The organism is Streptomyces sp. NPDC030820 (genome assembly GCF_055572075.1).
The window spans coordinates 96,896-323,626 of record NZ_JBVIEB010000005.1 but is presented as its reverse complement, the minus strand read 5'-3'; the positions used below and the strand labels follow the sequence as shown (position 1 = coordinate 323,626).

Sequence of the window (226,731 nt, the reverse complement as noted above, 5' to 3'; positions counted from 1 at the left end):
CCACCGCCGTACCGGCGAGGACGGCGGCGCCCGCGATGGCGGCGACACGGCGGACGGAAGCGGAACGGGGGCGAGCAGCAGCGGATTTCGTCATGTCACCAGCGTGCCGCCGTGGCCACTCCATCACCATCGGTGACCTCCCCGACGGCACCCTGATCAGTCCCTGATGCAACATCAGGGATGAGGCACGAGAACGCAGTTGAGGAACGGCGGCGCTCTGACGGAGGCGGTGACGCGTACAGCGCAGGCCCGCTTGTACCGGGTGGAACCGGATGGAAACGGCGGAGCCGAGGAGCGCGTGCTGCCGTGCCGGCTCCTCCCCTGATCAGGTCGGCGAGGACTGACGTCCGGTCCCGATGTCTGGAGTTTTCCGCCAACTTCACCCTCAATCGTGAACATCAGCCTTGCAGCTGGCATATTTGAATTCCTCCGCTCTACGTTCCCCAGCGGAGGTGGTTCACATGAGCGAACCCAGCAGGCGCCCCGACTCGTCCGAACGGCACGAGGCGATCGACATCAGCGACTTCGTGTACGCGGCGACCGGAGCTCGTGTGCGGAGGCTGACCATGCCGGACGGGAGTCACTGGTTTCCGGCGGTGGATGTGTGCAAGGAACTGGGGCACACCAACCCGCAAAAGGCACTCGCCGACCATGTGCCAGCCGACCATCGAGAGTCTCTCGAGACCCTAACCGGAGGTTACGGTCTCAGCATTCCCGCAGGTAGAGAGTGGCGCCGAGACCTGAATGTCATCTCACTCCAAGGACTTTGGAAGAAGCCGAGGTGCAACCCCTCGAACCGGGCGCTCCGATCGCGTACGCCATGCCCGAGCAGGTCGCCGAGGCCATCGTCCGGCTCGAGGCGCACAACCTCCAGCTGGACGAGGAACTGGCGAACGGACAGCGCAAATCGATCGAGCTGCAGCGGGAGATGCTGGCCACGCAGAAAGCCACCCTCGCCGTGCAGCAGGCCATGGTCCGGGCGATGGAACGGATCGCGGACCGCCTCGACGCCCTGGTACCGGCCCCTCGGACACCTGATGGGCATGTCGCGGGGCTGCCCACCACGGCCTCCGTCCTGGCCGACTGGCGGCAACGCCTCTCCGTCACGGCCGACGTATGGACCGTGGCCGTCGTCATCGCCCCCGTTCTCGTGGAGAAGGGCGAGCTGCGCGAGCCGCTCGAATCGATCGCAGCCCGTACGGGCCTCTCGGTGCACCGCGTCAACGAATGTCTGCGGCTGCTGCGGAAGCACGCCTGCATCCGCTCCCGGGGCGGAGCCGATGACGGGGCGCCGGTGTACGTGCTGAACCAGCCCTGAACTACCCCGAAGAGCAGAGAGGGGCGGCCGCAAGACGAATTTGCGGCCGCCCCCCTCAGGCTGTCCAACGCTGCCCACCCGGAACCGTCACGCCCAGGTGATCAACCTCTTCGGCTCCTCCAGAATCGCCGCCACGTCCGCCAGCACCTTCGAGCCCAGCTCGCCGTCGACGAGGCGGTGGTCGAAGCTCAGCGCCAAGGTCGTCACCTGGCGCGGCTTGACCTTGCCCTTGTGGACCCAGGGCTGGAGCTTGATCGCGCCGACCGCGAGGATCGCCGACTCGCCGGGGTTGAGGATCGGCGTGCCGGTGTCGACGCCGAAGACGCCGACGTTGGTGATGGTCACCGTGCCGCCCTGCATGGCCGCCGGGGAGGTCTTGCCCTCGCGGGCCGTCGACACCAGCTCGCCGAGCGCCTCCGCCAGCTGCGGGAGCGTCTTGTCGTGCGCGTCCTTGATGTTCGGCACGATCAGGCCGCGCGGGGTGGCCGCCGCGATGCCCAGGTTGACGTAGTGCTTCTGCACGATCTCCTGGTTGGCCTCGTCCCAGGACGCGTTGATCTCCGGGTTGCGCTTGATGGCGACCAGCAGGGCCTTGGCGATCAGGAGCAGCGGGTTGACCCGCAGGCCCTGCATCTCCTTGTCCTGCTTCAGTTCCTCGACCAGCTTCATCGTGCGGGTCACGTCGACCGTCACGAACTCGGTGACATGCGGCGCGGTGAAGGCCGAGCCGACCATCGCCGCCGCCGTGGCCTTGCGGACGCCCTTGACCGGGATGCGGGTCTCGCGGGCGCCGTCGTAGGACGCGACCGGGGCCGGTGCCGCCACCGGGGCCGCCGCGACCGGGGCCACCGGCTCGGCCGGCTTCGGTGTCGCCGCCGCGTGGACGTCCTCGCGCGTGATGACGCCGTCCGGGCCGGACGGGGTGATCGTGGCGAGGTCGACGCCGAGGTCCTTGGCCAGCTTGCGCACCGGCGGTTTGGCCAGCGGGCGGGGCTTCTCGACGACCGCGCCGTGGCCGTGGCCGTTCAGCTCGGTCTGGATCGCCTGGGCCGGCGCCGGGACCGTGACCTCGGGGCCCTTGCGGGGGCGGCGCTTGGTGGAGGACGTCGACACGCCGTAGCCGACCAGGACCGGCTGGCGGCCCTGCGGCTTGGCCTCGGGCTCGGGTTCCTCGGGAGCTGCCTTCGGCTGCTCGGCCGGGACTTCGGCGGGTGCCGCGCCGGCCACTTCCACCGCGATGATGGACATGCCCACGTCGACCGTGGTGCCCTCGGGAAAGTGGAGTTCGCGGACCACGCCGTCGTAGGGGATGGGCAGTTCGACGGCCGCCTTGGCGGTCTCGACCTCGCACACCACCTGGCCGTCGGTGACCGTGTCACCCGGCTGGACATACCACTTGAGGATCTCGGCCTCGGTGAGTCCCTCGCCGACGTCCGGCATCTTGAACTCGCGTACGGACTCTTCCGTCATCGTCGTCACGACCTTCTCCTCAGTACGCCAGCGAGCGGTCGACGGCGTCGAGCACGCGGTCCAGGTCCGGCAGATACTCCTCCTCCAGGCGGGCCGGCGGGTAGGGGGCGTGGTAGCCGCCGACCCGCAGGACCGGTGCCTCCAGGTGGTAGAAGCAGCGCTCGGTGATCCGGGCGGCGATCTCCGCGCCGGAGCCGAAGAACACCGGTGCCTCGTGGACCACGACCAGACGGCGGGTCTTCTCCACCGAGGCCTGGATGGCGTCGAAGTCCAGCGGCGACACCGAGCGCAGGTCCAGGACCTCGAGGGACTTGCCCTCCTCGGCCGCGGCCGCCGCGACCTCCTGACACAGCTTCACCATCGGGCCGTACGCCGCCAGGGTGAGGTCGGTGCCCTCGCGGACGACCTGGGCCTTGTGCAGCGGGGCGGGGATCGCCTCGACGTCCACCTCGGCCTTGTCCCAGTAGCGGCGCTTGGGCTCGAAGTAGATCACCGGGTCGTCGCTCTGGATGGCCTGCTGCATCATCCAGTACGCGTCCGACGCGTTCGCCGGAGAGACGATCTTCAGGCCCGCCACGTGCGCGAACAGCGCCTCGGGGGACTCCGAGTGGTGCTCGACCGCGCCGATGCCACCACCGTAGGGGATGCGGACGACGACCGGCATCTTGACCTTGCCCAGCGAGCGCGCGTGCATCTTCGCGAGCTGGGTGACGATCTGGTCGTAGGCCGGGAAGACGAAACCGTCGAACTGGATCTCCACGACCGGGCGGTAGCCGCGAAGCGCGAGACCGATCGCGGTGCCGACGATGCCGGACTCGGCCAGCGGGGTGTCGATGACGCGGCTCTCGCCGAAGTCCTTCTGGAGGCCGTCCGTCACCCGGAACACGCCGCCGAGCTTGCCGACGTCCTCACCCATGACGAGGACCTTGGGGTCCTCGTCCAGGGCGCGGCGCAGCGACTCGTTGATGGCCTTCGCCATCGCCATCTTCTCGGCCATCTCAGCGACCCCCTTCAGCTGCGTCAGCGAACGACGCCTGGTAGGCGGCGAACTGCGCTCGTTCCTCGTCGACGAGCGCGTGCCCGTCCGCGTACACGTTCTCGAAGATGGCGAAGTGGTCCGGGTCGGGCATGGCACGCACCGCTTCGCGCACTCGTTTGCCCAACGCTTCGGACTCGGCCTCGAGTTCCGCGAAGAATCCCTCGTCCGCGTGGTTTGAGGCCTCCAGGTACCGGCGAAGGCGCAGGATCGGGTCCTTCGCCTCCCAGGCCAGCCGCTCCTCGTCGCCGCGGTAGCGGGTGGGGTCGTCGGAGGTGGTGTGGGCGCCCATGCGGTAGGTGTACGCCTCGACCAGGGTGGGGCCCTCGCCGCTGCGGGCTCGCTCCAGCGCCCACTTGGTGACCGCGAGGCAGGCCAGCACGTCGTTGCCGTCCACGCGCACGCCCGGGAAGCCGAAGCCCTGCGCGCGCTGGTAGAGCGGCACGCGGCTCTGCTTCTCGGTCGGCTCGGAGATCGCCCACTGGTTGTTCTGGCAGAAGAACACGACGGGCGCGTTGTAGACCGCGGAGAAGGTGAACGATTCGGCCACGTCGCCCTGGCTGCTCGCGCCGTCGCCGAAGTAGGCGATGACCGCGCTGTCGGCGCCGTCCTTGGCGATGCCCATCGCGTAGCCGGTGGCGTGCAGCGTCTGGGAGCCGATGACGATCGTGTACAGGTGGAAGTTGTTGCTGTTGGGGTCCCAGCCGCCGTTGTTCACACCGCGGAACATGCCGAGCAGGTTGGTCGGGTCGACCCCGCGGCACCAGGCGACGCCGTGCTCGCGGTAGGTCGGGAAGACGTAGTCGTCGTCGCGCAGCGCCCGGCCGGAGCCGATCTGGGCGGCCTCCTGGCCCAGCAGCGAGGCCCACAGGCCCAGCTCGCCCTGACGCTGCAGCGCGGTGGCCTCGGCGTCGAAGCGGCGGGTGAGCACCATGTCGCGGTACAGGCCGCGCAGGTCTTCTGGGGTGATGCCGGCGACGTAGGCGTCGTACTCGGCGTTCTTGACCCGCTTGCCCTCGGGCGTCAGCAGCTGTACGAGCTCCGGTTCGGTGCTCTTCGCTGCGACCCGCGTGGTGCGCTTGGTGCCGGTGGCTCCGGACTTGGTACCGGTCGTGCCGGTCTTGCTGCCGGTGGTGCCGGCCTTGCCTGCGGCGCTGCGTCGCGGCTTGCGCGCGGCACTGCTGTCCACGGTCACGTGTGCTCCTCCGTCGTTCCGGCCCCCGGGGTTGCCGGTAGGCCAGTGCGGCTCACCTGTTTCGACCACCGGGCACGGGGTGGGTGCCACTCGGCCGGGAACAGGCGTGACAGGTGCCCCGGCGAGCGCCCTGCAACCATCACGTTACCCAGTGCTCCACATTTCTGTGAAACCCCACCTGACCTGCGTTTTTGCTTGGATTTCCAAGTAAATCCAGGAGGTGTGGAAGCGTGCTGGTCACAGCCTTGCGAAAGGCCGGAGCAACCGCACGTTATATCGCTGACCCAGGTCACGGGAAGAGTTTGCGTGTAAGAGTGACTCCGCCCGCGAAGGCGGAAAAATCAGGTTTTTACTCCCGAGGTGGTCGGCTGCACCTCGCCGAGGAGATCACGAAGAACTACGTGTCGAGTAATCCGGAAGCCGGTAAAAGGATCAAGAGTTCGCGGTGGGTTCGCGGCAGGTTCTCAGCGGCCGCAGCGGCCCGGCGGTCCGTTCCACCTCCGAGCGCGGCATGGGCCTGACCTGCTCGGTGAAGGCGTGCGCGTACGGCCACATGACCGGCTCGCGCGCGTGGACGGCCGGAGTCTGCGCCCACACGACGCCGTTGCGGTCGGTCCAGTGCGGCCAGCGGAAGGCGGCGCCCGCCGCCACGTCGGCGCCGAGGCGTGCGACCAGGCCGTCGGGTACCCGGGTGACCCGGAGCTCCGGACGCCAGCCGGGCAGGGGGCCGCGGAAGCCGACCCCGTGGCGTCGGCGCAGCAGCCAGATCTCGGCCCCGGCGGTGATCGTCACCCCCACCGGACCGGCGAACAGCGCCACCCAGTAGGCGGGCAGCGGGCGGGAGCCCGGGTACGCCTGGACCGCGTCGACCAGGACGAAGTGCGCGATCGCCGTCAGCCAGACCAGAGGGACGCCGGCCAGCGGCCGGACCAGGGGATGGCCGCCGGTCCCGAAGCTGTTGCGGTGGATCAGGAAGAGCACGGAACCGAAGAAGACCAGCAGCCAGGGCCCGGCGAACACCCCCAGGATCACCCAGGTCGCACCGTTCGGCAGATAGTCGTAGTGGCGGCTCATCCAGTACAGGAAGAGACCGCAGAAAGCGGCCGTGACCAGCGCGGTCAGCAACGGGCGGAGACACAGTCGCAGCACGCACGCGCGCGTGCCGGGACGAGCCAGGGCGACGAGCAGAGCGCAGGCCAGGAGCAGCGCCACCGGGCCCGTGCCGAGCATCAGCAGCGCGTCGGTGAAGCCCTGCTCGACGGGCTCGAGCAGGCCTTGCCCGGTGAACAGGCCGACGACGAACGCGAGCACGCCGAGGCAGAGAAGGGTCCGGGGCAGCAGGAGCCGTTCGATGAGGGGATCGGCGGCCTGCTCGGCCAGCGTGGACACCACTGGGCGCCCGTACGGGCCGAGGGCGCCCGCGCCCGGACCGGCGATGCCGAGGGCGTCGCCCGCGCTGAACCGGAACATGCGGAACGGCCCGTAGATCCGCCGGGCCAGCCGCCACGGCAGCAGCACGTCCAGGGCCCAGGCGCCCGGACCGCTCAGCCGCGCGGGCGTCACCGGGACGCGGTACGGCGGCCGGTCATAGGCGTCGATCGCGCTCATGGCGGCTGTCGCTCCCCCGGAGACGGCATCATGATCAGAGCGCGATCATCCTGACAGGCAGGCCATCAACAGCCAAGTGCTCAACGCGACTTGGCTGCGGCCTCGGACCTCCGCCGGATCAGCCCGTACGTGCATCCCGGTCCATCACGTGACCGAAAGCGACCGTCGACGACTGCCTGTGACAAGCCCCAGCTCACGTCCGCTTTTCGTGCCCTAACATCTGCGGCGTGCCGCGCTCATGTGTACCACCCCTTGTGTCCCACGCGCCCCCTCTGGGCGCCCTGCTGCGCCTGTACGCCGCCGGTAGCGCCCTCGCCTGCGAGCCGGTCGACCAGGGTCTGCTGAACCGCGGCTACCGGCTGCGCACCACCCGCGGCCGTTACTTCCTCAAGCACCATTTCGATCCCGACACCGCCGACCCGGCCGCCATCGAGCGCCGGCACCGCGCCACCCAGCGCCTGGCCGACCTCGGCGTCCCCGTCGCCGTGCCGCTCGCGCACCGCGAGGGCCGTACGGTCGCCGTCGTCGGCGGTCACGCCTACGCCCTGCACCCCTGGATCGACGGCAGGCACCGCCACGGCGGACAGCTCACGCGCGGGGAGAGCGCACGCCTCGGGGCGCTCCTGGGCGCCGTGCACGCCTGTCTGGAGCGCGTCATGCCACCCAAGGGGCGCACGCGCCCGGCCACGAGCCCCCACCCCGTGGAGAGCGCCGACCCCGCCGACACCTTCGCCCTCATCGACGACCTGCTCGCCCATGTGCACCGGCACCGCCCCGCCGACGCCTTCGACGAGCTGGCCCGGCACCGGCTGCTGGAACGCCGGGCCCTCCTGGAGCAGCACACGGACCGCCGCCCGCCGCGCGGCGGCCCGGTGGGCTGGGTGCACGGCGACTTCCACCCGTTCAACCTGCTCTACAAGGACGACACCCCGGCGGCCATCGTCGACTGGGACCGGCTCGGTGTACAGCCCCGCGCCGAGGAGGCCGTACGCGCCGCGGCGATCTTCTTCGTACGCCCCGCGGGCGCCCTCGACCTGCCGAAGGTACGCGCGTACGCGCGCGCGTACCGGCGCGCGGCCGGCGCCAGGCCCGCCGAGCTGGCCGCGGCCGTGCACCGGGTGTGGTGGGAGCGGCTGAACGACTTCTGGATGCTGCGCTGGCACTACGAACGCGGTGACACGCGCGCGGACTGCCAGTTCCCGGCCGCATCGGCGCTCGTGGTGTGGTGGACACGCGAGTACGACGCGGTGTGCGACGCGTTCACCGAGTGACGGCCCCGCCGGCGGAACCACCCGGAGAACCGCTCAGGGCGAGGCCGTCGCAGGCGGGGTCGGCGTCCTTCAACCGGTGGGAAGGCCCGTGCCACCGTCCGTCGTGGCGCCCGTGTCGGCGCCGCCGTTGGTGGTGCCGCTGTCCGTGCCGCCGTTCGTCGTACTGCCGTCCGTGCCGCCGCCCGTCGTACTGCCGTCCGTGCCGCCGCCCGTCGTACCGCTGTCGGTGCCGCCGTTCGAGGTGTCCGAGGACGGCGACGGGGAGGTCTGCGGGTCCGTGGGCTGGTCGGTCGGGTCCGTGGTCTGCGACTGAGACGTCTGCGGGTCCGACGGGGTGTAGCCGGAGCCGCCCGAACCCGAGTCCGAGCCGTTGTCGGTGGTGGTGTCCGAGGGCTGGTCGGTGGTGTCGTCCGACGGGGTCGGGGTGTCCGACTGGTCCTGCGTGGACTTCGAGTGCGTCGCCGGCGGCTTGGTGTCGCCGCCCGTTCCGGTGCCCGTGCCCGCACCCTTGACCGCCAGCGCGACGCCCGCCGCGATCGCGATGACCGCGAGGACGGCCAGGATCCACAGCTTGCCGCGGCCGCTGCCCTTGTTGCCGTGCCCCTCGAAGCCGCCGTCGTCGCCGCCTCCGTAGCCCTGCGGCAGGATCGGCTGGGGGATCTGCGCCGTCCCGGCGCCGAAGTCGCCCGGGTGCTGCATCGCGGTCGTCCCGGTGAAGCCGCCCGCCGGGGTGTGCCGGCCGTCGTGCGCCGCCACCGGGCCGGTGTTCCAGGTGCCGGTGTGCCCGCCCTGGTCGTACAGCATCTGCAGGCCGTACTGGACCAGGCCGCGCATCTCCTCGGCCGTCTGGAACCGGTCGTCCGGCTCCTTGGCGAGCGAGCGCATGACCAGGCCGTCCAGCTCCGGCGGGCAGCCGTCGGAGACCTCCGAGGGCGGGGTCGGGATGTCCTGGACGTGCTGGTAGACCACCGACAGCGGGGTCTCACCGGTGAACGGCGGCCGCAGCGCGAGCAGTTCGTACAGCAGGCAGCCGGTCGCGTACAGGTCGGAGCGGTGGTCCACGGCCTTGCCGAGCGCCTGCTCCGGGGAGAGGTACTGCGGCGTGCCCATGACCATGCCGGTCTGTGTCATCGTTGTCGAAGCGCCGTGCAGGGCGCGCGCGATGCCGAAGTCCATCACCTTGACGGCACCGCTGTTCGTGATGATCACGTTGGCGGGCTTGATGTCGCGGTGCACGATGCCGTGCTGATGCGAGTAGGCGAGCGCGTCCAGCACCCCGGAGACGATGATCAAGGCCTGCTCGGGTCCCGGCGCCTCGGCGTTCAGCAGCAGATCGCGGATGGTGCGGCCCTCGACCAGCTCCATCACGATGTAGGGCACGGACTGGCCGCCGACGAAGTCCTCGCCGGAGTCGTACACGGCGACGATCGCGTGGTGGTTGAGACCGGCGACGGACTGTGCCTCACGCGTGAAGCGGGCCTTGGAGACCGGGTCCTCGGCCAGGTCCGCGCGGAGCAGCTTCACCGCGACGGTACGGCCGAGACGGACGTCCTCCGCCGCGAACACCTCGGCCATGCCGCCCCGGCCCAGCCGGTGCGTCAGCCGGTACCGGCCGTCGCCGACGAGCCCGCCGTTGCCCCATGTCTCCGGCGCGTCCGACATGCCGCCGCCACTCGCCTCGGGGTCGGACGGGCCCTGGGCGCGCTGCGTCTGTGCCATCAGTCCTCGCCGTCGTTTCTGCCCGCGGTGCGCGCGGTGTTGTCACGGTCTCCGTCGGCCACGCTACAGCCTCGGCGTGGGCCACCGGTTCGGAACCGGAAGGGGACCGGGCCGGAGCCTGACCGGCCATGAAACCTGTAGCACGCGCTGTCGTGCAAATTCTGTGTCCCGGTGGTAGGCCCCCTGTAACGCTTGCGCGACGCTTCTTTCGCGTACGGTCACGGAACGGGCACCGAGCTTGACGTGTCAGTGCCCTGGGGCAGACTTGGCCGGGAATGACACATTCGATCAAGGCCCGTGCGATGAGCGAAGGCGCCGGACGGCCAGTGGGGGACACGGAGAGATGAGCCAGGACGGCGCACACGGCCGGTACACGGGGCAGTCCCTGGCCGCCGGCCGCTACCAGCTGCGGGACCTGCTCGGCGAGGGCGGCATGGCCTCGGTGCACCTGGCGTACGACGCCGTGCTCGACCGCCAGGTCGCGATCAAGACCCTCCACACGGAACTCGGCCGGGAGCAGGCTTTCCGCGAGCGCTTTCGCCGCGAGGCCCAGGCCGTGGCGAAGCTCACGCACACCAACATCGTGTCGGTCTTCGACACCGGCGAGGACGATCTCGGCGGTATGACGACTCCGTACATCGTCATGGAGTACGTCGAGGGCCGCCCGCTGGGCTCGGTCCTGGAGCAGGACATCCGGCAGTACGGCGCGATGCCCGCCGACAAGGCGCTGAAGGTCACCGCGGACGTGCTGGCCGCGCTGGAGATCAGCCATGAGATGGGGCTGGTCCACCGCGACATCAAGCCGGGCAATGTGATGGTGACCAAGCGCGGCGTGGTCAAGGTCATGGACTTCGGCATCGCCCGCGCCATGCAGTCCGGTGTGACGTCGATGACGCAGACCGGCATGGTCGTCGGCACCCCGCAGTACTTGTCGCCCGAGCAGGCCCTCGGCCGTGGCGTGGACGCCCGTTCCGACCTGTACTCGGTCGGCATCATGCTGTTCCAGCTGGTCACCGGGCGGCTGCCGTTCGACGCGGACTCTCCGCTCGCGATCGCGTACGCGCATGTGCAGGAGGAGCCGGTCGCGCCCTCCTCGATCAATCGTTCGCTGCCGCCCGCGGTGGACGCGCTGATCGCCCGCGCGCTGAAGAAGAACCCGAACGAGCGTTTCCCGACCGCCGAGGCCATGCGCGACGAGTGCCTGCGCGTCGCCGCGTCCTTCCAGGCGGCCGCGCCGAGCATCGTGCCGGGCGCCGGGCCGACGCAGAGCGGCGCGGGCGTCGGCTCCGCGGTGTTCCCGCCGGTCGACCGGACCGCCCAGCCGGCCCCCGGCCCGGTCCAGACGCCGTACCAGCCGGGCCCGTACGGCGCTCCGCAGACGCCGGCCCCGGCCTACGGCTATCCGCAGCAAGGACAGCCGGGCGGCTACCAGACGCCGCCTTCGATGGGGTACGGCCCGCAGGCCGCGCCGACCCCGCCGCCGTACGCCGTCTCGCCGCAGACGGCCGCGCAGCCGTCCGCTCCGGGCCCCGGCGGCGGCAAGAGCAACAAGCCGGTGATCATCGGCTCGGTCGCGGTGTCGCTCGTCGCAGTCGTCGCCCTGATCATCGCGCTGACGCTGAACAACAGCGGCGGTGACGACAAGGGCGGGAGCGGCGGTGCGAGCGCCTCGGCGTCCGCCTCCCACCAGGCGGGCTACCGCGGGCCGGACCGGACCCGGGTGATCGACAAGACCAAGTGCACGGACCCGACGGAGTCCTATGACGACACGAACAAGGTGCAGCTGCCCGACTTCCGGTACAAGGACATCAACTCGGTGAAGGCGTGCTTCCAGGCCGCGAAATGGCAGTACAAGGTCAAGCCCGAGGCCGACAACACCTGGGGCGACGGCACCGTGCTGGACCAGTTCCCCGCCGCGGGCACGGACATCGACCCGAAGAACCCGGGCACCATCGAGCTGGGCGTCTCGACGGGCAATCCCAGCTGAGGACGGGCAATCCCAGCTGAGAACGCCGCGAGTTCCGCGGGTCCGCTCAACCCGGACTGCTGACAGGCTTCTCGCACAAGGGTCGGGCCCGGCACTTTCCGTGCCGGGCCCCGGTCGTTTCAGGTACAGACTGGGTCGTTACGTGCGGCCTGGATCGTTCCGTACCGCCTGGGTCGTTACAGGTACGGGCCGCCGGCCCGGCCGCCCGCGCGCGGGTCGTCGCCGCCCTCGTGTCCCGTCACCCCGGGCGGAAGCGCGCGGCGCATCTGCTCCAACTGGGCCCGCGCGGCCATCTGCTGGGCGAACAGCGTCGTCTGGATCCCGTGGAAGAGGCCTTCCAGCCAGCCCACCAACTGCGCCTGTGCGATGCGCAGTTCCGCGTCGCTCGGGGTGGCGTCGTCGGTGAACGGCAGGGAGAGCCGCTCGAGTTCCTCGACCAGCTCCGGCGCGAGGCCGTCCTCCAGCTCCTTCACCGAGCTGGCGTGGATCTCCTTCAGCCGCACCCGGCTCGCCTCGTCCAGAGGAGCCGCGCGCACCTCCTCCAGGAGCTGCTTGATCATGCTGCCGATCCGCATGACCTTGGCCGGCTGTTCCACCTGCTCCGTCACCGGGGTCTCGCGGGACTCGATGTCCCCGTTGCCGCCGCCGAGCGCCATTCCGTCCTGGCCTACGACGAGGATCTGAGGGTTTTCCGGCGACCGTTCGTTCCTCGGCATCTCCATGCCGCCATTCTCTCGCACCCGTATACCTCATCACCGTGGTGCCCCCTCTTGGGGCTGATCCACCGTTTAGACCCGACGGCCCATCATGAAATGCCCTGATTGCCCTTGAATGTGAGGCTTATCTCCGTCGGTCAACCATCGATCAGGACATCCGGGCTCCGGGAGGTCACCGACGTGACTCCATGGCTGCGCACCACACGCCGCTGCATACGGCTGCTTCTCGTCCTCGCGGTGGCCCTGCCCGCGTACGACACGCTCACCGAGCATGCCACGACGGCGTACACCACCGGCCCCGCCCCGAGAAGCTCCACCACCCCAGGGCCCCCGGACCAGCCGACTCCCTACGACGCGGACCACCCTGCACACGCGGGCCGCCCCGGACACGCGGGCCGCCCCGGACACTCGGCGCACGGCGGGCGTGAACCCATGGACCGTGTCACCCCAGAGCCCCAGGACTCCACCGGCCCCGACAACGGCCGGATTCCCGGTCACGGTTACGGTCAGAGTGGTTCCCCGGCTGCCCGGCCCTCGCCCGTCTCCCCCATATCCGCTGTACCCCCCATACCCTCCGACTCCGCCTCCGCCTCGTACCGTCCGACGGTCGTCGAGCCGACCCGTGCGGGCAGCCGGGCCGGGGAGGGGCGGATGCGGCCGGGTCGGCCGGACGGCCCCGCGGCAGAGGTGGAGGGCGACGACGACCCGGTCCCCACCCAGGCTCCGGGCACCGGCCGGGCGGAGGATCCGGAGACCGCGCAGCTCCCGACCGCGACGCCGACGGCCTCTACGGTCCCCGACGAGGCGGGCCTCGACCACCCCCCGCCCCGGAACGCCGCCCCCCAGCACGAGAACACCTCGGGGCCGGTCCTCCAGATACTGCCGCTGGGCACCGGCCTGGTGCTCATAGGCCTGGGCCTGGCCCTGGCCCTTCTGGGCCTTCGACTCCGCAGAGACTGACCGGCCCGGCCGCAGCCGACCGCATCGCCGAACCGACACCCAGCGCTGCAGCCCGCCGGCGTCATGACCTCCCCGGCGTTACGCCGTCACCAGCAGCACCTTTCCCACATGCCCGCTGGCCTCCACCACTCGATGCGCCTCGGCCGCCTCCGCCATCGGCACCTCCCGATCCACCACCGGCCGCACATGCCCCCCGGCCAGCAACGGCCACACATGCTCCCGCACAGCGGCCACGATCGCCGCCTTCTCGCTCAGCGGACGCGCCCGCAGGGAGGTCGCACTGATCGCGGCCCGCTTGCTCAGCAGTGTGCCGATGTTCAGCTCCCCCTTCACCCCGCCCTGCATGCCGATGATCGCGAGCCGCCCACTGACGGCAAGCGCCTGGACATTGCGGTCCAGATACTTCGCGCCCATGTTGTCGAGGATGACGTCGGCCCCCGCACCCCCGGTGGCCTGCTCGATCTCGGCGACGAAGTCCTGCTCGCGGTAGTTGATGAGAATGTCCGCGCCCAGCTCGGCACACCGCTCCAGCTTCTCCTTCGTACCGGCCGTCACCGCGACCTTGGCCCCGACGGCCTTGGCGAGCTGGATCGCCATGGTGCCGATACCGCTGGACCCGCCATGCACGAGCAGCGTCTCACCGGGCCGCAGATGGGCGACCATGAACACGTTGGACCAGACCGTGCAGACGACCTCGGGCAGAGCGGCCGCCCGCTTGAGGTCGACCCCCTCGGGGACGGGCAGCAACTGCCCGGCCGGTACGACGACCTTCTCGGCGTATCCGCCGCCCGACAGCAGCGCGCACACCTCGTCGCCGACGGCCCAGCCGGACACTCCGGATCCGAGCGCGGCGATCCTGCCGGAGCACTCCAGGCCGGGGTAGGGGGAGGCACCGGGCGGCGGGTTGTAGAAGCCCTGCCGCTGCAGGATGTCGGCTCGGTTGACGGCGCTGGCCACCACCTCGACCAGCACCTCGCCCTCGCCGGGCACCGGATCGGGGACCTCCGCCCACACCAGCGCCTCGGGACCACCAGGTTCGGGAATCGTGATCGCATGCATGCCCGTGACGCTACTCCTCGGGGATGAGGTCTCCGGGGCAGACCCGCTCGCTCGGAGACGTCCGAGACCTCGCGTCAGTCGCGGGCCGGGAGCCGGGAGCCCGAGGTGGCCCGGACCCCGGACCCGCCTGACGGGTGATGGCGCCATGGCCTGGACGTTTCACGTGAAACACACCTCGATTCCCGCGCTCGCCCACGGCAGATCCAGGATTTCCGTCTCCTCACCCTGGCGTGCTCCGCCGGGCGGTACGACGGCCAGCGCATCGGCGGCGGCGATGCCGCGGAGCATGGCAGGACCGTTGTAGTGCAGCGGTACGGCACGGTCGCCGCGCAGCACCACGGGGATCAGCCGGGTGTCGTACGGATGCCCCTGGACCGCCTCGCCGAGCGGCAGCGAGTACCGCTCGGGGGCCGGGTGGGCAGCCAGCGTGCGCAGCAGGGGCTCGGCGAGCGTGAGCAGGCCGGAGACGGCCGCGAGGGGGTTGCCGGGCAGGCCGACGAGGTGCTGGGTGTCCTTGGTGCGGGCGAGCAGCATCGGATGGCCGGGGCGCACCTTGACACCGTCGACGAGGAGTTCGGCGCCGATGCGTTCCAGGATGGGGTGGACGTGGTCGACGGGTCCGCCCGCGGTGCCGCCTGTGGTGACGATGAGGTCGGCCGTGGATCCGGTGACGGCCCCGTGCAGGGCCTTGGCGTCGTCGCCGATCCGGCGCACCGCGACGACCTCGGCACCGAGCGCGCGCAGCCATGGCGGCAGCATGGGGCCCAGCGCGTCCCGGATCAGCCCGTCGCGCGGCAGTCCTTCAGTCAGCAGTTCGTCGCCGAGCACGAGGACTTCGGCACGGGGGCGCGGTACGGCGGTGACGGTGTCGTATCCGGCGGCCGCGGCGAGCCCCAGGACGGCGGGGGTGACCCGGGTGCCGACCGGCAGCAACTGGTCGCCGCTGCGGCACTCCTGGGCGCGCGGGCGGATGTCCTGGCCGTGCACGATCTCGCGCGTGGCGTGGAGCCGCCCCTGCGCGTCGGTACGGCCGTGCTCGCTGCGCAGGACGGCGGTGGTGTCGGCCGGGATGCGGGCACCGGTGGCGATCCGGACCGCCTCGCCGTCGGTGAGCGGCTCGGGCTGGGCGTGCCCGGCGAGCACGCCCTCGTCCCGTACGTCCCACGGTCCGGGCCCGGCGACCGCCCAGCCGTCCATCGCGGAGGTGTCGAAGGAGGGCAGGTCGGTGAGCGCGTCGAGCGGGGCGGCCAGGACCAGGCCGAGGGCGTCGCCGAGCGGCATGGAGACGGGGGCGCGGCGGGTCCGGGCGCGGGCGGCACGGGCGGCGATCTCGCGGGCCCGGGCCCACGGGGTGGCCCGGTGCCGCTCGCCGTGCGCTTCAGGTGCCGGAGCGGGCACCTGGCCCGCGCTGTCGTCCTTGGCTTCCCTCACGAGGGCCAGGGCCTCCTCGACGTCGAGGTCGTCGCTGTCCTCGGCGGGCGCTCCGGCCCGGGTTCCGGGGGCGGTCATCCGGCGTCCGGGGCGTTCGGGCCCCCGCTGTTCTCTTTCCCGCCCCCGCTGTTCTCTTCCTCCCAGCGCAGGGCGAGCGCGGCCGCCTTGCGGGCGGCCTCGGCGACCGCGTCGGGGCCGCCCTTGCCCTGGGCCGCGGCGTAGCCGACGAGGAAGGTGGTCAACGGGGCGGCGGGCCGGGCCACGCCGTGCGCGGCGTCACGGGCCAGGTCGAGCAGCACGCCGGTGTCGACGTCCAGGTCGATGCCCAGCTCGTCCTTGACTGCGGAGATCCATTCATCCAACACGTGCCCATGCTCCCTGATGCGTGCCCTGGCGTTGACGAGGTCGTCCCAGGTGTCGCAGTCGAAGGACGCGAGCGGGTCCGGGACGCGGGTGAGGCTGAGGGCGCCGGTCAGCCGACGCAGGGGCAGTCCGGTCAGGCCGTCGGGTCCGGCCGCGAGGGCGGTCAGTTCACGGCGGAGCGCGGTGGTGCGGTAGGCGGCCGCGAGCGGCTGGTCGCGGCCGTCGGCGTCGGTGAGCAGCGCGCCGTCGGCGCCGGTGTCGCCGAGAGCGGTCAACAGGCGTTGCAGCGTCGCCGGCCGGAGGAAGGGCAGGTCGGCCGAGAGGACGACCGCGTGCTCGGCGGTGGTGTGCCGCAGGCCGGCTTCCAGCGCCGCGACCGGTCCGGCGCCCGGCGGCTCCTCGCGCGCCCAGCGCACCGGCCGCGCGGTGGGCCGCCGGTCGGCCACCACGACGGTCGTCCCGGCGCCCGCGCAGGCCGCGAGCACCCGGTCGAGCAGCGCCCGGCCTCCGACCCGCAGACCGGGCTTGTCGGCCCCGCCGAGCCGCCGGGCGGCGCCGCCGGCCAGCACGACGGCGTCGTACGGCGGCGTCCCGGGAGCGGCGGGGGCGTTGTCGGTCACCCCCCGAGTATGTCCCGAGGTGCGCCGGACGTGTCTTTCGCGGGGCCCTTCTTCCGGGCCCCGCGTGCGTCACAGGGTGCGCAGGAGCACCGCCGGCTGTTCCACGCAGTCCGCCACGTACCGCAGGAAGCCGCCCGCCGTGCCGCCGTCGCACACCCGGTGGTCGAAGGTGAGCGAGAGCTGCACGACCTGACGCACGGCCAGCTCGCCTTCGTGCACCCAGGGCTTGGGGACGATCCGGCCGACGCCGAGCATGGCCGCCTCGGGGTGGTTGATGATCGGCGTGGAGCCGTCGACGCCGAAGACGCCGTAGTTGTTCAACGTGAAGGTCCCGCCGGTGAGTTCCCCGGGCGTGAGCGTCCCGGTGCGGGCGGCCTCGGTGAGCCGGGCGAACTCTGCGGTCAGTGCCTCGGCGTCGCGCGCGTGGGCGTCCCGGACGACCGGCACGACGAGCCCCCGTTCGGTCTGCGCGGCGAACCCGAGGTGGACCTGGTCGAGCTGGACGATCTCGCGGGCCTCGGTGTCGACGTAGGAGTTCAGCTCGGGGAACCGGGCGAGCGCGGCCGTGCAGATGCGGGCGAGCAGCGCGAGCAGGGAGATCTTCGGTCCGCCGGCCGCGTTCATCGCGGCACGCGCGCGCATGAGTTCGGTCGCGTCGGCGTCGACCCAGCAGGTGGCGTCCGGGATCTCCCGGCGGCTGCGGGAGAGCTTGTCGGCGACGGCACCGCGCACGCCCTTGAGGGGGATGCGGGTGCCCCCGGCGCGCGTGGCCGAGGCGGCGGGTGCCGACGGGGTCGCGGCGCGGACCGGTTCCTGCACTGCGGGCGCCGGCATGGCCTTGGCCCGCAGGGCGCCCTCGACGTCCGCGCGCAGGATCAGTCCGTCCGGGCCCGAGCCCGCCAGCTGCCGCAGGTCCACACCGCCCTCGCGGGCCAGCCGGCGGACCAGGGGAGAGATCACGGGCACCGGGCCCTCGGCGTGGAACGCGTCCACGCGCGTGTGGGCCGCTCCGGTGGGCGCCGTGCCGTTGGAGGCGGCCGGTCCGTCCGGTCGCGCCGCCCCGAAGGCCGCGGCCGGGCTCTGCCGCGCGTCCGGGCCCGTGCCGGAGGGCGCGCTCGTGGTCCGTGCGCCGTCCGCACCGGTGTTGCCGGTCGCGGCACCCGTCACCAGCGGAGTCGGCCGGACCCTGCGGCGCCGGGCCGGGGCTTCCGAGGTGCCGTATCCGACCAGGACGTTGCCCGACCCCTCGGCGTCCCCCGCCGGGGCCTGCGGTCCCACCGCCACGGTCAACAGGGGTGCGCCGACGGGCAGTTCGGTGCCCTCCTCGCCGAAGCGGGCGGTGACGACACCGCCGTACGGGCAGGGCACCTCGACCATCGCCTTGGCCGTCTCGACCTCGACGACCGGCTGGTCGACGGCGACGACGTCACCGACCTGGACCAGCCAGCGGACGATCTCCGCCTCGGTGAGTCCCTCGCCGAGGTCGGGGAGCTTGAACTCCAGCACCTGTGCCATCAGCCCTCGGCCTCCCACTGCAGCCTGGCCACGGCGTCCAGGATGCGGTCGACGCCGGGCAGGTGGTGCCGTTCCAGCATGGGCGGCGGGTAGGGGATGTCGAAGCCGGCGACGCGCAGCACCGGCGCCTCCAGGTGGTGGAAGCAGCGCTCGGTGATCCGGGCCGCGATCTCACCGCCCGGCCCGCCGAACCCGGTGGACTCGTGGACGACGACCGCGCGTCCGGTGCGGCGTACGGCCGCGCAGACCGTCTCGTCGTCGAACGGCACCAGCGAGCGCAGGTCGATCACCTCCAGGTCCCAGCCCTCGGCCTGGGCGGCCTCGGCGGCCTCCAGGCAGACCGGCAGGGAGGGGCCGTAGGTGATCAGCGTGGCGCTGCGGCCCGGCCGGCGCACCACCGCGCGGCCGATGGGCTCCACGTCCGTGGGGTCCTCGGGGTTCCAGGAGTCCTTCGACCAGTACAGCCGCTTGGGCTCCAGGAAGACGACCGGGTCGTCGGAGGCGATGGCCTGGCGCAGCAGGCCGTAGGCGTCGGCGACGGTCGCGGGCGTGACCACGTGCAGTCCCGGCGTGGCGATGTAGTAGGCCTCGGAGGAGTCGCTGTGGTGCTCGACGCCGCCGATGCCGCCGCCGTAGGGGACGCGGACGGTGATGGGCAGGGGCATCCGGCCGCGCGTGCGGTTGCGCATCCGGGAGACATGGCTGATGAGCTGCTCGAACGCCGGGTAGGCGAAGGCGTCGAACTGCATCTCCACCACCGGGCGCAGGCCGTACATGGCCATGCCGACGGCGGTGCCGAGGATGCCGGCCTCGGCGAGCGGGGTGTCGGTGCAGCGGTCCTCGCCGAACTCCTTGGCGAGGCCGTCGGTGACCCGGAAGACTCCGCCGAGGGTGCCGACGTCCTCGCCCATGACGTGCACGGCCGGGTCGGCGGCCATCGCGTCGCGCATCGCGCGCGTGAGGGCCTGCGCCATGGTGGCGGGCTTGACGGCGACGGTGGTCATCGGACGCCGCCTTCCTGCTCGCCGTGCCGCTCCTGCTCGGCTTCCAGCTCGGCCCGCAGCAGGGCTCGCTGTTCGCGCAGTTGGGCGGTGGTCTCGGCGTAGACGTGGTCGAAGAGGGCCATGGGGTCCAGTTCGGGGTCGCGGTTCATGCGTTCACGCAGCGAGGCGGCCATCGCCTCGGCATCCTTCCGGGCGGCCTCGATGCCGGCCTCGTCGAGCAGCCCGCGCTCGGTCAGCTCGTGCTCCAGCAGCTCGATCGGGTCGTGGGCCCGCCAGGCCTCGACCTCGGCGTCGCCGCGGTAGCGGGTGGCGTCGTCGGCGTTGGTGTGAGCCTCGATCCGGTAGGTCACCGCTTCCACGAGGGTCGGGCCGCCACCTGCGCGCGCGTGCCGTACGGCGTCGCTGAGGACCTCGTGCACGGCCGCCGCGTCGTTGCCGTCGACCAGCCGGCCCGGCATGCCGTATCCGACGGCCTTGTGGGCCAGGGAGGGCGCGGCGGTCTGCTTGGCGAGCGGGACGGAGATGGCGAAGCCGTTGTTCTGCACGAGGAAGACGACCGGCGCCTGCCAGACGGCGGCGAAGTTCAGGGCCTCGTGGAAGTCGCCCTCGCTGGTGCCGCCGTCGCCGACCATGGCGAGCGCGACGACGTCGTCGCCCTTGAGGCGGGCGGCGTGCGCCAGGCCGACGGCGTGTGGCAGCTGGGTGGCCAGCGGGGTGCTGAGCGGGGCGACCCGGTGGGCGTAGGGGTCGTAGCCGCTGTGCCAGTCGCCGCGCAGCAGGGTGAGGGCCTCGACGGGGTCCACGCCCCGGGCGACGACGGCGAGGGTGTCGCGGTAGCTGGGAAAGAGCCAGTCGCGCTCTGCCAGGGCCAGGGCTGCGGCGACCTCGCAGGCCTCCTGGCCGGTGCTGGAGGGGTAGACGGCGAGGCGGCCCTGCTTGGTGAGCGCGGTGGCCTGCGTGTTGTAGCGGCGGCCGCGCACCAGCTGGGCGTAGAGCCGGCGCAGCAGGTCCGGGTCGGCCTTGGCGACCGCCTCGGTGCCGAGGACGCGGTAGGGCTCGGCGTCGGGCAGCAGCGGCGCGGGGTCCATACGGGGCTGCCAGGCGGGCGGCGGCGATGGCCGGTACGCGCCCCGCTGCTCCATGACCGTCATGACGGCACCTCCTCGTGGGAGCGGCTACGGGAGGCGCGTCGGCTGTGAGGCGCCTCACCAACCGATTGTTCGGTCGTTGGCACATTTTGGCTACAGGCACCTTCAGGCTGTGGACAAACGGTTCTCCACAGCCTGCAATGAACGCAGGACGTCCACGGCGAGGGAGCGGGGGGCAATGGCATCTGAACAAATGGCCGACGGACCGCAGGACGGCACCGTGCTCCCACCCCCGCGCCCGCTGGACGGCACCCCGCTGCCGCCGCCGCGCCCGCTCGACGCCATCGATCAGGACATCCTGAAAATCCTCCAGGCGGACGGCCGTGCCTCGATACGGTCCGTGGCCGAACGCGTCCACGTCTCGCGCGCCAACGCCTACGCGCGCATCAACCGGCTCGTCGAGGACGGCGTGATCCGGGGTTTCAGCGCGCGGGTGGACCACGAGCGGGCGGGGCACGGCACCTCGGCGTACATCACCCTGAAGATCGTCCAGAACACCTGGCGCACGGTCCGCGAGCAGCTCAGGCAGCTGCCCGGTGCCTCCCACATCGCGCTCGTGGGCGGTGACTTCGACGTGCTGCTGCTGGTGCACACGCCCGACAACCGGGCGCTGCGCGAGCTGGTGCTCACCCGGCTCCAGGCGATCCCCGAGGTGCTCAGCACCCGCACGCTGCTGGTGTTCGAGGAGGAGGACCTGGAGCCGGAGGCGTGACGAAAGGCGTGCCGCGGCGTGAGCGGGGAAGCCGGGGTCAGCTCTGCTTGAGGCCCGCGAAGACCAGCCGGACCACCGCGTCGGCCACCTCGCGTTCGCCGACACCGCGCGGGTCCGGCCGGTACCACTCCACGATCGAGTTGATCATTCCGAAGACCAGCCGGGTGGCCAGCCGGACCTCGACGTCGCCGCGTACGTCCCCGTCGGCCGCCGCGGCCTTCAGCAGTTCCGCCACCCGGTGGTCGAAGTCGCGCCGCCGCTCCAGCGCCCACCGCTCGGTGGCGGTGTTGCCGCGCACCCTCAGCAGCAGCGTCACGTACGGCAGCTCGCCTATGAGCACCTCGACCATGCGCCGTACGACGTGCTCCAGCCGGTCGACGGACCGCCCCACACGCGCGTGCTCCTCGTCCAGGATGGCGAACAGACCGTCCAGGGCGCGGCTGACGGCCCGCCGCAGCAGCTCCTCCTTGCCGCTGACGTGGTGGTAGATCGACGACTTGGAGATGCCGGCCGCCTTGGACAGGTGCTCCATGGAGGTGCCGTCGTATCCGCGCTCGTTGAACACCTGGACGGCCACGGAGAGCAGCGTCTCGGGCGTGTACGTGTCGCGTTTGGCCGTGGTCATGAGGTGCCCTCCCGCTTGTCGTCGATGGCGTACGCGTGGCGGTAGAGCGCGAGGGAGGGCGCGTAGCGTCCAGAAGGGTCGCGCTCGTGCATCTCGTCCAGGACGTCGAAGGCGAACTCACGCCCGAGCCTGCGGTCCCACTCGAAGGGACCGAGCGGGTAGTTCACCCCGAGGCGCATGGCCGTGTCGATGTCCTCCTCGGTGGCGACACCCTTGGCGACGGCGTCGTGGGCGAGGTCGATGATCCGGGCGACCGTGCGCGCGACGATCATGCCGGGGACGTCGCCGATGACGCTGACGTCCTTGCCGAGGGCCTGGAAGAGGCCGGTGGCCTCGGCGAGGGTGCGCGGCGAGGTGTCCTGGGAGGTGGACAGCGCGACGCGGGTGGCGGTGCGGTAGTCGAGGGCGAGGTCGAAGTAGACGACGTCGCGGAACTCCACGGAGGTCTGGCCGTCGGCGAGCACCAGCTGGCCGCCGCCGGGCAGCACCAGGCGGGTGCCGTTGTCCTCGTCCTCCTCGCGGACCTGGATGCCCGCCTCGCGGATCAGCGTGAGCAGCTCGGTCGCCGGGCCGAGGCCGCCCTCGGCGACGACGTAGGTGGGCGGCTGCTCCTTGTCGGCGGTGTGCGGCTCGGGGCGCTCGGCGCCCTCGGCATGGTCGTACCAGCCGTGCCCGGTCTTGCGGCCGAGGCGGCCGGACTCCACCAGCCGGCGCTGGGCGAGGGACGGGGTGAAGCGCACGTCCTGGAAGAAGGACTGCCACACCGAGTGGGTGACGGACTCGTTGACGTCCTGCCCGATCAGGTCGGTCAGCTCGAAGGCGCCCATCCTGAAGCCGCCGGACTCGCGCAGGATCGCGTCGATGGTGGCCGGGTCGGCGGCCTGGGCCTCGTAGACCGCGAAGGCCTCGGCGTAGAACGGCCGGGCGATGCGGTTGACGATGAAGCCCGGGGTGTCGGCACAGGCCACCGGGGTCTTGCCCCAGGCGCGGGCGGTCTCGTACGCGCGCGTGGCCGACGTGACGTCGGTGGCGAACCCGGAGACGACCTCGACCAGCGGCATGAGCGGGGCCGGATTGAAGAAGTGCAGGCCCACGAAGCGGCCGGGCTGGCGCAGGGCGCCGCCGATGGCCGTCACCGACAGCGAGGAGGTGTTGGTGGCGAGCAGGCAGTCCTCGGCGACGATGTCCTCCAGCTCGCCGAAGAGCTGCTGCTTGACGTCCAGCCGCTCCAGGGCGGCCTCGACGACCAGGGCGCAGTCCGCCAGCTCCGCGAGGTTTTCCACAGGCAGCAGGCGGGCGCGGGCCGCGTCCCGGTCGGCGGCCCCGAGCCTGCCCTTGTCCACGAGCCGGTCGAGGCGGGCGCCGATCCCCGCTGCCGCGTCCCGGGCACGCCCGGCGACGGCGTCGTACAGCCGCACGGGGTGGCCGGCGACCAGAGCGACCTGGGCGATGCCCTGGCCCATGGTGCCGGTGCCGACGACGGCCACGGGGCTGCTGAGGTCGAGTGCTGTCATGTCCGCGATCCTCCCGCACGGCGTTTTCCACAGATGCGGCAGGCCCCCTTGTCCCGACCGATCGTTCGGTTACTCTAGCTCTGACCGCCCGATCCCGCTGCTCTTCCTGCCAGGTCAATGAACTCGACGAAGAGTTCTCCACACGAGGAGTTGGTCCCGCATGGCCGCCGAACTGACCACCCACGAGCTCATCGCGAAGCACCGGCCCACCCTGGACCAGGCACTGGAAGCGATCCGCACGCGCGCGTACTGGTCCCCGCACCCCGAGCATCCCAAGGCCTACGGCGAGAACGGCAGCCTGGACGCGGCGGCGGGCAAGGCCGCCTTCGACGCCCTGCTGAACACCCGCCTCGACCTCGGCCAGCCCGGCACCGACGACTGGGTGGGCGGCGAGGTCTCGCCGTACGGCATCGAGCTGGGCGTCAGCTACCCGCACGCGGACGTGGACGCGTTGATCCCCGCGATGCAGGCCGGGCAGCGGGCCTGGCGGGACGCGGGCGCGGAGACCCGGGCACTGGTGTGCCTGGAGATCCTCAAGCGGATCAGCGACCGGACGCACGAGTTCGCGCACGCGGTCATGCACACCAGCGGCCAGGCCTTCATGATGGCGTTCCAGGCCGGCGGCCCGCACGCCCAGGACCGCGGCCTGGAAGCGGTGGCGTACGCGTACGCGGAGCAGGTCCGCACGCCCGAGACCGCCGAGTGGACCAAGCCCCAGGGCAAGCGCGACCCGCTGGCCCTCACCAAGCAGTTCACCCCGGTGCCGCGCGGCCTCGCCCTGCTCATCGGCTGCAACACCTTCCCGACGTGGAACGGCTACCCGGGCCTGTTCGCCTCTCTCGCCACCGGCAACGCGGTCCTGGTCAAGCCCCACCCGCGCGCGGTCCTTCCGCTCGCGCTCACCGTGCAGGTCGCGCGCCAGGTGCTCTCCGAGACGGGCTTCGACCCGAACCTGGTGGCGCTGGCCGCCGAGCGCCCCGGCGAGGGCATCGCCAAGTCCCTCGCCACCCGCCCCGAGGTCCGGATCATCGACTACACCGGGTCGACGTCCTTCGGTGACTGGCTGGAGGCCAACGCCCGCCAGGCGCAGGTCTACACCGAGAAGGCCGGCGTCAACACGGTGATCGTGCACTCCACCGGCGACTACAAGGGCATGCTGTCCAACCTGGCGTTCTCGCTGTCCCTGTACAGCGGCCAGATGTGCACCACCCCGCAGAACCTGCTGATCCCCCGGGACGGCATCCGCACCGAGGAGGGCACCAAGACCTTCGACGAGGTCACCGCCGACCTCGCCCGCGCGGTCGACGGCCTCCTCGGTGACGACGCCCGCGCGAACGCCCTGCTGGGCGCGATCGTCAACCCGGACGTCAAGGCCCGTCTGGAGGCCGCCGCCGGCCTCGGCGAAGTGGCTCTGGCCTCCCGGGAGATCAGCAATCCGGACTTCCCGGGCGCGGTCGTGCGCACCCCCGTCATCGTCAAGCTGGACGGCGCCAAGCCGGACGACGAGGCCGCCTACATGAGCGAGTGCTTCGGCCCCGTCTCCTTCGCCGTCGCGGTCGACTCGGCGGACGACGCGGTGGAGCTGCTGCGCCGCACGGTCCGCGACAAGGGCGCGATGACGGTCGGCGCCTACACCACCGACAGCGAGGTGGAGCAGGCCGTCGAGGAGGTGTGCCTGGAGGAGGCGGCCCAGCTGTCGCTCAACCTGACCGGCGGGGTGTACGTGAACCAGACCGCAGCGTTCTCCGACTTCCACGGCTCGGGCGGCAACCCGGCGGCGAACGCCGCGCTGTGCGACGGCGCTTTCGTCGCCAACCGGTTCCGGGTCGTCGAGGTGCGCCGGGAAGCCTAGGAACCCGGAAGCGCGCCCCCGGTCGCGCTCCAGTGGTACAGCGTCATCGCCACGCTGGTGGCGAGGTTGTAGCTGGAGACCTGGGGGCGCATCGGCAGCCGCAGCAGATGGTCGGCACGCGCGCGTAGCTGCGCCGACAGTCCGCTGCGTTCCGAGCCGAAGGCGAGGACGGCGTCGTCCGGGAGCTTCACGCCCCGGATGTCGTCGCCCTCGGGGTCCAGTGCGAACACCGGCCCCGGGGGCAGCTCGTCGACGCCCAGCCGCTCCACGGCCGTCGCGAAGTGCAGGCCAGCGCCACCGCGCACCACCGTGGGATGCCAGGGGTCGAGGGTGCCCGTGGTGACCACACCGGTCGCCCCGAAGCCGGCGGCCAGCCGGATCACGGCGCCGACGTTGCCCAGGTTGCGCGGGTTGTCCAGGACCACGACGGGCGCGGTGCGGGGCGTGTGGGTGAGCCTGCTCAGGTTGGCCTCGCGGGACGGCCGTAGGGCGAGCGCGGCCACGCCGGTCGGGTGGGGCCGCGGGACGAGCGAGCCGTACGCCTCCGTGGGCACCTCGGTGAGCAGCGCGTCGAGCGCGTCCCGTACGTCCGCGGCCAGCTCCGCGGCGAGGGCGAGCGCGGCCCGCCGGTCGGTGGTGACCGCCACCGGGACCTCGGCCCCGAAGCGCAGCGCGTGCTTGAGGGCGTGGAAGCCGTCGAGCAGCACGGCGTCATCGGCGTGCTCGCGCCAGCGGGTCAGCGGATCGGTCATGCCGTGAACCCTACGCGGCCCTTCGGGCTCTCCTCGGGGCTGCCTTCGGGGGAGCGGGGCGCGGGCACCGTAGGGTCGTCACGCCGGACGAGCGGCCCACGCGCGCGTGCGACCAGCGCGCCGAGCCGGCGCAGGAACGGCGTCGGCAGGAAGACCGCGTCCGCGGTGATCATCGCCAGCGAGAAGAAAGGCAGGCCGAGCACGACCGCGATCACCGCGTGCTCGGTCATCATCAGCACCAGCAGGACGTTCTTGACCCGCCGGTTGAACAGGGTGAACGGGAAGGCGACCTGCACCATGACCGTGCCGTAGGCCACGATCATCATGATCGTGCCGCTGGAGGACATCAGATCGGCGAGTCCGGGCCAGGGCGAGAAGTAGTCCAGGTGGAGCGGGTAGTAGACGGCGGTGCCGTCCTGCCAGCGCGAGCCCTGGATCTTGTACCAGCCGGCCGTCGCATAGATCAGGCAGGCCTCCGCCATGATCACGCACAGGGCGCCGTTGTGCAGGACGTTGGCGACGACGTCCAGCAGGATCCGCGGCTGCGGCGACTTCGCCCAGCGGCCGACGGCCCACCACACACCGAGCACCGCCCAGGCGGTCCACAGCAGCGCGGGAATCAGCCAGCCGTTGTCGAACCGGCCGGTGAACGTCGCCATGAGCAGCGCCAGGCCGGACACCGCCCACAGCGCCGGGCCCACCGGGTCCGCGGAGACCCGCTCCCCACGCGCGCGTGCCGCCCCGACGCACGCCGCCCGCCGCGCATCCAGGGACCACACCTGCCCGCAGCGTGTGAACACGAGGTAGATGGACATCAGATGCAGGACGTTGTCGCCGCCGTCGCCCACGAAGACGCTGCGGTTCTGCAGCGACAGCACGCCCACCATGAACAGCACGGACGCGGTCCGGGTGCGCCAGCCGAGCAGCAGCGCCGCACTGGCGAGGATCGCCAGCAGGTAGCAGCACTCGAACCACAGCTGCCCGTCGGACCACAGCAGGGCCGAGAAGGCCTGGTTGTCGGCGGTCAGCTCCTTGGCGAGGTTCCAGCCCCAGGGTCCGGCCGGGCCGTACAGCTCCTGACGGTGCGGGAACTCGCGCAGCAGGAACAGCAGCCAGGTCCCGGCGAACCCGATGCGTATGACGGCGCTCTGGTACGGCCCGAGAGCCGACTCGGTGACCTTGGCGACACCGCGCGAGAGGGTCAGGGAGAGCCGGTTCACCGCACACCTCCCGCTGCCTCGTCGGCCGTCACGGTCCACCAGGGCAGCACGCGGTAGACGGGTTTGTCGGACACGCGCTCATGGCTCCACTCGGGTGGCTGCACATTGGTGGTGCTGGAACGGATCTGCACGCGCTGTATGACGCCGTCGCGGTCGGCCGGATAGGTCCGGTACAGGCGCATCACCACGATCCGGCGCAGGTACTGCTCGGAGAGGGCGCCGCGCATGCGCACGGGGCGGTTGTCGGCGCTGTGCGTGGCGGTGTAGAAGTCCCAGGCGCGGCGCACCTCGTTCTGCTGGGTGTGGCTCGGCACCGGATTGCCGTCGATCGCGGCGCCGTCCTGGGCGGAGAGGTCGGTCCATCCGGTGGTGCGCAGCCCGCCGTCCTTGGCCCGCACCACGGCGCGCACCTGGACGGCGATGTTCTGCTGCAGCGGGTTGGGCGCGAACAGCTTCCAGTTCTGCTCGAACTCCGGATACACCCACTCGACGACGGCGTTGCCGTGCTGCTTGGTCACCGTGTTCGTGGGGGCGAGGCTGAGGAACACCATCAGCAGATGCACACCGGCGGCGACACCGACCACCGCGAGCGCCAGCGCCGCGGCGACCTGGTAGCCGGGGGAGAGGGCTGCCACGCCGGTACGGGGCGCGGCGGGCGGCACCGGACCGCCGGCCCCGAAGGCCCCAGCACCCTCACCACGGACGGCAGCCGCGCCCGCCCGCGCATCCATGTCCGTCCGCGGATCCACATCGGCCGAGGACTCCTCCTCGCCCCGCGCATCCATGTCGGCCGAGGACTCCGCGTCAGCCCGGGAATCCACGCCTGCCCGGGAATCCACGCCGGTCGGGGAAGGCTCCGGGAGACGCGCCCGGGCCGGCCCGCCGGGGTCGGGTCGGGCCCCCGGGTCCTCGTCGTACGCGTCCATTCCGCCCCGTCCCCCGTTTCGGCTCGGTCGTTCGGTTCAGTGGCCCGGCTCAGTGGTCCACCTCGGTGATGCGGCGCCCGCCACGAGCGCCCCACTTCTCACGTTCGCCACTCTCGGCGTCAGCACGGAACGGTACTCAGCCCCGGCCGCCGGGCGCAGCCCCGGGTACGCGCCACGGCCGTGGTCCTCGCCACGCGAACGGCCCGGCACCTGCCCTACCCGCGCTTCCGCACGTTGTCCACAGGCTGCCCGCCGGGGTTTTCCACAGCGGTTGACACCCACGTCGGCCCGGCACACCATTGATGCGCACGGACCGAACGATCGGTCGGGACAGCCCCACCGCAGAGCCCGAGGTCAGGGGGACCGCATGGCCACAGCAGCCGCGCAGCGCACGGCCCGCACAGAGGCGGACGGCGCACCGGACACCGCCGACACGGCGGCCTTCCAGCACGCCTTCGACGCGGCCGTGGCCGCCGACGAACGCATCGAACCGCGCGACTGGATGCCCGACGCCTACCGCGCCACCCTGGTCCGGCAGATCGCCCAGCACGCGCACTCCGAGATCATCGGCATGCAGCCGGAGGCCAACTGGATCACCCGCGCGCCCTCCCTGCGCCGCAAGGCGATCCTTATGGCCAAGGTCCAGGACGAGGCCGGCCACGGCCTTTACCTCTACAGCGCGGCCGAGACCCTCGGCACCAGCCGCGACGAGCTGCTCGGCAAGCTGCACAGCGGCCGCCAGAAGTACTCCTCGATCTTCAACTACCCGACCCTGACCTGGGCCGACGTCGGCGCCATCGGCTGGCTCGTGGACGGCGCCGCGATCACCAACCAGGTCCCACTGTGCCGCTGCTCCTACGGCCCGTACGCCCGCGCGATGGTGCGGATCTGCAAGGAGGAGTCCTTCCACCAGCGCCAGGGCTACGAACTGCTGCTGGCCCTCAGCAAGGGCACACCCGAACAGCACGCGATGGCTCAGGACGCCGTCAACCGCTGGTGGTGGCCCTCGCTGATGATGTTCGGCCCGCCCGACGACGAGTCCCAGCACTCCGCGCAGTCGATGGAGTGGAAGATCAAGCGCCACTCCAACGACGAGCTGCGCCAGCGCTTCGTCGACATCTGCGTCCCCCAGGCCGAGTCCCTGGACCTCACCCTCCCCGACCCGGACCTGCGGTGGAACGAGGAACGCGGGCACTACGACTTCGGCCCGATCGACTGGACCGAGTTCTGGGAGGTCCTCAAGGGCAACGGCCCGTGCAACGAACAGCGGATCACCCAGCGCAGGCGCGCCCACGACGAGGGCGCATGGGTGCGGGAAGCGGCCGCCGCCTACGCGGCCAAGCACACCGGCGGCACCGGTGAGACAGGCAACGACACAGCACACGCGACAGGAGCGGAGCGAGCATGAGCACCACCGACTGGCCCCTGTGGGAGGTCTTCGTGCGCTCCCGGCGCGGCCTCTCCCACACCCACGCCGGCAGCCTGCACGCCCCCGACGCGGAGCTGGCCCTGCGCAACGCCCGCGACCTGTACACCCGCCGCGGCGAGGGAGTCTCCATCTGGGTCGTCCCGGCCACCGCGATCACCGCGTCCTCACCGGACGAGAAGGACCCCTTCTTCGAACCCGCCGCCGACAAGCCCTACCGGCACCCGACCTTCTACGAGATCCCGGAAGGGGTGAAGCACCTGTGACCGCCACCGGCCCCGCCACCGTCCCGGTGACCGCCGCCCTCGCCCTCGGCGACGACGCCCTGGTGCTCTCCCACCGGCTGGGCGAGTGGGCAGGGCACGCCCCCGTCCTGGAGGAGGAGGTCGCCCTCGCCAACATCGCCCTCGACCTGCTTGGCCAGGCCCGGATACTGCTGTCCATGGCCGGCGACGAGGACGAACTGGCCTACCTGCGCGAGGAGCGGGCCTTCCGCAACCTCCAGCTGGTCGAGCAGCCGAACGGCGACTTCGCCCACACGATCGCCCGCCAGCTGTACTTCTCCACCTACCAGCACCTGCTCTACGCCGAACTGGCCGCGAACGACGGACCGTTCGCCTCCCTCGCCGCGAAGGCCGTCAAGGAGGTCGCCTACCACCGCGACCACGCCGAGCAGTGGACCCTCCGCCTCGGCGACGGCACGGAGACCAGCCACGAGCGGATGCGCCGCGCCTGCCAGGCCCTGTGGAAGCTCACCGGTGAGATGTTCCAGCCGGTGGAGGGCCTCGACGCCGACTGGACCCGCCTGGACGAGCGCTGGCAGCAGTCCGTCCAGGACGTCCTCGGCCGGGCCACACTCCCCCTCCCCGAGGGACCGCGCACCGGCGCCTGGTCGGCCGGCGCCGGCCGTCAGGGCCTGCACACCGAACCCTTCGGGCGGATGCTCGCCGAGATGCAGCATCTGCACCGCAGCCACCCGGGGGCGACATGGTGACCGCCACCGCCCTGGAGACGGAACTGCTGGAGCTGGCCGGCTCGGTGCCCGACCCCGAACTGCCGGTACTCACGCTCCAGGAGCTGGGCGTGGTGCGCGCGGTGCGTCTCCATGGCCCCGGCACGGTCGAGGTCGACCTGACCCCCACCTACACCGGCTGCCCCGCCATCGAGGCGATGAGCGTGGACATCGAACGGGTGCTGCGCGCCCACGGCATGCACGAGGTCACGGTCCGCACGGTACTCAGCCCCGCCTGGACCACCGACGACATCAGCCCCGAAGGGCGCCGCAAACTCCGGGAGTTCGGCATCGCTCCCCCGCGGGTACGCAGCTCCCCCGGCCCGGTGCCGCTGACCCTCGGACCGACGCGCACAGCCTCGGCGGAATCCGAGCCCGTCCGCTGCCCGCACTGCGGCTCCGCCGACACCGAGCTGCTCAGCAGGTTCTCCTCCACCGCGTGCAAGGCACTGCGCCGCTGCCTCGCCTGCCGTGAACCCTTCGACCACTTCAAGGAGTTGTGATGGCGCGCTTCCACCCGCTCCCGGTGGCCGAGGTCGACCGGATCACCGACGACTCCGTCGCCCTGACCTTCACCGTCCCGCCCGAACTGCGCGAGGAGTACCGGCACGCACCCGGCCAGCACCTGGCGCTGCGCCGACAGGTCGACGGCACCGAGATACGGCGCACCTACTCGATCTGCTCCCCCGCGCCCGACCCGGCCGGCCCGGGCCCCGGCACCCTGCGGGTGGGCGTGCGGCTGGTGGAGGGCGGAGCCTTCTCCGCCTACGCGCTGAAGGAGATCAACGTCGGCGACGTGCTGGAGGTGATGACCCCGGCCGGCCGCTTCACCCTGGAACCGGCGCCGGGGCTGTATGCGGCGGTCGTCGGCGGCAGCGGCATCACGCCCGTGCTGTCCATCGTCTCCACGCTGCTGGCCCGCGAGCCGGCGGCCCGGTTCTGCCTGATACGCAGCGACCGCACGGCCGCCTCGACGATGTTCCTGGAGGAGGTCGCCGACCTGAAGGACCGCTATCCGGAGCGGCTTCAGCTGGTGACCGTGCTCTCCCGCGAGGAGCAGCAGGCGGGTCTGCCGTCCGGCCGGCTCGACCGCGAGCGGCTCACCGCGCTGCTGCCCGCGCTGCTGCCGGTGAGTGAGGTCGCGGGCTGGTTCCTGTGCGGGCCGTACGGTCTGGTGCGGGGCGCCGAGCAGGCGCTGCGCGAGCTGGGCGTGGACCGCTCCCGCATCCACCAGGAGATCTTCCACGTGGACGCGGGCTCGCCCACGGCCGCCGCCGCCCAGGCACCCGCGCACAGCACGGTCACCGCCCGGCTCGACGGACGCGGCGGCACCTGGCCGGTGTGCGACGGCGAGACGCTGCTGGAAGCGGTCCTGCGCAACCGCCCCGACGCGCCCTACGCCTGCAAGGGCGGCGTGTGCGGGACGTGCCGTGCCTTCCTGGTCTCCGGCGAGGTCCGCATGGACCGCAACTTCGCCTTGGAGACGGAGGAGACGGAAGCCGGCTATGTACTGGCCTGTCAGTCGCATCCGCTGACAGAACAGGTGGAGCTGGACTTCGACCGCTGAGGGGTGCGCGGGCCGACTCGGCGGGGCCAATTCGGCCGGGGGGTGGGGAGGAGGGAGGGGGGAGGGGGAGGGGCCCCAGGAACACCGAAGACTCGGTGCCATTCCCTTCTCCTAGAACCTGTTCTATCTTGACGCCCCGTCAGACAACCGACACCGACCCCGTCGGAAGGACAGGCCGTGGACTTCACCTTCACCGAGGAGCAGCGGGCGGCGGCCGAGGCGGCGCGCGGGGTGTTCGCCGGCGTGGTACCGGACGCGGTGCCCAGCCCGGCGCTCAGAACCGGTGCCGTGGCCGAGGGCTTCGACCGGGAGCTGTGGTCCCGGCTGGCCGCGGCGGACCTGCTGAGCCTGCTGCTCGACGAGGCGCACGGCGGTTCCGGTCTGGACGCGATCGCGCTGTGTCTGGTGCTGCGGGAGTCCGCCAAGGTGCTCGCCCGGGTGCCGTTGCTGGAGCACAGCGCGGCGGCAGCCGCCGTACAGGCCTATGGCGGCGCGGAGTTGGCGGACCGCCTGCTCGCGCGGGCCGGACGGGGCGAGCTGGTGCTGACCGTCGCGGCGAACGGCCGCAGTGGTCACGACCCGGCCGAACTGGCCGTCGGCGCACGGCGGGACGGTCCGGTCTGGGTGCTGGGCGGGATGCAGACGGCGGTGCCGTGGGTGTACGACGCGGACCTCGTCGTCGTACCGGCGCACCTCGAGGACACGGCTGCCGAGCGGACCGTGCTCGCGCTGGTAGCGCGCGAGCAGGACGGGGTGGTGCTCGCCGAGCAGGTGTCCACCAGTGGGGAGCGGCTGGCCGAGCTGCGGCTCACGTCCGTGCGGATCGACGCGGACGACGTCATCGAGGCCGACGGCGCCTGGGAGTGGCTGTACGCGCTGCTCGCCACCGGAAGCTGCGCGCTGGCGCTCGGGCTGGGCGAGCGGGTGCTGGCGATGACCGCCGAGTACACGGGAAAGCGGGAGCAGTTCGGGTATCCGCTCGCGACCTTCCAGGCGGTGGCCGTGCAGGCCGCGGACCGGTACATCGATCTGCGCGCCATGGAGGCCACCCTCTGGCAGGCCGCCTGGCGGATCGCCTCGGGGGCGCCGGGGGCGCTCCCCGCCGCCGGGGATGTCGCGGTCGCGAAGATCTGGGCGGCGGAGGGGGTGCGCCGGGTGGTGCAGACGGCACAGCATCTGCACGGCGGGTTCGGCGCCGACACCGACTATCCGCTGCACCGCTATCACGCCTGGGCCAAGCACCTGGAGCTGGCGCTCGGCCCGGCGGCGGCGCACGAGGAGAGGCTCGGGGACCTGCTGGCCGCCCATCCGCTGGGCTGACCGCGCGGCCCCCGGGGCCGCAGGCAAGCGGCTACAGCACGAAGCCGGGCCGGCCGTCGTCGGTGATCACCGGGCGGCCCGCGGCCTGCCAGACCTGCATGCCGCCGTCGACGTTCACCGCGTCGATGCCCTGCTGGACCAGGTACATGGTGACCTGCGCCGAACGGCCGCCGGAGCGGCAGATGACGTGGACACGGCCGTCCTGCGGGGCGGCCTCGGTCAGCTCGCCGTAGCGGGCCACGAACTCGCTGATGGGGATGTGCAGCGCCCCCTCGGCGTGGCCCGCCTGCCACTCGTCGTCTTCGCGGACGTCCAGCAGGAAGTCGCTGTCCTTGAGGTCCGTGACCTCGACCGTGGGCACACCAGCTCCGAAACTCATGCCCCCGACGCTACCCGAAGCTCCCCGAAGCCGGCCGGGCCGAGCCGCGGCTCAGCCCTGCTCCAGCAGGACCGCCAGTTCCGCTTCCCGCTGGGCGATGTCGGAGCGCAGCCTGGCGGCGATCTCCTCGAGCAGCCCGTCGGGGTCGTCGGGGGCGAGCCGGAGCATGCCGGCGATGGCGCCCTCCTCCAGTTCACGGGCGACGAGGGTGAGCAGTTCCTTGCGCTGGGCGAGCCATTCGAGGCGGGCGTACAGCTCCTCGGCCGGGCTCGGGCGCCGCTCGGGCGGCACCGGGCCGGCCGCCCACTCCTCGGCCAGCTCCTTCAGCAGCGTCTCGTCGCCACGGGCGTAGGCGGCGTTGACGCGGGTGATGAACTCCTCACGCCGCTGCCGCTCCTCTTCCTCCTGTGCCAGGTCGGGGTGCGCCTTGCGGGCCAGCTCGCGGTAGAGCTTGCGGGCCTGCTCGCTGGGCCGCACCCGCTCCGGAGGCCGTACGGCCTGGTCGGTCAGCATGGCGGCGGCCTCCGGGAAGAGGCCGTGGCCGTCCATCCAGCCGTGCAGCAGCTCTTCCACGCCGGGGATCGGCAGGATCCGCGCGCGGGCCTCCTCGGCGCGGCGGATGTCCTCCGGGTCGCCGGTGCGGGCGGCCCTGGCTTCGGCGATCTCGGCGTCCAGCACCTCGATGCGGGCGTAGAGCGGGCCGAGGCGCTGTTCGTGCAGCCGGGAGAAGTTCTCGACCTCGACGCGGAACGTCTCCACGGCGATCTCGTACTCGATCAACGCCTGCTCGGCGGCCCGTACGGCCTGTTCGAGCCGCTCCTCGGGGCGCGGGGACTGTTCGGCATCGGGGGTCGTCACGCGAACAGGGTAGGCGGTGGAGATGCGGCGGGGCGCCGTCGGGCTACCGGTGGTCTGCCGGGTGCGGGTCCGTAGTGTTCGCTCGCACAGTTCCGCGCAGCCTCCGTCGTGGTCGCTCCTGCAGTTTCCGCGGCTCCGTCGTGGTCGCTCCTGCAGTTTCCGCGGCCTCATCGTGGTTGCTCGTGCAGTTTCCGCGGCCTCAGCCGTGGTTGCTCGTGCAGTTTCCGCAGCCTCCGCGTGGTTGCTCGCACAGTTCCCTGCCACCCTGACGGGGCGCTGCGGTTCCGCCTGGGAAAGCAGCCCCGCCCCCGCCTTACACGCCGGCTCCGCTCACACGCCCAGCTCCGCCGCGATGCGTCCCGTTCGGATCCCCGTCACCAGTTCCGCGTGGTCGGCCTCCGTGCGGTCGGCGTAGGTAACCGCGAACGCGGCTATCGCCTCGTCCAGTTCCTCGTTCTTGCCGCAGTAGCCGGCGATCAGGCGGGGGTCGACGCTGTGGGAGTGGGCGCGGGCCAGCAGGGCGCCGGTCATACGGCCGTAGTCGTCGATCTGGTCGGCGGCGAGGGCGGCGGGGTCGACGCTGCCCTTGCGGTTGCGGAACTGGCGGACCTGGAAGGGACGACCACAGACCGTGGTCCAGCCGAGGAGGATGTCGCTGACCACCTGCATCCGCTTCTGGCCGAGGACGACCCGGCGGCCCTCGTGTGCCACCGGCGGCGCCTCGAAGCCGGCCGTGGCCAGATGCGGGACGAGCGCGGAGGGGCGGGCCTCCTTCACCTGGAGGACCAGCGGCTGCTCACGGTGGTCGAGGAGCAGGACGACATAGGACCGGGTGCCGACACTGCCGGTGCCGACCACCCGGAAGGCCACGTCGTGCACGGCGTGCCGGGCGAGCAGGGGGTGCCGGTCCTCGGGCAGCGTCGTCAGGTACTCCTCCAGGGACGCGGCGACCGCCGCCGCCTCGGCGTCCGGAATGCGGCGCAGGACCGGTGAGGCGTCCACGAAGCGGCGTCCGCCGTCCGCCGCCGCCTCGGTCGACTTCGCCGCGAACCGGCCGCTGGTGTTGGCTCGGGCCTTCTCCGAGACCCGCTGCAGGGTGCCGAGCAGATCGTGGGCGTCGGTGTGGGAGACCAGTTCCTCGTCCGCGATGGCGTTCCACGCGTCCAGCACCGGCAAGGTCGCGAGAAGGCGCATGGTGCGGCGGTAGGCGCCGACCGCGTCCCGCGCGGCCGTACGGCAGGTGTCCTCGTCGGCGCCGGCCTCCCGCCCGGCGAGCACCAGCGAGGCGGCGAGCCGCTTCAGATCCCACTCCCACGGGCCGTACACGGTCTCGTCGAAGTCGTTGAGGTCGATGACGAGGCCGCCGCGGTGGTCGCCGTACAGGCCGAAGTTGGCCGCGTGCGCGTCTCCGCATATCTGGGTGCCGATCCTGGTCATGGGGGTGCGTGCCAGGTCGTACGCCATGAGTCCGGCCGAGCCGCGCAGGAAGGCGAAGGGGGTCGCGGCCATCCGTCCGACGCGGATGGGGGTCAGCTCCTCGATACGGCCGGCGTTGGACTCGATGACCGCACTCACCGCGTCGGGGCGGGAGGCGTCCAGGTCGAGCGTGCGGTGCGCGGCGCGCGGCACGCTCGTGCGCAGCGCCTTGCCCTCGGCCTTGGGCGAGCCCTGGCGCGGCCACTGGGCGAACCCGCGCACCCGCGGCAGTCGGCGCGTCTCCTGGTCCACCGCATCCGCCAGCACTTCCCCACCGGTTCCGGTCACCGCGACCGCCTCCCCCGAACGCCCTTCGGCACGAACATCGACACGAACATCAACTCGTGCAGACCGTACAGCGGGAGCCCGGAACGCGTCAGACCCTGTGGATGACGGCCTGTGGATGACGGTGTGTGGACGGTGTGTGGACGACGGGTGTGGACGACGGGTGTGGACGACGGGTGTGGATGCCGCTTTGGGGACAGCCCGCGCCGCACGTGCTCTGGCGGAGGTACGAGCACGGCGTGAGCCATCTGACGGGAGGCGAACGGTACGAACGGCAACGCGAGGGGCACTCGAGGCCCACGTCCACGCCCACGCCCGTCTTCGGCATCGCCATCCGCGTCGGCATAGGCCCAGCGCAGCGAGGAGGCTGCCATGGCCCTGAGGCAGAAACGACCGCCCGCACCCGCACCCGCTCCGGCTCCGGCTCCGGCTCCGGCTCCGGCTCCGGCTCCGGCTCCGGCTCCGGCTCCGGCTCCGGCTCGACCGTCGTCCCCCCGTCACGCGCACGGCGTCGTAGGCCGGCACGGGGGCGTTCGCCGTGCCTGAGCTGCCGGACGTCGAGGGTTTCCGCAGGGTGCTCGTGTCCTGCGCGAAGGGCAGGGAGATCCGCCGCGTCGACGTGCGCGACGCGGGCGTCCTGCACGGGGTGAGCGTACGGCGGCTGCGCGAGGCGCTGGAGGGCCGGCGGTTCACCGAGCCGGAGCGGCACGGCAAGTGGCTGCTCGCTCACACCGGCGGCCCCACCCTCCTGCTGCACTTCGGCATGACCGGCCGGCTGCTCTGCGCCGATCCCGACGACGCCGTCGAGGCCCACGACCGCGTCCTGTTCGGGCTGAGTGGCGACCGCCAGCTCCGCTACCGCGACCAGCGCAAGCTCCAGGGCCTCTGGCTGGCCGACGACGACTCCGGCGTCGCCCGGCTGCTGGACCGTCAGGGTCCCGATGCTCTGGCAGTGGACCGTGCGGACTTCGAGGCCGCACTCTGCGCGCGCCGCGGTCACATCAAAACCGCGCTGACCGATCAGTCCGTCCTGGCCGGTCTCGGCAATCTGCTCGCCGACGAGATCCTGTGGCGTGCCGGGCTGCACCCCGGCACCCGGGCCGGTGATCTGACGGAGACCGAACGCCGGCATCTGTACACCCACATGCGGCGCACGCTGCGTTCCTCGGTCACCGCCGGCTGCGTACCACCGCGCGATGCGTGGCTCACCGGCCACCGCGACGACCCCGACCCGGTCTGCCCCCGCTGCCGCACCCACCTGCGCCGCTCCCGACTGGGGGGCCGGGGCACGGTGTGGTGCCCGCGGTGCCAGCCGAGCCAGTCCTGACCCCCGGGAGAACCGAGAACCCGGCCCCCACAGTCCCGGCCGGCCCCGTCCATCCACAGGCTGTGCGATCCCTCGCGATCCCTCGCGATCCCTCACGCCCCGGAGCACAGCGCGAGACGAGCCCCTGCCGTGACTTCCGTCGCCGGCAGGGACCCGTCTCGTCGCTGTCTGTCCGTCTGTGGGCCGTTCCTTCAGAGGCTGCGGGCGGTGATGTCACCGTGGGAGGTGGTGGCGCGGATGTCGAGTTCGGCGGTGCCGTCGTTCTTGAGGGCGTTGTTGATGCGGCCGTGGGTGGTGCCGGCGTCCAGGGCGGCCGATACGCCGGCGGCGGCGCCGACCGTGATGTCGCCGGAGGCGGTGCGGAGCACGACCGTGCCGCGCGCGGCCTCGGTGATCCGGATGTCGCCCCGTGCGGTGCTGATCTCCGCGGGGCCGCCCAGTCGGCCGATCTCGACGTCGCCGTCTACTGCGGTGAGGCGGACGCTCGCGGCCTCGTCGATCTTGATCTGCCGGTATGCACCTTCGAAGGCGACGTCGCCGAGACGGCCGGCGGCCCGCAGTTCGCAGCTGCCGGTCTTGGCCTCGATGCGGGAGCCGGCGGGCAGCTGGACGGTGACCTCCACGGATCCCGAGGGGCCGAAGAGCTGGTTGCTGGGCTCAGGAGTGCGTATCCGCAGGACGCCTTCGGCGTAGGTGACGGTCGTCTGCTCGGCGGTCTGCACGTCGCGGCTCTTGGCGGGGTTGGCGGGCAGGACCTCCACGGTGGTGTCGGCGCGGTCGGCGGCGATGAACTGGACGCGTCCGGCGGGGATGTCCAGGACGACGGAGACCGGGGCGAGGGTGTCGAACTTCTGCATCGTGCGCTCCTATTCCCGTGGCTTCAGAGGTCGGCCGCGACGGGTCCGTGCGGCGAACGACAGCAACGGTAGGACGATTGCCCGCCGGTTGGCAAGCAATTGCCAACATACATTGCCAAGCACTCGGGCGATTGGATCACCCTCTGGCAAGAGATTGCCTGGATGTGGGCAAGGGGTCCCCGCTGACCGGGAGTTCGGGTGGAGCCGATGGACAAAACTGTCCGCGTTACGGCGGCGGGGAGACCTGACGGTGCGGGACGGTGCGGACGGGCTTGACGCCTCGTCACCGGCTCTGCACGCCGTCCGTGAGATAGCTCACCGATGCGCCTCCCATGTCCGACCTCGGTCTGTGCGATCCCTCACAAACCCGGACACAACGAGAAACGGGCCCCTGCCGTGACTTCCGTCACCGGCAGAGACCCGTCTCGTCTCTGTGCGCGAGGGGGGAGTTGAACCCCCACGCCCTTGCGGGCACTGGAACCTGAATCCAGCGCGTCTGCCTATTCCGCCACCCGCGCATTGGGTGTGTCTTCCGGTTCCGGCCCTTTCGGGCTGGCCCCTTCCGACATCGAGAACATTAGCACGTCGTACGGGGTGGGTTCACATCCCTTCCCCCGGCCCGAGACCGCCCCACACACCCCCGCACCCGACCCCACGCCCCCCACCTACCCACCCCACCCGTCCCCCACGTATCAGGGAGACTCAGTTCACGTATCAACCTCGTACCGGTCCCCGGCATCTCCCCAGGAGCCGGGCCGGGTCCATAGCCAGGTGCGGGACACTGGTCTTGGCCCCCCTCTACGATCCATGGCAGCAGGAGTGCGCACCGGGAGTTCGAAGGGGAGCCGCTGGGGGAACCGGCTGATTGCCGGACGCGTAGATACGATCAGTGCGCAGTACCAGCGGAACCAGCAGTACAGGCAAGGCAGCGGCCACACAGCAGGGCAAGGCAACGGCAAGGATGGAGGAGGTGCCCCATGGGAGTCCTGAAGAAGTTCGAGCAGCGTCTCGAAGGTCTGGTGAACGGCACCTTCGCCAAGGTCTTCAAGTCCGAGGTCCAGCCCGTGGAGATCGCCGGCGCGCTCCAGCGTGAGTGCGACAACAACGCCACGATCTGGAACCGTGACCGGACCGTCGTACCGAACGACTTCATCGTGGAGCTGAGCGCGCCGGACTTCGAGCGCCTCAGCCCCTACTCCGGGCAGCTCGGCGACGAGCTGGCCGGCATGGTGCGCGACTACGCCAAGCAACAGCGCTACACCTTCATGGGCCCGATCAAGGTCAACCTGGAGAAGGCCGACGACCTCGACACCGGCCTGTACCGGGTGCGCTCGCGCACCCTCGCCTCCTCCAGCAGCCAGCAGGGACAGCACGCGCCGCAGGCCCCCGCGGCCCCGGCCGCCGGCCGTCCCGGGCAGGGCGCCCAGGGCGGCTACGGCTATCCGCCCGCCACACCCGCCGGCGCGCCCCCGATGCCGTCCGCACCGCCGCCCGGCGCCCGCCCCGGCGGCTACGGCTACCCCCAGCCCGCCACCCAGCGGCCCGCGGCCGCCCCGGCGAGCGGCGGGCGCACCCGCTACTGGATCGAGATCAACGGCACCCGCCACCAGATCTCCCGCCCGACGCTGGTGCTGGGCCGCAGCACCGACGCCGACGTGCGGATCGACGACCCCGGCGTCTCCCGCCGGCACTGCGAGATCCGGACCGGAACGCCCTCGACGATCCAGGATCTCGGTTCCACCAACGGCATCGTGGTGGACGGGCAGCACACCACCCGCGCTACGCTCCGCGACGGCTCGCGGATCGTCGTGGGCAGCACCACCGTTATCTATAGGCAAGCCGAAGGGTGAAGCGGGGGCAATGTCAGAGCTGACCCTCACGGTCATGCGGCTGGGTTTCCTGGCCGTACTGTGGCTGTTCGTGATCGTGGCCGTGCAGGTCATCCGGAGCGACCTGTTCGGAACGCGCGTCACCCAGCGCGGATCGCGCAGGGAGGCCGGGCGTGCGCAGCAGCCCGGCCGGCAGCAGGCGGCCCGGCAGCAGTCGGCGCCCCCGCAGCAGCGCGGCCAGCAGGGCGGTGGCCGGCGCGGTCGCAACGCCCCCACCAAGCTGGTGGTGACCGAGGGCACACTGACCGGCACGACGGTCGCGCTGCAGGGGCAGACGATCACGCTGGGCCGCGCGCACGACTCCACGATCGTGCTGGACGACGACTACGCCTCCAGCCGTCATGCCAGGATCTACCCCGACCGCGACGGTCAGTGGATCGTCGAGGACCTCGGCTCCACCAACGGCACCTACCTGGACCGGTCCCGGCTGACGACTCCCACGCCGATCCCGCTGGGCGCGCCGATCCGCATCGGCAAGACCGTCATCGAGCTGCGGAAGTAGTACGACAATGAGCGAGCGGAGCGAGCACGCAGAAGCAGGCCACACCCCGGCCTCCGGCGCGCTCCCGACCGGAGGGTGGGCAGTGTGGCTCGACACGACCGGCTGCATTCGGAGCCGACGGGCGAGGTGCGCATGAGTCTGTCACTGCGCTTTGCCGCCGGATCGCACAAAGGCATGATCCGGGAGGGCAACGAGGACTCGGGTTACGCCGGCCCGCGACTGCTCGCGATCGCCGACGGCATGGGCGGCCAGGCGGCCGGCGAGGTCGCCTCCTCCGAGGTGATCTCCACCCTGGTCACGCTCGACGACGACGTGCCCGGCTCCGACATCCTCACCTCCCTCGGCGCGGCCGTGCAGCGCGCCAACGACCAGCTGCGCGCCATGGTCGAGGAGGACCCCCAGCTGGAGGGCATGGGGACCACACTGACCGCACTGCTGTGGACCGGCCAGCGGCTCGGGCTCGTCCACGTCGGCGACTCCCGCGCCTATCTGCTGCGTGACGGGGTGCTCACGCAGATCACCCAGGACCACACATGGGTGCAGCGGCTCGTCGACGAGGGCCGGATCACCGAGGAGGAGGCCACCTCCCACCCCCAGCGCTCCCTGCTGATGCGCGCCCTCGGCAGCGGCGACCACGTCGAGCCCGACCTGTCCATCCGCGAGGTCCGGGCCGGCGACCGCTATCTGATCTGTTCCGACGGTCTGTCCGCCGTCGTCTCCCACCAGACGATCGAGGAGACCCTCGCCAGCTACCAGGGCCCGCAGGAGACCGTGCAGGAGCTGATCCAGCTCGCGCTGCGCGGCGGCGGCCCCGACAACATCACCGTCATCGTCGCCGACGTCCTGGACCTGGACACCGGTGACACCCTCGCCGGGCAGCTGTCCGACCAGCCGGTCGTGGTCGGCGCGGTCGCCGAGAACCAGCATCATCTGCACGACAACGGCATCATGCAGACCCCGGCCGGCCGCGCCTCCCACCTGGGCCGCCGGGCAGCCGGGCACGGCGGCGGCGAGTTCGGCCCGCCCGGTTCCGGCGACACCACCGGGTACATCCCGGCGGGCAGCTTCGACGACTATGCCGACGGCGACTTCACCAAGCCGCGCGGCGGGCGCAGGTGGCTGAAGAGATCGTTCTACAGCGTGCTCGCCCTCGCCGTGATCGGCGGCGGCCTCTACGGCGGCTACCGCTGGACCCAGACGCAGTACTACGTCGGCGCCAAGGGCGAGCACGTGGCGCTGTACCGGGGGATCAGCCAGGACCTGGCCTGGGTGTCGCTGTCGAAGGTGGAGAAGGACCACCCCGAGATCGAACTCAAGTACCTGCCGCCCTACCAGCAGAAGCAGGTCAAGAACACGATCGCGGCGGGTGGTCTGCAGCAGGCCCAGGCGAAGATCGAGGCGCTGTCGGTACAGGCCTCCGCGTGCAGGAAGCAGGCGGAACGCACGGCCGCCGAGTCGCAGCAGAACGCCAAGACGGGCCAGGGCGAGGCCGGAGGCACCACGGGAACCACCCGTACCGCCTTCACGTCCAAGGCATCACCGACACCGCACCCATCCGGTTCGGCGCCCGCTACGAAGAACCCTTCGAAGCCCCCGTCCGCATCCGCCACTCCGAACCCCGGCCCGAGCCTCTCCGAGGATGAGCAGAAGGTCGTCGATCAGTGCGGCAAGCAGTAGCGAAGCCGCGAGAGGCCCTGTCACACGATGAGCAGTACGACTAACTCGCCGACGCACCACACGTCCACGATCGGCGCGATCGGCGCGCCGAGCCGCCGCAACACCGAGCTGGCCCTGCTGGTCTTCGCCGTGGCCATCCCGGTGTTCGCCTACGCCAACGTGGGCCTGGCCATCAACAACTCGGTGCCCGCCGGGCTGCTGGGCTACGGCCTCGGTCTCGGTCTGCTGGCCGGCGTCGCCCATCTCGCCGTACGCAAGTTCGCCCCGTACGCCGACCCGCTGCTGCTGCCGCTGGCCACACTGCTCAACGGGCTCGGACTCGTGGTGATCTGGCGGCTGGACCAGTCGAAACTGCTGCAGTCGCTGCCCCACTTCGCCGCGGCCGCGCCCCGCCAGCTGCTGTACAGCGCGCTGGGCATCGGCATGTTCGCCGCGGTGCTGATCTTCCTGAAGGACCACCGCGTCCTGCAGCGCTACACGTACATCTCCATGGTCTGCGCCCTGGTCCTGCTGCTCCTTCCGCTGGTGCCGGGCCTCGGGGCCGACATCTACGGCGCCAAGATCTGGATCCGCGTTCCCGGCCTGGGCTCCCTCCAGCCCGGCGAGTTCGCGAAGATCGTCCTCGCCGTCTTCTTCGCCGGCTATCTGATGGTGAAGCGCGACGCCCTGGCCCTCGCCAGCCGCCGCTTCATGGGCCTGTACCTGCCGCGCGGCCGCGACCTCGGCCCCATCCTGGTCGTCTGGGCGATCTCGATCCTCATCCTCGTCTTCGAGACCGACCTCGGCACCTCGCTGCTGTTCTTCGGAATGTTCGTCATCATGCTGTACGTCGCCACCGAGCGGACCAGCTGGATCGTCTTCGGTCTGCTGATGTCCGCGGTCGGCGCCGTCGGCGTGGCGAGCTTCGAGTCGCACATCCAGACGCGTGTGCACGCCTGGCTCAACCCGATGCGCGAGTACCAGCTCAGCCGCCAGGTCACCCACGACGGCATCCTCCACTCCGACCAGCTGCAGCAGTCCCTGTGGGCGTTCGGCTCCGGCGGCACCCTCGGCACCGGCTGGGGCCAGGGCCACTCGGACCTGATCAAGTTCGCCGCCAACTCCGACTTCGTCTTCGCCACCTTCGGCGAGGAGCTGGGCCTCGCGGGCATCATGGCGATGCTGCTGATCTACGGCCTGATCGTGGAGCGCGGCCTGCGCACCGCCCTCGCCGCCCGCGACCCGTTCGGCAAGCTGCTCGCCGTCGGCCTGTCCGGCGCCTTCGCCCTGCAGGTGTTCGTCGTGGCCGGCGGTGTGATGGGCCTCATCCCGCTGACCGGTATGACGATGCCGTTCGTCGCGTACGGCGGTTCCTCCGTGCTGGCCAACTGGGCACTGATCGGCATCCTCATCCGCATCAGCGACACCGCCCGCCGCCCGGCGCCCAGCCCCGCCACGAACCCCGACGCCGAGATGACCCAGGTGGTCCGCCCGTCATGAACAAGCCCCTGCGCCGGATCGCGATCTTCTGCGGCCTGCTCGTGCTGGCCCTGCTGATCCGGGACAACTACCTCCAGTACGTCAAGGCCGACCAGCTCGCCACCGAGAAGGACAACCGCCGGGTCGCCATCGAGCGCTACGCCCACCCGCGCGGCGACATCATCGTCGACGGCAACCCGATAACCGGTTCCGTGGAGTCCAAGAGCGGCGACTTCAAGTACAAGCGGACGTACAAGGACGGGCCCATGTGGGCCCCGGTCACCGGCTACTCCTCGCAGGCCTTCGACGGCAGCCAGCTGGAGAAGCTCGACGACGGCATCCTGACCGGCAACGACGACCGGCTCTTCTTCCGCAACACCCTCGACATGATCACGGGCAAGCCGAAGCAGGGCGGCAACGTCGTCACCACGCTGAACGCGGCCGCGCAGAAGGCCGCGTTCGACGGGCTGAAGGCCCAGGGCGGCAAGGGCGCGGTCGTCGCGCTGGAGCCGTCCACCGGCAAGATCCTCGCGCTGGCCTCGTACCCGTCGTACGACCCCTCGTCCTTCTCGGGCTACTCCAACAGCGACGCCAAGGCCTGGAACAACCTCCAGAAGGCGAACAACCCGGCCGACCCGATGCTCAACCGCGCGCTGCGCGAGACCTACCCGCCGGGCTCCACGTTCAAGGTGGTCACCGCGGCGGCCGCGCTGGAGAACGGGCTGTACAACTCGGCGGACCAGGCCACCGACTCCCCGCAGCCCTACACGCTGCCGAACACCACGCGCGAGCTGAAGAACGAGGGCAGCATCCAGTGCAAGAACGTGCCCCTGCGGGAAGCGCTGCGCATCTCCTGCAACACGGTCTTCGGTCACATCGGTGACCAGCTCGGCAAGGACAAGATGCTGAAGGAGGCCGAGAAGTTCGGCTTCAACTCCGAGCAGTTCACCCCGGTGCGGTCGAACGCGTCCGTCTTCCCCAAGGAGATGGACCGCCCGCAGACGGCGCTCAGCTCGATCGGCCAGTTCGACACCGCCGCGACCCCGCTGCAGATGGCCATGGTCGCCTCGGCGGTCGCCGACGACGGCAAGCTGATGAAGCCGTACATGGTCGACGAGCTGCAGTCCTCCAACCTCGACCCGGTCGCGAAGACCCAGCCGGAGGAGATGAGCCGGCCGCTGTCGCCGGCCAACGCGCAGATCCTGCAGTCCATGATGGAGACGGTCGTCAAGCAGGGCACCGGTACCCATGCACAGATCCCCGGCGTCACCGTCGGCGGCAAGACCGGTACCGCCCAGCACGGTGTGGCGAACAGCGCCAACCCGTACGCGTGGTTCATCTCCTACGCCAAGCTGCCCGACGGCAGCTCGCCGGTCGCCGTGGCCGTGGTCATCGAGGACGACAGCGCCAACCGCGACGACATCTCCGGCGGCGGCCTGGCCGCGCCGATCGCCAAGAACGTCATGGAGGCGGTCATCAAGTCCAAGAAGTGACCTCGCCCCCCAGGAAGTGACACCGCTCACGTCTCCTTCACATCGCCGCACGTTGCGATACCGGTCCTGTATCGGGTTACTGGCTTGGCCAGGTCACACAAAGCGAGCCGGGTACGGTAGGCCCGGACGGCAGCCTCCGGCCGCACACCACTGTGCGGCCGAGACCGACGGAGAGGGCTGGTAGGTAGCTATGGAAGAGCCGCGTCGCCTCGGCGGCCGGTACGAGCTGGGCCAGGTGCTCGGCCGTGGTGGCATGGCCGAGGTCTACCTCGCGCATGACACCCGCCTGGGCCGCACCGTGGCAGTGAAGACCCTGCGCGCCGACCTGGCACGCGACCCTTCCTTCCAGGCCCGGTTCCGCCGGGAGGCCCAGTCGGCCGCCTCGCTCAACCACCCCGCGATCGTCGCGGTCTACGACACGGGTGAGGACTACATCGACGGGGTCTCCATCCCGTACATCGTGATGGAGTACGTCGACGGCTCCACCCTGCGTGAGCTTCTTCACAGCGGCCGCAAGCTGCTGCCGGAGCGCGCGATGGAGATGACCATCGGCATCCTCCAGGGCCTGGAGTACGCCCACCGCAACGGCATCGTCCACCGTGACATCAAGCCGGCCAACGTCATGCTGACCCGCAACGGCCAGGTCAAGGTCATGGACTTCGGCATCGCCCGCGCCATGGGCGACGCCGGCATGACCATGACCCAGACCGCCGCGGTCATCGGCACGGCCCAGTACCTGTCGCCCGAGCAGGCGAAAGGCGAGCAGGTCGACGCCAGGTCGGACCTGTACTCGACGGGTTGCCTCCTGTACGAGCTGCTGACGGTACGGCCCCCCTTCGTGGGCGACTCCCCTGTCGCCGTGGCCTACCAGCACGTCCGCGAGGAACCGCAGCCCCCGTCGGTCTTCGACCCCGAGATCACGCCCGAGATGGACGCGATCGTCCTGAAGGCGCTGGTCAAGGACCCCGACTACCGCTACCAGTCGGCCGACGAGATGCGCGCCGACATCGAGGCCTGCCTGGACGGCCAGCCGGTCGCGGCAACGGCCGCGATGGGCGCGGTGGGCTACGGCGGCTACCCCGACGACCAGCCGACGACGGCCCTGCGCCCGGACACCGGCGCGGGAGCGACCAGCATGCTCCCGCCGATGAACCCGGACGGCGGCTATGGCTACGACGAGCCGTCCGGTCGCCGCCGCCAGCAGCAGAAGAAGTCCAACACCTCCACGATCCTCCTGGTGGTCGCGGGCATCCTGGTCCTGATCGGCGCGATCCTGATCGGCAAGTGGATCGCCAGCGGCGGCAACACGGGCGACGGCAAGGTGGCGGTGCCGACGTTCGTCGGCCAGACCCAGAACTCGGCCAAGAAGATGGCCGACAACGTCGACCTGAAGCTGTCGATCACCAGGAAACCCTGTGACAACCAGCCCAAGGGCAGCGTCTGCGACCAGGACCCGCAGCCCAAGACGAATGTGGACAAGGGCAGCACGGTCAACCTGACGGTGTCGACGGGCGCGCCCAAGGTCGCCGTGCCGAACGTCCTCGGACAGACCTTCGACGACGCCAAGGCGACGCTCGAGGGCGACAAGTACAAGTTCGACGTCGTCCGCAAGGACGAGGTCTCGACGCAGCCGGCCGGCACGGTCATCAAGCAGAACCCCGATCTCGGCACGGAGGTCCAGAAGGGTTCCAAGATCACCCTGACGGTCGCCAAAGCCGAGGACAAGGTCACCATCCCCAGCGACATCATCGGCAAGTCCTGCGACGACGCCAAGGCCGAACTGACGCAGCTGGGCCTGGTGCCGACCTGCAACAACACCCCCACCACCAACCAGGACGACAACGGCAAGGTCACCGCGTCCAACCCGCAGGCGGGCGAGCAGGTCAACAAGAACACGCCCATCGCGCTCACCGTCAGCGTGTTCCAGCAGAACCAGCAGACCCCGGTGCCGAACGTCACGACCCAGCCCCTGAAGCAGGCCCTGCAGACGCTGCAGCAGCAGGGCTTCAACCAGATCCAGGTCAACGGCCCCCAGGACGACAAGGCACGGGTCGCCCAGCAGACCCCGACCCCGGGCACCCAGGCCGACCCGAGCAACACCCAGATCGTCCTGCAGACCGTGGACGTCGGCGGCGACAACGGCGGCAACAACGGCGGCCTCTTCGGCGGCTTCAACGGCTGACGCCCCCGCACACCTGAGTGGGCCCCTGCCGGTACGTTCCGGTAGGGGCCCACTCATATGCCGAGGCCAGAATCGCTCAAAGAACCTCTGTCAGCCCCGCAACTCCGCCGGAGGCGTCCGCTCGCCGTCCACCTTCTCCACCCGGACCAGCTCGCCCCACACCACGTACCGGTACTCCGAGGTGTACACCGGCGTGCACGTCGTCAGCGTGATGTAGTGCCCCGGCTTCTTCTTGCCGGACTCCTTCGGGACCTGGTCGATGACCCTGACGTTGTACTTCGAGGTCTCCGGCAGGATCGAGTACACCTTGTAGACGTACCAGTCGTCCCGCGTCTCGAAGACGATCGGGTCGCCCTCCTTCAGCTTGTCGATGTTGTGGAACTTCGCGCCGTGCCCGTCCCGGTGGGCGGCCAGGGTGAAGTTGCCGTCCTTGCCGGTCATGGGGAGCGCCGCCTTGACCGGGTCCGTGTAGTAGCCGGCCACGCCGTCGTTGAGGACGTCCGTGCCCGTGCCCTTCTCGACCAGCACCACGCCGTTCTTCATGGCCGGCACATGCAGGAAACCGATGCCGTCCTTGGTGTCCAGCGCGCCCGGACCGGAGTCCGTGGAGTGCGCCCAGTGCTGGCGGACCTTCTCGGCCTGCTTGTCCGCCTTGCGGTCCGCTATCACGTTCGTCCACCACAGGGAGTAGACGACGAACAGGGCGAGCAACAGCCCGGCCGTGATGAGGAGTTCACCGAGGACACTGACCGCCGTCGCTATACGGCCCGGACGCCGGCCCCGCCGGGCGGGACTCGAATCGGACGCGTCCGTGTGTTCTTCGGTGTCGTCGGCGGTCGCTGCCACAGTTTCCCTCTGCCTCTGCCCTTACTCGCGTCAGCCCTGCTCGATGAGCGCGTCCGGCTTGCCCTTGGTTCGCGGGCGTTCCTCGACCATCTTGCCCCAGACGATCAGCCGGTACTTGCTGGTGAACTCCGGCGTGCAGGTGGTGAGGGTGATGTAGCGGCCGGGCTTGGTGAACCCCGAGCCCTTCGGGATGGGATCCAGCACGCTCGTATTGGCCGGCGACGTCATCGGCAGCGTCGAGGTCACCTTGTACACGAAGTACGTGTCCTGCGTCTCGACCACGACCGCGTCACCGGGCTGGAGCTTGTTGATGTACCGGAACGGCTCGCCGTGCGTGTTGCGGTGGGCGGCGAGTCCGAAGTTGCCGGTCTTGGCGTCCGGCATCGCCGTCTTCAGGGGAGGCTCGCCGTAGTGCCCGACCATGCCCTTGTTGAGCACCTTCTCCGTGCTGACGCCCTCCGCGATCGGCGCCACCACGTCCAGCTTGGGGATGTGCAGGATGGCGAAACCCTGCCCCGGCGCGAAGACCCCCGGGTTGCGCTTGCCGCTCGCCCAGTCGTTCTGCAGCTGGTGCGTCTCACTGCCCGCCTGCGCGTCGGCCCGGACATTGGTCCACCACAGCTGATAGGTGACGAACAGCAGCATCAGCACACCGGTGGTGATGAACACCTCGCCGATCGCCCGGCTCGCGATGACGCCCGGGCCCGGCTTGCGCAGCCGCGCCTGCCGCCGCGCCTCCACCCGGGACAGCGGCCGGCCGGGCTCCGCCGACTCCCCCGGCTCCGCGGGCGCTGCCGCCTCCCGCGCGCCTCCGTGACGCCCACCGCGGCCTCTACGGCGTTTGGCGGCCTTTCTGCGGGCCGCACGACCACCGACCGCAGATCGGGTGTCGGAGGAGGCAGAAGAGGCCACAGAGGCGCCTGTGGGCTCCCTCTCCGTGCCCGGCTGCAGATCCCCGGGGATCCGCAGCGCCATCGTCTCGTCGTCCAGCGCGGGCCGATACGGCTCGTCGTACGACCCCTCGTAGGACCCCTGGTATGCAGCGCCCGCCGCATCCCAGTCCCCAAGCGCACCGGAAGCCTCGTACGACTGATCCCCGTACGAGGCATCGGTCTCGCGCTCCGGGCGCAGTGCGGTCACGCCGTGGCCCTGCCCACCACCGGGGCCAGCCCCGTCGACCTCGCCACGGCGCCCTGATCGCCGCACTCCACCAGCCAGTTGGCCAGCATCCGGTGCCCGTGCTCGGTCAGCACCGACTCGGGATGGAACTGGACGCCCTCCACCGGAAGTTCACGGTGCCGCAGGCCCATGATGATGCCGTCGTGGGTGCGGGCCGTCACCTCCAGCTCGGCCGGTACCGTCGCCGGCTCGGCGGCCAGGGAGTGGTAGCGGGTCGCCGTGAAGGGCGAGGGCAGGCCCGCGAAGACGCCCTTGCCCTCGTGCTCCACCAGCGAGGTCTTGCCGTGCAGCAGCTCGGGCGCCCGGTCCACCACACCGCCGTACGCCACCTGCATCGACTGCATGCCGAGGCACACCCCGAAGACCGGCACACCGGTGGCCGCACAGTGGCGGACCATGTCCACGCAGACGCCCGCCTCTTCCGGCGTCCCCGGTCCGGGCGAGAGCAGCACCCCGTCGAACCCGTCCTGAGCATGCGCCGTCGACACCTCGTCGTTGCGCAGCACCTCGCACTCGGCACCCAGCTGATACAGGTACTGGACGAGGTTGAAGACGAAGCTGTCGTAGTTGTCGACGACGAGAATCCGCGCACTCACTGGTTGTCCACCGTCACATCGTTGAAGGGCAGCAGCGGTTCGGCCCAGGGGAAGACGTACTGGAAGAGGATGTAGATCACGGCCAGGACCAGGACGAGGGAGATCAGCGCCTTCATCCACGCGCTTCCCGGCAGATGCCGCCAGATCCAGCCGTACATGCCGTTCCTTCCGTTTCCCCACGGCACCTGACTCACGCCGTACGTCACCAGACTAACGGCGCAGAGCCTTCGGTTCGCCTGCCTCCACAGACTGTGTGGCGTCCAGGTGCGCCCAGACGATCAGCCGGTGACTGTGCCCCCATTCCGGATCGCAGGTGGTCAGCGTCAGATACCGGCCCGGACGCGTATACCCGGACTTACGTGGCACAGGGTCGATCACCTCAACGTCCGTCGGCACGGTTTTGTAGGGCCCTTTGTCGATCCGATACGTGAACCAGGTCGTCCCGTCCGTGAGGACGACGGCGTCCCCGGGCCGCAGCTCGGGGAAGTCCTTGAACGGGTCGCCGTACGTGCGCCGGTGACCGGCCACCGCGAAGTTCCCCTCCTGGCCGAGCTGGGCGGTGCCCGCGTAGTGGGCGAGTCCCTTCGCCAGCACCTCCCGGCCGGTGCCCTCCAGGACCGGCTTGTTCCACGTGAAACCGAGCCGCGGGATGTACATGATCGCGAAGGCCTTGCCGTAGTGGTACGGCTCCGGCTTCGTCACGGCGACCATCTGCTCGCCCACGGCGGCCGCCGCCTTGCCCGGGGCCGTCGTCGGCCGCATGCTTCCCTGCGACCACTGCCGGTGCAACTGATCGATCTGGTCGTTCATGGCGCCGTCGGCCCGCACCCCCGTCCAGAACAGCACATAGGCGACGAAGAGCACGATCAGGGCGCCGACGGTGATGCACAGCTCGCTGACGGTCCGGACGATCACGCGCACCGGCGCCTCCGTTGACGGACGGCTGGCGGACGGCCGGCGAAGGGCTACTGCCGGCTACTGCACGGGCTTCGCATAGTGCAGATCCACTGTGCCCGAGTAGCCGGGAAGAGTCACCGTCCCGTCGTCGGTGACTTTCCAGCCGAGGCCGTAGACGTTGACGTACACCATGTAGGTCTGGATCGCCTTGCTCGCCGCGAGGGCCTGCTGCAGCCTGTCCGGATCGCCGACCGCCGTGATCTTGTACGGCGGTGAGTAGACCCGGCCCTGGAGGATCAGCGTGTTGCCGACACAACGCACCGCACTGGTGGAGATCAGCCGCTGGTCCATGACCTTGATGCCCTGGGCGCCGCCCTGCCACAGCGCGTTCACCACGGCCTGCAGGTCCTGCTGGTGGATGACCAGATAGTCGGGCTGCGGCTCGGGATAGCCGGGGAGCTTGGCGGTGGCGTTGGGCGGGGCGTCGTTCAGGGTGACGGTGATGGCGTGACCGGTGAGCTTCTGGATGCCGGCGCTCTTCTCCAGCCCGCTCAGCCTGCGGTCCTGCGCCTTGCTGCTGCCGTCGCTCTCGGCGAGGGACTCCACGCTCCCGCGCAGGGCCGCGTCGGACTCGTCCAGCTCCTTGTTCTTGCGGCTGCGCTGCTGGATCAGGTCCGACAGCTTCAGCAGGGAGCCGTCCTGGCGGATGTCGGTGCCCTTGGCCGTGTTGAAGCTGGTGAAGAAGATCAGTCCCGCGAGCGCGAAGACGGCCGCCGTGAGCATCCGCACCGGGCGGACACGCATGCGGCGGTCAGGGCCGGAGCCCGTTGATTGCGTCCCGGGGGAGTCGGCAGAATTGCTCAACGTACCCTTATCTCCTTCGGCGCCACGGAAGCACTACGCTAACGGACGCCCGGGGGAGCACACAGAGTGGTCATGTTGGCCACTTGTACGCTGCCCGAGCCCCGAACCGGTTACCTGCGCGGCCACGCAGCGCATCGACAGGAGAGACCCTCGTGCCGAAGTCACGTATCCGCAAGAAGGCCGACTACACGCCGCCGCCGGCGAAGCAGGCCCAGGCGATCAAGCTGAGCAGCCGTGGCTGGGTGGCGCCTGTCATGCTGGCCATGTTCATCATCGGCCTGGCCTGGATCGTCGTCTTCTATGTGACCGACGGCTCGCTGCCCATCGACGCGCTGGACAACTGGAACATCGTGGTCGGCTTCGGCTTCATCGCCGCCGGCTTCGGGGTCTCCACGCAGTGGAAGTAGCTCTGCCCAGGGCTGTCCACTGAGTTATCCACAGGGTTGTCCACATGAGGAAAAGAAACGACGATCTGTGGATAACCCATCGGGCGTTGACGCCGGTATGACTGGCCCACCACCCCCCATACACCTCTTGGCCCCCTGTCTGACCTGCGGAAACACATCCGAGCGACAGGGGGCACAGCTGTGCCCGCACACCGTGCACAAGATCCGCCACAGCCTGTGGACAACGGTTCGGTATCAGGTGAGCTGAGCGGTCCTGACCAGCGTGAGAACCACCACGACGGCGAGTACGACCGCACAGGCGCCGTACTGGACCAGCGTCCGCCGCCGGCGGGGGGCGTGGACCATCGCATAGCCGACGGCGACACCGGCGACCAGCCCGCCGATGTGGGCCTCCCAGGCGATGTGCATGGCCGGGGTGAAGGTGATGATCAGGTTGATCACCAGCAGAGCGACGAGCGGGCGCAGGTCGTAGTTGAGCCGGCGCATCAGCACGCCGGTCGCGCCGAAGAGGCCGAAGATCGCTCCGGAGGCGCCGAGGGACTGCAGGGTGGGGGCGGCGAGCAGATAGGTGAGTGCGCTGCCCGCCAGGCCCGAGACGAAGTACAGCGCGAAGTAGCGGGCGCGGCCGAGGGCCGCTTCCAGGGGGCCGCCGATCCACCAGAGGCTGAGCATGTTGAAGAGGATGTGGGCGTAGCCGCCGTGCAGGAACATCGAGGTCAGCAGGCGGTAGTACTGCCCCTCGGCAACGCCTTCGAGCGGGCCGAACAGGGAGAACCTGGCTTGGCCGATCAGCTCGAACCGGTCGGTGAGGGTGTTGCCCACGACGATCTGCGCCAGGAAGACGGCGAGGTTGATGCCGATCAGCACCTTGGTGAGCAGCCGCGGGTCGGCTGTGACCGAGCCGCCGGCGATCGTGCGGGGCCGGGACGCCGTCGGTGCGTGTCCGGTGCCGCTTCCGCCGCGCACGCACTCGGGGCACTGGAAGCCGACCGAGGCGCTGACCATGCACTCGGGGCAGATGGGGCGCTCGCAGCGGGTGCAGCGCACACCGGTCTCGCGGTCCGGGTGCCGGTAGCACGCGGGCACGCGGTGGGCGGCGTCCTGTGTGCTGCCTTCGGCGTGGTCCATCGGTTCCCCTTGTTGGTCGTGGGACTGCCCCGGCAATGCCCCGCCCCGCTCATCCTTGGTACGGACGAGCGGGGCGTTTTGTTCCCTGTGGGTGTTCCGGTGTGTCCCTGTGGGACTTTCCGGTGCTTTCCCTGCGGGACGGTCCGGGGAGCGGTGGGCTCAGCCTTCGCGCTTCTCGACGACGACGGACTCGATGACGACGTCGTTGACCGGGCGGTCGTTACGGCCGGTGGGCACAGCCACGATGGCGTCGACGACCTTCTGGCTGGCCGGGTCGGCGACCTCGCCGAAGATGGTGTGCTTGCGGTTCAGCCACGTCGTCGGGGCGACGGTGATGAAGAACTGCGAGCCGTTGGTGCCCGGGCCGGCGTTGGCCATGGCCAGCAGGTACGGCTTGTTGAAGGACAGGTCCGGGTGGAACTCGTCCTTGAACTTGTAGCCCGGGCCGCCGATGCCGCTGCCCAGCGGGTCGCCGCCCTGGATCATGAAGCCGCTGATGACACGGTGGAAGATCGTGCCGTTGTAGAGCGGCTTCTTGCTCTTCTCACCCGTGCCGGGGTGGGTCCACTCGCGCTCGCCCTGGGCCAGCTCGACGAAGTTCTTGACCGTTTCCGGCGCGTGGTTCGGGAAAAGCTGGACCACGATGTCGCCGTGGTTGGTCTTCAGGGTGGCGTAAAGCTGCTCAGCCACGATCTGCCTTCCGTTGTCTTTCTGTGACTCCCCGATCCTCGCACGGTCGGGCCCCTACGTCGCCCGGCAGCCACGAGTTCCGCCCGGAAGGCAGCGCGCGGCGGCGATTCGTGGCAGTGTCGACGGCAGGATCGGGTTGCCCCTGAATTGCCGGGAATGGCTCCGAAGGGAGCAATCGGCACCCATATGCCCGCCCTCGCATGCCGCGCGGACCATCGGCAGGCATGATCCTTAAAAGGGTGGAAAGTCGAAATACCGTACGCCACCGAGGAGGAGGAACCCGTGACCCGCATCGACAGCGTGCGCGCCGCGACCGGCTCGGCGAAGGACAGCGTGCTGCACGCCGCGGAAGTGGTGGCGCCCTACGCGGACACAGCCAAGGAGCGTGCCGCGCTCTACGCGCAGGAGGCACGCGTGCGGCTGGCACCCATGGTGTCGCAGGCAGCCGAACAGGCCCGCGTGCAGTACGACGCCCGGCTCGCCCCGCGTCTGGAGCAGGCTCGTGCGCATGTGCCGCCGAAGGTGGATCTGGCGGCGCAGGAAGCCGCCGTCCGCGCCCGTAAGGCTGCCCGGCAGGCTGCCGAGTACTCGCGTCAGGCTGCCGAGTACTCGCTTCCGAGGATCGAGCAGGCCGTGGCCGCGACCGCTCCGGTCCGTGAGGAGGCCGCAGCGCGTGGCGCAGCCGCCCTGGCAGCCCTGCGTGGTCAGGTCTCGGCGGAGGAGATCCAGAAGCTGGCCCGCCGGAAGGAGCGCCGGTGCAGGGCCGGCCGGACCGTGAAGGCGCTGACGCTGCTGGCCGTGCTGGCCGGTGGTGCCTTCGCCGCCTGGAAGTGGTGGGACAAGCAGGCCAACCCCGACTGGCTGGTCGAACCGCCGGCCGCGACGGAGGTACCGGAGTCGGGGGGCCGGCTCAGCTCGGTGGACGGCAGCGATGCCTCCGCCCTTGATCCCGAGGTCCAGGCGAAGCAAGCCGAGGAGGACGCCTCGAACCAAGACGACGAGCAGTAGCACCGGTCATGATCACGTGACGTCGGCCGTCAAGTGGGCTGTGGGTCAGTCGAGTTGATGCCCGCTTCTCCCACGGCCCGTTTCACGTGAAACCGCCCGGCCCGCCTGACCGGGCCGGCACGGTCTGCCGATGAAAAATGCCTCCCGACCTGCGTTTTCGCAGGTCGGGAGGCATTTTGGGGTGGAGCCTAGGGGAGTCGAACCCCTGACATCCGCCATGCAAAGACGGCGCTCTACCAACTGAGCTAAGGCCCCGGGAAGCAGCGGCCGGCCGGAGGAATCGCGTTCCGGCGGGCGCCGCAGACCAGAGTACCGGGTCACCCCCGGTATTCCGCAAAAAGATTGGGGGTCCCCGCGAATGACCACGCTCCGTAAGATGCTCGACGTGGTTCGCTACAGCGAACCGCGCGGTCTTTTAGGGGAAGCGATGGGGAGACGCAATGGACGCCGCACAGCAGGAAGCCACCGCGAGAGCGCGGGAGCTGCAGCGGAACTGGTACGGGGAGCCGTTGGGGGCGCTCTTCCGTAAGCTCATCGACGATCTCGGGCTCAACCAGGCCCGTCTCGCTGCGGTCCTGGGGCTGTCCGCCCCGATGCTCTCGCAGCTGATGAGCGGCCAGCGCGCGAAGATCGGCAATCCTGCCGTGGTCCAGCGGGTGCAGCTGCTGCAGGAGCTGGCGGCGCAGGTCTCGGACGGCAGTGTGAGCGCCGCCGAGGCGACCGAGCGCATGGACGAGATCAAGAAGTCACAGGGGGGTTCCGTGCTCAACAACACCACCCAGACCACGAGTGGTTCCGGGGCGCCGACGGTCAAGCGGGTGGTCCGCGAGATCCAGTCGCTGCTGCGCTCGGTGGCCGCCGCGGGCGACATCATCGACGCCGCGGACAGCCTCGCGCCGACGCATCCCGAGCTGGCGGAGTTCCTGCGCGTCTACGGCGCCGGCCGCACCTCCGACGCCGTCGCGCACTATCAGTCCCACCAGAACTAGAACCCACGGCCCGGTCCACGGAGGGGGTCCGGGGACCGGGCCGGGGCACAGTCCGGTGGTAGGCCGGGCGACCAGGCGCGGGGGCGGGGATGGACCGGTCCTCGAACGTGGAGCGGGGTCGTGTCACTCATCACGGGGGAGACCAGGGGGAAACCGAGAGGAGCGGGGAAGCAAGGGGTCAGGGGGACCTGCGCGGGTTCCGGGGGAGGAGCGATGGGCTGCCATGGGTGAGGTGTTCGCCGGCCGGTACGAGCTGGCCGACCCGATCGGACGCGGGGGCGTGGGCGCCGTATGGCGTGCCTGGGACCACCGCCGACGGCGCTATGTGGCCGCCAAGGTGCTCCAGCAGCGTGACGCCCACTCCCTGCTGCGCTTCGTGCGGGAGCAGGCCCTGCGGATCGACCACCCCCATGTCCTCGCCCCGGCCAGCTGGGCCGCGGACGACGACAAGGTGCTCTTCACCATGGATCTGGTCGCCGGCGGCTCCCTGGTCCACCTCGTCGGTGACTACGGCCCCCTGCCGCCGGCGTTCGTGTGCACCCTGCTCGACCAGCTCCTGTCCGGTCTCGCCGCCGTGCACGCCGAGGGCGTCATCCACCGGGACATCAAGCCCGCCAACCTCCTCCTCGAGGCGACCGGGACCGGGCGGCCGCGGCTGCGGCTGTCCGACTTCGGCATCGCCATGCGGCTCGGCGAGCCCCGTCTGACGGAGACCAATCTCGTGGTGGGCACGCCCGGGTATCTCGCCCCGGAGCAGATGCTCGGCGCCGAACCCGACTTTCCCGCCGACCTGTTCGCCGTGGGCCTGGTCGCGCTGTATCTGCTCGAAGGCGCCAAGCCTGACGCCAAGGCGCTCGTGCAGTACTTCGCGGAGAACGGGACGCCCGGGCCGCCCAAGGGCATCCCGGAACCGCTCTGGCAGGTCGTGGCCACCTTGCTTCAGCCCGACCCGGCCGCGCGTTTCCGCACCGCCACGGGTGCGCGCAAGGCGCTTGCCTGCGCGGCGGAGCTCCTGCCGGAGCCGGAACCCGACGACGAGCTGATCGAGATCTTCGACCAACTCGGCCCGCTCCCTCCCGGTTTCGGCCCTGACGGCCCCAGCAAAAGGGCCTCCGGACTCGCCCTGGACCTGGCCGAGGACCCGGATGCGGGTGCCGACGCGGGCACCGGCTCGCTCTCGGACACCGGCAGTTTCCGTCTGTCGCCGCCCCAGCATCCCCCGGCCTCCGCCCCGGAACCCCAGCCGCCCGCCCAGGAGCCCCCGGTCTCCGAGCCGTACGCCCCGCAGACAGCCCCACAGGCACCCCGGCGTGCCGACGAGCAGAGCCCGTACAGGACGCCGCAGGTACCGCAGGCCGTAGATCCTTCCTCCTACCCCCCGCAGGTACCGCAGGCCGTAGATCCCTCCCCAGATCCCTCCCCGTACCCCCCGCACGCCCCCTGGAGCGCCGTGCCGTCCCCCGGCGCGATGGCGGGTCATCGTGTCGATGCCTCTACTGCCTCGTACACCGCTCAGGACGCGCAGCTTCCCCCTGCGGCTCAGCCGATTTCAGGCGTGCCCGCGCAAGGGCGCGCGGCGCGCCGCGCCAGGCGGAATCGGCGGTCCGGGCCGCCGGCCAAGGCCGCGATCCCGATCCTGTTGCTGGCGCTGGCCTGCTACGCCGTGGGTTTCTGGGCGTTGACCCGCGTCTGAGTGCGCTGAGCCCGCCGCGCTGTCACCGTCCAGCCGGCGAGCACCAGCAGCAGCGCTGTGCCCAGGCCGATCCCGCCGATCGCGACCAGCCACATCACGGGATCGTCCCCGCCCCCGGTGCTCCCGGTGAGCGCCGCCTCCCGGTCCTGCTCCGAGACCGTGAACACCTCCCCCGGCACGGGCCTCCCGGCGTACTCCGGGCCGGCGTGCGCCCGCCCGGCCAGCCGGACCCGCAGGGTCACCCCGAAGGGCCCCGGCCCGAAGGTGCCGGTCATCTGCTCGCTGAGGTGCAGCACCAGGTAGTAGTCGCCGGCGAAGCGGACCGAGGTCACCCCGGCGGGGACGGCGTAGCGGTTGGCGTACTCCGCCGGCGGTAGCGGGGCGAGTACGGCGGGTTTCTGCGTGCCGGTGTAGCCGAGGGCGGCGTCCTCGACGTAGCCGCGGACGGGGTTGTAGAGGGAGAGGTTCAGGGCGCCGCCGACATAGCCGTGACCGGTGGCGCTGCCCAGTTCGGCGGAGGCGTGGAGCTGTCGGCCCCAGTCGACCGGCACCTTGTAGAAGCGCGTCTCGCCGGGCACGAGGGAGGTCCGCCAGACCCCTTGGCCCAGCGGGCTCGCGGAGGCGAATCCGGCGCCGCCGGAACGGTCGCGGGGCGCACCGGTGAGCGGCTCGGGCGTGGCGGAGTCCCAGGCCTGCGGCGCCGTGGTGGCCCCGGCCCGCGCCGTACGCGGTTCCGTGACGGGCGCGATCTCCAGGTCCCAGCGCTGCGTGGGGGCGGCCGTACCGGAGCCCTGGGCGTCGAGGCGCCGGACGACCACGTAGTACGTGCCCCTGCCCCGGCACACCGCCTTGTCGGACTCCCGCCGCCCCAGCGCGGTGACCGGGCGCGGGCTGAGCCCGGCGCCGAAGCGGGCGTTGGCGAAGGAGCAGGGCGTGCCGGTGGCGTCCTGGACCGAGACGCTGATGCCGTCGGTGGCGGAGACGGTGGCGTTCGCCGGGGGTACGGCGGTGACGGGGACGTAGGCCGTGTCGGTGGCCCCGAGGTCGAGCCGGTAGTAGAGCCTGCCGTTTCTCGGGATGGAGCTGCGGTAGGTGCGGCCCGCGTCCAGCCGTGGTGCCGTCGCGGTGCCCGTCGTGCCCGCGACGGTAGGGGCGCCGGGGGCGAAGGCGTACGACGGCGACGGCCCGTTCTCGGCGCGGGGCGCGTTTCCGTACCCGGACGCCGTACCGCTCGCGTACCCGGACGCCGTACCGCTCGCGTACGCGGACGGCGTGCCGCCCGGCAGGACGAGCAGCAGTGCGCACAGCCCCGGCAGCAGGAGCCCCGGCAGCAGGGCCGTGCGCAGGGCACCGGGGACCGCCCGGCGACCGTTCCGCCGCCACCACGCCGTACGCTCCCGCACCTGCCGCCCTCCCCAGTCGTACCGGCCGCGCTCCATCCTGCCCCGTACGCCCCTGCGCCACCCGGACAATGCGTACGGCCGTCCGAAACGCCCGGCACGCCCGCAAGGCCCGGCAACGCCCGGTGGGGCAGGGCCAGCGTCTAGCGCACCCCGCGATCCCCCGCAACACACGGGCGGAGGGTGGGCAGCACAAAGCCCCGACCGCGAAGGCGGCCGGGGCCTGTTTCAGATTCTGGTATCGGCACTCACGAACCCGTGGGCACGGAGTCAGTCGCCTCCGTCCACAGATCCTGCTCGGCGCGATCCGCCTGGATCTGGCGGTACACGAGGAGCCCGCCGATGGCGGCCAGTGCGACCAGGAGCAGCTTCTTCACCGCGCGACCTCGTCTTTCCTTGACGTAGGGGACCTCTGGCGCCCGACTATACACACCGACCGATATCGATCGGTGACCTGCGTCGGGCCCCAACTCCCGCCTCCGGCAGCGTAATAGGCCAGGTCCGGCGCCATTCCGATCGGAGGGTGATCACACCCCCACGGACGGTTACTTTGCTCCCCCTTCGCTCCTTCTCACCAGGTTTTGGGGTTTTCCGACCCTCTTACGGCCATCCGAGTGGTGTTCATCGGAACATCGACGCGCCACGGGCGTCGGTCCACCACTTCGCGGCCCACATACACATCATGAGCAAAGTACGCAAATCGCCCAACCCGAAAGTGAGGGGCCATGACCCAGAACAAGGTCATGAAGCTGTGGACCGCCATCGTCACCGCCTTCCTCGCGCTGTGCACGGCGCTCGGACTCGTCACCACCACGACCGCCACGACCGCGGCGGCCGCACCCCGGCCCGAGAGCCCGAGCACCGGCACCGCGCACAGGACCATCCCGACGATCCCGGCACCACGACACTGGACCTGGTCCCACACCAGGGCCCTGCCCCCCACGATGAAGCAGCGGATCCGGGCCGAGGCCCACGGAAAGTCTCCCCGCTGCCGGCAGCGTCCCCTCATCGACACCGAGGCGGAGACCACGACCACCCCCGCAGAGCACTCGGCATCCACGCTCGACTGCTGATCTCCAGCCTCCACGCAGTACCGCAACGTCTCGACACCAAGGCGACTTGCGTACGCACCAGTCGACACGAAAAGACCCCCGGCGGGGTTCGGCCGGGGGTCTCGCGCTGTTGTCCGCCGTATGAGGTGTATGACCTGGGAGGATGACCGACAGCACCCTGGAAAGGTGGTGAGTGCTGCCGTGACCCGGCGCGTCACCGTTGTCACCGCTGTCCACGGCCCGTCCGCGCGCTTCCTGCCGGACGCCTACGCGTCCCTGTGCGAGCAGCGGCTTCCCGGAGGCTGGGAGTGGGAGTGGGTGATCCAGCAGGACGGTACGACGGACGAGGTCCGACCCTACGTCCCGGACGACACCCGCGTGAGCTTCGGCCAGGGCCGGCCGGGCGGGCCCGGAGTCGCCCGCACGATCGCGCTGGCGCGCGCCGCGGGCGCGTATGTGAAGGTGCTGGACGCCGACGACCGGCTCACGCCCGGCGCGCTGGCCCGCGATATCGCCGTGCTGGAGGCGCACCACAGCGTCGGCTGGGCGACGTCCCGGGCCTTGGACCTGCTCCCGGACGGCTCGACGGTGGGCTTCCCCGGCGACCCGGACGACGGCCCGATCGAACGCGGTGCCGTGCTCGATCACTGGAAGCGGCACGACTTCCGCGCACCGGTCCATCCGGCGACCCTGTGCGTCCGGCGCGAGCTGCTCATCGCGCTCGGCGGCTGGATGGCTCTGCCGGCGTCCGAGGACACGGGTCTGCTGCTGGCGCTGGACACGGTGAGCCGCGGCTGGTTCTCGGCGGAGGTCGGCCTGCTGTACCGCAAGTGGGAGGGCCAGGTCACGGGCCAGGTGTCCCACGCCGATCCCGTCGAGCGCACTGCCCGGATGGCGGTCGCCGAGGCCCGGGCACGCGCACTGGCCGACCTTGGATGGTCCTACCCGGCCGGGCCGGCCGGCACGTCGTCCACCGCGTGAGCCACTCCAGGAGTGCTCAGCGAGTCCCTAGTCCGTGAGCACGATCGCCTGCGAGGGGCACTTCTCGGCCGCCTCCTGGACCTGCGGGTCGTCGGCGGACTCCTCCCGGCCGGACCGTACGACGCCGTAGCCGTCCTCGAACGCGAACACGGCCGGCGCCCGGTGCGCGCACTCGGCAGAGCCGTAGCACAGGGAGCGGTCGACGGAGACCTTCATGCGTCCTCCAGCCCTAGACGGTGGCTTCCTGGACGTCACTGCCCGGCGAACCGCCCGCTGAACCGGCCCTGCCGGCGCTGACGACCGCGTACCGGCCCTGTCGGCGCTACCCCTCCCGGCCCGCGACCGAGAGCCAGTGGGCCACCCGGCGGACGGTGGGTTCGTCGAGCAGGTCGGCCATCGTCCGCACCGCCTCGCCGTCCTCGGCGCTCAGGTCGTACAGGCCCGCCCTGCTCAGGCCGGCCATGAGCACCTGGTGCCGGCGGTCCGTCATGCGTTCGGCGAGCTTGGCCGGTTCACCGGCGCCGGGCGCGGCCGGGCCGGCCGAGGCGGCCTGGGCGGGAGCGGACTCCTTGCCGGCCGGGGCGTCGAAGAGGTGCCATGCGCCGTCCCTGGGCCCCCACAGCGCGACCGCCACCTCCTCGCCGCGCGCCCGCACGGTCTGGGTCATGTCTCCGACGGCGTACAGCACGGGAGCGCGGTCGGGGGACTCGGCGCCCACCGTCCAGGTGTCCTGGGAAGGCTGGTGGAACATCGCGACCCAGCGCGGAGCGCCTGGCGGTCGCGGACACGAGGGACGCTTGTGCACGACACTCACCCCTTCGGGAACGGGTCGTTCCCCTTCGGGAACAGCCGCCGACGGCCAACCGTATCTGACGGACAGTCAGATATCCAGCGCGCCGGACTCGCAGCCGCGCGGCCAGGACGCGGCCGACGCCCCTGGCGCCGCTACGGACGCCCACTGCGCCCGCAACGCCGCCGCCCTCTGAGCGACGGCCGACTGAAGCAGGGACGTGAGCGGTGTTTCACGTGAAACATCCACCCGACCCAGCCGGAACACACCGCCCTCTGCCCGTCCGGCACCGGTCCCTCCCCTCGTGGGGACCGGTGCCGGACGATGCAGAAGTGTCAACCGGCGCCTCGTCGGCTCGGCACGGAGGAAGTTGGCCGAGATCCTTCGGCGCCAAGGGCTGCCTGTCGGAGCACGGGGCCGTGGCCTGTCCGGACGGTGTGTGACGGTTCCGCCACCGGGTCCGGATCTGCCATCTGTTGCCCGTACGGAGGAGACCGCGTCCTCCGGTCCGGTACTTATTCGCAGGTCAGCCGTATAAGGTGGGTTTTCCGGTCCGGACGTCCAGATGCGGGGGGAACGTAAAGGGGTGGGGCCTTGAGTTCCGACTCAGGGGCACGCACAGCTTTCGCCGAGCGCCTCGCGCTGCTGTACAAGGAGGCTGGAAACCCTCCCCTCAAGAGCGTCGCCGAGGCCGTCGTACGGTTGCAGCGGGTCGACGAGCGCGGGCGGCCCGTGCGGGTATCCGCGCAGCGGATCAGCGACTGGCGCCGGGCCAAGAACGTGCCGGCCCAGTTCACCGCCCTGGCGGCGGTGCTGCACATCCTGATACCGGAGGCACGCCGGCTGCGGCCCGCGCCCGTGTCCACGGGTCTGTACGACCTCGTGCACTGGCAGCGGCTGTGGGAGCGGGCGCTGGCCGACCCGGCGGGCGACCGGCCCGCGCCGCTCCCCGAGGAGGACCGGCGGCCTCCCGCTGAGGACCCGCCCGTCACGGGAGGCGTCTGCCCCTACCGGGGGCTCGCGCCCTACCGGCAGGAGGACGCCCGGTGGTTCTTCGGCCGGGAACGAAGCACGAGCGCACTCATCGCCCAGCTCCGCGCCGCCGAGCGGACCGGCGGTCTGGTGATGCTGGTGGGCGCGTCGGGAGCGGGGAAGTCCTCCCTGCTGAACGCCGGCCTGGTCCCCGCCGTACGCGGCGGCGCGCTGCGCGACGGACGCGGCACCGGCATACCGCACACCAGCGCCGCACCACCCCAGGCACCGCAAGAAGCCACCGCCGACTGCGTCCTGTACCTCGTCCCCGGTGCCGACCCCCTCGGTGAGCTGGTTCGCCGTATCCCCGATCTCGGCACGGTGGCCGCCGACGCACGCCTGGCCGAACAGGAGGCCACGGAGAATCCGGTGGTTCCCGGCTCCGACTCCCCCGGGGTGGCCCGGGCGGCCCGCAAGGCCGTGTCGGAGTGGGCCCGCCGCGAGGCGTCCGCCGAATGCCGCCCGGTCGTCGTCGTGGACCAGTTCGAGGAGGCGTTCACGCTCTGCTCCGACGAGGCGGACCGGCGCACGTTCCTCCAGCTCCTGCACGCCGCCTGCACCCCGCCCGCCGACTCGGACGAGCCCGCACCGGTGCTCGTCGTCCTCGGCATCCGCGCCGACTTCTACGAGCAGTGCCTCGGCTACCCGGAACTGGCCGATGCGCTCCAGCACCGGCACATGGTGCTCGGCCCGCTGACCAGCACCGAGCTGCGCGAGGCGGTGACCGGTCCGGCCAAGGCGGTGGGTCTGGAACTGGAACCGGGGCTCGCCGAGCTGATCGTCCGCGAGGTCCGCGCCGACGGACCTCGCGGGGCACACGACGCGGGCGTGCTCCCGCTGCTGTCCCACGCCCTGCTCGCCACCTGGCAGCGTCGCAAGGCCGGACGGCTGACGCTGGCCGGCTATCGCGCGGCGGGCGGGATCCAGGGGGCGGTCGCGGCGACCGCCGAGCGTGCCTGGTCGGGGCTGGACCCCGCGGCCCGTACGGCCGCCCGGCTGCTCCTGCTGCGGCTGGTCCGGCTGGGCGAGGACACCCAGGCCACGCGGCGGCGGGGCACCCGGCGGCAGCTGGCGGAGGAGTCGGCGGACCCCGGCAAGACGGAGGAGTCCCTGGAAGCCCTCGTCCGGGCCCGGCTGGTGACGCTGGACGCGGACACCGTGGAGATCACCCATGAGGCGCTGCTGCACGCCTGGCCCCGGCTGCGGCACTGGATCGACGACGACCGGGGCGACCAGCTGCTGCGCCAGCGGCTGGAGGAGGACGGCCGGGCCTGGGAGGACTCCGGCCGCGACAGCTCGCTGCTCTACCGGGGCTCCCGGCTGGAACAGGCGCGCAACTGGGCGCGGTCGGCCGGAGACACGTATCTGACCCGCAGCGCGGTGGAGTTCCTGGCCGCAGCCGTCCGGCTGCGCAAGCGCACGGTGTGGATCAGCCGGGCCGCGGTGGCGGCGCTGGTGGTGCTGGCCCTGGTCGCGGGCGGGTCGGCGGTGATCGCCTGGCAGCAGCGGGACGACGCCGTCTTCGAGCAGGTGCTCGCCGAGGCCGACCGCGTCCAGCGCACGGATCCGTCCCTGGCCGCCCAGCTCGACCTGGTCGCCCACCATCTGCGCCCGGACAACGAGGGAACGTACAGCAGGCTGATCTCGATCGTGAACGCGCCGCTGGCCACCCCCCTGTCCGGCCACACCGGTGCCGTCTACCTCACCTCCTTCAGCCCCGACGGCAGAACGCTGGCCACGGCCAGCTACGACCGGACCGTCCGGCTGTGGAACGTGGCCGACCCACGCCACCCCAAGCCGCTGGGCAAACCGCTGACCGGCCACACCAGCTGGGTGAGCAGCGCCGTCTTCAGCCCGGACGGACACACCCTCGCCAGCGCCGGCGACGACGGCACGATCCGGCTGTGGGACGTCAGCGACCCCACCCACCCGAAACCGCTCGGCAGACCGCTCACCGGCCACCGGGGCACGATCTACCTGGTTGCCTTCAGCCCGGACGGCCGCACCCTCGCGAGTGCCGGCGAGGACCACACGGTACGGCTGTGGAACGTGGCCGACCCGCACCGGCCGAGCCGGCTCAGGGCCCTGCGCGGACACATTGCCGCGGTGCGCAGCGTCGCGTTCAGCCCCGACGGGCACACCCTCGCGGCGGGCGGTGACGACGACACGATCCTGCTGTGGAACACGGCCGACCCGCGCCGGCCGAAGCAGTACCCCACCGCGCTGAAGGGTCACACGGACCTCGTGCACTCGGTGGCGTTCAGCCCCGACGGGCACACCCTCGCCTCCGGCAGCGCGGACGACACGATCCGTCTCTGGAACGTCACCGACCCGGCCCACCCGTCCGCGCTCGGCTCGCCGCTGGCCGGGCACACCGGCCCGATCTGGTCCGTGGCCTTCAGCCCGGACGGCAACCGGCTCGCCGCCGCGAGCGCGGACAGCACCGCCAGCCTGTGGAACGTGACCGATCCGTCGTCCCCGTCACAGGTCGGGGAGCCGCTCGCGGGCAGCAGCGGGGAGATGTACGCCCTGGGGTTCAGCCCCGACGGGCGGACCCTGGCCACCGGCAGCGGCGACAGCAAGGTGCGCCTGTGGTCGCTGTCGACCTCGGACATCATCGGGCGCACCGGCGCGTTCCGGCCGGACGGACGGGTGCTGGCGACGGCGGCCCGGGACGGCAGGCTCCGGCTGTGGAACGTGACGAGGCCCGGGCAGCCCGTGCCGCTGGGGAAACCCTTCATGCAAGCGGACGGCGGCCATCGTGCACCGGTGTTCTCCCCCGACGGCCGCACCCTCGCCGTCCTCACCAACAACCAGTCGCTGTACCTGTGGAACGTCAGCGACCCGTCCCACCCGGTCGCCGCCGGCTCGCCCATCCGCTTGCGGACGCGCTTCGCGGGGCCCGACACGCTCGCCTTCAGCCCGGACGGCCGCACCCTGGCCAGCGCCTACGACGACGCCACCATTCAGCTGTGGAACGTCACCGACCCCGCGCACCCCGTGGCGCTCGGCAGACCGCTGACGGGCCACCGGGGCTACCTCAACGCCCTCGCGTTCTCCCCCGACGGCCGCACCCTTGCCTCCGGCAGCGCGGACAGCACGATCCGCCTCTGGAACGTCACCGACCCGGCCCGGCCGACCGGGATCGGCCGGCTCACGGAGCATTCCGGCCCGGTCAACGCGATCGCCTTCAGCCCGGACGGGCACGTTCTGGCCAGCGGCAGCGACGACGACACGGTCCGGCTGTGGAATACCAGCCACCCCGCCTCGGCGACCGCGCTGGGCGCGCCGCTCACCGGCCACACCGAGGCGGTGAAGCTGCTGACGTTCAGCCCGGACGGGCGGGTTCTGGCCAGCGGCGGCAACGACAACACGGTCCGGCTGTGGAACGTCAGCCGCCCCGCCTCGGCGACCCCCATCGGCCAGTCGATGAGCCCCAACGCCAAGTCGGGCACGTTCCTGTCCTTCAGCCCCAGGAGCCGCGTCCTCGGGGTCTCCAGCGGCACGGACACGGTCCGCCTGTGGAGCCTGGACTCCGACGCGGCGATCGACCACATCTGCTCGGTCACCCGGGGCGTACTGACCCCGCAGAAGTGGCACGAGTACCTGCCCCGTCTCTCCTACGGCCCTCCGTGCGACCACTGATCGGCCAACCTGACTTATTCCTGCCTGACTTCCCCCCGCAAGGCCTCCGGTCTTGTTACCCTTGGCCACAGCCCGATCGCTGGTGCATCCCCCGTCGCCAGCGGTCGGGCCCTTTTTGTACGTGAGGTGTACGTACAACCAATCCCCGATGTGGATGGTCTTCTGCACGCCCGGACTCCATGAGGAGAGATCCGGCCCACGTTCCTGGAGAACCATGCACATCCGTACGGCCGCGGTCGCCACCGTCGGCAGCCTGGCGCTGCTCGCCCTCCTCGCACCCGCCGCGCAGGCGGACGACCACAAGGGCGACATCGTCTTCACCTCGGTGACCTTCAGCAAGTCCACCGTCAACGTCGGCGTCAGCGAGCCCCAGACGCTGACCGTCACAGCCACCGCCAAGGACGACTCCGGCATCTGGGGCATGGTCGGCCTCAAGCTGGTGAGCTCCGACAGCCGCATCCAGTACGCGAAGTCGGTGACGTGCGCGCGCCCCACGTCGACGACCATGAAGTGCACCTGGTCGTACAGCCTGGAGCCCGACCGCACCGACTATGCCGACCTCCGCAACAGCTCGGCCGGCACCTGGCACCTCGATATGGAGGCCCGTGGCTATGACGGCGACTACTACACGCTCGACAGCAGCGCCACGATGAAGATCAAGCGCTACGCCAAACTGACGACGACCCAGGCGACGCCCGAACCGGTCGCCAAGGGCGGAACGCTGACGGTGACCGGCGCCCTGACCCGAGCCGACTGGAACACCAACACCTACACCGGCTTCGCCGGCCAGAACGTCGCCCTCCAGTTCAAGAAGTCCGGTGCCTCGACGTACACCACCGTCAAGACGGTGACCACCGACAGCGCGGGCAAGCTGAAGACGACGACCACGGCGAACGCCTCCGGCACCTGGCGCTGGCACTTCACGGGGACGGGGACGACCAGCCCGGCGACGGCGGCGGGCGACGGGGTCGCGCTGAAGTAGGGCACTTCCCATGGATGTCAAAGACCCCCAGCCGCTATCGACTGGGGGTCTTTTCGCTGGTGGGGCTAACAGGATTTGAACCTGTGGCCTCATCCTTATCAGGGATGCGCTCTAACCAACTGAGCTATAGCCCCGCCGCGCTGTGCGGTGTGTGTCCCGCGCGCTGACTCCTGAAGATTAGCGCACGACCACGCCAGTCCCAAAATCGGTTGTCGGAGGACCGTCAGGTCAGGGGCCCGCACGGTGTCCGAAGGCCCCCTGGAGGGCCTATTCGTCCTCCGCCAAAGTCAGCTCGATGCCGCCCACGAAGCCCGCGGAGAGGTTGTATATGAACGCGCCGAGCGTCGCGAGCGCCGTGGCCAGGACCACGTCGATGACCGCGATGATCGTCGTGAACATCAGGACGTGGGGGAGCGACAGGAACGCCTGGAGGTCGAAGCCGTTCCCCTCGTTCGAACCGGTCGCCTCCGAGATCGTGCCGCCCACCGTCGAGAACACGCCCATCGCGTCCATGACCATCCACAGCACCGCCGAGGCGACGATCGTGCAGATGCCGAGCGCGATGGAGAGCAGGAAGCTGACCTTCATCACCGACCACGGGTCGGCCTTGGCCACCCGCAGCCGCGCCTTACGGGTGCGCGGCGCCGTACGCGCACCGGTACGCGGCCGTCGCACGGCTCCGGCGGGCGGCTGCGCCGGATAGGCCTGCGGCGGGTGATAGGGCCCGGAGGGCTGCTCCGGGCTCCGCTCCCCGGGGAGCGGAGACGACGACTGCGCCTCGCCGGCCGCGGCCGGGCCTCGGGTGTCCGTCACAGTTCCCCCCTGGGATCCAGACGTGCCGGCGGAGTCCTTCGCGGACACCTTCACCGGCTTCAGGTTGGTCGTGTGCGGGTCGGTCGCGCTCCCCGCACCCGCCCCATGCGCGGCGGAGCCACGGCCGCCGCCGTCCGTCTCCGTACCCGTGGGGGTACCGGCCGATCCGGCGCCCGTGGCTCCGCTCACGATGACTCTCTCCTCGTGCTACCTACTCGGCCGAGGGCGCCTCACCCTCGTCCGTGCCACCGGCCTGAGCCTCGGCGGCGTCGACGGCCTCCTCGCCGTCGACCTCCTCCGCCTCGCGCCCCGCCTCGGCGTTACGTGCGATACCGACCACGGCATCGCGCTTGCCCAGGTTGATCAGTTGGACGCCCATGGTGTCACGGCCCGTCTCCCTGACTTCATTGACTCGCGTACGAATCACACCGCCGGAGAGGGTGATCGCGAGGATCTCGTCAGTCTCCTCGACGACCAGCGCCCCGACGAGCGAACCACGGTCCTCCACGATCTTGGCGGCCTTGATACCGAGGCCACCGCGGCCCTGGACGCGGTACTCGTCGACGGCGGTCCGCTTCGCGTACCCGCCGTCGGTGGCAGTGAACACGAACGTACCGGGTCGAACAACATTCATCGACAGAAGTTCATCGCCTTCACGGAAACTCATGCCCTTCACGCCGGAGGTGGCGCGGCCCATCGGGCGCAGGGAGTCGTCCGTGGCCGTGAACCGGATCGACTGTGCCTTCTTGCTGATCAGAAGCAGGTCGTCGTCGGCCGAGACCAGCTCGGCGCCGATCAGCTCGTCGTCGCTGCCGTCCTCACGCTCGCGCAGGTTGATCGCGATCACGCCGCCGGAGCGGGGCGAATCGTAATCCTTCAGAGGCGTCTTCTTGACCAGACCGGACTTGGTGCCCAGCACCAGGTACGGCGCCGCCTCGTAGTCGCGGATCGCCAGGATCTCGGCGATCGCCTCGTCCGGCTGGAAGGCCAGCAGGTTCGCCACGTGCTGCCCGCGCGCGTCCCGGCCGGCCTCGGGCAGCTCGTACGCCTTCGCCCGGTACACCCGGCCCTTGTTGGTGAAGAACAGCAGCCAGTGGTGCGTGGTGGAGACGAAGAAGTGGTCGACGATGTCGTCTTCCTTCAGCTTCGTGCCGCGCACGCCCTTGCCGCCGCGCTTCTGCGCCCGGTAGTCGTCCGTCTTGGTCCGCTTGACATAGCCGCCGCGGGTGACCGTGACGACGATGTCCTCCTCGGCGATCAGGTCCTCGATGGACATGTCGCCCTCGTACGGGATCAGCTTGGTCTGGCGGTCGTCGCCGTACTTCTCGACGATCGCGGTCAGCTCCTCGCTGACGATCCCGCGCTGACGGACCGGGGAGGCGAGGATCTCGTTGTACTCGTTGATCTTCGCCTGGAGTTCGTCGTGCTCCTGGACGATCTTCTGCCGCTCCAGGGCCGCCAGGCGCCGCAGCTGCATCTCGAGGATCGCGTTGGCCTGGATCTCGTCGATCTCCAGCAGGTCCATCAGGCCGCCGCGCGCGATCTCGACGGTCTCACTGCGCCGGATCAGCGCGATGACCTCGTCGATCGCGTCCAGGGCCTTCAGCAGACCGCGCAGGATGTGCGCCCGCTCCTCGGCCTTGCGCAGCCGGAAGCGGGTGCGGCGGACGATGACCTCGATCTGGTGCGTCACCCAGTGGCGGATGAACGCGTCCAGGGACAGGGTGCGCGGCACGCCGTCGACCAGTGCCAGCATGTTGGCGCCGAAGTTCGTCTGCAGGTCGGTGTGCTTGTACAGGTTGTTCAGCACGACCTTGGCGACCGCGTCCCGCTTCAGGACGATGACCAGGCGCTGGCCCGTACGGGAGCTGGTCTCGTCGCGGACGTCCGCGATGCCGCCGATCTTGCCGTCCTTCACCAGGTCGGCGATCTTCTGCGCCAGGTTGTCCGGGTTCACCTGGTACGGCAGCTCGGTCACCACCAGGCACTGCCGGCCCTGGATCTCCTCGACCTCGACGACCGCGCGCATCGTGATGGAGCCGCGCCCGGTGCGGTACGCCTCCTCGATGCCCTTGCGGCCCACCACCAGGGCGCCGGTCGGGAAGTCCGGGCCCTTGATGCGCTCCATGAGCGCGTCCAGCAGCTCCTCGTGGGAGACGTCGGGGTTCTCCAGGTACCACTGGGCACCGGCCGCGACCTCACGCAGGTTGTGCGGCGGGATGTTGGTCGCCATGCCGACCGCGATACCGGCCGAGCCGTTGATCAGCAGGTTCGGGAAACGGGCCGGCAGGACGGTCGGCTCCTGGGAGCGGCCGTCGTAGTTGTCCGTGAAGTCGACGGTCTCCTCGTCGATGTCGCGGACCATCTCCATCGACAGCGGCGCCATCTTGCACTCGGTGTACCGCATGGCGGCCGCCGGGTCGTTGCCCGGGGAGCCGAAGTTGCCGTTGGAGTCCACCAGCGGCATCCGCATCGACCACGGCTGGGCGAGGCGCACCAGCGCGTCGTAGATCGAACTGTCGCCGTGGGGGTGGTAGTTACCCATGACGTCACCGACGACACGGGCGCACTTGTAGAAGCCGCGGTCGGGGCGGTAGCCGCCGTCGTACATCGCGTACAGCACACGCCGGTGGACGGGCTTGAGGCCGTCCCGGACGTCGGGCAGCGCACGGGACACGATGACGGACATCGCGTAGTCCAGGTACGAGCGCTGCATCTCCGTCTCGAGCCCGACGGGCTCGACACGCATCACGAGTTCGCCGCCCTCGGTCTCAGGGGTTTGCGGAGTGTTCTCGTCGGCCATAGCTGGTGAAGATCCTTCCTGGTGCGGTCAGCTGAGACCGACTCAGATGTCGAGGAAGCGGACGTCCTTGGCGTTGCGCTGGATGAACTGGCGGCGGGCCTCGACGTCCTCGCCCATGAGGACCGAGAACAGGTCGTCGGCCTGGGCGGCGTCGTCCAGGGTGACCTGGCCGAGGACCCGGTGCTCCTGGTCCATCGTGGTCACGCGCAGTTCCTCGGCGTTCATCTCGCCGAGACCCTTGAAGCGCTGGATCGAGTCCTCGCGGACGCGCTTGCCGCGCTGGCGGCCCATCTCGAGCAGGGCGTCGCGCTCGCGGTCGGAGTAGGCGTACTCCACGTCGTCCCGGCCCCACTTGATCTTGTAGAGCGGGGGGCGGGACAGGTACACGTGCCCGGCCTCGACCAGCGGCCGCATGAAGCGGAACAGGAAGGTCAGCAGCAGGGTGCTGATGTGCTGGCCGTCGACGTCGGCGTCCGCCATCAGGATGATCTTGTGATAGCGGAGCTTCTCGATGTCGAAGTCCTCGTGCACACCCGTGCCGAAGGCCGAGATCAGCGCCTGGATCTCCTGGTTCTGCAGGATCTTGTCGATCCTGGCCTTCTCCACGTTCAGGATCTTGCCGCGGATCGGGAGGATCGCCTGGTACTGCGGGTTCCGGCCGGACTTGGCCGAGCCGCCGGCGGAGTCACCCTCGACGATGAAGATCTCGCACTTGGTGGGGTCGTTCGACTGGCAGTCGGAGAGCTTGCCCGGCAGGGACGCCGACTCCAGCAGGCCCTTGCGGCGGGTCAGGTCGCGGGCCTTGCGGGCCGCCACGCGCGCGGTGGCCGCCTGGATGCCCTTGCGGATGATGTCCGCGGCCTCGACCGGGTTGCGGTCCAGCCAGTCGTTGAGGTGCTCGTAGACCGCCTTCTGCACGAAGGTCTTGGCCTCCGTGTTGCCCAGCTTGGTCTTCGTCTGGCCCTCGAACTGCGGCTCGCTCAGCTTGACCGAGATGATCGCGGTCAGACCCTCACGGATGTCGTCACCGGTGAGGTTGTCGTCCTTCTCGCGCAGCAGCTTCTTGTCGCGCGCGTACTTGTTGATCAGCGAGGTCAGCGCGGCGCGGAAGCCCTCTTCGTGGGTACCGCCCTCGTGGGTGTGGATGATGTTGGCGAAGGAGTACACGCCCTCGGTGTAGCCGCTGTTCCACTGCATCGCGACCTCGAGGGACAGGCTCTTGTCCTTGTCCTCCGCCTCCAGGTCGATGACGGTGGGGTGCACCGTCTCTCCCTTGCGGGAGTTGAGGTACTTCACGAAGTCGACGATGCCGCCCTCGTAGTAGTACGTGACGGCCTTGACCTCGGCCTTCTCGTCCGCGCCCGCCTCGTCCGCGCCGCTGGTGGCCTTCGCCGACTCGCGCTCGTCGGTGAGTTTGATCGTCAAACCCTTGTTGAGGAACGCCATCTCCTGGAAACGCCGCGACAGCGTCTCGAAGGAGTACTCGGTGGTCTCGAAGATCTCCGGGTCGGCCCAGAAGGTGACCGACGTTCCGGTCTCCTCGGTCGCCTCGTGCTTGTCCAGGGGAGCGGTCGGGACGCCCATCTTGTAGTCCTGCGTCCACCGGTGGCCGTCGGTCTTGACCTCGACGGAGACCTTCGTGGACAGCGCGTTCACGACGGACACACCCACACCGTGCAGACCGCCGGAGACGGCGTAACCGCCGCCGCCGAACTTGCCGCCCGCGTGCAGCACGGTCAGCACGACCTCGACCGCCGGCTTGCCCTCGGAGGGCACGATGCCCACCGGGATGCCGCGGCCGTTGTCGACGACCCGGACGCCGCCGTCGGCGAGGATCGTGACGTCGATCGTGTCCGCGTACCCGGCCAGCGCCTCGTCGACCGAGTTGTCGACGACCTCGTACACCAGGTGGTGCAGACCGCGCTCGCCCGTGGAACCGATGTACATGCCGGGCCGCTTGCGGACCGCGTCCAGCCCTTCGAGCACGGTGATGGCGCTGGCGTCGTACGAAGCCGAGGCGGTGGCCTCGGCGTTCACGGTGGCCTTGGCGGGCACGCCGTTCACGCCGGCGTCGGTGGACGGGATGTTCTCGTTGGGGTTGCCGGAATCGGCCACGAAGCGCCCTTTCTGGCACAGCACGAGCCGGGCTCCTGGGGGTACCCCCTCTGGGGGAGGGTTGCCGGAGCGGCTGCGGCATGTTGCGGTGGTAAGCCTTGATCAGCGTTGCTCAGCTTTTCCCGGGCGGTCCCCACAATGGGGCGGGATTGTCTTCCAGTCTACCGGTAGCTCTGACATCGATGGGGGTTTGCCGGTACCTGAGTCCCCATGTGCCGCCCTGAACCGACCTCGATCGGGTCCCGATATACGGATGGGGGCTCCGAGGGGCTCACAGCGGCACTCAGCGCTTCGAGCCGTCAACCCTTGGCTACTGGGGGGTCAGATGGCGATCCGCCGGTGCCGCGGCGGCTCTCCACGCGCGTGTCACGGCGCTGCACCGACGGCACGGTCCCACTCTTCGACGTGATGTACGTCACCCGTACGTATCGCCGGGCCCGGAGCTCCCCGGAGCCCGCAGCGGGCCGTAGCGCCGGGCCGGGCCGCCCGGATTCAACACCTTGATCATCCGTACGGTGCCGTGCCCCAGATCCTCGTTGAGGCGGGCGACCAGCGCGGGCGCGAGGTGCCGCAGCTGGGTCGCCCAGGCCGTCGAGTCGCAGCTCACGACCAGCACGCGCTCGTCCTCGTCGTACCGCTGCGGCACACAGTGCTTGGCCAGGTCCTCGCCGACGATCTGCGGCCAGCGGCCCATCACCCCGCCCACCGCCGCAGGTGTCTCCCAGCCGCGCTCGGTCAGCAGCCGGTTGATCGCGGCGCCCAGCGCCATCGGGTCGCGGCCGTCGGCGCGCGCACCGGAGCGCAGCCCGCCACCGCGCCGGGCCTGCTTCTTCTGCCGCGCCGCGTCCCCACGCGCGCGTGCCTGCTCCTTCGCCGCGCGCAACGCCACGCGCGCGAGGTCGACACCGGAGGGTTCGTTCCCGCTCTTCTTCGGGTTCTGGGGGGTGGGTTCGCCGGTGCTCATACGCGTTCCACCGTCCCGCCGGACACGGCGTACCGCGCCCCGGCCAGCACCTCGGGTACGTCGTCGTCCACGGCCGCGGTGACCAGCACCTGCTCGCCGGGTGCGACCAGCTCGGCCAGCCGCTCCCGCCGACGCGTGTCCAGCTCGGCGAAGACGTCGTCCAGGACCAGCACCGGCTCGTTGCCCTCGGCCCGCAGCAGGTCGTAGGAGGCCAGGCGCAGGGCGAGCGCGTAGGACCAGGACTCGCCGTGGGAGGCGTACCCCTTGGCGGGCAGCTGACCGAGTTTGAGAATCACATCGTCCCGATGAGGGCCCACGAGGGTGACACCGCGCTCGATCTCCTGCTTGCGCGCCTCCGCCAGCGCCGCCATCAGCTGGGCGTAGAGATCCTCGCGCGCGTGGGCCTCGCCGGGCGCGGACGGCTTGTACTCCAGCGCCAGCGGCCCACCGCCCGGGGCCAGCTGCTCATACGCCTTGTCGGCCAGCGGCTGCAGCGCGGCGATCAGGTCGAGGCGCTGGGCGAGCAACTCGGCGCCCGCACGCGCGAGATGCTGGTCCCACACGTCGAGCGTGGACAGATCCGCCCCCAGGCTCGAATCCGCTCGCCCGGGAGGTGCCCCCCTCCGCCCGCCGTGCCGACGCGCCAGGGCGGCCGTCTTGAGCAGGGTGTTGCGCTGCTTGAGGACCCGCTCGTAGTCGGAGCGCACCCCGGCCATGCGCGGCGACCGGGCCGTGATCAGCTCGTCGAGGAACCGCCGCCGCTCGCCCGGGTCGCCTTTGACGAGGGCGAGATCTTCGGGCGCGAACAGCACGGTCCGTACGATCCCCAGTACGTCCCTGGGTCTGACCTGCGAGGACCGGTTGATGCGGGCGCGATTGGCCTTGCCGGGGTTCAGCTCCAGCTCGACCAGCTGCTGCCGCTCGCCCTGCCGGACCTGCGCCCGGATGACGGCCCGCTCAGCGCCCATGCGAACCAGGGGCGCGTCGGAGGCGACCCGGTGGCTGCCGAGGGTGGCGAGGTATCCGACGGCTTCCACCAGGTTGGTCTTGCCCTGCCCGTTGGGGCCGACGAAGGCGGTGACGCCCGGGTCGAGCGGAACCTCGGCCCGGGCGTACGAGCGGAAGTCGGCCAGCGAAAGATGCGTGACGTGCATGGTCGTTTCGCCGGCCTTCCCCAGAGTGCTGATGGGCTGTGGATCCACAGGACACGCCGGGCGACCCTGTGGATCTGTGGACTACTTCTTCTCTACGGCGTGACCGCCGAACTGGTTGCGCAGCGCGGCGATCATCTTCATCTGCGGCGAGTCCTCCTGGCGGGAGGAGAACCGCGCGAACAGCGACGCGGTGATCGCCGGCAGCGGCACCGCGTTGTCGATCGCGGCCTCCACAGTCCAGCGTCCCTCACCGGAGTCCTGTGCATAACCGCGCAGGCCCGCCAGGTGCTCGTCGTCGTCCAGCGCGTTGACCGCGAGGTCGAGCAGCCAGGAGCGGATGACGGTGCCTTCCTGCCAGGAGCGGAAGACCTCGCGGACGTTCTCCACGGAGTCGACCTTCTCCAGCAGCTCCCAGCCCTCGGCGTAGGCCTGCATCATCGCGTACTCGATGCCGTTGTGGACCATCTTCGCGAAGTGGCCCGCGCCGACCTTGCCGGCGTGCACCGAACCGGAGTCGCCCTCCGGCTTCAGCGCGTCGAAGACCGGCTGCACCTTGGCGACGTTCTCCGCGTCGCCGCCGTACATCAGCGCGTACCCGTTCTCCAGGCCCCAGACGCCGCCGGAGACGCCGCAGTCGACGAAGCCTATGCCCTTGGCCGCCAGCTCCTCGGCGTGCCTCTCGTCGTCCGTCCACCGGGAGTTGCCGCCGTCCACGACCACGTCGCCGGGCTCCAGCAGCTCGGCCAGCTGGTCGATGGTCGACTGGGTGGGCTCGCCGGCCGGGACCATCACCCAGACCACGCGCGGACCGCTGAGCTTGCCCACGAGCTCTTCCAGGCTGTGGACATCCGCGAGGTCCGCGTTGCGGTCGTATCCGATGACGGTGTGGCCCGCGCGGCGGATCCGCTCGCGCATGTTGCCGCCCATCTTGCCGAGGCCGACGAGACCGAGCTCCATCAGTTGTGTTCCTTAGGTCGCTGTGTGGCGTGAGAGGCACAAGGTGCCGAAGGCGAGCCTAAACCCGCTCCTTCACGCACAGCTGTGGGCATACGCGCTCATGCGTGGGCCTGCGACCTGCGCTTTTCCACAGACCGCCGGGCACCCACGACAGGCACCCGGCGCTGTGCACAGCTGTGGACGAACGGTCAGCCGCTGAGCCGCACCGGCATGATCAGGTACTTGTACGCGTCGTCGGCCTCGGCATCGACCGCCGGCTTCCCGCTGAGCAGCGCAGGCTTGGTCGACGTCGTGAACGACAGCTGGGCCACCGGGGAGTCGATCGCGCTCAGACCGTCCAGCAGGAACGTCGGGTTGAAGGCGATGGAGATGTCGTCGCCGTCCAGCTGGGCGTCGACCCGTTCCACAGCCTGTGCGTCGTCGCTGGAGCCCGCCTCCAGGATCAGCACGCCCTGCTCGAAGCTCAGCCGCACCGGGGTGTTCCGCTCGGCCACCAGCGCCACGCGCTTGACGGCCTCCACGAAGGGCGCGGTCTCGATCACGGCGACGGAGTTGAACTCGGTCGGGAACAGCGTGCGGTACTTCGGCAGGTCGCCCTCGAGCAGACGGGTGGTCGTACGCCGCCCGGCGCCCTCGAAACCGATCAGGCCCTCGCCCGCACCCGAGCCGGACAGCGCCAGCGTGACGCTGTCACCGGCGCCGAGCGACTTGGCGGTGTCCAGCAGCGTCTTGGCCGGGACCAGGGCGACCGCGGAGGCGTCCGGGTTCTCCGGCTTCCACAGGAACTCGCGGACGGCGAAGCGGTAGCGGTCGGTGGAGGCCAGGGTGACCGTGTCGCCCTCGATCTCGATGCGCACACCGGTGAGGACGGGCAGCGTGTCGTCACGGCCGGCGGCGATGGCCACCTGGGACACGGCGGCCGCGAAGACCTCGCCCGGGACGGTGCCGGTGGCGTTCGGCATCTGCGGCAGCGCCGGGTACTCCTCCACAGGCAGGGTGTGCAGGGTGAACCGGGAGGACCCACAGACCACGGTCGCCCGTACACCGTCTGTGGAAATCTCCACCGGCCGGTTGGGGAGAGCGCGGGAGATGTCGGCGAGCAGCCGGCCGGAGACGAGGACGGTGCCCTCCTCCTCGACCTCGGCTTCCACGGACACGCGCGCGGAGACCTCGTAGTCAAAGCTCGACAGGCTCAGCTGGCCGTCCTCGGCCTTGAGGAGAAGGCCGGCGAGGACAGGCGCCGGCGGACGGGCCGGGAGGCTGCGTGCCGCCCACGCCACTGCCTCCGCGAGTACGTCGCGTTCCACCCGGATCTTCACCGTAAGCCGCCTCCTGCTGTTGCTACTGAGTCCTCCGACTCGGTGTCACCGCCCACTGCGAAGGGAAGGACACCGGGGACCAGTCTGACGCACCGCACTGACAGTAGGTGCCCGTCGGGGTCAAGTCGCTCCGGGAGGCGGCCGGGCACGAGACAGCGAGTTGTGCACAGGCCCCGCTTCAAAACGATTGCCGAACTCTCTCTAGTCGGGAGTAGTAGTAGGGCCTGTGGATACCGTGGATAACCGCGTTTGCCCAGCTCAGGGCCGAGATTTTGTCCACGGGGCCTGTGGATGGAGGCGGTGGACAACCGGGGGCATCTGTGGAGAACGGAAAGTTCTGCACACCCCGCCCACAGCCTGAGGGCAGTTCTCCCCAGCTGCGTCCCCAGGTTTACCCACGTTTCCCACACCCCAATCCGGCACCTTCGTGTGACGGCTTTCACTCGACGCGGTGAGCGGGTGCGTCGCGTTGCCGAACAGTGGACAGCCATGTGGAGAAGCCGGGGATCACTGGGGACAACCGGCTCCAGCCTGTGGGGCAGCCGTGGAAAACTCCGTACACAGCCTGTGGATCTTTCCTTCGTCCACAGTCTGTGGAGATCGTTCGTCCACGATTCCACAGGCACCTGAGCTGGGCGAACGTCGTATGAACAGGCTCCCTGTGGACGCCGTTCGGGACAACTCGACAGTCCCCAGGATGTGGACGGCAGAAACCCAGCGAATCTGTGGAGGATGGCCGTAACCTGGCACTTAATCGAACACCCGGTGGCGCACGAGGAACACTCCACAGCCCGGGGCGCATGCCAAAGGGCGCCCCCGGGACACGTGTCCCGAGGGCGCCCTCGACGTCGGCGCAAGCCAGGCGCAGCGGCCGTCAGCCGTTCTTGATCCGGTTCGTCAGCTCGGTCACCTGGTTGTAGATCGACCGCCGCTCGGCCATCAGCGCCCGGATCTTGCGATCGGCGTGCATGACGGTGGTGTGGTCACGCCCGCCGAACTGCGCCCCGATCTTCGGCAGCGACAGATCGGTCAGCTCCCGGCACAGGTACATGGCGATCTGCCGCGCGGTGACCAGCGCGCGACCGCGCGAGGTACCGCACAGGTCCTCCACCGTCAGCCCGAAGTAGTCCGCGGTGGCCGCCATGATCGCCGTGGCCGTGATCTCAGGGGCGGAGTCCTCTCCGCCGGGGATCAGGTCCTTCAGGACGATCTCGGTCAGGCCGAGGTCGACCGGCTGCCGGTTGAGCGAGGCGAACGCCGTCACCCGGATCAGCGCGCCCTCCAGCTCACGGATGTTCCGCGAGATCCGGGAGGCGATGAACTCCAGCACCTCCGGCGGGGCGTTGAGCTGCTCCTGCACCGCCTTCTTGCGCAGGATCGCGATACGCGTCTCCAGCTCGGGCGGCTGGACGTCGGTGATCAGTCCCCACTCGAAACGGTTCCGCAGCCGGTCCTCCAGCGTGACCAGCTGCTTCGGCGGCCGGTCGGAGGAGAGCACGATCTGCTTGTTGGCGTTGTGGAGGGTGTTGAAGGTGTGGAAGAACTCCTCCTGCGTCGACTCCTTGTCCGCGAGGAACTGGATGTCGTCGACGAGCAGGATGTCCATCTCGCGGTAGCGCTTGCGGAAGCTGTCGCCCTTGCCGTCGCGGATGGAGTTGATGAACTCGTTGGTGAACTCCTCCGAACTCACGTACCGCACGCGCGTGCCCGGGTAGAGGCTTCGCGCGTAGTGCCCGATCGCGTGCAGCAGATGCGTCTTGCCGAGCCCCGACTCCCCATAGATGAAAAGGGGGTTGTAGGCCTTCGCCGGTGCCTCGGCGACGGCGACCGCGGCCGCGTGCGCGAACCGGTTGGAGGCGCCGATGACGAACGTGTCGAAGAGGTACTTCGGGTTCAGCCGTGCCGTCGGCTCGCCGGGACCGCTCGCCGGCGCGGGCTGTGCGGCCAGCGGGCCGGGGGCGCCGGCCGTGGGCAGGTCCGGGCGGCCGGGGCCGCCGCGGTGCGCCGGGCCGCCGCCCGCCGGCTGCTCGGGCAGCTCACGGCGGACGGGGTCGCGCTGGTCGTACTCGGTACGGGACGGGTCGTACTCGGGGCGCACGGGGTCGTAGTCCGGGCGCCCGGAGTCGTAGTCGGCGCGCGGGTTGTCGTAGTCGCCGCGCTGCTGCTCGTACGACGGCCGGTCCCTGCCCTGCGAGCGGTAGTCCGAGGACGGCGAGCCGTAGCCCTCCGGGCCGTAGGCGTCCTGGGACGACGGCGATGCGTAGGGGTCGCGCTCGGGGAAGCCGAGCCGCGGCTGCTGCCAGCCGTACTCGTCCTGCGTGGGCCGCGGCCAGGCGCCGGGCTCGCGGCGCTGGTACTCGGAGGGATACGCCGGGCGTACGACGGGGATCTGGTCCGCGCGGCCCGTGGGCAGCTGGTCCGGACGGGGCTGCTGCTCGGCCGGCGGCTGCTCGGCGGCGCGGTGGCGGCCGTAGCCCTCGTACGACCGTTCCTCGTACGACGGGCCGGACGGCAGCTCCGGCTCTTCGTAGCGCGGCTTGGGCGGCTGCTGCACCGGCGCCGTGGGGGCCGGCGGCTCGCCCGCGGAGTCGTCCACGGTGATCGCGATCCGGATGGGGCGGCCGCACTCGCGGCTCAGCGTCTCACTGACGACCGGCGCGAGACGGCCCTCCAGTACGCCCTTCGCGAATTCGTTCGGTACGGCGAGCAGAGCGGTGTCCGCGACCAGCGCGAGCGGCTGGCAGCGCCGGATCCAGTGCTCGTCCTTCGCCTCGACACCCTGTCCGCGGCCCTCTCCGAGGAGCTGCTCCAGTACTCGCGGCCACACTGCGGCAAGATCGGCGGGTACGTCAGCCACAGGGCACGCTCTCTCACAGGTCCCACGAACGTGTGATCGCGGGACGGGTCGGGGGGTACTTCGGGTGGTCGGGTGGGTCAAACCCGCCGGGGCGGGGGACAAAAGAACGAATCGGAGTTCAGCCACGGTAGTCAGCGCGGCGGGTGCGGTTCAAGTTGTTGTCCCCAGCCTGTGGATAGTGTCTCTCCGTGACCCTCGGTTTGACCGGATGGCGCAGCCCCGCGTACCGTAACCAGGTCGAGTTGTCGATGGCTGCTGCCGCCTGCCTCCGATGGGCACAGGTCACTTCAGGTGATCGGGAAGCGGTGCACTCGGGCGTGACGCGAGCTACTCGTGGGCGCACGGTGACAGCCAAGACGGCACCCCGCCACTACCGATTTCTTTCTGGAGCCCCCGAGTGAGCAAGCGCACCTTCCAGCCGAACAACCGTCGTCGCGCGAAGACCCACGGCTTCCGGCTGCGTATGCGCACCCGTGCCGGCCGCGCGATTCTCGCGTCCCGCCGTAGCAAGGGTCGCGCCCGCCTGTCCGCCTGATTCCGATCAGGTCATGACGTCGTGCTGCCTACCGAGAACCGGCTGAGGCGGCGCGAGGACTTCGCGACCGCGGTCCGACGAGGTCGCCGGGCAGGACGCCCGACCCTCGTCGTCCACCTTCGTAGCGGTGCCACGGACCCGCACGCGCCTGGGGAGAGCGCTCCCTCGACGCGTGCGGGTTTCGTCGTGAGCAAGGCCGTGGGTGGCGCGGTCGTGCGCAACAAAGTGAAGCGCAGACTGCGTCATCTGATGCGTGACCGAGTCGCCCTGTTTCCCCCCGGTAGCCTGGTAGTCGTACGAGCGCTGCCCGGAGCGGGCGACGCAGACCACGCACAGCTGGCCCGAGACCTGGATGCCGCCGTTCAGCGGCTGCTGGGAGGGGGCGCGCGATGAAGTACCCGCTGCTGGCTCTGATCAAGCTGTACCAGTGGACGATCAGTCCGCTGCTGGGGCCGGTGTGCAAGTACTACCCGTCGTGCTCCCACTACGGATACACGGCCATCGACCGGCACGGTGCGATCAAGGGAACGGCACTCACCGCCTGGCGCATCCTCCGGTGCAATCCGTGGTCGCTGGGTGGTGTGGACCATGTCCCGCCGCGCAAGCGACCGCGGTGGCACGAAATGCTGCGCAACGCTTGGCGCGCACGCAAGGCGGGGCCCTCCGCCGCCGAACCGGCCACCGAAGCGAAGCCCGGGAGCCCGTCTTCCGAGCTTCCTCCGAGCCCGGCCGCAGAGACCTCGTCCCATGCCCAAGGAGCATGATTAGTGGACACGATTGCCAGCCTCTTCAGCTTCATCACAACACCCGTTTCCTGGGTCATCGTCCAGTTCCACACGGTGTACGGAGCCATCTTCGGCCCTGACACCGGATGGGCCTGGGGCCTGTCCATCGTGTCCCTGGTGATCCTGATCCGCATCTGCCTGATCCCGCTGTTCGTCAAGCAGATCAAGGCCACCCGGGCGATGCAGACGCTGCAGCCCGAGATGAAGAAGATCCAGGAGCGCTACAAGAACGACAAGCAGCGCCAGTCCGAAGAGATGATGAAGCTGTACAAGGAGGCGGGCACCAACCCGCTCTCCTCGTGCCTTCCCATCCTGGCGCAGTCCCCGTTCTTCTTCGCCCTGTACCACGTGCTCAACGGCATCGCGTCGGGCAAGACCATCGGCGTCATCAACCAAAGTCTCCTGACGAGCGCGCAGAAGGCACACATCTTCGGTGCCCCGCTGGCCGCGAAGTTCCTGGACAGCGCCGACACGGTCGCGAAGCTCGGCGCCTCGCTGACCGACGTCCGGGTCGTCACAGCGATCATGATCGTCCTGATGTCGGGGTCGCAGTTCTACACACAGCGCCAGCTGATGACGAAGAACGTCGACACCACCGTGAAGACGCCGTTCATGCAGCAGCAGAAGATGCTGATGTACGTCTTCCCGGTCATGTTCGCCTTCTTCGGTATCCGGTTCCCCGTCGGTGTCCTCATCTACTGGCTGACCACCAACGTGTGGACCATGGGTCAGCAGATGTACGTCATCCACAACAACCCGACGCCGGGTTCCAAGGCCCAGGCCGCCTACCTGGAGCGCCTGACCAAGCACGTCACGCAGCACGGCAAGGTCCGCCGGCGCAGCGAGAAGGCCATCGTCAAGGCGATCGTCGCCAAGGGCCGGGACCGCAACGAGTTCGAGCGCAAGTTCATCAACGCCGTGAACAAGGCCGGTCTCGTCGCCCAGTCCGACGGCACCGTGGTGCAGAGCGTGGCCCAGGCCACGGCGCAGACCGCGGACGGTGTGGAGACCACCTCGGCGGCCGACGCCGGCGCCGGTACCGGCGCCGCGGCCCGGCGTCAGCAGCCCAAGCGCCAGTCCAAGTCCCAGCGTCAGTCCGGCGGGCCCAAGCAGGCGGGCGGGTCCACGTCGCTGGAGAAGTCCGACGAGCCGCAGGACGCCAAGCCCACCGCTGCTCAGCAGGCCCCGAAGCCCGGCTCCGGCACCCGCAGCAAGGCCCAGTCCGGGCAGCGCAAGGGTGGCCCGCAGCGGCCCAAGTCCCCGTCCAAGAAGTAAGAAGGAGCCCATCCCGTGACGGAAGGCACCACCTCCGCTGCTGCCGAGGGTGCAGACGCCCTGACCCGCCTGGAGCAGGAGGGTGAGATCGCGGCGGACTACCTGGAGGGTCTGCTGGACATCGCCGACCTCGACGGCGACATCGACATGGACGTCGAGGCCGACCGCGCCTCCGTGTCGATCATCAGCGACACCGGCAGCCGGGACCTGCAGAAGCTGGTCGGCCGGGACGGCGAGGTGCTGGAGGCACTGCAGGAGCTCACGCGCCTGGCCGTGCACCGGGAGACCGGCGATCGCAGCCGGCTCATGCTGGACGTCGCGGGTTACCGCGCGAAGAAGCGGGCCGAGCTGTCCGAGATCGGCGCCAAGGCCGCCGCCGAGGCGAGGAACACCGGCGAGCCCGTCAAGCTCAAGCCGATGACCCCGTTCGAGCGCAAGGTCGTGCACGACGCGGTCAAGGCCGCGGGACTGAGCAGCGAGTCCGAGGGCGAGGAGCCGGAGCGGTTCGTCGTCGTGCTGCCCGTCTGATCGGCCCCACGTTTCACCGGCCCCGTCTGTTGAGCAGACGGGGCCGAACTTTGTCAGCCTGGTAGTTCTGGTGGCCGGTGCGCGAAGCCCCGGCGCTGTACGGAAGGACGGTCCCCGTGACGGAGGCAGCGGAGCTTCCCCCCGCGCCCGAGCAGGCGCGGGAAGTGTTTGGTGATCGCTTCGCCGATGCGGTCCGCTACGCGGAGCTGCTCGCCGAGGCGGGCGTGCAGCGTGGCCTGATCGGCCCACGGGAAGTGCCCCGCCTGTGGGAGCGGCACCTGCTGAACTGTGCGGTGCTCTCCGAGGCCGTCCCCGAGGGAGTGACGGTCTGCGATGTCGGCTCCGGTGCCGGCCTGCCCGGTATCCCGCTGGCCCTGGTCCGGGACGACCTGAACATCACCCTGCTGGAGCCGCTGCTGCGGCGCACCACCTTCCTCACCGAGGTCGTCGAGCTGCTCGGCCTGGATCACGTCACGGTGGTGCGAGGCCGCGCCGAGGAGGTCCTGGGCAAGCTGCCGCCGGTCCATGTGGTGACCGCCCGGGCCGTGGCCCCGCTGGACCGCCTTGCCGCCTGGGGCATCCCGCTGCTGCGGCCCTACGGCGAGATGCTCGCGCTGAAGGGAGACACCGCCGAGGAGGAGCTGAAGGCCGCAGCGACGGCTCTCAGCAAGCTCGGCGCGGTGGAGACGTCGATCCTGCATGTGGGTGAGGGCATCGTGGACCCGATGTCCACGGTGGTGCGGGTCGAGGTCGGGGAGAGTCCGGGCGGTGTGCGGTTCGCGGCCAAGCGTGCCAAGGCGGCCCGGACGGGTCGAGCCCGCCGTCGCCGTTGAGCAGGAGCAGGGGCGTCTCTGACCGTCCTGACGACGAGACGTACTCCACACAAGCTGCCAAACCTGCGCAGGCCGGAGTGTCGCCAAGGTCCGGTCGCCGTCGCTGTGCATCGTGTTTCACGTGAAACGTCGCTCACTGCTGCACGGGATCATCAGTCGTGGCCGCGCTGCGGCCGAACCGCGCGACCGCAAGCCCCTCGGTTCCCTGGGGGAGGATTCCGTCTCCCAGGGCCCTCCGTCGCTGTCACAGGGTCCTGCGCCCCTGTCGCAGGGCGTTCCGTCCCTCTCGGGGGGCACGGAGTTGTCCACAGAGGTGGATTTCTCCACAGAACACCAGGCCTCACTGGTTCACGACCCCGAAGACATGGGAGGCTCTGTTCATTGCGAGCCTGAAGTCGAGGAGAGTGAATCCTTGCGGTCCGACGCCAACATCGCGGGACCGATGACCGATCCGGTCCCCGGTCCCCGTACCGAGTCGATGGGGGCGGATGTTTCACGTGAAACACCGCCTCCGATGGACGACACTCCGATCGGTCGTGCGGCCCAACTGGCGGTAGAGGCTCTGGGCCGCGCCGGCGAAGGCCTGCCACGGCCGGAGCAGACCAGAGTCATCGTGGTCGCCAACCAGAAGGGCGGCGTGGGCAAGACAACGACCACCGTCAACCTTGCTGCTTCGCTGGCTCTGCACGGCGGCCGGGTCCTGGTGATCGACCTCGACCCGCAGGGCAACGCGTCCACCGCCCTTGGAATCGACCACCACGCCGAAGTCCCTTCGATCTACGACGTGTTGGTGGAGAGCAAGCCACTCGCCGAGGTCGTCCAGCCGGTCCCCGACGTGGAGGGCCTCTTCTGTGCCCCCGCCACCATCGATCTCGCCGGTGCGGAGATCGAGTTGGTGTCCCTGGTGGCTCGTGAGAGCCGGCTACAGCGGGCGATCCAGGCCTATGAACAGCCGTTGGACTACATCCTCATCGACTGTCCGCCCTCGCTTGGCCTATTGACAGTCAACGCGCTGGTGGCGGGTCAGGAGGTCCTCATCCCGATCCAGTGCGAGTACTACGCACTGGAGGGTCTGGGCCAGCTGCTGCGCAACGTCGACCTGGTGCGGGGGCACCTCAACCCCACACTGCATGTGTCGACCATCCTGCTCACCATGTACGACGGCCGGACGCGTCTCGCCTCCCAGGTCGCGGAAGAGGTGCGCACCCACTTCGGCGACGAGGTGCTGCGGACAAGCATTCCCCGTTCGGTCCGCATCTCCGAGGCGCCGAGTTACGGGCAGACGGTGCTGACTTACGATCCTGGATCGAGCGGTGCCCTCTCGTATCTTGAGGCGGCACGAGAAATCGCGCTGAAGGGCATCGGCATCAGCTATGACGCGAGCCAGGCCCACATCGGCGCCCAGAACGATCCGAGCATGGTGGAGGGGATCCAGTGAGTGAGCGACGGAGGGGGCTGGGCCGTGGTCTCGGCGCACTGATCCCCGCTGCCCCGGCGGAGAAGAACCCGGCTCCGGCCGTGCTGGGAGGAGGGGCATCCGCCTCCCCTGCAGCCGGCCCGGTGCTGACGACCGACCGCGGGGTTGCCGCGGCGAAGGTGGCCACACTGCCGCCTGTTTCACATGAAACCGAGGAGCCTTCGGCGAGCCCCGTCATGGAGACGTCGGCTGCTCCGATGGGCGCGCACTTCGCCGAGATCCCTCTCGACGCCATCTCGCCCAACCCGCGCCAGCCGCGTGATGTCTTCGACGAGGATGCGCTCCAGGAACTGGTCACCTCCATCAAGGAGGTCGGGCTCCTCCAGCCGGTCGTCGTACGGCAGCTGGGTCCCGCCCGCTATGAGCTGATCATGGGCGAGCGCCGCTGGCGGGCCTGCCGCGAGGCTGGTCTGGAGGCCATCCCGGCGATCGTCCGGGCCACGGAGGACGAGAAGCTCCTTCTGGACGCGCTGCTGGAGAACCTGCACCGCGCACAGCTGAACCCGCTGGAAGAGGCGGCTGCCTATGACCAGCTGCTGAAGGACTTCAACTGCACGCACGATCAGCTGGCCGACCGGATCGGGCGCTCCCGGCCCCAGGTCTCCAACACGCTGCGTCTGCTGAAGCTCTCGCCGGCCGTCCAGAAGCGGGTGGCTGCCGGTGTCCTCTCCGCCGGGCATGCCCGGGCACTGTTGTCCATCGAGGATTCCGAGGAGCAGGACCGGCTGGCTCACCGCATCGTGGCCGAGGGGCTGTCGGTGCGAGCCGTCGAGGAGATTGTGACCCTCATGGGCTCGCGGCCCCAGAAGCCTCAGCGTGCCAAGGGGCCGCGGGCCGGCTCTCGGCTCTCCCCGGCCCTGAACGAGCTGGCGACCCGTCTGTCGGACCGCTTCGAGACACGAGTGAAGGTCGACCTCGGCCAGAAGAAGGGCAAGATCACCGTCGAGTTCGCCTCGGTGGACGATCTCCAGCGGATCCTGAGCACGCTCGCTCCGGGCGAGGGGCCGGTGCTGCCGCAGGAGCTGCAGAACGCGACGGACGACCAGGACGACTGATCCCAGGCCGACCCACTCGGCCGTATACAGAGCGGGCCGTGTCCGGTGTGTACCGGAACACGGCCTGCTCTTTTGCTTTGAGTCGGTATCGAGCGAATCACATCGTGGATACGATGCGAATGGGTATGGCGCATCCACCGGACAGCATCTGCATCTCTGAGTGGGGAGACGGGGCCATGCGATCGTTGAGCCGCACCGGACTGGTGAGCGCGTGCCTGAGCCTTGGAGCGGTCGGCGGATTCGTCGGCAGCCTGCTCAGGGAGCGGAGCGCTCTGACAGCCGCGCGTGATGCGGCGGGTGAAGGAAGCGAGGAACAGCCTTCATGGGGCGTCGGCTCGTGCCGCTCACGCTGGACAACCTTCAGGATCTTCCCCAACGCTGTCGGTCGTGTGTCTTCTGGGAGCTGGATCCCGTCAGCGGCGAAGCGGCGGTAAGGGCGGGGACTTCGGCACTGGAGAAGGAGGCCTGGATCTCTGCCGTGCTGCTGGACTGGGGATCGTGCGGCCGGGTGGTGTACGTCGATGATGTACCGGTGGGTTTCGTTCTCTACGCGCCTCCGGCCTATGTCCCGCGCTCGACGGCCTTTCCCACGAGTCCCGTCTCGCCGGATGCCGTGCAGTTGATGACGGCGTTCATCATGCCCGGCTATCAGGGTCAGGGGCTCGGCCGAGTGCTCGTGCAGACGGTCGCCAAGGATCTGCTGCGCCGAGGCTTCAAGGCGATTGAGGCCTTCGGCGACGCTCGCTGGAAGGAACCCGCCTGCCTGCTGCCGGCGGATCATCTTCTGGCCGTCGGCTTCAAAACGGTCCGGCAGCATCCCACGCATCCCCGGCTGCGGTTGGAGCTGCGGTCGACGCTCTCCTGGAAGGAAGACGTCGAGATGGCGCTCGACCGGCTTCTCGGAGCGGTCCAGAAGGAGCCGGCGCTGAGGCCGCTGTAGCGTCAGCGCGGTGACGCAAATGAATGGGCCAACCCCGAGGGGTTGGCCCATTCGTGTTTCACGTGAAACATGCACCGTCGCCCGGACGGCACGGTTCTCCGCCTTACTCGGCGATGAACTCCTCGAGGTCGCGAACGATCGCGGCCTTCGGCTTGGCACCGACGATGGTCTTGGCGACCTCGCCACCCTGGTAGACGTTCAGGGTCGGGATGGACATGACGCCGTACTTCGCGGCCGTGCCCGGGTTCTCGTCGATGTTCAGCTTGACGACCTCGATCTTGTCGCCGTACTCGGCAGCGATCGCTTCCAGGGACGGGGCGATCTGGCGGCAGGGACCGCACCAGGCGGCCCAGAAGTCCACCAGGACGGGCTTGTCGCTCTTGAGGACGTCCTGCTCGAAGGAATCGTCGGTCACATTCTTCAGGCTGCCGGCCACGGCGGGCTCCTTAACTCGATCGTGCGGTGGGGCGGGGGGAAGGGGAAGGTCAGACGGCGGCGGACTTCTCGGGCTCAGCCTTGTCCTCGTCCGCGAGGGCGGAAAGGAAGCGCTCGGCGTCCAGAGCGGCGGAGCAGCCGGTGCCGGCCGCGGTGATCGCCTGGCGGTAGGTGTGGTCGACCACGTCACCGGCGGCGAAGACACCGGTCACATTGGTGCGGGTGGACGGGGAGGCGACCTTCAGGTAGCCCTCCTCGTCCAGGTCCAGCTGGCCCTTGAACAGCTCGGTGCGCGGGTCGTGGCCGATCGCGATGAACAGACCGGTCACGGGCAGCTCGGACAGTTCGCCGGTCTTGACATTGCGCAGCTTCAGACCGGAGAGCTTCTGCTCGCCCTGGACCTCGGCGACCTCGCTGTCCCACACGAACTTGATCTTCGGGTCGCCGAAGGCACGCTCCTGCATCGCCTTGGAGGCGCGCAGCGTGTCCCGGCGGTGGACGACCGTCACGGACTTGGCGAACCGCGAGAGGAAGGTGGCCTCCTCCATCGCGGTGTCACCGCCGCCGATCACGGCGATGTCCTGGTCCTTGAAGAAGAAGCCGTCGCAGGTCGCACACCAGGAGACACCGCGACCGGACAGCGCGTCCTCGTTCGGCAGGCCCAGCTTGCGGTGCTGGGAGCCGGTGGCGACGATGACGGCCTTCGCCTGGTGGACCGTGCCTGCGGTGTCGGTGACGGTCTTGATCTCACCGGTGAGGTCAACGGAGACGATGTCGTCCGGAACGAGCTCGGCGCCGAAGCGCTCGGCCTGCGCCCGCATGTTGTCCATGAGCTCGGGGCCCATGATGCCGTCGCGGAAGCCCGGGAAGTTCTCGACCTCGGTGGTGTTCATCAGCGCGCCACCGGCGGTGACGGCTCCCTCGAACACCAGGGGCTTCAGCGACGCGCGCGCGGTGTAGAGCGCCGCCGTGTAGCCTGCGGGCCCGGAGCCGATGATGATCACGTTACGGACGTCGCTCACGGCTTGATTCCTCGTCTCTGGTCTGTGTCAGTCGACCGGTGGGAGACCCTTTCAGGACTCTCACCCCACCCAACGGATCCTACGGGGCGCGCATTCCCGGTGTGCCGGGGCACACGCGTGCGCCGGGCACGGAAGGAGCGGTCGAGCAGACTCAGGGGCGGGCGAAGGAGTGCTTCAGAAGAACCGTGCCGGTGGAGCCGGGCTGTTGCCGGATGCAGGCTGCGTCGACGATGTAGACGGTGACGCGTGCGCGGTCAGCGGCATCGGGCACCACGACCAGATAGGCGGACTTCCCGTCGTACGTTCCCGTCTTGGAGCCCAGGACGTCGTCACCCCGGTGGAGTGCCGCCCGGACACAGTCGGGGACTGCGACATCGGTCTGCATCAGGGTGTTCGCGCTCTCGGTCGAGTGAGGGGTGTTCTGCTCGGACTCAAGGCCCGATCGAGGCTGCTGGCCCTGTGGTGAGTTCTTCCTGTTGGTGAGCAGATCCTTCACCTGGCTCTGGACACTCGCGCCGGAGAAGGGCCCGACGGAAGGGGTCGGCTTTCCATGGGCCGTGTTGGTGTCGGAGGAGTGATCGCCGAGCGACTGCAGTACCAGGGACCCCACCCCCAGGACGGCCGCGGTAAGGACAGTCCCCAGGACTACATGCCGACGGCGCCGACCCCGCTCACGCCCCTTGCGTCCCGGACCGGTGGCCGCCTGAGGGCGGCCGGAGGGCCGGTCCGAGGGAAGCGATGTTTCACGTGAAACATGACCCTGGCCGTCCCGATGCCCCGGCTCGGTCTCCCTGGAGACCTGGTCGCTCAGCGGTTCCGGGGTGGAGGCGCTGAGCAATGCCTCAGCGGCGAGCGCGGCATCAATACGCTCGGCCACGTCGGCCGGCATGCGCTCCACTCCCGATACGGATCCCAGCAGCCCCCGGATCTCCTCCAGCGAGGCATGGACGTCCGCACACAGCTCACACGTCTCCAGATGACGCCGTATGTCCGCGCTGCGATCCGGAGCCAGCAGGCCTTCGGTGAGGTCGGAGATCTCCGCGACGTCCGGGTGCCCGGCCGTGTCCGTCGTCGAAGTCACGCTCGCCCACCTCCGCCCTTCACTACGGCTGAATCGCTCGGTCCTGCGTCCTCGGGGCCCTTGCTCGGAGACCCCGTTGCAGGTGGGACGGATGTCCCCTCCAGCCGGTTCCGTCCCCCGCCGGGTTCTTTTCCGCTTCCGAAACCTTCGGGCCGTAGATGGGTGAGCAGAGGCAGCAGCCGGGCTCTGCCCCGGGCACACCGGCTTTTCACCGTGCCCGTCGGCACCTCCAGGATCCGTGCGGCCTCGGCCACTGGATACCCCTGCATGTCCACGAGGACCAGGGCGGCGCGCTGGTCGTAAGGGAGGGTGCCGAGCGCCTCGAGGAGCTGGCGGTGCACATCGTTGCGCTCGGCAGGTGCGGAGGCCGACTCGTGCGGCTCCAGGAGCTGCTCCAGCCGCTCGGTGTCGTCGACCGGCGAGGTCTTCCGGGAGGCTGCCTTGCGGGCACGGTCCAAGCAGGCGTTCACGGTGATCCGGTGCAGCCACGTCGTGACGGCCGACTGGCCCCGGAAGGTATGGGCGGCCCGGTAGGCCGACACCAGGGCGTCCTGGACCGCGTCGGCGGCCTCCTCGCGGTCCCCCAGTGTCCGTAGCGCGACCGCCCAGAGTCGATCCCGATGCCGTCGCACGATCTCACCGAAGGCATCGGGGTCGCCTTCCACATGGCGGGCGAGCAGATCCTTGTCGCTCACCCGGTCGTATCCGGCGCCCTCCGCCATCTGCCCCTCCCGAGTGGAGACCTCAGCTGGTCACCTTGACGTCTGCCACTCTGCCCCGCCAGTGGCCCGCCCCGTCCGAGGGCAGCTCGGTCAGCCACACCAGGAGGTACCGGGTCTTGAGGGGCTTGTCGGGCTTGAGCGTCACCGTCGTGCCCGAGCCGCTGGCAGCCTTGCTGTAGGCGTCGAACGATGTCGGTTGCGATCCGGCGTCAGCGCTCGCGGCACGGAGCTCGACCGAGGTGTCCCCCAGGAAGGTGACGGTTGCCTTTCCGACCTGTTGGACCTTGCCCAGGTCGAGGATGACCCCGACGCCTGGCTTCAGGTTTCCGAACTTGGGGCTGAGATAGAAGTCCGTCTGCCAGTAGGTGGAAGGACTGTTGTCGTAGACCTTTCCCACATCTGCGGGCTTCTCGGAGTGGTCTGCGCTGAACGGGTCGAAGTCGCGCGCATTCTGGATGGCGACGGGCTTGCCGGAAGCCGAATTCTTCGACCCCTTGTCGCCGTCGCCCGTCGTCTGGCTCTTGTTGGTGTCCCCCGACTTGCCGACATGGTCCATCAGTGCGTCCGCCAACTGCCAGCTGCCCAGACCGAGGGCGGTGATGAGGAGGGCGGACACCGTCCACTTCAGCACCTTGCCGGTACGGCTCTGCAGCGGGGGCGGCGGGGTCGCGATCGGCTGGGTGGCGCCGGGGCGCGGCGCGGGACGGCCGTACGTGCCCTGCTGGTAGGTCGTGCGCTGGTACTCCGGCGGGGCCGTGAAGGCCGGCTCCGGCGGGCGGATGCGCGGCATCTCGCCGATCGCCTTCACCAGCTCCTCCGGCGTGGTGCAGGGGGCCTCGTGACGGGAGGCGGTGGCCCCGTCGTTGGCGAGTGCGCGCATGGCCAGTTCGGACAGGCCCCGGTGAACACCGGCCCGCACCTGGTCCGGTGCGATCAGGCCGACGCCCTTGGGCAGCCCGGACAGGCCGTACGCGTCGCTCTCGTACGGCCAGCGCTGGGTCAGCGCCGCGTACAGCAGGGCGCCGATCGCCTCGGTGTCGGTGCGTTGCGGGGTGTCGGAGCTGATGCCCCGCAGCGCGGCGTTCACGGCGAGGCCCCGGATGCGCCACTGGCCGGTCGAGGCGCGCAGGACCGCGTTGGGATTGAGCCGGAGATGGGCGAGGCCCTCGCGGTGCGCTGCGGCCATGGCGGAGGCGACCTGACTGACCATCTGGTAGGCGTCGTGCGGCTCCAGAGGGCCGGTCGCGACGAGCGTGGTCAGCTCGGTGGCGTCGGGCAGCCACTCGTGCACGACGTAGACGAGGTCGTTCTCCTCGACGGCGTCGAGGACCTGTACGAAGCGGGGGTCGCCGAGCAGCGCGGAGGAACGGGCGGCGGCAAGCACGGACCGGGCCCGTACGTGCTCCGCGGGCAGGATGTGGACGCCGACGGCACGACGGAGCTTCTCGTCGACCGCACGCCAGCTGCTGAATCCGTCCAGACGGGTGACGCACTCCTCCAGCCGGTAGCGTCTTGCGAGCTTGTGACCGCTGTGCAGTTCGGGAGGCGAGGCCTTCTGTCCGGAATTCTCGGTTCCGCTCCCCTGTGCCTCGTCGCTGTTCGTGTCCCGCTCCGGGTTCTTGGCCACCCCGTCGGCCGTGGACTGGTCCGCCTTGGCGGTCAGCGGCTGCTCGCCGCTGTTGTCTGCCACGTCGACGGCAGCTGTGCTCCGTTCCGCCACCGTCGTCCCTGCCTCCCCATCCGTTGCGCGCTGTCCGACGCCGAAACCAATTGTGCCCACAGTCCGCCGCTATGCACGACACACAGCGGCGGGCGATGGTTGTGCGCCTACCCCCGCCTCAGCGGCCCAGACGCCCGCGGACCATGCCTACGAGCGAGTTGAGTTCCTCGATGCGCATGCGCCGGGCGGCGACGAAGAAGATGCCGAGCAGAACGGCGCCGCCGACGAGCAGCGCGGCGAAGGAGCCGATGACGCCCTGGCCGAGGGTGTGCCCGATGCCGTAGCAGGCCGCGCCGCTGAGCAGGGCCGCCGGCACCGAGGCGATGCACAGGCGCGCGTACGTCCGCATCACCCGGGCGCCGTCCAGGTCACCGCCGAGCCGCTTGCGCAGCCGCCGCCAGGCGACGCCCACGCCGATCGCGTAGGCCAGGCCGTATGCGGCCGCCATGCCGGCCACCGCCCAGCGGGCGGGCAGCAGGAAGTAGCACAGCGCCGAGGCGCCCGCGTTGACGACGGCGACGATGACGGTGTTGTAGAAGGGCGTGCGGGTGTCCTCGTAGGCGTAGAAGGCGCGCAGGACGACGTACTGCACCGAGTACGGGATCAGGCCGAGTCCGAAGGCCATCAGCATGTAGCCCATGTTGGTGGCCGAGTCGGTGCCCGCGGAGCCGAAGATCAGCGTGCACATCGGAATGCCGAGGGCCAGGAAGCCGAAGGCGATCGGGACGATGGCGACCGCGGTGGTGCGCAGGCCCTGGGAGATGTCGTCGCGGACTGCGCCGCCGTCACCCTCGGCGGCCGAGCGCGAGATGCGCGGCAGCAGGGCGGCCATCAGGGACACCGTGATGATGGCCTGCGGCAGGCCCCAGATCAGCTGGGCGTTGGCGTAGGCGGCGAAGCCGGTGCCCTTGACACCGGAGTCCTTGCCGGCGGCGGTGGACAGCTGGGTGACGACCATGGCGCCCGCCTGGTTGGCGAGGACGAACAGGACCGTCCACTTGGCGAGCATCGCGGCCTTGCCCAGGCCGTGGCCGCGCCAGTCGAACCGCAGCCGGATCCGGAAGCCCGTCTCGCGCAGGTAGGGGATCATCGCCAGTGCCTGGACGACCAGGCCCAGCAGCACGCCGACGCCGAGCAGGCGCTGGCCCTCCGGCGGGATGTTCGTGACGGTCAAGCCGGAGTGTGAGGCGGTGCCGTAGACCCAGATGAACGCGCCGAGCGACACGATGATGACGATGTTGTTCAGGACCGGAGTCCACATCATCGCGCCGAACTTGCCGCGCGCGTTGAGGATCTGACCCATCACCACATGGATGCCCATGAAGAAGATCGAGGGCAGGAAGTAGCGCGTGAAGGTGACCGCCACGTCGTTGGCGGCCGGGTTGCCGGCGATGGTGGGCGACAGGGCCCGCACCAGGAGCGGCGCGGCGAACATCGCGAGGCCGGTGAGCGCGGCCAGCGCCACCATCACCAGGGTCAGCAGGCGGTTCGCGAAGGCCTCGCCGCCGTCCTCGTCCTCCTTCATCGAGCGCACCAGCTGCGGCACGAAGACGGAGTTGAGACCGCCGCCGACGGTGAGGATGTAGATCATCGTCGGCAGCTGGTAGGCAACCTGGAAGGAGTCGGCGAGGAAGCCGAGGCCGAGCGCCGCGGCGATCAGCGCGGAGCGGACGAAACCGGTGAGGCGGGAGACCATCGTGCCCGCCGCCATCACGGCACTGGACTTCAGCAGCCCGGCGGCCTTGCCGCCCTTCTTCGCGGGCGCGGCGGAGGGAGCGGGAGCCGCCGCCGGCTCGGGTTCCGCGTCCCGGTACGGACCGGCGGGATCCGGCGCCGCGGCCGGGGCGGGCACCGGCGGCTGCCCCGGGTTTCCCGGGGCAGCCTGGTAGGACGCCTCGGCGTACGGGTTGCCCTGCTGGGGGCCCCGGCCGGGCGCCGGAGGGTACTGGCCGGCGGGACCGTACCCCGGGCCCGGAGCGGCGGCCGGCCGGGCGTAGCCGGGCGGATCCATGGGCGTGTGCCCACCGCTGTTCTGCTGGTCCTTGAACAGGTGCGCGAAGGCGTCCGGCTCGTGGTACTCCTCGCCGGAGTGCGCGACCAGGTCGTCGACGCCCACGTACTGGGTCGTGCGCGGGTCGTCGCCGTACGGCAGGTAGGGAGTGGCACCCTCCGGCTCCGGCGCCGGCGTCTGCGCCCACACCCGCGGGTCGGGCGCGTACGGCGACTGGGCGGGCTGATCGTAGAGCGGCTGCTGCCCGTAGCCGTCCTGGGCGGGCGGCGGGTGCGCGGCGCGGTCGTAGAGCGCCTCGGCGACGGGATCCTGGGCGGCGAGGTCGTGTCCCCGGTAGGGATCCTGGTCGTAGGCGTCCTGGAGGTACATGTCGGCCGCCGGCTGCGGCGGTACCTGGCCGGGCTCCGGCGGCGTCTCGGGGTAGCCCGAGCCGGCCGCGCCCTGGCCGCGATCACCGTCGTACGGCGCGTTCATGCTTACCCCACCTCATCGTCCCTGGCCCACCGGCCACGACATCGCTCAACGGTCCACTCTCTCACCCGTCCCGGACGGGTCGGGGCTTTCCGGTGCGGTGTCCGGCGCAGGGTCACTCGGGTGCTTCCGGTCGTCTGCCCCGGCCGGAGAGGCCGAATCCTCCGGGTCTTCCGGGTCCTCCGGGAGACGGTCTTCGGGGGCGTCGGGGTTCCCGGGTTCGTCGGCGTCCTGGTCTTCCGCGTCGGGACCGTCCTCCTCCGCCTGGCGGGCGGATGCGCGCTTGCGCTGGGTGTACATCCGGAAACCGGCGAGGACGAGGAGGAGCACACCGCCGCCGATGACCAGCATCACCGTGGGCGTGATCTCGGTGACCTTCACATCGAAGCTGACGGCGTCGCCGTACCTCTGGCCGTCCTCGGTGTACAGCTGGGCGATCACCGTGACCCGGCCGTTGGCATTGGCCGACGTGGTGAACTTCACGGACTGGCTGTGCCCGCCGGAGATCTCCACCGGCTGCTCGGAGTAGGCCTTGCCGCCGATCTTCAGACGGGTCGGCATGGTCGAGGTGAGGCGCAGCATCAGATGGCCGACCGGCTGGACGAGGTTGTTCTGGACGGTCACCGGGATGGTGGCGCTGCGTCCGGAGAGTTTGGTCTCCGACTTGTCGATCAGCTTGACCTGGTCGGCCAGCTCGTCGAGCCACCCTTCCACGCCGTCGCGGTACTTCTGCGCGTCCCCGCTCCTGCCGTTCCACGACGTGGACATCTCACGGTTTATGGCCCGCCCGAACGGTGTGACGACGCGGGACTGGTCGGAGAGGATCACCTGGAAGCTGTCGAGCTTGTCCTGGGTGCGGGCGATCTGCTCGAAGGCCGTCCGCGGCAGTTCGTGCGAGCGCAGCGAGGAGGGGTAGGCGGAGCCCGACGGGATGTGGGTGGTGGCTTTCGGGTCCGGCTTGTCCTTGGCCGCCGCGGAGAGGTCCTGGGACTGAGACCAGTTCCCGCCCTGGAGCGCCTTCAGCGCCGTCGCCATCGCCTGGGCCTGGCTCGCGGTGGGCATGCGCTGCGGGGCGATCACGATGCTGCGCTGCTTGTCCGTCTGCGCGTTCACCTCGAGGCTCTGCGCCAGGAACTCCTGCACGGTGAGCGTGACCGAGTCCGCCTTCGTCAGATCGCCCTCGAAGGCCGTGGACAGCCGGGCGTCGGAGACCACCGCCGTGGTGCCGCCGCCGACCGGGCGGGCGGCAGAGGGCGTGTACGGCAGCCCGGCGGTCTCCTGGAGGCTGTCGCTGCGGGCGATCACGCGGTCGGCCCCGGCGGAGGTCGCGACCTTCATGATCGCCGGGTCCACGGCGCCCTCCACCGGCCAGGCGAAGTCCGTGGTCGGTGTGACGTGGAGCACGGTCTTGACGGTGGTGGCGGCGACGTCGGTGGCGTCCTTGAGGTGGCTGAGGGAGCCGGTGACGCTGGTGCCGTTGTGGGCGAGGGACGCCAGGTCCGGGTCGGCGAAGGGCAGCGCGACGACCTCCTTGCCCGCCACCGCGTCCTGCAGGTTCGCCAGCCACTGCTTGGCGAGCGCCTGGTGCTCCTTGGGGCCGGGCGTGGTGGTGCCCGGGTTGCTGCCCGGCAGCCGGTAGTTGCCGGTCGCCATCGCGTCCACCGAGGCCAGCAGGTCCGGGTCGATCACCCAGGTGACGTCGAGGTCCTTGCCCAGGTCCACCATCTGGGCCAGCCGGCCGCCCGGCGCCAGTTCCCTGGCCAGGTTGTCGTTGCGGAACACCGGCGTCTGGAGTTCGCCGGCGCCCGTCTTGGCCGTCATGTGGACCGTGGAGATCAGCGGCCACAGGTACGTCGTCTTGGTCTTGGTGTCGGCCTCGGACGGCTGCCACGGCAGGAACGTCCGCTGGATGCCGAGCACCTGGTCCCAGGGCTGGGCGGTGGTCTGGCCGGAGAGGGTGACATCGAACTCGTAGACGCCGTCGTTGCCGAGGTCGAGCTTGTCCACGGGGACGGAGATGCTGAAGTGCTCCGCGACGCCCGGGGGCAGCTTGGCGAACTTCTCCACGTACTTGCCGCCGACCTCGGCGCCGGTTCCGCTCGTCAGGTCGTCGGAGTGCTGGGCGACGGAGTCGATCCCCGAGCGGGTGTCCAGCATGGGGCCCATCCGCAGGCCCACGTGGGCGCCGGTGACGCTCTGCTTGCCGTTGTTGGTCACGGTGCCCGACACGGTCAGCGTGTCCCCGTCCGTGGGGGCGCTGGGGGTCAGAGAGTCCAGGGAGACGGACACCGTGTCCGAGGAGGCGGCCTGGGCGGGCGCGGCCGCGGGCAGCTGAAGCAGCCCGGCCAGCAGCGGTGCACCAGCGAGCAGCGCGCCGGTGCGCCGCAGCCACCGGCGGGCAGATGAGGCACTGGTCCCCTGGAATTCAGCCGCCTCGGCCACGCGCTCGCCCGTCCCTCGTCGTCAGTGGTCGTCGGAATGTGCGTCCACGCATGGTAACGATGTGCGCTGAGGGGAAGTGCCGCGGTCTACGTCACAAGATCGAAGAACAGCGGCATCCTGTCCTCTATATCCAGTATCGAGCGGAGAGCTTCCGTACGCCGCGAGGGAAGTGCTTGCGACGGATATGCAGGGAGCTGTCCGCGGCCCCTGCCGGCCGGCCGTGCCTCGGCCAAATGGAGGGCGCCCCTGGTCGCCGGGGCACGTACCCTCTTCTGTTGTGCCGAACCCCAACGAAGACACTCCCTCTGCCCTGAGCCAGGCGCAGCAGCGCGCGGTCGCCGAGCTGCTGCGGGTGGCCCCCGTCGCCGACGATCTCGCCCGCCGATTCCAGGAGGCCGGGTTCTCCCTCGCCCTGGTCGGCGGATCGGTACGCGATGCGCTGCTCGGTCGGCTCGGCAACGACCTGGACTTCACGACGGATGCCCGCCCCGAGGACGTACTGAAGATCGTCCGTCCCTGGGCGGACGCCGTCTGGGAGGTCGGCATCGCCTTCGGCACCGTAGGCGCGCATAAAGGTGCCCGTGTCGGAGACACTGATTGGCACTTTCAGATCGAGATCACCACCTATCGGTCGGAGGCCTACGACCGCACCTCACGCAAGCCCGAGGTGTCGTACGGCGACTCCATCGAGGAGGATCTGGTCCGCCGGGACTTCACGGTCAACGCGATGGCCGTGGCGCTGCCGGAAAAGGAGTTCATCGACCCGTACGGAGGCCTGGAGGATCTCGCGGCGCGCGTGCTGCGGACGCCGGGCACGCCCGAGGAGTCCTTCTCGGACGATCCGCTGCGGATGATGCGTGCCGCCCGGTTCGCCGCCCAGCTGGACTTCGAGGTCGCCCCCGAGGTCGTCACCGCGATGACGGAGATGGCCGGACGTATCGAGATCGTCTCGGCCGAGCGGGTCCGGGACGAACTGAACAAGCTGATCCTGTCCGCGCACCCGCGCAAGGGTCTGGCCCTGCTCGTCGACACCGGGCTCGCCGACCATGTGCTGCCCGAGCTGCCGGCCCTGCACCTGGAGCGGGACGAGCACCACCGGCACAAGGACGTCTACGAGCACACGCTGATCGTCCTGGAGCAGGCGATCGCGCTGGAGCAGGAGGGGCCCGACCTCACGCTGCGGCTGGCCGCGCTGCTGCACGACATCGGCAAGCCGCGCACGCGCCGCTTCGAGAAGGACGGCCGGGTCTCGTTCCATCACCATGAGGTGGTCGGCGCCAAGATGACCAAGAAGCGCATGACCGCCCTGAAGTACTCCAACGAGCTGGTGAAGGACGTCTCACGGCTGGTCGAACTTCACCTGCGCTTCCACGGCTACGGCACCGGGGAGTGGACGGACTCGGCGGTGCGCCGCTACGTCCGTGACGCGGGACCGCTGCTGGACCGCCTGCACAAGCTGACCCGCTCGGACTGCACCACCCGCAACAAGCGCAAGGCGGCCGCGCTGTCCCGGGCCTACGACGGCCTGGAGGAGCGCATCGCCCAGCTGCAGGAGCAGGAGGAGCTGGACGCGATCCGCCCGGACCTCGATGGCAACCAGATCATGGAGATCCTGGGGGTCGGACCGGGTCCCGTCGTCGGCAAAGCGTACAAGCACATGCTGGAGCTGCGTCTGGAGAACGGTCCGATGGAGCATGACGCGGCGGTGGCGGCTCTCAAGGACTGGTGGGCCGAGCAGAGCTGATCTCTGCCGAGCTGGTCTGGGCGATGTTTCACGTGAAACACCGCCATTACTAGGGATGGATGCGCCCAGGGCGGCCGTCTCACGCGAAACAGGCATGCGTGAGTTCTCAGGTGGCGCACTCGAGGGTGATCTAGATCTCGGCGGCGAGATTCGCTGGAGCTGTCCAGGTTGGGGATATGATCTTGGCAGGAACATGACCAATTCCAATCCTGCCCTTTAGGGGGAACTATGAAGCGGGCTGTTGCTTCGGGCCTGGCCGCAATGGGGGCTGTGGCGTCAGTGCTGGCCTTCCCGGCGGCGGCGGAGGCCAAGGCGGAGGCTAAGGCCACCCAATGCCTGGTAGAAGCGCACCGGGACAGCTATCCGATGTATGGCAGTGCAGGTTGTAACGGGGGCACTGAGCGATTCAGGGTCGTTGTCACGTGTGATACGCAGACGGGCAGCTACACGATGTACGGGTACTGGGCTGCGCCCAAGCTGCAGGCCTCGCATGCGTACTGCCATGGGAAGGACTATCTGAGTGGTTTGCCCTGGATTGAGTATCAGTATCATTGAGCCAACGTCTCAGTCCCTTTTGCCTCTCAGGCGTGGGGCGGTACTCGATTAGCTGCGCTAAGGGTATGAGTTGAAGGGTGGGTTTCACGTGAAACCCATCCTTTGATGTAGGTAGGTAGTACTCACTGCCCTTCAAAGCGGGCCATAGCCCCAGCAACTGTCCCGTAGATGACGGCGATTGTGATGACCAGCGTGGTCGAGCGTCCGTCCGGCGGCAGCATCAGGGCTGCCACTCCGGCCGCTCCGACGAAGGCGACGTTGAACAGCACGTCGTACACCGAGAAGATCCGGCCTCGGAAGGCGTCATCGACGGAGGCCTGGACGATCGTGTCCGTGGCGATCTTCGCTCCCTGGGTGATCAGCCCCAGGACGAAGGCCGCGACCAAGAGGGGCCCGGTGGTGAACGGGAGGCCGAGGGCGGGCTCCAGTACGGCGGCGGCGCCGGAACACACCATGATCCAGCGTGCGGGCCTCAGCCGTCCCGCCGCCCACGGCGTCACCGCGGCCGCCGCGAAGAATCCCGCTCCCGACAGTGCCAGCGCGAGGCCGAGCAGCCGGAGTCCGTCCTCGGGACTCGCGGAGAGGGCGTACCGGCACAGCATCAGCAGAAGGACGAGGAGCGCGCCGTAGCAGAAGCGCATCAGCGTCATTGCGGCCAGCGCCCAGGCGGCTTCCCTGCGCCTCGGCGCGGCCAGATGACGGACGGCAGCCACGAGTTCGCGTGCCGTTTCGGCGAGGGCGGTGGCCATGTGGGTCCGCGTGGGCTGCCGGTCGGGACCCAGGAGCGCGGGAGGCATGGTCAGCGATGCGAGGCCGGCGCACAGGTAGAGAAAGGCGCCGAGGAGCACCACCGCCGCATCGGAGTCCGCCGCCACGAGCCGTACGGCGAAGGCGAGACCGCCACCCGCGGTCGCGGCCAGCGTTCCGGCCGTCGGGGACAGGGAGTTGGCGAGCAGAAGACGCTCGGTGTCCACCACGCGGGGCAGTGACGCCGACAGCCCGGCGAGGACGAAGCGGTTGACGGCCGTGACGCACAGCGCCGAGACGTAGAAGAGCCAGTCCGGGACATGGCCGACCATCAGCACGGCGGTGGCCGCGGCCAGCAGGGCCCGCAGCAGATTGCCGTAGAGGAATACCTGCCGGCGGCGCCAGCGGTCCAGCAGGACGCCCGCGAACGGGCCGACCAGCGAATAGGGGAGCAGCAGGACCGCCATCGCCGAGGCGATGGCGGTGGCCGAGGTCTGTTTCTCCGGGGAGAAGACGACGTACGCGGCGAGCGCGACCTGGTAGACGCCGTCGGCGCCCTGGGACAGGAGACGGATGGAGAGCAGGCGTCGGAAGTACCGCAGGCGCAACAGGACGCGCAGGTCACGGACGACGGGCATGGTGCACAGCCTCACACATGCGGAAGGTCCCCGGGTCAGGGAACCCGGGGACCTTCACAGCCCTGGCAGGAGCGTTCTCGTGCGAGCGATCGGCTTGGAGGGGCCTTAGCGCTCGACCTCGCCGCGGATGAACTTCTCGACGTTCTCGCGGGCCTCGTCGTCGAAGTACTGGACCGGCGGGGACTTCATGAAGTAGGAGGACGCCGACAGGATCGGGCCGCCGATGCCGCGGTCCTTGGCGATCTTCGCGGCGCGCAGGGCGTCGATGATGACACCCGCGGAGTTCGGGGAGTCCCAGACCTCGAGCTTGTACTCCAGGTTCAGCGGGACGTCACCGAAGGCGCGGCCCTCGAGGCGGACGTAGGCCCACTTGCGGTCGTCCAGCCAGGCCACGTAGTCGGACGGCCCGATGTGGACGTTCTTCTCGCCGAGGTCCCGGTCGGGGATCTGGGAGGTCACGGCCTGCGTCTTGGAGATCTTCTTGGACTCCAGGCGCTCGCGCTCGAGCATGTTCTTGAAGTCCATGTTGCCGCCGACGTTCAGCTGCATCGTGCGGTCCAGGATGACACCGCGGTCCTCGAACAGCTTCGCCATGACGCGGTGCGTGATGGTGGCGCCGACCTGGGACTTGATGTCGTCACCGACGATCGGCACACCGGCCTCGGTGAACTTGTCCGCCCACTCCTTGGTGCCGGCGATGAAGACCGGGAGGGCGTTGACGAAGGCGACCTTGGCGTCGATGGCGCACTGCGCGTAGAACTTCGCCGCGTCCTCGGAGCCCACGGGCAGGTAGCAGACCAGGACGTCGACCTGCTTGTCCTTCAGGACCTGGACGACGTCGACCGGCTCGGCGTCCGACTCCTCGATGGTCTGGCGGTAGTACTTGCCGAGACCGTCGAGGGTGTGGCCGCGCTGCACGGTGACACCGGTGCTGGGCACGTCGCAGATCTTGATGGTGTTGTTCTCGGAGGCGCCGATCGCGTCCGCGAGGTCGAGGCCGACCTTCTTGGCGTCGACGTCGAACGCGGCGACGAACTCGATGTCGCGCACGTGGTACTCACCGAACTGCACGTGCATCAGGCCGGGGACCTTGGACGCCGGGTCGGCGTCCTTGTAGTACTCGACTCCCTGCACCAGCGACGCCGCGCAGTTGCCCACGCCGACGACGGCTACGCGAACCGAACCCATTCCGGTTGCTCCCTGTGTGTACGAGTGAGGCCCTGTGTGGGACTCACGTGGCGGTGTCTCCGGGCGTATCCGTCCGGGGGGTGTCCCCGGGACGGGGCAGGCCGCCCGTCGATCCAGTGGTGGTGTCCTGCTGAGCGGACTCCCCGGACGCGGAACCCTTCAGGTCCCGCCCGGCCCGCTCGCTCTCGATGAGCTCGTTCAGCCAGCGCACTTCGCGCTCCACGGACTCCATCCCGTGGCGCTGGAGCTCGAGTGTGTAGTCGTCGAGGCGCTCCCGCGTGCGCGCCAGGGAGGCGCGCATCTTCTCCAGGCGCTCCTCCAGGCGGCTGCGCCGGCCCTCCAGTACGCGCATGCGCACATCGCGTGACGTCTGCCCGAAGAAGGCGAAACGTGCGGCGAAGTGTTCGTCCTCGTACGCGTCGGGGCCGGTCTGCGAGAGCAGCTGCTCGAAGTGCTCCTTACCATCTGCCGTCAATCGGTACACGATCTTCGCTCGGCGTCCGGCGAGCGGAGCGGTGTCCTCGTGGGTGCTGCCCGGTTCCTCGATCAACCAGCCGTTGGCGACCAGCGTCTTGAGGCAGGGATAGAGGGTTCCGTAACTGAACGCGCGGAACACACCCAGGGACGTGTTGAGTCGTTTGCGCAGCTCATAGCCGTGCATCGGGGACTCGCGCAGCAGGCCGAGCACGGCGAACTCGAGGATGCCGGAACGTCGGCTCATCGTCGCCTCCTCTCGGTCCGCTGATCGCTCACGCGGGTCTCGCAGTGCCTGTCAGCGTCTTTATCTCGCGCTGATGTATCGACTCGATACATCAAGACGATAGAACGGCCTTCCGCAGGCGACAAGAGGGACGGTGGTGAACGGGATCACATCACCGATTCATACGATGCATGTTTCCTGTTTTGGGGTGAACTTCAGGGCTCGGTGGGTTTTGGCGGTGCGTAGTCTGTGCGGCATGCACAGCACCGGGAACCAAGTGACACCGGGGGAACGTCCTCGTCCCCGGTGCAGTACGGGTGAATGCAGAACCGACCACATCCGTACTTCGGGGGGACCGGAAACCAGCCGCCGTTTCAGGCGCGCACGGGTGCGCCTGCCCGAGGAGTAGTCGTTCGATGAGCGAGCACCGTCGCAAACCGCCGCAGCCGCAGGGAGGCGGACGTGCCGCGGCCCGACGCGGCCAGCCCGGCTCGTCCTCCGGTCGCCGTGCGGCACCGCGAGGCGCCACCGAGTCTCCAGCCGACTCCTATGGGCCCAGTTCCTATGGGTCGCGTTCCAGTGGTCAGGGAGGTGAGGAGCGTCCCTACGGCGGCCGTGCCGAGGCCCGCCGGGCAGCGCAGAGAGGCAGCCGCCGCAGAGGCGCCGACAACGCGGTCCCGGGCGGCCGGCGCGGCGGCCCCGGAGGCCCGACCGGTCCCGGGCGCGGCAGGGGCCGCTCGACCACGGCACCCGGCAGGAAGCGGATCATCGACTACCCCAGGGCCGACAAGTACGGCTGGCGGCGCTGGGTCCCGTCCTGGAAGCTCGTGTCGGGCCTGTTCATCGGCTTCATCGGAAGCCTGGTTGCGGTGGCGGGCATCGGGTACGCGATGGTGAGCGTGCCCGACATAGCGAAGACGGCGACGGCGCAGAACAACGTCTTCTACTGGTCCGACGGTTCGGTGATGGTCGCCACCGGCGGGGAGGTCAACCGCCAGATCATCAACTACGCGGACATCCCCAAGGAGATGCGCTACGCCGTCATCTCGCAGGAGAACAAGACCTTCGAGACCGACAGCGGCGTGGACCCGAACGGCATCGCGCGCGCCCTCTTCAACATGGCCCGCGGCGGTCAGACACAGGGTGGCTCGACGATCACCCAGCAGTACGTCAAGAACGCCATGCTGGACGACCAGTCCCAGACCATCTCCCGCAAGTTCAAGGAGATCTTCGTCGCGATCAAGGTGGGCGCCACGGTCCCGAAGGACCAGATCATGGCCGGCTACCTGAACTCGGCGTACTTCGGCCGGGGCGCCTACGGTCTCGAGGCGGCCTCACGCGCCTACTTCAACAAGGACGCCAAGGACCTGAACCCGGGCGAGTGCGCCTTCCTGGCGGCGATGCTGAAGGGAGCCACGTACTACGACCCGGCGGGCGCGACCTCGCTCGACCCGACTGCCACCCCGGATGCGAACAAGAAGCGTGCCCTGGCGCAGATGCAGGACACCCTCGACAAGATGGTCAAGTACGGCCATCTGAGCGCCGCGGACCGGGCCCACTACACCACTCTCCCGAAGGTGCAGAACCCGCGGTCGAACAGCCGGCTGAGCGGCCAGATCGGCTATCTGGTCGACCTCGCCAAGTCCTACCTGGTCAACAACAGCGACAAGACCGGGATCACCGCGGACAAGCTGCAACAGGGCGGCTACCGGATCTACACGACCTTCGACAAGAAGAAGGTCAAGGCGCTGGAGGCCGCGGTCACGAACGTCCAGAAGGCGAACATCAAGCCCAAGCTGCGACCGAAGACCGACACCCACGTCCAGTTCGGCGGTGCCTCGGTGGACCCGTCGTCGGGTGCCATCAAGGCCATCTACGGCGGTGAGGACGCGACCAAGCACTTCACCGACAACGCCGACGCGACCGGCGCCCAGGTGGGTTCGACCTTCAAGCCGTTCGTGCTGGCGGCGGCCATGAAGTGGGGCGTGCGGAACCCGGACGGGCCCCCGGACCAGGCTCAGGACGAGCGCACCCAGGTCTCCCCCAAGAGCATCTACAGCGGAAAGAACAAGCTCAAGATCAAGGAGTACAACGGCAGGGTCTGGACGGACAAGAACGGCAAGGAGTGGCTCCAGACCAACGACGGCAACGAGTCCGTCAATCCGCCCAGCTACAAGATCGACCTTCGTGAGGCCATGCGGCTCTCGGTCAACTCCGCGTACGTCCAGCTGGGCATGGACGTCGGCCTGGACAAGGTCGAGCAGACGGCGCTGGACGCGGGCCTCCTCAAGGGCAGCCTCGCCAGCGCAAACTACCCGTCGTTCTCGATCGGTACCTCCGACCCGAGCGCGATCCGCATGGCCGGTGCCTACGCCACCTTCGCCGCCAGCGGCAAGCAGAACGACCCCTACTCGGTCGAAAGGGTCGAGAACAAGGACGGGCAGGTCTTCAAGCACGAGGCAGCGCCCAAGGAAGCCTTCACCCCGCTGGTGGCGGACAACGTCACCGACGTCCTGAAGACCGTGGTCGACAAGGGCACGGGTACCAACGCCCAGCTCCCGGGCCGCGAGGTGGCCGGTAAGACCGGTACCACGGACGGCAACAAGTCCGCCTGGTTCGTGGGCTACACCCCGCAGCTGTCCACCGCGATCAGCATGTTCCGCCTGGACGACAACGCGAACAACAAAGCGCGGACCTTCCTGGAGATGTACGGGACGGGTGGCCAGGAAAAGATCCACGGTGCCTCGTTCCCGGCCGAGATCTGGCACGACTACATGGCCGAGGCGCTGAAGGGACAGCCGGCGATGAACTTCCCGCCGCCGCAGCCCATCGGTGAGGTGATCAACGCCGACCCGAGCCCGACGCCGTCCCCGTCGGCCACCCAGAGCCAGACCCAGAGCCCGTCGCCGAGTCCGTCGTCCAGCGAGCCGTCCACGTCGCCCTCGCCGTCGGCGAGCCAGACGTGCAACACATGGAACTGGAAGTGCGACACCACCGGAGGCACCGACACGGGTGGCACGACCGGCGGCACCGACGGAGGCACGACGCCGACGCCGACCGTCACGGACACGACCGGGACCGGAACCACCCGCGGCAACGGCAACGGTGGACTCTTCGGCGGACAGGGAGGCTGACGGCCGTACACCCTGCAGGCCGGTGTTCGGCGCCTTGTGCGCGGCGAACACCGGCCTCTTGCCTTATGGAATCGGGGTGTGGCGGGGCGGAGCAGAGTTCGCTGCGCTTCGTGCCGCTCTCAGACGGGTACGGCAGGATGTGCCCCATGCCCAGTGCAGAGATGACGCCCGCGAGCAGGCACGAGCCCGAACCCGTGCGGCCGGCCGCGGCAGAACCGGTGCGGCCGACCGGTGAGGACGAGATCGCCCGGGCCGGCAGTGAGCTGATCGGCGGTCCCCTGGGGCAGCGTGCCCTCCTCGGGACCTCCTGGTGGACCCCCGTCCGGGTCGTCGCGCTCGTGGCGATCGGCATGTTCGCCCTCGGCCTGGTCCAGAAGGCGCCCTGCTACCACACCGCCTGGTTCTTCGGCGCGAGCAGCCAGTACACGAAGGCCTGCTACTCGGACATCCCGCACCTCTACCAGGGCCGCGGGTTCGCCGACCATCTCGTGCCGTACTTCGACAGACTCCCGGACGACATCTCCGGCGGCATGGGCTACCTCGAATACCCGGTGCTGACCGGTGTGTTCATGGAGGTGGCGTCCTGGCTGACCCCGCACAGCGGCAGCATCCAGCAGCAGGAGCAGTGGTACTGGTTCGTCAACGCCGGGATGCTGATGGTGTGCGCGGCCGTCATCGCCGTCTGCGTGGCCCGCACCCACCGGCGGCGCCCCTGGGACGGCCTGCTGGTCGCCCTGGCGCCCGCCTTCGTGCTCACCGCGACCATCAACTGGGACCTGCTGGCGGTGGCGCTCACGGCCGCCGCGATGCTGATGTGGTCCCGGAGCCGTCCCGTCGCCTTCGGTGTCCTCCTGGGCCTCGCCACGGCCGCGAAGCTCTACCCCGTGTTCCTGCTGGGCCCGCTGCTCGTGCTGTGCTGGCGGGCCGGCAAGTGGCGGGAGTACGGCCAGGCCGTGGGCGGCGCGGCCATCGCCTGGCTCGTGGTGAACGCGCCGGTGATGCTCTTCGCCTTCCCGGGCTGGTCGAAGTTCTACACCTTCAGCCAGGAACGGGGCATCGACTTCGGTTCGTTCTGGCTGATCTGGGCGCAGAACTCCAGCAACCCACCCAGCACCGGCTTTGTGAACGCCGCCGCCATGGTTCTGGTGGTGCTCAGCTTCCTCGGCATCGCCGCGCTGACGTTCACCGCGCCCCGCCGGCCGCGCTTCGCCCAGCTGGCCTTCCTGATGGTGGCGGCCTTCATCCTCACCAACAAGGTCTACTCCCCGCAGTACGTCCTGTGGCTGGTCCCGCTGGCGGTCCTCGCCCGGCCCAAGTGGCGGGACTTGCTGATCTGGCAGGCCTGCGAGGTGGCGTACTTCCTCGGCATCTGGATGTACCTCGCCTACACGACCAGCGGCGACGCCCACAAGGGGCTGCCGACGCAGGGCTATCACTGGTCGATCGTGCTGCACCTGGTGGGCACGCTCTACCTGTGCGCCGTCGTCGTACGCGACATCCTCATGCCGGAGCGGGACGTGGTGCGCCGGTCGGGCGACGACGACCCCTCGGGCGGGGTGCTCGACGGCGCGCGGGACGTCTTCGTGCTCGGCGCGGCGGCCCACCCGCCGCGGCATGCCGCCCACTTCGAGGGGCCTCAGGTGGACTGGGGCAGGCCCGAGGCGCCGTCCCTCGAGGACCGTTCGCTCTGAGCGAACGCACTGCCGGAAGGCCGTGAAGAAGGCCGTACACGCAGGGTGCGTGTACGGCCTTGTCGCTGTCCTGGGCCGGGATCAGTGGTCCACGAGCCGGTCGAACTGCGTGGTGGTGTGCCGCAGATGGGCCACCAGCTCGTCGCCGACCTTCGGCTCCGGGGCGTCCGAGGGGACGAACAGGATCGACACCTGCATGTGCGGCGGCTCGGCGAACCAGCGCTGCTTGCCGCCCCAGACGAACGGAGAAAGGTTCCGGTTGACCGTGGCGAGGCCGGCCCGTGCGACGCCCTTGGCGCGCGGCATGACGCCGTGCAGGGCCTTCGGGGCCTCCAGACCCACCCCGTGCGACGTACCGCCCGCCACGACCACCAGGAAGCCGTCGGAGGCCGCCTTCTGCTGCCGGTAGCCGAACCGGTCGCCCTTGGACACGGGCGTGACGTCCAGAACGGCACCGCGGTACTCGGTGGCCTCGTGGTCCCCCAGCCACAGCCGCGTACCGATGCGGGCGCGGAACCGGGTCTGCGGGAACTGCTGCTGGAGCCGGACGAGTTCGTCGGCCTTGACGTGGCTGACGAACATCGTGTGCAGCGGCAGCCGGGCTGCGCGCAGCCGGTCCATCCAGCCGATGACCTCCTCGACGGCGTCCGACCCGTCGGTGCGGTCCAGCGGCAGATGGATGGCGAAGCCCTCCAGCCGGACGTTCTCTATGGCCTGGTGCAGCTGCGGCAGATCCTGCTCGCTGATGCCGTGCCGCTTCATCGAGGACATCACCTCGATGACGACGCGCGCGCCGACGAGGCCGTACACGCCGTCGACCGACGACACCGAGCGCACCACCCGGTCGGGCAGCGGCACGGGTTCCTCGCCGCGCCGGTACGGCGTCAGCACCAGCAGGTCACCGCCGAAGAAGTCCTTGATGCGCGCGGCCTCGTAGGTCGTGCCGACGGCGAGCAGGTCCGCGCCGAGCCGCGTGGCCTCCTCCGCCAGCCGTTCGTGCCCGAAGCCGTAGCCGTTGCCCTTGCAGACCGGGACGAGGCCCGGGAACTGCTCCTGCACGTGCTTGTGGTGCGCCCGCCAGCGCGCGGTGTCGACGTAGAGCGTGAGCGCCATGGCCGGACCCGGAACCTTTCTCGTGGCTGCGGTGTATCTGAGGTGTGAAAGCTGCGAACCCTATGGAATCAAACGCCCGTGGCTCAGCGGCGCGACATGTAGATGTCGAGCGCCTTGTGGAGCAGCTTGTTCAGGGGGAAGTCCCACTCACCGAGGTACTCGGCGGCCTGACCGCCGGTGCCGACCTTGAACTGGATCAGACCGAAGAGGTGGTCCGTCTCGTCCAGTGAGTCGGAGATGCCGCGCAGGTCGTAGACGGTGGCGCCGAGCGCGTAGGCGTCGCGCAGCATCCGCCACTGCATCGCGTTCGAGGGCCGGACCTCGCGGCCGATGTTGTCGGAGGCGCCGTAGGAGTACCAGACGTGTCCGCCGACGATCAGCATCGTCGCCGCGGACAGGTTCACGCCGTTGTGCCGCGCGAAGTACAGCCGCATCCGGTTCGGGTCCTCGGTGTTGAGGGCCGTCCACATGCGCTGGAAGTACGACAGCGGGCGGGGCCGGAAGTGGTCGCGCACCGCGGTGATCTCGTAGAGCCGCTGCCACTCGGCCAGGTCCTGGTAGCCGCCCTGGACGACCTCGACGCCGGCCTTCTCGGCCTTCTTGATGTTGCGCCGCCACAGCTGGTTGAGGTTCTTGTGGACCTCTTCCAGGGAACGGTTCGCCAGCGGCACCTGGAAGACATAGCGCGGCTGCACGTCACCGAAGCCGGCGCCGCCGTCCTCGCCCTGCTGCCAGCCCATACGGCGCAGCTTGTCCGCCACCTCGAAGGCGCGCGGCTCGATGAAGTCGGCCTCCAGGTCCCGCAGACGCTTGACGTCCTGGTCCTGGATGCCCTTCTTGATGGTCTCCGCATTCCAGCGCCGGATGATCACCGGCGGGCCCATCTTCACGGAGAAGGCGCCCTGCTGCTTCAGGTGCGCCAGCATCGGCTGGATCCAGTCGTCCAGATTCGGCGCGAACCAGTTGATGACCGGGCCCTCGGGGAGATACGCGAGGTAGCGCTTGATCTTGGGCAGCTGGCGGTAGAGGACCAGGCCCACACCGACCAGCTCGCCGGTGCGGTCGTCGAACCAGCCGAGGTTCTCCGAGCGCCACTCCGCCTTCACATCGGCCCAGGCCGGGACCTGCATGTGGCTCGCCGCCGGCAGGCTCTGGATGTAGGCCAGATGTTGCTCGCGGCTGATGGTCCTCAGGGTCAGGCTCATGTCGGGGCGCTCCTCGGGCTGGTGTGTCCCCATGGGTACAGGGGCTCCGGCTCTCGCGGAAGCCTACTGCGCCGTGCGAGCGCCCCGACTGGGCCTACGGCTTAGAAGAGGCCGCCGAACAATCCGCCGTTCGCCATGCTGATGAGGAAACCGACCCCCGCGGCGCCCATACCCACGACCAGCCCGAAGCGCTCTCGCGTGGTCACGGAGATCCACTGTCCGTAGATGCCCACGCCCAGCCCCACCAGGCCCGTCCACGAGGACAGCAGGTGCAGGCCGTGGAAGAAGGACGTGATGAAGGCCAGCACGCCGAGGACGAGCGTGATCCCCGTCAGTGCGTCCTGGAGCGGACGGCGCTTGCCGTCCGTGGCGAAGAGGGAACCGGCGACGTTGGGATGCAAAGCCTGTGCCATGGGCACCTCCTGCGGAAGGCGGCGCACAGTAGCGCCGTACACACCCGACGTGTACAGGGTGACGGTCCTCACGGCCGGATTTCAACCGGAAGCGGGTGTGCGGGTAGTCTGTACCGTCTGCACCGGTGTCTGCCCACGCCTGCCCAGGTAACACTGCGGGATCCCTCAGAGGCCCCCGATTGTCAGTGGCGGCCGATACCGTTGCGTACGCATCACGACCCTCCTGCCACGGAACGACCGTGGCCGCTGAGTCCAAAGGAGGTGGGTTCCACATGCGTCACTACGAGGTGATGGTCATCCTCGACCCCGATCTCGAGGAGCGTGCTGTCTCCCCGCTGATCGAGAACTTCCTGTCCGTCGTCCGTGACGGTGGCGGCAAGGTCGAGAAGATCGACACCTGGGGCCGTCGTCGTCTCGCCTACGAGATCAAGAAGAAGCCCGAGGGCATCTACTCGGTCATCGACCTGCAGGCCGAGCCTGCGGTCGTCAAGGAGCTCGACCGCCAGATGAACCTGAACGAGTCGGTCCTCCGGACCAAGGTCCTCCGCCCCGAGATGCACTGAGCCTTCGCGCTCAGCTGATCTCGGGATTCGAGTAGCAAGCAAGCAGCCAGAGCAAACCCGCCGAGAGGTTCCCCATGGCAGGCGAGACCGTCATCACGGTCATCGGCAATCTTGTCGACGACCCCGAGCTGCGCTTCACCCCGTCCGGTGCGGCGGTCGCGAAGTTCCGCGTCGCGTCCACTCCCCGCACCTTCGACCGCCAGACGAACGAGTGGAAGGACGGCGAGAGCCTCTTCCTGACCTGCTCGGTCTGGCGTCAGGCGGCGGAGAACGTCGCCGAGTCGCTCCAGCGAGGCATGCGCGTCCTCGTGCAGGGCCGGCTGAAGCAGCGGTCCTACGAGGACCGTGAGGGCGTCAAGCGCACGGTCTACGAGCTGGACGTCGAGGAAGTCGGCCCCAGCCTGCGCAACGCCACGGCCAAGGTCACCAAGACCGCCGGCGGCGCTCGCGGTGGCCAGGGCGGTTACGGCGGCGGTGGCGGCCAGGGTGGCGGCGGCTGGGGCGGAGGCCCCGGTGGCGGCCAGCAGGGCGGCGGCGCTCCGGCCGACGACCCGTGGGCGACCGGCGCACCCGCCGGCGGCCAGCAGGGTGGCGGCGGCTGGGGCGGAGGCTCCGGCGGCGGTGGCGGCTACTCGGACGAGCCCCCCTTCTAGGTCCTCGGACCAGGGGCGGCCGTACCCCAAACTTCTTGATCACACAGGAGAAACACCATGGCGAAGCCGCCTGTGCGCAAGCCGAAGAAGAAGGTCTGCGCTTTCTGCAAGGACAAGGTCACGTACGTGGACTACAAGGACACGAACATGCTGCGGAAGTTCATTTCCGACCGCGGCAAGATCCGTGCCCGCCGCGTGACCGGCAACTGCACGCAGCACCAGCGTGACGTCGCCACGGCCGTCAAGAACAGCCGTGAGATGGCGCTGCTGCCCTACACGTCCACCGCGCGCTAAGGGAAGGGTGACCGACTCATGAAGATCATCCTCACCCACGAGGTCTCCGGCCTCGGTGCCGCGGGCGACGTCGTCGACGTCAAGGACGGTTACGCTCGCAACTACCTGATCCCGCGGAAGTTCGCTATCCGCTGGACCAAGGGTGGCGAGAAGGACGTCGAGCAGATCCGTCGCGCTCGCAAGATCCACGAGATCCAGACCATCGAGCAGGCCAACGCTGTGAAGGCCCAGCTCGAGGGCGTCAAGGTCCGTCTGGCCGTCCGCTCCGGCGACGCCGGTCGTCTCTTCGGTTCCGTCACCCCGGCCGACATCGCCTCGGCGATCAAGGCCTCCGGTGGCCCCGAGGTCGACAAGCGCCGCATCGAGCTGGCCGCGCCGATCAAGACCCTGGGCGCCCACGAGACGTCCGTGCGTCTGCACCCCGAGGTTGCCGCCAAGGTCAACATCGAGGTCGTCGCGGCGTAACGCTGCGCTCGGCTTGAGCAGCTGAGAGAGGGGCCGTCCCTTGCGGGGCGGCCCCTCTTCGCGTCGGTGTCGGAAGTCGCTGCACACAGGTGCGGCATGTTTCACGTGAAACAGGGACGGGGTGACCCTGCCGATCTGTTCCGCGGGTGGCGCCTGCCGGTCCGCTCCGCGGTGGCCCTTGCCGGTCCGTTCAGCGGGTGGCGCCGGTGACGATCCAGCGACCCGAGCGTGTGCGCAGCCACAGGGTCAGCATCCGGATGGTCATCATCAGGGTCATCGCGGCCCAGAGCGCGGTGAGACCGCCGCCGAGGGTGGGCACGAGCAGGGCGACCGGAGCGAATACCGCGAGGGTGACGACCATGGCCCCGGCCAGGTAGGGCCCGTCGCCGGCCCCCATCAGGACTCCGTCCAGCACGAAGACGATGCCGCAGATGGGTTGCGAGAGCGCCACCATCAGCAGCGCGGGCAGCGCCGCGTCCTTGACCACGGAGTCACTGGTGAACAGCGGCAGAAACAGCGGGCGGGTGGCCACCACGAGCAGACCGAGGACCACTCCGGTCGCGATGCCCCACTGGACCATGCGACGGCAGGCCTCATGCGCTCCTTGGGCGTCGTTGGCACCGAGACAGCGGCCGATGATGGCCTGCCCCGCGATCGCTATCGCGTCGAGAGCGAAGGCCAGCAGGCTCCACAGGGACAGGATGATCTGGTGGGCGGCGATGTCGGCGTCGCCCAGATGTGCCGCGACTGCCGTCGCGATCATCAGGATCGCCCTCAGCGACAGGGTGCGGACCAGGAGCGGAACACCTGCGTGAGCCGAGGCCCGGATTCCGGCAGCGTCTGGGCGCAGGGAAGCACCGTGCCGACGGGCCCCGCGGACGACCACGGTCACATAGACGGCCGCCATGCCGCACTGGGCGATGACCGTGCCCCACGCCGAACCGGCGATGCCAAACCCGGCGCCGTAGACGAGTCCCGCGTTGAGGGCGCCGTTGGCGACGAAGCCCGCGACGGCGACATAGAGGGGGGTCCTGGTGTCCTGCAGTCCGCGAAGCACTCCCGTCGCGGCGAGGACGATCAGCATCGCCGGGATGCCCAGCGAGGAGATCCGCAGATACGTCGTGGCATAAGGGGCCGCGGTTGAGGAGGCGCCGAACAGGTCCACGATGCCGGAGGCCAGCGGAAGAACGACGGCGATGACGGCGATGCCGAGCAGCAGCGCCAGCCAGACGCCGTCCATGCCCTGGCGGATCGCGGCCTGCGGATCGCCGGCGCCGACGCGCCGGGCCACGGCGGCCGTGGTGGCGTAGGCGAGAAAGACGAAGACGCTCACCACGGTGGTGAGCAGGGCCGAGGCAACACCGAGACCGGCGAGCTGTGCGGTCCCGAGATGGCCGACGATGGCACTGTCCGCCATGACGAAGAGAGGCTCGGCGACGAGTGCGCCGAAGGCCGGGACGGCCAGCGCGACGATCTCCCTGTCGTGCCGTCGTCGGGTGGCCTGGGGTATCGCGGGAGCCTGTGCCATGAGCACTAATCTAATCGTCCACAGGTAAGTGATGCAAAGTAGAAGTGCCCCTTACCTCTCCTCTCGGGGTGTGTCCTTTCGCGCACCGTTCGAAGAGAACTTGGCCCGACTGGGGAAGTTTTTCTTCTGCACAGCCGGTGGACGGTAAAGGTGCAGGTCAAGGCGATCTTGTGCGCGGGAGGGAGGGCTTGTTCACAGGGCTGTCCACCGGGTCGTGCACAGGTTTCGGCGAGTTCTCCACAGCATCCGGGCCGTCGTCCACATGGCCTGTGGATAACCAGATTGGCTGACGGTGCCGACGGGCCTACCGTTGTCCGGCGCCCGCTCCTTCCTCTGGCCCGGAAAGCTCCCTTTCCCCGGTCCGGGAACCGTCACAAATCCGACGCGTCGAACCGGAGCCGGGCCTCTCATTTGTCAGTGTCGTGCCGTACAAAAGAGGACACGGCGAGGTCCGCCGTGCGGACGGGAGGAGGTGGCTCGGTGAGCATTTCCGAGCCCTTGGACGATCCGTGGGCCGACGCCGGACCCAGTGATCGTCTGCCGGCCTCCCGTCGACGCGGTGACGGCGGCCGGGGTCGTGACGAACAGCACGACCGGGGCCAGGAGAGCGCCTCCTGGGACGGCGGGGGTACCGCCTTCGAGCGGGTGCCGCCGCAGGACCTGGACGCCGAGCAGTCGGTGCTGGGCGGCATGCTGCTGTCCAAGGACGCCATCGCCGACGTCGTCGAGATCCTCAAGGGCCACGACTTCTACAAGCCCGCGCACGAGACGATCTACCAGGCGATCCTGGATGTCTATGCCAAGGGCGAGCCGGCCGACCCGATCACCATCGCCGCCGAACTCACCAAGCGCGGCGAGATCAACAAGGTCGGCGGGGCCGCGTATCTGCACAGCCTCGTCCAGACCGTGCCCACGGCCGCCAACGCCGAGTACTACGCGGAGATCGTCCATGAGCGGGCGGTGCTGCGCCGCCTGGTCGAAGCGGGCACGCGCATCACGCAGATGGGATACGCGGCCGACGGCGATGTGGACGAGATCGTCAACCGCGCCCAGGCCGAGATCTATGCCGTCACCGAGCAGCGCACCAGCGAGGACTATCTGCCGCTCGGCGACATCATGGAGGGCGCCCTCGACGAGATCGAGGCGATCGGCTCGCGCAGCGGTGAGATGACCGGTGTGCCGACCGGGTTCACCGACTTCGACTCGCTGACGAACGGTCTGCACCCGGGCCAGATGATCGTCATCGCCGCCCGGCCCGCCATGGGTAAGTCGACGCTCGCGCTGGACTTCGCGCGAGCTGCCTCGATCAAGCACAACCTGCCGAGCGTCATCTTCTCCCTCGAGATGGGCCGCAACGAGATCGCGATGCGTCTGCTGTCCGCCGAGGCCCGGGTCGCGCTGCACCACATGCGGTCCGGCACGATGACCGACGAGGACTGGACCCGGCTCGCCCGCCGTATGCCGGACGTCTCGGCCGCACCGCTCTACATCGACGATTCCCCCAACCTGTCGATGATGGAGATCCGCGCCAAGTGCCGGCGCCTGAAGCAGCGCAACGATCTGAAGCTGGTCGTCATCGACTACCTCCAGCTGATGCAGTCCGGCGGCTCCAAGCGCGCCGAGAGCCGTCAGCAGGAGGTCTCGGACATGTCCCGTAACCTCAAGCTGCTGGCCAAGGAGCTGGAGATCCCGGTCATCGCGCTCTCCCAGCTCAACCGTGGCCCCGAGCAGCGGACCGACAAGAAGCCCATGGTCTCCGACCTGCGTGAGTCCGGCTCCATCGAGCAGGACGCCGACATGGTCATCCTGCTGCACCGCGAGGACGCGTACGAGAAGGAGTCCCCGCGCGCGGGCGAGGCCGACCTGATCGTGGCCAAGCACCGTAACGGCCCCACGGCCACCATCACGGTCGCCTTCCAGGGCCACTACTCCCGCTTCGTGGACATGGCCCAGACCTGATCCGAAGCCGGTGTGGAGCGCGAAGGCTCCGGCTGCCTGGCGAGGCGGCCTTCAGGGCACGGGCGTCGCCGTCTCGCTCGACAAGCACACCGACTTCTACCGCTTCCGGCGGGCCGGCTGGCACCAGCCGCTCCACGTCGGCGCGATCGAGGTAGGCGGCTGCCGCGTGCTCGGTATCGACTGGGACCAGGGCGATCACTCGATCAGGCACCGCGGTGAACGGGACGGCGGCCAGGTGTATCCCGTCACGCTCGAAGCCGACGAGGCGGGCGAGACGGTGATGCGATGGACCATCCCGCCCTACGACCTGGACGACGAGGGCGAGTGAGACCGGGCAGTCGGCCCGACGAAGCGGTTTTTCCGCCCGGGAAATGAACTCGACGTCCGCCGTCACAGCAGGTGGACTGGGCGCATGACGTCATCTCAGGAAGAGCTGCTCCCCGGAACGCGCCGAGCCCTGCTGCACCGGATCGCTGTCGCCCAGGTTGAAGGGCGGGCGCCCTCGCTGGTCGCGGCTGTGGTGCGGGGCGGACGGGCCGTGTGGCACGGGGCGCGGACCTCGGTGGACGGGCACGGGCCGGACGAGACCGTGCAGTACAGGATCGGGTCCATCACCAAGACCTTCACCGCCGTCCTGGTGATGCGGCTGCGCGACGAGGGACTGCTCGACCTCGGTGACCCGCTGGAGAAGCATCTGCCCGGCACCGGCGCGGGAGAGGCGACGATCGCCGAACTGCTCGCGCACACCGCGGGGTTGGCGGCCGAGTCACCCGCGCCCTGGTGGGAGCGGACCCCGGGCACTCTGCGCCCGGAGCTGAGCGATGTGCTCGGCGAGCAGCCCCTGCTGCACCCCGTCGGCCGACGGCACCACTACTCCAACCCCGGCTACACGGTGCTCGGCGCACTGGTGGAGGAGTTGCGAGGCGCCCCCTGGGACGAGGTGCTGCGCAGCGAGATCCTCGAACCGCTCGGCCTGCACCGTACGAGCAGGCTGCCGCAGGCTCCGCATGCCGGGGGATGGGCCGTGCATCCGTGGGCGGACGCGATGCTGCCGGAGCCGCTGGAGGACCTGGGCAGGATGGCGCCGGCCGGCCAGCTGTGGTCGACCACGGGGGACCTGGCGCGGTTCGCCGCGTTTCTGGCCGCGGGTGACGACCGGGTGCTGAGCGCGGAGTCCGTGCGGGAGATGCGCACGCCCGCGGCGCCGGCCGAGGCGGCGGACGTGCTGGACGGGGCCACGTACGGGCTCGGTCTGCAGATCCAGCGCCGTGACGGCCGGCTCCTGGTCGGCCACTCCGGTTCGCTGCCGGGCTTCCTGGCGAACCTCACCCTCAGCGTCGAGGACGACGTGGCCGCCGTGGTGCTCGCCAACTGCACCAGTGGACCGCTGCTGGGGGCGGTGGGCGCCGACCTGGTGCGGATCGTCGCCGAGGCCGAGCCGCGGATCCCGGAGCCCTGGCGGCCGCTGCGCGAGGTCGAACCGGCGGTCCTGGAGCTGGCGGGACAGTGGTACTGGGGGACCAATGCCTTCGGTCTTCGGGTGAATGCCGACGGCCTCCTCGCGCTCGGACCGCTGACCGGCAGCGCCCGGCGTTCCCGTTTCCGCTCCAACGGTGACGGCACCTGGACGGGACTGGAGGGCTACTTCGCCGGAGAGCTGCTGCGGCCGGTACGACGTACGGACGGGTCCCTGAGCCATCTCGATCTCGGCTCGTTCGTGTTCACGCGGCAGCCGTACGACCCGGAGGCGCCGGTCCCCGGCGGTGTGGACCCGGAGGGGTGGCGGGGGATCGGTTAGACCTCCATGGCACAGGGGTGTGTTTCACGTGAAACACACCCCTGTGATGTTCCTGGTCCGGTGGCGCTGTCAGAGCGGCAGTTTGAAGCCCTCGTGCGTGGCGTTGAAACCGAGCCGTTCGTAGAAGCGGTGGGCGTCGGTGCGTGTCTTGTCGGACGTCAGCTGCACCATCCGGCACTCCAGTTGGCGGGCGGTGTCGATGGCCCACTCGATCAATAGGCTGCCCAGCCCGCTGCCCCGTTCATCCGCGTGGATGCGGACGGCCTCGATGAGCGCGCGGGTGGCTCCCTTGTGGGAGAGCCCCGGAATGATCGTGAGCTGGAGAGTCCCGATCACGCGGCCCTCGCGGACGGCAACGACGAGGTGCTGGTTCGGGTCGGCCTCCAGGCGTCCCAGCGCGGTCCGGTACGGGGTCATGTCGTCGGGGGACTCGCGCTGGGCACCGAGCGGATCGTCGGCGAGCATCGCTACGATCGCGGGAAGGTCGTCGGCGGTCGCACGCCGTATCTCAAGATCTCCCATGCGTGCACCCTATGCCGGGACGTTCAGCGACTCCACGACCCGTACCAGCGGGGCCAGTTCGGGGTTCCTGGAGGCCTCGTCCAGAGCTTCGCGCAGGGCGGCGTCATTGGTGGGGCGCGCCTCCTCCAGTAGTCGCAGGCCCGCCTCGGTGACGTTGGTGTAGATACCGCGCCGGTCGGTGGGGCACAGGTAGCGCTCCAGCAGGCCGCGGTCCTCCAGTCGGGTCACCAGGCGCGTGGTGGCGCTCTGGCTGAGGACGACCGCATCGGCGACCTGCTTCATCTGCAGATGGCCCCCTTCGCCGTCGTGCTGGCGGCTCAGTACATCGAGCAGCGAGTACTCGCGCACGCTCAGGTCGTGCTTCGCCTGGAGGGCGCGCTCGATGTGCGCCTCGATCCTTCCATGCAGGGCAGAGAGTGCGCACCAGCCCTGTGCGAGGGCAGTGAGCGCGGGGTCCGTCGCTGTCATTGGCGTTCTCCTCCGTCCCGGAGCGGCTGCATCAAGGGTAGAGCAAGTCCGCAATAGTGGGCGGTTGCCTTTAGCCCGCGTCTGCAACTATTGTGGACGCACGCAAAGCGCACATGCAATCGTCTGGAAGGTGTCCCCTCCATGCCTCTCGCGCTCCTGGCCCTCGCGATCGGGGCCTTCGGAATCGGAACGACCGAATTCGTGATCATGGGCTTGCTGCCCGAGGTCGCGAGCGACTTCGGGGTCTCCATCCCCACGGCGGGACTGCTCGTGACGGGCTATGCGCTCGGCGTGGTCATCGGCGCCCCGCTGATGACCGTGCTCGGCACGAAGGTCTCGCGCAAGCGCATGCTGCTGATGCTGATGGGCCTCTTCATCGCCGGGAACCTGCTCTCCGCGGTCGCCCCCACCTTCGCGATCATGCTGATCGGACGTGTGGTGGCCTCGCTCGCACACGGTGCCTTCTTCGGTATCGGCTCCGTCGTGGCAGCCGAGCTGGTGGCGCCCCACAAGAAGGCCGGCGCCATCGCCATGATGTTCACCGGACTGACCGTCGCCAATGTCATCGGCGTCCCGCTGGGCACGCTCATCGGCCAGCACGTCGGCTGGCGCGTCACGTTCGGCATCGTGGCCGCCCTCGGGGCCGTCGGCCTCGCCGGCATCGCCAAGCTGGTGCCCGAGATGCCGAGGCCCGAGGGCGTGCACCTGCGGCACGAGCTGGCCGCCTTCAAGAACGCTCAGGTCCTGCTCGCCATGGCGATGACCGTCCTCGGCTTCGGCGGCGTCTTCGCGGCCATCACCTACATCGCCCCGATGATGACCCACATCGCGGGCTTCGCCGACGGCTCGGTGACCTGGCTGCTGGTGCTGTTCGGCCTCGGCATGGTCGGCGGCAACCTCATCGGCGGCAAGTTCGCCGACCGGGCCCTGATGCCGATGCTGTACGTCTCGCTGGGCGCCCTGGCCCTCGTCCTGGCGCTCTTCACGCTCACCGCGCACAACAAGATCGCGGCCGCCGTCACCATCGCCCTGATCGGCGCCCTGGGTTTTGCGACCGTACCGCCGCTGCAGAAGCGCGTGCTCGACCAGGCGGACGGTGCCCCGACCCTCGCGTCGGCCGTGAACATCGGCGCCTTCAACCTGGGCAATGCGCTGTCCGCCTGGCTCGGCGGCATCGTGATCGCGGCTGGCTTCGGTTACACCGCCCCCAACTGGGTCGGCGCCGCCCTCGCCGCGGCCGCTCTGGTCCTCGCCGTCCTGTCGGCGGCGCTGGAGCGACGCGACGGCGCCCACAGCACCCTGGTCGCCGCCGGGGCGCCCACCGGCCGGCAGACGCCGGTCCACCACTGAGTCCCGCGCACCACAGGGCGCAGCACCCGCATCCCCAAGACCTCCGTACCGGGGCTCTCATCCCCGGTACGGCAAGCAACCCCTCCGAGCTACACCCGAGGAGAAAGTTTCCATGAGCACCACCGCCGTCGCCCCGCTCTCCATCGAGGACGCCGAACTGCTCGTCGCCACGGCCCGCCGCGCGGCCGAGGAGGCCGGGGTCACTGTCAGCGTCACCGTCCTGGACGCGGGCGGCCACCTGCTCGCCTTCCGCCGGGACGACCGGGCCGTGCTGATCTCTGGCGAGACCAGCACCCGCAAGGCCTACACGGCACTCCAGCTGAACACTCCCACCGCCGACCTGGTCGACGCCGTGCAGCCGGGCGGCCTCTTCCACACGCTGCCCACGGCCCTCGACCGGCCCCTGCTGTTCATTGCGGGCGGAGTGCCCGTCCACCGGGACGGCCGACTGATCGGGGCGATCGGCGTCGGCGGGGGTGCGCCTGAGCAGGACCACGGCTTTGCCACCGCGGCCGTACGGGCGCTCGCCTGAGCCACGCCCCCCACAGGGACAACGCCGGTCTCGCCGCACGACGCGGCGGGACCGGCGTTCGTCCTACGACGACTCAGCCCGCGGCCACCGTCAGCGGTGCGAACCGGCGGGTCCAGTCCCCCGGAAGATCCGTGATGCCGTACGTCATGACGGCGTTGAAGGCCACGGAGGCCAGCCCCCGCGCCTTCGCCCAGGTCAGCAGGCCCTCATGGCGCACATCGACGTCGGTGCGCAGGGGGCGGTCCGTATGGGCCGCCAGCGAGCTGATCAGAGCTTTGGCCGTCTCCGTGTCCCGGGCCACCAGAGGACCGACGACATGGGTGTCCATATTGGGCCACGCGGCCGCGTAGCCGACGATCCGGCCGCCCTCCTCGGCCACCCGCAACTGGTCGGCGAAGGCCGGCAGGCGGGTGATGAGGGGAGTGCGGTCGGCGCCGAACACCTCCTCGTCGAGACGCAGGATCGCGGGCAGATCCTCTGCGGCTGCGGCACGGGTGAACACGCCCGATTCCGCCCCGCCGGGAGTGAAGCGGCCACTCAGCATCTCCGCTCGCCCCGTCACCTTGAAGCCCAGTTCCTCGTACAGAGGGCGGCCGTTGGGTGTGGCGTGCAAGGTGAGGGGAGTGGTCCCCATGGTCGACACGACATGGCGCATCAGGCGGCGCCCGACGCCCTGACGGGCATGGCGTCCGGCCACCAGGACCATGCCGATGGCAGCGAGATCCGGGCGACCCCACGGGCCGTACTCCGTGACGACGCATGCGGCGACGAGACCACCCTCAGGGTCGTCGATGCCGAAGCCCTTTCCTGCGGTGAGGAGGAATCCCCACTTGTGTTCCTCGCGTGGCCACCCCCGGTCCTCGGACAAGTCGGCGCAGGCGGTGAGATCACGAAGCGTCAGACGGCGGATGGGCAGAGCGGCGAGGGAAGGAGTCGACACGCAGGTCAGGCTGTCCGACCGGCACCCCCGACGTCCACCCGTTTCCCTGCGGACACACGTGCTTTTGGTCATGTCGTGGCCCAATGCACAACCTGAGGACGGCGGGGAGCGTTTCACGTGAAACATCGGCAGCTGACGCAAATGGTTTGCACCTTGCGCGATGCGTGAGGAAGGAACGGGGGACTTGTGTGCGCGGCGACGGCCGGTAGGGTCGACTCCGGTTCACGTCCGGGATGGAGTCCACACAGATCCCGTGCGGGCCGAGAGCAAAGGGCAAGCAGCCTAACGGGACAAAGAGCGCGAGACCCGCGTTTCCGGGTATGCGACCGCGGCAGCCGATCGGGATGCAACGCTGCGGGGTGCTACGGCTGGCCGCCCGCCGGGGGAAAGCATGCACCTTCTCCAGGAGGAGGTGTGCAGACCGACCGCAAGACGTTCGAGGCGAGGCACACCATGGACGCTCCGACCACCACGTCGGGGGAGAACGGCATGTCGGGCGGGAGCGGCTGGTTCACGCCGCTCACGGCGTCGTCGGCTCCCCCGCTGCACAGCCCGGAGCACGTTCCGGCTCAGCGGCCGGCGCCGGCCGTCGAGGAGGGGTCCCCGGACGCCATCCTCATACGCCGCACGATGGCCGAGATAGGGCCGATCGCCGACAAGGTCACCTCTTACTTCTACGCGCTGCTGTTCGTCCGCCACCCCGAGCTGCGGGCGCTGTTCCCGGCCGCGATGGACATCCAGCGGGAGCGCCTGCTGAAGGCGTTGCTCACCGCGGCCGAGCATCTGGACAACACCGCGGTCCTTGTCGACTACCTGCAGAACCTGGGCCGCGGCCACCGCAAGTACGGGACGCACGCCGAGCACTATCCCGCCGTCGGGGAATGCCTGATCGGCGCATTGAGCAGGTACGCCGCCACCGTCTGGAGCCCGGAGGTCGAGGCGGCCTGGGTGCGGGCGTACACGACGATCTCCCAGGTCATGATCGACGCTGCGGCGGCGGACGAACTGCGCTCTCCGGCCTGGTGGCACGCCCAGATCGTCTCCCACGACCTCAGAACCCCCGACGTCGCGGTCCTCACCGTCCGCCCCGACCAGCCCTATCCCTTCCTCGCAGGCCAGTACACGAGCGTGGAGACACCCTGGTGGCCACGGGTGTGGCGGCACTACTCGTTCGCGTCGGCGCCCCGCTCGGACGGTCTGCTGACGTTCCATGTGAAGGCCGTACCGGCCGGCTGGGTGTCCAATGCGCTGGTGCACCGCGCCCGGCCCGGAGACGTCATACGCCTCGGGCCGCCGACCGGCTCCATGACCGTCGACCATACGACCGACAGCGGACTGCTCTGTCTGGGCGGCGGCACCGGCATAGCGCCCATCAAGGCTCTGGTCGAGGACGTCGCCGAGCGTGGAGAGCGTCGGCCTGTCGAGGTGTTCTACGGCGCCCGCACCGATTACGACCTCTACGACATCGACACCATGCTCCGGCTCCAGCAGAGCCACCCCTGGCTGTCGGTCCGTGCCGTCATCGACCAGCAGGCCCACATCCAGCTCCCCGATGCCCTGCGTGAGTACGGCCCCTGGAACGAGTACGACGCCTATCTCTCGGGCCCGCCCGGAATGATCCGCAGCGGCATCGACACGCTCCGGGACATCGGTGTCCCGTCGAGCCGCATACGGCATGACTCGGTGGAGGAACTGCTCGCCATCGGGAACTGAGCGCGCTAACCGAGGTCGGGAGCGTGCATGGCGCGCACACCCTCGATGTTGCCGTCCAGATAGTGGCGCAGCGACAGCGGGACCAGATGGACGGAGGCGATGCCGACGCGGGTGAACGGAACGCGGACGATCTCGTACTCACCGGCCGGCTCGTCCACTTCGGGGCCGTGCCGCAGGGCCGGGTCCATGGACTCCAGTCGGCAGACGAAGAAGTGCTGCACCTTCACACCGGTCGCGCCGCCGTCCTCGCCGATGTGCTCGACGGTGTCCACGAAGCAGGGCACCACATCGGTGATCTTGGCGCCGAGTTCCTCGGACACCTCCCGATGCAGGGCGTCCACGACGGTCGGGTCCCCCGGCTCGACCCCGCCACCGGGAGTGACCCAGTAGGGATCGACACCAGGCTTGGTGCGCTTGATCAGAATCAGGTCGTCACCGTCGAGAAGAACGGCGCGGGCGGTGCGCTTGACCACGGGTCGGACGGTCATGGGAGAAATGTGGCCCGGCTGGTTCCACGTGAAACATCGCAAAGAGTCACCTTGTGATCGCCGTTCGTGGATGCTGCGCCGGAGGGCCTCACCACCAGGTCGTGGCCGCCCGCTGAAGCCACTCGTGGGCCCGCGCGATATGGGGCATGGCGAGGGTGCCGGTGCGCACCACCAGGAAATACGTGCGCAGCGGCGGCACCGCCGGATCGTGCAGCATCGCGATCGTGCCGTCGTCGAGGGCCGCGGCACACAGATAGCGGGGCAGGACCGCGAGCCCGGCACCGGCGATGGCACAGGCGAGCACAGCGCGTAGATCCGGAACGATGACCGTGCCCGAGGCGGCCGGACGGGAATCGAAGACGGAGGCCCAGTAGCGCGAGACGAAGGGCAGCGACTCGTGGACCTCGACGACGGGAAGATCCTCCAGTGCGGGCGCCCCCTTCAGCCGCAGCGCCTCCGCACCGATCCGCTCGAACCAGCGAGGGGCGGCGACCAGCACGTGTTCCTCGTCGCACAGCGGGGTCGCGGTCAGCAGAGCGCCGCGCGGACGAGCCGTACTGATGGCCAGATCATGATGTCCGGAGGCCAGTCCCTCCAGTGTTTCCTCCGCCGTGCCGAAGGAGGCGCGGAGCGCGAAGCCCTGGCCGTCGTCGCCGGTCAGCTCGGTCAGGGCCGGCAGGGCGCGTTCGGCGGTGAACTCGGGCGGGCCTGCGAGATGCAGGGTTCTGAGCGAGGAATCGTCGTCCAGGCCGCTCTCGGCTATCTCCACCAGGGCGTCGAGATGAGGAGCGGCCTTGTGCGCGAGTTCGTCGCCGATGGTCGTCGGGGTCACCCCGCGCGCCTGGCGGAGAAAGAGAGGCTTGCCCAGCTGTCGTTCCAGCGTGCGGATCTGCGAGGTGACTGCGGGCTGGGAGAGGCCGAGCAGAGCGGCGGCGCGAGTGAAGGAACCAGCCCGGTGCACAGTGACGAAGGTGCGCAGCAAGGCCAGGTCCATGGCGTGCCCTCCCCCTATCCCTGCCCTCCTCCGGCCCCCGGGCAGGTCCCAACTATAAATAAGTCGATAGGTCTCTGTCGCTAGCGTGATTGGACACTGACGGAGAGTCAACTAGCCTTGTTCGCGCGGTTCTTCGCGCGCAGGAGCCGAAGACGGTCCGAGCCACGAGGGGGGAGGCTCGGACCGTCGTGCGCCGGTGGCCGGACGGCCACGAGCTCACTCGGCGGACTCGTCCAGGGCCCGCAGCACGTCGGCGATCAGGTCCTCGGGGTCCTCGGCGCCGACGGACATACGGATGAAGCCTTCCGGTACCGCGTCCCCGCCCCAGCGGCGACGGCGCTCGGCCGTGGAACGCACCCCGCCGAAGCTCGTGGCGTCCTCCACCAGGCGCAGGCCCTTGAGGAAACGCTCGGCACGGGCACGCGTGGGCAGCGTGAAGGAGACCACGCACCCGTAGCGGCGCATCTGCTGCGCGGCGGTCTTGTGCGAGGGATCGTCGGGCAGTCCGGGATAGCGCAGTCCGGACACCTCGGGCCGCTGCTTCAGCGCCTCGGCGACCGCGAGGGCGGTGGCGTTCTGCCGGTCGACGCGCAGCTGGAGCGTGGCGATGGACCGGTGCGCGAGCCAGGCCTCCATGGGCCCGGAGATCGCCCCGACGATCTTGCGCCAGCGCCGTACGGCGGCCATCGCCTCGGTGTCGCGGCCGGCGACATAACCCAGCAGCACGTCACCGTGGCCGGTGAGCTGCTTGGTGCCGCTGGCCACGGAGAAGTCGGCGCCCAGCTCCAGCGGGCGCTGCCCGAGCGGGGTGGCGAGGGTGTTGTCGACGGCCACCAGGGCGCCCTGCGCGTGGGCCGCCGCCACCAGCCGCCGGATGTCGCACACGTCGAGCCCCGGGTTCGACGGGGACTCGATCCACAGCAGGCGGGCGCCGTGGAGGACCTCCAGCTGGGCGTCGCCGCCGGTGGGGGCGGTGCGTACCTCGACGCCGTACGCCTCCAGCTGGGCGCGGACCAGGGGCAGCACCTGGTATCCGTCGGAGGGCAGCACGACCGCGTCCCCGGCGCGCAGCTGGGAGAACAGCACCGAGGAGATCGCCGCCATGCCGGAGGCGAAGACCAGCGTCTCGACGTCATCCAGCCCGGGCGCCTCCAGCTCGCCGATGGCCCGCTCCAGCAGCGTCCAGGTCGGGTTCTCGTCACGGCCGTAGAGGTACGGGCCCGTCGCCTCGCCGGGCAGGTGGAAGTGCGCCGCGAACACCGGTCCGGGCAGGGTCGGCTCGTGCTTGACCGGTTCGGGCAGTCCGGCGCGTACCGCGCGCGTGCCGTCGCCGGTACGGTCCTGGTCCTTGGGGGTGTCGCTCATGCGGCCCGTCCTTCCAGCTGCTCGCGTACGGCGGCGAGCAGACCGACGCTCGCCGCCTCCACCATCCCAAGGCACTCCTCGAAGCCGTCCCGGTGTCCGTAGTACGGATCCGGAACGTCCAGGTCGTCACCGGCGGCGGGATCGTACGAACGCAGCAGGCGGATCTTGCGCGCGTCCTCCTCGGTCGGCGCGAGACGGCGCAGGGCCTTGAGATGACCGGCGTCGAGGGCGATCACCAGGTCGAGGCGGGAGAACCACGACGGCTGGAACTGGCGTGCGACGTGATCGCTGTCGTAGGCGTGCTCCTCCAGGACCGAGACGGTCCGCGGGTCGGCGGGCTCGCCCTCGTGCCAGCCGCCGGTACCGGCGCTGTCGACCTCCACCCGCTCCTCGAGGCCGGCCTCCGCCACACGCGCGCGGAAGACGGACTCGGCCATCGGGGAGCGGCAGATGTTGCCGGTGCACACGAAACAGACGCGGTAGGTCATGGTCCGCTCAGTCCTCGTCGGGCAGGACGACGTGCAGTGCCCAGGAGACGACGGAGACGATCAGGCCGCCGACGACGGCCGTCCAGAAGCCCTGCACGTGGAAGCTCAGGTCGAGCTTGCCGCACACCCAGGAGGTCAGCAGCAGCATCAGCGCGTTCACGACCAGGGTGATCAGGCCCAGGGTCAGGATGAACAGCGGGAAGGTGAGCACCTTGAGAATCGGCTTGACCAGCCAGTTCACCAGGCCGAAGATCAGCGCGACGACGATCAGCGTGCCGGCCTTCTTGGCAGTGCTGTCACCCGTCAGAGTGATCTTGTCCAACAGCCACACGGCGACCGCCAGGGCGCCCGCGTTGGCGATCGTCTTGACTACGAAATTCTTCATGTGTCTGATCGTGGCAGAACGGATCGGAACAGAGCAGAGGCGAGGGCGACAGCGGCGATGAAGGCATTCCGGCTGGATGACCTGGAGGCGGAGCGCGCCGCCAACGAGGGGGCCTATCTTCAGTTCCTGCGGGAGCGGAACATGTCCGTCGGCCTGTACGCCCTCAATGCGGGCGAGCACGACCCGCAGACGCCGCACCAGCAGGACGAGGTGTACTTCGTCGTCAGCGGCCGGGCGTCCATCACGGTGGGACTGGAGACGACCGAGGTGGCGCGGGGCAGCGTGGTGTACGTGCCGGCCGGGGTCGCGCACAAGTTCCACCACATCAGCGAGGACTTGAGGGTTCTCGTCGTCTTCTCTCCGCCCGAGGCGTGAGCCCGGCCCCCGGGGTTCCCTAGGGGACGGGTCAGGGGAGGACAAGGGGCGCCAGGCCCCCGCAGGACCCCTTGTCGGCCCTAGCATCGAGTGCAGGACATCAACGCCGTACGTGACAAGCGCGTACGAGCACTTCGAGGTACGAGAAGGCAAAGGACGAGGGCGATGCGAGAGATCTTCGCGGGACTGCCGTGGTGGGTGAAGTGGGTCGCGGTGCCGGTCATCGCCCTGGTCGTCTTCGGCGGCCTGATAGCGACCGTGGTCGGGATCGTGATCGGCCTGTTGTTCAAGGCGCTGGTCTTCGTCGCCCTGGTGGGCGGACTCATCTACGTCGTGCGTAAGTTCATGTCGAACTCCTCGTCGCGCGGCGACTGGTGACGGACCCGGGCACTGGTGAGGGGCAACGGGATCACCGGCTCGCGGCAAGGTGATTCCCGGCTTCCCTCGGGCGAGGGAAGTTTCCCCATGAGGCCGTCCGCTTGCGGCGGCTGACGATTAGAGTCCGGAACTCCCGCGGGGTCCGGCCCCGCGGGCGGCGCAGATCCCCTCCGTGCGCTTCCCCCGCACGGGCTGCCCCTCGCGCTCCGGGAGTGACCCTTGGCCACGGTTGACACCGCACCGGCAGTACCGCACGCACCCCCCACCCCACCGCGCTCCTGCGCGCCCCCCACCCAGCGGCCGCCCTCCGTCGCGGTCCCCGGACAACCGCACCCCACTGATGCCCCCGGGCCACCGCCCCCCGCCGACGCTGGCCCACCACACCCCACGGACGCCCCCGGATCCCCGGCCGCCGCGACGCTCATCGGATCCGTCCAGCGCGCCATGCGCCTGCTGGAGTCCGTCGCCACACATATGTACGGCGCCCCCGCCAAACAACTCGCCCGTGAGACCGGCCTAGCCCTCCCGACGACGTACCACCTGCTGCGCACCCTGGTGCACGAGGGCTATCTGCGGCGTGAGAAGGGGCTGTTCTTCCTCGGTGAGGCGGCCGAACGGCTGGGCAGCAGCGGAGCACAGCAGAAACGTCGCAGCGCGGTGGCGGACACGCTCGCGCACTGGCGTGATTCCATCGGTGTGCCGGTGTACTACGCGATGTACCAGGACGGCGAGATCGACGTCATGTGCGTCTCCGACTCACCCGAGGCGCCGGCGGTCGAGGAATGGGCCGACTTCCGCGAGACCGGCCATGCGCACGCCATCGGGCAGTGTCTGCTCTCCCAGCTGGACGAGGATGCCCGCCGCGACCATCTCGCGCGCTACCCCGTGCAGTCCATCACGCCCTACACGGTGCGGGACAACGACGCCCTGTTGCGGCGGCTGGCCCGGATGCCGCGCATGGAGCCGGTGGTGGAGCGTCAGGAGTACGCGCTCGGGACGGTGTGCGCGGCGGTTCCGATCACGGTCGGCACCACCGTGGCCACGATGGCCATGTCCCTGCCCGTCCAGCAGGCCGACCGGCTGCTGCCCGCCGCGCGCCGGCTGCAGACGGAGATCGGGCGGCATCTGGGGAACGCTTACCCTCTCTATCAGTATCTGAAAACTTACTCCTTGTGATCTGCTGTGTACGTTCAGCAAGATTTGACCACGGTTAGAGGGATCAATCCCAGCCAGTCGATGTCCATACGACGGGGTAGACGATGCGCGAGTCCGTACAGGCAGAAGTCATGATGAGCTTTCTCGTGTCGGAGGAGCTCTCCTTCCGCATCCCGGTGGAGCTGCGCTACGAGACCACTGATCCCTATGCCGTGCGGCTCACCTTCCATCTGCCCGGTGACGCCCCGGTGACCTGGGCGTTCGGGCGCGAGCTGCTGATCGACGGCGTCGGCCGGCCGTGCGGGGAAGGGGATGTGCACATCGCTCCCGCCGACTCCGAGGTGCTGGGCGAGGTGCTGATCAGGCTTCAGGTCGGCGGCGACCAGGCCCTGTTCCGTTCCTCAACGCCGCCGCTCGTGGCGTTCCTGGACCGCACGGACAAGCTTGTGCCGCTCGGTCAGGAGGGCGCGCTGGCCGACTTCGACGCCCATCTGGAAGAGGCTCTGGACCGCATCCTGGCCGAGGAACAGAGCGCCGGCTGAAGCGTTACGGCACGGGGCGCCGGGTGCTCCGCCGTGCCGCACAGGGGCGTGCAGGAACGCTTCTGCATGGGGTGCGAGAGGCGGTCGCTCACCGGGTCTCGCACCCGCCGCAGTCGGGTTGGCCCGCCCCAGCCTCCCGCATGCCTCCTGCGCGCCTCCGCGCCGGTCCCTCGTGACACCCCGCCGGTCCCGCGTGACGCCCCGCTGGGCCCCCGCCGCTCGCCGTCGGGTCCGTCGGCCCTACCGCTTGCGGCGGCGCCCCCTGCCGCCGCGTGCCGGGAGTGGCTGTGCCCCTGCCTGTGCCGGGATGTCCGGGCCGGGGCGGTCGGCCGAGACCACGAGGGCGGCGAGCGCGGTGGTGACCGGGACCGAGGCGACCAGACCGATCGAGCCCACCAGCGTGCGCACGATCTCCTCGGCCACCAACTCGCTGTTGGCCACGGTCCCGACGCTGCTCTGCGCGATCGAGAACAGCAGCAGCAACGGCAGCGCGGCACCGGCGTAGGCGAGGACGAGGGTGTTGACCACGGAGGCGATATGGTCGCGGCCGATCCGGATGCCCGCCCGGTACAGCTGGCGCCAGCCCATCGTCGGGTTGGCCTCGTGCAGCTCCCAGACGGCCGACGTCTGCGTCACGGTCACGTCGTCCAGGACGCCGAGCGAGCCGATGATGACGCCGGCCAGCAGCAGACCGCTCATGTCGATCGACGGATACAGGCCGTGGATCAGGCCGGTGCTGTCGTCCGTGTTGCCGGTGAGGGCGGCCCAGCCGATGAACTGCGAGCCGAGGATGCCGATCAGCACCAGTGAGGCAAGGGTGCCGAGCACCGCCACCGAGGTGCGGGCCGACAGGCCGTGGCACATGTACAGGGCGAGCAGCATGATGGTGCTGGCTCCGACGACCGCCACGAGCAGCGGGTTCGAACCCTGGAGGATCGCGGGCAGGATGAACTGGGTCAGCACCAGGAAGCTGACGGCCAGTGCGACGAGTGCCATCACGCCGCGCAGCCTGCCGACCACCACGACGGCGAGCGCGAAGATCCCCGCGAGCAGCGTCATCGGGAACTTCCGGTTCACATCGGTCACCGAGTACTGCAGGTCCTTCGGCGCCGAGGGCTCGTATGCGGCCACCACCTGCTCGCCCTGGTGCAGCTGCCGGCTCTGGTCCGGCTGCACGATCTCGATGAACGTACGGCCCCGGTCCTTGCCGGTGTCGACCCGGACGGTCGCCTTCTTGCAGCTTCCCTTTGCCTCCTGATCCGCCGAGGTACCCGCGGCGGTGGTGGTGTCACCGGTCGGGGCGCCACCGGCGGCGTTCACCGACTTGCAGCTCACCTCGACGACCCTGGTGACCGTGGCCTGCTGGGTCTGCCGGTCGAAGCCGACGCCGCTGCGTTTGTGGGGCGGGGCTCCCCCGGGCCAGAGCACCACCAGTCCGACGACGACCGCCACGGTGAAGGGGACCAGGATCGCCGCGATGACCTTGCGCAGGTGCTTGGAGACGGGGGCGGCGGGCCCATGGCTGTGGCTGTGACCGTGTCCATGGCCATGGTCTTGCCCGCGGTCGTGCCCGTGCCTCTGACCGGGACCGTGTGCATGCCCGTGGCCATGACCGCGGCCGTCGTCTCGGCTGCCCTCCCGCTCGGGGGCATGGTCGTCACCTTGCCCCGAGCTCGCTGAGCGGTGCAGCTCGGGCGGCCGATATGGGTACTGCTGCATCCTGGTCACCGCCCGATCATCGCAACAACGGCAAGGGGCCCACTGTTCACCGCGCCACATATGACGCTAGCGTGGAGGCACCTTTGCACACGCGGGAGCTCGGAGCACCGGGCTGAGAGGGCGCTGACCTCCGTACGCGCGATGTTTCACGTGGAACAAGCGATGTTCCGCGCGGAATGCCGCCAGACGGAAACCGCTGCGTCGACCGCCGAACCTGTTACCGGGTAATGCCGGCGTAGGGAGTAGGTCTCATGACCAACAAGGACGCACGCACGCCTGCCTCCGTCCAGGACGAGAAGTCCCAGGAGGCCGGGAAGTCCATCGGCTGGCACAAGGCGTACGTCGAGGGTTCGCGCCCCGACCTGCGCGTGCCGGTCCGTCAGGTGCATCTCACCAACGGACAGTCGGTCACGCTGTACGACACATCGGGCCCGTACACCGATCCGCTCGTCGACACCGATGTCCGCAGGGGCCTGCCGCCGTTGCGGGAGAACTGGATCATCGCCCGCGGTGACACCGAGGAGTACGCGGGCCGTCCCGTCCGTCCCGAGGACGACGGGATCAAGCACACCTCGCCGCGCGGCGGGCTGCGCAACCTGGACGCTGTCTTCCCCGGACGGCCGCGCCAGCCGCGCCGGGGCCGGGGCGGCGAGGCGGTGACGCAGCTCGCATACGCCCGCCGCGGTGAGATCACCCCGGAGATGGAGTACGTGGCCATCCGGGAAAACGTGTCTCCCGAGGTGGTCCGCGAGGAGATCGCGGCAGGCCGGGCGGTGCTGCCGGCCAACGTCAACCACCCGGAGATCGAGCCGATGATCATCGGCAAGCGGTTCCTGGTGAAGGTCAACGCCAACATCGGCAACTCGGCGGTGACCTCCTCCATCGAGGAGGAGGTGGAGAAGATGACCTGGGCGACCCGCTGGGGTGCCGACACGGTCATGGACCTGTCCACCGGCCGCAACATCCACACCACCCGCGAGTGGGTGCTGCGCAACTCCCCCGTCCCCATCGGCACGGTGCCGCTCTACCAGGCCCTGGAGAAGGTCGACGGCAAGGCCGAGGAACTGACCTGGGAGATCTACAAGGACACGGTCATCGAGCAGGCCGAGCAGGGCGTGGACTACATGACCGTCCACGCGGGCGTCCGGCTGCCGTACGTGCCGCTCACCGCCAACCGCAAGACGGGAATCGTCTCGCGCGGCGGCTCGATCATGGCCGCGTGGTGCCTGGCGCACCACAAGGAGTCGTTCCTGTACGAGAACTTCGAGGAACTCTGCGAGATCCTCGCCGCCTACGACGTCACGTACTCGCTGGGCGACGGCCTTCGGCCGGGGTCGATCGCGGACGCCAACGACGAGGCGCAGTTCGCGGAGTTGAGGACGCTCGGGGAACTCAACCGGATCGCCAGGCGTTTCAACGTACAGACGATGATCGAGGGCCCGGGACACGTCCCGATGCACAAGATCAAGGAGAACATCGACCTTCAGCAGGAGATCTGCCATGAAGCTCCGTTCTATACGCTCGGCCCGCTGACCACGGACATCGCGCCGGCGTACGACCACATCACCTCCGGCATCGGCGCCGCGATGATCGCCTGGTGGGGCACCGCGATGCTCTGCTACGTCACGCCCAAGGAGCACCTGGGCCTGCCCAACCGTGACGACGTCAAGACCGGCGTCATCACCTACAAGATCGCCGCGCACGCGGCCGACCTGGCCAAGGGGCACCCGGGCGCCCAGGAGTGGGACGACGCACTGTCCGACGCCCGCTTCGAGTTCCGGTGGGAGGACCAGTTCAACCTCGCCCTGGACCCGGACACGGCACGGGAGTTCCACGACGAGACCCTGCCGGCCGAGCCCGCCAAGACCGCCCACTTCTGCTCCATGTGCGGGCCGAAGTTCTGCAGCATGAAGATCAGCCAAACCATCACAGAGCGGTTCGGTGGTGCGGAGGCTGAGGGTGCGTCACAGGAGGAGATCGCCGCAGGGATGCTCCAGAAGTCGAAGGAGTTCGCCGAGGCGGGGAACCGGGTGTACCTGCCGATCGCGGACTGAGGGCCAGGCGCAAGCGGTCCGCGTTTCCGAGTCGCCGTGAGGCATCAGGTGAAGCGCGGACTCCGCTTGGCGTCGGTCAGGCCAGCAGGACGGTCTCGCCGTTTCAGCCCGCGGGTGGCTGCCCGCTGCTCGACGGTCCGCCCGAGGTGCTGTGCCATTCGGTCGGCGCCGGTTCGGGCGTCGCGGCCTTCAGCCGCTGGTACTGAACGGCATGACGCCGACCGGGGCGGCCGACCGGGGCGGCGGCACACCGGTGGGCCGCCGGGTCGGGCCCGCGTCGGCCGGGGGCGCGAGCCGTGTCCGGGCTGCCGGTGGGGCTACTCCGGCTGGTGCTCCGGGCCGCCGAAGTCCGGGCTCGTGTAGTCCGGGCTGGTGAAGCTCGGCCGACCCGACTGGGTGCCGTCGTCGGGGCTGCTGAAACCGGGGCGGTCGTACCCCAGGCGGGGCATGCGGCCGCGCGGGGCGGGTGGGGTCGTGCGATGCAGGGGAGCGGCCGGTCGGGGCTCGGCGAGCGCCTCCGTGAGGAACGGCAGGATGCCGCGCTCCAGCAGGGCGTCCCGCCAGGCCTCTCTGGCGCTGTCCAGCTCCCGGTGCGCCGCGTTCAGTGCCTGGGCCTGTGGCGAGTTGCCGTTGCGCAGGGCGGTGAGCAGCAGGCCGACGGCGGCGACGAGAACCGCGGCCGCGGTGACCGCGCCGAACACCCACCCGGCGGTGAGCATGGTCTGGGCGAAGCCCTGTCCGGGGCTCAGTGTCTTCAGGATGTAGCCGACGAGCAGAAAGATCGCGGCGGCGGTTCCGGAGAGGACGGGAGCCAGTACGGCGATGACCGCGATGGCGCCCGCGCCGGTGTTCTCGGCCGCCTCGCCGAAGGTGGTGACGAGCTCGGTGGTGGCCGAACTCCGGTCCGCGGGAGCCGAGTCACCGGAGGGCGAGGGGGTCATCGCCGGCTGACGCAGTTCCTGGCGGATCTTCACATAGTGCTGGTATTCGGCCGCGGCGGCGGCCGTTATCAGTGCGGTGGCGTTGAGCGCCATGGTGCGCAGTTGTTCGGGATTGAGCCGCTCTCCGACAGCGGCCAGTTCCGGTCGCTGTGGTGCGGAGCGCAGCGCCTCATCGAGGAGCCGCTCGAATTCCTGGCGGTCCTCGCTCTGCAGGTGCTGCGGAACGCTGTTCATGTGCATCCCCCGATGCTCCGTAGGGCTTGGGGCTCGCACGCCGGCGAGCCGTCGGGCAGAAACGGAGGGGAGCCTGCTACGGATAAGCCGATGGTAGAGCCGTGACGGCACACGGTGACAGGGGGTTGCCGGAAATTGCCCTCCGGCCTTCGGGTACCCCGCCGGGGATGTCGGCCCGCCGACGGTCAGGTGGCCAGCGGGAGTTGCCGGACCAGTAGCTTTCCAGCCATGGTCACCCCGCCGTCCATCGCGATGGCGAGCCCGTCGGCGTAGACGTGCGGGCCCTCCACGACCGGGCCGGTGCCGTCCTCACCGTCCTCGGAGCCGACCTCGCCGAGGAGGTAGGGAATCGGGCTGTGCCCGTGAACGATGCGGGTGCCGCCGTACGTATCGAGGAGGGAGCGCACGGCGTCGGCGCCGCCCTCGTCGCGGAAGGAGAAGCGCTTGGTGAACTTGCGGAACAGATCCCAGCACTCGTCCGCGTCGTTGCGGGTGAGGGTCTCGCGGACGGTGTCGTTGACCGCCTCGATGGAGTCGCCGTAGTCGAGGTAGGCGGTGGTGTCCGAGTGCACGAGCAGATAGCCGTCGACCTCCTCGACGGCGTCCAGGCGGGCCATCCACTGCAGATGGTGGTCCTGGAGGCGGTCCATGTCGGTCTTCTGACCGCCGTTGAGCAGCCAGGCCGCCTGGAAGGTGGCGGTGCCCGCGCCGGAGTTGACGGGGGTGTCGCCGAACCGTTTGGCGCCGAGCAGCAGCAGCTCGTGGTTGCCCATGAGGGCCTTGCAGTAGCCGCCGGCCGCCGCGGCCTCGGCGGACAGCCGCATCACGAGGTCGATGACGCCGATGCCGTCGGGTCCGCGGTCGGTGAAGTCGCCGAGGAACCACAGCCGGGTGGTGCCGGCGCACCACTGGCCGGAGGCGTCGATCAGCCCCTGCTCCTGCAGTGCGGCCACCAGTTCGTCGAGGTACCCGTGGACGTCTCCGACGACGAACAGCGGTCCGGGCCCGGTCGCGGGCTGCGGGGCCGGGGCCGCGGGTGCCGTCTCGACGGAGACCTGGACCGTCTCCGTGCGGTTGATGACCGGGAGGTCGCGCTGGGTGGGTGTGTAGTCATCGGGGTACGCCTGATCGGCGGGCGGCGCGGTGTCGCCCGGACGGGCGGTGTGGACGTACGGACCGGTCTCGTGGACGTACGCAGGTACCCGGAAGTCGCGCAGCGTTGCCGTCCGCTCCGCTTCGGGTCCCTGACCGGCCCCCTGAGTCATCAGACCCCTCCACCATCGCGCCGCATCTGCACCCCTTCGGACTGCCTGGTCGCAGCGGTCCGCGGTGTCGTGGGCCCATCATAGGAATGCGCGTCGCGCCGTGTGATGACCCAGGGGTGGTGAATCGGAACAAGACTCCAGTTCACCGCGGCTTTCGCCCCGTTTGGGCAGGTGTTCGGCCGGCTCTGCACCGACCGAACACCCGGCCCACCGGTCGCCGACCCGCCGAGCCCCCTCGCTCGGCGGGCGCCCGTACGGGGTGAGCGCCCCGCTTTCCGGCGCTATTTCTCGTCCGGCGTGCGCGGCGGGCTCACCGTCGTGCGCGGCGGGCGCCGCTGCGAGGAGGTGCGCACGATCAGCTCGGTCGGTATCACCTGCTCGACCGGCTGGTCCGACTCCACGCCCTCGATGGCGTCGATGAGGAGCTGGACCACCGCCGTGCCGATGCGCCGGGGCTTCAGGGAGAGCGTGGTGATGGGCGGCTCGGTGCTGGCGTACCCCATGGACTCGCTGCAGCAGACGAGCAGCAGGTCCTCGGGGACGCGGAGCCCGTAGCGCCGGGCGGCGGCCAGCAGGTCGGTGCCGTTGGGGTCGAACAGGCCGTAGACGGCGTCGGGCCGGTCGGGGCGGGCGAGCAGCCGGTCGGCGGCGACGGCGCCCGCGCACGGGTCATGCGCCGGGTAGGCCTCGTAGACCGGGTCCTGGCCGACCCGCTCGCACCAGTGCAGGTAGGCGGTGGTGGACAGGTGTGTGTAGGTGTCGGTCGTCGTGCCCGTGAGCAGGCCGATGCGGCGGGCGCCGGCGTCGGCGAGGTGGTCGAGGATGCCGAGTACGGCGGCCTCGTGGTCGTTGTCGACCCAGGCGGTGACCGGCAGCGAGCCGGCCGGACGGCCGTCGGAGACGACGGGCAGGCCCTGCCGGACGAGTTCGGTCACCACCGGGTCCTGATCGGAGGGGTCGATGACAACGGTGCCATCGAGCGCGACGTTGGACCACACGTCGTGGCGGGACGTCGCGGGCAGGATCACGAGGGCGTAGCCGCGCGCGAGCGCGGCCGAGGTGGCGGCCCGTGCCATCTCGGCGAAGTACGCGAACTCCGTGAAGGTGAAAGGTTCATCCCCGTACGTCGTCACGGTCAGGCCGATCAGACCCGACTTGCCGGTACGGAGGGTGCGGGCGGCGGCGGAGGGACGGTATCCCAGCCGGTCGGCGACCTCGCGGACATGGCGCCGGGTGGCATCCGGGAGCCGGCCCTTGCCGTTGAGGGCGTCGGAGACGGTCGTGATGGAGACTCCGGCGGCGGCGGCCACGTCTCTGATGCCCGCCCGGCCCGGCCGGCTGCCTCGACGTGAGGTTTCCGCGCGGCTCACCTGGTGCTTCCCTGCTGCTGTCATGGCGAGCCGATAGTAGGGCTCATGCGGTGGGGTAGTGCGGACGCATATGCACGCGTTGACAGGCACGTTTCTGCATGGTCGTAGTGGGTCAACGACCTTAGAAACAAAGTCAGTTGAACGATCCTGCGGCAGTACGTGACGTGGCGACGCGTATGGACCTGCCAAGTGCCCGATGTCTCGAAGAGGTCTCAACTCACCTGCACGGGGGATGCGCGCCACGGCGCAAGCCACCGGCGCATAGATATATGTTCGGCGCGCCCCCTGAAACGTACGCCTTCGTACGGTGATGACCTGGGATGGCGCCGGGACGGATGCGGTTCACGTTTTGCAGGGCCGCAAGCTGTACGCACCGGGGCCGAATCCTCATAAGGTGAGGAGTATTGGAAGCCGGCGGCGTCGACGGTCCGCCGGTGGTCGCGAGGAGGACTGCGGTGAGCGAGACGAGCCCCAAGCTGCGCGCCGAGCTGGAGGGTATCCCCACCTACAAGCCGGGCAAGCCTGCCGCGGCCGGCGGGCCGGTCGCCTACAAGCTGTCCTCCAACGAGAACCCGTACCCGCCGCTGCCCGGCGTGATGGAGAGCGTTACGGCGGCCGCCTGCGACTTCAACCGGTACCCGGACATGGCGTGCACCGGGCTGATGGCCGAGCTGTCGGAGCGCTTCGGCGTCCCGGTCTCCCACCTGGCCACCGGCACCGGCTCGGTGGGTGTCGCCCAGCAGCTCATCCAGGCCACCAGTGGTCCCGGCGACGAGGTGATCTACGCCTGGCGGTCTTTCGAGGCGTACCCGATCATCGCGCAGATCAGCGGCGCCCGGTCGGTGCAGGTGCCGCTCACACCCGGCGATGTGCACGACCTGGACGCGATGGCGGACGCGATCACCGACCGGACGCGTCTGATCTTCGTCTGCAATCCCAACAACCCGACGGGCACGGTGGTGCGGCGGGCCGAGCTGGAGCGGTTCCTCGACCGGGTGCCCGGCGATGTCCTGGTGGTGCTGGACGAGGCCTACCGCGAGTTCATCCGCGACCCCGAGGTGCCCGACGGTGTCGAGCTGTACCGGAACCGGCCCAACGTCTGCGTTCTGCGCACGTTCTCCAAGGCGTACGGGCTCGCGGGGCTGCGCGTCGGTTTCGCGATCGCCCATGAGCCGGTCGCGGCGGCGCTGCGCAAGACGGCGGTGCCCTTCGGTGTCAGCCAGCTCGCGCAGGATGCGGCGATCGCCTCGCTGCGGGCCGAGGACGAGCTGCTCGGCCGAGTCGGCTCGCTGGTGTGCGAGCGCACACGGGTGGTCGACGCGCTGCGCGCCCAGGGCTGGACGGTGCCGGAGACGCAGGCGAACTTCGTCTGGCTGCGACTGGGGGAGCGTACGGTCGCGTTCGCTCAGGCCTGTGAGCAGCACGGTGTGGTGATCCGGCCGTTCCCGGGCGAGGGTGTGCGGGTGACGGTCGGCGAGACCGAGGCGAACGACATCTTCCTGAAGGCGGCGGAGGCGTTCCGCAAGGAGCTGTAGCGCCGCGAGTGCTCTACTCGTCGATCAGTTCCACACGGATGGGGTCGCCGTCTCGTACGGTCGCCAGCACGCCGGCGTCCCCGTCCAGGCTTCCCAGAATGTTGCACGGGCTCGCGAGGCGGCACTCCTCGCCTCGCGAGATCGGTGTCGGGCCGTAGGGGAGGGCGAGTGCGTCGCCGTCCGTCCAGAAGGCCACCGTGCCCGGCGCCACGACCTGCCGGGCGTCCGTTTCACGTGAAACAGAGACACCTGTGTCGAAATAGACCTCCTCGCCCCATGTGCAGGCGCGGGAGGTGAGGGGCAGTGCCTTGGCGAGGGCCTGCGCCGTCGGGGTGTCTGCGTCGAGGGTCGCGGTGGTGTTGCCCGCGGGCCAGGAAATACGTATCTGCATGGCGCGCAATTCAACAAGATGTTGAAGTCGCTGCCAAGGTCTTGACGTTGCGGCAGTAGGGCCACCCCGCCCTATCGAGCCGAAAATCGGTACGTCATAATGGCTTGTGAATGTGAACGCGTTCACAAGCGCGTCCCGTTTGCCCCGTATGCGCGTGACAGACGGGGCGAATCGCCGCTGTACCACGGCGTAGTAAGGAGAGTGACGACGTGGACCTGGCTTTGGCGCCGGAGACTCTGGCGCGCTGGCAGTTCGGCATCACCACCGTCTACCACTTCCTGTTCGTCCCGCTGACCATCTCCCTGGCCGCCCTCACGGCCGGGCTGCAGACGGCCTGGGCGCGCACGGAGAAGGAGAAGTACCTCAGGGCGACGAAGTTCTGGGGCAAGCTCTTCCTGATCAACATCGCCATGGGCGTCGTCACGGGCATCGTGCAGGAGTTCCAGTTCGGCATGAACTGGTCCGACTACTCGCGCTTCGTCGGTGACATCTTCGGTGCGCCGCTCGCCTTCGAGGCGCTGATCGCGTTCTTCTTCGAGTCCACCTTCATCGGCCTGTGGATCTTCGGCTGGGACAAGCTGCCCAAGAAGATCCATCTGGCCTGCATCTGGATGGTCTCGATCGGCACGGTCCTGTCGGCGTACTTCATCCTCGCGGCCAACTCCTGGATGCAGCACCCGGTCGGCTACAAGATCGACAAGGCGAAGGGCAGGGCCGAACTGACCGACTTCTGGGCCGTGCTCACCCAGAACACCGCCCTCAGCCAGGCATTCCACACCCTGTCCGCAGCCTTCCTGACCGGCGGCGCCTTCATGGTGGGCATAGCCGCCTACCACCTGGCCCGCAAGAAGCACATCCGCGAGATGAAGACCTCGCTCCGGCTGGGCCTGGTCACCGTGGTCATCGCCGGTCTGCTCACCGCAGTCAGCGGCGACACCCTCGGCAAGGTCATGTTCAAGCAGCAGCCGATGAAGATGGCGGCCGCCGAGGCGCTGTGGGACGGCCAGAAGCCGGCACCGTTCTCGATCTTCGCCTACGGCGACGTGGAGAAGGGCCACAACACCGTCGCGATCGAGATCCCGGGTCTGCTGTCCTTCCTCGCCGACGACTCCTTCACCTCGTACGTCCCCGGCATCAACGACGTCAACAAGGCTGAGCAGCAGAAGTTCGGCCCGGGCGACTACCGGCCCAACATCCCGGTCGCCTTCTGGGGCTTCCGCTGGATGATCGGCTTCGGCATGGCCTCCTTCGCCATCGGCCTGGCCGGACTGTGGCTGACCCGGAAGAAGTTCATGCTGCCGCAGCATCTGCGGGTCGGCGAGGACGAGGTGCCACATCTGGTGGTCTTCAAGAACAAGGCGCTCAGCCCCAAGCTCACACCCTGGTACTGGCGCATCGCGACCTGGACCCTGGCCTTCCCGCTGATCGCCAACTCCTGGGGCTGGATCTTCACCGAGATGGGCCGCCAGCCGTGGGTCGTCTACGGAGTCCTGCAGACCCGGCACGCGGTCTCCCCCGGTGTCTCCCAGGCCGAGGTCCTCACCTCGATGATCGTCTTCACCTCGCTGTACGCGATCCTCGCCGTGGTCGAGGTCAAGCTGCTTGTGAAGTACGTCAAGTCCGGCCCGCCCGAGCTGACCGAGGCCGACCTCAACCCGCCCACGAAGATCGGCGGCGACACCCGTGACGCCGACAAGCCGATGGCCTTCTCGTACTAGGCCGAGGGAACAGTCATGGAACTTCACGACGTCTGGTTCGTCCTGATCGCCGTCCTGTGGACCGGTTACTTCTTCCTGGAAGGCTTCGACTTCGGGGTCGGCATCCTCACCAAGCTGCTGGCCCGCAACCGGCCGGAGCGACGGGTGCTGATCAACACCATCGGGCCCGTCTGGGACGGCAACGAGGTATGGCTGCTCACAGCCGGCGGCGCGACCTTCGCCGCGTTCCCGGAGTGGTACGCCACCCTCTTCTCCGGCTTCTACCTGCCGCTGCTGATCATCCTGGTGTGCCTGATCGTCCGGGGCGTCGCCTTCGAGTACCGGGCCAAGCGGCCCGAGGAGAACTGGCAGCGCAACTGGGAGACGGCGATCTTCTGGACCTCGCTGATCCCGGCGTTCCTGTGGGGCGTGGCCTTCGGGAACATCGTGCGAGGTGTGAAGATCGACCAGCACTTCGAGTACGTCGGCAGCGTCGGGGACCTGCTCAACCCCTACGCCCTGCTCGGCGGACTGGTCACGCTCACGCTGTTCACTTTCCACGGAGCGGTTTTCACCGCACTCAAGACCGTGGGGGACATCCGGGTGCGGGCACGGAAGCTGGCTCTATGGGTCGGTCTCGTCACGGCCGTCGTGGCGCTCGGCTTCCTGCTGTGGACGCAGGCCGACAACGGTGACGGCAAGAGCCTGGTGGCCCTCATCGTGGCGGTCGCCGCCCTGGTGGCCGCGCTGGTGGCCAACCAGTTCGGGCGCGAGGGATGGGCGTTCGCGCTGTCCGGCGTCACCATCGTGGCCGCCGTGGCAATGCTCTTCCTGTCGCTCTTCCCGAACGTCATGCCGTCCACGCTCAACGGGGACTGGAGTCTTACGGTCACCAACGCCTCGTCGAGCCCCTACACCCTGAAGATCATGACGTGGCTGGCGGCCATCGCCACGCCTCTGGTGGTGCTCTATCAGGGCTGGACCTACTGGGTCTTCCGCAAGCGGATCGGCACGCAGCACATCGCTCCCGAGGCTGTGGCCGGCGCCGCACACTGAGTCCGTCGAGGGTGTTTCACGTGAAACACACCCTCTGGACCGAAGGGCACGTTTCACGTGAAACCAATCGATCCACGTCTGCTGCGGTACGCCCGCGCCACGCGCTTCTTCCTCGTGGCGGTCGTCGCTCTCGGAGCCGTCGGTGCGGGGCTGGTCATCGCCCAGGCGATGCTCATCGCCGAGGTCGTCGTCGGCGCGTTCCAGCACGGGCAGTCCGTCGCCGAGCTGCGCACTCCCCTGCTGCTGTTGGCCGCCGTGGCCGTGGGCCGGTCGGTTGTCGCATGGCTCACCGAACTTGCCGCCCATCGGGCGAGCGCGGCGGTGAAGTCCGAACTGCGGGGGCGGCTCCTCGACCGGGCGGCGGCGCTCGGTCCCGGGTGGCTGGCCGGGCAGCGCACCGGTTCGCTGGTGACCCTGGCCACGCGCGGGGTCGACGCCCTCGATGACTATTTCTCGCGCTATCTGCCGCAGTTGGGGCTCGCGGTGGTCGTACCGGTGGCGGTGCTGGCGCGGATCGTCACCGAGGACTGGGTGTCGGCGGCGATCATTGTCGGCACCCTGCCTCTCATCCCGCTGTTCATGATGTTGATCGGCTGGGCCACCCAGTCCCGGATGGACCGTCAGTGGCGGCTGCTGTCACGGTTGTCGGGGCACTTCCTGGACGTGGTCGCCGGACTGCCCACGCTGAAGGTGTTCGGCCGGGCCAAGGCGCAGGCCGAGTCCATCCGCCGGATCACCGGCGAATACCGGCAGGCCACCCTGCGGACCCTGCGAGTCGCCTTCCTCTCCTCCTTCGCGCTGGAGTTGCTCTCCACGCTGTCGGTCGCCCTGGTCGCGGTGACGATCGGCATGCGGCTCGTGCACGGTGACATGGATCTGTACATCGGTCTGGTGATCCTCGTGCTGGCGCCCGAGGCCTATCTGCCGTTGCGGCAGGTCGGCGCGCAGTACCACGCGGCGGCGGAGGGGCTGGCTGCCGCGGAGGAGATCTTCAGCGTGCTGCGGACGCCGGTTCCGGCGTCCGGCACGGGTGCGGTTCCGTCTGGCGCCGTGGCCTTCGAGGGGGTCACTGTTCGCTACCCCGGTCGTTCGGTGGATGCCGTGACGGAGGTGTCGTTCAGCGTCGAGCCCGGTGAGACGGTCGCTTTGGTGGGGCCGAGCGGAGTGGGTAAGTCGACGCTGCTCAGCGTGCTGCTCGGGTTCGTCTCGCCCAGCGAGGGGCGAGTGCGGGTGGGGGCATCCGATCTCGCGGAACTCGATCTTGAGGAGTGGCGGTCGCGGATCGCTTGGGTGCCGCAGCGGCCGCATCTGTATGCCGGGACCATCGCGGAAAACGTGCGGCTGGCGCGGCCCGAGGCTGACGACCGTGCCGTACGGCAGGCGCTGCGGGATGCCGGGGCACTGGAGTTCGTGGATGCGTTGCCTGACGGGGCAGAGACCGTGCTCGGGGAGGACGGGGCCGGGCTGTCCGCGGGGCAGCGGCAGCGGTTGGCTCTTGCCCGCGCCTTTCTCGCCGACCGGCCCGTGCTGCTGTTGGACGAGCCGACGGCCTCGCTGGACGGGGGGACGGAGGCGGAGGTCGTGGCGGCGATACGGAAGCTTTCGGTGGGTCGAACGGTGCTGTTGGTGGTGCACCGGCCGGCCTTGCTGGAGGTTGCGGATCGGGTGGTGCGGCTGGAGAGCGGCGAGCTGTCGAGCGCGGAGCTGTTGAGCGCCGAGTTGTCGAGTGCCCGGAGCTGCAGCCTGCCTGACAGGGGGCTCCGCCCCCTGGACCCCCGTCCTCGCCCACCCGCCACCCGCCTCGGTGAGCTGGAAGGTGGCCCTTCGGCGTCTGGGCTCGGTGGACCGGATGGTGAGCCAGAGCGGGCTCGGCTGGGGCAGGTGGGGATCGGCTCGTCGGTGGCTCTGCGCGGGTCGTTGGGAAGTGGCTCGGTCGCGGGGGCCTCGGCGCGGTCTCGGCGTGTGCCGGCGCGGGTTCGGGCGCTTGCCGGGCCGCGGCGGGGGCGGCTGGTGTGGGCGTTGGTGCTCGGCAGCCTCGCGCTCGGTAGTGCCGTCGGGCTGATGGCGACCTCGGGATGGCTCATCTCGCGGGCGTCGCAGCAGCCTCCGGTGCTCTATCTGATGGTGGCGGTGACGGCCACGCGGGCCTTCGGAATCGGGCGGGCCGTGTTCCGGTACGCCGAGCGGTTGGTGTCGCACGACGCCGTGCTGCGGATGCTGGCCGACACCCGGGTTGCCGTGTACCGACGGCTGGAGCGACTCGCGCCTGCGGGGCTGCGGACCGCCCGGCGCGGCGATCTGCTCACCCGGCTGGTCGCGGACGTCGACGAGCTGCAGGACTACTGGTTGCGCTGGCTGCTGCCCGCATCGGTAGCCGTGGTCGTCTCCGCCGCCTCCGTGGGCTTCACGGTCTGGCTGCTCCCCGAGGCGGGCGCCGCCCTTGCGGTGGGTCTCGTGGCGGCCGGCGTCGGCGTCCCGCTCATCACCGCGACCGTGGCCCGGCGGACCGAGCGCCGGCTGGCCCCGGCCCGGGGCGCCCTTGCCACCCGCGTCACCGACCTGCTCACCGGCACCGCCGAGCTGACCGTCGCCGGTGCGCTGCCCGCCCGTACGGACGCGGCCCGGCGCGCCGACGGCACCCTCACCCGGATCGCCTCCCGTACCGCCGCCGTGACCGCGCTCGGCGACGGGCTCACCGCGCTGATCTCTGGCCTGACCCTCACGGCGGCCGCCCTGTTCGGCGCCCAGGCGGTGGCCGCGGGCCGGCTCGGCGGCGTGGCGATGGCCGTTGTCGTCCTCACTCCTCTGGCCGCCTTCGAGGCCGTACTGGGACTGCCGCTCGCCGTGCGCCACCGGCAGCGGGTGCGCCAGAGCGCGGAGCGTGTCTACGAGGTGCTGGACGCTCCGGAGCCCGTGCGCGAGCCCGAGCGGCCTCGGCAGGCGCCCGCCTCGCCGTTCCCGTTGGTGGTCAAGGGGCTGGCCGCACGGTACGAGGGGCAGCGGCAAGAGGCACTGGCCGGTTTCGATCTCACCCTGGAGGAGGGGCGGCGGATCGCGGTGGTCGGGGCCTCCGGCGCCGGCAAGACGACCCTCGCCCAGGTGCTGCTGCGCTTCCTCGACCCGCTGGAGGGCTCGTACACGCTCGCCGGTGTGGACGCGTACGCGCTGGCCGGTGATGACGTACGGCGGCTCGTCGGGCTGTGCGCGCAGGACGCACATCTCTTCGACAGCTCGGTGCGCGAGAACCTGCTGCTGGCCAGGAAGGACGCCAGCGAGGCCGATCTGCGGCGGGCGCTGGACCGGGCCCGGCTGCTGGACTGGGTGGACGGGCTGCCCGACGGCCTGGACACGCTGGTCGGCGAGCACGGGGCCCGGCTGTCCGGCGGTCAGCGGCAGCGGCTGGCGCTGGCCCGCGCCCTGCTGGCCGACTTCCCCGTCCTGGTCCTCGACGAGCCTGCCGAGCATCTGGACCTGCCGACGGCCGACGCGCTGACCGCGGATCTGCTGGCCGCCACGCGGGGCCGTACGACGCTGCTGATCACACATCGGCTGGCGGGGCTCGAGGCGGTGGACGAGGTGATCGTGCTCGATGCGGGCCGGGTCGTCCAGCGTGGCACGTACGCGGAGCTTCTCGCGGTGGACGGGCCGCTGCGGGCGCTCGCGCGGCGGGAGGCGGAGACGGAGTCGCTGGTCGGAGCGCGGTGAGGCGTTTCAGCAGTGGTCGGCGAGCAGTTGCTCGATCACCACCGCGACGCCGTCCTCGTTGTTGGCGACCGTACGGCCCGACGCGGCGGCGATGACGTCCGGGTGGGCGTTGCCCATGGCGTAGGACTGGCCGGCCCAGGTCAGCATCTCGACGTCGTTGGGCATGTCGCCGAAGGCGACGACCTCCTCGTGCGAGATACCGCGCTCGGCGCAGCACAGGGCGAGCGTGCTGGCTTTGGAGACGTCGGGGCCGCTCAGTTCCAGCAGGGCGCTGGGGCTGGAGCGGGTGACGTTGGCGCGGCCGCCGATCGCGATCCGGGCGAGGGTGAGGAAGGCGTCCGGGTCGAGATCCGGGTGGTAGGCCAGGATCTTGAGCACGGGCTGGTCGGCGTCCGGGCCGTCGGGGGCGAGGAGGCGCTCGGCGGGCAGGAGGTTGTCCGGTATCTCCATGTGCAGCTTGGGATAGTCCGGCTCCTGGTGGAAGCCGTACGTCTGCTCCACCGCGAACACCGTGCCGGGCGCTGCCTCGCGCAGCAGCCGTACGGCGTCCAGGGCGTTCTTGCGCGCCAGTTCGCGCACCTTCACGAAGCGGTGGGCGCCGGGGCCGCCGTGCAGGTCGACCACGGCGGCGCCGTTGCCGCAGATCGCCAGGCCGTGGCCGTGGACATGGTCGCTGACGACGTCCATCCAGCGGGCCGGGCGGCCGGTGACGAAGAAGACCTCGACGCCTGCTTCCTCGGCGGCGGCCAGTGCGGCCACGGTCCGCGGGGAGACCGACTTGTCGTCGCGCAGCAGGGTGCCGTCTAGGTCGGTGGCGATCAGCCGCGGCCGTACGGCGGCGGAAGGGGTACCGGGCTGTCTGGTCGTCGCTGAGGTCACCGGGTCATTCTCGCGCATATGCCCGCACGGCCGTGCGCCACTCCGCACGGATGAGACACACGGAACTCCGCACAGGCGAGACACACGGAACTCAGCACAGGCGAGACACAGAGGACGCATGGTCCTCGCCGCCGTGCCGGTCAGTCCAGCTGGGCGGTGGCCTCCATGGCGATCTGCTCGAAGACCTTCTCGTCCGCGGCGAAGTCGGAGTCCGGGATGGGCCAGTGGATCACGATCTCGGTGAAGCCCAGTTCCCGGTGCCGGCCGGCGAAGTCCACGAAGGCGTCCAGGGACTGAAGCGGCCGGGCGCGGTCCGGGGTGAAGCCGGTGAGCAGGATCTTGTCCAGGCCGGTCATGTCCCGCCCGGCGTCCGCGCAGGCCTCGGACAGCTTGGCGATCTGGCCGCGCAGGGCCTCGACGGACTGCTCCGGGGTGCCGTTCTCGTACAGCTTCGGGTCGCCGGTGGTCACCCACGCCTGGCCGTGCCGCGCGGCGAGCCCCAGGCCGCGCGGGCCGGTGGCCGCCACCGCGAACGGCAGCCGGGGTCGCTGCACACAGCCCGGGATGTTCCGGGCCTCGTGCGCCGAGTAGAAGCGGCCCTCGTGTGTCACCGCGTCCTCGGTGAGGAGCCGGTCCAGCAGCGGCACGAACTCGGCGAACCGGTCGGCGCGCTCGCGCGGGCTCCACGGCTCCTGGCCGAGCGCCGTTGCGTCGAAGCCGGTGCCGCCGGCGCCGATGCCGAGGGTGATCCGGCCGCCGGAGATGTCGTCGAGGGAGATCAGTTCCTTCGCGAGGGTCACCGGGTGCCGGAAGTTCGGCGAGGTCACCAGCGTGCCGAGGCGCAGCCGCTCGGTGGCGGCAGCGGCGGCGGTCAGCGTCGGGACCGCGCCGAACCACGGGCCGTCACGGAAGCTGCGCCAGGAGAGGTGGTCGTAGGTGTACGCGGTGTGGAAGCCGAGCTGCTCGGCCCGTACCCAGGCCGAACGGCCGCCCTCGCTCCAGCGGCGGTACGGCAGGATCACGGTGCTCAGACGCAGACTCATGCGTCCGAGAGTAAGCGGACGCGCTGACAAGGGACCAAACGGTCACCGTGTGCGGCTGCTCAGCCACGGACTGAGCAGGGCCATGGGGACGTACTCCTTGTGCGTGCGGTCGCCGGGCAGGGTGGAGACGTACGGTCTGGTCGGCGCCGATGTCGTGGGCCACCTCGATCTCGCGCGCGTAGTGGGCGGCGAGGGCGCGCAGGGCGGAGACGGCGGCCTCGGTGGTCGGCAGATGTCCGGGTTTCTCAGGATTCTCGGGCAAGTGGTCCATACCACGGATCACGGCGGCAGACCGGGGCCCGTGTCAGCCGGGGGTCGGCCAAGTGCGAGCCGTGGATTCAGCGCGGTTCCGGAAAGCGCAGGTAGCGCGGGGGTACGGCCTTGGTCAGCCAGACGCCGTTGGCGCTGACGTGGAAGATGTGGCCGTCGCGGTGCATGGCTCCGGCGTCGACGGCGAGCACGACGGGGCGGCCGCGCCGGGCGCCGACCCGGGTGGCGGTCTCGCGGTCTGCGGAGAGGTGGACGTCGTGCCGGTTCATGGGCCTGAGGCCGTCCGCCCGGATCGCGTCCAGGTTGCGGGCGACGGTCCCGTGGTAGAGATACGGCGGCGGGGTCGCCGGGGGCAGTCCGAGGTCGACCTCGATGCTGTGGCCCTGGCTGGCGCGGATCCGGCTGCCCTCGATCGCGAAGCGCTGTTTGTCGTTGGCGGCCACCACGTGGTCCAGTTCCTCTCGCGTGAACCGGAAGCCGTGGGCGGCGGCCGCGGCGATCAGCGTGTCGATCTCCACCCAGCCGCCCGGATCCAGGGTGAGCCCGATGCGCTCCGGTTGGTGGCGCAGATGTCTGGAGAGGTACTTCGACACCTTCACGGTGCGTCTTTCGTCCATGTGTCCAGAGTGCGGGAGAGACATGGATCACGCAGGTTATTTTTACTCCGTAGGTTTGATCCACAACCAAGTGGCGTTATCCACAGGGGAATTGCCGAGTCTGTGGACAAGTCGCGTGCAGATTAGGGTGGTTCGCGAAGTCTCGTTCGATCCCCAGCGCTTGAGGTCATACGGTCCAAGGGACGGGCCCTCACCTCGCGTTCGGTCGCCAGGGCGATGAACTCGGAAGCTCTCTCACGCCCAACAAGCCCTTCCACAGCGTTTATTGTCGCGGCAGGCAGAGCGACGCAACGGTCTCCGGAGGGCTCTTGCGCGGGTGTCTCCGCACCGAGGTGTGTGCGCAGCTGCCTGGTCGCCAACGCCCGTATGCCGCAGGCAAGTTAGGCGTCCACTGTCTGCTGTGCCAGCGGGCGCGGCCGGCGCACCAGTGAGGCGGCTTCCGCCGCGTGCGCATCCGTACGATGGCCGGGATCCTCCAGGTAGCGGGCCAAGACGTACTCCGTGGTGAACTCGAGGAAGCGGGCGGCGATGTGCTCGACTTGCCCCCTCAACTCCCTTGTGGAACCGCTTCTGCGGCCCCACCCCGGCCACCTGCCAAGGGACCCGAACATGCCCGACCTACCCGACGCGGTCCCGCACCCCCGGCAGCTCTTACAACTTCGGTTCCACGCGCGCGAGTCGCCGCAGCGCCCCCGGCATGACGCGCGACAACAGATGGGCGCCCCTTGCCTCCGGGGTCACCGGGACGACCGCCCTGTTGCGGGCCACGGCGTCCAGGATCGACTCGGCGACCTTCTCCGGCGGGTAGTTGCGCAGGCCGTACAGGCGGGCCGAGTTCTTCTGGCGGCGGCGCTCCTCCGCCTCGTCCACTCCGGCGAAGCGCGCTGTCGCGGTGATGTTCGTGTTGACGATGCCCGGGCAGATGGCGCTCACCCCGATGTCCTGTCCGGCGAGTTCGGCGCGCAGGCACTCGGAGAGCATCAGCACGGCGGCCTTGGAGGTGCTGTACGCGGGCAGTGCCCTCGAGGGCTGGAACGCGGCCGCCGAGGCGATGTTGACGATGTGCCCGCCCTGGCCGCGCTCGGCCATCCGCGCGCCGAAGAGCCGGCAGCCGTGGATCACACCCCAGAGATTGACGTCCAGGACCTTGCGCCAGTCCTCGGAGGTGGTGGCGAAGAAAGAGCCCGACAGCCCGATGCCCGCGTTGTTGACCAGCACGTCCAGCACGCCGTACTCGCGGTGCACCTTCTCCGCGAGCTTCTCCATCGCCTGCTCGTCGGAGACGTCGGCCGTCTCCGCCCAGGCCTCGGGCGCGCCGATCAGCTGGGACAGCTCGGCGGTGCGGGCGGCGGCCTCGGCGTCGCGGTCGACGGCCACCACGCGCGCGCCGGCCTCCGCGAAGGCGAACGCCGTGGCCCGGCCGATGCCGCTGCCGGCTCCGGTGATCAGGACCAACTGGCCTCCGAACCGGTCGGCGTGGCGGCCGGTGGCCTTCGGTTCGGGGCGGCCGCCGGCCACGGACACGATGAATTCCTCGATCCAGGAGGCGAGTTGATCGGGGCGGGTGCGCGGGACCCAGTGCTTGGCCGGGAGCGTGCGGCGGGTCAGCCGGGGCACCCACTGCTCCAGGTCGTCGTACAGGCGCTCCGAGAGGAACGCGTCCCCCTGGGGCGTGATGATCTGCACGGGCGCGTGCGCGTACGCGTCCGGGCGTGGCCTGAGCAGCCGGGCGCGGACGTTGTCCCGGTACAGCCAGGCGCCGTGCGCGGCGTCGGAGGGGAGGGACGAGGTCGGGTAGCCGCCCCCGGGAACCTTTTCCATCCGCTGGAGGATCTTCGGCCAGCGCTTGCCGAGCGGGCCGCGCCAGGCCAGTTCGGGCAGGGCCGGAGTGTGCAGCAGGTACACGTACCAGGACTTGGCGCCCTGGCCGAGGAGCTGGCCCACGCGGCGGGGCGTCGGACGCTGCACGCGCGCGTTGATCCAGTGGCCGAAGTGGTCCAGGGACGGGCCGGAGATCGAGGTGAAGGAGGCGATACGGCCCTCGGTGCGGCCGACCGTGACGAACTCCCAGGACTGCACCGAGCCCCAGTCGTGCCCGACCAGGTGCACCGGGCGGTCCGGGCTGACCGCGTCCACGACGGCCAGGAAGTCGTCGGTGAGCTTGGCCAGTGTGAAGCCGCCGCGCAGCGGCTCGGGCGCCGTCGAACGGCCGTGGCCCCGGACGTCGTACAGGACCACATGGAAGCGGTCGGCCAGGCGGACGGCGACCTCGGACCAGACCTCCTTGCTGTCCGGGTAGCCGTGCACCAGCACCACGGTGGGCTGCTCCGGATCGCCCAGCTCGGCCACGCACAGCTCGACCCCGCCGGTCGCCACCCGGCGTTCCCGCGCACCCTTCAGCGTCACGTCTGCCGTCACTTCTCCTCCGCCCAGCGCCGCACGTGCGGCAGATCGTCGTCCAGCCAGAACGCGCTCTCCTCGGGGTCCTTCGAGTCGGTGACCACGAGGATCTCCTCGAACTTCGCGCCCGTACCCCGGAAGCCCAGGTGCGGTTCGACCGCCCACAGGCCCGGCTGCGGCGGATGGTCGGAGAAGCGGTACGGCGACCACAGCGGGGACCAGCCCTCGCGGTGGCCGTGCAGCGCGTCGGAGGCCAGGCCCTTCAGGGACTGTGTGCCGAACCCGAACAGGTGGAGGGAGAAGCGGCGCTGCTTCACCCGGTCCACCTTGTGGGCGATCACGCCGAACGGGTACGCGCGATGCCGGTTGGCGTAGCCCTGGCGGACCATGAGCCGGTCCACGTCCTCGTAGATCTCGCGCAGCGGCCGCCGCTCGCGCACCTCGCGCAGGATCAGCTCGCGGTGCGCTTCCAGGTCGGTCATCAGCCGGTCCTGCACCGGGTTGACGCCGAGTGAGCCCGAGTAGCCGATGTCCGCCGTGTATCCCTCGTACACCGGCGCCATGTCCAGGATGAACGGCATCCCGGGCGCCAGGGCGCGATCGGTGGGGAAGAACTGCAGCGGTATGCGGAAGTTCACGAACGCCGTGCGGTCTCCGAACCAGGCGAAGGGCAGATGGAACCAGTCCCGCACCCCGCGCTCGCGCAGCCACTCCCGCTGCATCCGCGCCGCCTCGCGCTCGGTCACGCCCGGCTCCAGGCGCGCCGCGACCGCCTCCGCGCACTCGTAGGCGAGGCGCTGCACCCGCCTGAACCCCCGCAGGTCCACCGGGAGTTCGCTGCTCACTGCCGTCGTCATGCCGCCCCGTCCCGTCGCGTCGTCGACTTGTCCCGTCGATGCGCCGACTCGTCTGTGGACCGCCGTACTCGTCCGTAACTTGACACTGGTGAATGTGACAGTTGTTAGAGGCGGCGTCAATAGGAGGGGTGACGGGCTGTGGAGAACCCGGGGTAACCCTTAGGCGTGGCATCCCCTAGGGCCCCGTAATACTTGGGTCTGACGCCAATACGGCTCTGAGGTCTGACGACCGGCGTGGCCTGAATCACTACCGTCGTAGGCGTGACTGTGATCGCGACCGAAAGCCTGAGCAAGCGGTTCCCCCGGGTGACCGCGCTCGACCGGCTGTCCGTGGACATCGGGCCCGGTGTGACCGGACTCGTCGGAGCCAACGGCGCCGGCAAGTCCACCCTGATCAAGATCCTGCTGGGTCTGTCCCCCGCCACGGAGGGCCGCGCCGAGGTGCTCGGCCTCGACGTCGCCACCAAGGGCGGCGCCATCCGCGAGCGCGTCGGCTACATGCCGGAGCACGACTGCCTGCCGCCCGACGTCTCGGCCACCGAGTTCGTCGTCCACATGGCGCGCATGTCCGGCCTGCCGCCCACCGCCGCCCGCGAGCGCACCGCGGACACCCTGCGCCACGTCGGTCTGTACGAGGAGCGCTACCGCCCCATCGGCGGCTACTCGACGGGCATGAAGCAGCGGGTCAAGCTCGCCCAGGCGCTGGTCCACGACCCGAAGCTGGTGTTCCTGGACGAGCCGACCAACGGCCTCGACCCGGTCGGCCGGGACGAGATGCTCGGCCTGATCCGGCGCATCCACACCGAGTTCGGCATCTCGGTCCTGGTCACCTCCCACCTCCTCGGCGAGTTGGAACGCACCTGCGACCACGTCGTCGTCATAGACGGCGGCAAGCTCCTGCGCTCCAGCTCCACCACCGACTTCACCCAGACCACGACCACCCTCGCGATCGAGGTCACCGACAGCGACACCCACCCCGACGGCACCCGCGCGGTCCGCGACGCGCTCCACGCGCGCGGGGTGGACACCGAGAACGAGGGCGCCGGACTGCCCGGCGCCGGACACATCCTGCTGCTGACCGCCCAGGGCGAGGAGACGTACGACCTGGTCCGGGACGTCGTCGCCGAACTCGGCCTCGGCCTGGTCCGCATGGAGCAGCGCCGGCACCACATCTCCGAGGTGTTCATCAGCAGCGCCGAACACAGCGACGACGACCAGCGGAAGGAGGCCGTCGGCCATGGCGGTTGAGCACCCCGTGCAGCCCCTGACCTCACCCGCGGGCGACCAGACCCGCATCCACGACATCGGCTACCGCGGCTACGACGGCCCCCGGCTCGGCCGCGCCTACGCCCGCCGCTCCCTGTACGCGCAGACCCTGCGCGGCGCCTACGGCCTCGGCCGCTCGGCCAAGACCAAGGTGCTGCCGATGCTGCTGTTCGCCGTGATGTGCGTGCCCGCTGCCATCATGGTGGCCGTCGCGGTCTTCACCAAGGCGCACGAACTGCCGGTGGCCTACACCCGCTACGCGATCATGCTGCAGGCCGTGATCAGCCTGTACGTCGCCGCGCAGGCACCCCAGGCCGTCTCCCGCGACCTGCGCTTCAAGACCGTACCGCTGTACTTCTCGCGGCCCATCGAGACCGCCGACTACGTACGCGCCAAGTTCGCCGCGCTCGCCTCGGCGATCTTCATCCTGACCGCCGCTCCCCTGCTCGTGATGTACGTGGGCGCGCTGCTGGCCAAGCTGGGCTTCGCCCACCAGACGAAGGAATTCGCCGAGGGACTGGTCTCCGTGGCGCTGCTCTCCCTGCTCTTCGCCGGCATCGGCCTGGTCATCGCCGCCGTCACCCCGCGCCGCGGCTTCGGCATCGCCGCCGTGATCGCCGTGCTGATCATCTCCTACGGCGCGGTCTCCACGCTCCAGGCCATCGCCAATGTGCAGAACCACACCTCCGCCATCCCCTGGATCGGCCTGTTCTCGCCCGTCACCCTCATCGACGGCGTCCAGTCGGCCTTCCTGGGCGCGATCGCCCGCAACCCCGGAGCGGTCAGCCCCTCGACCGGGCAGGGCGTGGTCTACGTCCTGGTCGTGCTCGCCCTGATCGCCGGCAGCTACGGCCTGCTGATGCGCCGCTACAAGAAGGTGGGAATGTGACCACGCTCAGCATCGACCACGTCTCGCGCTGGTTCGGCAACGTGGTCGCCGTCAACGACATCACCATGACCATCGGCCCCGGCGTCACCGGCCTGCTCGGACCCAACGGCGCCGGAAAGTCCACGCTGATCAACATGATGGGCGGCTTCCTCGCCCCCTCCACCGGCACGGTCACCCTCGACGGACAGCCGGTGTGGCGCAACGAGCAGATCTACAAGCACATCGGCATCGTCCCCGAGCGCGAGGCGATGTACGACTTCCTCACCGGCCGCGAATTCGTGGTCGCCAACGCCGAGTTGCACGGTCTCGGCGCCAAGGCGGCCCAACGCGCCCTCGCGACGGTCGAGATGGAGTACGCGCAGGACCGGAGGATCTCCACGTACTCCAAGGGCATGCGGCAGCGCGTGAAGATGGCCAGCGCCCTGGTCCACGAGCCGTCGCTGCTCCTGCTGGACGAGCCGTTCAACGGCATGGACCCGCGCCAGCGCATGCAACTGATGGATCTGCTGCGGCGGATGGGCGACGAGGGCCGCACCGTGCTGTTCTCCTCGCACATCCTCGAAGAGGTCGAACAGCTGGCCCGGCACATCGAGGTCGTCGTCGCAGGCAGGCACGCGGCCAGCGGCGACTTCCGCAAGATCCGCCGGCTGATGACCGACCGCCCGCACCGCTACCTGGTCCGTTCCAGCGACGACCGCGCCCTCGCGGCCGCGCTGATCGCCGACCCCTCGACGGCCGGCATCGAGGTCGATGTGACCGAGGGCGCGCTGCGCGTCCAGGCCGTCGACTTCGGCCGCTTCACCGCTCTGCTGCCGCGGGTCGCCCGGGACCACGGCATCCGGCTGCTCACGGTCTCGCCGTCCGACGAGTCCCTGGAGTCCGTCTTCTCTTATCTGGTCGCGGCGTAGGAGGCCGAAGATGTACGACCCCACCGTCGCCCGGCTCACCTACCGGGCCCTGCTCGGCCGCCGCCGGGCCCTCATCCTCGGCGCGCTGCCGCTGCTGCTGATCGTGATCTCCGTGGCCGTACGCGGCCTGACCGGAGCCGACGACCAGACGGCTTCCGACGTGCTCGGCGGTTTCGCGATCGCCACGATGGTGCCGATCATCGGCGTCATCGCGGGCACGGGCGCGATCGGACCGGAGATCGACGACGGCTCCGTCGTCTATCTGCTGTCCAAGCCGCTGAAGCGGCCCGCGATCATCTTCACCAAGCTGATCGTCGCCGTCGCCGTGACCATGGTCTTCTCGGCGGTGCCGACCCTGATCGCGGGCCTGATCCTCAATGGCAACGGCCAGCAGGTCGCCGTCGCCTACACGGTCGCCGCGCTGGTCTCCTCCATCGCCTACTCGGCGCTGTTCCTGCTGCTCGGCACGGTCTCCCGGCACGCGGTGGTCTTCGGGCTCGTCTATGCGCTGGTCTGGGAGGCGCTGTTCGGCTCGCTGGTGCCCGGCGCGCGCACGCTCAGTGTCCAGCAGTGGTCGCTGGCCGTCGCCCACAAGGTCGCCGGCGGTGACCTGGTGACCTCGGAGGTGGGCCTGCCGACGGCCACGGTGCTGCTGGTGGCGGTGACCGTGCTGGCCACCTGGTACGCCGGGCAGAAGCTGCGGACGCTGAAGCTGGCGGGCGAGGAGTAGGCCTCCGGCGGCTTGACGGGGACTTCACACCGGTCCGGGCACACTGGACAAAGCGGATGTATGGCTAGGAGGTCGTCGATGACAGAGGAGATGCCGGGAAACGACGGGCACGCGCGCTCCGAGGGTGACGTCCGGGACGGCCTGGGCGAACTGGTCCTGGACGAGGCCTTCATACGGAGCGCGGAGACCTCCGAGCCGTCCGCGAGAGCACGGATGCTCGCCGCCCGCTGGCGCGCAGAGGAGCCGGAGCCGCAGCCGTGGCGCTCCGACGAGCCACCGGCGGGCTGGTTCTTCAGCAAGGCACGCCGGCGCAGGTGGCGCCGCCGGTAATTCAGTGGCGTTCAACTCGGCGGCGAGGCACAGTGGTTGTGCCCCATCCGCCGGGATCGTCCCGGCTCCACGATCTGGGAGAGGAGCAGGGCGATGCCCATGCACGGCAGTACGCCCAGCTCCCGACAGGGCAGCCCGAGGCCGGCTCCGGTGTAGTTACCCCGCCGTAGAGCCCTAGGAGCTGCCCGGGGCGGCCGCTTCGAGCACGTGAGCGCTGCGCTCACGTGGGCCGCCTTCCCCGTGGCCCCCTTGACAAGGGGGCACCCTGCGCTGGGGCGGCTGGGTGAGTCGCGCAACGCGGCGCTGACGAGGTGCCGCTGCGCCCACCCGTGCCGCCCCAGCGGCACGACTGCCCGCAGCGGCGGCGCTGCCTCGCGATCAACCCAGCAAGCGCTCCAGCACCACCGCGATCCCGTCCTCCTCGTTGGAGGAGGTCACTTCGTCCGCCACCGCGCGGAGCTCCTCGTGGGCGTTGGCCATGGCCACGCCTCGGGAGGCCCAGGCGAACATCGGGATGTCGTTGGGCATGTCGCCGAAGGCGATCGTGTCCGCGGCCTTCAGGCCGAGACGGCGGGCGGCCAGAGACAGTCCCGTGGCCTTGGACAGGCCCAGCGGGAGGAGTTCCACGATGCCCGTGCCCGACACGGCCACGGTGACAAAACCGCCGGCGGCCTGCCGGGCGGCCTCCGCCAGCTCGTCGTCGCCCATCGTCGGATGCTGTATGTAGATCTTGTTCAGCGGAGCCGTCCAGAGGTCGGACGCGTCCGTGAAGGGGGTGGCGGGGAGTGTGCCCGTGACCGCATAGCCCGGGCCCACCAGTACCTCCCCGTCGAGGCCGTCGCGGCCGGCCGCGAGATACAGCGGTCCCACCTCGGACTCGATCTTCGCCAGGGCCACGCCCGCCAGCTGTCGGTCCAGGGTCACGGACGTCAGCAGGCGGTGCGCCCCGGCGTCGTAGACCTGCGCGCCCTGGCCGCAGACGGCGAGGCCCTCATAGCCGAGGTCGTCCAGGATGTGGCGGGTCCACGGGACCGCGCGGCCGGTGACGACTATGTGGGCCGCGCCCGCCGCGGTGGCCGCGGCGAGCGCGTCTCGGGTGCGCCGCGAGACCGACTCGTCGGAGCGCAGGAGCGTTCCGTCGAGGTCGGTCGCGATCAGCCGGTAGGGGAATCCGGTCACCTGGCGACCGGCTCCAGGACCTCCCGGCCGCCCAGGTACGGGCGCAGCACTTCGGGGACCCGGACGGAGCCGTCGGCCTGCTGGTGGTTCTCCAGGATCGCCACGATCGTGCGCGGTACGGCGCACAGCGTGCCGTTGAGGGTGGCGAGCGGCTTGACCTGCTTGCCGTCGCGGACACGGATCGACAGGCGGCGGGACTGGAACTCGGTGCAGTCCGAGGTCGAGGTCAGCTCGCGGTACTTGCCCTGGGTCGGGATCCACGCCTCGCAGTCGAACTTGCGGGCGGCCGAGGCGCCGAGGTCACCGGAGGCGACGTCGATGACGCGGAACGGCAGCTCCAGCGAGGTCAGCCACTGCTTCTCCCACTCCAGCAGCCGCTGGTGCTCGGCCTGGGAGTCCTCGGGCGCGACGTAGGAGAACATCTCGACCTTGTCGAACTGGTGCACACGGAAGATGCCCCGGGTGTCCTTGCCGTGCGAGCCGGCCTCGCGGCGGAAGCAGGGCGAGAAGCCCGCGTACCGCAGCGGCAGCTTGTCGGCGTCGAGGATCTCGTCCATGTGGTAGGCCGCGAGCGGAACCTCGGAGGTGCCGACCAGGTAGAGGTCGTCCTTGTCGAGGTGGTAGACGTCCTGGGCCGCCTGGCCGAGGAAGCCGGTGCCCGCCATCGACTGCGGGCGGACCAGCGCCGGGGTCAGCATCGGGGTGAAGCCGGCCGCGGTGGCCTGGGCCATCGCCGCGTTGACCAGAGCCAGCTCCAGCAGGGCGCCGACGCCGGTGAGGAAGTAGAAGCGCGAGCCGGAGACCTTGGCGCCGCGCTCGACGTCGATGGCGCCGAGCAGCTGGCCGAGCTCCAGGTGGTCCTTGGGCTCGAAGCCCTCGGCGCCGAAGTCACGGATCGTGCCGTGCGTCTCCAGCGTGGTGAAGTCCTCCTCGCCGCCGACGGGCACGTCGGGGTGGACGAGGTTGCCGAGCTGGAGCAGCAGCTCCTGGGTCTCGGCGTCGGTCGCGTCGCGCTCGGCGTCGGCGGCCTTGACGTCGGCGGCGAGCTGGCTCGCCCGCTTCAGCAGCTCGGCCTTCTCGTCGCCGGTGGCCTTGGGGATGAGCTTGCCGAGCTGCTTCTGCTCGGCACGCAGCTCGTCGAAGCGGACGCCGGAGGACCTGCGCCGCTCGTCGGCAGACAGGAGGGAGTCGACGAGCGCGACGTCCTCTCCACGGGCGCGCTGGGACGCGCGCACACGGTCGGGGTCCTCACGGAGCAGGCGAAGGTCAATCACGAGGCCAAGGCTACCGGTGCGGGCTTGCCGCTCACGAATCCCTATTCCATGACGCTGGGATTCGCCCCAGTTTGTCGCTTACGTTCCGCTATGCGCAAATTGCGGAACGTGTCGGAACATGTCGAAAGATCCATCTGGGCCCGTCAAGGAAAAGTGTCTCACTACCTGGGACGGGGCAGCGTCCGGGCGCCGGGTTGACCGGATTTCCTTGTGGAGAACGGGACTTCGTAGGCCCGCTGTCCACAGCGATCCACACCCTCCGCAGAGTTATCCACAGGCTGTGTGGAAGGTCTGTGGATTTCGGAATTGATCACTCCGGAACATCGGGGCGGACGGGAGAATTCCCAGGGCAAGCCCGGTTCACACCCACTTTTGAGTGGAAAGGGGTCGCTCCAAAAGATGAATCAACGGAAACGAGTGGACGAAGGGTGAGGTGCGGGATAGTGGCCGCATCGGGGGCGCGCGGGGCGATTTGTCGACCGGCTCACACGACCTTGTCGACTTGTCCCCAGGTCGAGAAGCGGACCTGTGGATAACTTCTGTGGATAACGAAGATAGGCAGGTAGTACTGGCCGGAAGCAGTCTACGGCTGCCTCAGAACCGGCCGTCCTGGCAGCGCGCCACCCAGTCCGCCGCCGCCATGAACTCCTCGTCCGACGTCCCCGGCCGGGTCGCCGGAGCCTCGGCCGGCCCGATGTCCGCACGCGGATAGGAGCCGAGGAAACGCACCTGCAGACAGATCCGCTTCAGGCCCATCAGCGCCTCCGCCATCCGCCGGTCGGAGATATGGCCTTCGGCGTCGATGCAGAAGCAGTAGTTGCCGATGCCGGCGCCGGTCGGCCGGGACTGCAGCAGCATGAGGTTGATGCCGCGCGAGGCGAACTCGCCGAGCAGGTCACGCAGGCCACCGGGGTGGTCGTCGCTCTGCCACAGCACCACCGAGGTCTTGTCGGCGCCGGTCGGCGCGGCGGGCCGGGCCGGGCGGCCGACCAGCACGAACCGGGTCTGCGCGTTCTCCGCGTCGTGGATCCCGGTCTCCAGTGCCGTCAGGCCGTACCGCGCGGCGGCGAACTCGCCTGCGAAGGCGGCGTCGTAGCGGCCCTCCTGGACCAGGCGGGCGGCGTCCGCGTTGGAGGCGGCCGACTCCCAGTGCGCGTCCGGGAGGTGCTTGCGCATCCAGTTGCGCACCTGCGGCTGGGCCGCCGGGTGGGCGGAGACCGTCTTGACGTCCTTGAGCGCGGTGCCGGGCCGGACCAGCAGCGCGAAGGTGATCGACAGCAGCACCTCGCGGTAGATCGTCAGCGGTTCGCCCGCGACCAGCTCGTCCAGGGTGGTGGTGATGCCGCCCTCGACGGAGTTCTCGATCGGCACGAACGCGGCCTCCGCCTCGCCGGCCCGCACCGCGTCCAGCGCGGACTGCACCGACACATACGGGACGAGCTCCCGGGTGGCCGATTCCGGGAGCGTCCGGAGGGCGACTTCGGTGAAGGTGCCCTCGGGGCCGAGATACGCATAGCTCGCTGGCATGTCCTCACCCTAATGGCCGTTCGGGAGCCCGTCGTATGCGTCTCACGAATGCCACTCGACCGAGTGGTTTGAAACGGGAAATCCACAAAAGAGCCAGATCCTGCTGATCACGCCTCCAGCAGCCGCTGCCCCACATACTCGCCCTTCGTGGCCCCGCCCGGCACCGCGAACAGTCCGCTCGCCTCGTGCCGGATGTACTGCGACAACGCGTCACCCCGGTCGAGCTTGCGCTGCACCGGGACGAAGCCGCGCAGCGGGTCGGCCTGCCAGCAGACGAAGAGCAGACCGGCGTCGGGCGTGCCGTCCGCATCGAAGCCGTCGTGGTAGGAGAAGGGACGCCGCAGCATGGCCGCGCCGCCGTTCTTGTCGGGCCGGGTGATCCGGGCGTGAGCGTTGAGGGGGACGACGTACTCGCCCTTGGCGTCGGTCTTCTCCAGGTCCATCGGGGTCGTCTCGTCACCCCCGGACAGCGGCGCCCCGTTGGACTTCCGGCGCCCGATGACCGCCTCCTGCGCCGGCACCGACAGCTTCTCCCAGTCCTCCAGGAGCATGCGGATGCGGCGTACGACGGCGTAGGAACCGTTCGCCATCCAGGCCGGCTCGCCCGAGGCGGGCACGAAGATCCGCCGGTCGAAGTCGGCGTCGGCCGGCTTCGGATTGCGCGTGCCGTCCAGCTGGCCCATGAGGTTGCGGGCGGTCATGGGGTGCGCGGTGGCGCCCGGGGTGCGGTTGAAGCCGTTCATCTGCCAGCGCAGGCGGGCTGCGCCGCCCGCGTCCTTCTGGATCGCGCGCAGGGCGTGGAAGGCGACCAGGGCGTCGTTCGCGCCGATCTGCACCCACAGGTCGCCGTCGCTGCGCGCCTTGTCGAGGTGGTCGGAGGAGAAGTCCGGCAGCGGGTCCAGCGCGCTCGGCCGCTGCTGCTCCAGACCGGTCCTGCCGAAGAACGAGTGCCCGAAGCCGAAGGTGATCGTCAGCGAGCAGGGCCCGGCGTCGCGGGCCACATCGGTGTCGTCGTGCGGCGCGGCCTCGCCGGCCATCAGCCGCTCGGCCGTCGTCGACCAGCGGCGCAGCAGGGCCGCGGCCTCCTTGCGGCCGGCGCCCGCCACCAGGTCGAAGGCGACGAGATGACCGCGGGCCTGGAGCCCCTCGGTGATGCCGGGCTGATGTTTCCCGTGAAACATCACCCGGTCGGAGCCCACCGAGGTCAGGGGGGTGGCCGGGTCGGGCGCGGCGGCATAGCCCACGGCCCCGCCGGCCGCGCCGAGCACGAGCCCGGTGGCGCCCGCGGTGCCGAGCAGGGCGCGCCGGGAGATGCCGTGGCCGCCCGCGGACTCGGTCGCCCCGGACACCTCGGCGGCGGTACGGGCCTGAGGGATGGACTGGTCGGGCATGGTGTCGTTCAGCCGATCTGCGCGTTCTTGGAGACGGTCACCTGGTCGATGTCGGAGGTCCGCACGGTGACGGCGATCTTCCAGTCGCCGGCCATGGGGATCTGCACTCCGCTCGCCGACCAGTGGCCGGTGGTGATGTGGTCGGGGGTCACGGGGAGCGGGCCGATCTTCTTCGCCTCCAGGGTGAAGGCCACCTTCACCTCGGGGATGTCGAAGGCCCGGCCGTTGGGGCGCTGGACGTACACATGCATCTCGTTGCCGCCCACGCGCGCGGGGTCGAGGTCGATGCTGACCACGCCCTTGCCGTCGGTGCCGCCGGTGTCGAAGGGCATGTCCAGGGTCAGCGCGCCGTTCGAGGGCGCCGGGGCCGAGGTGGAGGAGGACGAGGAGGCGGCCTTGGCGTCCAGCTCGGTGCGGCCCGGCTCGGTCTGGGTCAGCCAGGTGGTGACGGCGAGCAGCACGACCGCGACACCGGCCTCGGCGAGCACCGTACGGCGCAGCCCGAAGCGGTTCGCGTCGCCGTCCCGCAGCCGCTTCTGCCGGGCGGTGTCCATGGCGGCCCGCTGCCGGGCGAGCTGGGCGGCGCGCCGGGAGTCGTCGGCGCCGGTGTTCTTTCCGGCCGCCTTCGCCGCTGCGACGCGCTCCTTCTCGGCCTCCCCGTCGAAGTCGACCACGACGGTGTCGGCGCTGTCGGTGAGTCGCCCCGTCCACCGTCGCGATATCGAGGCGATGCCGACCAGCAGCGCCACCAGTCCGATCTTGACCAGCAGCAACTGCCCGTACCGGGTGTCCGTGAACGCCGACCAGGAGCCCAGCTGCCGCCAGGACTGGTAGACACCGGTGGCGACGAGCACGACGACGGATCCGAAGGCCAGCCGGGAGAAGCGGCGGACAGCGGCGGCCTCCACGGGTGTCTCGGCGGGCGCCCGGTACAGGGCGACCAGCAGGGCGGTGAGCCCGCCCAGCCAGGTGGCGACGGCGAGCAGGTGGACGACGTCGACGGGCATGGCGATGCCCGGCTGGAGCCCGACCGAGGCATGCTCGGTCATGGCCCAGCAGCTCGCTAGCCCCGCCGCGACGACCACACCGCCGATGGCGAGCCCGAAGGTCAGATCGCGCTTTTCTTGGCCCTCCTCGCGCTTGGTGTACGCGCCGAAGAGGACGGCGATGAACAGCGCGGCGGCGGCGAGCAGCAGCAGCCGCGAGACCAGCGCCGCGCCGGTCTTGGTCTGCAGCACCTGGCCCAGCAGACCGAGGTCGAAGACGTCGGCGAACTTCCCAGAGGTGGTGTAGGAGCCGCGCAGGAGCAGCAGCCACAGGGTGGCCGCGGTGAGCGTGAGCCAGCCGCCGACCACCAGCCGCTGCACGGCCCGTACGCTCGCGCCGCGCTGCCAGCAGGCGAGCACGAAGGCCGCGCCGCCGGCGAGCACGATGAACCCGGCGTACGACGCGTACCGCCCGAACGCGTAGAGCCCGCCCACGGCTCCGCCGCCCGCGACCGGCCCGGTGCCGGAGACCACGGTCTGCGAGGGCGCCCCGATGGAGAAGGTGTAGGCGCCGGAGACGGGGTGGCTGTCGGCCGAGACGACCTGGTAGGTCACCGTGTAGGTGCCGTTGCCCAGGCCGCTCCTGAGCTTCACCGCGTACGTCGTCCCGCTGAGGTTGGCGGGTGTGCCGGTCTGGACCGGCTTGCCCCGGGGGTCGAGGACGCGCAGGGAGTCGTCGTTCGTCGCCACCTTCTCGGAGAAGGTGAGCGACACCTGGCTGGGCGCCTGCTTGACCACCACCCCCTGTGCGGGGTCGCTGCCGGTCAGCGCCGCATGCGCGGAGGCCGGTCCGGCACCCGCGAGCGTCACGCCGATGACGGCGAGGAGCAGCAGCACCAGGGTGCGCAGGCTGCCCCGGTGTCCCGTGGGGGTGATGGTCCGCGTCACGGTGGTGGGTCCCTCCCTCAGTGGCCGGTCGACGGGTTGTACGTGGCGGACTTCACCGGCATCTCGACGGTGAGGGGCCCGGACTTGGCGAAGGTGAGCTGCACGGCGACCGTCTGGCCCTGCCTCGGCTTGCGCTTCAGCTTCTCGAACATCAGATGGTTGCCACCGCTTTTGAACACGAGTTGACCGTGGGCGGGTACGGCGAAGGAGTTCTTCTCCTGCATGGCGCCGTCCATGGTGCTGTGCATGGTGATCTGGCCGGCGATGTCACTGGTCACCGCGGTCAGCTCGTCCGCGGCGCCGCCCTTGTTGGTGATCGTCAGAAAGCCGGCGGCCATGTCGGCGGAGACCGGCTGCGGCATGTACGGCCCGCTCACCGACAGTTCGGCCTTCGAGGCCTCGGACCCGGAGCCGGACGAGCCCGAGCAGCCGGCGAGGGTCAGGGTGCCGGCGAGCGCGGCGGCCGCGGTCACGAGGGCGGGGCGACGCCTCACGGATTCGCTCCCTTGACGAGCTTGGGCAGGTCCTTGGTGTAGTCGTCGACCGTGGCGTCCTCGCCGTAGAGGACGTAACCGCCGTTCGTCTTCGGGGAGAAGGCGATGACCTGGGTGCCGTGGACGGAGACGAGCTTGCCGTTCTTGTCCTTCGTCGTCGGCTCCACGGAGATGCCGACGGAGCGGGCACCGGCCTGGATGGTGGCGAAGTCGCCGGTCAGGCCGATGAACTGCGGGTCGATGCCCTTGAGCCACTTGCCCAGCTCGGCCGGGGTGTCACGGCCGGGGTCGGTGGTGACGAACACGACCCTCAGGTCGTTCTGCTCGGCCTTGGGCAGGGCCTTCTCGGCGACGGCGATGTTGCTCATCGTCGTCGGGCAGACGTCGGGGCAGTGGGTGTAGCCGAAGTACAGCAGGGTCGGATGGCCCTTGGTCTCCTGGCGGAGGTCGTACTTCTTGCCGTGCGTGTCGGTGAGGACCAGGTCCGGCTTCTGGAAGGGCTGGTCGAGGACGGTGGCGGCCTTGCCCGAGTCGGACTCCTCCGAGACCACGGAGACCGGCGACTTGTCGTCGTTCCCGCTGCCGCAGGCGGAGAGGGTCAGGGAGGCGGCGGCGAGCAGCGCGGCCGCGGCGAACGTCTTCTTACGCATAGAAAAATGTCCCAGATGTAGGTAATCCGGCGCGCACCGGGGGTCGTACGACAGCCTCGACAGCGTCGCACGCACCGCACGACCCCGGTGCGCGGTCCGGAAGGGCTCAGGCGGTCCGGCGGCGTCCCGCGAGGACGCCGTAGGCGACGCCCGCGACGCCGACGACGATGCCGACCACGCCGAGCACGCGCGCGGTGGTGTCGGTGTCGTGGGAGCCGGATCCGGAATCGGCGGCGGCCGTGTCCGCGGTCGTGTCGGAGGCGTCCTCGGCGCCCGCCGTGCCGTGGTGGTCGTCGGTCGCGGCGGACAGCTGCAGCACGGGCGCCGGGTTCTCCGGCTCGTCCTGGCCCGCCCGCGGCACCTCGATCCAGCGCACGACCTCCTTGTCGGAGTACGTCTGGATCGCCTTGAACACGAGCTGGTCGGTGTTCTCGGGCAGGGCGCCGAGGGAGAGCGGGAACTTCTGGAAGTAGCCGGGCTGGATGCCCTTGCCGGCGGCGGTCCAGGTGACCTTGGTGACGGCCTCGTCGATCTTCTCGCCGTGCACGGTCAGCGGCTTGTCCAGCTTGGACTTGGTGACCTGCACGTTCCAGCCGGCGACGGACTCGGGCATGACCGAGGCGAGCGGGTGGCCGGCCGGGAAGTTGATCTCGATCTTGGTGGTCGAGGTGTTGTCGCGCTCGTTGGGGACCTTGAAGTCGACGACCGCGTAACCGCCCTTGGCCGCGGTGCCCTCCGGCTGCACGGAGACATGCGCGAAGGCGGGGACGGACAGCGCCAGTACGGCCGTGCCCGCGACGGCGCCGGCGGCGAGGGTGCGGGATGCGATACGAGAAGCCTGCATGGCAGAGCACTCCACTCTGAGGGTTCTGGTGGCGAAGAGAGGTACGCGTGCGTGTGGCCGTGCCCTTCGGGGGTTCACGGTGCGCACGCGCGCGTGCCGCGCGACGGCGGCAGCCCTCTGCTCCGGATCACCGGATCGGTGCAGTGGTGCGCGCGTCGCGTCAGGCGGCGAGACGGAAGCCGGCGGCGGGTGGGCCGCGCCGGATCACCGTGTGCTGGAGTGCGGTGGTGTGCGGGGCGGGTGCCTCGTCCGGTGCGGTACGACGGCCGTGCGTGAGGGGCTCGGAGGCGGGGAGCAGTCCGGCGCACAGGGCGCGCACCAGCGCAAGCGCGGCGCGCAGGGACCGTACGAACGCCCCCTCCGCGACTCCGTGCGCCGACAGCTCGATCAGCCGCAGCAGCGCCAGATCGCCGCGGCGCAGCAGCCAGCCCGCGGCGACGGCCGCGAGGACGTGGCCGAGCAGCATCGGCAGCGAGGGCAGCAGTGCGGCGGAGGCGCCGGTGGCGTCGTACGCGTGGTGCATGCCGCCCACGGCCGCCACGGGCCGGCCCGAACGGTCGACGAGGTGCGCGGCGAACAGCAGGTGGAAGGCGTGCCCCGGGGTCAGCGCGGCCGGGCTCGACCCGCACAGCAGCCGCGCGGCCTGCTCGACCAGCGCGGTGTCGCTGAGCGAGGAGACCGTCGAGCCGGTGGAGTTCATCGCCCCTGTCGCCGTCCCGCCGGAGGCCATGGCGGTGCCGTGCTGGCCCAGCCCGAACAGCGTGTGCAGCGCGGTCTGGCCGAGCGCGAGGAGCGCGGCGATGCCCGGCAGCGAGCGGGCCCGCCCGGCGAGCGGCACCACGAGCAGCAGACAGCCGAGGAAGCCCGCGCCCAGCGTCCACAGGGGCACCCCCGCGCAGGAGGCGAGGGTGTGCCCGCACGCGGCCAGCGCGACGCAGACCGCGGCGAACACCGCGGCCCGCAGGATCCGGAGCCCGGCTCCGGGACGCGCCGTGCGCGGGTGGGGGGCAGTCATGGCGGCCTCATCATCGCACTGCGCTCACGGGCGCCCTGCGGCAGGGCCGGGGGAACGTCCCTCATACACCGATTCCTCCCTCCGCACATCGGCTGTATGGGCGGAGTCACGTCAACTGTGTGCTTACGGCCCCCTACGGGCGGCAATACGTATCGGTATGTCGTTCCGCGGCCAGGAGGCTGGAGCATGAGCATCTGGTGGTCACTCCATCTGCGCCGCGAGGCCGCGAGCGTGCCGCTCGCCCGGCGGCTGTTGATCGGCACCATGGAGACGGCGGGCGTCGACCCGGAGGTCTCCTACGACCTGTCCGTCGCGCTGACCGAGGCCTGCGCGAACGCCGTCGAGCACGGCGGGAGCGCGTCGCACGGCGGCGTCTCGGAGGCGTACCGGGTGACCGCGTATCTCGACGGCGAGAAGTGCCGTATCGAAGTGGCCGATTCCGGACCGGGGTTCGCCCGTGCCCAGGAGATCCGGCCCGCCCGCGTGGACGCCGAGCACGGTCGCGGCCTGTGTCTCATCCGGGAACTCGCCGACCACGTCCACATCGGCGCCAAGCCCGGCCGGGGCGGCACGGTGGTCAGCTTCGACAAGATCCTCAAATGGACGAAGGACCCCTCGCTGCTGACGGCATAGTGAGGGCATGGAGATCGAGAGCGGCGACATAGCGCCCGGGGTGACGCTCCGGCTTCTGGCCCGGGCCGACGCGGCCGCGCTGAGCGCGGCCTACGTGGACAACCGTGAGCACCTGCGGCCGTGGGAGCCGCGCCGGCCGGAGTCCTTCTTCACCGAGGCGGGGCAGCGGGAGCGGATCGACGGGCTGCTGCGGGTGTTCTCCGAGGGCGGCGTGGTTCCCTTCGTGTTCCAGGCGGCGGACGGGCGGATCGTCGGGACCATCACCCTGACCGGGATCGTCAAAGGGCCCTTCTGCAGTTCCTCCCTCGGTTACTGGGTGGCCGCCGACCAGCAGAAACGCGGTCTGGCCACGGCCGCGGTGGAGCGGGTCTGCCGGATCGCGCGGGACACGGTGGGGCTGCACCGGATCGAGGCCTCCACGCTGCTCGAGAACACCGGCTCGCAGCGGGTGCTGACGAAATGCGGGTTCGAACCGATCGGTATGGCCCCGAAGTACCTGCACATCGACGGGCAGTGGCGGGACTGCCGGCTGTTCCAGCGGATCCTGCACGACCGCGACCCCGCCCTGTGACGAGCCCGGCTCAGGCGCCCAGCACCTTCGCCAGCACCTCCAGCGCCTCCGGATACACCCGCTCGCGGGGCGTCCCGTAGCCGACGACCAGGCCCTGCGGTCGGCCCTCGCCGGGCACCTGCCAGTGGTCGCCGAGGGCGCCGAGAGCGAGGCCCTCGGCCTCCGCGCGGGCCAGCACCTCCGCCTCGTCGGGCACGTCGATCAGCGCGTGCAGCCCCGCCGCGATCCCGTGCACGCTCCGGCCCGCCCCCAGCCGGCCCAGCAACTGGTCCCGGCGGCGCCGGTAGCGCAGCCGGCACGCGCGTACGTGCCGGTCGTAGGCGTGGCTGTCGATCAGCTCGGCGAGCGCCAGCTGGCCGATGGTCTCGGTGTGGTGGTCGCTGTGCAGCTTGGCGTCGGCGACCGCGTCGACCAGGTGCGGCGGCAGCACCATCCAGCCGAGGCGGAGCGCGGGGCCGAGCGTCTTGGAGGCGGTGCCCAGGTAGACCACCTGGCCCGGTGCCATGCCCTGCAACGCGCCCACCGGCTGGCGGTCGTAGCGGAACTCCCCGTCGTAGTCGTCCTCGACGATCAGTCCGCCACGCGCGCGTGCCCAGTCGCCGAGCGCCCGCCGCCGCTGCGGGTGCAGGGTCACCCCGGTCGGGTACTGGTGCGCCGGTGTGACCACCACGGCGGCGGCCTCGCCGAGGTCCTCGGGGCGCACCCCGCGCGCGTCGACCGGTGCCGGCAGGACCGTTCCGCCACCCCGCCGTACGACCTCGCGGTGGAACGGCAGCCCTGGGTCCTCCATGGCGACGGCGGCGCCGTCCAGCACGCGCGTGAGCAGCGCGAGGCCCTGGACGTACCCGGAGGTGATCACGATCCGCTCCGGCGGCGCGAGCACCCCGCGCGCCCGGCCCAGATAGCTCGAGAGCGCCGTGCGCAGCTCGATCCGTCCGCGCGGGTCGCCGTAGTCGTACGCCAGTGAGGGCGCCGTCGCTATGGCCCGGCGCAGCGCGCGCAGCCAGGCCGCCGCCGGGAACGCACCGACGTCCGGGCTGCCGGGGCGCAGATCGAAGCGCGGGGCACGCGTGCGTGCCGCGGTGCCGGGTTCCGCCGAGGCGACGGGCGGCAGTTCGGCGACCCGGGTGCCCGAGCCCTGGCGTGCCGTCAGGTATCCCTCGGCGACGAGCTGGTCGTAGGCGGCCTTGGCGGTGCCGCGCGAGATGCCGAGCTCGGTGGCGAGCCGCCGGGTGGCCGGCAGCCGGGTCCCGGGCACGAGCCGCCCGTCGCGTACGGCGTCCCTCAGGGCCCGCTCCAGTCCGATCCGGCGCCCGTCCGCCGAATCCGGCTCCAGATGCAGATCGACACCGACACCGGACCAGAAGTCGTCGTCCACCCATTCACCCCCGTCAGTGCACGCGCCCCAAAGGGGCGCGGGGCTGTGCCGATATGCGGCTCCGCCGCGTGGGCGCGACCAGCCATGGACGACCGGCAGACGAAATGGCCGGGCACTCCCTGGTACCCGGCCATTGAATCCCAGATCAACCCTTCAGCGTGGCCATCCATGCCTCGACCTCGCCCGACCGCCGAGGCAGCGCAGCGCTCAGGTTCCTGTTGCCGTCCTCGGTGACGAGGATGTCGTCCTCGATGCGGACACCGATGCCCCGGTACTCCTCCGGCACGGTCAGGTCGTCGGACTGGAAGTACAGCCCCGGCTCGACCGTCAGCACCATGCCGGGCTCCAGGACACCGTCGACGTAGGTCTCGGTCCGCGCGGCGGCGCAGTCGTGGACGTCCATGCCGAGCATGTGGCCGGTGCCGTGCAGGGTCCAGCGGCGCTGCAGGCCCAGCTCCAGGACGCGCTCGACCGGGCCCTCGACCAGGCCCCACTCGACGAGCTTCTCGGCGAGCACGCGCTGGGCGGCGTCGTGGAAGTCGCGGTACTTGGCGCCCGGCTTCACCGCCGCGATACCGGCCTCCTGGGCCTCGTACACGGCGTCGTAGATCTTCTTCTGGATCTCGGTGTACGTGCCGTTGACCGGCAGCGTACGCGTGACGTCGGCGGTGTAGAGGGTGTGGGTCTCCACGCCCGCGTCCAGCAGGAGCAGGTCGCCGGAGCGGACCGGGCCGTCGTTGCGGACCCAGTGCAGGGTGCAGGCGTGCGGGCCGGCCGCGCAGATGGAGCCGTAGCCGACGTCGTTGCCCTCCACGCGCGCGCGGAGGAAGAACGTGCCCTCGATGTAGCGTTCGCTCGTGGCCTCCGCCTTGTCGAGGACCTTCACCACGTCCTCGAACCCGCGGACGGTGGAGTCGACGGCCTTCTGCAGTTCGCCGATCTCGAACTCGTCCTTGATCAGCCGGGCCTCGGAGAGGAAGACGCGCAGCTCCTCGTCCCGCTCGGCGGTGACCTTGTCGGTCAGCGCGGCCTCGATGCCGGCGTCGTAGCCGCGCACCACGCGCACCGGGCCGGTGGCCTCGCGCAGCTTGCCGGCCAGCTCGCGCACATCGGCGGCCGGGATGCCGTACAGCGCTTCGGACTCGGCGAGGGAGTGGCGGCGGCCGACCCACAGCTCGCCCTGGCCGGAGAGCCAGAACTCGCCGTTCTCGCGGTCGGAGCGGGGCAGGAGGTAGATCGTCTCCTCGTGGCCGCCGTCCTTCGGCTCCAGGACGAGGACGCCGTCCTCGGTCTGGTTGCCGGTGAGGTACGCGTACTCGACGGAGGAGCGGAAGGGGTACTCGGTGTCGTTCGAGCGGGTCTTCAGGTTGCCCGCCGGGATCACCAGGCGCTCGCCCGGGAAGCGGGCGGAGAGCGCGGCGCGGCGGCGGGCGGTCTCGCCGGCCTGCGGGATCGGCTGCAGGTCACGCAGTTCCGTGTCGGCCCAGCCGGACTTCATGTTCTCGGCCAGCTCGTCGGAGACGCCCGGGTACAGGCCGTTCTTCCGCTGCTTGATGGGCTCCTCGGACTCGGCCTCCGGGCCCTCCGCGGTAGCGGAGTCGGGGACAGCCGGGTTGAGCTCGTCGGACACGTGATCCTCCTCGATACGCCTTGTGATCTCCCCCGGGGCCCGCGACGCTCCTGCTTGTGGCCGAGCGGGGACCACCATCATCGTACGGTCGTACCGCGGGCGGACCAGGGTCGGACGCCCTGCTATGCCCGGTCATGCCAGCCCCCGGGGGCGGTGCTCAGTCGAAGCGGGCCGCCAGCAGTACCACGTCCTCCTCGCTGTCGGCCGCGTCCAGGCCGTCCGGCAGGACGGTGCGCAGGACGTGGTCGGCGACGGCGCCGGGGTCCTGGCGCAGTGTGCGCGGGGTGCTCGCGGCGGCCGCGTGCAGGCGGGCGAAGGCGCGGTCCGTCGGGTCGCCGGTACGGTGCAGCAGCCCGTCGGTGTAGAGCAGGACCGTCTCCCCGGCCTCCGCCTCGATCTCGACGCTCGGCGCCTCCCAGCAGGCGAGCATGCCGAGCGGAGCGGAGACGGAGGTCTCGGCGAACTCGGTGCGCCGCTCGCCGATCAGCAGCGGCGGGCTGTGTCCGGCGCCGGCCAGGGTGATCTTGCGCAGGGCGGGCTCGCAGTAGGCGAACAGCGCGGTGGCCGAGCGGGCGGGCTCGGTCAGCCGCAGCAGCAGCTCCAGGTCGGACAGGACGGCGACCGGGTCCTCGCCCTCCATCACGGCGTACGCGCGCAAGCTGGCGCGCAGCCGGCCCATCGCGGCCACGGCGCTCGGCCCGGAGCCGGTGACCGAGCCGACGGACAGGCCGAGCGCGGCCTCCGGCAGCGGCAGCGCGTCGTACCAGTCACCCCCGCCGTGCGGGCCGGTGCGGTGCCGGGCGGCGAGCTGGACGCCGGGCACGCGGGGCAGCCGGGTGGGCAGCAGTTCCTCGGTGATGGTCGCCACGTGCGCGCGGGCGCGTTCCACCTCCAGCAGCCGGGCGAGGTGCTCGGTGGCGTACCGGACGTAGAGGCCGACGAGGTGGCGCTGCCGCTCGTGGGGTTCGGCCGGTTCGTCATAGAGCCAGACGGCGGCGCCGAGGCGGCCGGCGGCCTCGCTCGCGAGGGGCAGGGCGTAGCTGGCGGCGTAGCCGAGGCGGGCGGCCACCTCACGGTGCCGGGGGTCGAGGCCGTCCTCGGCGAGCAGGTCGGGGTGGACGATCTCGGCGCTCGTGCCGGTGTCGTACGGCAGCGCGCCGCGGGGGACGGTCTCGATGTGGCCGAGGTCGGCGCGGCCGAGGCCGAGGCCGAGGGTGGTGCGGGGGCCGAGTCCGTCGCCGGGTTCCAGGGCGACCAGGCCGCGGCGGGCGCCGACGAGGGCGGCTCCGGCGCGCAGGAGTTCATGGAGGGCCGGTTCCAGTGCGTTCCTGCGGGACAGGCGCTCGGTGAGTTCGTGGAGGGTCGTGAGGTCCGAGACCCAGCCGGCCAGCCGGTCCTGGAGGAGGGCGCCGGGCGCGGGGGTGTTCGGCGCGGGGACGAGAGCGGGGTCGGGGGAGGGACCGGCACCGGCGGCGGGGGGAGTGGGCGCGACAGTGTGGGCGGGCGTCGGAACCGTTGGATCGATTCCAGCCACTTTCGGAGGGTGCGGGGCGTTCATGGCGTCCGGCTCTCGGACCGGTGCGTATTGCTGAAAAGCATCGCAAACCCCCATGGAATTCTGCGCCGCTAGCAGTGCCTCCACATGTACACGCACTCGTGAGGGGATGTCCAGCATTGTCCTGCAGGGATTCCTGGTGTCCATGAGCCGGACGAGGTTTCCCCTGAACCCCTTGCCTTACTGCCAAGTTGGCTGAAAACTGCACGAGGTATCGGTCCATTGCGGTCGACTGGCCTTGCTCCACGGAGCGTCACAGCGGTCGTGATGGGTACGTACTCGGTGAAGGCCAGGGGTGGTTGGGGGCCACCCGGAACCTGGCGACGGACCCGGGCGTCATAGCCACCGACGGCCGAGCCCCATCCTCCCGCGGCGGAGGCGGAGAGAAACACGCGCGACGGCAAAACGCCATACTTCGCCACCCCCCGCGCCACGCCCGTGCTTTTGCCAGACGCACTATGGACGCGGACGCGGCCCATGCTCGACCCCTTGGGGTTCCCCCTGCCGTGCGCAGGGGTGTGATGCGCCAACAGGTACGCACAGTGAAGTGATCGACACATGGTGTGATGTGGACCACGGTGTTGCCAGCGGTGCAACGGAAAGGAACGAGCGCTCATGCGCGAGATCCTCGGAAGGCGACGCAGGCTCCTGTCCAGGCGGAATGACGGGAGGCCCGGGCGGAACGACGAGAGGCCTGAGCTGATCGGCGCGGCCCTGACCTTCGCGACCGAGTGGCGGTGGCCGGTACTCCCGGGCGTGGCCCCGGACCCGCAGGGTCGGGCCCGCTGCGCCTGCCCCGACCCGGAGTGCACGGTGCCCGGTGCGCACCCCTTCGACCCCGGCCTGCTCGCCGCCACGACCGACGCCCGCATGGTGCGCTGGTGGTGGACCAACCGGCCGAGCGCGCCGATCGTCCTGGCCACCGGGGGCAAGGCGCCCTGCGCCGTCAGCCTGCCGGCGCTCGCCGCCTCCCGCGCCCTCGCCCTGCTCGACCGGCGGGGCATGCGCCTCGGCCCGGTGATCGCCTCCCCGACCCGCTGGGCGCTGCTGGTGAAGCCGTACTCCATGGAGCAGTTGGGCGAACTGCTCTACGCCAAGGACTTCGTCCCCGGCTCGCTGCGCTTCCACGGCGAAGGCGGCTACCTCGCCCTGCCCCCGTCCGAGACCGGCCAGGGCGCCGTCCGCTGGGAGCGCGCCCCACTGCCGGGCTCGGCCGCGCCCTGGGTGCCCGACGTGGAGGCCGTGGTGGACGCCGTCGTCGACGCCCTCACTCGTACGGGTGTGAGCGCGCCCGAGTTGTAGGGGTGTCGGGCGCGGGCGGGGCTGCGAGCTCCGTCGGCTCGTTATGTTCCGCACATGCTGCGAAATGCTGGGGGACAAGGCACTCGGTTCTCCGGGAGGCCTTCCGGGCGGCACGGCCGCCGATCGGTACGGGGCGCGGCGCGGCCGGTGGGTGTGCGGTCGACGCGGGTGCGGCCGACGGGGGTAGCGCCGGCGGGTGTGCGGTCGGCGGGTGTGCGCCGACCGGACTCTCGAACGCTGCGGCTGCTCGCGCTCGTGGCCGCCGTGACGGCTGCGGTCGTGCTGCCGCTGGCCGTGGCGTCCGCAGGGCAGGTGGGCAAGGCGGTCCGGCACGTGGTGGCCGGGAAGGCACCGGACGCCGTACGGACCTCAGGGTCGCAGGACGCCTCCGGCAGCGACCCGGACTCCGGTCGGCCTGACGGAGGCTCCGGGCAGCAGGACGCCAAGCCGCCCTCGCTCGACCGGGCCCCTCGGCTGCTCGGGCTGGGCCTGGACACCGCCACCCGGTGCGGCCCCCAGCTCACCTCCCCCGACGGCATCGAGGCGCAGACCTGCGTGCTGGCCGAGGGCACCGACACCTGGGCCCGCACCTACTACCGCAACTCCGCCGGAAAGTCGCTGGACGTCGTGCTCAGCCTGATGGGCCCGGGCGGCCACAGCCTGCAGATGCGCTGTGTCACCAGCGTCGACGACGAGCCCGCCACCTGCGAGACACCCCGGGAGCGCAGCCGGGGCGGCATGGACGCCTACACGGCCGTCACCGAGTTCGCCGCGCACGGGGCCGACGGCGCGCTGCTGCTGCGCTCGGGCAGCAACTCGGCGGACGCCGACGGCAACTCTGCCTCTGCCTACGGGAGTTGACGCCCCGCGGCCCGCCGTACACCGCATGTGGACATGGAAAGGCCCGGTTGCTGGCGACGGGGGATGCACCAGCAACCGGGCTACTGGAACGGTAACAAGAGATCGGCGGTTCGCAAATTCCGTCTGGGGCATTCGGCCACCGATTTACCTGTCGCCAGGGGGAGTTGTGACAGGAGTCACCTGTTCCGCGGGCCGGGCGCGCGCCTTACCGACCGTTCAGTCCACGGACGCGCGCGACGGCGTCAGCTGAGCGTGACCTGCCGGTTGGTGAGGCCGCCGCGTGCCCGGCGCTCGTCCGGCGTGAGCGGCTCGGTGGCGGCCAGGGCGGCGGCGAGGCGCTCGGCGAACTCGGCGGCCGGCTTCTCCACGTCGTCCGCCGTGACCCCGCTCGGCAGGTCCCAGACCGGCACGGTGAGCCCGTGAGCACGGAAGGAGCCCACGAGCCGGGTGCCCTCGCCCAGATGGGAACGGCCCGCCGCGTGCAGCCGCGCGAGAGCGTCCAGAAGCTGCTCCTCCGGGTGCGGCATCACCCAGCGCAGATGGTTCTTCTCCGGGGTCTCGCACCAGTACGCGGCGTCCACACCGGTCAGTCTCGCCGTCGGGATGGCGGCGGCGTTGGCCCGCTCCAGGGAGGCGGTCACCTCGGGCGTGGCGTTCTCCGCGTCCGGCACCCAGAACTCGAAGCCGCTGTGCACCTCCGGCTCGAACGGTGCCTGGAGGTCGAGCAGATCCTGCAGCCGCGGACCGCCGGCCGGGGCGCGGCGGCCCTGCACCGGGGTGCCGGGCTCGGCCTGGAGGGCGCGTTGGAGGGTGTCGGCAAGGTCGCGGCTGAGGTCACCGGACGCCGTGTCGTTCTGCAGGCCGAGCAGGATCGACCCGTCGTCGCGGCGCAGCGCGGGCCAGGCCATCGGCAGCACCGTGGCCAGTGTGACCGACGGGACGCCCTCGGGCAGGCCGCCCTTGAGGGTCAGCTCGACCGTCGCGGCCGGCACCAGCTCGCGCAGCGCCACCCAGTCGCACTCGCCGGGCAGCCCCTCGAACGGGCGGTGCACCAGCTCGGTCACCGCATGCGCCGCGGCCCGGCCGTGGCACGCCTTGTAGCGCCGGCCGCTGCCGCAGGGGCAGGGCTCGCGGGCGCCGACAACCGGGACCTCCGCATCACTGAGCTGCGGCCGCTCGGCCTTCGTCTGGGGTCGCTTCTTGGCCATGGTGGGTGTCTCCCGGTTACGGCTCTTCTCGTACGGCGGGAGCCTAGCCGTTCAGGCCATGACCGGCTGGAACCTGTGGACAACGCACGCCCGCTCGACTCCAACGGTGTGAACCTGTGGACGACTTCGGGGTGTCCTTCGGCGCGGTCGAGGTCCTCCGGGCGGGGGCCTCTGGCGCCGGTTCGGCTTACGACCGCGGGGCCGGTCCACGACCGTCGCCACCGGACCGGGCTCCGGTGCCACCGGACCGGGCTCCGGTGCCACCGGACCGGGCTCCGGTGCCGCCGGGCCGGTGTCCTTCGCCGCGTGGCTCAGGCCCTCGATCACGCCCCTCGGCCCAACTCCTCGACCCGTCCGTCAGTCCAGGTCCTCGAACGCGTCCGCGAAGTCCAGTCCGGGCAGGTCCGGCACGCGGGACGTGACGCGCGTAGCGAAACCGTCCCGGCGGCATCCGGCATCGGGATCGTGGACGTCTTCGTGGACCACCACCCAGACCGTCACCTCGCCGCGCACGTCGTCCCGGACGCCCCAGTCGTCGGCGAGCGCCGTGATGATGTTCAGCCCGCGGCCGCCGTGCGCGGTCACCGACGGGGTGGCCGGCGCCGGGCGGGTCGGACCGCCGCCGTCCGTCACCTCGACGATGAGCCGCCCCCGCCCGTCGACCCGCCACGCTGCGCGCACATCGCCGTCGCCGGCCGGCGCGTCGCCCAGGGGCCGCCCGTGTTTGCAGGCATTGCTCAGCAGTTCGGAAAGGATCAGTACGGCGTCGTCGATGACCGATTCGGACACACCACCGCTCCGCAACTGCGAACGCATCAGGTGTCTCGCCTTCCCCACGCCCGCAGGGCCATGGGGTACGGCCATGCTCGACGACGTGGGCACCTCCTGTGCCACCACCAACGCCACCCCCGAGACCTCCTTTGCCCCACGCCACGGTGTGGATGCCCCATTGGCCTGTACCGGAAACCGGCCAATCCTCTTCCGGTGACGCATTCGCAACAGCCCTGCACGGAACGAACGCGCCGGAGCACTCCCTGTGACGAAGGCCTTTCCTGTGGTCGTCGTATGGCTGGATTTCATGGTGTGGCCGAGAGGGGAGGATTCAGCAGCCGCACAGCGGGGTCAAGGGGGCGGGCACGGCTCCTTACCGCCCTCTTGTGGTCACACCCGCCCCAGCTGACGCAGGACCGCGTGCGGGCGGTTGGTGATGACGGCGTCGATGCCCAGCTCCACGCAGAGATCGACGTCCTCTGGCTCGTTCACGGTCCACACGTGCACCTGGTGACCGGCGCGCTGCAGCCGCTCCACATAGGCGGGGTTGTTGCGCACGATACGGATCGAGGGTCCGGCGATTCGCACGCCCGCGGGCAGCCGTCCGTCGCGCAGCCGCGGTGTGAGGAACTGCACAAGGTAGACCGTCGGCAGCGTCGGCGCGGCGGCACGCACGCGGTGCAGCGAGCGCGCCGAGAAGCTCATGATCCGGACCTGGGACTCGGCGGCGGAGGCCGGCGCGTCCAGGCCGAACCGCTTCAGCAGCGTCAGCAGCCGCTCCTCGACCTGGCCGGCCCACCGTGTGGGGTGCTTGGTCTCGATGGCCAGCTCCACCCGCCGCCCGGCGTCCGAGACCAGCTCCAGCAGCCGCTCCAGGGTGAGTACGGAGGTCTCCTCGCGGTCCTCCGGCCGGTGCTCCCAGTCGGGCTCCTCGACCCGTCCGCGCCAGCTCTCACGCGTCTTCCAGGAACCGAAGTCGAGGGTGGCGAGATCCGCCAGTTCCAGCGCGGAGACGGCGCCGCGGCCGTTGGAGGTGCGGTTCACACGCCGGTCGTGGACGCAGACCAGATGGCCGTCGGCGGTCAGCCGTACGTCGCACTCGAGGGCGTCGGCGCCGTCCTCGATCGCCTTCTTGTAGGCGGCCAGGGTGTGTTCGGGCGCGTCTTCGGAGGCGCCCCGGTGGGCGACGACCTGGACGGAGCGCTGTAGTGCGTGGGTCACCGCGTCATGGTGCCACCGTCCGGGGGTGCGCGGGGCGGCTCGGGGACACCTGGTGCCCATTTATGTAACTTTTGCCGGTAACACCCTATATAAAGACTGGTCACGGACCCACAGCCACCGCTTATGGTGCTCTGACGGCTCGTGGGAAAAACTGACTGCATACAAACGGAACAGTGAAGACTGACCACAGCACCATGCACAGCTGCCGAGCGTGACCGAGTGCGACCGAACACAACAGCCGTGGACCGAGGAGAAGAGCTGTGAGCACCGAGAACGAGGGCAACGAGGTACCCCAGGCCCCGTCCGCACCTCCTGTGCCGGTGGCCTCTCCCGCCACTTCCCCGCAGGGCTCCACCTCCGGGGGGAACGAGCCGACGGCTCCCCTCCCGCCCGTACCCCAGGAGACTCCGGCCGTGGCCGAACCCCAGCCGGGCGGGCCCGCCGCCCCGCACCCCTCCACCCCGCACGCCTCCGGCCCGTCGGCCCCGGGTTCGGCCCCCGACGGCTCCTGGCCGCCTCCGCCGCCGGCCAACCCGCCCTACGGCGAGGGCGCGTCCTACGGTGCCGGCGGTGCAGGTGCCGCCGACGGCTTCGGTGGAGCGGGCGGCGCGGGCGGCGTCGGCGGCTGGGGAGCGTCGTACCAGCAGCCCGCCCCCAAGCCGCGCAACGGGCGCGGCGGTCTGGTGGCCGCGGTCCTGGTGGCCGCGCTGGTCGCGGGCGGCCTGGGCGGCGGCCTCGGCTACACCCTGGCCAAGGACAACGACAACAACGGCTCCACCACCGTCTCCGCCTTCGACAACGGCGCCACCCAGGTCAAGCGCGCGCCCGGCACGATCGCCAACGTGGCCGCCAGGGCGCTGCCCAGCACCGTCACCATCGAGGCCGAGAGCACCAACGGCGAGGGCGGCACGGGCACCGGCTTCGTCTTCGACACCCAGGGCCACATCGTCACCAACAACCACGTGGTGGCGGACGCGCTCGACGGCGGCAAGCTGACCGCGACGTTCCCGAACGGCAGGAAGTACGACGCCGAGGTCGTGGGCCACGCCCAGGGCTACGACGTGGCGGTCATCAAGCTCAAGAACCCCCCGTCCGACCTCAAGCCGCTCGCCCTCGGCGACTCCGACAAGGTGGCCGTGGGCGACGAGACGATCGCCATCGGCGCGCCCTTCGGTCTGTCCAACACGGTGACGACCGGCATTATCAGCGCCAAGAACCGCCCGGTGGCCTCCAGCGACGGCAGTTCCACCAGCAAGGCGTCGTACATGAGCGCGCTGCAGACCGACGCGTCGATCAACCCGGGCAACTCCGGCGGCCCGCTGCTGGACGCCTCCGGCGCGGTCATCGGCATCAACTCGGCGATCCAGTCGACCAGCAGCGGCGGCTTCGGCTCCGGCCAGTCCGGCTCGATCGGCCTGGGCTTCGCCATCCCGATCAACCAGGCCAAGTACGTCGCCCAGCAGCTGATCAAGACCGGCAAGCCGGTGTACGCCAAGATCGGCGCCTCCGTCTCGCTGGAGGACTCCAACGGCGGCGCGAAGATCACCGACCAGGGCGCGGGCGGCTCCGCCGCGGTCGAGTCCGGCGGCCCCGCCGACAAGGCCGGCCTCAAGCCGGGTGACGTGATCATCAAGCTGGACGACATGGTGATCGACAGCGGCCCGACCCTGATCGGCGAGATCTGGACCCACAAGCCCGGCGACAAGGTCACGATCACCTACAAGCGCGGCGGCCAGGAGCACACGACCGACCTGACCCTGGGCTCCCGCGTCGGCGACAACTGACGTCCGAGGGCTGCACGCACGCGTGGGGGCGCTTCTCACCAGAGAGTCGCCCCTCGCCGCGCCGGGACACGTGCGCCGGCCCGGACGCTGGTCACCTGTCATCACGCGGCCACCCTCGGTTCCGTACCGGCTCCCGGCGCTCCACTACGGACCACACCACCCGCCGGACGTTCGATCCCGGTACGCTGTACCCGCTCCGCCCCAGGTGGGCGGAAGCGAGGTGGGTTGCCCGAGCGGCCTAAGGGAACGGTCTTGAAAACCGTCGTGGCGCGAGTCACCGTGGGTTCAAATCCCACACCCACCGCCAGCTCAATGGCCCCTGACCAGGTAGACCGGTCAGGGGCCATTGTGTTGGGACGGCCAACTACTTCATTTCGGCCACCAGCCACCTCCCATGGCTTTCAGACAGAAGCAACTCGGTGATCTGGAGCGGGTTGTCGCGGACATTGACATGCCCGAAACTCCCCTCTTTTGCGAAGAACGCGGAGTCATAGGAGGTCGCCAGCTGCTGTCGCTCGGCGCTGCCGAGAGGGCCGACGAGGGCGTTGACTGCCTGTGGGCAACTCGTCCGGTGCTGATTCGCGGCGAGTTCTGTCTGCGCGGTCCGGGTCATGTGGGCACATACGCGCTCGCCGTCATCTGAACCGAGGTCCCGCAGGAACGCATGGCCGGCGTCTCTCACAGCGTGGAGACGGGAGTTGGTGTCACCAATGCGCACAAGATCAGCACACGTCCCTTGCCTCGTCCGTCTTCCGTGCCGACCACTGCACCTCCGAGTAGGGCCTGCGCATCCGATAAGCGTACGAGAGCGGCAGCTTCCATCCCGTCTGCCGTCGACCCGCACACCGTGGAGCGGGCGTGGTCCACACCCACGGCGGACGTTGGACAGGGGCGCCTCCTCAGGGGGGCGCCCCTGTCACGTGCTCCGCGGGCTTCCCGCTGTCAGGGCTGGTGCCCCGTCATCCGTGCCGCCGAGGCGATCGTCGCGCGGGCCTCGCGTTCGGACAGGCCGGTGTGGCGGGCGGCCTCGGTCAGGGGGTCGGCCAGGGCGGGGCCGATGCCGTTCTCGTAGGCGCGGCAGGCCGCCCAGAAGAGACGGGTGTTGCGCTGGCCCTCGTGCGCGGAGAGGACGAACTGGACCAGGCCGCGGCCGTGGTCGCCGGCGACCACGGGGTGCGGACGCGGATCCGGGGGCCGCGGCGGCGGGACCAGCAGGCGCAGCAGGGACGGCGGGCAGGGGGCGGGGATCAGGTGCGCGGTGCCGGGGGCGGTCGTGTACACGCCGTGGTCGGTGCGGGAGCCGGGGCCGACGAGGTAGCCGCCGGCGCCGCGGATGTCGATGCCGGGGGCGAGGCGTCCGGCGGAGTTCGGTACGACGACGTCCGGCGGGCCGGTGAGCCACAGGTGACGCCCGCCGCTCGGGGTGCGGACGACGACCGTCTCCGGAATGGTGAACAGATGGCGCAGGGCCAGTTCGCGCAGCGCGGTCGAGGAGCTCGTGCCGGACTTGGTGTCCAGGTCGACGCCGATCAGGTGGTACGGCGGCAGCCCGCAGGCGATGCCGTAGCCGGTGGCCCAGGGCGCGGCGGCGAACAGCTCGCGGATACGGACGGGGTCGGTCGAGGCGTCGTACACGCCGTGGCCGAGGCGGCCGCACTCGCCGTGGCAGCGGGGTCCGGCCGGGTCCGGGTCGTCGCGGTGGGGGGAGCGCAGGGCCGGGAGCTTCGTCCGGGACAGGGGGATGACGGCCAGTCCGCGTTCGGCGGCTGACAGGGCGTGTGCGAGGGCCAGCGTCGTGGCCTGCCGGTCGGTGTAGGCCATACCTTCATGTTCGTACGCACGTTCGAAAAAGGGAAGAGGGGTCGATGGCGACGCGCCGAGGGCGGGGAAAATGGCCGGATATATGCCGGAACGATTCGTCCCTTGTGTCGCTTGCTGAGGGAAAGGGCCGCCTGATCCCTCCTGGTGGGTGAAGTGGCGAAAGGTGGTGATGGGGGTTTATCGACTTGTCATCACGCTTGCGTGCGAATCGGATCTTCCGGGGTGGTTCGCCGGGGATCCGGTGGGCAACTCTGATCTCGCGACGTCGTCCACGACAGTCAGAGCGGTCGGCCAACTGCCCTGGCGCAAGCCGTACTTCACGTACTTCCGGCCCTAGGGCCGCAGAGTTCTCGGTTCTGGAGGAACAACATGGCAAGCATCCGTACCGCCCGCGTTCTCGCCGCCGTCGCCGCGCTCCCGCTCGCAGCCGCCCTGTTCGGCGGCGTTGCGGCCGCCGACAACGGCTCCTTCGCGGACAACGGATCGAGCGCCAACACCGGTGTGGCGGGCATCATCGGCAGCGGAGTCGGCCACAACAACAACGGCAACTCGTCCACCACGCAGCAGAACGCTGTCGGCAACGGGGCCTCGAACCAGAGCAACACCGCCCAGGTCAGGGGCTCCGTCTGGACGGCCATCCAGCAGGGCAACGAGAACGTGGCCATCCACTTCACCCGCCTGTGGTGAGCCTCGGGCGAGGTCCCTCCCGGTGAGGGTGCTCGCGGGGTGTGCTTCGGGGTCGTAACACGTCCGCGCGGCGGTACTTCGGTGCCGCCGCGCAGGCGTTTTCCCGTGCCCGTTCTGCGCCGGCCGCGGCCTTGACACCCCACCACGATCTGACGGACAGTCAGGAAGGTTCGACCGCGCCCTGTTGTGCCGCATCGGTGCCGACGGCCGGCTGGGCGTCGCGACGAAGCGGCTCGGGATGACGAGGGGGCGGCGATGAGCACGGCGGAGAGGGGTACCGACCCGCTCGGTGCGCGGCTCAAGGCGTACGAGGGACTGCCGGCCGCCGTCGCCGGGAAGGGCAAGGACCCGGTGAACGCGCCGATGATCCGGCACTGGTGCGAGGCCATGGGCGACGCCAACCCGGCCTACTCCGGCCCGGACGCCATCGCCCCGCCCACCATGCTGCAGGCGTGGACGATGGGCGGCCTCTCGGGCCACGAGGGCCGCACGGGTGCCTACGACGAGCTGCTGTCCCTCCTCGACGCCTCGGGCTGTACGGCCGTGGTGGCCACCGACTGCGAGCAGGAGTATCCACGGCCCCTGCGCCCGGGTGACCAGGTCACGTTCGACTCGGTGATCGAGTCGGTCTCCGACCGCAAGACGACGAAGCTCGGCACCGGCTACTTCGTCACGACCCGCACGGACGTCCGCGTCGACGGCGACCTGGTGGGCACGCACCGCTTCCGCATCCTCAAGTACGCCCCCGCCCGCCGGAAACCCCCGGCCCCGCGCCCCCGTCCGGTGGTCAACCGGGACAACGCCGGCTTCTGGCAGGGCGTGGCCGAGCACAAACTCCTCATCCAGCGCTGCACGGACTGCGGCACCCTGCGCCACCCCTGGCTGCCGGGCTGCAACGCGTGCGGCTGCCTGGACTGGGACACGGTCGAGGCGAGCGGCGAGGGGACGGTCCACTCGTACGTGGTGATGCACCACCCGCCCTTCCCGGCCTTCGACCCGCCCTACGCGGTCGGCCTCATCGAACTTGCCGAGGGCGTGCGGATGGTGAGCAATGTGAGGGGTGTGCCGTACGACAAGGTGCGCATCGGGTTGCCCGTCCAGGTGGAGTTCCGCACCTACGAGGATGCGGAGGGCGCGCAGGTCCTGCCGGTCTTCCGGGTCGTCGACGGCCACGGCGAGGGCGAGGCCTGACATGGACTTCACGCCTACCGAGTCCCAGACCGAGGCCCAGGCACCGACGGCGGGCGCCGAGCTGCCCCCGCTGGAGATCCCGGTCACGCGGACGCTGATCGTGGCGGGGGCGATCGCATCGCGGGACTACCAGGACGTGCACCACGACGCCGAGTCGGCCAGGCAGAAGGGCTCACCGGACGTCTTCATGAACATCCTGACGACGAACGGCCTGGTCGGCAGATACATCACGGACCACTTCGGCCCGACGGCCCTACTCCGCAAGGTCGCCATCAGGCTCGGGGTGCCCAACTATCCGGGCGACACCATGGTGTTGACCGGTACGATCGAGGCGGTCGACGGCGACACCGCCACCGTGCGGGTCGTCGGCACCAACGCCCTCGGCAGACATGTCACGGGCACGGTGACGGTCACGGTCCCTACGGACCAGGACCAGGACCCGGTTCCGGACGCGGACGCGGAGGCCCGCTCATGAGTCCCCGGGCCCGCGACACCCTGGCCGGCCGCGCCGCGATCGCCGGGATCGGGGCCACCGAGTTCTCCAAGGACTCCGGGCGCAGCGAACTGCGGCTGGCCGTGGAGGCCGTGCGGGCCGCGCTGGACGACGCGGGGCTGGCGCCGGCGGACGTGGACGGCATGGTGACGTTCACCATGGACACCAACCCTGAGATCACGGTGGCCCAGGCCTGCGGGATGGGCGAGCTGTCCTTCTTCTCCCGGGTGCACTACGGCGGCGGTGCGGCCTGCGCGACCGTGCTCCAGGCGGCGCTCGCGGTGGCGACGGGCGTGGCGGAGGTCGTGGTCTGCTACCGCGCCTTCAACGAACGCTCGGGCCGCAGATTCGGCGCCGGCGTGCAGCACCGGGAGCCGTCGGCGGAGGGCGTCGCGCTCGGCTGGGTGCTGCCGTTCGGGCTGCTCACGCCGGCCTCCTGGGTGGCGATGGCGGCCCAGCGGTATCTGCACGCGTACGGGCTGACGCCGGAGGTGTTCGGGCATGTGGCCGTGGTGGACCGGAAGTACGCGGCGACCAACCCGGCGGCGTACTTCCACGGCCGCCCGATCACGCTCGCGGATCACGCGGCGTCCCGCTGGATCGTGGAGCCGCTGCGGCTGCTGGACTGCTGTCAGGAGACCGACGGCGGGCAGGCGATCGTCGTCACCTCGGTGGAGCGGGCCCGGGACCTGCCGCATCCCCCGGCCGTGATCGCGGCGGCCGCCCAGGGCGCCGGCCGGGCGCAGGAGCAGATGACCAGCTTCTACCGGGACGATCTGACCGGCCTGCCGGAGATGGGCGCGGTGGCCGGCCGGCTGTGGCGGTCGTCCGGACTCGGCCCGGCCGACATCGATGTGGGGATCCTGTACGACCACTTCACCCCGTTCGTGCTGATGCAGCTGGAGGAGTTCGGGTTCTGCGGAAGGGGGGAGGCGGCGGACTTCGTGGCCGAGGAGCGGCTGCCGCTCAACACACACGGCGGCCAGCTCGGGGAGGCCTATCTGCACGGGATGAACGGCATGGCGGAGGCCGTGCGCCAGCTGCGGGGCACGGCGGTGAACCAGATACCGGGCGCGAGGCGGACCCTGGTGACGGCCGGCACCGGGGTGCCCACCTCGGGGCTGATCCTGACGGCCGACGACTGACCGACGGCCCGCCGGGCCCGTCCGGCCTCAGGGTCGGACCAGCGGGCGGAGCCAGGTCTGATCGGGGCGGAGTCAGGGTCGTACCCGCACACGGGGTGAACCCGCCGTCCACCTTCAGGAGGTGGAGCCGGCCCCACCCCTACAACCTGAGGGGGACGCCGCTTCGGGACCTGGGGGCGATCCGCCGCAGGGGGGTCCACTCCTAGCGTGGGGGCCATGACCACACCCGTCTGCACCAGCGCCTCGGCCGCCGCCGCACCAAGGCGGCAGACCCTCCCGCACCCCCGGCTCCGGCCGGGCGGGGAGACTCCGACATATCCGACGTTCGCGTCGTATGTGCGCGCTCGTCAGCCGGTCCTGCTGCGCACCGCCCGCTCGCTCACCGCGAATCTGAGCGACGCCGAGGATCTGCTGCAGACCGCGCTCGCCAAGACCTATGTGGCCTGGGAGCGGATCGAGGACCAGCGGGCGCTGGACGGCTATGTGCGCCGGGCGCTGCTGAACACCCGGACCTCGCAGTGGCGCAAGCGCAGGGTGGACGAGTTCACCTGCGACGAGCTGCCCGAGCCGGAGCCCGTGCCGGGCGACGACGACCCGGCCGAGCGACAGGCGCTGCACGATGCCATGTGGCGGGCGATCACCAAACTGCCAGCGCGGCAGCGGGCCATGGTCGTCCTGCGCTACTACGAGGACCTGAGTGAGGCCCAGACCGCCGAGGTGCTCGGGGTGTCGGTGGGCACGGTGAAGTCGGCGGTGTCGCGTGCGCTGGCCAAGCTGCGTGAGGATCCTGAGCTGGGACTGGTGCGCTAGCCGGCCCGGGACGTTCCCTGACTTTTCTCCCGAGTGACACGCCCCCTAGTGACATACCGCGCGGTATGTGAGCAGAATCAGCGCAACCTCTACCACCGCGTAGGCAATGTCGCCCCGGGAGGACTCCGTGCTGAGCACCATGCAGGACGTACCGCTGACCGTCACCCGAATCCTGACGCACGGGACACTGGTGCACGGGCGGTCCCAGATCACCACCTGGACCGGGGAAACCGAGCCGCAGCGGCGCAGTTTCGCCGAGGCCGGGGTGCGCGCGGTGCAGCTGGCGAACGCCCTGCGCGACGAACTCGGCGTCCGGGGCGACGACCGGGTGGCCACCCTGATGTGGAACAACGCCGAGCACGTCGAGGCCTACTTCGCGATTCCGTCCATGGGTGCGGTGCTGCACACGCTCAATCTGCGGCTGCCCGCAGAGCAGTTGGCGTGGATCGTCAACCACGCGGCCGACAAGGTCGTCATCGTCAACGGCTCGCTGATCCCGCTCCTCGCCCCGCTGCTGCCCAAGCTGCCGACGGTCGAGCACATCGTCGTCTCCGGCCCCGGTGACCGCTCCCCGCTCCAGGGCGCGCACGCCCGGATCCACGAGTACGAGGAGCTGATCGCGGACCGGCCGACCACGTACGACTGGCCGGAGCTGGACGAACGCCAGGCCGCCGCCATGTGCTACACCTCCGGCACGACCGGCGACCCCAAGGGTGTGGTGTACAGCCACCGTTCGATCTACCTGCACTCCATGCAGGTCAACATGACCCAGTCGATGGGCCTGACCGACCAGGACACCTCGCTGGTCGTGGTGCCCCAGTTCCACGTCAACGCCTGGGGCCTGCCGCACGCCACCTTCATGACCGGCGTCAACATGCTGATGCCGGACCGCTTCCTCCAGCCCGCACCGCTCGCCGAGATGATCGAACGCGAGAGGCCGACCCACGCCGCGGCCGTCCCGACCATCTGGCAGGGCCTGCTCGCCGAGCTGAACGGCCGGCCCCGCGACGTCTCCTCCCTCACCCAGGTCACCATCGGCGGCTCCGCCTGCCCGCCCTCCCTCATGGAGGCCTTCGACAAGCTCGGCATGCGCGTCTGCCACGCCTGGGGCATGACGGAGACGTCCCCGCTCGGCACCGTCTCCCGTCCCCCGGCCCACGCGGTCGGCACGGACGAGGAGTTCGCCTACCGCCTCACCCAGGGCCGCTTCCCGGCCGGCGTCGAGGCCCGGCTCACCGGCCCCGGCGGCGAGCGCCTCCCCTGGGACGGCGAGTCGGCGGGCGAGCTGGAGGTGCGCGGCCCCTGGATCGCCGGCGCCTACTACAACGGCCCCGACGCCGAACCGCTGCGCCCCGCCGACAAGTTCAGCGAGGACGGCTGGCTGAAGACGGGTGACGTCGGCACCATCTCCCCCGACGGCTTCCTCACCCTCACCGACCGCGCCAAGGACGTCATCAAGTCCGGCGGTGAGTGGATCTCCTCGGTGGAGCTGGAGAACGCGCTGATGTCCCACCCGGACGTCGCCGAGGCCGCGGTGGTCGCCGTACCCGACGAGAAGTGGGGCGAGCGCCCGCTGGCCACGGTTGTCCTGAGGGAGGGCGCCACCGCCGACTTCGAGACCCTGCGCGTCTTCCTCGCCGAGGAGGGGCGCATCGCCCGGTGGCAGCTGCCCGAGCGCTGGACGATCGTCGAGTCGGTGCCGAAGACGAGCGTGGGCAAGTTCGACAAGAAGGTGCTGCGCAGGCGGTACGCGGACGGGGAGCTGGACGTCACCGTCCTGTGACACCACCGGGCGCGCCGGGCAGCGGGGCTTGCCGCCCGGCGCGCGCGTCCCGCGTCAGCCGCCGAGCACCTGCCCGAAGGAGTGGTCGCCCCCGGCGCGTCCCAGGTCGTACGGCCCGAAGCTCTTCGCACCGGTGGCGGTGAAGCCGGTGGCCGCGCCGCGCAGCCGCCACACGCGCCGCTGCGGCGAGGTCCGCCCCCGCCGTTGTGGTCGATGTCGGACAGCAGGACGTACGAGCCGAACTTGTCGCCGCTCTCCGCCGCGCCGACGTCCTCGCCGGGCAGCCCGACGGCCATGTCTCGTGTTTGAGCTAGTTGGTGCCGATCCGGGCCAGCAGATCCACGATCCGGCTCTGCACCTCCGCGCTCGTGGACCGCTCCGCGAGGAACAGGACCGTCTCGCCCGAGGCCAGCCGGGGTAGGTCGGCCTGGTCGACCGCGGCGGTGTAGACGACCAGCGGGGTGCGGTTGAGCTGCCCGTTCGCGCGCAGCCAGTCGATGATCCCGGTGAAACCGGCCTGCCGGCGCTGCACCTGCATCAGGTCCATCACCACGAGGTTCGGCCGGAACTGCCCCGCCAGCGTCACCGCGTCGTTGTCGCTCGCGGCCCGTGCCACCTGCATCCCGCGCCGCTCCAGCGTCGCCGTCAGCGCCAGCGCGATCTCCGCGTGCTCCTCGATGAGCAGCACCCGCGGCGGATGCTGCTCGCTGTCCCGCGGCGCCAGCGCCTTCAGCAGCACGGCGGGATCGGCGCCGTACGCCGCCTCGCGCGTCGCCTGCCCGAGCCCGGCCGTGACCAGCACCGGCACCTCGGCCGCGACGGCGGCCTGCCGCAGCGACTGCAGGGCCGTACGCGTGATGGGCCCCGTCAGCGGATCCACGAACAGCGCGGCCGGGAACGCCGCGATCTGCGCGTCGACCTCCTCACGGGAGTGCACGATCACCGGCCGGTAGCCGCGGTCGCTCAGCGCCTGCTGGGTCGTCACGTCCGGCGCGGGCCACACCAGCAGCCGGCGCGGGTTGTCCAGCGGCTCCGGCGGCAGCTCGTCGTCGAGCGGCTGCGGACGCGGGGTGTCCGCGATCTCGATGGCACCCCCGGGGCCGTCCAGCGGCTCGGGGCCCTCGGCGGCGTCGGCGTCCGGCGCGCCTATGGCGTAGGACCGTCCGGCGCCCTCGGTGCCCGGGGCGAGCCGGGACTGCCCGGCCAGGGACGGATGCGCGGTCGTCGGCTGTTCGGCCGCCGGTTGCGGCTGCTGCTCCGGGCGCTTGGCCGGGTCGGGCGGCGTGCCCAGCTTGCGCCGGCGGCCGGAGCCGCCCGGCGCGTGCGGCGGCGGGGTCGCCGTCGGCTGCTGCACCTGAGCGGCCTGCCGGGAGAACGGCACACCCTGACCGAGCGTACGGACGCTGATCGACCGGCCCTGCGTCGAGTTCGGGTCGACCGCGGCACCCTCGGCGAGCAACGGCTGCGCGGGCCGCGGCGCCTGGAGCGTGGTGCCGGCGGCCGGCGTGCCGGTCTGCGGTACGGGCGTGCCCGCACCGGAGGTGTCATCGGCGCCGGGCCACTGCTGGGGCACGCCGGGCGCCGGGCCGGCCGTCGGCACCGGTCCGGCACCGGCCTCCGCGGGCAGCGGCTGGGCGCCCGGGGTACCACCGGGCGGTGTCGGGGTCGCCGCCGCGGCGGGCTGCTGGGCCGGGACCGCCTGTCCCGGAGCCCCCGGAACCGGCCGGCCGGCGGTGTCGTGCGCGGGCACGGCGGGGTGCGGTACGGGCGCCTGCGGTACGGCCGTCTGCTGACCGGGCGCGGAGGCACCGGCCGGGGCGCCGGGTGCCGCAGCGGGCGGCTGCGCGGGACCGGCCTGAACGGGGATGCCCTGTCCGGCCGTACCCTGCGCCGGAATGCCGTGAACCGGAGTGCCCTGACCGGGCGTCGGCGTCCCCGCCGGGTGCGGCCCGGCCTGCCCGGGAGCGACCGGAACCCCCTGAGGGGGAGTCACCTGCCCCGGCACGGTCGGTGCGGCCTGGGCGGGAGCGGCCTGGGCGGGAGTGAGCTGTCCCTGAGCGGGATCCACCGGCTGGGCCGCGGCCCGGCGGCGCCGGCCGGTCGGTGCGCTGGTCGGATGCGGCTGCGGCGGGGTGTGGTCCGCGGTCTGGTCGAGTGGTACGGCGTCGTGCCGGCCGTCGTCACCCGGTACCCCCGCGCCGGACATGGGCGGCTGAGCGGGCACCGGCGCCGGACCGGAGGCCTGGGGAGGAACCGGAAGGGGACCGGCAACCTGTCCGGCGCCCGGGCCGACGCTCTGCGGCTGCCCCTCGGCAGCGCCCGGAACGGCACCGGCACCACCGATACCCGGGCCGACGGGCACACCCACACCCGGACCGACCGGCACAGCGGCCCCCGGCCCCACGGGCACACCGGTACCCGGAAGGCCACCGGCCGCCGGAACCGTACCCACTCCGTGCGCCGAGTCCGCGGACTCCGGGGAGCGGTCGGCCTCGGCCGGCGGCAGGGCGAAGACCGTGCGCGCGCCCGCCTCCTGGGCGGCGGCACGCTCCGCCGCGGCGGCCAGCGCACGCCGGCGCCGTCCGGTCGGCTGCCCGCCCTCGGCCGGAACGGCCTGCGCACCCGCAGCGGCCTGCGCACCCGGCGTCGGCTCGCTGCCGGCCGCCGGCAGTGCGGGCGCGGGCGGCAGGGCGGCTTGCGGGGCGCCGGAGTCGGGGCGGGCGCGTCGGCCCGCCGGCGCGGGCACGCCCTGCGGCGGCACGGCCGGCCCCAGCCCCGTACCGGAGGCGGCGGCCCCCGCGGCATGCTCGGCCGCAGTCACCACCGCGCCCTCGCTCACAGCGGCACCGGTGTCGCCCTCGGCGGGCCGCCCACGGCGTCGCCCGGTACCCCCGGACGCGGCCTCCACGGCCTCCGCGGCCTCGGCCGGTACCGGGCCCGTCTCGTCGGCGGGCGCGCCGGCCCGCCTGCGGCGGCGCCCGGTCGGCGCGGGAGCGTCGGTCTCACCGGCCTGGCCGGCACCGGGAACGTCACTCTCCAGGAAGGCGTCGGTGGAGGACCGCCGGGCCCGCCGCCGTCCGCCACCGGCGGCCTGCTCGGCGGCACCGGTCTCGACCACGGCCACCTCACCGGCGCCGGAGCCCTGCCCGCCCGCGTTCGGCGCGGCGGCCGGAAGCTCAGCGGCGGGCACCTGCCCCGCGCCCGCGACCGTGCCGGCGCCACCGCCGAGCGGCACCTCCAGCACATACGCGCTGCCGCTCATGCCCGGCACCTCATGCGTCTGCAGCACGCCGCCGTGGGCCCGTACGATCCCGCGCACGATCGGCTCGTGCACCGCGTCTCCCCCGGCGTACGGCCCGCGCACCTCGATCCGCGCGACCTCACCGCGCTGCGCGGCCGCGACCACGACGGTGTTGTCCAGGTAACCGCCCGCCGAGACGGGCGAGTTGCCGGTCGCGTCGACACCGGCGACGTCCGCCACCAGATGAGCCAGCGCGGTGGCGAGCCGCTGCGGGTCGACCTCCGCCTCGATGGGCGGCGCGTGCACGGCGAACTGGACCCGTCCCGGGCCGATCAGTTCGACGGCCCCGTCGACACCGGCGGCGACGACGGTGTCCAGCAGCACCTTCGTACGGGTGATGTCCTCGGCGCCCGCGTCCAGCCGCTGGTACCCGAGGACGTTGTCGATGAGCGTCGTGATCCTCGAATATCCGGCCGAAAGGTGATGCAGCACCTGGTTGGCCTCGGGCCACAGCTGCCCGGCGTCGTCGGCGGCCAGTGCCGCCAGCTCGCGCCGCAGCTCCTCCAGCGGTCCGCGCAGCGACTGCCCGAGCAGGGTCAGCAACTGCTCGTGCCGCCCGGCGAGAGCCTCGTACCGGTCCTTCTCCCGCTCGGCGAGCGCGGCGTACCGCTCCTCGCCGGCCCCGAGCTCCTCGGCGTGCTTCTCCCGCAGCTCCTCGATCTCGGTCACATGCTGCTGGCGCAGCGCGGTCAGATCGGAGGCGTGCTCCTCGGAGAGCCGCTCGACCTCCTGCGCGTGCGCCTTCTCCAGCGCGGCCTTCTCCTCGGCGAGGGCCTCGTAGGGCCGCCGGTCGGTGAAGGTCATCACGGCACCGACGAGCTGGTCCCCGTCGCGCACGGGCGCGGTGGTCAGATCGACCGAGACCCTCTCGTCCCCCTTGGACCACAGCACCTGCCCGCGCACCCGGTGCTTGCGCCCGGAGCGCAGGGTGTCGGCGAGCGGCGACTCCTCGTACGGGAACGGCGACCCGTCGGCGCGCGAGTGCAGCACCAGCGTGTGCAGCTCCTTGCCGCCGAGCTCGCCGGCCCGGTACCCCAGTATCTGCGCGGCGGCCGGGTTGACGAGCACGATCCGCCCGTCGGTGTCGGTCCCCACGACACCCTCGGCGGCGGCCCGCAGAATCATCTCGGTCTGCCGCTGCGAGCGTGCCAGCTCCGCCTCGGTGTCGACGGTCCCGGACAGGTCCCGGACGACGATCATCAGCAGCTCGTCACCCGTGTAGCCGTAACCGTCGTACGCCTGCTGCCCGTTCTCCAGGTTCGCGCTCGTGACCTCGACCGGGAACTCGGACCCGTCGGTGCGCCGCGCGACCATGCGCGTGGGCTTGGTCCGCCCATGCGGATCCATGTGATCGGGCCGCCGCATGGACCCGGGGATCAGCCGCGAGTCGAATTCGGGCAGCAGATCGAGCAGCCCACGCCCCACGAGTGCCGTACCGGGTGCCTCGAATGCCTCGAGCGCGATGGTGTTGGCGTTGACGACGGTTCCGTTGGCGTTGACCAGGACCAACGCGTCCGGCAGCGCGTCGAGTATGGCTGCGAGGCGAGCAGCGCCTCGGGATGGCCTGCTGCTCACGAGACGCTTCCTCCCTGTTACCGCACCTTGCCGACCGCTCGGGCCATCTTGCCAACCGGCCCGCGACGTGTCACGCGAGGGAGTCTAAGGGCAGACGTTGCGCTCGCGACGCCGGATGAGAGCGAGGTCCCACGACGAAGTGACACCGAACCGGCCACCACCCGCCGGCCACGCCCTCGGACTCCGCGAGACCTTCGCGGGACTTTTACGGGACCGGTGATTTCGCTGGGGAATCTGTGATCCACGGGGGTGGAGTGGGGAGGGGGGCGCCTGCGGGGCGCGTGTGCTGGTGGGGCGGGTTGCGGCGGGCTGGTGAGCCGGTAGGTGGGTGGCAGGTCGGTGGGTCGGTGGGCCGCACGGATTCCTGGACCTGCGGAGTGGTTGGCTGGTGGGGGCCGACGGGTCGGCTGGCCGACGGGCGTACGGGCCCGTGGGTCGACGGAAGGGTCGGCGGGCGTACGGATGTACGGGGCCCCAGGGCTGACGGGTCTACGGGGAGCCGGACCCCCGGGCTTACGTCGCCGAGCCCGGCTTCGGCAGCAGCGGCACCATCCGGTCCCACCGCCCGATCTCGCATCCGTTGCTGCGGTCGTAGGCGGCATGGACGCTGCGTCCGGCCCAGGTCCCGGTCACCCGGGCGGTGGCCGGTCCGCCGTAGAGCACGGTGCAGATGGTGCCGGGCGCCACCGGGGCGAAGAGGTCCCGACCCCACTGCGTGTGCTCGTCCAGCACCCGGCAGGCCTCCGCCGCGTCCGGGTGACTCCCGGCGGCCGGATGACAGAACAGCTCGTACGTCCCGTCCTGCCCGGCCCCGGCATGCCGCACGACGACGGTGAGGTGGTCACCGGCCCGGTCCTCGGGCCGGACGGGCGGCGGCATGACGGGCGCGGCGACGGCAGGCACGGCGGAGAGGGTGACCAGGGCGGATACGCCGGCGAGGACGGACGAGCCACGGCCATGTACACGCCACCACCGCTGAAGAAGAAAAACCATGCCCTGCCCAACGTCCCAGCCCCCCGGACGTTGCGTCCCGCGCCGCGCCGGACAGAAGCCCTTTGCCCTGCGGCCCGACTGCCTAGTACCGTGGGGGGCGATTGGTGACAGGCCGCTCGGCTGTGTCATCATCTGCACGCACCACTCGCGCGCTCGCGTGAGCGGTTGTGCTGGAGGCGTCGCCTAGTCCGGTCTATGGCGCCGCACTGCTAATGCGGTTTGGGTCTTAAAGCCCATCGAGGGTTCAAATCCCTCCGCCTCCGCACCGATCCCGAAGCCCCGGTCCCCAGGACCGGGGCTTCGGCGTTCCCGCCCTCCGCCACCCCTCAGCCCGTCTGTAGACGTTTCCGCAGGTCACAAGGGGTGCGCCAAACGGATTTCACATGTCGGCGGCAGTCATGTAATGTTCTTCCTGTCGCCGGGACGGGGCCGAAAGGACCGAAACGGAGACAAGAACAAAAGAACAAGCACTCGTAGCTTAACGGATAGAGCATCTGACTACGGATCAGAAGGTTGCAGGTTCGAATCCTGCCGAGTGCGCACAGGTTAAAGGCCCCTCAGGATCATCCTGAGGGGCCTTTGACATCAACCGCTGACATCAACACGGTCCGAAGTGCCGATCACTCCTTGGTCCACCGGGCCGGTGGGGTCAGCACTCCTCTTCGGGATCGTTCCGGTTCAGCTTCTCCAGGTACTCGTGCGCCAGGGCGGTGGCCCGGGTGAACCAGTCCGTGATGACCGCCAGTTCCTCGGCTGAGTAGTCGGAGAAGAGGGCCGTCAGGCGTTTGTAGTGGCCCGCGTACACCGCCTCCACGCGGGTGACGGCATCCGGGACGGCGGCCACGCGGACCCGGCGGCGGTCCGCGGGGTCGGGGCGGCGGGTGACATAGCCGGCGCGTTCGAGGCGGTTGAGGATGCCGGTCACCGCGCCGGTGGTCACGTGGGCGCGGGCGGCCAGGTCGCCGGCCGTCAGCAGGTCGTCGCCTGCCTCCAGGACGAAGGCGAAACAGGTCAGGTCCGTGACGTTCAGGTCCAGCCGCCGGGCCAGCTCCTGCTGTCCGATCAGGTGGGCGGCGATGAGGTGGTCCATCGCCGACAGCGCCTGGGCCGGAGTGGCGGGTGGTCGCGGCGTGCCGTGCATCTTTCGGAATCCCTTAGCTCGTGAGATATTCGGGTGAGGGAACTTCTTAGTTCGTGAGGGAATTCTGAAGCTCCTTCCCGGAGGTGCGGTATGAGTCTGTACGACGAGGGTCACACGGTCGCCGGCTGGACCGGCTTCGGCATCGCGACGGTGGGAAGCGCTGTGGTGGGCCTGGGGGTGTGCACGGCCTCGCTGCCGCTGGCCGCGGGCGGGCTCGTCGTCGTGGCCGTGAGCGTTCTCGTGACCTGGGTCCTGCATCTGGCCGGCTGGGGCAAGCCGCCGGGGGTGCGGCCGCGCGGGCAGTGGGGGATGCGGGTGCGGGATGCACACGCCCGGCAGGGGCATCCCGGGTGCGTCAGCTGCCGGCTGGCGGGACGGGGGCGGCGGGCAGTGGTGGTGCCTGCGGCGGCGGGGCGGCCGACGGGTGCGGAATCGATCCCTCTGTCACCTGTCGAGTGAATGTGCCCTTGACGAAAGGAAGTTGGTGATCGCTGTCCCTGGCTTCCGGGGTGGAGGTGATGCTCGATGTACGAGCAGGACGCGATCGACGTCAACGACTTTGTCTTCGCGGCCACGGGGCGCGGGTGCGGAGGCTGCTGGTACGGGAGCCGGTGCACTGTCGGCTGGAGGAGGTCGCGGAGCTCACGGGGCTCACGCTCGACCGGGTCCATGACTGCGTGCGCATGCTGAGCGAGCGGGGGTGCGTGCGGCAGGTGGGGGTCGCGGCGGAGGGGGTGCCGGTGTACGTCCTGCCGTAACCGTTCCGCTCCACGCCCGCTGCCCGGAACCCGTTGTCAGACCCCGCCCATACCCTGACGAGTGATGGCACACGTATGGAAGTGCACGGGACTGCGCTGGTCGTCCGAGGGTCCGGTGCTGGTGTGGGACGGCGGGCGGCGCAGTGTGCTGCCGTGGGGGAAGCGGGTCGCCTTTGTCGTGCCGGAGAGGAGTGCCCGGCAGTGTGTGGGTGCCCGTGGGCACGCCTGTCCGACAGGGGCGGTCGTGCCGGCGCGGAGCACGGGCGCCCGGTGCAAGGAGTGTGCGCGGCTGGACCGGGCGCACTCCGTGGCCGCCGACACGATCGCCGACGACCCGCGGCCGTACCGGGTGTATCTGGCGTGGTTCGGGCCCGGGATGGTGAAGGTCGGGATCACCGCGGCCGAGCGCGGCTCCGCCCGGCTGCTGGAGCAGGGCGCCGTCTGTTTCAGCTGGCTGGGCACCGGCCCGCTGATGGCCGCCCGGCGTACCGAGGAGCTGCTGCGGGCCGCGCTCCAGGTGCCGGACCGGATTCCGTACGCCGAGAAGCGCGCGGTGCGGTCGGCGTTGCCGGGGACCGCGCAGGAGCGGGCGGCGGAGGTGCGCGAGCTGCATGGGCGGGCCGTGGCGCTCAGCGGATGGCCCGAGTCCCTGCGGCCCGCGCCCTGTGAAGTCACCGATCACGTCGGGGTGTTCGGGTTGGCCGGTGCTGCTTCCGCGCTCGGGGAAGTGGTGCGGCTCGTCCCGGGGGGCGGGGTCAGCGGTGAACTGGTCGCGGCCGCCGGGCCCGATCTGCATCTGGCGGTCGGCGAGCGCGGGGTGGTCGTGCTCGACACCCGGCTCATGACCGGCTGGGAGCTGATGTCGCCGGCCGCTCCGGGCGCTGCCGGACTCACCTTTCCGCTCCGGGAGTTCACACAACCGCAGGAGGGGCTGTTCTGAGGGTTCCGAGGCGACCGCGGCGAAGGCGAAGACCCGCAACCGTCCCCGAACCCCGCTTCCCAGGCGCTGCCTGAGAAATACCTGTGTGTTTCTCAGGGAAATCACAGATCGGGGAAAGCCTCTTCTCAGAGGACCCGGACAAGGTGTCCACCATGACCACGACCTCGCCCCAGGGGCGCACCGAACTGCTGAGGCCGGACGGGAGCCCCGTCCGAGTGCTTGTGGTGGACGACGAACTGTCGATCACCGAGCTGCTGAGCATGGCTCTTCGTTACGAGGGCTGGCAGATCAGGAGTGCGGGGGACGGGCAGGGAGCCGTCCAGACCGCCCGCGAGTTCCGGCCCGACGCCGTCGTACTGGACATGATGCTGCCGGACATGGACGGGCTGACCGTCCTCGGGCGGCTGCGGCGCGAGCTGCCGGACGTGCCCGTCCTCTTCCTGACCGCCAAGGACGCGGTGGAGGACCGTATCGCCGGGCTCACGGCCGGCGGTGACGACTATGTCACCAAGCCGTTCAGCCTGGAGGAGGTCGTGGCCCGGCTGCGGGGGCTCATCCGCCGGTCCGGGGCCGCCGACCGGCGGTCCGACTCCGTGCTCGTGGTCGGAGACCTGACGCTCGACGAGGACAGCCACGAGGTGTCGCGGGGCGGGGACTCCATCCACCTCACCGCCACCGAGTTCGAGCTGCTGCGCTTCCTCATGCGCAACCCGCGGCGCGTGCTCAGCAAGGCACAGATCCTGGACCGGGTGTGGTCGTACGACTTCGGCGGGCAGGCGAACGTCGTCGAGCTGTACATCTCCTATCTGCGGCGGAAGATCGACGCGGGGCGCGAGCCGATGATCCACACCCGGCGTGGGGCCGGTTATCTGATCAAGCCCGCCGTGTCATGAGCGGGCGACGACGGACGGGTACGCAGCAACGGCAGAAGCGGCAGAAGCGACGGGCCGGACAGCCGCGCACCCTGCGGACCCGGCTCGTCGTCGCGTCGGTGGTGCTGATCGCCGTGGTGTGTGCGGTGATCGGCACGGTCACCACGGTGGCGCTGCGCACGCATCTGTACGACCAGCTCAACCAGCAGCTCGGGGAGGCCTCCGCGCGCGCGGCCGGCGGCTTCGGGCAGCCGCCGGGCGGGATCAAGAACGGTGACGCCCCGCCGGACCAACAGGACAAGCAGACCCTTCCCGACAAGGAGACGAACCTCCGTGCGTTCGTCACGCGGGGCCCGCAGCCCAGCGGCACCATCGCGGCGAAGGTCGAGAACGGCGTCATCACCGACGCCAAGGTCGGCGACAAGTCCAAGGACGACAACAACGTCCCGCAGATGAACGCCAAGGCGTTGACCGCGGCCCAGCTCAAGGCACTCGGTTCCGTCGCCAGGGACGGCAAGATCCACAGTGCCGGCATCCCCGGCCTCGGTGACTACCAGGTGCGCTACGTCGACGGCAACAACGGCACCTTCTACGTCGCCCTGCCGACCACGGAGGTCGACGGCACCATCAGCACCCTGATCCTCGTCGAGGTCAGTGTCACCGCCGCCGGTCTGATCGCCGCCACCCTTGCCGGGACCGTGATCGTCGGCGTCGCCACCCGCCCCCTGCGCAAGGTGGCCGCGACCGCCACCCGGGTCTCCGAACTCCCGCTGCACACCGGTGAGGTCAACCTCAGCGAGCGGGTCCCGGAGTCCGAGTGCGACCCGCACACCGAGGTCGGCCAGGTCGGCGCCGCGCTCAACCGGATGCTCGACCATGTGCACGGCGCCCTGCACGCCCGGCAGCAGAGCGAGATGCGGGTACGGCAGTTCGTCGCCGACGCCAGTCATGAGCTCCGCACCCCCCTGGCCTCCATCCGGGGCTACGCGGAACTCACCAGACGCGGACGCGAACAGGTCGGCCCCGACACCCGGCACGCCCTCGGCCGGATCGAGTCCGAGGCGGGCCGTATGACCCTCCTGGTCGAGGACCTGCTTCTGCTCGCCCGCCTGGACGCCGGACGGCCGCTGCAGTTCGAGCAGACCGATCTCGTCCCGTTGGTCGTCGACACGGTCAGCGACTCCCGGGCGGCCGGCATGGACCACAACTGGCGGCTCGATCTGCCCGAGGAACCCGCCCTCGTGTCCGCCGACGCGGCACGCATCCAGCAGGTGCTGGTCAATCTGCTCGGCAACGCGCGCAAGCACACGCCACCGGGTACGACCGTCACCGCACGCGTGCAGCGGCGCGGGCCGTGGATGTGCGTCGACGTCGAGGACAACGGGCAGGGGATTCCACCGGAGCTGCTGCCGCACGTCTTCGAGCGGTTCGCGCGCGGGGACTCCGCGAGGTCCAGGGCCACCGGCTCGACGGGCCTCGGGCTCGCCATCGTGCAGGCGGTCGCGGCCGCGCACGGCGGTGCCGTCACCGTCGACAGCGTGCCCGGGCGGACCGTGTTCACCGTCCATCTGCCCGCGCTCGCCCCCGCGGTTCCGCGCCCCGCGCCCGAAACGGACTGGCGATCGCACTCACAGGCACAGCACAGTGCCACCACATGGGCGCAACAGGGGGCTTGACGAAGGTCGGTCCCATGCGAACCGACTCTTCTCCCGGCACCCTGCCGGCGCGGGAGCACCTCCCGGCCACAGACGCCGGAACGCCTGTCCTGGACGTAGTGATCCCCGTCTACAACGAGGAGAAGGACCTCCAGCCGTGCGTCCGCAGACTGCACGAGCACCTCACGCGCACCTTCCCGTACGCCTTCCGCATCACGATCGCGGACAACGCGTCCACGGACACCACCCCGCTGGTGGCGGCGCGGCTGGCGGAGATCCCCGAGGTCACCAACTTCCGCCTGGAGCAGAAGGGCCGGGGACGGGCCCTGAGGACCGTGTGGTCCGCGTCCGAGGCGCCGATCCTCGCCTACATGGACGTCGACCTGTCCACCGACCTCAACGCCCTGCTGCCGCTGGTGGCACCGCTGATCTCCGGCCACTCGGACCTTGCGATCGGCTCCCGGCTGGCCCGCACCTCCCGGGTCGTACGCGGCCCCAAGCGGGAGCTCATCAGCCGGGCCTACAACCTCATCCTGCGCGGCTCGCTCCAGGCCCGCTTCTCCGACGCCCAGTGCGGATTCAAGGCGATCCGGCGCGATGTGGCGCAGGTGCTGCTGCCGCTGGTGGAGGACACCGGCTGGTTCTTCGACACCGAGATGCTGGTGCTCGCCGAGCGGGCGGGGCTCAGGATCCACGAGGTGCCGGTCGACTGGGTCGACGACCCCGACTCCACCGTGCACATCGTGAAGACCGCGACCGACGACCTCAAGGGCGTCTGGCGGATCGGCAAGGCGCTGGCCACCGGTTCACTCCCGCTGGACCGGCTCACCCGGCCCTTCGGCGACGACCCGCGCGACCGCGAACTGACGAACGTCCCCACGGGACTTGCCCGTCAGCTCGTCGGCTTCTGCGTCGTCGGCGGCCTGTCCACCCTCTTCTACCTCCTCCTCTACAGCGTCTTCCGGCAGTTCTCCGGCTCCCAGATCGCCAACGCGCTCGCCCTGCTGGTCTCGGCGATCGCCAACACGGCCGCCAACCGCCGGCTCACCTTCGGGGTGCGCGGCCGGGGCGGCGCCGTACGGCACCAGGCGCAGGGCCTGGTCGTCTTCGGCATCGGACTCGTCCTGACCAGTGGCTCCCTGGCCGCCCTGAACGCGGCCGGCGACAACCCGGCGCACTCCACCGAACTGGCGGTGCTGATCGCCGCCAACCTCGCGGCGACCGTCCTGCGGTTCCTGCTCTTCCGCGCCTGGGTGTTCCCGGACCGCGGCGAGTCCGGCACCGGCTCGACGGCCGTCGCCTCCCACACCCTCTCCTCACCGACCCACAGCACGAGCACGACCCCGCCGCACGGCACGACCGCTCCGTACGCACCGCTGCCCCAGCGCCCGGTGCCGTACCAGCAGCCGTATCCGCCGGCCACCCAGGTCCGCGCCGGTGAAGCCGCGGACGGCAGCTGGAGGGACGCCACCATGCGACTGCAGCCGGTGCGCCCTCACGACACCGATCCGGGGGATCCCCGATGACCACCCAGTACGACCAGCAGAGCGGTACGACCGTGTGGGGCCCGCCCCCGACCGCTCCCCCGCACCCCGCATCCCAGCCGACCCCGCAACGGGCGGCCGGTGGGCCCGGGCAGCCGTTCACCCGCAGACTGTGGCGCGGCCGCCCCGAGGACCCCCGCTGGGCGCGCCCGGCCTTCCTCGGCCTGCTCGCCGCCACCCTCCTGCTCTACCTGTACGACCTCAGCGCCTCCGGCTACGCCAACTCCTTCTACTCGGCGGCCGTGCAGGCGGGCAGCAAGTCCTGGAAGGCGTTCTTCTTCGGCTCGCTGGACGCGGGCAACGCCATCACCGTCGACAAGCCGTCGGCCTTCCTGTGGCCGATGGAGCTGTCGGTGCGGATCTTCGGCCTGAACTCGTGGGCGATCCTCACATCCGAGGTGTTGATGGGCGTGGGCACGGTGGCGGCCGTGTACGCGGCCGTACGGCGTCGGTTCAGCCCCGCGGCCGGTCTGATCGCGGGCGCGGTGCTCGCGCTCACCCCCGTGGCCGCGCTGATGTTCCGGTTCGACAACCCGGACGCGATGCTGGCCCTGCTGATGGCGCTGGCCTGCTACTTCGTCGTACGCGCGGTGGAGGACGGCCGGACGAGGTGGCTGGTCGCGGCCGGGGCCGCGATCGGCTTCGCCTTCCTCGCCAAGACCCTGCAGGCCTTCCTGATCCTGCCGCCGCTGGCGATCGTCTACGCCGTGTGCGGTCCGGTGAAGCTGCGCAAGCGCCTGGTCCAGCTGGGCCTCGCGACCGTCGCGCTGGTCGTCGCCGGCGGCTGGTGGGTCGCGATCGTCGAGCTGTGGCCGGCCTCCTCCCGCCCCTACATCGGCGGTTCGCAGAACAACAGCTTCCTGGAGCTGACCTTCGGCTACAACGGCCTCGGCCGGATCAACGGCGACGAGACCGGCAGCGTCGGCGGCGGTGGCGGCGGGAACGGCTCCGGCCGCTGGGGCGCCACCGGCTGGGACCGGATGTTCAACTCCGAGATCGGCAGCCAGATCTCCTGGCTGCTCCCGGCCGCGCTGATCCTGCTGGTCGCGGGTCTGGTGGCCACCCGGAAGCTGAAGCGGACGTCCGTGACGCGGGCCTCGTTCCTGGTGTGGGGCGGCTCGCTGCTGATCACCATGGTGGTCTTCAGCTACATGGCGGGCATCTTCCACCAGTACTACACGGTGGCGCTCGCGCCCTACCTCGCGGCCGTCGTCGGCATGGGCGCCGGGCTGCTGTGGGAGCGGCGCAGGCAGACCTGGGCGTCGATCACCCTGGCCGCGTCCGTGGTGGCCGCGGCGACCTGGGGATACGTCCTGCTCAACCGCACCTCCAGCTACCTGCCCTGGCTGAAGTGGCTGGTGCTGATCGGCGGTCTGGCGGCCGCGCTGGGCCTGATCTTCGCGGGCCGGATCTCCCGGCAGCTGGCCCTCGGGGCGGCGGCGGTGGGCCTGGTGGCCGCGCTCGCCGGTCCGACGGCGTACACCCTCAGCACGGTGGACTCCGCGCACACCGGCTCCATCCCGACGGCCGGTCCGGCGGGCGCGAGCACGATGGGCTTCGGCGGCGGCCGGGGGCCCGCTGGCGGCAACGGCGGCGGTATGCGCGGCGGCTTCGGCGGTGCGCTGCCGGGGCAGCAGGGGCAGCAGGGGCAGCCGGGGCCGGGGCAGCAGAACGGGAACGGCTTCCCGGGCGGCGGCTTCGGCATGCCGGGCCAGAACCAGCAGCAGGGCAACGGCAATACGCAGGGCCAGGGCCAGAACGGCAACGGCTTCCCCGGTGCCGGCCGGATGGGCGAAGGCGGCATGGGCGGCGGCGGTGGCGCCGGCGGCCTGCTGAACGGCGCGAACGTCTCCTCCGCCGCCAAGGAGCTGCTGGAGAAGGACGCCTCCCGGTACACCTGGGCCGCCGCGTCCATCGGCTCGCAGAACGCGGCCGGCTACCAGCTCGCCACCGGTGACCCGGTGATGGCGATCGGCGGCTTCAACGGCACCGACCCGTCCCCGACGCTCGCGCAGTTCAAGAAGTACGTCGAGGAAGGGAGGATCCACTACTTCATCGCCGGCGGAGGCATGGGGGGTGGCATGGGCGGCAGCAGCAGCGGTACGTCGTCCCGGATCACCTCGTGGGTCGAGAGCAACTTCAAGAAGGTCACGGTCGGTTCGGCCACCTTCTACGACCTGACGCAGCGGAGCTGACACACGGGCCGACGGTCGCGCCCCACGCGGCGGTAGGCGCATATCGATGCTGCCCCGCGCCCCTTAGGTTGGACCAGTGGCCGGAATCGAGAAGGGTGCGCCGGTGGCGAAGGAAGCAGGTCGGTCGCCGCGGGCCAGTGTGTGGCTGGAGCCGAAAGCCCGCCGGAGCGGTCGTAGCGGTGGCGGGCAGCCCTCCGGGCTCGACCGTGAGCGGATCACGACCGTGTCGGTACGGCTGCTGGACGCCGAGGGGCTGGCGAAGTTCTCCATGCGGCGGCTGGCCGCGGAGCTGAACGTCACCGCGATGTCCCTGTACTGGTACGTCGACACCAAGGACGACCTGCTCGAACTCGCCCTGGACGCGGCCTTCGGCGAGCTGCGGCTGCCGGATCCGGACGCCGCGGATGAGGACTGGCGCGAGCAGCTGCGCGGGCTGGCCACCGAGTACCGGGCGCTGCTGGTGCGCCACCCCTGGCTGTCCCCGCTGGCGGGGCGCTACCTCAACATCGGCCCGAACTCGCTGGCGTTCTCCCGCGCGGTCCAGCGGGTCGTCCGCCGGGCGGGGCTGCCCGCGCACGGGGTGATGGGGGCGATCTCGGCGGTCTTCCAGTTCGTGTACGGCTTCGGCACGATCGAGGGCCATTTCTTCGCCCGGATCGCGGACACCGGGCTGAGCCCCGACGAGTACTACGAGCAGGCCATGGCCCTGGTGACCGAGGCCCCGGGGACCGCCGAGGCCGTCGAGGAGTCGAAGGACCTCATGGCGGCCCGCGGCGGGGACACGGTCGACGAGATGCTGGACCGCGACTTCACCTTCGCCCTGGACCTGCTGATCGCCGGCATCGAGGCGATGGTCGGCCGCGACTGACTACTCCCCACCGACCACCAGCCGCGCCGGAAACCCACCCGTGGCGACCGGTCCCCACCGCTGTGGTGTCACCCGGATGATGGACTTGCCCTGCTTGACCATCGCTTCCCGGGCCCCTCTTGTCTGCGCCTCTCGCACTGCTGCGCAGGCTTCGAGGCGCTGCGCCGGACTCCGTCCGTCGGATGGGGTTGAGCGGTGTTTATCGATCGTCGGCCACCAGCCGCGCCGGAAACCCACCCGTGGCGACCGGTCCCCACCGCTGTGGTGTCACCCGGATGATGGACTTGCCCTGCTTGACCATGGCCTCCCGGTACTCGTCCCAATCGGGGTGTTCGCCGGCGATGTTGCGGTAGTACTCGACCAGTGGCTCCACCGAGTCCGGCGCGTCGATGACCTCGGCCGTGCCGTCGATCTGGACCCAGGGGCCGTTCCACTCGTCGCTCAGGACGAGCAGGCTCACCCGGGGATCGCGCTTGGCGTTGCGGGTCTTGGCGCGCTCGGGGTAGGTGGAGACGACGATCCGCCCCGAGTCGTCGACCCCGCAGGTCAGCGGGGAGGCCTGCGGTCCGCCGTCGGCACGGCGGGTGATCAGCAGGGCCCGGTGACGGGGTCGTACGAAGTCCAGCAGCTCGTCCAGCGACACACGGGTGTTGGTAGCGATGTTCGGTGCCATGAGGGCAGCCTAGGGGCAATGGGTGCCCCTGTGGCTGACCCTGCTGTGCCTATGCCTGGGGGAGCGAATCCCCCTGGACCGCCTGGATGTCCAGCTCGACCTTCAGCGTCGTACCGATCGCCGCGATGCCCGCCTGCAGCACCTGGTTGTAGTTCATCGCGAAGTCCTCGCGGTGCAGTTCGGCGGTCGCGCGGAACGCGGCGCGCGTGCCGCCCCACGGGTCCGCGCCGGTGCCCAGGTAGGCGAGGTCCAGGTCCACCGGTCGTACCACCCCGTGCATGGACAGTTCGCCGTGCACCGTCCAGCGGTCGGAGCCCGACCGGGTCAGGCCCGTCGAGCGGTAGCCGATCTCCGGGTGCTGCTCGACGTCGAGGAAGTCCGCGGACTTCAGATGTCCGTCGCGCATGCCGTTGCCCGTGTCGATGGACGCGGCCTTGATCACCGCCTCCACGCGGGACTTGGCGACGTCGTCCGGTGCGATCTCGATCGTGCCGCCGAACTCGGTGAACCGCCCGTGCACGCTGGAGATCCCCAGGTGCTGGGCGACCGCGGCGACGGAGGAGTGCACCGGGTCGATGGTCCAGGGCCCGGGCGGCGGCAGCTCGGTGCCGCCCTGCCGGGCCAGTGTCACCGTGCCGACCTCGGCCCGGCCGCTGGCGGTGACGATCGCGGAGGAGGCCGCGGGCGCGTATCCGACGGCCGTCACGATCACCGTGTACGCCCCCGGCGCCAGCTCGGTGGCATCCCGTACGGCTCCCTCGGCGTCCGCCCCGGCACGCAGCACCTGCGTGCCGGTCATGTCGGTCACCGTGACGACCGCGTGCGACACGGCCCACCCGTCCCGCGTGCGGATCTTCGCGGTCAGTCCCATCCCGTTTTCTCCCTGCAAAGCCTTACGAACCGGTCTCAACGAACCGGCCCGTGGCGGGGGTGCGCCTGCGCTCGGCACGCACCCCGTCCACGGGCCGGGTGGAACTACTCGCCGGGATGGGCGAGTTCGATGTCGTGGCCGTCGACCCCGGGGCCGGCCACGGTCAGGGCCGTCGCCACCGGCGGGTAACCGGTTGCGATGACCGTGTACTCGCCGCTGTCCAGGTCGGTGAAGGCGTACGCGCCGTCCGCACCGGTGGTGGCGGTGCCGACCACGTTGCCCGCCTGGTCGACGAGCGTCACGCGGGCGTCGGCGAGCGGGCCGTGCGGGGCTCGGACGACACCCTGGAGCTCGGCGCCGGCGTCCAGGTCGATCTCGATCCGGGTGACCCCGGTGGCGCCGATCTCGACCGGCAGGGCGCGCGGCCGGAACCCGCTCGCGTTGACGGCCAGGGTGACCGTGCCGGGCACCAGGCCGGTGAGGGCGAAGTCGCCCTGCTCGCCGGTGGCGGCGGTGGCCAGCAGATCACCGCGGACATCGGTGACGATCACCATGGCGTCCTTGACCGGCAGCGCGCTCCCGGCGGCCCGGACCACACCGGTCAGCCCGCTGGTGCCGCTGAGCAGGATGTCGTACGACAGCGGCTCCTCGCCCACCACGACGGTGGAGGCCTGCGGCTGGTAGCCGTCGGCGGAGGCGATCAGGACGTACGACCCCGTGCCGGGGGCGTCGACGGAGTAGGAACCGTCGGCCTGGGCGACCGCGCGGCCCAGCTGGCGGCCGGACAACGAGATCAGGGTGACCGCGGCCTGCGGGACCGGGGCGCTCTCGGCGCCGCGGACGAAGCCGTGCACCGGGGTGCCGCCGGGACCGCCCGTGCCGGGCTCGGCGATCGTCGCTACGGCGGTCGCCGCCGGCTGGACGGCCGTGGCCGCGGCCGGCGCCTCGGCGGTGGTGTCGGCTACGACGGGCGTGGCCCAGCTGGGCACCTTCTGCGGGGCGGGTTCCTGCACGGTGTTCTCCACAGCGGTCTCCACGGGGGCGGCTGGGGCGTCGGCCTCGGCGGCCTGGGCGAGCGCACCCTTGGTCTTCAGCGGGACCTCCTTGATGAACAGGGTGATCAGGAAGGCGAGGGCGGCGAGGCAGCCGGCGATGAAGAAGACGTCGGCGATGCCGTGGCCGTAGGCGCTCTCCAGCAGCGTCCGCAGTGGCGCCGGCAGCTTGCTCATGTCCGGGATGCTGTCGGTGGAGCTGGAGCCCGCCAGGGCCGCCTGGTACTTCGGGCTCAGGGCGGAGATGCCGTCCTGGACGTAGTGCGTGATCCGGTGGGACATCACCGCGCCGAGCGCGGAGACGCCGACCGCGCCGCCGAGGGAGCGGAAGAAGGTGACCGTGGAGCTGGCCGAGCCGAGGTCGGACGGGGCGACCTGGTTTTGCGTGGCGAGCACCAGGTTCTGCATCATCATGCCGATGCCGAGACCCAGCAGCGCCATGAAGATCGCCATCTTCCAGTACTCGGTGTCGTACCGGATGGAGCCGAGCAGGCACAGGCCGGCCGTCACCAGGACGCCACCGCTGACCAGCCACGCCTTCCAGCGGCCGGTGCGGGTGATGAACTGACCCGAGACGGTGGAGGAGACGAACAGGCCGCCGATCATCGGGATGGTCATGACGCCGGACATCGTCGGGGACTTGTCCCGGGCCAGCTGGAAGTACTGGCTGAAGAACACCGTGCCGGTGAACATCGCGATGCCGACGAACAGGGAGGCGAGGGACGCCAGGGTGATGGTGCGGTTCCTGAACAGGCGCAGCGGGATGATCGGCTCACTCGCCTTGGACTCCACGAGCACGAACAGCGCGCCGAGGACGATCGAACCGCCGACCATCGCGTACGTCTGCCAGGACACCCAGTCGTACTTGTCACCGGCGAAGGTGACCCAGATCAGCAGCAGCGAGACGGCGGCCGAGATGAAGAACGCGCCGCCCCAGTCGACCTTGACCTCCCGCTTGACCACGGGCAGGTGCAGGGTCTTCTGCAGCACGATCAGGGCGATGACGGCGAACGGGACACCGACGTAGAAGCACCAGCGCCAGCCCAGCCAGGAGGTGTCGGTGATGACACCGCCGAGCAGCGGGCCGCCGACGGTGGCGACGGCGAAGGTGGCGCCGAGGTAGCCGGAGTAACGGCCGCGCTCACGCGGGGAGATCATCGCGGCCATGACGATCTGGGCGAGGGCCGACAGACCGCCGACACCGATGCCCTGGACGACACGGCAGGCGATCAGCATGCCGGCGTTCTGCGACAGACCGGCGGCCATCGAGCCGAGGACGTAGATGACCAGGGCTATCTGGACGAGGGCCTTCTTGCTGTACAGGTCGGCGAGCTTGCCCCACAGGGGAGTGGCCGCGGTCATCGACAGCAGGGCGGCGGTGACCACCCAGGTGTAGGCGGACTGACCGCCGCCGAGGTCACCGATGATGTGCGGCAGGGCGTTGGAGACGATCGTGGACGACAGGATCGCCACGAACATGCCGAGGAGGAGGCCGGACAGGGCCTCCATGATCTGCCGGTGCGTCATCGGGGCGTGGCCCGCCGCGGAGCCTCCCCCGTGCTTGGCGTGAGCCCGCACACCGGCTGGTGTGGTCGTTGCCATGGGCTTCCTTCTCTTATGTGCTTGCGGGTGTACGGGTGGTCTCTTCGACTACGGGGGCGGCTGGTGCGGCCGGGAGCCGGACCGGGACGGACCGGCAGCCGCCGAAGGACGCGCGCAGGCGGGTCATCAGCCGGATCAGCTGGGCCACCTCGTCGTCGGTCCAGTCGGCGAGCCGCTCGGCGAGCAGATGCGTGGTCCGCCGGGACAGCTCCTGGAGCTCCTCCAGGCCCGCGGGCGTCAGGCGCAGGATGCGCGAGCGCTTGTCCGCCGGGTCCGGGTGCCGCTCGATCCAGCCGCGCGCGGCGACGTGCGCGACATGCCGGCTGGTGACCGACATGTCCACGGCGAGCAGCTCCGCGAGCTTGCTCATGCGCATGCCTCCGTGGCGGCCGAGCAGGGTCAGCACGGCGGCCGAACCGCCCGGGCAGTCGGGGGGCAGGATCCGGCCCATGTCCCGTTTCACGGCTCCGACGGCACTGAGCTGACGCGCCAGCTCTTCGAACTGCGCCTGCTCGGCCATCACACCTCCCGTGTTCGTTGCTTGAGGCAACCTTAGGCCTGTTTGGTTGCTGCAGGCAAATAAACGGGCGCGCGACGGCGCAAAAACTTGGCAAAGGCAAGTATTGCGACCGTAAACATGCAGGTCGGTGCGGGCGGGGTGCCCCCGTCTGTCCCGGTGGCCCCCCACTTGGGCGGCCCGGCCCGTCTTCGCTAAGGTCTCGGGCCATGGCTAACACCCAGGGCCCCCAGGGCAATTACGACCCCGCCGGAAGCACCCAGATGTTCCGCGCGTTCGTCGACGAGGCCCCCCAGGGCCGACAGCAGCAGCCGGCCGCCTCCTCGTCCGGCCCCCGTATCGGCCTGATCATCGGTGTCGTCGTGGCCATCGCCGTGGTGGCGGGTGTGGCCTGGCTGGCGCTGAAGTAGGACCGCCGTCAGGCGATCACTTCCACTGGACGGACACGTCCCGCGTCTCGATGTGCATGCCGAGCGGCACGCTCCCCCCCGCTCGGCTTCGCTCGAGCGGGGGGACCCCCATGGCGTCGACGCACACCGTCCAGGTGTGGTCCTCGTGCGTGCCCGGCGCGATCGGCACGGGAAGGCCGACCGTCGATTCGACCGTCCCCCAGTCGATGCCGAGCGCGCCGATGACGTGCGTCCCGAACGTCACGGACCCCGAACGCACCGACGTGCCCCCCGAGTTGTGGAAGCCGACGGTCACCTTCTGGCACCAGCGCTGGTCCGTCGCCTCGGTCGTCGGTGTGCCCCAGGACAGATCGGCGGGGCTGGGGGGCTTCCCCTGGCTGCGCGTGGGCCCGGGGGTGGGACCGGGCGACGTGGCGGACGGTGTCGTACGGCTGTCCGTGCCGCTCGGGCCCGGGGTGGCAGGAGAGCCGTCACTGCCGGCAGCGGCTGAAGCCCGCTCCGGAGCGTCCGGACTGCCCGAGGTGCCGGTGCTGCCCGAAGTCGGGGCCGCACCGGGTGCGTTACGGCCGCTGTCGCTCGCGCCGCTGCCTCCGTCGAGCGGCACCAGGGTCACGGACCCCGTCGGGCCGACAGAACCCGGTCCGCGCTGTCCCGAGCCGACCGTGACATATCCGCCGCCCGGGCCATGGCCCCCGCACGCGGCCACCGCCCCGCCCAGGACGACGACGACCGCCGACGCTGCCGTAACGGCGCCTCGGCGGCCACGTGTCCATGTCGTCGTACGAAGCATCGGGCCATGGTGGCTGACGCCTCGTCAGATGGGAAGCCTCCGGACGGGACCGGCGCCCCGCAGGGGCCGACCCACCGTCAGTCGGAGATCAGCCCCTCCCGCAGCTGCGCCAGCGTCCGGGTCAGCAGGCGCGAGACGTGCATCTGGGAGATGCCGACCTCCTCGCCGATCTGGGACTGGGTCATGTTGGCGAAGAAGCGGAGCATGATGATCCGGCGCTCGCGGGGCGGGAGTTTGGCCAGCAGCGGCTTCAGGGACTCGCGGTACTCCACGCCCTCCAGGGCCGTGTCCTCGTAGCCGAGGCGGTCGGCCAGGGAGCCCTCGCCGCCGTCGTCCTCGGGGGCCGGCGAGTCGAGGGAGGACGCGGTGTAGGCGTTGCCGACCGCGAGGCCGTCGACCACGTCCTCCTCGGAGACGCCGAGCACGGCGGCCAGCTCTGTCACCGTCGGCGAACGGTCCAGCTTCTGGGACAGCTCGTCGCTGGCCTTGGTGAGGGCCAGGCGCAGCTCCTGCAGGCGGCGCGGGACGCGGACGGACCACGAGGTGTCGCGGAAGAAGCGCTTGATCTCGCCCACGACCGTCGGCATGGCGAACGTCGGGAACTCCACGCCCCGTTCGCAGTCGAAGCGGTCGATCGCCTTGATCAGGCCGATGGTGCCGACCTGGACGATGTCCTCCATCGGCTCGTTGCGGGAGCGGAAGCGCGCGGCCGCATAGCGGACCAGCGGCAGGTTCAGCTCGATCAGGGTGTCCCGGACGTAGGCCCGCTCCGGGCTGTCCTCGTCGAGCGCGGCGAGCCGCAGGAACAGGGAGCGGGACAGGGTGCGGGTGTCGATGTCCCCCGCGGTCGGCGGGGCCGGGAGGTCGGCGGCCGCCGGGGCGGTCGGGGACGGCACGGCGTCGAGGGCCGTGACGCCCTCGATGCCGTCGAGGACGTCGAGAGCGTCGAGCTCCTTGGGCGCTGCCTCGCTCGTCGCGGGCGTCAGCACCTTCGAGCTGCCCTGGTCTGCGGACATGCCACCCCCTTTGGGTCGCGGGACGGTCGTGGCGGCGTCGTTCTTGCGAGCAACGCAGCCTTCACCTGAATACCGGCGCCGAAGGCCCGGCAAACGCGTCTCCCGCAGAATGTCACATGTCGGCAACACGCTGTAGTGACATGTCGACATGTGAGAAGTGAATCGGCCCTGGAAAGACCCGGTCTGACGCAATTCAGGGATCCAACTGTCGGCATCTGTGCTGGTGAGCGATTCGCTCTCGACGGTGATGCATCGATCGGGTTTGCGATGCAGGGGGTGATCCCGTGTGTGCTTCCGTGCGCCTGCTGTGCTCCGCCTCGGAGGCTTCTATGCGTCGATGCGATTCGCCGAGCGCAGCCGCTGGAAGCTGCGGGCGAGAAGCCGGGAGACGTGCATCTGGGAGACGCCGAGTTCCGCGCTGATCTGCGACTGGGTGAGATTGCTGTAGTAGCGCAGGAGAAGGATGCGCTGTTCTCGTTCCGGGAGTTGGACGAGGAGATGGCGGACCAGGTCGCGGTGTTCGACGCCGTCCAGGGCCGGGTCCTCGTAGCCGATGCGGTCCAGCAGACCGGGCAGCCCGTCGCCCTCCTGGGCGGCCTCCAGCGAGGTTGCGTGGTACGAGCGCCCCGCCTCGATGCAGCTCAGCACCTCCTCCTCGCTGATCCTGAGCCGCTCGGCGATCTCGGCGGTGGTCGGGGAGCGGCCGTAGAGCGTGGTGAGGTCCTCGGTGGCGCTGTTGACCTGCACCCACAGCTCGTGCAGCCGGCGCGGTACGTGGACGGTGCGGACGTTGTCCCGGAAGTAGCGTTTGATCTCGCCGACCACGGTCGGCATCGCGAAGGTCGGGAACTGCACGCCCCGGTCCGGGTCGAACCGGTCGATGGCGTTGATCAGGCCGATGGTGCCGACCTGGACCACGTCCTCCATGGGCTCGTTGCGGGAGCGGAAGCGGGCGGCGGCGTAGCGCACGAGCGGGAGGTTCGCCTCGATCAGCGCCCCGCGCACCCGGTGGTGCTCCGGCGTGCCCGGGGTGAGCTCCTTCAGCTCGGCGAAGAGTACCTGGGTGAGGGCTCGGGTGTCGGCGCCACGCCGTTTCTCGGGGGACACGGGAGCGGTGGCGGGGGCGGGAGGGGCCGCCTCCTCCTGAGGTGGCGCAGTACTGGCCGACACGGTCAACGCCACCTCTTCGTCGCTCAATGATCGGTCAAAAGCGGTCATAGCATCACAAGACATGTGCACTGTGTGCAAGCACCGCATAACGCCGTGTTGTCTTCAAACTCCACAAGTTGGGGATTAAGACGCATGAGAGCCCCCCGCCGTTGCGGCGGGGGGCTCTCGGGCGTAAGTGGTCAGAATTCGTAGTCGGCGATCACCCACGTGGCGAACTCGCGCCACATCGCGACGCCCGCCTGATGGGCCGGGTGCTCCAGATAGCGCTTGAGGGCGTCGGTGTCCTCGACCGCCGAGTTGATCGCGAAGTCGTAGGCGATCGGCCGGTCGCTGATGTTCCAGGCGCACTCCCAGAAGCGCAGCTCCTCGATCTGGCCGCCGAGGGCCCTGAAGGCCGCCACGCCCGCCACGACCCGCGGATCGTCGCGCTCGACGCCCTCGTTGAGCTTGAAGAGGACCAGGTGGCGGATCATGGGATGTACCTCAGCTCTTTCCTCCGTTGGCGACCCAGGTCATGAAGTCGCCCACGGCCTTGGCCGCGTCCGATATGCCCTCGAAGACTATCTGCACGTAATGGGCCGCCTTGGGCGGGTCCGTGATGATCACATACAGCGCGAAGACCACGAGCACGTATACGGCGATCTTCTTGGCGTTCACCGCCACCGCGGCCTCCCCTGTGCGTGCGTGTTGCGAGCCCCTGTTGCCGGCGGCGAGTGTAACCTTCGCGCCCTTTTGGAGGGACCAACGGTCCGCCGCCCGAGCTCTTTTGCGGTCCCGTCCCCGGACGCACGAAGGGCCCCGTCTTTCGACGGGGCCCTTCTTCGAGCGGTAGCGGAGGGATTTGAACCCTCGGTGACTTGCGCCACACTCGCTTTCGAGGCGAGCTCCTTCGGCCGCTCGGACACGCTACCGAGGGAGACCTTACAGCACACAGGGGCGTGCTCCGAAATCGGTATTCACCGGTCCCGGAAGAACTCGGTGAGGAGGCGGGCGGCCTCCGCCGCGAGGACGCCCTCGACGACCTCCGGGCGGTGGTTGAGCCGCCGGTCGCGGATCACGTCCCACAGCGAGCCCGCCGCGCCCGCCTTGTCGTCCCGGGCGCCGTAGACGAGCCGGTCGACGCGGGACTGGACGATCGCGCCCGCGCACATCGTGCACGGCTCCAGGGTGACCACGAGCGTGCAGCCGGCCAGCCGCCACTCCCCGAGCAGGGCGGCGGCCCGCCGGATCGCGAGGACCTCGGCGTGGGCCGTGGGATCGCCGGTGGCCTCGCGCTCGTTGTGCCCGGTGGCGAGCACCGTCGTACCGTCCGGGGACAGCACGACGGCGCCGACGGGGACGTCCCCGCCCCGGACGGCCCGTTCGGCCTCGGCCAGGGCGAGTCGCATCGCGGCCCGCCAGCGGTCGCGTACCGGGTCCGGAGCGGCGGCCGGGTGCTCGACGGTCAGCGGACGGTCTCCAGCACCTCCGAGGCGCCCAGGGCCTCGGCGATCGCGCCCAGCGCGTCCTCGGCGTCCAGCGAGCGCAGCTCCTTCTCGCTGATGCCCAGGTCGTCGAGGATCTGGCTGTCGCCCACGGGGCTGTGCGGAACGGCGTCGGCGGCGGTGCTCTCCTCGTCGTCCTCGTCGGACTCGGACTCGCCGTCCTCGGTGCCGTCGAGGTCGAGGGAGTCCAGGTCGGGGCCGTCGTCGGCACCCGGCTCCCGGCCGAGCAGCTCGTCGGTGAGCAGCAGCTCGCCGTACGCGCTGCGCTGGGCGGCGGCCGCGTCCGAGACGTAGATGCGAGGGTCGTCCTCGCCGTCCACGCGGACGACGCCGAACCAGGAGTCCTCCTGCTCGATCAGCACGAGCACCGTGTCCTCCTCGGGAGAGGCTTCACGGGCCAGGTCGGCAAGATCCGACAGGGTCTCCACATCGTCGAGCTCTGTGTCGCTCGCTTCCCACCCGTCTTCGGTGCGCGCGAGCAGTGCGGCGAAGTACACCGTGACTCTCCCACTGGTCATAGGCGTGCCGGTTGGGGGTCCCCCCGGCGGAGGTACTTGGGCGGAGAGAGCTGGGCTCCGAGCCCCACCCACTCGGAATCGTGGCAGAAACAAGGCGTTCAGGGGACGTCTTCGACGCCCTGTGTCTTGCAGCCACCTGCGGATCGTACGCGGCTTTTCCAGCCGCTCACGCACGCCCACCGCCCAAACGCCGGTGTGTGCGCGGATCTTCCTGACCCAGAACTTACTTACCGCGTCCTGCCCCGGATGATTCCCACGAGGATTCCCAAGCGTGTCCCTCCCACGGTCGGTCTACCAGCGGAACGTCCGCATGCGCATCGCGTGGCGCAGCCGGGCGGCCTTGGCGCGTCGCGGCTGGACCCGGGCGCGCAGCTCACGGGCCTCGGCGAGGTCACGCAGGAACTGGGCGCGGCGACGCCGGCGCTCGGCGTCCGTCTCCGGTACGGCCGCGGCGCGTATCGCGGGCTCGCCGGCGCCCCCGGTCTCAGGCAGGTCAGGCACTCACACCACCCCAGTTCCGTCCCTCCCACTTTCCCTCGTACGGCCGCTTCGACGCCAGGGCCGGAGGGGTGGCGGCCGGGGTGCCGGACGAGGTAACGGCCGGGGTCCCGGCCGCGGGTACGCCGGAACGGGCGGGGCTGCGGCGCAGGTACCGTTAGGGGCATGCGTCTCCATGTCGTCGACCACCCCCTGGTCGCCCACAAGCTCACCACGCTGCGCGACCAGCGCACCGACTCCGCGACCTTCCGGCGGCTCGCCGACGAACTGGTCACCCTGCTCGCCTACGAGGCCACGCGGGACGTGCGCACCGAAGCCGTCGACATCCGGACCCCGGTCGCGCAGACGACCGGCGTCAAGCTCGCCCGCCCCCGCCCGCTGGTCGTGCCGATCCTGCGCGCCGGCCTCGGCATGCTGGACGGCATGGTCCGGCTGCTGCCGACCGCCGAGGTGGGCTTCCTGGGCATGATCCGCAACGAGGAGACGCTGCAGGCCTCCACCTACGCCTCGCGCATGCCCGAGGACCTCTCGGGCCGCCAGGTGTACGTCCTGGACCCGATGCTGGCGACGGGCGGCACGCTGGTCGCGGCGATCCGGGAGCTGATCAAGCGCGGTGCGGACGATGTGACGGCGGTTGTGCTGCTCGCCGCTCCCGAGGGCGTCGCGGTGATGGAGCGGGAGCTGGCGGGGACGCCGGTGACGGTGGTGACGGCGGCCGTGGACGACCACCTCAACGAGCACGGGTACATCGTGCCCGGGCTGGGTGACGCGGGGGATCGTCTTTACGGGGCGGCCGAGTAGTTCTCGCGCCCACCGGGGTGCTGATCGGGGTGCTGAGTGATCGCCCCTCGGTTCAGCACCCCTTCTTGGTGGAAGGTGCCGAGGTCGGCGCAGGCGCGGTCAGCTTGGCCAGGGTCTGGTCCGCCGCCGTCGGCTTCACCAGGCCCTTGAAGGCGTCGCCCAGGATGAGGTCGACGTCGGTGCCCTTGCGGGTGTCGGCGCGTTGTTCGGCGCCGGTGAGCTGGGCGGCGAGCACCGGCAGTGAGGTGGTCTGGGCGGCGGCGGGACCGAGCAGGATCCCGGCGTTCTTCACCTTCTTGTCGTACGCCCCGGGCGCGTTGCCCACGTCGCCGATCTTGAAGCCCCGCTTCTTCAGCTCGTCGGCGGTGGACTTGGCCAGCCCGGTGCGCTCGGTGGCGTTGTAGACGTTCACGGTGATCTGGCCCGGCTTCGGCAGGGCCTTCACCTGTGCTGCCGTGTCCGCCTTGGGGTGGCAGTCGGTCTTCGGGCCGGCCGCCGGGGCCTTCTTGCCGCCGGTGAAGACGTCGATGAGCTGCAGGGTGCCCCAGCCGATCAGGCCGAGCACGGCGACGGACGCCACCACGGCGGCCACGAGCCTGGCGCGTCGCCGCGGCGGACGCATCCGAGGGTATTTGTCCCCCGTGATCCGGTACTGGCCGCCCATGCCAGGGGGAGTGAGCATGCTCATGGGCGCAGCGTAGTGCGCCCGAGCGGCGCTGCCTATTAGATGATCAGTCGATGCCGCTCAGTGGAACCCGAAAGGGTCAAGGGTGAATGGCCGTGTCCCGCCGGGTCAGTCGAGTTCGAGCACGCGTGCGTGCAGCACCTGGCGCTGCTGGAGGGCGGCGCGGACCGCGCGGTGCAGCCCGTCCTCCAGATAGAGGTCGCCCTGCCACTTCACGACATGCGCGAAGAGGTCGCCGTAGAACGTCGAGTCCTCCGCCAGCAGGGTCTCCAGGTCGAGCTGCTGCTTGGTGGTCACGAGCTGATCGAGGCGGACCGGGCGCGGCGCGACGTCCGCCCACTGCCGGGTGCTTTCCCGGCCGTGGTCGGGGTACGGCCGGCCGTTTCCGATGCGCTTGAAGATCACACGGAAAGCCTACCGGTCAAGACGTTCCGGGCGCAGCCATGGCGGCGGAGTGCCCCGCCTGAAAAGATGCCGCAAACGGGTCATATGCGCTGCTACCGGGAAGGTTGTCGGGAGCAGGGGGTCAGGACGGACGGGGCCGCACCGGAGCGGGCGGTGCGCGGCTCCCCGCCCCGCGGGGGTTGTGCACAGGCTGTGGACCGATTTGGCCCACGAGAAGCCCGGCACCCGGCCCGGCCGTGAGATCACCCGTTCGCTGTTCGGCGTGTCCCGGCGGAGGCGGTGGCCCGCCCCCGCCGGTACCGGCTCAGCGGTCCCGTTCCTCGGGCGGCCGCTGCGGCTCGTCCTTGTGCTTCTGCTCCTGCTTGGGCTCCGTCGCCCGCCGGGCCTCCGCGCGCAACAGGGCGCGCAGGACGGCGTAGTGATCCATGGGCATGACTGTGCTGCTCCTTGCGTCTGACTGACCTGTGACCGGCCTTTGACCGGCCTTCCGCGGGGACGCGGGTCCGTCAGCAGCGCAGGACCACCGTGCGGAGCAGGGGCGGGGCGTACGGCGCCCGCGGCGTGCCGGGGCAGGCGCGTACCGGCGGCCGGGCTGGCGCCGGGTCGGGGAGGGGTGCGGGGCGCTCGGGTACGTCGGCCCGGTGGACGGCGGGGGCGGGCGGCCGCAGGAGCGTGTCGAGCACGTCGTGCTCGAAGGTCTCGGCGGACGCGCCCAGCGCGTGGGCCGCCTGGGCCTGCGCATGGGCGCCGGGCACCCACAGGGCGAGGAGCAGCACGAGAACCCGCAGCCAGGTACGGCTCCGGGGGACACTCGCGGTCCTGCTCACGTCTGGTATGTCCCCGGGGCGTGCGGGGTGTGCAGCACGCGGGGGCCGAGATCCGCCCGCTCGGCGTAGGTGCCGGGCGCGCGGTTGACGCCGCCGCTCACACCGTCCGCGGGATCGCCCTCGACCGGCTGCGGATGCTGAACGCGGTGCCGATCTCCACGATCCCCACGACGACCAGCCAGATGCCGGCGACGAGGGTCAGCACGGCCACCGACCGGAACGGCGCGTCGATGAGCACGATCCCGGCGACGAAGGTGAGGACCCCCAGGAGGATCTGCCAGCCCCGGCCGGGCATCCGGGAGTCCTCCGCGGCGGCGATGGTCTGGGTGATCCCGCGGATCAGCCAGCCGATGCCGATCCACAGGGCGAGCAGCAGGATCGACTGCATGGGCCCGCGGAAGCAGAGCAGGCCGAGCAGGATCGACAGCGCGCCGCTGATGAACGCCAGCACCCGCAGCGAGGTCGCCCTGTGCGTGCCGAACGCGGCGACCAGCTGGAAGACGCCGCTGACCAGGAGGTAGAGCCCGAACAGGACGCCGGCGGCGAGCAGGGAGGGGCCGGGCCAGACGAGCACCAGGACGCCGAGGACCAGTGAGGCGGTCCCGGTGACCAGGACCACCTGCCAGGCGGCCCGGGCCAGGGCGTGCAGGGGCCCCTCGAACGGCGGCTCGGGCTCACGCCGGTCGCCCGGCGGCGTGCCCGCGTGCACATTCCGGTCGTCGTACTCACGGCCCCATTCCGGACCGGTGTTCGGTGCCTCGGTCATGGTCCATGCTGTGAACGGCGGTGGCGGGGCTGCCATTGGGGTGGGCCGGTCGGGTGAAGCCCCGCAGCCACCCCACGTCTAGCGGCCCGACTTGCCGGAGGCCTTCGCAGCCTTCGCCGCCGCCTTCGTCTCCTGTTTGTGCGCGCGCACCTTGGCCAGTGACTCCGGCCCGGTGATGTCGGCGACGGACCGGAAGGACTCGCGCTCGCCGTACGCCCCCGCGGCCTCCCGCCAGCCCTTCGGCGTGACGCCGAGCTGCTTGCCGAGCAGGGCGAGGAAGATCTGGGCCTTCTGCTTGCCGAACCCGGGCAGGCCCTCCAGCCGTTCCAGCAGTTCGGAACCCGTCGGCACGCCCCGCCAGACCGCCTCCGCGTCCCCGTCGTAGTGCTCGACGAGGTACTGGCACAGCTGCTGGATGCGCTTGGCCATCGAGCCCGGGTAGCGGTGGACGGCCGGCTTCTCGGCGAGCAGCGCGGCGAAGGCCTCCGGGTCCATCGCGGCGATGTCGTGCGCGTCGAGATCCCCGGCCGCTCCGACGCCGAGCCGGTCGGCGATGGTCCGGGGCCCTTTGAACGCCCACTCCATCGGGACCTGCTGGTCGAGCAGCATGCCGGTGAGTGCGGCGAGCGCGGACCGCCCGAGCAGCGCGTCGGCGTCGGGGTCCTGGGCGAGGTGCAGGGTGACGTCCATGCGTCGATGGTGGCCCGGGGGCGCGCGCGGCGCAGCCGGGGTGGTCCGACGGCTTCTCCGTCTCTCGCGTACGATCCCTCCCAGGTAAGTTAGGCAAGGCTAACCTAAAATGTCGGACCTAGAGTGGAAGCGGGCTTCCGGGTGACCATCGAGACGTACCGCGACGCCTGGGGCATCCCCCATCTACGGGCCTCCAGCACCCTCGAACTGGCCCGCGCCCAGGGCCGGGTCACCGCACTGGACCGCGCCTGGCAGCTGGAGGTCGATCGCCACCGCTCCCAGGGCACCTCGGCCGCATTCCTCGGCGCCGGCGCCCTCTCCTGGGACGTCCTCGCCCGCAAGGCCCGCCTCGACGACACGGCCCGCCGCTGCTTCGCCGCGCTGGAACGCCGGGACCCGGAAACGGCCGACTGGATCCGGGCGTACGCCGACGGCGTCAACGAGGGCCTGCCGGCCGGTGCCCGCCGGGCGCCCGAATTCGCCCGCACCCCTCTCACCCCCACCCCCTGGCAGTCCTGGACCCCGCTCGGCATCTGGCTCGCCACCCATCTCCTCTTCGCCGGCTTCCCGGCCAAGCTCTGGCGCGAGCAGGCGATACGGCACCTCGGCCCCGATGCCGTCGGCCTGTTCGCCACGGACGGCCCCGGCACCGCCGGCAGCAACGGCTGGCTCGTCTCCGGCGCCCGTACCGCCACCGGGCACGCCCTGATCGCCGGCGACCCGCACCGGTTCATCGAGGACCCCGGCGTCTACCAGCAGATCCACCTGGCCTGCCCCGAGTTCGACGTCGTCGGCCTGGCCGTGCCCGGCGTCCCCGGCATCGCCCACTTCGGCCACACCGGCACGGTCGCCTGGGCCATCACCAACGCCATGGCCGACTACCAGGACCTGTACCGCGAACGCCTGCGCCGCACCGGCGCGGGCGTCGAGGCCCTCGGCCCGGACGGCCACTGGCACCGGGCCGGCCGGCACACGGAGACGGTGCGGATCGCGGGAGAGCCACCGATCGAGATCGAGGTGATCGAGACGGCGAGGGGCCCGGTGATCGCCGGGGGCCCGGAGGGCCTGGAGGCGCGTACCGACGCCGGCGACGACACGGCCCTGGCTCTGCGCCACCCACCCCGCGTCACAGCAGACCTGGGCTTCAGCGCCCTCCTTCCCCTCCTCAGGGCCCGCACGGTCCAGGACGTCGACCGTGCCCTGGACGCCTGGGCCGAGCCCGTCAACGTCGTACAGGCCGCCGACACCCTGGGCGGCACCCTCCACCGCGTCGCCGGCCGCGTACCGGTCCGCGCGGAGTCCAACCGCCTCCACCCCGTCCCCGCCTGGCAGCCCGGCCACGACTGGCACGGCTGGCACGAAACGCCGTACGCCCCAGTCGCGGACGGCGTCGCCGTGATGGCCAACCAGCGCGGCCCCGCCGCCCCCCTCGGCGTCGAGTTCGCCCCACCGCACCGCGCCGACCGCATCCGCGCCCTCCTCGACGCCCGCCGCACCTGGACCGCCGACGGCATGCCGGCCATCCACACCGACACCCACCTCGCCTCCGCCGCCCCACTCCTCGACCACCTCGCCGCCCTCGACGGCCTCAGCCCCGCCGCGGCCCGCCTGCGCGACCGCCTGCTCGCCTGGAACCGCCGCATGGACGCCGACAGCACCGACGCGGCCGCCTACGCGGCGGTGCGCGGCGCGGTCGTACGCCGGCTCGCCGCCCACCCCGTGTTCAGTCCGCTCACCGAGCCCCCGGCCTACCCGGGGGTCCTGCTCCCCTGGCTGGCGCTCGTCCCGCGCCTCGGCTACGCCCTCGAACACCTGCTGCGCGCCGAGGAGTTGTACGGCATCGACCGCCCGGCCACCGTCCGCGCGGCCCTGGCGGAGGTGGCCGCCGAACCCCCGGCCGGCACCTGGTCCCAGACCCACCGCCTCGCTCCCTGGCGCGCACTGCCGTACCCGGAAACGGACGGCGAACCGGGACTCGCGGGAGACCACGACTGCGTGCTGTGCACCTCGGCCGTCCCCGGTCTCACCGACCGCGCGGCCCGCGGCCCGGCCGCCCGTTACGTCTGGGACCTGGCCGACCGCGCGGACAGCCGCTGGGTGGTCCCCTTCGGCGCCGACGGCGTCCCCGGCGCACCCCACCACCGCGACCAACTCCCCTTGTGGCGCAAGGGGGAACTGGTCCCCGTCGTCACCGACTGGACCCTGCTGACGCTGGAACCCACCGAGGAAACCTCATGACCGACCTCCATGAACAGCACATCGACGGCTTCGGCACCGTCCGTGTCCGCCCCCTCGACCCGGTGTCCGACGCGGACGTCGTCCACGGCTGGGTGAGCGAGGAACGCGCCGTCTTCTGGGGCATGAACGGCCTGACCCGGGACCAGGTCGCCGAGATCTACGCCCACATGGCCGGCCTCGACACCCACCACGCCCACCTCGTCACCAGGGACGGCGTACCGGCGGCCCTGTTCCAGACGTACGAGCCGGCCGCGGACCGGGTCGGCGAGTGCTACGACGTCCGCCCCGGCGACCTCGGCGTCCACGTCCTCCTCGCCCCGGCCGGTCCCGACGGCCCGCGTCCCGGCTGGACTTCGGCGCTGCTGACCGTGATGACGACGTACGCGCTGCGGGCCCTGGACCGGCGCCGGCTCGTGGTCGACCCGGACGTGCGCAACACCAGGGCGATCGCCCGCTTCGAACGCCAGGGCTTCGTGCGCGGCCCGGTGGTCGTCCTGCCCGAGGTGGACCTCCCCGATGTGTTCCTGCCGGAGAAGCACGCCCAACTGGCCCTCCTGGAGCGCGCGATAGCCTTCCCCGGGTGACGATGACGCCGGACGATCTGATCGCGCACTACCGCCTCGAACCCATCCCCCGCGAGGGCGGCCTGTTCCGGCGCACCTGGGCCGGGCCCTTGCGTCCGGACGGCCGGCCCGAGGGCTCCGCCATCGTCGCCCTGCTCACCGCGGACGACTTCTGCGCCCTGCACCGCCTGCCCACCGACGAGATCTGGCACTTCTACCTCGGCGACCCGATCGACCTCCTGCTGCTCGCCCCCGACGGCAGCACCCGCACCGCCGTCCTCGGCCCCGCCCCGCTGTCCGGCCAGCACCTCCAGCTGACCGTGCCCGCCCGCACCTGGATGGGCGCGCGGGTGGCACCGGGCGGCGCGTGGACATTCTTCGGCTGCACGATGGCGCCCGGATTCACCCATGAGGACTACGAACACGGGGACCCGGCCGACCTGACGGCGCGTTACCCGGCCGAGGCCGCCCGGATCACGGAACTGTGCCGCCCATGAACAGGAGCCCGCGGAACCTGCTCGACGGACAGACCGCCCTGGTGACCGGCGCGGGCGGCGGCATCGGCCGCGCCATCGCGCTCCGCTTCGCCGAGGAGGGCGCGGCGGTGGCCGTGCACTGCCGTACGGCGGTGGACGCGGCCGGTGAAGTGGCCGCCCGGATCCGGGAGTCGGGCGGCGAGGCCGTCGTACTCCGGGCGGACCTGACGGACGAGGACGCCTGCCACCGGCTGGTCCGGGAGGTGACGGACTGGTCCGGCGGCCGGCTCACCGCCCTCGTCAACAACGCGGCCGTCCAGCCGGTCCAGCCCCTGCCCGGCATGACGGCGGCCGAGTGGCGCACGGTCGTCGACACCGACCTCACCAGCGTCTTCGTCTGCACCCAGGCCGCCGCCGCCCATATGCGGGCCCACGGCGGCGGCAGCATCACCCACATCGCCTCCATCGAGGCCTCCCGTCCCGCGCCCGGCCACGCCCACTACAGCGCGGCCAAGGCGGCGGTCGTCATGCACGCCCGTGCGGCGGCCCTGGAGTACGGGCCCGACGGCATCCGGGTCAACGCCGTATCGCCCGGCCTGATCGACCGCGAGGGCCTGGCGCAGGCCTGGCCGGACGGCGTACGCCGCTGGCTGGCCGCCGTCCCCACCGGCCGGCTGGGCCGCCCCGAGGACGTGGCCGACGCCTGTGTGTTCCTGGCCTCGTCGCTCGCGAGCTGGATCACCGGTCACGACCTGACCGTCGACGGCGGCATCTCGGCCCGGCCGACCTGGTGAGCATTGCGGCCGACCGCTCGCGTCGCCCGCGTGGTGAGCGCTCCGGCCGGTCTCCGCGTACTCATACGGAGGACAGGCGGCGAGGGAGGGGACGAGTGCTGCTGCGCGACCGGCGCCGGTGGCCACGGCGGCTGGGCCTGCTCTGTGCGGGCCTCTTCATGCTGCTGCTGAGCACGGCGGCCCCCGCGTCCGCCCACGCGGCCCTGCGCACGACCGACCCCGCCGACGGAACCCTCCTGCGCACGGCCCCCCGGCACATCACCCTGACCTTCACCGAATCGGTCGGCCTGCTCACCGACTCCTTCCGCGTCTACGACCCCACCAACCACCGCCTGCGCACGGGCCCCGCGGAGCACGCCCCCGGCCGCTCGGACACGGCCCGCGCCGCCCTCCCCGCGAAGCTCGCCACCGGCACCTACACGGTCGCCTGGCGGGTGGTGTCCGCGGACAGCCACCCGGTGTCCGGAGCACTCACCTTCTCGGTCGGCACCCGCACGGCGACGACCGCGAGCCCGGTCCCCGACGACACGGAGAACCCCGCCACGGCGGCCCTGTACAACATCGCCCGCTACCTCGCCTACCTCTCCCTGGCCCTCCTCCTCGGCGCGGCGGCGTTCGTGGCGTACTGCCGCCCGCCGACGGCGGCCCCGCTGCGCACCCCGGTGCTGGCCGCGGCCTGGACCCTCCTCGCCACGACGGCCGCCCTGTACCTCCTGCGCACCCCCTACGAGGAGGGCACAGCACCCGGCTTCTCCCTGGACTCCCTGACCCGCACGGCCACGACCCGCCCCGGCGCCCTCCTGCTCATCCGCCTGGCACTGCTGCTCCTGGCCGGCGCCGGCGTGGCGCTCCTGCGGGCCCGCCGCAGAAGACTCCCGCGCCGTACGACGCTCGCCGTGGCCGGGGCCGTCTCCCTCCCCCTCGCCCTGACCTGGACGGCGGCCGACCACGCCGCGGTGGGCGTCCAGGTCCCCCTGGCCATCACCTCCGCCACGGTCCACCTGCTGGCCATGGCGGCCTGGCTGGGCGGTCTGGCGGCCCTCCTGCGCACCCTGCGGCACACCTCCCCGGCCACCGTGGCCCGCTTCTCCCGCCTGGCCTCCGTCTCGGTGCCGGTCCTGGTCCTGACCGGCGTCTACCAGTCCTGGCGGGGCCTCGGCTCCTGGCAGGCGCTCACGGACACGACGTACGGCCGGACGCTGCTGGCCAAACTCGCGGCGGTCACCGCGCTCCTGCTGGCGGCGGCCTGCTCCCGCGCCTGGACGACCCGCCTCGCCCGGGACCCCCGAGTCGCCGTCGCCCGAGTCCCCGAACCGGCCACGGGCCCCCCGCTCCCCCCGGAACCCGCCACCCCGCCCCCACCCCCGCCCTCGCACACCCTGCGCCGCTCGGTGCTGGCGGAGGCGGCCGTCGGCGTGCTGGTCCTGGCCCTGACGACCCTCCTGACGAGCACCGTCCCCGGCCGCGCGGCCGAGCAGGCCACACGGTCCGGAACCGCGACGACCGGCATCCCCACGGCCTCCGTCACCACGATCCCCTTCGACGTCGGCACCCCAGGCGGCCACGGCAAGGTCCAGATCACCCTGGACCCGGGCCGGGTCGGCCGCACCTCCGTACAGGCGGTGGTCTACGGCCCCGACGGCGGCCTGTCCACGGTCCCCGAACTCCGCGTCACCCTCACCCTGCCCGCCCGGCACCTGGGCCCCCTCGACACCCGCATCACCGACCGCGGCGGCTACTGGTCCACCGACTCCTTCGACCTCCCCCTCCCCGGCACCTGGACGATGAAGGCAACGGTCCGGGTGTCGGACCTGGACCAGGTGACGGTTTCGGCGCCGGTGCGGGTGACGCGGTAGGCGGACCAGGGCAGATTCCCGAAAGTCCTCTCGGCCGTGCTCAGGGGTGACTACCGTGGATCTCCGATCTCACCGCGGGTGCGGACCTGCGAGCCGGGCCGGCCTGCCGCAGGTGCCCGGCGAGGGATTCGAGGCCGCACCGGTGAGGGAAGTCTGAGGCTGTGCCATGTCGGCATGGCGTGGCAGGAGATGCCAAGGGGGGCGCTATGACGTTCGTCGTCGAGGCTGCGGTGGGATGCGTGTTCGCGTGGGCGGTACGCAAAGCCCGCCGAGTCGGCGGCCGGGCCGACGCCGAGGTCGACCACGCTCTGGACGCGGCGATGGACAGGGTCCACGGTGTCGTGGTGCGCCGTCTCGGCCCCGGCGGAGAGGTCGAACGGCTGGAGCAGGAGGCCGCTGCCGGGCAGAGCGAGCCCAGCGCCCTCACCCGTCGCAACGTCGAGAACGGGCTTGCGGAAGCCGCCGCCCAGGATGCCGCGTTCGCCCAGGAGCTCCAGGACGCGGTCAAGGCCCTGGAGGACGCCAAACGCGCCGCCGACCCCAGAACCCTCGGCGCTTACAGCCTGACCGTCGGCGGCAACATGGACATCAAGGCCGACAACGGCTCCGTGGCCGGCGGCAGCGTCCACGTCGAAGGCGACCTCTCGCTGGGAAACCCTCCCAGGCCCGGGACGGCCACCTCCTGACCGTCCCGGGCACCACACCTGCCCGGCCCCCCACAACCACCCCGTACGCCGAACCCGTGGCAGGCATGTCGGCGGACCGCGGGGCGATGGCCGCGCACCACCTCATCGCCCGCGACATCTACATCGGCGGCAGACCCGCCACCGAACCGGCAGCGGTATCGGTGGAGCTTCCACCGCTTCCTGAGGTGGCGCCCGGCTTCACAGGACGTGGGCGGGAGCTGGACGACCTGCTCGCGGTGCTCGGCTCCCGCGAGGCGGCAGAGCAGGAAACGGGGGGTTCCGGCGGCGTCACTTCGGTGGTCGTGTCGGCGGCGGTGCGGGGCATGGGCGGGATCGGCAAGACCACCCTCGCCCTCGCCGCCGGCCACCGTGCCCTGGCCGACGGAGCCTTCACCGGCGCACTCTTCCTGGACGTGCGCGGGTACGACGACGCGCCGGTCGACGCCGCTCGCGCACTGGACGACGTCCTGCGCCAGCTCGGCGTCGATGCCGCCCAGATCCCCCCGGAACGGGCCCAGCGCGCCGCCGCTTACCGCGCCCAGCTCGCCGCCCGAGCCCGCCGCGGCGAGCGGCTCCTGGTCATCGCGGACAACGCCTCCGCCGGTGAACAGGTCGAAAGCCTGATTCCCCGCGCCCCCCACCGCCTCCTGATCACCTCTCGCGACGACCTCTCCCACATCGGCGCCCGGCTCATCGACCTGGAAACCCTCCCACTCGGTGAGGCCGTCGACCTCCTCGACGCCGCCGTGCGCACCGCCCTCCCCAAGGACGGCAGGGTGGCCGCCGACACCGATGGGGCCCGGCGCGTCGCCGAACTGTGCGGCTGCCTGCCGCTGGCCCTGCGCATCGCCGCCGCCCAGCTGGTCGCCGACCGCTCCCTGAAACCCTCCGACCTTGCCGTCGAACTCGAGGACCCCGCAGAGCGGCTGGACGTGCTGGACGACGGCTCTCGCGCGGTGCGCGGCGTCGTGCAGCGGTCGGCGCGCCGCCTGGCCCCGCCCCAGGAAGAACTGTTCCGGCAGCTGACGGTCAACCCCGGGCCGGACTTCTCGCTGGAAGCCGCCGTGGCGATCAGCGGAGTCGGCAAGGCCAAGGACGTCCGCCCACGGCTGGCCGCCCTGGTCAGGGCCAGCCTGCTGCGCCAGGACCCCGACAGCGGCCGGTGGAGCATGCACGACCTCGTCCGCGCCTACGCCACCGAGCAGGCCGCCCACCACCCCGCCGCCACGCAGCGCGCCCTGAGGCGGCTTCTGGAGCACTACTTCCGCTTCGCGTGGGACGCGGTCACGCACCTCAACCCCGCCGCCGGCGGCAACGTCTCCCGCTTTCGCAACCGAGCCCGCGCAATGGCATGGTTCGATGCCGAGCGTGCCAACTTGGTGGCCGCCGTCCAGGCCGCCCACGCCGGCGGCCACCTCGACGTCGCGGTCAGCGTGCCCGGCTGCATCAGCGAATACCTCCTTGCCCGTCGGCTCCTGAACGATGCGCTCAGCGTCAGCACCATTGCTCTCGACTCCGCCAGGGCACTGGGCCACCACCGTGCGCAAGCCGCGGCATGGAACAACCTCGGCGCCGCCCTTCAGGAGCTGCGTCGCTATGACGAAGCCCTGGACGCCCATCAGCAGGCTCTCGACGCCTTCGGTGCCCTGGGCGACACCGACGGCCAAGCCAAGGCGTGGCTGAACCTCGGCAATACCCTTCACGAGCTGCGTCGCTACGAGGAAGCCCTGGACGCCCGTCAGCAGGCTCTCGACGTCTTCTGTGCCCTGGGCGACACCGACGGCCAGGCCAAGGCGTGGCTGAACCTCGGCGCCACCTTTCAGGAGCTGCGTCGCTACGAGGAAGCCTTGGACGCCCGTCAGCAGGCTCTCGACGTCTTCGGTGCCCT

Annotated in this window: 201 protein-coding genes, 7 tRNA genes and 4 pseudogenes (1 of these 212 running past the window's edge); 94 read left to right on the top strand and 118 right to left on the bottom strand. The window is 70.6% G+C overall.

The features are described 5' to 3' along the window. Positions 1-94 carry the 5' portion of a hypothetical protein gene (locus ACZ418_RS16465; protein WP_468362827.1) on the bottom strand. It extends 710 nt beyond the left edge of the window, so the window shows 94 of its 804 coding nt (coding positions 1-94); its start codon is at positions 92-94; its stop codon lies off the left edge, out of view. A gap of 367 nt (positions 95-461) precedes the next feature. Between ACZ418_RS16465 and ACZ418_RS16460 the strand changes: the two are divergent. Further along, positions 462-1,318: pseudogene (locus ACZ418_RS16460) on the top strand (BRO-N domain-containing protein). Between the two features lie 87 nt (positions 1,319-1,405). On the opposite strand, the gene ACZ418_RS16455 reads toward ACZ418_RS16460, so the two are convergent. From ACZ418_RS16455 to ACZ418_RS16440, 4 genes are all read right to left on the bottom strand, one after another. Continuing rightward, the gene (locus tag ACZ418_RS16455; protein WP_468362825.1) at positions 1,406-2,797 is read right to left on the bottom strand and encodes a dihydrolipoamide acetyltransferase family protein; all 1,392 of its coding nucleotides are present in this window, start codon (positions 2,795-2,797) and stop codon (positions 1,406-1,408) included. A gap of 10 nt (positions 2,798-2,807) precedes the next feature. Further along, positions 2,808-3,785 carry an alpha-ketoacid dehydrogenase subunit beta gene (locus ACZ418_RS16450; RefSeq protein WP_468362823.1) on the bottom strand — a complete coding sequence of 326 codons (978 nt, stop codon included), beginning with the start codon at positions 3,783-3,785 and terminating at the stop codon, positions 2,808-2,810. Position 3,786: 1 nt separating this feature from the next. After that, positions 3,787-5,019 (bottom strand): pyruvate dehydrogenase (acetyl-transferring) E1 component subunit alpha, encoded by a 1,233-nt coding sequence (gene pdhA / locus ACZ418_RS16445; protein WP_468362821.1) that lies wholly within the window; start codon positions 5,017-5,019, stop codon positions 3,787-3,789. Positions 5,020-5,451: 432 nt separating this feature from the next. Continuing rightward, positions 5,452-6,627, bottom strand: coding sequence for a hypothetical protein (locus ACZ418_RS16440; protein ID WP_468362819.1), 1,176 nt, complete (start codon positions 6,625-6,627; stop codon positions 5,452-5,454). A 254-nt stretch (positions 6,628-6,881) separates the two neighbouring features. Here ACZ418_RS16440 and ACZ418_RS16435 point away from each other — a divergent pair, with 254 nt between their 5' ends. Beyond that, entirely contained in the window at positions 6,882-7,898 is a 1,017-nt protein-coding gene (locus ACZ418_RS16435; protein ID WP_468362817.1) for a phosphotransferase, read from the top strand. A gap of 69 nt (positions 7,899-7,967) precedes the next feature. Here the strand turns inward: ACZ418_RS16435 and ACZ418_RS16430 are convergent, their stop codons facing one another. After that, positions 7,968-9,617, bottom strand: a complete 1,650-nt coding sequence (locus ACZ418_RS16430; RefSeq protein WP_468362815.1) for a protein kinase domain-containing protein — start codon at positions 9,615-9,617, stop codon at positions 7,968-7,970. Positions 9,618-9,960: 343 nt separating this feature from the next. On the opposite strand from ACZ418_RS16430, the gene ACZ418_RS16425 reads away from it, so the two are divergent. After that, positions 9,961-11,604, top strand: a complete 1,644-nt coding sequence (locus ACZ418_RS16425) for a Stk1 family PASTA domain-containing Ser/Thr kinase (protein WP_468362813.1) — start codon at positions 9,961-9,963, stop codon at positions 11,602-11,604. A gap of 176 nt (positions 11,605-11,780) precedes the next feature. On the opposite strand, the gene ACZ418_RS16420 is transcribed toward ACZ418_RS16425, so the two are convergent. Continuing rightward, positions 11,781-12,326, bottom strand: coding sequence for a bacterial proteasome activator family protein (locus ACZ418_RS16420; protein WP_468362811.1), 546 nt, complete (start codon positions 12,324-12,326; stop codon positions 11,781-11,783). Positions 12,327-12,500: 174 nt separating this feature from the next. Here ACZ418_RS16420 and ACZ418_RS16415 point away from each other — a divergent pair, with 174 nt between their 5' ends. Further along, positions 12,501-13,280 carry a hypothetical protein gene (locus ACZ418_RS16415; RefSeq protein ID WP_468362809.1) on the top strand — a complete coding sequence of 260 codons (780 nt, stop codon included), beginning with the start codon at positions 12,501-12,503 and terminating at the stop codon, positions 13,278-13,280. Positions 13,281-13,358: 78 nt separating this feature from the next. On the opposite strand, the gene ACZ418_RS16410 is transcribed toward ACZ418_RS16415, so the two are convergent. The 6 genes from ACZ418_RS16410 to pdhA (ACZ418_RS16385) all read right to left on the bottom strand — a co-directional run bounded on the left by ACZ418_RS16410 (position 13,359) and on the right by pdhA (ACZ418_RS16385) (position 20,423). After that, the gene (locus tag ACZ418_RS16410; RefSeq protein WP_468362807.1) at positions 13,359-14,339 is read right to left on the bottom strand and encodes an NAD(P)H-quinone oxidoreductase; all 981 of its coding nucleotides are present in this window, start codon (positions 14,337-14,339) and stop codon (positions 13,359-13,361) included. Positions 14,340-14,498: 159 nt separating this feature from the next. Continuing rightward, positions 14,499-15,848 carry a molybdopterin molybdotransferase MoeA gene (locus ACZ418_RS16405; RefSeq protein ID WP_468362805.1) on the bottom strand — a complete coding sequence of 450 codons (1,350 nt, stop codon included), beginning with the start codon at positions 15,846-15,848 and terminating at the stop codon, positions 14,499-14,501. Beyond that, positions 15,845-16,753, bottom strand: coding sequence for an NTP transferase domain-containing protein (locus ACZ418_RS16400; RefSeq protein ID WP_468362803.1), 909 nt, complete (start codon positions 16,751-16,753; stop codon positions 15,845-15,847). The genes ACZ418_RS16405 and ACZ418_RS16400 overlap by 4 nt, the downstream gene beginning before the upstream one ends. A gap of 69 nt (positions 16,754-16,822) precedes the next feature. Then, complete coding sequence (locus tag ACZ418_RS16395) at positions 16,823-18,268, bottom strand: dihydrolipoamide acetyltransferase family protein (RefSeq protein WP_468362801.1); 1,446 nt, start codon at positions 18,266-18,268, stop codon at positions 16,823-16,825. After that, positions 18,268-19,272: an alpha-ketoacid dehydrogenase subunit beta gene (locus tag ACZ418_RS16390; protein WP_468362799.1), complete on the bottom strand. Its 1,005-nt coding sequence runs from the start codon at positions 19,270-19,272 to the stop codon at positions 18,268-18,270. Before ACZ418_RS16390 ends, ACZ418_RS16395 begins: the two co-directional genes overlap by 1 nt. After that, positions 19,269-20,423: a pyruvate dehydrogenase (acetyl-transferring) E1 component subunit alpha gene (gene pdhA / locus ACZ418_RS16385; protein WP_468362797.1), complete on the bottom strand. Its 1,155-nt coding sequence runs from the start codon at positions 20,421-20,423 to the stop codon at positions 19,269-19,271. Before pdhA (ACZ418_RS16385) ends, ACZ418_RS16390 begins: the two co-directional genes overlap by 4 nt. Before the next feature lie 175 nt (positions 20,424-20,598). Here pdhA (ACZ418_RS16385) and ACZ418_RS16380 point away from each other — a divergent pair, with 175 nt between their 5' ends. Then, a complete protein-coding gene (locus tag ACZ418_RS16380) occupies positions 20,599-21,132 on the top strand; it encodes an Lrp/AsnC family transcriptional regulator (RefSeq protein ID WP_468362795.1) in 534 nt (177 codons plus the stop codon). Between the two features lie 37 nt (positions 21,133-21,169). On the opposite strand, the gene ACZ418_RS16375 is transcribed toward ACZ418_RS16380, so the two are convergent. Together ACZ418_RS16375 and ACZ418_RS16370 are read right to left on the bottom strand one after the other, a co-directional pair. Then, complete coding sequence (locus ACZ418_RS16375) at positions 21,170-21,757, bottom strand: TetR/AcrR family transcriptional regulator (protein ID WP_468362793.1); 588 nt, start codon at positions 21,755-21,757, stop codon at positions 21,170-21,172. Beyond that, the gene (locus ACZ418_RS16370; RefSeq protein WP_468362791.1) at positions 21,754-23,271 is read right to left on the bottom strand and encodes a 3-hydroxyacyl-CoA dehydrogenase; all 1,518 of its coding nucleotides are present in this window, start codon (positions 23,269-23,271) and stop codon (positions 21,754-21,756) included. The genes ACZ418_RS16375 and ACZ418_RS16370 overlap by 4 nt, the downstream gene beginning before the upstream one ends. Before the next feature lie 160 nt (positions 23,272-23,431). Here ACZ418_RS16370 and paaN point away from each other — a divergent pair, with 160 nt between their 5' ends. Then, complete coding sequence (gene paaN / locus ACZ418_RS16365) at positions 23,432-25,123, top strand: phenylacetic acid degradation protein PaaN (RefSeq protein WP_468362789.1); 1,692 nt, start codon at positions 23,432-23,434, stop codon at positions 25,121-25,123. Here the strand turns inward: paaN and ACZ418_RS16360 are convergent. Genes ACZ418_RS16360 through ACZ418_RS16350 form a run of 3 tightly spaced genes read right to left on the bottom strand, consistent with a single transcriptional unit; the run spans position 25,120 to position 28,021 of the window. Then, positions 25,120-25,875 (bottom strand): TrmH family RNA methyltransferase, encoded by a 756-nt coding sequence (locus ACZ418_RS16360; RefSeq protein WP_468362787.1) that lies wholly within the window; start codon positions 25,873-25,875, stop codon positions 25,120-25,122. The two genes, paaN and ACZ418_RS16360, sit on opposite strands and share 4 nt — an antisense overlap. Continuing rightward, the gene (locus tag ACZ418_RS16355) at positions 25,872-27,095 is read right to left on the bottom strand and encodes an HTTM domain-containing protein (protein ID WP_468362785.1); all 1,224 of its coding nucleotides are present in this window, start codon (positions 27,093-27,095) and stop codon (positions 25,872-25,874) included. Before ACZ418_RS16355 ends, ACZ418_RS16360 begins: the two co-directional genes overlap by 4 nt. After that, the gene (locus ACZ418_RS16350) at positions 27,092-28,021 is read right to left on the bottom strand and encodes a DUF5819 family protein (protein ID WP_468362783.1); all 930 of its coding nucleotides are present in this window, start codon (positions 28,019-28,021) and stop codon (positions 27,092-27,094) included. Before ACZ418_RS16350 ends, ACZ418_RS16355 begins: the two co-directional genes overlap by 4 nt. A gap of 367 nt (positions 28,022-28,388) precedes the next feature. Here ACZ418_RS16350 and paaA point away from each other — a divergent pair, with 367 nt between their 5' ends. The 6 genes from paaA (at position 28,389) to ACZ418_RS16320 (ending at position 33,346) form a co-directional block, all read left to right on the top strand. After that, on the top strand, positions 28,389-29,429 hold the full coding sequence (gene paaA, locus ACZ418_RS16345) for a 1,2-phenylacetyl-CoA epoxidase subunit PaaA (RefSeq protein ID WP_468362781.1): 1,041 nt from the start codon (positions 28,389-28,391) through the stop codon (positions 29,427-29,429). Next, a complete protein-coding gene (gene paaB, locus ACZ418_RS16340) occupies positions 29,426-29,713 on the top strand; it encodes a 1,2-phenylacetyl-CoA epoxidase subunit PaaB (RefSeq protein WP_190016117.1) in 288 nt (95 codons plus the stop codon). The genes paaA and paaB overlap by 4 nt, the downstream gene beginning before the upstream one ends. Further along, the gene (paaC, locus tag ACZ418_RS16335) at positions 29,710-30,441 is read left to right on the top strand and encodes a 1,2-phenylacetyl-CoA epoxidase subunit PaaC (RefSeq protein ID WP_468362779.1); all 732 of its coding nucleotides are present in this window, start codon (positions 29,710-29,712) and stop codon (positions 30,439-30,441) included. Before paaB ends, paaC begins: the two co-directional genes overlap by 4 nt. After that, positions 30,435-30,962: a 1,2-phenylacetyl-CoA epoxidase subunit PaaD gene (paaD, locus tag ACZ418_RS16330; RefSeq protein WP_468362777.1), complete on the top strand. Its 528-nt coding sequence runs from the start codon at positions 30,435-30,437 to the stop codon at positions 30,960-30,962. The genes paaC and paaD overlap by 7 nt, the downstream gene beginning before the upstream one ends. Beyond that, on the top strand, positions 30,962-32,026 hold the full coding sequence (locus tag ACZ418_RS16325; RefSeq protein WP_468362775.1) for a 2Fe-2S iron-sulfur cluster-binding protein: 1,065 nt from the start codon (positions 30,962-30,964) through the stop codon (positions 32,024-32,026). The genes paaD and ACZ418_RS16325 overlap by 1 nt, the downstream gene beginning before the upstream one ends. A gap of 177 nt (positions 32,027-32,203) precedes the next feature. After that, positions 32,204-33,346, top strand: coding sequence for an acyl-CoA dehydrogenase family protein (locus ACZ418_RS16320; RefSeq protein ID WP_468362773.1), 1,143 nt, complete (start codon positions 32,204-32,206; stop codon positions 33,344-33,346). A 31-nt stretch (positions 33,347-33,377) separates the two neighbouring features. On the opposite strand, the gene ACZ418_RS16315 is transcribed toward ACZ418_RS16320, so the two are convergent. From ACZ418_RS16315 to ACZ418_RS16305, 3 genes are all read right to left on the bottom strand, one after another. Continuing rightward, positions 33,378-33,707 (bottom strand): rhodanese-like domain-containing protein, encoded by a 330-nt coding sequence (locus tag ACZ418_RS16315; RefSeq protein ID WP_450981565.1) that lies wholly within the window; start codon positions 33,705-33,707, stop codon positions 33,378-33,380. A gap of 69 nt (positions 33,708-33,776) precedes the next feature. Next, the gene (locus ACZ418_RS16310) at positions 33,777-34,583 is read right to left on the bottom strand and encodes a hypothetical protein (RefSeq protein WP_468362771.1); all 807 of its coding nucleotides are present in this window, start codon (positions 34,581-34,583) and stop codon (positions 33,777-33,779) included. Positions 34,584-34,913: 330 nt separating this feature from the next. Then, positions 34,914-36,347 carry a DUF2252 domain-containing protein gene (locus ACZ418_RS16305; RefSeq protein ID WP_468362769.1) on the bottom strand — a complete coding sequence of 478 codons (1,434 nt, stop codon included), beginning with the start codon at positions 36,345-36,347 and terminating at the stop codon, positions 34,914-34,916. A gap of 535 nt (positions 36,348-36,882) precedes the next feature. Here ACZ418_RS16305 and ACZ418_RS16300 point away from each other — a divergent pair. Continuing rightward, a complete protein-coding gene (locus ACZ418_RS16300; protein ID WP_468362768.1) occupies positions 36,883-37,671 on the top strand; it encodes an Fpg/Nei family DNA glycosylase in 789 nt (262 codons plus the stop codon). A 191-nt stretch (positions 37,672-37,862) separates the two neighbouring features. Here ACZ418_RS16300 and ACZ418_RS16295 read toward each other — a convergent pair whose 3' ends face one another. Next, on the bottom strand, positions 37,863-38,528 hold the full coding sequence (locus ACZ418_RS16295; protein ID WP_468362766.1) for a DUF4097 family beta strand repeat-containing protein: 666 nt from the start codon (positions 38,526-38,528) through the stop codon (positions 37,863-37,865). Between the two features lie 434 nt (positions 38,529-38,962). Next, positions 38,963-39,046 (bottom strand) — tRNA-Leu (locus ACZ418_RS16290). A gap of 459 nt (positions 39,047-39,505) precedes the next feature. Between ACZ418_RS16290 and ACZ418_RS16285 the strand changes: the two genes are divergently transcribed. From ACZ418_RS16285 to pknB, 6 genes are all read left to right on the top strand, one after another. Further along, positions 39,506-40,378 (top strand): FhaA domain-containing protein, encoded by an 873-nt coding sequence (locus tag ACZ418_RS16285; RefSeq protein ID WP_468362764.1) that lies wholly within the window; start codon positions 39,506-39,508, stop codon positions 40,376-40,378. 10 nt (positions 40,379-40,388) lie between these two features. Next, positions 40,389-40,919, top strand: coding sequence for an FHA domain-containing protein FhaB/FipA (locus ACZ418_RS16280; protein WP_468362762.1), 531 nt, complete (start codon positions 40,389-40,391; stop codon positions 40,917-40,919). A 132-nt stretch (positions 40,920-41,051) separates the two neighbouring features. Beyond that, the gene (locus ACZ418_RS16275) at positions 41,052-42,596 is read left to right on the top strand and encodes a Stp1/IreP family PP2C-type Ser/Thr phosphatase (RefSeq protein WP_468362760.1); all 1,545 of its coding nucleotides are present in this window, start codon (positions 41,052-41,054) and stop codon (positions 42,594-42,596) included. Between the two features lie 27 nt (positions 42,597-42,623). Then, complete coding sequence (locus ACZ418_RS16270) at positions 42,624-44,075, top strand: FtsW/RodA/SpoVE family cell cycle protein (RefSeq protein WP_468362758.1); 1,452 nt, start codon at positions 42,624-42,626, stop codon at positions 44,073-44,075. Then, positions 44,072-45,547 (top strand): peptidoglycan D,D-transpeptidase FtsI family protein, encoded by a 1,476-nt coding sequence (locus tag ACZ418_RS16265; RefSeq protein ID WP_468362756.1) that lies wholly within the window; start codon positions 44,072-44,074, stop codon positions 45,545-45,547. The genes ACZ418_RS16270 and ACZ418_RS16265 overlap by 4 nt, the downstream gene beginning before the upstream one ends. 190 nt (positions 45,548-45,737) lie before the next feature. Next, on the top strand, positions 45,738-47,729 hold the full coding sequence (gene pknB, locus ACZ418_RS16260; protein WP_468362754.1) for a Stk1 family PASTA domain-containing Ser/Thr kinase: 1,992 nt from the start codon (positions 45,738-45,740) through the stop codon (positions 47,727-47,729). Positions 47,730-47,819: 90 nt separating this feature from the next. On the opposite strand, the gene ACZ418_RS16255 is transcribed toward pknB, so the two are convergent. From ACZ418_RS16255 to ACZ418_RS16230, 6 genes are read right to left on the bottom strand one after another with little or no spacing between them, the layout of a single operon-like run. Beyond that, complete coding sequence (locus ACZ418_RS16255) at positions 47,820-48,575, bottom strand: class E sortase (protein ID WP_468362752.1); 756 nt, start codon at positions 48,573-48,575, stop codon at positions 47,820-47,822. Between the two features lie 30 nt (positions 48,576-48,605). Then, positions 48,606-49,715 carry a class E sortase gene (locus ACZ418_RS16250; protein ID WP_468362750.1) on the bottom strand — a complete coding sequence of 370 codons (1,110 nt, stop codon included), beginning with the start codon at positions 49,713-49,715 and terminating at the stop codon, positions 48,606-48,608. Beyond that, entirely contained in the window at positions 49,712-50,350 is a 639-nt protein-coding gene (locus tag ACZ418_RS16245; RefSeq protein ID WP_351601151.1) for an aminodeoxychorismate/anthranilate synthase component II, read from the bottom strand. The genes ACZ418_RS16250 and ACZ418_RS16245 overlap by 4 nt, the downstream gene beginning before the upstream one ends. Then, on the bottom strand, positions 50,347-50,508 hold the full coding sequence (locus ACZ418_RS16240) for a hypothetical protein (protein WP_468362748.1): 162 nt from the start codon (positions 50,506-50,508) through the stop codon (positions 50,347-50,349). Before ACZ418_RS16240 ends, ACZ418_RS16245 begins: the two co-directional genes overlap by 4 nt. A gap of 52 nt (positions 50,509-50,560) precedes the next feature. Next, positions 50,561-51,271 (bottom strand): class E sortase, encoded by a 711-nt coding sequence (locus tag ACZ418_RS16235; protein ID WP_468362746.1) that lies wholly within the window; start codon positions 51,269-51,271, stop codon positions 50,561-50,563. A gap of 54 nt (positions 51,272-51,325) precedes the next feature. Continuing rightward, a complete protein-coding gene (locus ACZ418_RS16230; protein WP_468362744.1) occupies positions 51,326-52,111 on the bottom strand; it encodes a DUF881 domain-containing protein in 786 nt (261 codons plus the stop codon). Between the two features lie 152 nt (positions 52,112-52,263). Between ACZ418_RS16230 and crgA the strand changes: the two genes are divergently transcribed. Beyond that, complete coding sequence (gene crgA, locus ACZ418_RS16225; protein WP_351802941.1) at positions 52,264-52,518, top strand: cell division protein CrgA; 255 nt, start codon at positions 52,264-52,266, stop codon at positions 52,516-52,518. A 234-nt stretch (positions 52,519-52,752) separates the two neighbouring features. On the opposite strand, the gene ACZ418_RS16220 is transcribed toward crgA, so the two are convergent. Then, complete coding sequence (locus ACZ418_RS16220) at positions 52,753-53,646, bottom strand: rhomboid family intramembrane serine protease (RefSeq protein ID WP_468362742.1); 894 nt, start codon at positions 53,644-53,646, stop codon at positions 52,753-52,755. Between the two features lie 159 nt (positions 53,647-53,805). Beyond that, positions 53,806-54,336: a peptidylprolyl isomerase gene (locus tag ACZ418_RS16215; RefSeq protein ID WP_468362740.1), complete on the bottom strand. Its 531-nt coding sequence runs from the start codon at positions 54,334-54,336 to the stop codon at positions 53,806-53,808. A 282-nt stretch (positions 54,337-54,618) separates the two neighbouring features. On the opposite strand from ACZ418_RS16215, the gene ACZ418_RS16210 reads away from it, so the two are divergent. Beyond that, positions 54,619-55,344, top strand: coding sequence for a DUF5324 family protein (locus tag ACZ418_RS16210; RefSeq protein ID WP_468362738.1), 726 nt, complete (start codon positions 54,619-54,621; stop codon positions 55,342-55,344). A gap of 182 nt (positions 55,345-55,526) precedes the next feature. On the opposite strand, the gene ACZ418_RS16205 is transcribed toward ACZ418_RS16210, so the two are convergent. Further along, a tRNA-Ala gene (locus tag ACZ418_RS16205) sits at positions 55,527-55,599 on the bottom strand. A 185-nt stretch (positions 55,600-55,784) separates the two neighbouring features. Here ACZ418_RS16205 and ACZ418_RS16200 point away from each other — a divergent pair. Continuing rightward, positions 55,785-56,333, top strand: coding sequence for a helix-turn-helix domain-containing protein (locus tag ACZ418_RS16200; RefSeq protein ID WP_468362736.1), 549 nt, complete (start codon positions 55,785-55,787; stop codon positions 56,331-56,333). 223 nt (positions 56,334-56,556) lie between these two features. Next, positions 56,557-58,026 carry a serine/threonine-protein kinase gene (locus ACZ418_RS16195; protein ID WP_468362734.1) on the top strand — a complete coding sequence of 490 codons (1,470 nt, stop codon included), beginning with the start codon at positions 56,557-56,559 and terminating at the stop codon, positions 58,024-58,026. Here ACZ418_RS16195 and ACZ418_RS16190 read toward each other — a convergent pair. Both ACZ418_RS16190 and ACZ418_RS16185 read right to left on the bottom strand, forming a co-directional pair. Further along, positions 57,990-59,429, bottom strand: coding sequence for a hypothetical protein (locus ACZ418_RS16190; protein ID WP_468362732.1), 1,440 nt, complete (start codon positions 59,427-59,429; stop codon positions 57,990-57,992). The genes ACZ418_RS16195 and ACZ418_RS16190 overlap by 37 nt on opposite strands. 245 nt (positions 59,430-59,674) lie before the next feature. Continuing rightward, the gene (locus ACZ418_RS16185) at positions 59,675-59,803 is read right to left on the bottom strand and encodes a DLW-39 family protein (RefSeq protein ID WP_003999697.1); all 129 of its coding nucleotides are present in this window, start codon (positions 59,801-59,803) and stop codon (positions 59,675-59,677) included. Positions 59,804-60,151: 348 nt separating this feature from the next. On the opposite strand from ACZ418_RS16185, the gene ACZ418_RS16180 reads away from it, so the two are divergent. Both ACZ418_RS16180 and ACZ418_RS16175 read left to right on the top strand, forming a co-directional pair. Next, on the top strand, positions 60,152-60,499 hold the full coding sequence (locus ACZ418_RS16180; protein WP_468362730.1) for a DUF6344 domain-containing protein: 348 nt from the start codon (positions 60,152-60,154) through the stop codon (positions 60,497-60,499). A 168-nt stretch (positions 60,500-60,667) separates the two neighbouring features. Further along, the gene (locus ACZ418_RS16175) at positions 60,668-61,459 is read left to right on the top strand and encodes a glycosyltransferase family 2 protein (protein ID WP_468363207.1); all 792 of its coding nucleotides are present in this window, start codon (positions 60,668-60,670) and stop codon (positions 61,457-61,459) included. 27 nt (positions 61,460-61,486) lie between these two features. Here the strand turns inward: ACZ418_RS16175 and ACZ418_RS16170 are convergent, their stop codons facing one another. Further along, positions 61,487-61,675 carry a ferredoxin gene (locus ACZ418_RS16170; protein WP_468362728.1) on the bottom strand — a complete coding sequence of 63 codons (189 nt, stop codon included), beginning with the start codon at positions 61,673-61,675 and terminating at the stop codon, positions 61,487-61,489. A gap of 106 nt (positions 61,676-61,781) precedes the next feature. Continuing rightward, on the bottom strand, positions 61,782-62,210 hold the full coding sequence (locus ACZ418_RS16165) for a hypothetical protein (RefSeq protein WP_468362726.1): 429 nt from the start codon (positions 62,208-62,210) through the stop codon (positions 61,782-61,784). 633 nt (positions 62,211-62,843) lie between these two features. On the opposite strand from ACZ418_RS16165, the gene ACZ418_RS16160 reads away from it, so the two are divergent. Next, positions 62,844-66,926: an nSTAND1 domain-containing NTPase gene (locus ACZ418_RS16160; RefSeq protein ID WP_468362723.1), complete on the top strand. Its 4,083-nt coding sequence runs from the start codon at positions 62,844-62,846 to the stop codon at positions 66,924-66,926. Between the two features lie 214 nt (positions 66,927-67,140). After that, complete coding sequence (locus tag ACZ418_RS16155) at positions 67,141-67,908, top strand: calcium-binding protein (protein ID WP_468362721.1); 768 nt, start codon at positions 67,141-67,143, stop codon at positions 67,906-67,908. 57 nt (positions 67,909-67,965) lie between these two features. On the opposite strand, the gene ACZ418_RS16150 is transcribed toward ACZ418_RS16155, so the two are convergent. From ACZ418_RS16150 to dnaA, 9 genes are all read right to left on the bottom strand, one after another. After that, positions 67,966-68,042, bottom strand: a tRNA-Ile gene (locus ACZ418_RS16150). A gap of 133 nt (positions 68,043-68,175) precedes the next feature. Then, positions 68,176-68,910, bottom strand: coding sequence for a DUF3566 domain-containing protein (locus ACZ418_RS16145; RefSeq protein ID WP_468362719.1), 735 nt, complete (start codon positions 68,908-68,910; stop codon positions 68,176-68,178). A gap of 22 nt (positions 68,911-68,932) precedes the next feature. Continuing rightward, positions 68,933-71,524, bottom strand: a complete 2,592-nt coding sequence (gene gyrA / locus ACZ418_RS16140; protein ID WP_468362717.1) for a DNA gyrase subunit A — start codon at positions 71,522-71,524, stop codon at positions 68,933-68,935. Positions 71,525-71,566: 42 nt separating this feature from the next. Next, on the bottom strand, positions 71,567-73,663 hold the full coding sequence (gene gyrB / locus ACZ418_RS16135; protein ID WP_468362715.1) for a DNA topoisomerase (ATP-hydrolyzing) subunit B: 2,097 nt from the start codon (positions 73,661-73,663) through the stop codon (positions 71,567-71,569). Positions 73,664-74,054: 391 nt separating this feature from the next. Continuing rightward, a complete protein-coding gene (locus ACZ418_RS16130) occupies positions 74,055-74,603 on the bottom strand; it encodes a DciA family protein (RefSeq protein WP_468362713.1) in 549 nt (182 codons plus the stop codon). Beyond that, positions 74,600-75,757 carry a DNA replication/repair protein RecF gene (recF, locus tag ACZ418_RS16125; RefSeq protein WP_468362711.1) on the bottom strand — a complete coding sequence of 386 codons (1,158 nt, stop codon included), beginning with the start codon at positions 75,755-75,757 and terminating at the stop codon, positions 74,600-74,602. The genes ACZ418_RS16130 and recF overlap by 4 nt, the downstream gene beginning before the upstream one ends. A gap of 81 nt (positions 75,758-75,838) precedes the next feature. After that, on the bottom strand, positions 75,839-76,714 hold the full coding sequence (gene gnd / locus ACZ418_RS16120; RefSeq protein ID WP_468362709.1) for a phosphogluconate dehydrogenase (NAD(+)-dependent, decarboxylating): 876 nt from the start codon (positions 76,712-76,714) through the stop codon (positions 75,839-75,841). Between the two features lie 188 nt (positions 76,715-76,902). Beyond that, entirely contained in the window at positions 76,903-78,033 is a 1,131-nt protein-coding gene (gene dnaN / locus ACZ418_RS16115) for a DNA polymerase III subunit beta (protein ID WP_069779831.1), read from the bottom strand. Between the two features lie 874 nt (positions 78,034-78,907). After that, positions 78,908-80,890 carry a chromosomal replication initiator protein DnaA gene (dnaA, locus tag ACZ418_RS16110; protein WP_468362707.1) on the bottom strand — a complete coding sequence of 661 codons (1,983 nt, stop codon included), beginning with the start codon at positions 80,888-80,890 and terminating at the stop codon, positions 78,908-78,910. Positions 80,891-81,287: 397 nt separating this feature from the next. Here dnaA and rpmH point away from each other — a divergent pair, with 397 nt between their 5' ends. From rpmH to ACZ418_RS16065, 9 genes are all read left to right on the top strand, one after another. After that, on the top strand, positions 81,288-81,425 hold the full coding sequence (gene rpmH, locus ACZ418_RS16105; RefSeq protein ID WP_003956500.1) for a 50S ribosomal protein L34: 138 nt from the start codon (positions 81,288-81,290) through the stop codon (positions 81,423-81,425). A 21-nt stretch (positions 81,426-81,446) separates the two neighbouring features. Beyond that, the gene (gene rnpA / locus ACZ418_RS16100; RefSeq protein WP_388622802.1) at positions 81,447-81,818 is read left to right on the top strand and encodes a ribonuclease P protein component; all 372 of its coding nucleotides are present in this window, start codon (positions 81,447-81,449) and stop codon (positions 81,816-81,818) included. Continuing rightward, positions 81,815-82,189, top strand: coding sequence for a membrane protein insertion efficiency factor YidD (yidD, locus tag ACZ418_RS16095; RefSeq protein WP_451004911.1), 375 nt, complete (start codon positions 81,815-81,817; stop codon positions 82,187-82,189). The genes rnpA and yidD overlap by 4 nt, the downstream gene beginning before the upstream one ends. 3 nt (positions 82,190-82,192) lie before the next feature. Then, positions 82,193-83,485 carry a membrane protein insertase YidC gene (gene yidC / locus ACZ418_RS16090; protein WP_468362705.1) on the top strand — a complete coding sequence of 431 codons (1,293 nt, stop codon included), beginning with the start codon at positions 82,193-82,195 and terminating at the stop codon, positions 83,483-83,485. Between the two features lie 15 nt (positions 83,486-83,500). Further along, positions 83,501-84,013 carry a Jag family protein gene (locus ACZ418_RS16085; RefSeq protein WP_468362703.1) on the top strand — a complete coding sequence of 171 codons (513 nt, stop codon included), beginning with the start codon at positions 83,501-83,503 and terminating at the stop codon, positions 84,011-84,013. A 116-nt stretch (positions 84,014-84,129) separates the two neighbouring features. Further along, on the top strand, positions 84,130-84,846 hold the full coding sequence (rsmG, locus tag ACZ418_RS16080; protein ID WP_388622792.1) for a 16S rRNA (guanine(527)-N(7))-methyltransferase RsmG: 717 nt from the start codon (positions 84,130-84,132) through the stop codon (positions 84,844-84,846). A 364-nt stretch (positions 84,847-85,210) separates the two neighbouring features. After that, positions 85,211-86,284, top strand: coding sequence for a ParA family protein (locus tag ACZ418_RS16075; protein ID WP_079071013.1), 1,074 nt, complete (start codon positions 85,211-85,213; stop codon positions 86,282-86,284). Further along, a complete protein-coding gene (locus ACZ418_RS16070) occupies positions 86,281-87,378 on the top strand; it encodes a ParB/RepB/Spo0J family partition protein (RefSeq protein WP_468362700.1) in 1,098 nt (365 codons plus the stop codon). Before ACZ418_RS16075 ends, ACZ418_RS16070 begins: the two co-directional genes overlap by 4 nt. A 322-nt stretch (positions 87,379-87,700) precedes the next feature. Further along, positions 87,701-88,318, top strand: a complete 618-nt coding sequence (locus ACZ418_RS16065; RefSeq protein WP_451554851.1) for a GNAT family N-acetyltransferase — start codon at positions 87,701-87,703, stop codon at positions 88,316-88,318. Positions 88,319-88,421: 103 nt separating this feature from the next. Here the strand turns inward: ACZ418_RS16065 and trxA are convergent, their stop codons facing one another. From trxA to ACZ418_RS16030, 7 genes are all read right to left on the bottom strand, one after another. Then, entirely contained in the window at positions 88,422-88,754 is a 333-nt protein-coding gene (gene trxA, locus ACZ418_RS16060; RefSeq protein ID WP_468362698.1) for a thioredoxin, read from the bottom strand. A gap of 49 nt (positions 88,755-88,803) precedes the next feature. Next, on the bottom strand, positions 88,804-89,775 hold the full coding sequence (trxB, locus tag ACZ418_RS16055) for a thioredoxin-disulfide reductase (protein WP_468362696.1): 972 nt from the start codon (positions 89,773-89,775) through the stop codon (positions 88,804-88,806). Between the two features lie 151 nt (positions 89,776-89,926). After that, positions 89,927-90,856: a hypothetical protein gene (locus ACZ418_RS16050; RefSeq protein WP_468362694.1), complete on the bottom strand. Its 930-nt coding sequence runs from the start codon at positions 90,854-90,856 to the stop codon at positions 89,927-89,929. Next, positions 90,853-91,578 carry an RNA polymerase sigma factor SigM gene (sigM, locus tag ACZ418_RS16045; RefSeq protein ID WP_468362692.1) on the bottom strand — a complete coding sequence of 242 codons (726 nt, stop codon included), beginning with the start codon at positions 91,576-91,578 and terminating at the stop codon, positions 90,853-90,855. The genes ACZ418_RS16050 and sigM overlap by 4 nt, the downstream gene beginning before the upstream one ends. A gap of 22 nt (positions 91,579-91,600) precedes the next feature. Then, positions 91,601-93,298 (bottom strand): protein kinase family protein, encoded by a 1,698-nt coding sequence (locus tag ACZ418_RS16040; RefSeq protein WP_468362690.1) that lies wholly within the window; start codon positions 93,296-93,298, stop codon positions 91,601-91,603. Positions 93,299-93,416: 118 nt separating this feature from the next. Further along, a complete protein-coding gene (gene murJ / locus ACZ418_RS16035) occupies positions 93,417-95,783 on the bottom strand; it encodes a murein biosynthesis integral membrane protein MurJ (RefSeq protein WP_468362688.1) in 2,367 nt (788 codons plus the stop codon). A 45-nt stretch (positions 95,784-95,828) separates the two neighbouring features. Continuing rightward, positions 95,829-98,222, bottom strand: a complete 2,394-nt coding sequence (locus tag ACZ418_RS16030; RefSeq protein ID WP_468362686.1) for a DUF6049 family protein — start codon at positions 98,220-98,222, stop codon at positions 95,829-95,831. A gap of 277 nt (positions 98,223-98,499) precedes the next feature. Here ACZ418_RS16030 and ACZ418_RS16025 point away from each other — a divergent pair, with 277 nt between their 5' ends. Beyond that, positions 98,500-99,966: a CCA tRNA nucleotidyltransferase gene (locus tag ACZ418_RS16025; protein ID WP_468362684.1), complete on the top strand. Its 1,467-nt coding sequence runs from the start codon at positions 98,500-98,502 to the stop codon at positions 99,964-99,966. A 677-nt stretch (positions 99,967-100,643) separates the two neighbouring features. Here the strand turns inward: ACZ418_RS16025 and ACZ418_RS16020 are convergent. The 3 genes from ACZ418_RS16020 to ACZ418_RS16010 form a co-directional block, all read right to left on the bottom strand. Next, on the bottom strand, positions 100,644-101,906 hold the full coding sequence (locus tag ACZ418_RS16020; protein ID WP_468362682.1) for an MFS transporter: 1,263 nt from the start codon (positions 101,904-101,906) through the stop codon (positions 100,644-100,646). A 105-nt stretch (positions 101,907-102,011) separates the two neighbouring features. Next, a complete protein-coding gene (locus ACZ418_RS16015) occupies positions 102,012-103,094 on the bottom strand; it encodes an inositol-3-phosphate synthase (RefSeq protein ID WP_468362680.1) in 1,083 nt (360 codons plus the stop codon). Between the two features lie 43 nt (positions 103,095-103,137). After that, positions 103,138-103,815: a PadR family transcriptional regulator gene (locus ACZ418_RS16010; protein ID WP_468362678.1), complete on the bottom strand. Its 678-nt coding sequence runs from the start codon at positions 103,813-103,815 to the stop codon at positions 103,138-103,140. A gap of 395 nt (positions 103,816-104,210) precedes the next feature. On the opposite strand from ACZ418_RS16010, the gene ACZ418_RS16005 reads away from it, so the two are divergent. Both ACZ418_RS16005 and ACZ418_RS16000 read left to right on the top strand, forming a co-directional pair. Further along, entirely contained in the window at positions 104,211-106,928 is a 2,718-nt protein-coding gene (locus ACZ418_RS16005; RefSeq protein WP_468362676.1) for a transglycosylase domain-containing protein, read from the top strand. Positions 106,929-107,074: 146 nt separating this feature from the next. Further along, complete coding sequence (locus tag ACZ418_RS16000) at positions 107,075-108,619, top strand: glycosyltransferase family 87 protein (RefSeq protein WP_468362674.1); 1,545 nt, start codon at positions 107,075-107,077, stop codon at positions 108,617-108,619. An 81-nt stretch (positions 108,620-108,700) separates the two neighbouring features. Here the strand turns inward: ACZ418_RS16000 and ACZ418_RS15995 are convergent, their stop codons facing one another. The 3 genes from ACZ418_RS15995 to ACZ418_RS15985 form a co-directional block, all read right to left on the bottom strand. Then, positions 108,701-109,732, bottom strand: a complete 1,032-nt coding sequence (locus tag ACZ418_RS15995; protein WP_468362672.1) for an alanine racemase — start codon at positions 109,730-109,732, stop codon at positions 108,701-108,703. An 83-nt stretch (positions 109,733-109,815) separates the two neighbouring features. After that, a complete protein-coding gene (gene femX, locus ACZ418_RS15990; protein ID WP_351601021.1) occupies positions 109,816-110,937 on the bottom strand; it encodes a peptidoglycan bridge formation glycyltransferase FemX in 1,122 nt (373 codons plus the stop codon). A 101-nt stretch (positions 110,938-111,038) separates the two neighbouring features. Further along, positions 111,039-111,350, bottom strand: a complete 312-nt coding sequence (locus ACZ418_RS15985; protein ID WP_468362670.1) for a hypothetical protein — start codon at positions 111,348-111,350, stop codon at positions 111,039-111,041. A gap of 272 nt (positions 111,351-111,622) precedes the next feature. Between ACZ418_RS15985 and rpsF the strand changes: the two genes are divergently transcribed. The 4 genes from rpsF (at position 111,623) to rplI (ending at position 113,325) form a co-directional block, all read left to right on the top strand. Next, positions 111,623-111,913 carry a 30S ribosomal protein S6 gene (gene rpsF / locus ACZ418_RS15980; protein ID WP_351601015.1) on the top strand — a complete coding sequence of 97 codons (291 nt, stop codon included), beginning with the start codon at positions 111,623-111,625 and terminating at the stop codon, positions 111,911-111,913. A gap of 74 nt (positions 111,914-111,987) precedes the next feature. Then, a complete protein-coding gene (locus ACZ418_RS15975) occupies positions 111,988-112,566 on the top strand; it encodes a single-stranded DNA-binding protein (RefSeq protein WP_468362668.1) in 579 nt (192 codons plus the stop codon). A 57-nt stretch (positions 112,567-112,623) separates the two neighbouring features. Beyond that, positions 112,624-112,860: a 30S ribosomal protein S18 gene (gene rpsR / locus ACZ418_RS15970; protein WP_003949403.1), complete on the top strand. Its 237-nt coding sequence runs from the start codon at positions 112,624-112,626 to the stop codon at positions 112,858-112,860. An 18-nt stretch (positions 112,861-112,878) separates the two neighbouring features. Beyond that, positions 112,879-113,325 (top strand): 50S ribosomal protein L9, encoded by a 447-nt coding sequence (gene rplI / locus ACZ418_RS15965; RefSeq protein WP_150945263.1) that lies wholly within the window; start codon positions 112,879-112,881, stop codon positions 113,323-113,325. Positions 113,326-113,515: 190 nt separating this feature from the next. On the opposite strand, the gene ACZ418_RS15960 is transcribed toward rplI, so the two are convergent. Then, on the bottom strand, positions 113,516-114,853 hold the full coding sequence (locus ACZ418_RS15960) for an MATE family efflux transporter (protein WP_468362665.1): 1,338 nt from the start codon (positions 114,851-114,853) through the stop codon (positions 113,516-113,518). A 480-nt stretch (positions 114,854-115,333) separates the two neighbouring features. On the opposite strand from ACZ418_RS15960, the gene dnaB reads away from it, so the two are divergent. The 3 genes from dnaB to ACZ418_RS15945 all read left to right on the top strand — a co-directional run bounded on the left by dnaB (position 115,334) and on the right by ACZ418_RS15945 (position 118,610). Then, on the top strand, positions 115,334-116,812 hold the full coding sequence (gene dnaB / locus ACZ418_RS15955) for a replicative DNA helicase (protein WP_468362663.1): 1,479 nt from the start codon (positions 115,334-115,336) through the stop codon (positions 116,810-116,812). Between the two features lie 10 nt (positions 116,813-116,822). Beyond that, the gene (locus ACZ418_RS15950; protein ID WP_468362661.1) at positions 116,823-117,140 is read left to right on the top strand and encodes a hypothetical protein; all 318 of its coding nucleotides are present in this window, start codon (positions 116,823-116,825) and stop codon (positions 117,138-117,140) included. 84 nt (positions 117,141-117,224) lie between these two features. Next, positions 117,225-118,610: a serine hydrolase domain-containing protein gene (locus ACZ418_RS15945; RefSeq protein ID WP_468362659.1), complete on the top strand. Its 1,386-nt coding sequence runs from the start codon at positions 117,225-117,227 to the stop codon at positions 118,608-118,610. Positions 118,611-118,679: 69 nt separating this feature from the next. On the opposite strand, the gene ACZ418_RS15940 is transcribed toward ACZ418_RS15945, so the two are convergent. Then, complete coding sequence (locus ACZ418_RS15940; RefSeq protein ID WP_468362657.1) at positions 118,680-119,132, bottom strand: GNAT family N-acetyltransferase; 453 nt, start codon at positions 119,130-119,132, stop codon at positions 118,680-118,682. A gap of 9 nt (positions 119,133-119,141) precedes the next feature. After that, entirely contained in the window at positions 119,142-119,600 is a 459-nt protein-coding gene (locus tag ACZ418_RS15935) for a MarR family winged helix-turn-helix transcriptional regulator (protein ID WP_153540248.1), read from the bottom strand. A gap of 141 nt (positions 119,601-119,741) precedes the next feature. Here ACZ418_RS15935 and ACZ418_RS15930 point away from each other — a divergent pair, with 141 nt between their 5' ends. Further along, positions 119,742-120,950 (top strand): MFS transporter, encoded by a 1,209-nt coding sequence (locus ACZ418_RS15930; RefSeq protein WP_468362655.1) that lies wholly within the window; start codon positions 119,742-119,744, stop codon positions 120,948-120,950. Positions 120,951-121,062: 112 nt separating this feature from the next. Further along, entirely contained in the window at positions 121,063-121,482 is a 420-nt protein-coding gene (locus ACZ418_RS15925) for a GlcG/HbpS family heme-binding protein (RefSeq protein WP_468362653.1), read from the top strand. 73 nt (positions 121,483-121,555) lie between these two features. On the opposite strand, the gene ACZ418_RS15920 is transcribed toward ACZ418_RS15925, so the two are convergent. Beyond that, positions 121,556-122,422, bottom strand: coding sequence for a GNAT family N-acetyltransferase (locus ACZ418_RS15920; RefSeq protein ID WP_468362651.1), 867 nt, complete (start codon positions 122,420-122,422; stop codon positions 121,556-121,558). Between the two features lie 453 nt (positions 122,423-122,875). On the opposite strand from ACZ418_RS15920, the gene ACZ418_RS15915 reads away from it, so the two are divergent. Continuing rightward, the gene (locus ACZ418_RS15915) at positions 122,876-124,135 is read left to right on the top strand and encodes a globin domain-containing protein (protein ID WP_468363205.1); all 1,260 of its coding nucleotides are present in this window, start codon (positions 122,876-122,878) and stop codon (positions 124,133-124,135) included. Positions 124,136-124,140: 5 nt separating this feature from the next. Here ACZ418_RS15915 and ACZ418_RS15910 read toward each other — a convergent pair whose 3' ends face one another. From ACZ418_RS15910 to ACZ418_RS15890, 5 genes are all read right to left on the bottom strand, one after another. After that, complete coding sequence (locus ACZ418_RS15910; protein WP_076089889.1) at positions 124,141-124,623, bottom strand: NUDIX domain-containing protein; 483 nt, start codon at positions 124,621-124,623, stop codon at positions 124,141-124,143. 88 nt (positions 124,624-124,711) lie between these two features. Continuing rightward, the gene (locus ACZ418_RS15905) at positions 124,712-125,617 is read right to left on the bottom strand and encodes a LysR family transcriptional regulator (RefSeq protein ID WP_468362649.1); all 906 of its coding nucleotides are present in this window, start codon (positions 125,615-125,617) and stop codon (positions 124,712-124,714) included. A gap of 216 nt (positions 125,618-125,833) precedes the next feature. Continuing rightward, on the bottom strand, positions 125,834-126,982 hold the full coding sequence (locus tag ACZ418_RS15900) for a cystathionine gamma-lyase (protein ID WP_468362647.1): 1,149 nt from the start codon (positions 126,980-126,982) through the stop codon (positions 125,834-125,836). Next, positions 126,979-127,470 carry a low molecular weight protein-tyrosine-phosphatase gene (locus ACZ418_RS15895; RefSeq protein WP_468362646.1) on the bottom strand — a complete coding sequence of 164 codons (492 nt, stop codon included), beginning with the start codon at positions 127,468-127,470 and terminating at the stop codon, positions 126,979-126,981. Before ACZ418_RS15895 ends, ACZ418_RS15900 begins: the two co-directional genes overlap by 4 nt. Positions 127,471-127,477: 7 nt before the next feature. Further along, the gene (locus ACZ418_RS15890) at positions 127,478-127,855 is read right to left on the bottom strand and encodes a phage holin family protein (RefSeq protein WP_388764235.1); all 378 of its coding nucleotides are present in this window, start codon (positions 127,853-127,855) and stop codon (positions 127,478-127,480) included. Between the two features lie 57 nt (positions 127,856-127,912). Between ACZ418_RS15890 and ACZ418_RS15885 the strand changes: the two genes are divergently transcribed. The 4 genes and pseudogenes from ACZ418_RS15885 (at position 127,913) to ACZ418_RS15870 (ending at position 130,305) form a co-directional block, all read left to right on the top strand. Further along, positions 127,913-128,230 carry a cupin domain-containing protein gene (locus ACZ418_RS15885; protein ID WP_468362644.1) on the top strand — a complete coding sequence of 106 codons (318 nt, stop codon included), beginning with the start codon at positions 127,913-127,915 and terminating at the stop codon, positions 128,228-128,230. A 165-nt stretch (positions 128,231-128,395) separates the two neighbouring features. Then, positions 128,396-128,608, top strand: coding sequence for a DUF5326 family protein (locus ACZ418_RS15880; protein WP_468362642.1), 213 nt, complete (start codon positions 128,396-128,398; stop codon positions 128,606-128,608). 219 nt (positions 128,609-128,827) lie between these two features. Beyond that, positions 128,828-129,767 (top strand): annotated as a pseudogene (locus ACZ418_RS15875) (IclR family transcriptional regulator). Between the two features lie 100 nt (positions 129,768-129,867). Next, positions 129,868-130,305 (top strand): SsgA family sporulation/cell division regulator, encoded by a 438-nt coding sequence (locus tag ACZ418_RS15870; RefSeq protein ID WP_468362640.1) that lies wholly within the window; start codon positions 129,868-129,870, stop codon positions 130,303-130,305. 240 nt (positions 130,306-130,545) lie between these two features. Here the strand turns inward: ACZ418_RS15870 and ACZ418_RS15865 are convergent, their stop codons facing one another. Further along, the gene (locus ACZ418_RS15865) at positions 130,546-132,024 is read right to left on the bottom strand and encodes a YibE/F family protein (protein WP_468363203.1); all 1,479 of its coding nucleotides are present in this window, start codon (positions 132,022-132,024) and stop codon (positions 130,546-130,548) included. Between the two features lie 251 nt (positions 132,025-132,275). On the opposite strand from ACZ418_RS15865, the gene thiC reads away from it, so the two are divergent. Then, the gene (gene thiC / locus ACZ418_RS15860) at positions 132,276-134,078 is read left to right on the top strand and encodes a phosphomethylpyrimidine synthase ThiC (RefSeq protein ID WP_468362638.1); all 1,803 of its coding nucleotides are present in this window, start codon (positions 132,276-132,278) and stop codon (positions 134,076-134,078) included. A 317-nt stretch (positions 134,079-134,395) separates the two neighbouring features. On the opposite strand, the gene ACZ418_RS15855 is transcribed toward thiC, so the two are convergent. The 3 genes from ACZ418_RS15855 to ACZ418_RS15845 form a co-directional block, all read right to left on the bottom strand. Further along, positions 134,396-135,259 carry a hypothetical protein gene (locus ACZ418_RS15855; RefSeq protein WP_468362636.1) on the bottom strand — a complete coding sequence of 288 codons (864 nt, stop codon included), beginning with the start codon at positions 135,257-135,259 and terminating at the stop codon, positions 134,396-134,398. Between the two features lie 179 nt (positions 135,260-135,438). After that, positions 135,439-136,518, bottom strand: coding sequence for a metallophosphoesterase (locus tag ACZ418_RS15850; RefSeq protein ID WP_468362634.1), 1,080 nt, complete (start codon positions 136,516-136,518; stop codon positions 135,439-135,441). A 281-nt stretch (positions 136,519-136,799) separates the two neighbouring features. Next, positions 136,800-137,912 (bottom strand): LacI family DNA-binding transcriptional regulator, encoded by a 1,113-nt coding sequence (locus tag ACZ418_RS15845; protein ID WP_468362632.1) that lies wholly within the window; start codon positions 137,910-137,912, stop codon positions 136,800-136,802. Between the two features lie 431 nt (positions 137,913-138,343). On the opposite strand from ACZ418_RS15845, the gene hisC reads away from it, so the two are divergent. Next, a complete protein-coding gene (hisC, locus tag ACZ418_RS15840; protein ID WP_468362630.1) occupies positions 138,344-139,423 on the top strand; it encodes a histidinol-phosphate transaminase in 1,080 nt (359 codons plus the stop codon). Between the two features lie 13 nt (positions 139,424-139,436). Here the strand turns inward: hisC and ACZ418_RS15835 are convergent, their stop codons facing one another. Continuing rightward, positions 139,437-139,814 (bottom strand): cyclophilin-like fold protein, encoded by a 378-nt coding sequence (locus tag ACZ418_RS15835; RefSeq protein WP_468362628.1) that lies wholly within the window; start codon positions 139,812-139,814, stop codon positions 139,437-139,439. Between the two features lie 209 nt (positions 139,815-140,023). Here ACZ418_RS15835 and ACZ418_RS15830 point away from each other — a divergent pair, with 209 nt between their 5' ends. The 3 genes from ACZ418_RS15830 to cydD are packed head-to-tail and all read left to right on the top strand — an operon-like array spanning position 140,024 to position 146,272. After that, positions 140,024-141,532, top strand: coding sequence for a cytochrome ubiquinol oxidase subunit I (locus ACZ418_RS15830; protein WP_468362626.1), 1,509 nt, complete (start codon positions 140,024-140,026; stop codon positions 141,530-141,532). A gap of 15 nt (positions 141,533-141,547) precedes the next feature. After that, on the top strand, positions 141,548-142,567 hold the full coding sequence (gene cydB / locus ACZ418_RS15825; protein WP_468362624.1) for a cytochrome d ubiquinol oxidase subunit II: 1,020 nt from the start codon (positions 141,548-141,550) through the stop codon (positions 142,565-142,567). Positions 142,568-142,624: 57 nt separating this feature from the next. Continuing rightward, on the top strand, positions 142,625-146,272 hold the full coding sequence (gene cydD / locus ACZ418_RS15820; protein WP_468362622.1) for a thiol reductant ABC exporter subunit CydD: 3,648 nt from the start codon (positions 142,625-142,627) through the stop codon (positions 146,270-146,272). Between the two features lie 6 nt (positions 146,273-146,278). Here cydD and ACZ418_RS15815 read toward each other — a convergent pair whose 3' ends face one another. The 6 genes and pseudogenes from ACZ418_RS15815 to ACZ418_RS15790 form a co-directional block, all read right to left on the bottom strand. Further along, positions 146,279-147,169, bottom strand: coding sequence for an HAD-IIB family hydrolase (locus ACZ418_RS15815; protein ID WP_468362620.1), 891 nt, complete (start codon positions 147,167-147,169; stop codon positions 146,279-146,281). A gap of 122 nt (positions 147,170-147,291) precedes the next feature. Further along, positions 147,292-148,194 (bottom strand): LLM class flavin-dependent oxidoreductase, encoded by a 903-nt coding sequence (locus ACZ418_RS15810; RefSeq protein ID WP_468362618.1) that lies wholly within the window; start codon positions 148,192-148,194, stop codon positions 147,292-147,294. A gap of 338 nt (positions 148,195-148,532) precedes the next feature. Continuing rightward, positions 148,533-149,081 (bottom strand): RNA 2'-phosphotransferase, encoded by a 549-nt coding sequence (locus tag ACZ418_RS15805; protein ID WP_468362616.1) that lies wholly within the window; start codon positions 149,079-149,081, stop codon positions 148,533-148,535. A gap of 122 nt (positions 149,082-149,203) precedes the next feature. Further along, positions 149,204-149,650 (bottom strand): annotated as a pseudogene (locus tag ACZ418_RS15800) (MerR family transcriptional regulator); the annotation flags it as partial. Positions 149,651-149,732: 82 nt separating this feature from the next. Next, the gene (locus ACZ418_RS15795; protein ID WP_468363201.1) at positions 149,733-151,487 is read right to left on the bottom strand and encodes an SDR family oxidoreductase; all 1,755 of its coding nucleotides are present in this window, start codon (positions 151,485-151,487) and stop codon (positions 149,733-149,735) included. Between the two features lie 8 nt (positions 151,488-151,495). Continuing rightward, a complete protein-coding gene (locus tag ACZ418_RS15790; RefSeq protein ID WP_468362614.1) occupies positions 151,496-152,338 on the bottom strand; it encodes a M24 family metallopeptidase in 843 nt (280 codons plus the stop codon). A 267-nt stretch (positions 152,339-152,605) separates the two neighbouring features. Between ACZ418_RS15790 and ACZ418_RS15785 the strand changes: the two genes are divergently transcribed. The 5 genes from ACZ418_RS15785 to ACZ418_RS15765 all read left to right on the top strand — a co-directional run bounded on the left by ACZ418_RS15785 (position 152,606) and on the right by ACZ418_RS15765 (position 156,461). Further along, a complete protein-coding gene (locus tag ACZ418_RS15785; RefSeq protein WP_468363199.1) occupies positions 152,606-153,586 on the top strand; it encodes an ABC transporter ATP-binding protein in 981 nt (326 codons plus the stop codon). Then, the gene (locus ACZ418_RS15780) at positions 153,576-154,493 is read left to right on the top strand and encodes an ABC transporter permease (RefSeq protein WP_468362612.1); all 918 of its coding nucleotides are present in this window, start codon (positions 153,576-153,578) and stop codon (positions 154,491-154,493) included. Before ACZ418_RS15785 ends, ACZ418_RS15780 begins: the two co-directional genes overlap by 11 nt. After that, entirely contained in the window at positions 154,490-155,401 is a 912-nt protein-coding gene (locus ACZ418_RS15775) for an ABC transporter ATP-binding protein (protein WP_468362610.1), read from the top strand. The genes ACZ418_RS15780 and ACZ418_RS15775 overlap by 4 nt, the downstream gene beginning before the upstream one ends. A gap of 10 nt (positions 155,402-155,411) precedes the next feature. Further along, the gene (locus ACZ418_RS15770; RefSeq protein WP_468362608.1) at positions 155,412-156,131 is read left to right on the top strand and encodes an ABC transporter permease subunit; all 720 of its coding nucleotides are present in this window, start codon (positions 155,412-155,414) and stop codon (positions 156,129-156,131) included. Between the two features lie 78 nt (positions 156,132-156,209). After that, a complete protein-coding gene (locus ACZ418_RS15765) occupies positions 156,210-156,461 on the top strand; it encodes an SGM_3592 family protein (protein WP_468362606.1) in 252 nt (83 codons plus the stop codon). Between the two features lie 378 nt (positions 156,462-156,839). Here the strand turns inward: ACZ418_RS15765 and ACZ418_RS15760 are convergent, their stop codons facing one another. From ACZ418_RS15760 to ACZ418_RS15720, 9 genes are all read right to left on the bottom strand, one after another. Beyond that, positions 156,840-157,640 (bottom strand): HAD family hydrolase, encoded by an 801-nt coding sequence (locus ACZ418_RS15760; protein WP_468362604.1) that lies wholly within the window; start codon positions 157,638-157,640, stop codon positions 156,840-156,842. Beyond that, positions 157,637-158,914, bottom strand: a complete 1,278-nt coding sequence (serS, locus tag ACZ418_RS15755) for a serine--tRNA ligase (RefSeq protein WP_468362602.1) — start codon at positions 158,912-158,914, stop codon at positions 157,637-157,639. Before serS ends, ACZ418_RS15760 begins: the two co-directional genes overlap by 4 nt. A gap of 594 nt (positions 158,915-159,508) precedes the next feature. Next, positions 159,509-160,441, bottom strand: coding sequence for a prephenate dehydratase (gene pheA / locus ACZ418_RS15750; protein ID WP_468362600.1), 933 nt, complete (start codon positions 160,439-160,441; stop codon positions 159,509-159,511). 107 nt (positions 160,442-160,548) lie between these two features. Next, on the bottom strand, positions 160,549-161,832 hold the full coding sequence (gene efeB, locus ACZ418_RS15745) for an iron uptake transporter deferrochelatase/peroxidase subunit (protein WP_468362598.1): 1,284 nt from the start codon (positions 161,830-161,832) through the stop codon (positions 160,549-160,551). An 8-nt stretch (positions 161,833-161,840) separates the two neighbouring features. After that, positions 161,841-163,766, bottom strand: coding sequence for a copper resistance CopC/CopD family protein (locus ACZ418_RS15740; RefSeq protein WP_468362596.1), 1,926 nt, complete (start codon positions 163,764-163,766; stop codon positions 161,841-161,843). 17 nt (positions 163,767-163,783) lie between these two features. Next, on the bottom strand, positions 163,784-164,260 hold the full coding sequence (locus ACZ418_RS15735) for a copper chaperone PCu(A)C (RefSeq protein WP_468362594.1): 477 nt from the start codon (positions 164,258-164,260) through the stop codon (positions 163,784-163,786). Further along, positions 164,257-164,910 (bottom strand): SCO family protein, encoded by a 654-nt coding sequence (locus ACZ418_RS15730; protein WP_468362592.1) that lies wholly within the window; start codon positions 164,908-164,910, stop codon positions 164,257-164,259. The genes ACZ418_RS15735 and ACZ418_RS15730 overlap by 4 nt, the downstream gene beginning before the upstream one ends. A gap of 106 nt (positions 164,911-165,016) precedes the next feature. Next, on the bottom strand, positions 165,017-165,754 hold the full coding sequence (locus tag ACZ418_RS15725) for a YcnI family copper-binding membrane protein (RefSeq protein ID WP_468362590.1): 738 nt from the start codon (positions 165,752-165,754) through the stop codon (positions 165,017-165,019). 160 nt (positions 165,755-165,914) lie between these two features. After that, positions 165,915-166,769 carry a hypothetical protein gene (locus ACZ418_RS15720; protein ID WP_468362588.1) on the bottom strand — a complete coding sequence of 285 codons (855 nt, stop codon included), beginning with the start codon at positions 166,767-166,769 and terminating at the stop codon, positions 165,915-165,917. A gap of 186 nt (positions 166,770-166,955) precedes the next feature. Here ACZ418_RS15720 and ACZ418_RS15715 point away from each other — a divergent pair, with 186 nt between their 5' ends. After that, on the top strand, positions 166,956-167,402 hold the full coding sequence (locus ACZ418_RS15715; RefSeq protein WP_468362586.1) for an ATP-binding protein: 447 nt from the start codon (positions 166,956-166,958) through the stop codon (positions 167,400-167,402). Between the two features lie 7 nt (positions 167,403-167,409). Continuing rightward, positions 167,410-167,973, top strand: coding sequence for a GNAT family N-acetyltransferase (locus tag ACZ418_RS15710; RefSeq protein ID WP_468362584.1), 564 nt, complete (start codon positions 167,410-167,412; stop codon positions 167,971-167,973). A gap of 10 nt (positions 167,974-167,983) precedes the next feature. On the opposite strand, the gene pdxR is transcribed toward ACZ418_RS15710, so the two are convergent. The 3 genes from pdxR to ACZ418_RS15695 form a co-directional block, all read right to left on the bottom strand. Continuing rightward, a complete protein-coding gene (pdxR, locus tag ACZ418_RS15705; protein WP_468362582.1) occupies positions 167,984-169,351 on the bottom strand; it encodes a MocR-like pyridoxine biosynthesis transcription factor PdxR in 1,368 nt (455 codons plus the stop codon). Positions 169,352-169,496: 145 nt separating this feature from the next. Then, positions 169,497-170,981 carry an aminopeptidase P family protein gene (locus ACZ418_RS15700; RefSeq protein WP_468362580.1) on the bottom strand — a complete coding sequence of 495 codons (1,485 nt, stop codon included), beginning with the start codon at positions 170,979-170,981 and terminating at the stop codon, positions 169,497-169,499. Positions 170,982-171,138: 157 nt separating this feature from the next. After that, positions 171,139-172,656, bottom strand: a complete 1,518-nt coding sequence (locus tag ACZ418_RS15695; RefSeq protein ID WP_468362578.1) for a PP2C family protein-serine/threonine phosphatase — start codon at positions 172,654-172,656, stop codon at positions 171,139-171,141. Between the two features lie 495 nt (positions 172,657-173,151). Between ACZ418_RS15695 and ACZ418_RS15690 the strand changes: the two genes are divergently transcribed. Continuing rightward, entirely contained in the window at positions 173,152-173,838 is a 687-nt protein-coding gene (locus ACZ418_RS15690; RefSeq protein ID WP_468362576.1) for a bifunctional DNA primase/polymerase, read from the top strand. Positions 173,839-174,051: 213 nt separating this feature from the next. Continuing rightward, positions 174,052-174,699, top strand: coding sequence for a hypothetical protein (locus ACZ418_RS15685; protein ID WP_468362574.1), 648 nt, complete (start codon positions 174,052-174,054; stop codon positions 174,697-174,699). Positions 174,700-174,941: 242 nt separating this feature from the next. Here ACZ418_RS15685 and ACZ418_RS15680 read toward each other — a convergent pair whose 3' ends face one another. From ACZ418_RS15680 to ACZ418_RS15670, 3 genes are all read right to left on the bottom strand, one after another. After that, positions 174,942-175,907: a DUF5926 family protein gene (locus ACZ418_RS15680; RefSeq protein WP_468362572.1), complete on the bottom strand. Its 966-nt coding sequence runs from the start codon at positions 175,905-175,907 to the stop codon at positions 174,942-174,944. Between the two features lie 357 nt (positions 175,908-176,264). Continuing rightward, on the bottom strand, positions 176,265-176,900 hold the full coding sequence (locus ACZ418_RS15675; protein WP_468363197.1) for an ATP-binding protein: 636 nt from the start codon (positions 176,898-176,900) through the stop codon (positions 176,265-176,267). Between the two features lie 168 nt (positions 176,901-177,068). Beyond that, positions 177,069-177,899 carry a glycerophosphodiester phosphodiesterase gene (locus ACZ418_RS15670; protein WP_468362570.1) on the bottom strand — a complete coding sequence of 277 codons (831 nt, stop codon included), beginning with the start codon at positions 177,897-177,899 and terminating at the stop codon, positions 177,069-177,071. A gap of 260 nt (positions 177,900-178,159) precedes the next feature. Here ACZ418_RS15670 and ACZ418_RS15665 point away from each other — a divergent pair, with 260 nt between their 5' ends. After that, the gene (locus tag ACZ418_RS15665) at positions 178,160-179,683 is read left to right on the top strand and encodes a S1C family serine protease (protein ID WP_468362568.1); all 1,524 of its coding nucleotides are present in this window, start codon (positions 178,160-178,162) and stop codon (positions 179,681-179,683) included. A gap of 219 nt (positions 179,684-179,902) precedes the next feature. Then, positions 179,903-179,990: transfer RNA gene (locus ACZ418_RS15660), tRNA-Ser, on the top strand. Positions 179,991-180,047: 57 nt separating this feature from the next. Here ACZ418_RS15660 and ACZ418_RS15655 read toward each other — a convergent pair. Both ACZ418_RS15655 and ACZ418_RS15650 read right to left on the bottom strand, forming a co-directional pair. After that, positions 180,048-180,296, bottom strand: a complete 249-nt coding sequence (locus ACZ418_RS15655; RefSeq protein ID WP_468362566.1) for a hypothetical protein — start codon at positions 180,294-180,296, stop codon at positions 180,048-180,050. 329 nt (positions 180,297-180,625) lie between these two features. Further along, positions 180,626-181,504, bottom strand: coding sequence for a bifunctional DNA primase/polymerase (locus tag ACZ418_RS15650; RefSeq protein ID WP_468362564.1), 879 nt, complete (start codon positions 181,502-181,504; stop codon positions 180,626-180,628). A 369-nt stretch (positions 181,505-181,873) separates the two neighbouring features. Here ACZ418_RS15650 and ACZ418_RS15645 point away from each other — a divergent pair, with 369 nt between their 5' ends. The 6 genes from ACZ418_RS15645 (at position 181,874) to ACZ418_RS15620 (ending at position 187,613) form a co-directional block, all read left to right on the top strand. After that, positions 181,874-182,191 (top strand): hypothetical protein, encoded by a 318-nt coding sequence (locus tag ACZ418_RS15645; protein ID WP_468362562.1) that lies wholly within the window; start codon positions 181,874-181,876, stop codon positions 182,189-182,191. Positions 182,192-182,446: 255 nt separating this feature from the next. After that, on the top strand, positions 182,447-183,382 hold the full coding sequence (locus ACZ418_RS15640; protein WP_468362560.1) for a bifunctional MaoC family dehydratase N-terminal/OB-fold nucleic acid binding domain-containing protein: 936 nt from the start codon (positions 182,447-182,449) through the stop codon (positions 183,380-183,382). Between the two features lies 1 nt (position 183,383). After that, positions 183,384-183,857 carry a MaoC family dehydratase gene (locus ACZ418_RS15635; RefSeq protein WP_468362558.1) on the top strand — a complete coding sequence of 158 codons (474 nt, stop codon included), beginning with the start codon at positions 183,384-183,386 and terminating at the stop codon, positions 183,855-183,857. Continuing rightward, positions 183,854-185,020: a lipid-transfer protein gene (locus ACZ418_RS15630; RefSeq protein ID WP_468362556.1), complete on the top strand. Its 1,167-nt coding sequence runs from the start codon at positions 183,854-183,856 to the stop codon at positions 185,018-185,020. Before ACZ418_RS15635 ends, ACZ418_RS15630 begins: the two co-directional genes overlap by 4 nt. Before the next feature lie 216 nt (positions 185,021-185,236). Then, positions 185,237-185,830 (top strand): SigE family RNA polymerase sigma factor, encoded by a 594-nt coding sequence (locus tag ACZ418_RS15625; RefSeq protein ID WP_468362554.1) that lies wholly within the window; start codon positions 185,237-185,239, stop codon positions 185,828-185,830. 106 nt (positions 185,831-185,936) lie between these two features. After that, positions 185,937-187,613, top strand: coding sequence for a long-chain fatty acid--CoA ligase (locus ACZ418_RS15620; protein WP_468362552.1), 1,677 nt, complete (start codon positions 185,937-185,939; stop codon positions 187,611-187,613). Between the two features lie 310 nt (positions 187,614-187,923). On the opposite strand, the gene ACZ418_RS15615 is transcribed toward ACZ418_RS15620, so the two are convergent. Beyond that, complete coding sequence (locus ACZ418_RS15615) at positions 187,924-192,489, bottom strand: PAS domain-containing protein (protein WP_468362550.1); 4,566 nt, start codon at positions 192,487-192,489, stop codon at positions 187,924-187,926. A gap of 513 nt (positions 192,490-193,002) precedes the next feature. Then, complete coding sequence (locus ACZ418_RS15610; protein ID WP_468363195.1) at positions 193,003-193,368, bottom strand: SSI family serine proteinase inhibitor; 366 nt, start codon at positions 193,366-193,368, stop codon at positions 193,003-193,005. A gap of 286 nt (positions 193,369-193,654) precedes the next feature. Between ACZ418_RS15610 and ACZ418_RS15605 the strand changes: the two genes are divergently transcribed. Together ACZ418_RS15605 and ACZ418_RS15600 are read left to right on the top strand one after the other, a co-directional pair. Next, a tRNA-Ser gene (locus tag ACZ418_RS15605) sits at positions 193,655-193,745 on the top strand. 204 nt (positions 193,746-193,949) lie between these two features. Further along, positions 193,950-194,022: transfer RNA gene (locus tag ACZ418_RS15600), tRNA-Arg, on the top strand. Positions 194,023-194,131: 109 nt separating this feature from the next. On the opposite strand, the gene ACZ418_RS15595 is transcribed toward ACZ418_RS15600, so the two are convergent. Next, a complete protein-coding gene (locus tag ACZ418_RS15595) occupies positions 194,132-194,623 on the bottom strand; it encodes a MarR family winged helix-turn-helix transcriptional regulator (RefSeq protein WP_468362548.1) in 492 nt (163 codons plus the stop codon). A 90-nt stretch (positions 194,624-194,713) separates the two neighbouring features. On the opposite strand from ACZ418_RS15595, the gene ACZ418_RS15590 reads away from it, so the two are divergent. The 8 genes from ACZ418_RS15590 (at position 194,714) to ACZ418_RS15555 (ending at position 203,455) form a co-directional block, all read left to right on the top strand. Next, on the top strand, positions 194,714-195,082 hold the full coding sequence (locus ACZ418_RS15590) for an HGxxPAAW family protein (RefSeq protein ID WP_468362546.1): 369 nt from the start codon (positions 194,714-194,716) through the stop codon (positions 195,080-195,082). 125 nt (positions 195,083-195,207) lie between these two features. After that, positions 195,208-195,381, top strand: coding sequence for a helix-turn-helix domain-containing protein (locus ACZ418_RS15585; RefSeq protein WP_468362544.1), 174 nt, complete (start codon positions 195,208-195,210; stop codon positions 195,379-195,381). Positions 195,382-195,445: 64 nt separating this feature from the next. Beyond that, positions 195,446-196,321 carry a DUF2797 domain-containing protein gene (locus tag ACZ418_RS15580; protein WP_468362542.1) on the top strand — a complete coding sequence of 292 codons (876 nt, stop codon included), beginning with the start codon at positions 195,446-195,448 and terminating at the stop codon, positions 196,319-196,321. A 152-nt stretch (positions 196,322-196,473) separates the two neighbouring features. After that, entirely contained in the window at positions 196,474-197,214 is a 741-nt protein-coding gene (locus ACZ418_RS15575) for a response regulator transcription factor (RefSeq protein ID WP_468362540.1), read from the top strand. After that, the gene (locus ACZ418_RS15570) at positions 197,211-198,869 is read left to right on the top strand and encodes an ATP-binding protein (protein ID WP_468362538.1); all 1,659 of its coding nucleotides are present in this window, start codon (positions 197,211-197,213) and stop codon (positions 198,867-198,869) included. Before ACZ418_RS15575 ends, ACZ418_RS15570 begins: the two co-directional genes overlap by 4 nt. 14 nt (positions 198,870-198,883) lie before the next feature. After that, complete coding sequence (locus ACZ418_RS15565; RefSeq protein ID WP_468362536.1) at positions 198,884-200,374, top strand: bifunctional glycosyltransferase family 2/GtrA family protein; 1,491 nt, start codon at positions 198,884-198,886, stop codon at positions 200,372-200,374. Further along, positions 200,371-202,587: a mannosyltransferase YkcB-related protein gene (locus tag ACZ418_RS15560; RefSeq protein WP_468362534.1), complete on the top strand. Its 2,217-nt coding sequence runs from the start codon at positions 200,371-200,373 to the stop codon at positions 202,585-202,587. The genes ACZ418_RS15565 and ACZ418_RS15560 overlap by 4 nt, the downstream gene beginning before the upstream one ends. Before the next feature lie 103 nt (positions 202,588-202,690). Next, a complete protein-coding gene (locus ACZ418_RS15555; protein WP_468362532.1) occupies positions 202,691-203,455 on the top strand; it encodes a TetR/AcrR family transcriptional regulator in 765 nt (254 codons plus the stop codon). Here the strand turns inward: ACZ418_RS15555 and ACZ418_RS15550 are convergent. The 5 genes and pseudogenes from ACZ418_RS15550 to ACZ418_RS15530 form a co-directional block, all read right to left on the bottom strand. Further along, positions 203,456-203,566, bottom strand: a pseudogene (locus tag ACZ418_RS15550) (PPOX class F420-dependent oxidoreductase); the annotation flags it as partial. A gap of 88 nt (positions 203,567-203,654) precedes the next feature. Continuing rightward, positions 203,655-204,128 carry a PPOX class F420-dependent oxidoreductase gene (locus tag ACZ418_RS15545; protein WP_468362530.1) on the bottom strand — a complete coding sequence of 158 codons (474 nt, stop codon included), beginning with the start codon at positions 204,126-204,128 and terminating at the stop codon, positions 203,655-203,657. A 49-nt stretch (positions 204,129-204,177) separates the two neighbouring features. Continuing rightward, entirely contained in the window at positions 204,178-204,999 is an 822-nt protein-coding gene (locus ACZ418_RS15540) for a YceI family protein (protein WP_468362528.1), read from the bottom strand. 104 nt (positions 205,000-205,103) lie between these two features. After that, a complete protein-coding gene (locus tag ACZ418_RS15535) occupies positions 205,104-207,578 on the bottom strand; it encodes an MFS transporter (protein ID WP_468363193.1) in 2,475 nt (824 codons plus the stop codon). Between the two features lie 88 nt (positions 207,579-207,666). Further along, positions 207,667-208,173: a MarR family winged helix-turn-helix transcriptional regulator gene (locus ACZ418_RS15530; RefSeq protein ID WP_468362526.1), complete on the bottom strand. Its 507-nt coding sequence runs from the start codon at positions 208,171-208,173 to the stop codon at positions 207,667-207,669. A gap of 206 nt (positions 208,174-208,379) precedes the next feature. On the opposite strand from ACZ418_RS15530, the gene ACZ418_RS15525 reads away from it, so the two are divergent. After that, complete coding sequence (locus ACZ418_RS15525; RefSeq protein ID WP_468362524.1) at positions 208,380-208,580, top strand: hypothetical protein; 201 nt, start codon at positions 208,380-208,382, stop codon at positions 208,578-208,580. Positions 208,581-208,596: 16 nt separating this feature from the next. Here the strand turns inward: ACZ418_RS15525 and ACZ418_RS15520 are convergent, their stop codons facing one another. From ACZ418_RS15520 to ACZ418_RS15480, 9 genes are all read right to left on the bottom strand, one after another. Continuing rightward, positions 208,597-209,370: a hypothetical protein gene (locus ACZ418_RS15520; protein ID WP_468362522.1), complete on the bottom strand. Its 774-nt coding sequence runs from the start codon at positions 209,368-209,370 to the stop codon at positions 208,597-208,599. Positions 209,371-209,447: 77 nt separating this feature from the next. Then, positions 209,448-210,386, bottom strand: coding sequence for an RNA polymerase sigma factor SigF (locus ACZ418_RS15515; protein ID WP_468362520.1), 939 nt, complete (start codon positions 210,384-210,386; stop codon positions 209,448-209,450). 327 nt (positions 210,387-210,713) lie between these two features. After that, positions 210,714-211,604 (bottom strand): RNA polymerase sigma factor SigF, encoded by an 891-nt coding sequence (locus tag ACZ418_RS15510; RefSeq protein WP_468362518.1) that lies wholly within the window; start codon positions 211,602-211,604, stop codon positions 210,714-210,716. Positions 211,605-211,735: 131 nt separating this feature from the next. Beyond that, positions 211,736-212,029: a Dabb family protein gene (locus ACZ418_RS15505; protein WP_468362516.1), complete on the bottom strand. Its 294-nt coding sequence runs from the start codon at positions 212,027-212,029 to the stop codon at positions 211,736-211,738. A gap of 10 nt (positions 212,030-212,039) precedes the next feature. Then, positions 212,040-212,219, bottom strand: a complete 180-nt coding sequence (locus tag ACZ418_RS15500) for a hypothetical protein (RefSeq protein ID WP_055708362.1) — start codon at positions 212,217-212,219, stop codon at positions 212,040-212,042. A gap of 163 nt (positions 212,220-212,382) precedes the next feature. Continuing rightward, a tRNA-Ser gene (locus ACZ418_RS15495) sits at positions 212,383-212,467 on the bottom strand. Between the two features lie 45 nt (positions 212,468-212,512). Beyond that, complete coding sequence (tadA, locus tag ACZ418_RS15490; RefSeq protein ID WP_468362514.1) at positions 212,513-212,944, bottom strand: tRNA adenosine(34) deaminase TadA; 432 nt, start codon at positions 212,942-212,944, stop codon at positions 212,513-212,515. A gap of 56 nt (positions 212,945-213,000) precedes the next feature. Further along, on the bottom strand, positions 213,001-213,537 hold the full coding sequence (locus ACZ418_RS15485; RefSeq protein ID WP_468363191.1) for a tRNA adenosine deaminase-associated protein: 537 nt from the start codon (positions 213,535-213,537) through the stop codon (positions 213,001-213,003). Between the two features lie 312 nt (positions 213,538-213,849). Then, positions 213,850-214,059: a hypothetical protein gene (locus ACZ418_RS15480; protein ID WP_468362512.1), complete on the bottom strand. Its 210-nt coding sequence runs from the start codon at positions 214,057-214,059 to the stop codon at positions 213,850-213,852. Positions 214,060-214,221: 162 nt separating this feature from the next. On the opposite strand from ACZ418_RS15480, the gene upp reads away from it, so the two are divergent. Then, the gene (gene upp / locus ACZ418_RS15475; protein WP_468362510.1) at positions 214,222-214,857 is read left to right on the top strand and encodes a uracil phosphoribosyltransferase; all 636 of its coding nucleotides are present in this window, start codon (positions 214,222-214,224) and stop codon (positions 214,855-214,857) included. 52 nt (positions 214,858-214,909) lie between these two features. On the opposite strand, the gene ACZ418_RS15470 is transcribed toward upp, so the two are convergent. From ACZ418_RS15470 to ACZ418_RS15445, 6 genes are all read right to left on the bottom strand, one after another. Then, entirely contained in the window at positions 214,910-215,545 is a 636-nt protein-coding gene (locus tag ACZ418_RS15470; RefSeq protein ID WP_468362508.1) for a LytR C-terminal domain-containing protein, read from the bottom strand. A gap of 105 nt (positions 215,546-215,650) precedes the next feature. Continuing rightward, on the bottom strand, positions 215,651-215,947 hold the full coding sequence (locus ACZ418_RS15465) for a type II toxin-antitoxin system VapB family antitoxin (RefSeq protein WP_004943146.1): 297 nt from the start codon (positions 215,945-215,947) through the stop codon (positions 215,651-215,653). A gap of 304 nt (positions 215,948-216,251) precedes the next feature. Further along, positions 216,252-216,380 (bottom strand): hypothetical protein, encoded by a 129-nt coding sequence (locus ACZ418_RS15460; protein WP_468362506.1) that lies wholly within the window; start codon positions 216,378-216,380, stop codon positions 216,252-216,254. A gap of 73 nt (positions 216,381-216,453) precedes the next feature. Then, positions 216,454-216,774 (bottom strand): hypothetical protein, encoded by a 321-nt coding sequence (locus ACZ418_RS15455; protein ID WP_468362504.1) that lies wholly within the window; start codon positions 216,772-216,774, stop codon positions 216,454-216,456. A 97-nt stretch (positions 216,775-216,871) separates the two neighbouring features. Continuing rightward, on the bottom strand, positions 216,872-217,540 hold the full coding sequence (locus tag ACZ418_RS15450) for an HdeD family acid-resistance protein (RefSeq protein WP_468362502.1): 669 nt from the start codon (positions 217,538-217,540) through the stop codon (positions 216,872-216,874). A 78-nt stretch (positions 217,541-217,618) separates the two neighbouring features. Then, positions 217,619-218,230 (bottom strand): HhH-GPD-type base excision DNA repair protein, encoded by a 612-nt coding sequence (locus ACZ418_RS15445; RefSeq protein WP_468362500.1) that lies wholly within the window; start codon positions 218,228-218,230, stop codon positions 217,619-217,621. 141 nt (positions 218,231-218,371) lie between these two features. Between ACZ418_RS15445 and ACZ418_RS15440 the strand changes: the two genes are divergently transcribed. The 7 genes from ACZ418_RS15440 to ACZ418_RS15410 all read left to right on the top strand — a co-directional run. Further along, positions 218,372-220,468 (top strand): penicillin acylase family protein, encoded by a 2,097-nt coding sequence (locus ACZ418_RS15440; RefSeq protein ID WP_468362498.1) that lies wholly within the window; start codon positions 218,372-218,374, stop codon positions 220,466-220,468. Further along, positions 220,465-221,052 (top strand): GNAT family N-acetyltransferase, encoded by a 588-nt coding sequence (locus ACZ418_RS15435; protein WP_468362496.1) that lies wholly within the window; start codon positions 220,465-220,467, stop codon positions 221,050-221,052. The genes ACZ418_RS15440 and ACZ418_RS15435 overlap by 4 nt, the downstream gene beginning before the upstream one ends. Positions 221,053-221,054: 2 nt before the next feature. Next, positions 221,055-221,528, top strand: a complete 474-nt coding sequence (locus ACZ418_RS15430) for a cupin domain-containing protein (protein WP_468363189.1) — start codon at positions 221,055-221,057, stop codon at positions 221,526-221,528. Next, a complete protein-coding gene (locus tag ACZ418_RS15425; protein WP_468362494.1) occupies positions 221,525-222,301 on the top strand; it encodes an SDR family NAD(P)-dependent oxidoreductase in 777 nt (258 codons plus the stop codon). Before ACZ418_RS15430 ends, ACZ418_RS15425 begins: the two co-directional genes overlap by 4 nt. A 158-nt stretch (positions 222,302-222,459) precedes the next feature. After that, complete coding sequence (locus ACZ418_RS15420; protein ID WP_468363187.1) at positions 222,460-224,157, top strand: copper resistance CopC/CopD family protein; 1,698 nt, start codon at positions 222,460-222,462, stop codon at positions 224,155-224,157. 206 nt (positions 224,158-224,363) lie between these two features. Next, positions 224,364-224,843: a hypothetical protein gene (locus ACZ418_RS15415; protein WP_468362492.1), complete on the top strand. Its 480-nt coding sequence runs from the start codon at positions 224,364-224,366 to the stop codon at positions 224,841-224,843. Positions 224,844-224,908: 65 nt separating this feature from the next. Next, the coding region (locus tag ACZ418_RS15410; protein ID WP_468363185.1) for a tetratricopeptide repeat protein at positions 224,909-226,731 on the top strand (1,823 nt) is incomplete at its 3' end.

Coding starts and splice junctions, on each gene's coding strand:
- ACZ418_RS16450 (WP_468362823.1), bottom strand. CDS start 3,785: ATGGCCGAGAAGATGGCGATGGCGAAGGCCATCAACGAGTCGCTGCGC.
- ACZ418_RS16440 (WP_468362819.1), bottom strand. CDS start 6,627: ATGAGCGCGATCGACGCCTATGACCGGCCGCCGTACCGCGTCCCGGTG.
- ACZ418_RS16430 (WP_468362815.1), bottom strand. CDS start 9,617: ATGGCACAGACGCAGCGCGCCCAGGGCCCGTCCGACCCCGAGGCGAGT.
- ACZ418_RS16425 (WP_468362813.1), top strand. CDS start 9,961: ATGAGCCAGGACGGCGCACACGGCCGGTACACGGGGCAGTCCCTGGCC.
- ACZ418_RS16420 (WP_468362811.1), bottom strand. CDS start 12,326: ATGGAGATGCCGAGGAACGAACGGTCGCCGGAAAACCCTCAGATCCTC.
- ACZ418_RS16410 (WP_468362807.1), bottom strand. CDS start 14,339: ATGCATGCGATCACGATTCCCGAACCTGGTGGTCCCGAGGCGCTGGTG.
- ACZ418_RS16405 (WP_468362805.1), bottom strand. CDS start 15,848: ATGACCGCCCCCGGAACCCGGGCCGGAGCGCCCGCCGAGGACAGCGAC.
- ACZ418_RS16395 (WP_468362801.1), bottom strand. CDS start 18,268: ATGGCACAGGTGCTGGAGTTCAAGCTCCCCGACCTCGGCGAGGGACTC.
- ACZ418_RS16390 (WP_468362799.1), bottom strand. CDS start 19,272: ATGACCACCGTCGCCGTCAAGCCCGCCACCATGGCGCAGGCCCTCACG.
- pdhA (WP_468362797.1), bottom strand. CDS start 20,423: ATGACGGTCATGGAGCAGCGGGGCGCGTACCGGCCATCGCCGCCGCCC.
- ACZ418_RS16380 (WP_468362795.1), top strand. CDS start 20,599: ATGGCATCTGAACAAATGGCCGACGGACCGCAGGACGGCACCGTGCTC.
- ACZ418_RS16375 (WP_468362793.1), bottom strand. CDS start 21,757: ATGACCACGGCCAAACGCGACACGTACACGCCCGAGACGCTGCTCTCC.
- ACZ418_RS16370 (WP_468362791.1), bottom strand. CDS start 23,271: ATGACAGCACTCGACCTCAGCAGCCCCGTGGCCGTCGTCGGCACCGGC.
- paaN (WP_468362789.1), top strand. CDS start 23,432: ATGGCCGCCGAACTGACCACCCACGAGCTCATCGCGAAGCACCGGCCC.
- ACZ418_RS16360 (WP_468362787.1), bottom strand. CDS start 25,875: ATGACCGATCCGCTGACCCGCTGGCGCGAGCACGCCGATGACGCCGTG.
- ACZ418_RS16350 (WP_468362783.1), bottom strand. CDS start 28,021: ATGGACGCGTACGACGAGGACCCGGGGGCCCGACCCGACCCCGGCGGG.
- paaA (WP_468362781.1), top strand. CDS start 28,389: ATGGCCACAGCAGCCGCGCAGCGCACGGCCCGCACAGAGGCGGACGGC.
- paaB (WP_190016117.1), top strand. CDS start 29,426: ATGAGCACCACCGACTGGCCCCTGTGGGAGGTCTTCGTGCGCTCCCGG.
- paaD (WP_468362777.1), top strand. CDS start 30,435: ATGGTGACCGCCACCGCCCTGGAGACGGAACTGCTGGAGCTGGCCGGC.
- ACZ418_RS16325 (WP_468362775.1), top strand. CDS start 30,962: ATGGCGCGCTTCCACCCGCTCCCGGTGGCCGAGGTCGACCGGATCACC.
- ACZ418_RS16295 (WP_468362766.1), bottom strand. CDS start 38,528: ATGCAGAAGTTCGACACCCTCGCCCCGGTCTCCGTCGTCCTGGACATC.
- ACZ418_RS16285 (WP_468362764.1), top strand. CDS start 39,506: ATGGGAGTCCTGAAGAAGTTCGAGCAGCGTCTCGAAGGTCTGGTGAAC.
- ACZ418_RS16280 (WP_468362762.1), top strand. CDS start 40,389: ATGTCAGAGCTGACCCTCACGGTCATGCGGCTGGGTTTCCTGGCCGTA.
- ACZ418_RS16275 (WP_468362760.1), top strand. CDS start 41,052: ATGAGTCTGTCACTGCGCTTTGCCGCCGGATCGCACAAAGGCATGATC.
- ACZ418_RS16270 (WP_468362758.1), top strand. CDS start 42,624: ATGAGCAGTACGACTAACTCGCCGACGCACCACACGTCCACGATCGGC.
- ACZ418_RS16265 (WP_468362756.1), top strand. CDS start 44,072: ATGAACAAGCCCCTGCGCCGGATCGCGATCTTCTGCGGCCTGCTCGTG.
- pknB (WP_468362754.1), top strand. CDS start 45,738: ATGGAAGAGCCGCGTCGCCTCGGCGGCCGGTACGAGCTGGGCCAGGTG.
- ACZ418_RS16240 (WP_468362748.1), bottom strand. CDS start 50,508: ATGTACGGCTGGATCTGGCGGCATCTGCCGGGAAGCGCGTGGATGAAG.
- ACZ418_RS16220 (WP_468362742.1), bottom strand. CDS start 53,646: ATGGACCACGCCGAAGGCAGCACACAGGACGCCGCCCACCGCGTGCCC.
- ACZ418_RS16200 (WP_468362736.1), top strand. CDS start 55,785: ATGGACGCCGCACAGCAGGAAGCCACCGCGAGAGCGCGGGAGCTGCAG.
- ACZ418_RS16195 (WP_468362734.1), top strand. CDS start 56,557: ATGGGTGAGGTGTTCGCCGGCCGGTACGAGCTGGCCGACCCGATCGGA.
- ACZ418_RS16180 (WP_468362730.1), top strand. CDS start 60,152: ATGACCCAGAACAAGGTCATGAAGCTGTGGACCGCCATCGTCACCGCC.
- ACZ418_RS16170 (WP_468362728.1), bottom strand. CDS start 61,675: ATGAAGGTCTCCGTCGACCGCTCCCTGTGCTACGGCTCTGCCGAGTGC.
- ACZ418_RS16165 (WP_468362726.1), bottom strand. CDS start 62,210: ATGTTCCACCAGCCTTCCCAGGACACCTGGACGGTGGGCGCCGAGTCC.
- ACZ418_RS16155 (WP_468362721.1), top strand. CDS start 67,141: ATGCACATCCGTACGGCCGCGGTCGCCACCGTCGGCAGCCTGGCGCTG.
- gyrA (WP_468362717.1), bottom strand. CDS start 71,524: ATGGCCGACGAGAACACTCCGCAAACCCCTGAGACCGAGGGCGGCGAA.
- ACZ418_RS16130 (WP_468362713.1), bottom strand. CDS start 74,603: ATGAGCACCGGCGAACCCACCCCCCAGAACCCGAAGAAGAGCGGGAAC.
- recF (WP_468362711.1), bottom strand. CDS start 75,757: ATGCACGTCACGCATCTTTCGCTGGCCGACTTCCGCTCGTACGCCCGG.
- gnd (WP_468362709.1), bottom strand. CDS start 76,714: ATGGAGCTCGGTCTCGTCGGCCTCGGCAAGATGGGCGGCAACATGCGC.
- yidD (WP_451004911.1), top strand. CDS start 81,815: ATGAAGTACCCGCTGCTGGCTCTGATCAAGCTGTACCAGTGGACGATC.
- ACZ418_RS16075 (WP_079071013.1), top strand. CDS start 85,211: ATGGGAGGCTCTGTTCATTGCGAGCCTGAAGTCGAGGAGAGTGAATCC.
- ACZ418_RS16065 (WP_451554851.1), top strand. CDS start 87,701: ATGGGGCGTCGGCTCGTGCCGCTCACGCTGGACAACCTTCAGGATCTT.
- sigM (WP_468362692.1), bottom strand. CDS start 91,578: ATGGCGGAGGGCGCCGGATACGACCGGGTGAGCGACAAGGATCTGCTC.
- murJ (WP_468362688.1), bottom strand. CDS start 95,783: ATGAACGCGCCGTACGACGGTGATCGCGGCCAGGGCGCGGCCGGCTCG.
- ACZ418_RS16020 (WP_468362682.1), bottom strand. CDS start 101,906: ATGCCCGTCGTCCGTGACCTGCGCGTCCTGTTGCGCCTGCGGTACTTC.
- ACZ418_RS16015 (WP_468362680.1), bottom strand. CDS start 103,094: ATGGGTTCGGTTCGCGTAGCCGTCGTCGGCGTGGGCAACTGCGCGGCG.
- ACZ418_RS16010 (WP_468362678.1), bottom strand. CDS start 103,815: ATGAGCCGACGTTCCGGCATCCTCGAGTTCGCCGTGCTCGGCCTGCTG.
- ACZ418_RS16005 (WP_468362676.1), top strand. CDS start 104,211: ATGAGCGAGCACCGTCGCAAACCGCCGCAGCCGCAGGGAGGCGGACGT.
- ACZ418_RS16000 (WP_468362674.1), top strand. CDS start 107,075: ATGCCCAGTGCAGAGATGACGCCCGCGAGCAGGCACGAGCCCGAACCC.
- ACZ418_RS15995 (WP_468362672.1), bottom strand. CDS start 109,732: ATGGCGCTCACGCTCTACGTCGACACCGCGCGCTGGCGGGCGCACCAC.
- femX (WP_351601021.1), bottom strand. CDS start 110,937: ATGAGCCTGACCCTGAGGACCATCAGCCGCGAGCAACATCTGGCCTAC.
- ACZ418_RS15985 (WP_468362670.1), bottom strand. CDS start 111,350: ATGGCACAGGCTTTGCATCCCAACGTCGCCGGTTCCCTCTTCGCCACG.
- rpsF (WP_351601015.1), top strand. CDS start 111,623: ATGCGTCACTACGAGGTGATGGTCATCCTCGACCCCGATCTCGAGGAG.
- ACZ418_RS15975 (WP_468362668.1), top strand. CDS start 111,988: ATGGCAGGCGAGACCGTCATCACGGTCATCGGCAATCTTGTCGACGAC.
- rpsR (WP_003949403.1), top strand. CDS start 112,624: ATGGCGAAGCCGCCTGTGCGCAAGCCGAAGAAGAAGGTCTGCGCTTTC.
- rplI (WP_150945263.1), top strand. CDS start 112,879: ATGAAGATCATCCTCACCCACGAGGTCTCCGGCCTCGGTGCCGCGGGC.
- ACZ418_RS15960 (WP_468362665.1), bottom strand. CDS start 114,853: ATGGCACAGGCTCCCGCGATACCCCAGGCCACCCGACGACGGCACGAC.
- ACZ418_RS15945 (WP_468362659.1), top strand. CDS start 117,225: ATGACGTCATCTCAGGAAGAGCTGCTCCCCGGAACGCGCCGAGCCCTG.
- ACZ418_RS15940 (WP_468362657.1), bottom strand. CDS start 119,132: ATGGGAGATCTTGAGATACGGCGTGCGACCGCCGACGACCTTCCCGCG.
- ACZ418_RS15935 (WP_153540248.1), bottom strand. CDS start 119,600: ATGACAGCGACGGACCCCGCGCTCACTGCCCTCGCACAGGGCTGGTGC.
- ACZ418_RS15930 (WP_468362655.1), top strand. CDS start 119,742: ATGCCTCTCGCGCTCCTGGCCCTCGCGATCGGGGCCTTCGGAATCGGA.
- ACZ418_RS15925 (WP_468362653.1), top strand. CDS start 121,063: ATGAGCACCACCGCCGTCGCCCCGCTCTCCATCGAGGACGCCGAACTG.
- ACZ418_RS15915 (WP_468363205.1), top strand. CDS start 122,876: ATGGACGCTCCGACCACCACGTCGGGGGAGAACGGCATGTCGGGCGGG.
- ACZ418_RS15910 (WP_076089889.1), bottom strand. CDS start 124,623: ATGACCGTCCGACCCGTGGTCAAGCGCACCGCCCGCGCCGTTCTTCTC.
- ACZ418_RS15905 (WP_468362649.1), bottom strand. CDS start 125,617: ATGGACCTGGCCTTGCTGCGCACCTTCGTCACTGTGCACCGGGCTGGT.
- ACZ418_RS15900 (WP_468362647.1), bottom strand. CDS start 126,982: ATGAGCGACACCCCCAAGGACCAGGACCGTACCGGCGACGGCACGCGC.
- ACZ418_RS15895 (WP_468362646.1), bottom strand. CDS start 127,470: ATGACCTACCGCGTCTGTTTCGTGTGCACCGGCAACATCTGCCGCTCC.
- ACZ418_RS15890 (WP_388764235.1), bottom strand. CDS start 127,855: ATGAAGAATTTCGTAGTCAAGACGATCGCCAACGCGGGCGCCCTGGCG.
- ACZ418_RS15885 (WP_468362644.1), top strand. CDS start 127,913: ATGAAGGCATTCCGGCTGGATGACCTGGAGGCGGAGCGCGCCGCCAAC.
- ACZ418_RS15880 (WP_468362642.1), top strand. CDS start 128,396: ATGCGAGAGATCTTCGCGGGACTGCCGTGGTGGGTGAAGTGGGTCGCG.
- ACZ418_RS15870 (WP_468362640.1), top strand. CDS start 129,868: ATGCGCGAGTCCGTACAGGCAGAAGTCATGATGAGCTTTCTCGTGTCG.
- ACZ418_RS15865 (WP_468363203.1), bottom strand. CDS start 132,024: ATGCAGCAGTACCCATATCGGCCGCCCGAGCTGCACCGCTCAGCGAGC.
- thiC (WP_468362638.1), top strand. CDS start 132,276: ATGACCAACAAGGACGCACGCACGCCTGCCTCCGTCCAGGACGAGAAG.
- ACZ418_RS15855 (WP_468362636.1), bottom strand. CDS start 135,259: ATGCACATGAACAGCGTTCCGCAGCACCTGCAGAGCGAGGACCGCCAG.
- ACZ418_RS15850 (WP_468362634.1), bottom strand. CDS start 136,518: ATGACTCAGGGGGCCGGTCAGGGACCCGAAGCGGAGCGGACGGCAACG.
- ACZ418_RS15845 (WP_468362632.1), bottom strand. CDS start 137,912: ATGACAGCAGCAGGGAAGCACCAGGTGAGCCGCGCGGAAACCTCACGT.
- ACZ418_RS15835 (WP_468362628.1), bottom strand. CDS start 139,814: ATGCAGATACGTATTTCCTGGCCCGCGGGCAACACCACCGCGACCCTC.
- cydB (WP_468362624.1), top strand. CDS start 141,548: ATGGAACTTCACGACGTCTGGTTCGTCCTGATCGCCGTCCTGTGGACC.
- ACZ418_RS15815 (WP_468362620.1), bottom strand. CDS start 147,169: ATGCGCGAGAATGACCCGGTGACCTCAGCGACGACCAGACAGCCCGGT.
- ACZ418_RS15810 (WP_468362618.1), bottom strand. CDS start 148,194: ATGAGTCTGCGTCTGAGCACCGTGATCCTGCCGTACCGCCGCTGGAGC.
- ACZ418_RS15805 (WP_468362616.1), bottom strand. CDS start 149,081: ATGGACGAAAGACGCACCGTGAAGGTGTCGAAGTACCTCTCCAGACAT.
- ACZ418_RS15790 (WP_468362614.1), bottom strand. CDS start 152,338: ATGACGACGGCAGTGAGCAGCGAACTCCCGGTGGACCTGCGGGGGTTC.
- ACZ418_RS15780 (WP_468362612.1), top strand. CDS start 153,576: ATGGCGGTTGAGCACCCCGTGCAGCCCCTGACCTCACCCGCGGGCGAC.
- ACZ418_RS15770 (WP_468362608.1), top strand. CDS start 155,412: ATGTACGACCCCACCGTCGCCCGGCTCACCTACCGGGCCCTGCTCGGC.
- ACZ418_RS15765 (WP_468362606.1), top strand. CDS start 156,210: ATGACAGAGGAGATGCCGGGAAACGACGGGCACGCGCGCTCCGAGGGT.
- pheA (WP_468362600.1), bottom strand. CDS start 160,441: ATGCCAGCGAGCTATGCGTATCTCGGCCCCGAGGGCACCTTCACCGAA.
- efeB (WP_468362598.1), bottom strand. CDS start 161,832: ATGCCCGACCAGTCCATCCCTCAGGCCCGTACCGCCGCCGAGGTGTCC.
- ACZ418_RS15730 (WP_468362592.1), bottom strand. CDS start 164,910: ATGCGTAAGAAGACGTTCGCCGCGGCCGCGCTGCTCGCCGCCGCCTCC.
- ACZ418_RS15725 (WP_468362590.1), bottom strand. CDS start 165,754: ATGCAGGCTTCTCGTATCGCATCCCGCACCCTCGCCGCCGGCGCCGTC.
- ACZ418_RS15720 (WP_468362588.1), bottom strand. CDS start 166,769: ATGACTGCCCCCCACCCGCGCACGGCGCGTCCCGGAGCCGGGCTCCGG.
- ACZ418_RS15715 (WP_468362586.1), top strand. CDS start 166,956: ATGAGCATCTGGTGGTCACTCCATCTGCGCCGCGAGGCCGCGAGCGTG.
- ACZ418_RS15710 (WP_468362584.1), top strand. CDS start 167,410: ATGGAGATCGAGAGCGGCGACATAGCGCCCGGGGTGACGCTCCGGCTT.
- ACZ418_RS15695 (WP_468362578.1), bottom strand. CDS start 172,656: ATGCTGGACATCCCCTCACGAGTGCGTGTACATGTGGAGGCACTGCTA.
- ACZ418_RS15690 (WP_468362576.1), top strand. CDS start 173,152: ATGCGCGAGATCCTCGGAAGGCGACGCAGGCTCCTGTCCAGGCGGAAT.
- ACZ418_RS15680 (WP_468362572.1), bottom strand. CDS start 175,907: ATGGCCAAGAAGCGACCCCAGACGAAGGCCGAGCGGCCGCAGCTCAGT.
- ACZ418_RS15675 (WP_468363197.1), bottom strand. CDS start 176,900: ATGCGTCACCGGAAGAGGATTGGCCGGTTTCCGGTACAGGCCAATGGG.
- ACZ418_RS15655 (WP_468362566.1), bottom strand. CDS start 180,296: ATGACCCGGACCGCGCAGACAGAACTCGCCGCGAATCAGCACCGGACG.
- ACZ418_RS15650 (WP_468362564.1), bottom strand. CDS start 181,504: ATGGCCTACACCGACCGGCAGGCCACGACGCTGGCCCTCGCACACGCC.
- ACZ418_RS15645 (WP_468362562.1), top strand. CDS start 181,874: ATGGCAAGCATCCGTACCGCCCGCGTTCTCGCCGCCGTCGCCGCGCTC.
- ACZ418_RS15640 (WP_468362560.1), top strand. CDS start 182,447: ATGAGCACGGCGGAGAGGGGTACCGACCCGCTCGGTGCGCGGCTCAAG.
- ACZ418_RS15635 (WP_468362558.1), top strand. CDS start 183,384: ATGGACTTCACGCCTACCGAGTCCCAGACCGAGGCCCAGGCACCGACG.
- ACZ418_RS15630 (WP_468362556.1), top strand. CDS start 183,854: ATGAGTCCCCGGGCCCGCGACACCCTGGCCGGCCGCGCCGCGATCGCC.
- ACZ418_RS15625 (WP_468362554.1), top strand. CDS start 185,237: ATGACCACACCCGTCTGCACCAGCGCCTCGGCCGCCGCCGCACCAAGG.
- ACZ418_RS15620 (WP_468362552.1), top strand. CDS start 185,937: ATGTCGCCCCGGGAGGACTCCGTGCTGAGCACCATGCAGGACGTACCG.
- ACZ418_RS15610 (WP_468363195.1), bottom strand. CDS start 193,368: ATGCCGCCGCCCGTCCGGCCCGAGGACCGGGCCGGTGACCACCTCACC.
- ACZ418_RS15595 (WP_468362548.1), bottom strand. CDS start 194,623: ATGCACGGCACGCCGCGACCACCCGCCACTCCGGCCCAGGCGCTGTCG.
- ACZ418_RS15590 (WP_468362546.1), top strand. CDS start 194,714: ATGAGTCTGTACGACGAGGGTCACACGGTCGCCGGCTGGACCGGCTTC.
- ACZ418_RS15580 (WP_468362542.1), top strand. CDS start 195,446: ATGGCACACGTATGGAAGTGCACGGGACTGCGCTGGTCGTCCGAGGGT.
- ACZ418_RS15575 (WP_468362540.1), top strand. CDS start 196,474: ATGACCACGACCTCGCCCCAGGGGCGCACCGAACTGCTGAGGCCGGAC.
- ACZ418_RS15570 (WP_468362538.1), top strand. CDS start 197,211: ATGAGCGGGCGACGACGGACGGGTACGCAGCAACGGCAGAAGCGGCAG.
- ACZ418_RS15565 (WP_468362536.1), top strand. CDS start 198,884: ATGCGAACCGACTCTTCTCCCGGCACCCTGCCGGCGCGGGAGCACCTC.
- ACZ418_RS15560 (WP_468362534.1), top strand. CDS start 200,371: ATGACCACCCAGTACGACCAGCAGAGCGGTACGACCGTGTGGGGCCCG.
- ACZ418_RS15545 (WP_468362530.1), bottom strand. CDS start 204,128: ATGGCACCGAACATCGCTACCAACACCCGTGTGTCGCTGGACGAGCTG.
- ACZ418_RS15540 (WP_468362528.1), bottom strand. CDS start 204,999: ATGGGACTGACCGCGAAGATCCGCACGCGGGACGGGTGGGCCGTGTCG.
- ACZ418_RS15535 (WP_468363193.1), bottom strand. CDS start 207,578: ATGACGCACCGGCAGATCATGGAGGCCCTGTCCGGCCTCCTCCTCGGC.
- ACZ418_RS15530 (WP_468362526.1), bottom strand. CDS start 208,173: ATGGCCGAGCAGGCGCAGTTCGAAGAGCTGGCGCGTCAGCTCAGTGCC.
- ACZ418_RS15525 (WP_468362524.1), top strand. CDS start 208,380: ATGGCTAACACCCAGGGCCCCCAGGGCAATTACGACCCCGCCGGAAGC.
- ACZ418_RS15520 (WP_468362522.1), bottom strand. CDS start 209,370: ATGCTTCGTACGACGACATGGACACGTGGCCGCCGAGGCGCCGTTACG.
- ACZ418_RS15515 (WP_468362520.1), bottom strand. CDS start 210,386: ATGTCCGCAGACCAGGGCAGCTCGAAGGTGCTGACGCCCGCGACGAGC.
- ACZ418_RS15510 (WP_468362518.1), bottom strand. CDS start 211,604: ATGACCGCTTTTGACCGATCATTGAGCGACGAAGAGGTGGCGTTGACC.
- ACZ418_RS15505 (WP_468362516.1), bottom strand. CDS start 212,029: ATGATCCGCCACCTGGTCCTCTTCAAGCTCAACGAGGGCGTCGAGCGC.
- tadA (WP_468362514.1), bottom strand. CDS start 212,944: ATGCGACTCGCCCTGGCCGAGGCCGAACGGGCCGTCCGGGGCGGGGAC.
- upp (WP_468362510.1), top strand. CDS start 214,222: ATGCGTCTCCATGTCGTCGACCACCCCCTGGTCGCCCACAAGCTCACC.
- ACZ418_RS15470 (WP_468362508.1), bottom strand. CDS start 215,545: ATGAGCATGCTCACTCCCCCTGGCATGGGCGGCCAGTACCGGATCACG.
- ACZ418_RS15460 (WP_468362506.1), bottom strand. CDS start 216,380: ATGCCCATGGATCACTACGCCGTCCTGCGCGCCCTGTTGCGCGCGGAG.
- ACZ418_RS15450 (WP_468362502.1), bottom strand. CDS start 217,540: ATGACCGAGGCACCGAACACCGGTCCGGAATGGGGCCGTGAGTACGAC.
- ACZ418_RS15445 (WP_468362500.1), bottom strand. CDS start 218,230: ATGGACGTCACCCTGCACCTCGCCCAGGACCCCGACGCCGACGCGCTG.
- ACZ418_RS15435 (WP_468362496.1), top strand. CDS start 220,465: ATGACCGACCTCCATGAACAGCACATCGACGGCTTCGGCACCGTCCGT.
- ACZ418_RS15430 (WP_468363189.1), top strand. CDS start 221,055: ATGACGCCGGACGATCTGATCGCGCACTACCGCCTCGAACCCATCCCC.
- ACZ418_RS15425 (WP_468362494.1), top strand. CDS start 221,525: ATGAACAGGAGCCCGCGGAACCTGCTCGACGGACAGACCGCCCTGGTG.
- ACZ418_RS15420 (WP_468363187.1), top strand. CDS start 222,460: ATGCTGCTGCTGAGCACGGCGGCCCCCGCGTCCGCCCACGCGGCCCTG.
- ACZ418_RS15415 (WP_468362492.1), top strand. CDS start 224,364: ATGACGTTCGTCGTCGAGGCTGCGGTGGGATGCGTGTTCGCGTGGGCG.